The organism is Roseateles sp. P4_D2, assembly GCF_056401875.1.
Genome location: NZ_JBFUIM010000006.1, coordinates 1 through 227212 on the forward strand (window position 1 = coordinate 1; position 227212 = coordinate 227212).

The 227212-nt window shown below is 66.9% G+C and carries 191 protein-coding genes and 6 tRNA genes; 88 read left to right on the plus strand and 109 right to left on the minus strand.

Annotation, left to right across the window (positions count from 1 at the left end):
- Window positions 1–12 precede the first annotated feature (12 nt).
- Window positions 13–780 (minus strand): SMC-Scp complex subunit ScpB, encoded by a 768-nt coding sequence (gene scpB / locus AC1DW0_RS11955; protein ID WP_477946049.1) that lies wholly within the window; start codon window positions 778–780, stop codon window positions 13–15.
- 240 nt (window positions 781–1020) lie between these two features.
- Window positions 1021–2019, minus strand: coding sequence for an RluA family pseudouridine synthase (locus AC1DW0_RS11960; RefSeq protein WP_477946419.1), 999 nt, complete (start codon window positions 2017–2019; stop codon window positions 1021–1023).
- A 43-nt stretch (window positions 2020–2062) separates the two neighbouring features.
- On the opposite strand from AC1DW0_RS11960, the gene AC1DW0_RS11965 reads away from it, so the two are divergent.
- Window positions 2063–2878 carry an outer membrane protein assembly factor BamD gene (locus tag AC1DW0_RS11965; protein WP_457349671.1) on the plus strand — a complete coding sequence of 272 codons (816 nt, stop codon included), beginning with the start codon at window positions 2063–2065 and terminating at the stop codon, window positions 2876–2878.
- 38 nt (window positions 2879–2916) lie between these two features.
- Here the strand turns inward: AC1DW0_RS11965 and AC1DW0_RS11970 are convergent, their stop codons facing one another.
- Both AC1DW0_RS11970 and AC1DW0_RS11975 read right to left on the minus strand, forming a co-directional pair.
- Entirely contained in the window at window positions 2917–4968 is a 2052-nt protein-coding gene (locus AC1DW0_RS11970; protein WP_477946051.1) for an ATP-dependent DNA helicase, read from the minus strand.
- Window positions 4955–5158, minus strand: a complete 204-nt coding sequence (locus AC1DW0_RS11975) for a YdcH family protein (RefSeq protein ID WP_056198185.1) — start codon at window positions 5156–5158, stop codon at window positions 4955–4957. Before AC1DW0_RS11975 ends, AC1DW0_RS11970 begins: the two co-directional genes overlap by 14 nt.
- Before the next feature lie 62 nt (window positions 5159–5220).
- Between AC1DW0_RS11975 and AC1DW0_RS11980 the strand changes: the two genes are divergently transcribed.
- A complete protein-coding gene (locus AC1DW0_RS11980; protein ID WP_457324019.1) occupies window positions 5221–5991 on the plus strand; it encodes a PP2C family protein-serine/threonine phosphatase in 771 nt (256 codons plus the stop codon).
- Between the two features lie 6 nt (window positions 5992–5997).
- Here AC1DW0_RS11980 and AC1DW0_RS11985 read toward each other — a convergent pair whose 3' ends face one another.
- From AC1DW0_RS11985 to AC1DW0_RS12005, 5 genes are all read right to left on the minus strand, one after another.
- The gene (locus AC1DW0_RS11985) at window positions 5998–6606 is read right to left on the minus strand and encodes a hypothetical protein (RefSeq protein ID WP_477946054.1); all 609 of its coding nucleotides are present in this window, start codon (window positions 6604–6606) and stop codon (window positions 5998–6000) included.
- 164 nt (window positions 6607–6770) lie between these two features.
- Entirely contained in the window at window positions 6771–7871 is a 1101-nt protein-coding gene (gene zapE / locus AC1DW0_RS11990) for a cell division protein ZapE (protein ID WP_457349663.1), read from the minus strand.
- A gap of 52 nt (window positions 7872–7923) precedes the next feature.
- The gene (gene lpdA, locus AC1DW0_RS11995; RefSeq protein WP_477946056.1) at window positions 7924–9345 is read right to left on the minus strand and encodes a dihydrolipoyl dehydrogenase; all 1422 of its coding nucleotides are present in this window, start codon (window positions 9343–9345) and stop codon (window positions 7924–7926) included.
- Between the two features lie 18 nt (window positions 9346–9363).
- Window positions 9364–10605, minus strand: a complete 1242-nt coding sequence (odhB, locus tag AC1DW0_RS12000; protein WP_477946058.1) for a 2-oxoglutarate dehydrogenase complex dihydrolipoyllysine-residue succinyltransferase — start codon at window positions 10603–10605, stop codon at window positions 9364–9366.
- Between the two features lie 90 nt (window positions 10606–10695).
- Window positions 10696–13551, minus strand: a complete 2856-nt coding sequence (locus AC1DW0_RS12005; protein WP_056198200.1) for a 2-oxoglutarate dehydrogenase E1 component — start codon at window positions 13549–13551, stop codon at window positions 10696–10698.
- A gap of 307 nt (window positions 13552–13858) precedes the next feature.
- Here AC1DW0_RS12005 and AC1DW0_RS12010 point away from each other — a divergent pair, with 307 nt between their 5' ends.
- Window positions 13859–14701, plus strand: coding sequence for a 2OG-Fe(II) oxygenase family protein (locus AC1DW0_RS12010; RefSeq protein ID WP_477946060.1), 843 nt, complete (start codon window positions 13859–13861; stop codon window positions 14699–14701).
- Window positions 14702–14746: 45 nt separating this feature from the next.
- Here the strand turns inward: AC1DW0_RS12010 and AC1DW0_RS12015 are convergent, their stop codons facing one another.
- From AC1DW0_RS12015 to AC1DW0_RS12025, 3 genes are read right to left on the minus strand one after another with little or no spacing between them, the layout of a single operon-like run.
- Window positions 14747–15559 (minus strand): substrate-binding periplasmic protein, encoded by an 813-nt coding sequence (locus AC1DW0_RS12015; protein ID WP_477946062.1) that lies wholly within the window; start codon window positions 15557–15559, stop codon window positions 14747–14749.
- A gap of 51 nt (window positions 15560–15610) precedes the next feature.
- On the minus strand, window positions 15611–16225 hold the full coding sequence (locus AC1DW0_RS12020; RefSeq protein ID WP_162247798.1) for a 3'-5' exonuclease: 615 nt from the start codon (window positions 16223–16225) through the stop codon (window positions 15611–15613).
- 4 nt (window positions 16226–16229) lie between these two features.
- Window positions 16230–16811, minus strand: a complete 582-nt coding sequence (locus AC1DW0_RS12025) for a hypothetical protein (RefSeq protein ID WP_477946064.1) — start codon at window positions 16809–16811, stop codon at window positions 16230–16232.
- A gap of 48 nt (window positions 16812–16859) precedes the next feature.
- Between AC1DW0_RS12025 and AC1DW0_RS12030 the strand changes: the two genes are divergently transcribed.
- On the plus strand, window positions 16860–17324 hold the full coding sequence (locus AC1DW0_RS12030; RefSeq protein ID WP_457323428.1) for a winged helix-turn-helix transcriptional regulator: 465 nt from the start codon (window positions 16860–16862) through the stop codon (window positions 17322–17324).
- On the opposite strand, the gene AC1DW0_RS12035 is transcribed toward AC1DW0_RS12030, so the two are convergent.
- Together AC1DW0_RS12035 and AC1DW0_RS12040 are read right to left on the minus strand one after the other, a co-directional pair.
- The gene (locus AC1DW0_RS12035; protein WP_457323429.1) at window positions 17272–17913 is read right to left on the minus strand and encodes a dihydrofolate reductase family protein; all 642 of its coding nucleotides are present in this window, start codon (window positions 17911–17913) and stop codon (window positions 17272–17274) included. The genes AC1DW0_RS12030 and AC1DW0_RS12035 overlap by 53 nt on opposite strands.
- Window positions 17914–17987: 74 nt before the next feature.
- Complete coding sequence (locus AC1DW0_RS12040; RefSeq protein ID WP_477946066.1) at window positions 17988–19031, minus strand: hypothetical protein; 1044 nt, start codon at window positions 19029–19031, stop codon at window positions 17988–17990.
- Window positions 19032–19096: 65 nt separating this feature from the next.
- Here AC1DW0_RS12040 and pdxR point away from each other — a divergent pair, with 65 nt between their 5' ends.
- The 7 genes from pdxR (at window position 19097) to AC1DW0_RS12075 (ending at window position 26827) form a co-directional block, all read left to right on the plus strand.
- Window positions 19097–20545 carry a MocR-like pyridoxine biosynthesis transcription factor PdxR gene (gene pdxR, locus AC1DW0_RS12045; protein ID WP_477946068.1) on the plus strand — a complete coding sequence of 483 codons (1449 nt, stop codon included), beginning with the start codon at window positions 19097–19099 and terminating at the stop codon, window positions 20543–20545.
- Between the two features lie 8 nt (window positions 20546–20553).
- Window positions 20554–20856, plus strand: coding sequence for a hypothetical protein (locus tag AC1DW0_RS12050; protein ID WP_157281759.1), 303 nt, complete (start codon window positions 20554–20556; stop codon window positions 20854–20856).
- Between the two features lie 68 nt (window positions 20857–20924).
- Window positions 20925–22493: an ABC transporter substrate-binding protein gene (locus AC1DW0_RS12055; RefSeq protein WP_457443387.1), complete on the plus strand. Its 1569-nt coding sequence runs from the start codon at window positions 20925–20927 to the stop codon at window positions 22491–22493.
- Complete coding sequence (locus AC1DW0_RS12060) at window positions 22490–24064, plus strand: ABC transporter substrate-binding protein (RefSeq protein WP_477946070.1); 1575 nt, start codon at window positions 22490–22492, stop codon at window positions 24062–24064. Before AC1DW0_RS12055 ends, AC1DW0_RS12060 begins: the two co-directional genes overlap by 4 nt.
- Before the next feature lie 5 nt (window positions 24065–24069).
- Entirely contained in the window at window positions 24070–25635 is a 1566-nt protein-coding gene (locus AC1DW0_RS12065; protein WP_457349646.1) for an ABC transporter substrate-binding protein, read from the plus strand.
- Between the two features lie 48 nt (window positions 25636–25683).
- A complete protein-coding gene (locus tag AC1DW0_RS12070) occupies window positions 25684–26439 on the plus strand; it encodes a trimeric intracellular cation channel family protein (protein WP_457349644.1) in 756 nt (251 codons plus the stop codon).
- Between the two features lie 91 nt (window positions 26440–26530).
- On the plus strand, window positions 26531–26827 hold the full coding sequence (locus AC1DW0_RS12075) for a hypothetical protein (protein WP_477946073.1): 297 nt from the start codon (window positions 26531–26533) through the stop codon (window positions 26825–26827).
- Between the two features lie 107 nt (window positions 26828–26934).
- Here the strand turns inward: AC1DW0_RS12075 and AC1DW0_RS12080 are convergent, their stop codons facing one another.
- From AC1DW0_RS12080 to AC1DW0_RS12105, 6 genes are all read right to left on the minus strand, one after another.
- Window positions 26935–28704, minus strand: coding sequence for a beta-1,3-glucanase family protein (locus AC1DW0_RS12080; RefSeq protein WP_457349640.1), 1770 nt, complete (start codon window positions 28702–28704; stop codon window positions 26935–26937).
- 348 nt (window positions 28705–29052) lie between these two features.
- Window positions 29053–29559: a hypothetical protein gene (locus tag AC1DW0_RS12085; protein WP_157281652.1), complete on the minus strand. Its 507-nt coding sequence runs from the start codon at window positions 29557–29559 to the stop codon at window positions 29053–29055.
- 143 nt (window positions 29560–29702) lie between these two features.
- On the minus strand, window positions 29703–30656 hold the full coding sequence (locus AC1DW0_RS12090) for an NAD(P)H-dependent flavin oxidoreductase (protein WP_477946074.1): 954 nt from the start codon (window positions 30654–30656) through the stop codon (window positions 29703–29705).
- Between the two features lie 11 nt (window positions 30657–30667).
- Window positions 30668–32455 (minus strand): acyl-CoA dehydrogenase, encoded by a 1788-nt coding sequence (locus tag AC1DW0_RS12095; RefSeq protein ID WP_477946076.1) that lies wholly within the window; start codon window positions 32453–32455, stop codon window positions 30668–30670.
- 77 nt (window positions 32456–32532) lie between these two features.
- On the minus strand, window positions 32533–33465 hold the full coding sequence (locus tag AC1DW0_RS12100) for an electron transfer flavoprotein subunit alpha/FixB family protein (RefSeq protein ID WP_477946078.1): 933 nt from the start codon (window positions 33463–33465) through the stop codon (window positions 32533–32535).
- A gap of 29 nt (window positions 33466–33494) precedes the next feature.
- Entirely contained in the window at window positions 33495–34250 is a 756-nt protein-coding gene (locus AC1DW0_RS12105) for an electron transfer flavoprotein subunit beta/FixA family protein (protein ID WP_477946080.1), read from the minus strand.
- A gap of 172 nt (window positions 34251–34422) precedes the next feature.
- Here AC1DW0_RS12105 and murI point away from each other — a divergent pair, with 172 nt between their 5' ends.
- On the plus strand, window positions 34423–35250 hold the full coding sequence (gene murI / locus AC1DW0_RS12110; protein WP_477946082.1) for a glutamate racemase: 828 nt from the start codon (window positions 34423–34425) through the stop codon (window positions 35248–35250).
- Between the two features lie 5 nt (window positions 35251–35255).
- Here murI and AC1DW0_RS12115 read toward each other — a convergent pair.
- The 12 genes from AC1DW0_RS12115 to AC1DW0_RS12170 all read right to left on the minus strand — a co-directional run bounded on the left by AC1DW0_RS12115 (window position 35256) and on the right by AC1DW0_RS12170 (window position 46541).
- A tRNA-Leu gene (locus AC1DW0_RS12115) sits at window positions 35256–35344 on the minus strand.
- Window positions 35345–35502: 158 nt separating this feature from the next.
- A tRNA-Gly gene (locus AC1DW0_RS12120) sits at window positions 35503–35578 on the minus strand.
- A gap of 46 nt (window positions 35579–35624) precedes the next feature.
- Window positions 35625–35700, minus strand: a tRNA-Gly gene (locus AC1DW0_RS12125).
- A 12-nt stretch (window positions 35701–35712) separates the two neighbouring features.
- Window positions 35713–35786: transfer RNA gene (locus AC1DW0_RS12130), tRNA-Cys, on the minus strand.
- Between the two features lie 77 nt (window positions 35787–35863).
- A tRNA-Gly gene (locus tag AC1DW0_RS12135) sits at window positions 35864–35939 on the minus strand.
- 101 nt (window positions 35940–36040) lie between these two features.
- The gene (gene lon / locus AC1DW0_RS12140) at window positions 36041–38455 is read right to left on the minus strand and encodes an endopeptidase La (protein ID WP_056198238.1); all 2415 of its coding nucleotides are present in this window, start codon (window positions 38453–38455) and stop codon (window positions 36041–36043) included.
- 70 nt (window positions 38456–38525) lie between these two features.
- A complete protein-coding gene (gene clpX / locus AC1DW0_RS12145; protein ID WP_056198240.1) occupies window positions 38526–39794 on the minus strand; it encodes an ATP-dependent Clp protease ATP-binding subunit ClpX in 1269 nt (422 codons plus the stop codon).
- 133 nt (window positions 39795–39927) lie between these two features.
- Window positions 39928–40536, minus strand: coding sequence for an ATP-dependent Clp endopeptidase proteolytic subunit ClpP (gene clpP, locus AC1DW0_RS12150; RefSeq protein ID WP_056198242.1), 609 nt, complete (start codon window positions 40534–40536; stop codon window positions 39928–39930).
- Window positions 40537–40647: 111 nt separating this feature from the next.
- A complete protein-coding gene (gene tig / locus AC1DW0_RS12155) occupies window positions 40648–41961 on the minus strand; it encodes a trigger factor (protein ID WP_056198245.1) in 1314 nt (437 codons plus the stop codon).
- Window positions 41962–41990: 29 nt separating this feature from the next.
- A tRNA-Leu gene (locus tag AC1DW0_RS12160) sits at window positions 41991–42077 on the minus strand.
- 141 nt (window positions 42078–42218) lie between these two features.
- Window positions 42219–45398, minus strand: coding sequence for an efflux RND transporter permease subunit (locus AC1DW0_RS12165; RefSeq protein WP_477946086.1), 3180 nt, complete (start codon window positions 45396–45398; stop codon window positions 42219–42221).
- Between the two features lie 12 nt (window positions 45399–45410).
- Window positions 45411–46541 carry an efflux RND transporter periplasmic adaptor subunit gene (locus tag AC1DW0_RS12170; protein ID WP_056198252.1) on the minus strand — a complete coding sequence of 377 codons (1131 nt, stop codon included), beginning with the start codon at window positions 46539–46541 and terminating at the stop codon, window positions 45411–45413.
- 132 nt (window positions 46542–46673) lie between these two features.
- On the opposite strand from AC1DW0_RS12170, the gene hpnC reads away from it, so the two are divergent.
- From hpnC to hpnE, 3 genes are read left to right on the plus strand one after another with little or no spacing between them, the layout of a single operon-like run.
- A complete protein-coding gene (gene hpnC / locus AC1DW0_RS12175; protein WP_477946088.1) occupies window positions 46674–47501 on the plus strand; it encodes a squalene synthase HpnC in 828 nt (275 codons plus the stop codon).
- Window positions 47498–48346 carry a presqualene diphosphate synthase HpnD gene (gene hpnD / locus AC1DW0_RS12180; protein ID WP_457349625.1) on the plus strand — a complete coding sequence of 283 codons (849 nt, stop codon included), beginning with the start codon at window positions 47498–47500 and terminating at the stop codon, window positions 48344–48346. Before hpnC ends, hpnD begins: the two co-directional genes overlap by 4 nt.
- The gene (gene hpnE / locus AC1DW0_RS12185) at window positions 48343–49632 is read left to right on the plus strand and encodes a hydroxysqualene dehydroxylase HpnE (protein WP_477946090.1); all 1290 of its coding nucleotides are present in this window, start codon (window positions 48343–48345) and stop codon (window positions 49630–49632) included. The genes hpnD and hpnE overlap by 4 nt, the downstream gene beginning before the upstream one ends.
- Here the strand turns inward: hpnE and AC1DW0_RS12190 are convergent.
- Window positions 49560–50663, minus strand: coding sequence for a TIGR03790 family protein (locus AC1DW0_RS12190; RefSeq protein ID WP_477946092.1), 1104 nt, complete (start codon window positions 50661–50663; stop codon window positions 49560–49562). The two genes, hpnE and AC1DW0_RS12190, sit on opposite strands and share 73 nt — an antisense overlap.
- A gap of 64 nt (window positions 50664–50727) precedes the next feature.
- Here AC1DW0_RS12190 and AC1DW0_RS12195 point away from each other — a divergent pair, with 64 nt between their 5' ends.
- The gene (locus tag AC1DW0_RS12195; protein ID WP_056198258.1) at window positions 50728–51498 is read left to right on the plus strand and encodes an IclR family transcriptional regulator; all 771 of its coding nucleotides are present in this window, start codon (window positions 50728–50730) and stop codon (window positions 51496–51498) included.
- Window positions 51499–51551: 53 nt separating this feature from the next.
- Here AC1DW0_RS12195 and pbpG read toward each other — a convergent pair whose 3' ends face one another.
- The 5 genes from pbpG to pssA form a co-directional block, all read right to left on the minus strand.
- A complete protein-coding gene (gene pbpG, locus AC1DW0_RS12200) occupies window positions 51552–52547 on the minus strand; it encodes a D-alanyl-D-alanine endopeptidase (RefSeq protein WP_457349619.1) in 996 nt (331 codons plus the stop codon).
- A 438-nt stretch (window positions 52548–52985) separates the two neighbouring features.
- Window positions 52986–53552, minus strand: coding sequence for a PEP-CTERM sorting domain-containing protein (locus tag AC1DW0_RS12205; RefSeq protein ID WP_477946094.1), 567 nt, complete (start codon window positions 53550–53552; stop codon window positions 52986–52988).
- A 162-nt stretch (window positions 53553–53714) separates the two neighbouring features.
- Complete coding sequence (locus tag AC1DW0_RS12210; protein WP_056198264.1) at window positions 53715–55256, minus strand: 2-isopropylmalate synthase; 1542 nt, start codon at window positions 55254–55256, stop codon at window positions 53715–53717.
- Window positions 55253–56941 carry a 2-isopropylmalate synthase gene (gene leuA / locus AC1DW0_RS12215; RefSeq protein ID WP_477946096.1) on the minus strand — a complete coding sequence of 563 codons (1689 nt, stop codon included), beginning with the start codon at window positions 56939–56941 and terminating at the stop codon, window positions 55253–55255. Before leuA ends, AC1DW0_RS12210 begins: the two co-directional genes overlap by 4 nt.
- 198 nt (window positions 56942–57139) lie before the next feature.
- Window positions 57140–57964 carry a CDP-diacylglycerol--serine O-phosphatidyltransferase gene (gene pssA / locus AC1DW0_RS12220; protein ID WP_056198267.1) on the minus strand — a complete coding sequence of 275 codons (825 nt, stop codon included), beginning with the start codon at window positions 57962–57964 and terminating at the stop codon, window positions 57140–57142.
- 83 nt (window positions 57965–58047) lie between these two features.
- Between pssA and AC1DW0_RS12225 the strand changes: the two genes are divergently transcribed.
- A complete protein-coding gene (locus AC1DW0_RS12225) occupies window positions 58048–58386 on the plus strand; it encodes an NIPSNAP family protein (RefSeq protein WP_457349616.1) in 339 nt (112 codons plus the stop codon).
- The gene (locus AC1DW0_RS12230; protein WP_056198269.1) at window positions 58383–58814 is read left to right on the plus strand and encodes a DUF1810 domain-containing protein; all 432 of its coding nucleotides are present in this window, start codon (window positions 58383–58385) and stop codon (window positions 58812–58814) included. Before AC1DW0_RS12225 ends, AC1DW0_RS12230 begins: the two co-directional genes overlap by 4 nt.
- A gap of 16 nt (window positions 58815–58830) precedes the next feature.
- Here AC1DW0_RS12230 and AC1DW0_RS12235 read toward each other — a convergent pair whose 3' ends face one another.
- From AC1DW0_RS12235 to AC1DW0_RS12250, 4 genes are all read right to left on the minus strand, one after another.
- On the minus strand, window positions 58831–60222 hold the full coding sequence (locus AC1DW0_RS12235) for a hypothetical protein (protein ID WP_477946099.1): 1392 nt from the start codon (window positions 60220–60222) through the stop codon (window positions 58831–58833).
- A 147-nt stretch (window positions 60223–60369) separates the two neighbouring features.
- On the minus strand, window positions 60370–61386 hold the full coding sequence (gene ilvC, locus AC1DW0_RS12240) for a ketol-acid reductoisomerase (protein WP_056198273.1): 1017 nt from the start codon (window positions 61384–61386) through the stop codon (window positions 60370–60372).
- 48 nt (window positions 61387–61434) lie between these two features.
- A complete protein-coding gene (gene ilvN / locus AC1DW0_RS12245; protein WP_056198275.1) occupies window positions 61435–61926 on the minus strand; it encodes an acetolactate synthase small subunit in 492 nt (163 codons plus the stop codon).
- 166 nt (window positions 61927–62092) lie between these two features.
- Window positions 62093–63877 (minus strand): acetolactate synthase 3 catalytic subunit, encoded by a 1785-nt coding sequence (locus AC1DW0_RS12250; protein WP_477946101.1) that lies wholly within the window; start codon window positions 63875–63877, stop codon window positions 62093–62095.
- Between the two features lie 231 nt (window positions 63878–64108).
- On the opposite strand from AC1DW0_RS12250, the gene AC1DW0_RS12255 reads away from it, so the two are divergent.
- The 7 genes from AC1DW0_RS12255 (at window position 64109) to AC1DW0_RS12285 (ending at window position 68497) form a co-directional block, all read left to right on the plus strand.
- The gene (locus AC1DW0_RS12255; protein ID WP_056198279.1) at window positions 64109–64678 is read left to right on the plus strand and encodes an RNA polymerase sigma factor; all 570 of its coding nucleotides are present in this window, start codon (window positions 64109–64111) and stop codon (window positions 64676–64678) included.
- Window positions 64675–65148 (plus strand): DUF3619 family protein, encoded by a 474-nt coding sequence (locus tag AC1DW0_RS12260; protein WP_082532708.1) that lies wholly within the window; start codon window positions 64675–64677, stop codon window positions 65146–65148. Before AC1DW0_RS12255 ends, AC1DW0_RS12260 begins: the two co-directional genes overlap by 4 nt.
- Window positions 65149–65332: 184 nt before the next feature.
- Window positions 65333–65977: a DUF3106 domain-containing protein gene (locus tag AC1DW0_RS12265; RefSeq protein ID WP_056198281.1), complete on the plus strand. Its 645-nt coding sequence runs from the start codon at window positions 65333–65335 to the stop codon at window positions 65975–65977.
- Complete coding sequence (locus AC1DW0_RS12270; protein WP_457349608.1) at window positions 65974–66486, plus strand: RDD family protein; 513 nt, start codon at window positions 65974–65976, stop codon at window positions 66484–66486. The genes AC1DW0_RS12265 and AC1DW0_RS12270 overlap by 4 nt, the downstream gene beginning before the upstream one ends.
- A gap of 73 nt (window positions 66487–66559) precedes the next feature.
- Window positions 66560–66937, plus strand: a complete 378-nt coding sequence (locus AC1DW0_RS12275) for a diacylglycerol kinase (RefSeq protein WP_056198286.1) — start codon at window positions 66560–66562, stop codon at window positions 66935–66937.
- 98 nt (window positions 66938–67035) lie between these two features.
- Window positions 67036–67821 carry an AraC family ligand binding domain-containing protein gene (locus tag AC1DW0_RS12280; protein WP_457349606.1) on the plus strand — a complete coding sequence of 262 codons (786 nt, stop codon included), beginning with the start codon at window positions 67036–67038 and terminating at the stop codon, window positions 67819–67821.
- Window positions 67822–67885: 64 nt separating this feature from the next.
- A complete protein-coding gene (locus AC1DW0_RS12285) occupies window positions 67886–68497 on the plus strand; it encodes a LysE family translocator (protein WP_056198289.1) in 612 nt (203 codons plus the stop codon).
- Here AC1DW0_RS12285 and AC1DW0_RS12290 read toward each other — a convergent pair.
- Both AC1DW0_RS12290 and AC1DW0_RS12295 read right to left on the minus strand, forming a co-directional pair.
- Complete coding sequence (locus AC1DW0_RS12290; protein WP_056198291.1) at window positions 68494–68832, minus strand: P-II family nitrogen regulator; 339 nt, start codon at window positions 68830–68832, stop codon at window positions 68494–68496. The genes AC1DW0_RS12285 and AC1DW0_RS12290 overlap by 4 nt on opposite strands.
- Before the next feature lie 34 nt (window positions 68833–68866).
- Entirely contained in the window at window positions 68867–70531 is a 1665-nt protein-coding gene (locus AC1DW0_RS12295; protein WP_457349603.1) for an NAD+ synthase, read from the minus strand.
- Between AC1DW0_RS12295 and AC1DW0_RS12300 the strand changes: the two genes are divergently transcribed.
- Window positions 70530–71702, plus strand: a complete 1173-nt coding sequence (locus tag AC1DW0_RS12300) for a GNAT family N-acetyltransferase (RefSeq protein WP_477946105.1) — start codon at window positions 70530–70532, stop codon at window positions 71700–71702. The genes AC1DW0_RS12295 and AC1DW0_RS12300 overlap by 2 nt on opposite strands.
- Before the next feature lie 18 nt (window positions 71703–71720).
- On the opposite strand, the gene AC1DW0_RS12305 is transcribed toward AC1DW0_RS12300, so the two are convergent.
- A complete protein-coding gene (locus AC1DW0_RS12305) occupies window positions 71721–76067 on the minus strand; it encodes an autotransporter-associated beta strand repeat-containing protein (RefSeq protein ID WP_457349601.1) in 4347 nt (1448 codons plus the stop codon).
- A gap of 194 nt (window positions 76068–76261) precedes the next feature.
- Here AC1DW0_RS12305 and AC1DW0_RS12310 point away from each other — a divergent pair, with 194 nt between their 5' ends.
- Window positions 76262–77044 carry a helix-turn-helix domain-containing protein gene (locus AC1DW0_RS12310; RefSeq protein ID WP_457349599.1) on the plus strand — a complete coding sequence of 261 codons (783 nt, stop codon included), beginning with the start codon at window positions 76262–76264 and terminating at the stop codon, window positions 77042–77044.
- The gene (locus AC1DW0_RS12315; RefSeq protein ID WP_477946107.1) at window positions 77041–79398 is read left to right on the plus strand and encodes a sensor histidine kinase; all 2358 of its coding nucleotides are present in this window, start codon (window positions 77041–77043) and stop codon (window positions 79396–79398) included. The genes AC1DW0_RS12310 and AC1DW0_RS12315 overlap by 4 nt, the downstream gene beginning before the upstream one ends.
- A gap of 54 nt (window positions 79399–79452) precedes the next feature.
- Here the strand turns inward: AC1DW0_RS12315 and ppa are convergent, their stop codons facing one another.
- Window positions 79453–79992, minus strand: coding sequence for an inorganic diphosphatase (gene ppa, locus AC1DW0_RS12320; protein ID WP_057296199.1), 540 nt, complete (start codon window positions 79990–79992; stop codon window positions 79453–79455).
- Window positions 79993–80153: 161 nt separating this feature from the next.
- On the opposite strand from ppa, the gene AC1DW0_RS12325 reads away from it, so the two are divergent.
- Together AC1DW0_RS12325 and AC1DW0_RS12330 are read left to right on the plus strand one after the other, a co-directional pair.
- Window positions 80154–82319: a sodium-translocating pyrophosphatase gene (locus AC1DW0_RS12325; RefSeq protein WP_056198303.1), complete on the plus strand. Its 2166-nt coding sequence runs from the start codon at window positions 80154–80156 to the stop codon at window positions 82317–82319.
- A 95-nt stretch (window positions 82320–82414) separates the two neighbouring features.
- On the plus strand, window positions 82415–83257 hold the full coding sequence (locus tag AC1DW0_RS12330) for a J domain-containing protein (RefSeq protein WP_477946110.1): 843 nt from the start codon (window positions 82415–82417) through the stop codon (window positions 83255–83257).
- 18 nt (window positions 83258–83275) lie between these two features.
- On the opposite strand, the gene AC1DW0_RS12335 is transcribed toward AC1DW0_RS12330, so the two are convergent.
- From AC1DW0_RS12335 to AC1DW0_RS12345, 3 genes are read right to left on the minus strand one after another with little or no spacing between them, the layout of a single operon-like run.
- Window positions 83276–83722, minus strand: coding sequence for a hypothetical protein (locus tag AC1DW0_RS12335; protein ID WP_457443425.1), 447 nt, complete (start codon window positions 83720–83722; stop codon window positions 83276–83278).
- A gap of 38 nt (window positions 83723–83760) precedes the next feature.
- Window positions 83761–86457 carry a serine/threonine-protein kinase gene (locus AC1DW0_RS12340; protein WP_477946112.1) on the minus strand — a complete coding sequence of 899 codons (2697 nt, stop codon included), beginning with the start codon at window positions 86455–86457 and terminating at the stop codon, window positions 83761–83763.
- Window positions 86458–86460: 3 nt separating this feature from the next.
- Complete coding sequence (locus AC1DW0_RS12345) at window positions 86461–87015, minus strand: ECF-type sigma factor (protein ID WP_200955292.1); 555 nt, start codon at window positions 87013–87015, stop codon at window positions 86461–86463.
- 247 nt (window positions 87016–87262) lie between these two features.
- On the opposite strand from AC1DW0_RS12345, the gene AC1DW0_RS12350 reads away from it, so the two are divergent.
- Window positions 87263–87772 (plus strand): diguanylate cyclase domain-containing protein, encoded by a 510-nt coding sequence (locus AC1DW0_RS12350; protein WP_457323284.1) that lies wholly within the window; start codon window positions 87263–87265, stop codon window positions 87770–87772.
- A 10-nt stretch (window positions 87773–87782) separates the two neighbouring features.
- Here AC1DW0_RS12350 and AC1DW0_RS12355 read toward each other — a convergent pair whose 3' ends face one another.
- The 6 genes from AC1DW0_RS12355 to AC1DW0_RS12380 all read right to left on the minus strand — a co-directional run bounded on the left by AC1DW0_RS12355 (window position 87783) and on the right by AC1DW0_RS12380 (window position 94649).
- Window positions 87783–88493, minus strand: a complete 711-nt coding sequence (locus AC1DW0_RS12355; protein WP_477946115.1) for an ABC transporter ATP-binding protein — start codon at window positions 88491–88493, stop codon at window positions 87783–87785.
- Window positions 88490–89266: an ABC transporter ATP-binding protein gene (locus tag AC1DW0_RS12360; RefSeq protein ID WP_477946117.1), complete on the minus strand. Its 777-nt coding sequence runs from the start codon at window positions 89264–89266 to the stop codon at window positions 88490–88492. The genes AC1DW0_RS12355 and AC1DW0_RS12360 overlap by 4 nt, the downstream gene beginning before the upstream one ends.
- Window positions 89263–90561 carry a branched-chain amino acid ABC transporter permease gene (locus AC1DW0_RS12365; protein ID WP_477946119.1) on the minus strand — a complete coding sequence of 433 codons (1299 nt, stop codon included), beginning with the start codon at window positions 90559–90561 and terminating at the stop codon, window positions 89263–89265. Before AC1DW0_RS12365 ends, AC1DW0_RS12360 begins: the two co-directional genes overlap by 4 nt.
- Window positions 90562–90565: 4 nt before the next feature.
- A complete protein-coding gene (locus AC1DW0_RS12370) occupies window positions 90566–91525 on the minus strand; it encodes a branched-chain amino acid ABC transporter permease (RefSeq protein ID WP_235532019.1) in 960 nt (319 codons plus the stop codon).
- 133 nt (window positions 91526–91658) lie between these two features.
- Window positions 91659–92909, minus strand: coding sequence for a branched-chain amino acid ABC transporter substrate-binding protein (locus tag AC1DW0_RS12375; RefSeq protein ID WP_477946121.1), 1251 nt, complete (start codon window positions 92907–92909; stop codon window positions 91659–91661).
- Window positions 92910–93002: 93 nt separating this feature from the next.
- On the minus strand, window positions 93003–94649 hold the full coding sequence (locus tag AC1DW0_RS12380; RefSeq protein ID WP_477946123.1) for a 3-(methylthio)propionyl-CoA ligase: 1647 nt from the start codon (window positions 94647–94649) through the stop codon (window positions 93003–93005).
- A gap of 500 nt (window positions 94650–95149) precedes the next feature.
- Between AC1DW0_RS12380 and msrB the strand changes: the two genes are divergently transcribed.
- The 5 genes from msrB (at window position 95150) to AC1DW0_RS12405 (ending at window position 98642) form a co-directional block, all read left to right on the plus strand.
- Window positions 95150–95575, plus strand: coding sequence for a peptide-methionine (R)-S-oxide reductase MsrB (gene msrB / locus AC1DW0_RS12385; RefSeq protein ID WP_056198333.1), 426 nt, complete (start codon window positions 95150–95152; stop codon window positions 95573–95575).
- A complete protein-coding gene (locus tag AC1DW0_RS12390; protein WP_457349578.1) occupies window positions 95572–96204 on the plus strand; it encodes a septation protein A in 633 nt (210 codons plus the stop codon). The genes msrB and AC1DW0_RS12390 overlap by 4 nt, the downstream gene beginning before the upstream one ends.
- Entirely contained in the window at window positions 96201–96461 is a 261-nt protein-coding gene (locus AC1DW0_RS12395) for a BolA family protein (protein WP_056198339.1), read from the plus strand. The genes AC1DW0_RS12390 and AC1DW0_RS12395 overlap by 4 nt, the downstream gene beginning before the upstream one ends.
- A 78-nt stretch (window positions 96462–96539) precedes the next feature.
- Window positions 96540–97343, plus strand: coding sequence for a peptidylprolyl isomerase (locus AC1DW0_RS12400; RefSeq protein ID WP_056198343.1), 804 nt, complete (start codon window positions 96540–96542; stop codon window positions 97341–97343).
- 69 nt (window positions 97344–97412) lie between these two features.
- Window positions 97413–98642: a cystathionine gamma-synthase family protein gene (locus tag AC1DW0_RS12405; RefSeq protein WP_477946126.1), complete on the plus strand. Its 1230-nt coding sequence runs from the start codon at window positions 97413–97415 to the stop codon at window positions 98640–98642.
- Between the two features lie 146 nt (window positions 98643–98788).
- Here AC1DW0_RS12405 and AC1DW0_RS12410 read toward each other — a convergent pair whose 3' ends face one another.
- Window positions 98789–99460 carry an ABC transporter ATP-binding protein gene (locus AC1DW0_RS12410; protein WP_056198349.1) on the minus strand — a complete coding sequence of 224 codons (672 nt, stop codon included), beginning with the start codon at window positions 99458–99460 and terminating at the stop codon, window positions 98789–98791.
- On the opposite strand from AC1DW0_RS12410, the gene AC1DW0_RS12415 reads away from it, so the two are divergent.
- A complete protein-coding gene (locus tag AC1DW0_RS12415; RefSeq protein ID WP_477946129.1) occupies window positions 99459–100112 on the plus strand; it encodes an arylesterase in 654 nt (217 codons plus the stop codon). The two genes, AC1DW0_RS12410 and AC1DW0_RS12415, sit on opposite strands and share 2 nt — an antisense overlap.
- A 22-nt stretch (window positions 100113–100134) precedes the next feature.
- Here AC1DW0_RS12415 and AC1DW0_RS12420 read toward each other — a convergent pair whose 3' ends face one another.
- Window positions 100135–102192: a DUF6600 domain-containing protein gene (locus tag AC1DW0_RS12420; protein ID WP_477946131.1), complete on the minus strand. Its 2058-nt coding sequence runs from the start codon at window positions 102190–102192 to the stop codon at window positions 100135–100137.
- A gap of 77 nt (window positions 102193–102269) precedes the next feature.
- A complete protein-coding gene (gene def, locus AC1DW0_RS12425) occupies window positions 102270–102809 on the minus strand; it encodes a peptide deformylase (RefSeq protein WP_082532714.1) in 540 nt (179 codons plus the stop codon).
- Between the two features lie 49 nt (window positions 102810–102858).
- Between def and AC1DW0_RS12430 the strand changes: the two genes are divergently transcribed.
- From AC1DW0_RS12430 to AC1DW0_RS12455, 6 genes are all read left to right on the plus strand, one after another.
- On the plus strand, window positions 102859–103815 hold the full coding sequence (locus AC1DW0_RS12430; protein WP_056198363.1) for an MBL fold metallo-hydrolase: 957 nt from the start codon (window positions 102859–102861) through the stop codon (window positions 103813–103815).
- Between the two features lie 297 nt (window positions 103816–104112).
- On the plus strand, window positions 104113–106641 hold the full coding sequence (gene nirB, locus AC1DW0_RS12435; protein WP_056198366.1) for a nitrite reductase large subunit NirB: 2529 nt from the start codon (window positions 104113–104115) through the stop codon (window positions 106639–106641).
- Window positions 106642–106654: 13 nt separating this feature from the next.
- Window positions 106655–106978, plus strand: a complete 324-nt coding sequence (nirD, locus tag AC1DW0_RS12440; protein WP_056198369.1) for a nitrite reductase small subunit NirD — start codon at window positions 106655–106657, stop codon at window positions 106976–106978.
- Between the two features lie 30 nt (window positions 106979–107008).
- Window positions 107009–107821 (plus strand): formate/nitrite transporter family protein, encoded by an 813-nt coding sequence (locus AC1DW0_RS12445; RefSeq protein WP_056198371.1) that lies wholly within the window; start codon window positions 107009–107011, stop codon window positions 107819–107821.
- Window positions 107822–107960: 139 nt separating this feature from the next.
- Window positions 107961–109682, plus strand: coding sequence for a bifunctional protein-serine/threonine kinase/phosphatase (locus AC1DW0_RS12450; protein WP_056198374.1), 1722 nt, complete (start codon window positions 107961–107963; stop codon window positions 109680–109682).
- A gap of 124 nt (window positions 109683–109806) precedes the next feature.
- Window positions 109807–110919: an EAL domain-containing protein gene (locus AC1DW0_RS12455; RefSeq protein WP_056198377.1), complete on the plus strand. Its 1113-nt coding sequence runs from the start codon at window positions 109807–109809 to the stop codon at window positions 110917–110919.
- Window positions 110920–110952: 33 nt separating this feature from the next.
- Here the strand turns inward: AC1DW0_RS12455 and ntrC are convergent, their stop codons facing one another.
- From ntrC to AC1DW0_RS12505, 10 genes are all read right to left on the minus strand, one after another.
- On the minus strand, window positions 110953–112425 hold the full coding sequence (gene ntrC, locus AC1DW0_RS12460) for a nitrogen regulation protein NR(I) (protein WP_056198380.1): 1473 nt from the start codon (window positions 112423–112425) through the stop codon (window positions 110953–110955).
- Window positions 112426–112459: 34 nt separating this feature from the next.
- Window positions 112460–113557: a nitrogen regulation protein NR(II) gene (gene glnL, locus AC1DW0_RS12465; protein WP_056198384.1), complete on the minus strand. Its 1098-nt coding sequence runs from the start codon at window positions 113555–113557 to the stop codon at window positions 112460–112462.
- 24 nt (window positions 113558–113581) lie between these two features.
- On the minus strand, window positions 113582–114073 hold the full coding sequence (locus tag AC1DW0_RS12470) for a hypothetical protein (protein ID WP_056199659.1): 492 nt from the start codon (window positions 114071–114073) through the stop codon (window positions 113582–113584).
- A 99-nt stretch (window positions 114074–114172) separates the two neighbouring features.
- Window positions 114173–115588: a type I glutamate--ammonia ligase gene (gene glnA / locus AC1DW0_RS12475; RefSeq protein WP_056198387.1), complete on the minus strand. Its 1416-nt coding sequence runs from the start codon at window positions 115586–115588 to the stop codon at window positions 114173–114175.
- Window positions 115589–115754: 166 nt separating this feature from the next.
- Complete coding sequence (locus AC1DW0_RS12480; RefSeq protein WP_457349555.1) at window positions 115755–116546, minus strand: competence/damage-inducible protein A; 792 nt, start codon at window positions 116544–116546, stop codon at window positions 115755–115757.
- 4 nt (window positions 116547–116550) lie between these two features.
- Window positions 116551–117384 (minus strand): EI24 domain-containing protein, encoded by an 834-nt coding sequence (locus tag AC1DW0_RS12485; RefSeq protein ID WP_056198393.1) that lies wholly within the window; start codon window positions 117382–117384, stop codon window positions 116551–116553.
- Entirely contained in the window at window positions 117384–118361 is a 978-nt protein-coding gene (locus tag AC1DW0_RS12490; protein ID WP_477946137.1) for a sterol desaturase family protein, read from the minus strand. The genes AC1DW0_RS12485 and AC1DW0_RS12490 overlap by 1 nt, the downstream gene beginning before the upstream one ends.
- Window positions 118358–119185: a polysaccharide deacetylase family protein gene (locus tag AC1DW0_RS12495; RefSeq protein ID WP_457349553.1), complete on the minus strand. Its 828-nt coding sequence runs from the start codon at window positions 119183–119185 to the stop codon at window positions 118358–118360. Before AC1DW0_RS12495 ends, AC1DW0_RS12490 begins: the two co-directional genes overlap by 4 nt.
- Window positions 119182–120192, minus strand: a complete 1011-nt coding sequence (locus tag AC1DW0_RS12500; RefSeq protein WP_477946139.1) for a YncE family protein — start codon at window positions 120190–120192, stop codon at window positions 119182–119184. The genes AC1DW0_RS12495 and AC1DW0_RS12500 overlap by 4 nt, the downstream gene beginning before the upstream one ends.
- 70 nt (window positions 120193–120262) lie before the next feature.
- Complete coding sequence (locus AC1DW0_RS12505; protein WP_056198399.1) at window positions 120263–121075, minus strand: TIGR00266 family protein; 813 nt, start codon at window positions 121073–121075, stop codon at window positions 120263–120265.
- A gap of 220 nt (window positions 121076–121295) precedes the next feature.
- Here AC1DW0_RS12505 and AC1DW0_RS12510 point away from each other — a divergent pair, with 220 nt between their 5' ends.
- Entirely contained in the window at window positions 121296–121685 is a 390-nt protein-coding gene (locus AC1DW0_RS12510; protein WP_477861247.1) for a hypothetical protein, read from the plus strand.
- Here the strand turns inward: AC1DW0_RS12510 and AC1DW0_RS12515 are convergent.
- From AC1DW0_RS12515 to phaC, 4 genes are all read right to left on the minus strand, one after another.
- Complete coding sequence (locus tag AC1DW0_RS12515) at window positions 121666–123606, minus strand: methyl-accepting chemotaxis protein (protein WP_477946141.1); 1941 nt, start codon at window positions 123604–123606, stop codon at window positions 121666–121668. The genes AC1DW0_RS12510 and AC1DW0_RS12515 overlap by 20 nt on opposite strands.
- Window positions 123607–123809: 203 nt before the next feature.
- The gene (gene phbB / locus AC1DW0_RS12520) at window positions 123810–124547 is read right to left on the minus strand and encodes an acetoacetyl-CoA reductase (protein WP_056198408.1); all 738 of its coding nucleotides are present in this window, start codon (window positions 124545–124547) and stop codon (window positions 123810–123812) included.
- Between the two features lie 31 nt (window positions 124548–124578).
- Window positions 124579–125763 (minus strand): acetyl-CoA C-acetyltransferase, encoded by a 1185-nt coding sequence (locus tag AC1DW0_RS12525; protein WP_477946143.1) that lies wholly within the window; start codon window positions 125761–125763, stop codon window positions 124579–124581.
- Window positions 125764–125783: 20 nt separating this feature from the next.
- Window positions 125784–127394 carry a class I poly(R)-hydroxyalkanoic acid synthase gene (phaC, locus tag AC1DW0_RS12530; RefSeq protein WP_457349924.1) on the minus strand — a complete coding sequence of 537 codons (1611 nt, stop codon included), beginning with the start codon at window positions 127392–127394 and terminating at the stop codon, window positions 125784–125786.
- 183 nt (window positions 127395–127577) lie between these two features.
- On the opposite strand from phaC, the gene AC1DW0_RS12535 reads away from it, so the two are divergent.
- A complete protein-coding gene (locus AC1DW0_RS12535; protein ID WP_082532718.1) occupies window positions 127578–127844 on the plus strand; it encodes a hypothetical protein in 267 nt (88 codons plus the stop codon).
- On the opposite strand, the gene AC1DW0_RS12540 is transcribed toward AC1DW0_RS12535, so the two are convergent.
- Window positions 127764–128438: a purine nucleoside phosphorylase YfiH/LACC1 family protein gene (locus AC1DW0_RS12540; RefSeq protein ID WP_457349547.1), complete on the minus strand. Its 675-nt coding sequence runs from the start codon at window positions 128436–128438 to the stop codon at window positions 127764–127766. The genes AC1DW0_RS12535 and AC1DW0_RS12540 overlap by 81 nt on opposite strands.
- A gap of 43 nt (window positions 128439–128481) precedes the next feature.
- Window positions 128482–129117: a maleylacetoacetate isomerase gene (gene maiA / locus AC1DW0_RS12545; RefSeq protein WP_457443461.1), complete on the minus strand. Its 636-nt coding sequence runs from the start codon at window positions 129115–129117 to the stop codon at window positions 128482–128484.
- A 33-nt stretch (window positions 129118–129150) separates the two neighbouring features.
- Between maiA and AC1DW0_RS12550 the strand changes: the two genes are divergently transcribed.
- The 6 genes from AC1DW0_RS12550 to AC1DW0_RS12575 all read left to right on the plus strand — a co-directional run bounded on the left by AC1DW0_RS12550 (window position 129151) and on the right by AC1DW0_RS12575 (window position 136712).
- Window positions 129151–129702 (plus strand): NUDIX hydrolase, encoded by a 552-nt coding sequence (locus AC1DW0_RS12550; protein ID WP_056198418.1) that lies wholly within the window; start codon window positions 129151–129153, stop codon window positions 129700–129702.
- A gap of 54 nt (window positions 129703–129756) precedes the next feature.
- A complete protein-coding gene (locus tag AC1DW0_RS12555) occupies window positions 129757–130527 on the plus strand; it encodes a substrate-binding periplasmic protein (RefSeq protein WP_457322749.1) in 771 nt (256 codons plus the stop codon).
- A gap of 176 nt (window positions 130528–130703) precedes the next feature.
- Window positions 130704–132092, plus strand: coding sequence for an MBL fold metallo-hydrolase RNA specificity domain-containing protein (locus tag AC1DW0_RS12560; protein WP_477946145.1), 1389 nt, complete (start codon window positions 130704–130706; stop codon window positions 132090–132092).
- Window positions 132083–133105, plus strand: a complete 1023-nt coding sequence (gene adhP / locus AC1DW0_RS12565; RefSeq protein WP_477946147.1) for an alcohol dehydrogenase AdhP — start codon at window positions 132083–132085, stop codon at window positions 133103–133105. Before AC1DW0_RS12560 ends, adhP begins: the two co-directional genes overlap by 10 nt.
- A gap of 28 nt (window positions 133106–133133) precedes the next feature.
- A complete protein-coding gene (locus AC1DW0_RS12570) occupies window positions 133134–133967 on the plus strand; it encodes a universal stress protein (protein ID WP_477946149.1) in 834 nt (277 codons plus the stop codon).
- Between the two features lie 72 nt (window positions 133968–134039).
- Window positions 134040–136712 carry a bifunctional acetate--CoA ligase family protein/GNAT family N-acetyltransferase gene (locus AC1DW0_RS12575; RefSeq protein ID WP_477946151.1) on the plus strand — a complete coding sequence of 891 codons (2673 nt, stop codon included), beginning with the start codon at window positions 134040–134042 and terminating at the stop codon, window positions 136710–136712.
- A 21-nt stretch (window positions 136713–136733) separates the two neighbouring features.
- Here the strand turns inward: AC1DW0_RS12575 and AC1DW0_RS12580 are convergent, their stop codons facing one another.
- Window positions 136734–137276 carry a Rossmann-fold NAD(P)-binding domain-containing protein gene (locus AC1DW0_RS12580; protein ID WP_477946153.1) on the minus strand — a complete coding sequence of 181 codons (543 nt, stop codon included), beginning with the start codon at window positions 137274–137276 and terminating at the stop codon, window positions 136734–136736.
- 152 nt (window positions 137277–137428) lie between these two features.
- Between AC1DW0_RS12580 and AC1DW0_RS12585 the strand changes: the two genes are divergently transcribed.
- Both AC1DW0_RS12585 and AC1DW0_RS12590 read left to right on the plus strand, forming a co-directional pair.
- Window positions 137429–138208: a Crp/Fnr family transcriptional regulator gene (locus tag AC1DW0_RS12585; RefSeq protein WP_477946155.1), complete on the plus strand. Its 780-nt coding sequence runs from the start codon at window positions 137429–137431 to the stop codon at window positions 138206–138208.
- Between the two features lie 47 nt (window positions 138209–138255).
- A complete protein-coding gene (locus AC1DW0_RS12590) occupies window positions 138256–141621 on the plus strand; it encodes a putative bifunctional diguanylate cyclase/phosphodiesterase (RefSeq protein WP_477946157.1) in 3366 nt (1121 codons plus the stop codon).
- Window positions 141622–141762: 141 nt separating this feature from the next.
- Here AC1DW0_RS12590 and AC1DW0_RS12595 read toward each other — a convergent pair whose 3' ends face one another.
- The 5 genes from AC1DW0_RS12595 to guaD form a co-directional block, all read right to left on the minus strand.
- On the minus strand, window positions 141763–143826 hold the full coding sequence (locus AC1DW0_RS12595) for a PAS domain S-box protein (RefSeq protein WP_477946159.1): 2064 nt from the start codon (window positions 143824–143826) through the stop codon (window positions 141763–141765).
- The gene (locus AC1DW0_RS12600; RefSeq protein ID WP_056198440.1) at window positions 143826–144593 is read right to left on the minus strand and encodes a winged helix-turn-helix domain-containing protein; all 768 of its coding nucleotides are present in this window, start codon (window positions 144591–144593) and stop codon (window positions 143826–143828) included. The genes AC1DW0_RS12595 and AC1DW0_RS12600 overlap by 1 nt, the downstream gene beginning before the upstream one ends.
- 107 nt (window positions 144594–144700) lie before the next feature.
- Window positions 144701–144892: a hypothetical protein gene (locus AC1DW0_RS12605; protein WP_056198443.1), complete on the minus strand. Its 192-nt coding sequence runs from the start codon at window positions 144890–144892 to the stop codon at window positions 144701–144703.
- 13 nt (window positions 144893–144905) lie between these two features.
- Window positions 144906–146840, minus strand: a complete 1935-nt coding sequence (locus AC1DW0_RS12610; RefSeq protein ID WP_477946161.1) for a S9 family peptidase — start codon at window positions 146838–146840, stop codon at window positions 144906–144908.
- Between the two features lie 179 nt (window positions 146841–147019).
- Window positions 147020–148327, minus strand: a complete 1308-nt coding sequence (guaD, locus tag AC1DW0_RS12615; protein WP_457390270.1) for a guanine deaminase — start codon at window positions 148325–148327, stop codon at window positions 147020–147022.
- A 39-nt stretch (window positions 148328–148366) separates the two neighbouring features.
- On the opposite strand from guaD, the gene xdhA reads away from it, so the two are divergent.
- From xdhA to AC1DW0_RS12635, 4 genes are all read left to right on the plus strand, one after another.
- Window positions 148367–149836, plus strand: a complete 1470-nt coding sequence (xdhA, locus tag AC1DW0_RS12620) for a xanthine dehydrogenase small subunit (protein WP_477946163.1) — start codon at window positions 148367–148369, stop codon at window positions 149834–149836.
- Entirely contained in the window at window positions 149833–152151 is a 2319-nt protein-coding gene (gene xdhB / locus AC1DW0_RS12625; RefSeq protein WP_477946165.1) for a xanthine dehydrogenase molybdopterin binding subunit, read from the plus strand. The genes xdhA and xdhB overlap by 4 nt, the downstream gene beginning before the upstream one ends.
- Window positions 152148–152720 carry a peptidoglycan recognition protein family protein gene (locus AC1DW0_RS12630; RefSeq protein WP_477946167.1) on the plus strand — a complete coding sequence of 191 codons (573 nt, stop codon included), beginning with the start codon at window positions 152148–152150 and terminating at the stop codon, window positions 152718–152720. The genes xdhB and AC1DW0_RS12630 overlap by 4 nt, the downstream gene beginning before the upstream one ends.
- Window positions 152721–152880: 160 nt before the next feature.
- Complete coding sequence (locus AC1DW0_RS12635) at window positions 152881–153456, plus strand: hypothetical protein (RefSeq protein WP_477946169.1); 576 nt, start codon at window positions 152881–152883, stop codon at window positions 153454–153456.
- A 15-nt stretch (window positions 153457–153471) separates the two neighbouring features.
- Here AC1DW0_RS12635 and AC1DW0_RS12640 read toward each other — a convergent pair whose 3' ends face one another.
- The 4 genes from AC1DW0_RS12640 to polA all read right to left on the minus strand — a co-directional run bounded on the left by AC1DW0_RS12640 (window position 153472) and on the right by polA (window position 158130).
- Window positions 153472–154104 carry a LuxR C-terminal-related transcriptional regulator gene (locus tag AC1DW0_RS12640; RefSeq protein WP_056198459.1) on the minus strand — a complete coding sequence of 211 codons (633 nt, stop codon included), beginning with the start codon at window positions 154102–154104 and terminating at the stop codon, window positions 153472–153474.
- A gap of 34 nt (window positions 154105–154138) precedes the next feature.
- Window positions 154139–154759: an ATPase gene (locus AC1DW0_RS12645; protein ID WP_457349521.1), complete on the minus strand. Its 621-nt coding sequence runs from the start codon at window positions 154757–154759 to the stop codon at window positions 154139–154141.
- Window positions 154760–154931: 172 nt separating this feature from the next.
- Window positions 154932–155285: a type II toxin-antitoxin system prevent-host-death family antitoxin gene (locus tag AC1DW0_RS12650; protein ID WP_162247800.1), complete on the minus strand. Its 354-nt coding sequence runs from the start codon at window positions 155283–155285 to the stop codon at window positions 154932–154934.
- A gap of 82 nt (window positions 155286–155367) precedes the next feature.
- Window positions 155368–158130 carry a DNA polymerase I gene (gene polA / locus AC1DW0_RS12655; RefSeq protein WP_477946171.1) on the minus strand — a complete coding sequence of 921 codons (2763 nt, stop codon included), beginning with the start codon at window positions 158128–158130 and terminating at the stop codon, window positions 155368–155370.
- A 42-nt stretch (window positions 158131–158172) separates the two neighbouring features.
- Between polA and AC1DW0_RS12660 the strand changes: the two genes are divergently transcribed.
- From AC1DW0_RS12660 to AC1DW0_RS12675, 4 genes are all read left to right on the plus strand, one after another.
- On the plus strand, window positions 158173–158466 hold the full coding sequence (locus AC1DW0_RS12660; protein WP_056198468.1) for a hypothetical protein: 294 nt from the start codon (window positions 158173–158175) through the stop codon (window positions 158464–158466).
- 34 nt (window positions 158467–158500) lie between these two features.
- Window positions 158501–159502 carry a homoserine kinase gene (locus AC1DW0_RS12665; protein WP_457349515.1) on the plus strand — a complete coding sequence of 334 codons (1002 nt, stop codon included), beginning with the start codon at window positions 158501–158503 and terminating at the stop codon, window positions 159500–159502.
- 2 nt (window positions 159503–159504) lie between these two features.
- Window positions 159505–160323, plus strand: coding sequence for a BPSS1780 family membrane protein (locus AC1DW0_RS12670; protein WP_457349513.1), 819 nt, complete (start codon window positions 159505–159507; stop codon window positions 160321–160323).
- A 127-nt stretch (window positions 160324–160450) separates the two neighbouring features.
- A complete protein-coding gene (locus tag AC1DW0_RS12675; RefSeq protein WP_477946174.1) occupies window positions 160451–162415 on the plus strand; it encodes a PhoX family protein in 1965 nt (654 codons plus the stop codon).
- 73 nt (window positions 162416–162488) lie between these two features.
- Here AC1DW0_RS12675 and AC1DW0_RS12680 read toward each other — a convergent pair whose 3' ends face one another.
- The 3 genes from AC1DW0_RS12680 to AC1DW0_RS12690 all read right to left on the minus strand — a co-directional run bounded on the left by AC1DW0_RS12680 (window position 162489) and on the right by AC1DW0_RS12690 (window position 164013).
- The gene (locus AC1DW0_RS12680; RefSeq protein WP_082567421.1) at window positions 162489–162893 is read right to left on the minus strand and encodes an HPF/RaiA family ribosome-associated protein; all 405 of its coding nucleotides are present in this window, start codon (window positions 162891–162893) and stop codon (window positions 162489–162491) included.
- A 125-nt stretch (window positions 162894–163018) separates the two neighbouring features.
- On the minus strand, window positions 163019–163489 hold the full coding sequence (locus AC1DW0_RS12685) for a hypothetical protein (RefSeq protein ID WP_477862273.1): 471 nt from the start codon (window positions 163487–163489) through the stop codon (window positions 163019–163021).
- 101 nt (window positions 163490–163590) lie between these two features.
- Window positions 163591–164013 (minus strand): PaaI family thioesterase, encoded by a 423-nt coding sequence (locus AC1DW0_RS12690; RefSeq protein WP_056198486.1) that lies wholly within the window; start codon window positions 164011–164013, stop codon window positions 163591–163593.
- Between the two features lie 65 nt (window positions 164014–164078).
- On the opposite strand from AC1DW0_RS12690, the gene AC1DW0_RS12695 reads away from it, so the two are divergent.
- A complete protein-coding gene (locus AC1DW0_RS12695; RefSeq protein WP_056198489.1) occupies window positions 164079–164891 on the plus strand; it encodes a class I SAM-dependent methyltransferase in 813 nt (270 codons plus the stop codon).
- A gap of 151 nt (window positions 164892–165042) precedes the next feature.
- Here the strand turns inward: AC1DW0_RS12695 and AC1DW0_RS12700 are convergent, their stop codons facing one another.
- Window positions 165043–167430 carry a UvrD-helicase domain-containing protein gene (locus tag AC1DW0_RS12700; RefSeq protein WP_477946177.1) on the minus strand — a complete coding sequence of 796 codons (2388 nt, stop codon included), beginning with the start codon at window positions 167428–167430 and terminating at the stop codon, window positions 165043–165045.
- Window positions 167431–167535: 105 nt separating this feature from the next.
- Here AC1DW0_RS12700 and AC1DW0_RS12705 point away from each other — a divergent pair, with 105 nt between their 5' ends.
- Window positions 167536–168273 (plus strand): DUF481 domain-containing protein, encoded by a 738-nt coding sequence (locus AC1DW0_RS12705; protein WP_457390259.1) that lies wholly within the window; start codon window positions 167536–167538, stop codon window positions 168271–168273.
- 2 nt (window positions 168274–168275) lie between these two features.
- On the opposite strand, the gene AC1DW0_RS12710 is transcribed toward AC1DW0_RS12705, so the two are convergent.
- A complete protein-coding gene (locus AC1DW0_RS12710; RefSeq protein ID WP_394326334.1) occupies window positions 168276–168536 on the minus strand; it encodes a hypothetical protein in 261 nt (86 codons plus the stop codon).
- A gap of 93 nt (window positions 168537–168629) precedes the next feature.
- Between AC1DW0_RS12710 and AC1DW0_RS12715 the strand changes: the two genes are divergently transcribed.
- The 5 genes from AC1DW0_RS12715 to AC1DW0_RS12735 all read left to right on the plus strand — a co-directional run bounded on the left by AC1DW0_RS12715 (window position 168630) and on the right by AC1DW0_RS12735 (window position 174197).
- Window positions 168630–169574, plus strand: coding sequence for a bifunctional helix-turn-helix transcriptional regulator/GNAT family N-acetyltransferase (locus AC1DW0_RS12715; RefSeq protein ID WP_477946179.1), 945 nt, complete (start codon window positions 168630–168632; stop codon window positions 169572–169574).
- Between the two features lie 156 nt (window positions 169575–169730).
- The gene (locus AC1DW0_RS12720) at window positions 169731–172100 is read left to right on the plus strand and encodes a putative bifunctional diguanylate cyclase/phosphodiesterase (protein WP_477946181.1); all 2370 of its coding nucleotides are present in this window, start codon (window positions 169731–169733) and stop codon (window positions 172098–172100) included.
- Window positions 172016–172417 (plus strand): YchJ family protein, encoded by a 402-nt coding sequence (locus AC1DW0_RS12725; RefSeq protein WP_477946182.1) that lies wholly within the window; start codon window positions 172016–172018, stop codon window positions 172415–172417. Before AC1DW0_RS12720 ends, AC1DW0_RS12725 begins: the two co-directional genes overlap by 85 nt.
- Complete coding sequence (locus tag AC1DW0_RS12730) at window positions 172414–173118, plus strand: pseudouridine synthase (RefSeq protein WP_477946184.1); 705 nt, start codon at window positions 172414–172416, stop codon at window positions 173116–173118. Before AC1DW0_RS12725 ends, AC1DW0_RS12730 begins: the two co-directional genes overlap by 4 nt.
- An 80-nt stretch (window positions 173119–173198) precedes the next feature.
- Window positions 173199–174197 carry a zinc-dependent alcohol dehydrogenase family protein gene (locus tag AC1DW0_RS12735; RefSeq protein WP_457324180.1) on the plus strand — a complete coding sequence of 333 codons (999 nt, stop codon included), beginning with the start codon at window positions 173199–173201 and terminating at the stop codon, window positions 174195–174197.
- Between the two features lie 31 nt (window positions 174198–174228).
- Here the strand turns inward: AC1DW0_RS12735 and AC1DW0_RS12740 are convergent, their stop codons facing one another.
- Complete coding sequence (locus AC1DW0_RS12740; RefSeq protein WP_056198513.1) at window positions 174229–174975, minus strand: substrate-binding periplasmic protein; 747 nt, start codon at window positions 174973–174975, stop codon at window positions 174229–174231.
- Window positions 174976–175028: 53 nt separating this feature from the next.
- Window positions 175029–176960, minus strand: a complete 1932-nt coding sequence (locus tag AC1DW0_RS12745) for a CocE/NonD family hydrolase (RefSeq protein WP_477946186.1) — start codon at window positions 176958–176960, stop codon at window positions 175029–175031.
- A gap of 98 nt (window positions 176961–177058) precedes the next feature.
- Here AC1DW0_RS12745 and AC1DW0_RS12750 point away from each other — a divergent pair, with 98 nt between their 5' ends.
- On the plus strand, window positions 177059–177925 hold the full coding sequence (locus tag AC1DW0_RS12750) for an ADP-polyphosphate phosphotransferase (RefSeq protein WP_457326030.1): 867 nt from the start codon (window positions 177059–177061) through the stop codon (window positions 177923–177925).
- Here AC1DW0_RS12750 and AC1DW0_RS12755 read toward each other — a convergent pair whose 3' ends face one another.
- Both AC1DW0_RS12755 and AC1DW0_RS12760 read right to left on the minus strand, forming a co-directional pair.
- Window positions 177926–178996 (minus strand): WD40/YVTN/BNR-like repeat-containing protein, encoded by a 1071-nt coding sequence (locus AC1DW0_RS12755; RefSeq protein ID WP_457349490.1) that lies wholly within the window; start codon window positions 178994–178996, stop codon window positions 177926–177928.
- 3 nt (window positions 178997–178999) lie between these two features.
- Window positions 179000–179269, minus strand: a complete 270-nt coding sequence (locus AC1DW0_RS12760; protein WP_056198526.1) for a MoaD/ThiS family protein — start codon at window positions 179267–179269, stop codon at window positions 179000–179002.
- 89 nt (window positions 179270–179358) lie between these two features.
- Here AC1DW0_RS12760 and rarD point away from each other — a divergent pair, with 89 nt between their 5' ends.
- Window positions 179359–180225 carry an EamA family transporter RarD gene (gene rarD / locus AC1DW0_RS12765; RefSeq protein ID WP_457325236.1) on the plus strand — a complete coding sequence of 289 codons (867 nt, stop codon included), beginning with the start codon at window positions 179359–179361 and terminating at the stop codon, window positions 180223–180225.
- On the opposite strand, the gene AC1DW0_RS12770 is transcribed toward rarD, so the two are convergent.
- From AC1DW0_RS12770 to lysA, 5 genes are all read right to left on the minus strand, one after another.
- Window positions 180155–181318, minus strand: a complete 1164-nt coding sequence (locus AC1DW0_RS12770; RefSeq protein ID WP_457325235.1) for a hypothetical protein — start codon at window positions 181316–181318, stop codon at window positions 180155–180157. The two genes, rarD and AC1DW0_RS12770, sit on opposite strands and share 71 nt — an antisense overlap.
- 57 nt (window positions 181319–181375) lie before the next feature.
- Window positions 181376–182932: an alkyl hydroperoxide reductase subunit F gene (ahpF, locus tag AC1DW0_RS12775; protein ID WP_477946189.1), complete on the minus strand. Its 1557-nt coding sequence runs from the start codon at window positions 182930–182932 to the stop codon at window positions 181376–181378.
- Window positions 182933–183072: 140 nt separating this feature from the next.
- Window positions 183073–183636, minus strand: coding sequence for an alkyl hydroperoxide reductase subunit C (gene ahpC, locus AC1DW0_RS12780; protein WP_056198538.1), 564 nt, complete (start codon window positions 183634–183636; stop codon window positions 183073–183075).
- A gap of 272 nt (window positions 183637–183908) precedes the next feature.
- Window positions 183909–185039, minus strand: a complete 1131-nt coding sequence (locus AC1DW0_RS12785; RefSeq protein WP_056198541.1) for an HD domain-containing phosphohydrolase — start codon at window positions 185037–185039, stop codon at window positions 183909–183911.
- Between the two features lie 48 nt (window positions 185040–185087).
- Window positions 185088–186323 carry a diaminopimelate decarboxylase gene (lysA, locus tag AC1DW0_RS12790; RefSeq protein WP_477946191.1) on the minus strand — a complete coding sequence of 412 codons (1236 nt, stop codon included), beginning with the start codon at window positions 186321–186323 and terminating at the stop codon, window positions 185088–185090.
- A gap of 70 nt (window positions 186324–186393) precedes the next feature.
- Here lysA and AC1DW0_RS12795 point away from each other — a divergent pair, with 70 nt between their 5' ends.
- Window positions 186394–187299 carry a LysR family transcriptional regulator gene (locus AC1DW0_RS12795; RefSeq protein ID WP_477946193.1) on the plus strand — a complete coding sequence of 302 codons (906 nt, stop codon included), beginning with the start codon at window positions 186394–186396 and terminating at the stop codon, window positions 187297–187299.
- Here AC1DW0_RS12795 and dxs read toward each other — a convergent pair.
- From dxs to xseB, 3 genes are read right to left on the minus strand one after another with little or no spacing between them, the layout of a single operon-like run.
- Window positions 187250–189142, minus strand: a complete 1893-nt coding sequence (gene dxs / locus AC1DW0_RS12800; RefSeq protein WP_477946195.1) for a 1-deoxy-D-xylulose-5-phosphate synthase — start codon at window positions 189140–189142, stop codon at window positions 187250–187252. The two genes, AC1DW0_RS12795 and dxs, sit on opposite strands and share 50 nt — an antisense overlap.
- An 11-nt stretch (window positions 189143–189153) precedes the next feature.
- Window positions 189154–190041: a polyprenyl synthetase family protein gene (locus tag AC1DW0_RS12805; protein ID WP_477946196.1), complete on the minus strand. Its 888-nt coding sequence runs from the start codon at window positions 190039–190041 to the stop codon at window positions 189154–189156.
- Entirely contained in the window at window positions 190038–190298 is a 261-nt protein-coding gene (xseB, locus tag AC1DW0_RS12810) for an exodeoxyribonuclease VII small subunit (RefSeq protein WP_056198557.1), read from the minus strand. The genes AC1DW0_RS12805 and xseB overlap by 4 nt, the downstream gene beginning before the upstream one ends.
- 234 nt (window positions 190299–190532) lie before the next feature.
- On the opposite strand from xseB, the gene AC1DW0_RS12815 reads away from it, so the two are divergent.
- The 8 genes from AC1DW0_RS12815 (at window position 190533) to AC1DW0_RS12850 (ending at window position 196746) form a co-directional block, all read left to right on the plus strand.
- Window positions 190533–191645 (plus strand): aromatic ring-hydroxylating oxygenase subunit alpha, encoded by a 1113-nt coding sequence (locus AC1DW0_RS12815; RefSeq protein ID WP_477946198.1) that lies wholly within the window; start codon window positions 190533–190535, stop codon window positions 191643–191645.
- Window positions 191645–192547, plus strand: coding sequence for a DMT family transporter (locus tag AC1DW0_RS12820; protein WP_477946200.1), 903 nt, complete (start codon window positions 191645–191647; stop codon window positions 192545–192547). The genes AC1DW0_RS12815 and AC1DW0_RS12820 overlap by 1 nt, the downstream gene beginning before the upstream one ends.
- A 118-nt stretch (window positions 192548–192665) precedes the next feature.
- On the plus strand, window positions 192666–193490 hold the full coding sequence (locus AC1DW0_RS12825) for a sulfurtransferase (RefSeq protein ID WP_477946202.1): 825 nt from the start codon (window positions 192666–192668) through the stop codon (window positions 193488–193490).
- Between the two features lie 91 nt (window positions 193491–193581).
- Window positions 193582–194016 (plus strand): universal stress protein, encoded by a 435-nt coding sequence (locus tag AC1DW0_RS12830; RefSeq protein WP_477946204.1) that lies wholly within the window; start codon window positions 193582–193584, stop codon window positions 194014–194016.
- A 134-nt stretch (window positions 194017–194150) separates the two neighbouring features.
- Entirely contained in the window at window positions 194151–194573 is a 423-nt protein-coding gene (trxC, locus tag AC1DW0_RS12835; RefSeq protein ID WP_477946206.1) for a thioredoxin TrxC, read from the plus strand.
- 214 nt (window positions 194574–194787) lie between these two features.
- On the plus strand, window positions 194788–195708 hold the full coding sequence (locus AC1DW0_RS12840; RefSeq protein ID WP_477946208.1) for an IS1595 family transposase: 921 nt from the start codon (window positions 194788–194790) through the stop codon (window positions 195706–195708).
- 14 nt (window positions 195709–195722) lie between these two features.
- Window positions 195723–196373, plus strand: coding sequence for a hypothetical protein (locus tag AC1DW0_RS12845; RefSeq protein WP_477946210.1), 651 nt, complete (start codon window positions 195723–195725; stop codon window positions 196371–196373).
- A 112-nt stretch (window positions 196374–196485) separates the two neighbouring features.
- The gene (locus tag AC1DW0_RS12850; RefSeq protein ID WP_477946212.1) at window positions 196486–196746 is read left to right on the plus strand and encodes a hypothetical protein; all 261 of its coding nucleotides are present in this window, start codon (window positions 196486–196488) and stop codon (window positions 196744–196746) included.
- Between the two features lie 142 nt (window positions 196747–196888).
- On the opposite strand, the gene AC1DW0_RS12855 is transcribed toward AC1DW0_RS12850, so the two are convergent.
- The 6 genes from AC1DW0_RS12855 to AC1DW0_RS12880 form a co-directional block, all read right to left on the minus strand.
- Window positions 196889–197209, minus strand: a complete 321-nt coding sequence (locus tag AC1DW0_RS12855) for a hypothetical protein (RefSeq protein WP_477946214.1) — start codon at window positions 197207–197209, stop codon at window positions 196889–196891.
- Window positions 197206–211332 (minus strand): hypothetical protein, encoded by a 14127-nt coding sequence (locus AC1DW0_RS12860; RefSeq protein WP_477946216.1) that lies wholly within the window; start codon window positions 211330–211332, stop codon window positions 197206–197208. Before AC1DW0_RS12860 ends, AC1DW0_RS12855 begins: the two co-directional genes overlap by 4 nt.
- A 75-nt stretch (window positions 211333–211407) precedes the next feature.
- Complete coding sequence (locus tag AC1DW0_RS12865) at window positions 211408–212442, minus strand: alpha/beta hydrolase family protein (RefSeq protein ID WP_457349462.1); 1035 nt, start codon at window positions 212440–212442, stop codon at window positions 211408–211410.
- A gap of 96 nt (window positions 212443–212538) precedes the next feature.
- Complete coding sequence (locus tag AC1DW0_RS12870; RefSeq protein WP_477946218.1) at window positions 212539–213585, minus strand: helix-turn-helix domain-containing protein; 1047 nt, start codon at window positions 213583–213585, stop codon at window positions 212539–212541.
- A complete protein-coding gene (locus tag AC1DW0_RS12875) occupies window positions 213572–214354 on the minus strand; it encodes a ZIP family metal transporter (protein ID WP_056198584.1) in 783 nt (260 codons plus the stop codon). The genes AC1DW0_RS12870 and AC1DW0_RS12875 overlap by 14 nt, the downstream gene beginning before the upstream one ends.
- 69 nt (window positions 214355–214423) lie before the next feature.
- On the minus strand, window positions 214424–215284 hold the full coding sequence (locus AC1DW0_RS12880; protein WP_457443538.1) for a dienelactone hydrolase family protein: 861 nt from the start codon (window positions 215282–215284) through the stop codon (window positions 214424–214426).
- Window positions 215285–215346: 62 nt separating this feature from the next.
- Here AC1DW0_RS12880 and AC1DW0_RS12885 point away from each other — a divergent pair, with 62 nt between their 5' ends.
- The 3 genes from AC1DW0_RS12885 to AC1DW0_RS12895 are packed head-to-tail and all read left to right on the plus strand — an operon-like array spanning window position 215347 to window position 217808.
- Entirely contained in the window at window positions 215347–216837 is a 1491-nt protein-coding gene (locus AC1DW0_RS12885) for a Ppx/GppA phosphatase family protein (protein WP_056198589.1), read from the plus strand.
- Window positions 216834–217358 (plus strand): hypothetical protein, encoded by a 525-nt coding sequence (locus AC1DW0_RS12890; RefSeq protein ID WP_477946220.1) that lies wholly within the window; start codon window positions 216834–216836, stop codon window positions 217356–217358. The genes AC1DW0_RS12885 and AC1DW0_RS12890 overlap by 4 nt, the downstream gene beginning before the upstream one ends.
- 45 nt (window positions 217359–217403) lie before the next feature.
- Window positions 217404–217808, plus strand: a complete 405-nt coding sequence (locus AC1DW0_RS12895; protein ID WP_477946222.1) for a GFA family protein — start codon at window positions 217404–217406, stop codon at window positions 217806–217808.
- On the opposite strand, the gene sixA is transcribed toward AC1DW0_RS12895, so the two are convergent.
- A complete protein-coding gene (sixA, locus tag AC1DW0_RS12900) occupies window positions 217805–218266 on the minus strand; it encodes a phosphohistidine phosphatase SixA (RefSeq protein ID WP_477946224.1) in 462 nt (153 codons plus the stop codon). The genes AC1DW0_RS12895 and sixA overlap by 4 nt on opposite strands.
- 7 nt (window positions 218267–218273) lie before the next feature.
- Window positions 218274–220334, minus strand: a complete 2061-nt coding sequence (gene ppk1 / locus AC1DW0_RS12905; RefSeq protein ID WP_477946226.1) for a polyphosphate kinase 1 — start codon at window positions 220332–220334, stop codon at window positions 218274–218276.
- A gap of 63 nt (window positions 220335–220397) precedes the next feature.
- On the opposite strand from ppk1, the gene AC1DW0_RS12910 reads away from it, so the two are divergent.
- The 6 genes from AC1DW0_RS12910 to AC1DW0_RS12935 all read left to right on the plus strand — a co-directional run bounded on the left by AC1DW0_RS12910 (window position 220398) and on the right by AC1DW0_RS12935 (window position 226967).
- Window positions 220398–221273 (plus strand): hypothetical protein, encoded by an 876-nt coding sequence (locus AC1DW0_RS12910; RefSeq protein WP_477946228.1) that lies wholly within the window; start codon window positions 220398–220400, stop codon window positions 221271–221273.
- On the plus strand, window positions 221270–222997 hold the full coding sequence (recJ, locus tag AC1DW0_RS12915) for a single-stranded-DNA-specific exonuclease RecJ (RefSeq protein ID WP_477946230.1): 1728 nt from the start codon (window positions 221270–221272) through the stop codon (window positions 222995–222997). Before AC1DW0_RS12910 ends, recJ begins: the two co-directional genes overlap by 4 nt.
- Window positions 222998–223101: 104 nt before the next feature.
- Complete coding sequence (locus AC1DW0_RS12920) at window positions 223102–224916, plus strand: bifunctional diguanylate cyclase/phosphodiesterase (RefSeq protein ID WP_477946232.1); 1815 nt, start codon at window positions 223102–223104, stop codon at window positions 224914–224916.
- Window positions 224917–225021: 105 nt separating this feature from the next.
- Window positions 225022–225885 (plus strand): 3',5'-nucleoside bisphosphate phosphatase, encoded by an 864-nt coding sequence (locus tag AC1DW0_RS12925; RefSeq protein ID WP_457349444.1) that lies wholly within the window; start codon window positions 225022–225024, stop codon window positions 225883–225885.
- Window positions 225885–226520 carry an L-threonylcarbamoyladenylate synthase gene (locus tag AC1DW0_RS12930; RefSeq protein WP_056198614.1) on the plus strand — a complete coding sequence of 212 codons (636 nt, stop codon included), beginning with the start codon at window positions 225885–225887 and terminating at the stop codon, window positions 226518–226520. Before AC1DW0_RS12925 ends, AC1DW0_RS12930 begins: the two co-directional genes overlap by 1 nt.
- 165 nt (window positions 226521–226685) lie before the next feature.
- A complete protein-coding gene (locus AC1DW0_RS12935) occupies window positions 226686–226967 on the plus strand; it encodes a hypothetical protein (protein WP_457443552.1) in 282 nt (93 codons plus the stop codon).
- The last annotated feature ends 245 nt before the right edge of the window (window positions 226968–227212 follow it).

Sequence of the window (227212 nt, forward strand, 5' to 3'; positions counted from 1 at the left end):
CGGCAGCGTCGTTCATGCGGATTCGGGCTGGGGTTGCGGGGGCGGGTCGGTGGGGTCGGGATTGGGAAGTGCGGGCGTGCCGTCGTCGCCAAACAGGCTCAGACTCGGGACGATCTCTTCGGCAGGCGGCTCTACGGGGATTTTTTCGGCAGGGATTTCGGCGGGCGTTTCAGCGAGCGTTTCAGCGGAAGCCTCGGCCGGCAACTCAGCGTCTTCTGAGTTGTCCAGCAGCTGGCCCTGCAGCGCCTCGAAGGCTGGCGGGGCTTCGCCGCCAATGTCCAGGGCGGGCAACTGCTCCAGGCTGGCAAGGCCCAGGTCGTCCAGGAAGGACTTGGTCGTCGCGTACAACGCCGGGCGGCCCGGGGTCTCGCGATGGCCGATGGCCTCGATCCAGCCGCGGTCCTCAAGCTGCTTGACGATCTGGCTGGCGACGACGACGCCACGGATGTCCTCGATGTCGCCGCGCGTGACAGGCTGGCGGTAGGCAATGATGGCCAGCGTCTCCAGCACGGCACGCGAATAGCGCGGCGGCTTCTCGGGATGCAGCCGGTCGAGGTACTCGCGCAGCTCGGGGCGGCTCTGGAAGCGCCAGCCCGAGGCCAGCGCCACCAGCTCGACGCCCTTGCCTTCCCAATCGCGGCTCAGCTCGTCAAGCAGGCTGCGCACGGTATCGGCGCCGAGTTCGTCGGCGAACAGGCTGCGCAGCTCGCGCAGCGTCAGCGGCTGCGAAGCACAGATCAGTGCGGTCTCGAGGACGCGCTTGGCATCCTGGGTGTTCATGAACGCAATCGCGCCCTCAATCAAGCCTGGCTTGGCAATCCGTCCGGGCCTGGGCGCTCACAGCGTTCGGCAGGCAATGCGGACGGGGTCTGTCCGGGCGTCACGGTGGGGCTCAACAGCCTTCCAGCGAAACGCGATCGGGGTGGTTGACCGGGCGGGCGGATGAACTGCTAACCGCACGGGTCGCGCACATTTGGCGCGCTGGCTGCCACGACAACCGAGGTGCATTGTATAGCCCTGTCAGCCGGGCAGGTCGGCGGCACCGATCTGAGCCCAGGCGGAGGCCAGGTCGGCGGGCAGCGGCGCGGTCAGCACCAGAGGTTCGCCGGTGGTCGGGTGGGTGAGGGACAGCCGTGCCGCATGCAGGGCCTGGCGGGTCAGGCCGAGGGCGGGCGCGCCGCCATAGAGCGCGTCCGCCAGCATGGGGTGGCCGCTGTGCGTCAGGTGAACGCGGATCTGGTGGGTGCGGCCCGTGTGCAACACGCAGTGCACCGCGCTGATGGCCCGGCCATTCACTTCGCCGACGCCCAACGGAAAGAAATCGGTGCGCGCCGGCTTGCCGAGGTTGGCGGGGGCAATGGCCATCTTGACGCGCGACACCGGGTCACGGCGCATGGCCTGCTCGACAACGAAAGGCTCCTCGACACGCCCCCAGGCCAGAGCCAGGTATTCACGGTGCACCTCGCGCGCCGAAATCTGACGCATCAGCGCCGTCACGGCCGCCAGCGTCTTGCCGACGACCATGACGCCGCTGGTGTCCTTGTCCAACCGGTGCACGATGCCGCCGCGCGGCAGCGTCGCTGCGGCGGCGTGATGGGCCAGCAGGCCGTTCATCAGCGTGCCCGACCAGTTGCCCGCGGCCGGGTGCACGACCAGACCGGCAGGCTTGTTGACCACCGCCATGTGCTCGTCCTCATAGACGAAGTCCAGCGCCATGGCCTCGGCACGGAAGGCGCGGCTCTCGTCGGTCGGCAGCAATTCGATCTCGACGCGCTGGCCGGCGCGCAGCTTGTGGGCGGCCTTCTCCAGCACCTTGCCGTCCACCGTCACGCAGCCGCGCTCGATCAGGGATTGCAGATGGTTGCGCGAGAACTCCGGCGCCCGTGTCGTCAGCCAGCGGTCGAGGCGCTCGCCATGGCCGGCGGCATCGACGTCTGCCGTGCGCCGTTCAGCGTCGCCGGCTTCTTCGACCCCCGGCTCGAATTCGTCCTGACCCCCCACCCTATACTCCGCGTCCATTGTTCCCTGTGACCAGCCGGCAGCATCGCCGTCGACTTCAGACATGTTTGTTGAGAAATTCAAGACCGCCCGCGTCGTCGCTGGCACTGTCCTGATGGCGTTCGCGCTGGGCTTGAGCGGTTGCGGCTCCACGGCCAAGGAGGATCCGAACTCCCAGGCGGCGCTGGACAAATTGTATGCAGACGCCAAGGACGACCTGAACGCCGGCAGTTACGACCGCGCCATCAAGGCGCTCGAAAAGATCGAAGGTCGCGCCGCCGGCACGACGATGGGCCAGCAGGCGACGCTGGACGTGGCCTGGGCGTACTACCGCACGGGCGAGCGCGCCCAGGCGATTGCCACGCTGGACCGCTTCATCAAGCTCAACCCGTCCAGCCCGGCGATGGACTACGCCCTGTACATGAAGGGCATCGTCAACTTCAACGAGGACTTGGGACTGTTCGGCCGCCTGGCCAACCAGGACGTGTCCGAGCGCGACCAGCAGGCCTCGCGAGAAGCCCTGCTGGCCTTCCGCCAGCTCGTCGAGCAATTCCCCGAGTCCAAGTACGCGGCCGAGGCGACGACGCGCATCAACTTCATCACCAACACGCTGGCGGCCTACGAGATCCACGTGGCGCGCTACTACTTCAACCGCAAGGCCTATGTCGCCGCGGCGAACCGCGCCCAGTCAGCCGTGGCCGAGTTCCAGTACGCGCCCGGCATCGAGGAAGGCCTCTTCATCATGGGCGAGAGCTATGACAAGCTCGGCCTGACCCAGCTGCGTGACGACGCGCGCCGCGTGCTCGACAAGAACTTCCCCGACAGCCAGTACGCCAGCAACGGCGCCAACCGCAAGAAGCCCTGGTGGCAGCTCTGGTGATCTGACGCTTCGGCGTCGGCCACTGATGATCGGCGCCTTCAGCGCCGGCTGGCGCTGAGTTCCTCTAGCCAAGCCAGGGCCTCGGCTTCGTTGGCCACCGCCGTCATCGGCGGCAGGGCCGCACGCAGGCGGCGGCCGTAGTTCATGCCCGCCATGCGCGGGTCGCAGACCACCAGCAGGCCGCGGTCGGTCTCGGTGCGGATCAGCCGCCCGGCGCCCTGCTTGAGCGCAATCGCCGCCTCGGCGACGAAATATTCCGAGAAGGCATTGCGCCCCTGCGCCTCCAGGCGTTGCACGCGCGCCTCCACGAGCGGGTCGTTGGGCGGCGGGAAGGGCAATTTGTCAATGATCACGCATTGCAGTGCGTCGCCGGGCACATCGATGCCTTCCCAGAAGCTGGCCGAGCCGACCAGGACCGACGCCGGGTTGTCGATGAAGCGCTGCAGCAGCACACGTTTGGGGGCAGCGCCCTGCTGCAGCACGGCGATCGCGTCGCCGGCCTCTTCGAAGCGCTCACGCAGCGCGTCGGCCACGGTCTGCAGATTGCGCAGCGTCGTGGTCAGCACGAAAGTGCGACCGCCCAGCGCCCGTGCCAGGCGTGAAGCCAGCAGGGCAACGCTGGGCGGATGGCTGGGCTCGCTGGGCTTGGGGAAACCGCGCGGCACATAGAGGCGCGCGTGGCTTGGATAGTCGAAGGGGCTGCCCACACGCAGCACCTCGGCTTCGGTCAGGCCGGCGGGCTCGGTGAACCACGTCAATCCTTCGTCGTCGCCCAGCGTGGCCGAGGTGAACACCCAGGCCTTGGGCGGCCCCTCCAGCTGCTGCTGCATCGCGTCGCGGATGTCCAGGGGTGACTCGACCAGGCGGGCCGCATGCGGGCTGATGTCGATCCAGCGCACGTCTCCCGGATCAGGGTCGGTGGCGAACTGTTTGGCCAACTCACGCAACTCCTGGGCCCGCTCACACAGGCGCGCGAAATCGGGCGCAGCCTCGCGCACGGCGGTCAGGGCCTCCAAGGCCTTGGCCGTCGCCACTTCGACGCCAGCCAGCGCCGTGGCGAAACCGGGCTGGTTCGCCCTCTCCTTCCAGCCCAGCTTGAGTGTGCCGCGCAGCTCGCGGCCGGCGGTGGCCAGCGGGCCGGCCGCGGCCAGGCGCAGCTCCCGCGCCGCCTTCTCGACACCCGCATGCAAGCCCTGCCAGTCGTGCACGCCGCGTGCATGGGCCAGGCCCTGGGCCAGCACATCACGCGCGAAATCGATCAGCGAGGCCGTACCCAGCAGCGTGCCGAGGAACTGCACGCCGGCCTCGGCGAGCTGGTGGGCCTCGTCGAAGATGGCGATCTCGACGCTGGGCAGCAGCTCGGCCACGCCGGTATCGCGCAGCGTCATGTCGGCAAAGAAGAGGTGGTGATTGACGACGACGACGTCGGCCTCCATCGCCTCGCGCCGCGCCTTGACGACGTAGCAGCTCTTCCAGTCCGGGCATTCCTGGCCCAGGCAGTTCTCGCGGCTGGAGCTGACGATGGGGATGATGGGCGAGCGCTCATCCAGCCCGTCGATCTCGGCAAAGTCGCCTGTCGTCGTGCCCAGGGCCCAGCGCTCGATGCGCGCCAGCGACAGCGCCGTACGCCGGTCCGGGAACTCGCCGGACACGCGCGCCTCCTTCATGCGGTGCAGGCAGAGATAGCTGCTGCGGCCCTTCAGCAGCGCCAGGCGCACCGGCGTGTTCAAGGCCTTGGTCAGTCGCGGCAGGTCGCGCAGGAAGAGCTGGTCCTGCAGGCTCTTGGTGGCGGTGCTGATGAGGGCACGGCTACCCGCCAGCAGGGCCGGGACGAGGTAGGCGAAGGTCTTGCCGACACCGGTACCCGCTTCGACGACCAGGGCCTGGCGGCGGCTGAGCGCCCGGGCGACGGCACGGGTCATCTCCAACTGGGGCGCGCGGGGCCTGTAGCCCCGGTCCAGGCGCGCCAAGGGGCCGTCCAGGTCGAAAGCGGCCAAAACGGCCTGTTCGAGTTCGTCAGCAGCGGGCGGGGCGGGAGGGGTGGCCTGATCGAGGGCGTCGAGCCAGTCGTCGAGATCAGGCGGGTTCATCGGGCTCGGTGGCGGCCTCCAACCGGGCAATCATGTCGCGCAGAACCAGGCGGCGCTTCTTCAGCCGCTGCAGTGCCAACTCGTCCACCGGCGACTGTTCGACCAGTCGGTCGATCATCGCGTCGAGGTCGCCATGCTCCATGCGCAGCTCGATGAGCCGCCGGGGCAACGAGTGAAGTTGTTCATCCATCCAAGGGTTTACGAAGGCGGTTCGATGCGGGCAAAAGCTCACCGGCCAGTATAGTTTTCGGCATGCCCTCATCCACCGCCGTCGGTTTCCGACTCAATGCCGCCACCGGCACCCATCGCGGGGACCGGGCCTATCAGCAGGATCAGGTGGCCGTCATCGCCCACCCGCGCATAGCGGGCTGCATGATGGGCATCGTGGCAGACGGCATGGGCGGCAAGAGCGGCGGGCGCAAGGCGGCCGACCAGGTCATCCTGACGGCGCACCAGCTGTTCGAGCGCTATTCGCCCGAGGATGAGCTGCCTGCCGAGCTGCTGAGCCAGATCACGGCGGAGGCGCACCTGATGATCAAGCTGACGGCCATCTCCGCCGAGGAGGAACCGCACAGCACGATCGCCGGCTTCGTCATCACCAGCGACCGCTGCGTGCACTGGATCCATTCCGGCGACTCGCGCATCTACTGGTTCCGCGGCGCGCGCCTGGTCAAGCGCTCCATGGACCACTCCTATGTGCAGCGCCTCGTCGACGAGGGCCAGCTCACCGAGGCCGAGGCCAGCTCGCATCCGCAGAGCAATCTGCTGACGGCCTGCCTGGGAACGGTGCAGGACCCGACGTCGACATCGGAGCGCTTCGAGAACCTCGAAGTGGGCGACACGCTGATGTGCTGCAGCGACGGGCTCTGGCACTACTTCACCGCCCAGGAGCTGGGCAGCGTGCTCTACAGCCTGCCGCCGCGCGAAGCGGCCGAGTTGCTGGTGAGCAAGGCGCGCCAGCGCGCCCGGGGCGGCGGCGACAACCTGTCCGTCGCCATCGTCAAGCTTGAGAACCTCGATTAGCGGCCGCTACCGCGACGCGGCTGATGCGCCCGGCAACGGCAGGGGCGCAGCCAGCGGCTTGGCCCTGGCCTTCTGTCTGGCCTCGTGCTCGGCAATGCGCTGCTGCTGACGCTTCTCGCGCACCTCAGCCTGTTCGCGGCGCTTGGCCGCCTCGGCCTCGGACTTGTTTTCGGCCTGCTGACGGCGCCGTGCCGCATCTTCCGGGCCGAGCGCGCGGGGCGTGCGGGAGGCGGCCACCGCAGGTGGGGCTGGCGGCGGCGCCGTGAGGATGCGCTCGCGCTTCTGGCCCTCGTCCTGAGACGCGGCGAGCTCGCGTTCGCGCACGCGCTGGGTCTGGGCTGCCGCGCGGGCACGACGCTCCTCGGCCGCGAGTTCATTTTCCCGTCGCACCAGGGGTGCCAACGCCTCGTGGCGGCGCCTACGCAGCTCATCCAGGCAGGCAGCGACGGAAAAGCGCTGCTCGCAGTCCAGCTTTTCCTGCGCGAAGCGCTGCTCGATGGCGGCGCGCTGGACAGCGACCTCGGCACGCGTGGCCGGCTGAGGTGTTTCCGCACAAGCCACCACGGCCGCGAGCCAGAGCCCCACCAGCAGGCCGCCGCGACAGCCGGCGGCCACATCAAGCGGCCGCCGTGGAACCGGCTTTGCCGGGCCACTGGCGGCGCCCCCTCGAAGGGGACTGAGGCCGGACACAAACGGCACGCCGTTTGCGCCTGCCGAAGGGTCGGCCCCTCCGGGGTCGGCGCGGCCTGCAAGGTGCGCGAAGCGAGTAGGGGGTGGCCTCATGTGAGCGAAGTATCAACCTCGCGACGGGCCAAGGCGAGGTATTCGGCCGAGCGCATTTCCTGCAAGCGCGACACCGTGCGCGGGAATTCGTGAGCCAGCGGCCCTTCGGTGTAAAGCTGCTCCGCTGGCACCGCGGCCGAAATGATGAGTTTGACGCGGCGGTCGTAGAGCACGTCCACCAGCCAGGTGAAGCGGCGCGCCTCGCTGGCCAGGCGCACCGGCATCTCCGGCACGTCGGACAGGATGACGGTATGGAACTGACTGGCCAGCTCGAGGTAGTCGTTCTGCGAGCGCGGACCACCACAAAGCGTTGCGAAATCGAACCAGACGACACCGCCGGCACGCCGACGCGCGTAGAGGGCGCGGTGCTCGATCATCAGCTTGCGGTCCTCGTCCTGCGCTTCTGCGAGGGACTCGAAGGCCTGGGTAAGCGCCGCTTCCGTCGACTCGTTCAGCGGCGTCAGGTAGAGGTTCATGTCCTCCAGGGTGCGGCGCCGGTAGTCGGTGCCGGCATCGACATTGATGACCTCGAGGTTGGCCTTCAGCAGCTCGATGGCGGGCAGGATGCGATCGCGGTGCAGGCCGTTGGGATAGAGCCCGTCGGGGTGGAAGTTGGACGTCGTGATGATGGACACGCGGTTGCGGAACAGCGCGTCCAGCAGGCGATGCAGGATCATCGCGTCGGTCACGTCGGCGACGTGGAATTCGTCGAAGCAGATCAGGCGGAAACGCCGCGCGATGCGCTTGCCGAGTTCGTCCAGCGGGTCGGCAATGCCCTTGAGTTCCTGCAGCTCGCGGTGCACCTCGCGCATGAACTCGTGGAAGTGCAGTCGCGTCTTGCGCTGCAGCGGCACGGCCTGGAAGAAGCAGTCCATCAGGAAGCTCTTGCCTCGGCCTACGCCGCCGTACATGTAAACGCCGCGCGGGATGGGCGGGCGCACCAGCAGCTTGGTCACGGCATTGGCGCGCCGCGCCTTGTAGCTGGCCCATTCGTCCTGGCAGCGCTGCAGGGCCTCGATGGCACGCAGCTGCGCAGCGTCGGCCGTGAAGCCGCGCTCGGTGAGGGTCTGCTGGTAAAGCTCAGTGACTGAGGTCATCGCAAAAAAAGGGGCGACTATCTGGCCGCCCCTTTCGATTCGCTACGTGCGATCAGAAGTTCAGCGTGCGCTTGTCGACGGCCAGGGCCGCTTCCTTCGTCGCTTCGCTCAAGCTGGGGTGGGCGTGGCAGATGCGCGCGATGTCCTCGGCCGAGGCCTTGAACTCCATCGCCACCACCGCCTCGGAGATCAGCTCCGACGCGAACGGGCCAATGATGTGCACGCCCAGGATCTCGTCGGTCTTGGCGTCGGCCAGGAACTTGACGAAGCCGGTCGTGTCGCCCAGCGCGCGGGCGCGGCCGTTGGCCAGGAAGGGGAACTGGCCCGCCTTGTAGGCCACGCCGTCCGCCTTCAGCTGCTGCTCGGTCTTGCCGACCCAGGCGATCTCGGGGCTGGTGTAGATGACCCAGGGCACGGTGTTGAAGTTGACATGCCCGTGCTGGCCGGCCATGCGCTCGGCCACGGCCACGCCCTCTTCTTCGGCCTTGTGCGCGAGCATGGGGCCGCGCACGACGTCGCCGATGGCCCAGACGCCCGGCAGGCTGGTCTTGCAGTCGTCATCCACGACGATGGCGCCGCGCTCGTCCAGCTTCAGGCCGACCACATCAGCACCCAGGCCGATGGTGTTGGGCACGCGGCCGATGGAGACGATAAGCTTGTCGACGTCCAGCGTCTTGGCCTCGCCCTTGGCGTCGGTGTAGGCGACGCTGACACCCTTCTTGCCTGACTTGACCTCGCCCACCTTCACGCCGAGCTGGATGTCCAGGCCCTGCTTCTTGAAGACCTTGGCGGCTTCCTTGGCGACGCTCTCGTCCACCGCGCCCAGGAAGGCCGGCAGGCCTTCCAGCACGGTCACTTCCGCGCCCAGGCGGCGCCAGACCGAGCCCATCTCCAGGCCGATGACGCCGGCGCCGATCAGGCCCAGCTTCTTGGGCGTCGCGCCGACGCGCAGTGCGCCGTCGTTGGACAGGATGTTCTCTTCGTCGAAGGGCACGCCGGGCAGCGCGCGGGCGTTGGAGCCGGTGGCGACGATGACCTGCTTGGCGGCGATGGTTTCCTCACCAGCCTTGAGCTCATAACCGCCATCCTTGGCGGCAACGAAGGAGCCACGACCGTGGAAGAACGTGACCTTGTTCTTCTTGAACAGGTAGACGATGCCGTCGTTGTTCTGCTTCACGACCTGGTCCTTGCGGGCCAGCATCTTGGCGACGTCCATCTTGACGTTGTCGGCCGTGATGCCGTGATCGGCGAAGTGGTGGTTCAGCTGCTCGTAGTGCTCGCTGGACTGCAGCAGGGCCTTGGACGGGATGCAGCCGACGTTGGTGCAGGTGCCGCCAAGAGCGGGGCCGCCCTTGTCGTTCTTCCACTCGTCGATGCAGGCCACGTTCATGCCCAGCTGGGCCGCGCGGATGGCCGCGATATAGCCGCCGGGGCCGCCGCCGATGACGACGACGTCGAATTGCTTGGTGCTCATGCTGATCGTTTCCTTGGCTTAGATGTCGAACAGCAGACGAGCCGGATCTTCCAGCGCTTCCTTCATGGTCACCAGGCCCAGCACGGCTTCGCGGCCGTCGATGATGCGGTGGTCATAGGACATGGCGAGGTAGTTGATCGGGCGCACGACGACCTGGCCGTTCTCGACCACGGCGCGGTCCTTGGTCGCATGCACGCCCAGGATGGCCGACTGAGGCGGGTTGATGATGGGCGTGGACAGCATGGAGCCGAAGGTGCCGCCGTTGGAGATGGAGAAGGTGCCGCCGGTCAGGTCGTCGATGGACAGCTTGCCGTCCTTGGCCTTCTGGCCGAACTCGGCGATCTTCTTCTCGATGTCGGCGAAGCTCATCTGGTCGACATTGCGCAGCACCGGCACGACGAGGCCGCGAGGCGAGCCCACCGCAATGCCGATGTCGAAGTAGCCGTGGTAGACGATGTCGTTGCCATCGACCGAGGCATTGATGATCGGGTACTTCTTCAGCGCCGCGACGGCTGCCTTGACGAAGAAGCTCATGAAGCCGAGCTTGACGCCGTGCTCCTTCTCGAACTTCTCCTGGAACTTCTTGCGCATCTCCATGACCGGGGCCATGTTGACTTCGTTGAAGGTGGTCAGGATGGCGTTGGTGGACTGCGACTGCACCAGGCGCTCGGCGATGCGGGCGCGCAAGCGGGTCATCGGCACGCGCTGCTCGGGGCGATCGCCCAGGTTCTGCTGAGCAGGCGCAGCCACGGCCGGCAGCGGTTTGGCGACAGCGGGCGAGGCGGGCACGACCAGCGGCGCGGCAACAGCGGCGGGCTTGGCAGAGGCGCCGAGGGCGTCGCCCTTGGTGACGCGGCCGTCTTTGCCGGAGCCAGGAACGTCAGTGGCGGCCAAGCCCTTCTCGGCCAGGATCTTGGCGGCGGCGGGCATGGCCACGTCGCCCTTGTTGGCGGCGGCCGGTGCAGCGACAGGCGCAGCAGCCGGAGCGGCGGCAGCGGGTGCGGCGGCGCCGGCCTTGCCTTCGGTATCGATCTTGGCGAGCAGTTGCTGGCTGACGACGGTGCTGCCGTCAGCCACCAGGACTTCGCCCAGCACGCCGGAAGCGGGCGCGGGGACTTCGAGTACGACCTTGTCGGTCTCGATCTCGACGAGGGTTTCGTCGATGGTGACGGCTTCGCCGGGCTTCTTCTTCCAGGTCAGCAGCGTGCCCTCGGAAACGGATTCGGAAAACTGGGGAACTTGGACGTCAACGATGGCCATGGTGGGAGGCTCCGTGTTCTTTATTCGGTGTGATGCGGTACAGGCGCAAGTGAGCGCAGCGCCTGAAAAGTGGCGCTGCGCGGTGCGGTCTTATTTGGTGAGGATGAAGCCCTTGAGCTTGGCAAACGCCTGATCCAGCAGCGCCTTCTGCTGCTCCTGGTGCAGGTGGGCATAGCCGCAGGCCGGGCTGGCGCTGGCCGGACGGCCGGCATAGCCGAGCTTCTGGCCTTCGCTCATGTTCTCGTGCACATAGTGCTGCACGAAGAACCAGGCGCCCTGGTTCTGCGGTTCGTCCTGGCACCAGACGATGTCGGTGGCGTTCGGGTACTTCTTCAACTCGGCCGCGAAGGCCTTGTGCGGGAAGGGGTAGAGCTGCTCGACGCGCACGATGGCCACGTCCGCAGACTTCTTCTCGGCCCGCGCCTTGACCAGGTCGTAATAGACCTTGCCCGAACAGACGATGACGCGCTTGACCTTCTCGGCATTCAGCGCGGCGTCCTGTTCACCGATGATGGTCTTGAAATCGCCCTTGGTGAAATCGGCCAGCGGCGAGGTGGCATCCTTCGCGCGCAGCAGGCTCTTGGGCGTCATGATGACCAGGGGCTTGCGGAACATGCGCAGCATCTGGCGGCGCAGCACGTGGAAGATCTGCGCGGCGTTGGTGGGCTGCACGACCTGCATGTTGTTGTCCGCGGCCAGCTGCATGAAGCGCTCCAGGCGCGCCGAGCTGTGCTCCGGGCCCTGGCCTTCGTAGCCGTGCGGCAGCATCATCGTCAGGCCGTTGGAGCGGCCCCACTTCACTTCGCCGGAGGCGATGAACTGGTCGATGACGACCTGGGCGCCGTTGACGAAGTCGCCGAACTGCGCCTCCCAGATCGTCAGCGTGTTGGGCTCGGCCGCGGCATAGCCGTACTCGAAGCCCAGCACCGCTTCTTCAGACAGGATGGAGTCGATGACGGTGAACGGTGCCTGGCCTTCGGCCACGTTCTGCAGCGGGATGTAGGTACCGGCGTCCCAGTTGGCGCGGTTCTGGTCGTGCAGCACGGCGTGGCGGTGCGTGAACGTGCCGCGGCCGCTGTCCTCGCCGGACAGGCGCACTGGGTAGCCCGAAGCCACCAGCGACGCGAAAGCCATGGACTCGCCCATGCCCCAGTCGATGTTGACTTCGCCGCGGCCCATCGTGGCGCGGTCGGCGTAGAGCTTGGCAACGAGGTTGTGGGCCGCGAAGTCCTTGGGCAGCGTCGTGAGCTTCTCGGCCAGGCGTTTCCACTCGGCCACCGGAATGGCGGTGTCACAGCTGTCGGTCCACTTCTTGCCCAGGAAGGGCGACCAGTCGGTGGCGAACTTGCTCTTGAAGTTGGTCAGCACCGGGTCGACGGTGTGGCGGCCTTCGTCCATGGCGGCGCGGTAGGCCTTGACCATGTCGTCCGGGCCTTCGGCCGGCAGCACGTTCTGCGCCACCAGCTTGTCGCCATAGACCTTGCGCGTGCCGGGGTGGGCGGCAATCTTCTTGTACATCAGCGGCTGGGTCAGCGCCGGCGTGTCCTGTTCGTTGTGGCCGAGCTTGCGGAAGCAGACGATGTCCAGGACGACGTCCTTCTTGAACTCGGCGCGGTAGTCCATGCACAGCTGCGTGGCCCAGACGACGGCCTCAGGGTCGTCGCCGTTCACGTGCAGCACCGGCGCTTCGATCATCTTGACGACGTCGGAGCAGTACCAGGTGGAGCGCAGGTCGCGCGGGTCGCTGGTGGTGAAGCCGATCTGGTTGTTGATGATGATGTGGACCGTGCCGCCGGTGCGGTAGCCGCGCGTCTGCGCCATCGCCAGCGTTTCCTGCACGACGCCCTGGCCACCGAAGGCCGCGTCACCGTGCACCAGCACCGGCAGCACCTGGGCGCCTTCGCTGTCGCCGCGGCGGTCCTGGCGGGCGCGCACGCTGCCTTCAACGACCGGGTTGACGATTTCCAGGTGGGACGGATTGAAGGCCAGGCTCAGGTGCACCGGGCCGCCAGGCGTGGACACGTCGGAGCTGAAGCCCTGGTGGTACTTCACGTCGCCGGCCGGCAGGTCTTCGGCAGCCTTGTGCTCGAACTCGGCGAACAGGTCGGCAGGCATCTTGCCCAGCGTGTTGACCAGCACGTTCAGGCGGCCGCGGTGGGCCATGCCGATGACGATTTCCTGCACGCCGCGCTCGCCGCCACGCTGGATCACTTCGTCCATCGCCGCGATGAAGCTCTCGCCGCCTTCCAGCGAGAAACGCTTCTGGCCGACGTACTTGGTGTGGAGATAGCGCTCCAGGCCTTCGGCCGCGGTCAGGCGGTCGAGGATGTGCTTCTTCTCTTCGGCCGAGAAGGTCGGCTTGCCGCGCGCCTTCTCCAGGCGCTCCTGCCACCAGCGCTTCTCGCCGGGGTCGGAGCCGTGCATGAATTCGGAGCCGATCGAGCCGCAATAGGTCTCGCGCAGGGCCTGCACGATCTGGCGCAGCGTCATCGTCTCGCCGCCGAAATAGCTGTTCACGGCGCTGAACGAGATGTCCATGTCGGACTCGGTCAGGTCGTAGAACGCCGGGTCCAGCTCGGGAATCTTGGGGCGCTCGGCGCGTTTGAGGGGGTCCAGCTCGGCCCAGCGGTTGCCGAGGAAACGGTAGGCCGCGATCAGCGACTGCACGTGCACCTGCTTGCGGGCGACGGCCAGATCGGCGCTGGAGGCCTTGTTGGCGAAGGCATTGGCCTTGGCGCGCTGGGCAAAGGATTCAACGACCGGCGCATGGGCCACGTCGCGGGCCTCGCTGCCATCCACCGCCGGGACATGCTGCAACGCGTCGAAATAGGCGCGCCAGTTGTCCGGGACGGAACCCGGGTTGTCGAGGTAGGCCTCGTACATCTCCTCCACATACGGCGCGTTTCCGCCGAACAGGTAGGAGTTGGACCTGTATTGCTGCATCATCTTTCGCTCACCTCATGCCCCGGTTTCCAGGGAGTTGGCTGGTTGAAGAACCTTCCGCGACACGGCTCGACCGGTTGGCGGATTGCGACCCACCTCTGCTGTTGCCAGGGGCAACTGCAAAAGGGACGGGAAGGAATAAAAGTATCAGGGGCGGACTCTAGCACTCCGGGTTTGCCCGACAAGGTGGACGGGGTGCGACAAAGTTCACGCACCGGGATGCAGCAAAGTTGACTGGCCCGTAAACTTGGTGGTCGCGCCAGCCCCGAGATTGAATGGTTGAACGCGAGGGACATTCAGGAGATCCCAGATGCAAGTCCAGGTCGTTGACTACCGTGCGCCCGACGCCGCGGAGAAGTTCACCCGCTCCCTGCACGAGACCGGTTTCGGCGTGCTGACCAACCACCCGATCCGCCAAACCCTGGTCGAGAAGATCTACGCCGACTGGCTGGCCTTCTTCAACAGCGAGGCCAAGCATGGTTTCGCGTTTTCCAAGGAGACGCAGGATGGTTATTTCTCGACGGAGATTTCAGAAACTGCGAAGGGCTCCAAGCAGAAGGACATCAAGGAGTACTTCCACGTCTACCCCTGGGGCCGCATCCCGGAGCCGCTGAAGGCTGATGCCCTCGCCTACTACCATGAAGCCAATGCGCTGGCGGAGGAACTGCTGGGCTGGGTGGAGCGTTACACGCCGCCAGAGATCGCGGCCAAGTACCGCGAGCCGCTGTCGAACATGATCCAGGGCAGCAGCAAGACCCTGCTGCGCGTGCTGCGCTACCCGCCGTTGACGGGCGAAGAGCCGGTGGGCTCCATCCGCGCCGCAGCGCATGGCGACATCAATCTGCTGACCATCCTGCCCGCCGCCAACGAGCCGGGCCTGCAGGTACTGGGCACCGACGGTGCCTGGCACGACGTGCCCTGCGACTTCGGCACGTTGACCATCAACATCGGCGACATGCTGCAGGAAGCCTCCGAGGGCTATTACCCGTCGACCCAGCACCGCGTGGTGAACCCGACCGGCGAAGGCGCGAAGAAGAGCCGCGTGTCGCTGCCGCTGTTCCTGCATCCGCGCGACAACGTCGTGCTGAGTGATCGCTATACGGCCGACAGCTATCTGAACGAGCGGCTGCGCGAGTTGGGCGTGAAGACCTGAAGACCGGCCTTCAGTGGAAAGGGCGCCACGGGCGCTTGCCTGCCGCTACTTTCCGCTGGGTCGCGCTGCAAGCGCTCGGGCTGTCGGCCGGTCAACATAGCGCGCAAAAATCGTCTCAAGCGTGCCGTCGGTGCGCATCAGCTCGATCGCGTTGCGCATCTTGTCGACGTCGACGGCCGCAACCCGCTGGCGCGACAGCACGAGCCCCAGGACTGCGTTGTCCTGCGGCGCGAAGTCGAGGATTTGGACCTTTCCGTCCAACTGGTTGCGCGTGAGTAGTGGGGCCCAGACCACCGGTTGGCTGAGGAAGGCATCGACGCGCCCTACAGCAAAGACTCTGGCGAGAACTTCCAGATCTGACACTTCATCGATGCGGCCTTCGCGACGGAGCGCTTCGATCCAGGGGTCCAGCGTTGCGCCATGGACAAAACCCTTGACTACACCCAGGCGCAGAAACTTTCGCGCCCGGAACTCGTCCATGGTCTTCGTCGTGGCAGCCAGTTCGTTGCGCACGATCAGGTAGTTGCGATTGTTCAGGACATACGGAACGAAGTGCGCAAACCTCTGCCGCTCAGGCGTTTCTATGCCCGAGACCGTCATGTCAAGCGCACCCCCGGCCAACGCCGTCCAGATTCGCACGCGGGACTCCATGACTCGCACCAAGGAGCAGCCCGTGCGCCTGCTGACTTCCTCGACGACGTCGCGGTCGATGCCGACGTAGTCGCCTGCGGCATTCTTGAAATACAGCAAGCCCGTTTCGTAAAAGGCCACTTGATACGGCCCGCAGGGAGTCTCATGGGCCTGCAGTCCAGCACTGGCGAACAGGGTCGCCACCAGACAAGTCAGGACCGGCTTCATCTCTTGAGTTTAGAACTCAGACGGCTGGAGGGTGGCCGTTGGCAGGGTCACTCATGGAGATGAAGCTCTCGCAAGCTCCATTGGCATCGCCTGGAGCGCCTGATACACCAGCAGCGACGCATGCGCGTCGTTGGCCGCGTACTGCAGCTGCTGGGGGCTGAGCTTGCGGGTGGCCCAGTTGGAGGTGGTGACTTTCTTGGACTTGGGCATGCGCTGGCCCAGCACGATGGCGACGGCGGCCCTGAGGCCGACGGCCTGCTGGAAACCCAGTCGCCGCACCATGTGCGAAACATCGACCCCACCGCTGAGCTGCACGCCCAGCTTCCTGTGCAAGGGCACGCGGTCGGACACGATGCCGAACCCCACCTTGACGATGACCTCAGACTCAAGGATGGCGCGCAGGAAGCCTGCAGTCTCCGGCGCTTCCGTATGTACGATGAAGGCATGCCCCGCGGTCGCGAACTGCACGATGTGCGGTCCAGTCTGCTCACCGCCAGCGACAAACATGGGCTTGCTCTCGGTGTCGAAGCCGACCTGCCCGGCCAAGCGCAGTTCTGCTTCAGCGAAGTCGCATTGGTCCGCGTCGCGAAGCACGTGGATCCGGTCGAGCGGCAACGCGGGGTAAGGCGGCAACGCTGCTATCTGTTCGCTCGTGGGTCTCTCCATCGCTTCAGTATGACCTCCTCGTATCCACCGCAACCCAGTTGACCTCCCAGGTCACGCCCCCATCGGCTGAAAACGCCTGTTCGAAGCGACAGCGGTCGGCGCCGAGGGATTCAATGGCGAAGCGCACCAGGATCTGGCGGCCATTGAAGTCCTCGGCGCTGTAGAAGAGGCCACGTGGGCTGCCGCCGAAGCCACCCACCATCGGCGCGGCGAGCGTGCCCGATGCAGCGTTGGCGAAGTTGAGCGTCCACCTTTGCCGCTGCACCTCGAAGAGCCGCAGCGACAAGCCCTGGATGCGCCCCTCGGGGCCCGAGACGTCCAGTTCGACGAGATTCGCGCGACCGCCCAGCAGCGGGTGCACGAGGGTCGTGCCCGTGTACTCGGCCCAGGTGTCGGAACCGCTCAGGGGCCGCAGGCGGCGGCGCAGCGACGTGTACCAGTTGCCGTGCTCGAATTCGAAGTCCTGCGGCGCGCCCGCCGGCGTTGCGGGCAGCGGCGGCGCGCTGGCTGCCGGTGCGGCGATGGCACTGGCGCCGGCGACAACGAGCAGGGAAGCGGCAGTGCGGCGGGTGTGTTGGGAAGGCATGAACTCGGATGGGTGACTAGACTGACCCGGTTCACTCTATGCAGCACCATGTCCACTGCCAAGAAGGCACCTGCAGGTAACCGTCCTCGCCCGGCGCGTGGCAACGCCATCCCCGGCTGCGCGCTGACGGCGGCGCTGGCGGCCATCGGTGGGCGTTGGAAGTTGTTCGTGGTGTACCGGCTGGCCGATGGCCCGCTGCACTTCGCGGCGCTGCGGCGCAGCCTGCCGGACGTGTCGGCCAAGGTGCTGGCGGAGCAGCTGCATGAGCTGCAGGCCGACGGCCTGGTGAGCCGCGAGCGCACGGGGCCTGTGCCGGCCGTTGTGCGATACGGGCTCACGCCGCATGGGCTGTCGGTGCTGCCGGTGGCCGAGGAAATCCGTCGCTGGGGCGCAGCGCATCAAGCCGCTTGCGCAACTGCCCCACTGGACGTCGGCGTCGACGCTCGCGCGACCTGCGTCGTCACCTCGCCATCACCACATGCATCGCCTGGCCCGAGCTTTCGCACTCGGTGACGCGCCAACCGAGGGCCGGCATGTCCAGGCCACCCAGCAGCGACTCGCCGCTGCCCAGCAGCACCGGCGAGATGGCCAGGTGCATCTCGTCGATCAGACCGGCCTGCAGATACTGACGAATCGTCTGAGCACCGCCGCCGATGCGCACGTCCTTGCCCGCGGCGGCGTGCTTCGCCTGCCGCAGCGCGGCTTCGATTCCGTCCGTCACGAAATGGAAGGTCGTGCCGCCTTCCATCTGCAGCGGCGGCCGGGCGTGGTGGGTCAGCACGAACACAGGTACGTGGTAAGGCGGATTGGCACCCCACCAGCCCTTCCAGGTCTCGTCGGGCCAGGGGCCGCGCACGGGGCCGAACATGTTGCGGCCCAGGATCCAGGCGCCGACACCCTCGAAGCTGCGCACCGCGAAGCGATCGTCGGCACCGGTGCTGCCGCCTTCGCTGCCGAGCATCTGCTTGAAGGTGCGCGTCGGGAACATCCACTCGTGCAGTTGCTCGCCGCCCGCGCCCAGCGGCGCCTCCAGGCTCTGGCGCGGCCCTGCCGCGAAACCGTCGATGGAAATGCTGAAGGCGGCGACTCTGACCTTGGACATCTTGAACTCTCCTGTCGTGCGGTGTGGTGGGAGGGACGGTGCCTGCGTGGAGCCTAACGTCTCGCAGCGTGGACTCAAGCGCCGGGCAACCGCAGGCCGCACAAGCCGGCCACGATGAGTGTCGACACCGCGGCCGCGGCAATCAAACCCGCCATCCAGCCGCGGTTGACGCTCGCCGCCCGCCAGCCATGCGCCAGCAGCACGCTGCGCAGGCCGCAGCACAGATGGGCGAGCACGCAGAACACGCCCAGCGCATAGTGCGGCAGCAGGCGGATGTTCCAGGCGTCCAGCAGCAGGCCTTGCGGCGCGCCCGAGGCCCAGGCCCAGTCGGTCTCGATGCCTCGCAAGGTGCGCGCCGACACCAGGGCCGAGTTCATGTGCGTGAGCAGGAAGAAGCCGAGATAGACACCTGTCATCACTTGCACGGCGCGGTAGACATCCATGCGCAACCGGCTCCAGCGCCAGGCCAACCAGGCGCCGAGGCAGAACTGCAGCAACAGCAGCGCCACCAGCATGGCTTCGACCGCGGGCATGCGGTAGACGCCGCGCCCAGCCTTCATGACGGCCGCATGCGCCTGCGGGCCCAGCAGCCCGAACAGGTGGTTGACGAGGTGAAAGCCGATGAAGGCCAGCACCATCGCCGCCACCACGCCATGGGCAGCGCGCGCGGTCATGTCCGCCGGCGGGGCGGCCACGGGCTCGGCGCCGCGGGGGGCCGCCCACGCCCACAGGCCGGCGGCCAACCATGCGGCCACCCAAGCCAGCGGCTCGGAGATCGGGCGGCCCAGCACGCCCAACAGGAAGGCGCAGAACACGAACAGCGGCGGCGCCGCGACGCCAAGCAGGGCCAGTCGGCGCGCCCGGAGTTCGAAGACCGAGCGGGGCGCCGCGCGGGCCGCGCGCAGCCACAGCAGCGCGGCGACCAGTGGCATCGCGAAGGCGGCCAGCAGCGGCAGCGCCGCGAGAGGCCATTGCGGGCCGACGGCATGGAAGGCCCGCAGCCAGAACGGGTAGCTCATCGCCGCGAGGGCCGGCGCGAGTGCGAGGGCCTGCCGGGCCGCGGAGAGCGGTGCCCTGGCGCCCATGTCGGCGGTGGAGGATCGAAGCTGCGTGTCCATGACCCAGACTCTCCCGGAGAATGGCCCGATCCAACAGAGCCAAATCCGCGCGAATTGACTGGGCCATGAGCGCACCGCCATCACTCTCCCCGCTGGATGCGCTATGCCTCGAAACCGCGTCGGCCCAACCGTTGCAGGACCAGGTCTACCAGCGCATCCGTGAGGCCATCGCAGACGGGCGGCTGGCGCCAGGCGAGCGCCTGCCGTCCACGCGCAGCCTGGCCGCCCAGCTGAATGTGGCCCGCGGCACCGTCGACGCGGCTTATGGGCGGCTGGCCGGTGAGGGTTGCATCCTCGGGCGCGGTGCTGCCGGCACCGTGGTGGCGCCCGACCTGAAGCCGGGCAGCCTGATGCAGGGCGCGACGCCTGCCATCGCGCGGGCAGCGGCCTTCACCTTGCCCGACGACTACCTCTGGCCCTTTCGCGGCGGCCTGCCGGCGCTGGACCTGTTCCCACGCACGCTCTGGGCCAGCCTGACGGCCGGCGCGGCACGGCGTCTGGACGCGCAGCGCTTCTGCTACCCCGACCCGCGCGGCCTGCCGGAACTGCGCGCCGCCATCGCGGCCTACCTGCTGGTGTCGCGCGGCATTGCGTGCGACCCCACTCAGGTCTTCGTCACGGCCGGCTACCAGGCCGCGCAGCAGCTGGTGGTGGGCCTGGTAGCACCGCCTGGCGCGGAAGTCTGGTTCGAGGATCCCGGCTACCGCTTCGCCCGGCGCGCGCTGGAAGCGGCGCAGCTGCAGTTGGCCTTCATCCCGGTCGATGCGGCCGGCCTGGACGTGGCCTATGCGCGGCAACACCACCCGGCCGCCCGGCTCGCCGTCGTCACGCCTGGCCACCAGAGCCCGCTGGGCGTGGCGCTGTCACTCCAACGCCGCCAGGCGCTGCTCGACTGGGCCCAGGCCGCCGACGCCTGGGTGCTGGAAGATGACTACGACAGCGAATTCCACTACGTCGGCCGCAAACCGGCAGCACTGAAAAGCGTCGACCGGCGCGACCGTGTGTTCTATGCCGGCAGCTTCAGCAAGACGCTGTTCCCCGGGCTGAGGTTGGGCTATCTCGTCGCACCCGCTGCCTGGGTCGAGGCCACGACCGCTGCCTGCGAACTGTCCCACCGCGGCCATGCCCAACAGGAACAGGCCGCCCTGGCCGCCTTCATGGCCGGTGGCCACTACGCCCGGCACCTGCGCCGCATGCGGCTTCGCTATGCCGAACGCAGCGTGGCGCTGACCCGCGCTCTCCAAGCTGAGTTCGGCAACGGCATCGAGCTGACGGCTCCCGAGGGCGGCCTCACGCTGCTGGCCCGCTTCCCCGGACACGAGCCGGACACCGGCCTGGTCCGGCGCGCCCGCGCTCAGGGCCTGGCGCCGTCCGCGCTGTCTGCCCATGCCGTCCAGCACGAGACCGGCCAGGGCCTGTTGATCGGCTTCACCAATGTCAGGACCGAACAGGCGGGCGAGGTGGCAGGCCGATTGCGGCAGGCGCTGCGGTCCGGGCCATCTTCTGGCCCATGATTCAACCCATGGGCCAGACACGGATCATCCAAATCCACCCCGACGCGCCGCCCAAGCCCGCGTTCGGCCAGGCTTGCAACGGCTGCGGCGTCTGCTGCCTGGCCGAGCCCTGCCCGCTGGGCGTCGTGCTGAGCCGGCGCCTCAAAGGTGCATGCGTCGCACTGCGCTGGGACGGCGCACGCTATGTGTGCGGCGCACTAGCGGCGCAACCGAGCGGCTTCATCGGGAAGTTGGGCGGCTGGCTGGTGAAGCGCTGGATCGCCGCGGGTGCCGGTTGCGATTGCTCACTAGAACCCGAGGGAAAACCGTAGCCGGCACCCCCGGGGTCGCGGCTAGTATTTTTGGCTTCTGCCGTCCTGCCATTCTCAAGGAAAGCCGCATGAAATCTCTGCTCCGACTTCTGCCCCTGCTGGCCGCACTGACGCTGGGAGTGGCCACTGCCGCCCCACTGCGCTGGGCCGCACAAAACGACATCCTGACGCTGGACCCGCACTCGCAGGACCACAACACCTCCAACGCCATCGGCACCCACATCTACGAGGGCTTGACGCGGTTGAGCCGCGAGTACCGACCCGAGCCGTCGCTGGCGACCAAGTGGACCTACCTCTCCCAGACCCAGGTGCGCTTCGACCTGCGCAAGGGCGTCAAGTTCCATGACGGCTCGCCCTTCACGGCCGACGACGTCGTCTTCAGCTTCGGCCGCATCACCCAGCCCCAGGGCACCAAGCAGACCTATGTCTCGGGCATCAAGGAGGTCAAGAAGATCGACGACCACACCGTCGACTTCATCCTTGAGGCGCCGACGCCGATGCTGCTGCAGAACATCATCAGCTTCCCCATCATGAGCAAGGTCTGGTCAACCAAGAACAACACGACCAACACGCAGGACTACAAGGCCAAGGAAGAGAACTTCGCGAGCCGCAATGCCAATGGCACCGGGCCCTACAAGCTGGTGAGCTGGCAGCCCGACCAGGCCGTCAAGATGGTGGCCAACAAGGACTGGTGGGACAAGAACCCGGGCAATGTCACCGAGCTGAGCTATCTGCCGATCAAGTCTCCGCCGACGCGCGTGGCGGCCCTGCTGTCGGGCGACGTCGACATCGTCACCGACCTGCCGCCGCAGGACTTCTTCAAGCTCAAGGAAGAAGGCAAGGTCAGGCTGCTGGAAGGCTCGGAGATCCGCACCGTCTTCTTTGTCATGGACGAGGGCAGCGAGGAGTTGCGCGAGTCCAATGTGAAGGGCAAGAACCCCTTCAAGGACAGAAAAGTGCGCGAGGCCATGAACCTGGCCCTGGACCGCGAGGCCATCAAGCGCAGCATCATGCGTGGCCTGTCGGTACCGGCGGCGCTGATGATTGCGCCGGGTGTCAACGGCTATGACGCAGCACTCGATGCACCGCTCAAGCCCGACCTCGACAAGGCCCGCAAGCTGCTCGCCGAGGCCGGCTACCCGCAGGGCTTCGAGGTGCCGCTGCACTGCCCCAACAACCGTTACGTCAACGACGAGCAGGTCTGCCAGGCGGCGGTGTCGATGTGGGCCAAGATCGGCGTCAAGGTGCGCCTCATCGCCCAGCCCTTCTCCACCCACAGCCAGACCTTCCAGCGCGGCGAGTCGCCGTTCTACATGCTGGGCTGGGGCGTCTCCACGTATGACGCCCTCTACGGCATGCAGGCCTGGGGCCACACGCGCACCAACGGCGCGGACGGCAACTTCAACTTCGGCAAGGTCAGCGACGCGACGCTCGATGGCCTGATCCAGAAGATCAAGTTCGAGCCCGACGTGCCCAAGCGCAACGCCCTCATCAAGGAAGCCCTGCTGCGCATCCGCGACGAATACCTCTTCGTGCCCATCCACCACCAGATCCGGCCCTGGGCGATGAAGCCGAGCGTCGAGACCATCCACCGCTCGAACGACTATTTCGAGGCTCGCTACACCACCATCAAGTGAGGGCGCGTCATGGCGTTCTCACGGCCCTGGCCTGCGGGCTGTTTGCCGCCCTGTCCGCCAGCGCGGCCCCGCTGCGCTGGGCCGCGCAGAACGACATCCTGACGCTGGATCCGCATTCGCAGAACCACACCACCTCGCTGACCATTGCCGCCCAGGTCTACGAGGGCCTGACGCGGCGGGGCGAGAACTACCAGCCCGAGCCCGCGCTGGCGACGCGCTGGAGCTATGTGTCGCCCACCCAGGTGCGCTTCGAGCTGCGCCGCGGCGTGAAGTTCCACGATGGCAGCCCCTTCACAGCGGATGACGTCGTCTTCAGCTTCGCCCGCATCCGCGAGCCGCAGGGCGCGATGCAGGCCTATGTGTCGGGCATCCGCGAGATCCGCAAGCTGGGCGACTACACGGTCGACCTGATGCTGGAGGCACCGGCACCGCTGCTGCTGCAGAACCTCGTCAACTTCGCCATCCTGAGCCGCGCCTGGGCGGTGCGCAACCACGCCAGCCATGTCGAGGACTTCAAGGCCAAGGAGGAGAACTACGCCTCGCGCAACGCCAACGGCACCGGCCCCTACCGACTCGTCAGCTGGCAGCCCGACCAGGCCGTGCAGATGGTCATCAACAAGGACTGGTGGGACAGCAACAAGGGCAACATCACCGAACTGACCTATCTGCCGATCAAGTCGGCGCCCACGCGCGTGGCGGCACTGCTGTCGGGAGATGTCGACCTCGTCACCGACGTGCCGCCGCAGGACTACCAGCGGCTCAAGACGGACAAGCGCCTCAAGCTGATGGAGGGCGCCGAGGTGCGCACCGTCTTCTTCGCCATGGACCAAAGCAGCGAAGACCTGCCCGATTCCAGCGTCAAGGGCCGCAACCCCTTCAAGGACAAGCGCGTGCGCGAGGCGCTGAACCTCGCTCTGGACCGCGAGGCCATCAAGCGCAGCATCATGCGCGGCCTGTCGGTGCCCGCAGCGCTGATGGTGCCGCCGGGCGTCACCGGCTACGAAGCAGCGCTGGATACGCCGCTGAAGCTCGACGCCGACAAGGCCCGCAAGCTGCTGGCCGAGGCTGGCTACCCGCAGGGTTTCGATTTGCCGCTGCGCTGCCCCAACAACCGCTACGTCAACGACGAGCAGATCTGCCAGGCCGCGGTGGCGATGTGGGCCCGCATCGGCGTGCGGGTGCGGCTCAACGCCCAGCCGATGAGCCTGCACATCCAGGCGCTGGAACGCTATGAGTCGCCGTTCTACCTGATCGGCATTTCCATGCCGACCTACGACGCCCATCAGGGCCTGCAGGCCTGGGGCCACAGCCGCGATGCGCGCGGCAACGGCGGCCAGAACTTCAACCACCTCGCCGACGCGGCACTGGACACGCTCGTCGAGCGCATCCAGTTCGAGCCCGACGCGAGCGCCCGCAACGCGCTGATCCGCGAGGCCTTGCTGCGTGTGCGCGACGAGTTCCTCTTCATTCCGGTGCATCATCAGATCCGGCCCTGGGCCATGAAACCCGGCGTCCAGACCCTGCACCGCTCGAATGACACCTTCGAGGCCCGCTTCACCACCCTTCCATGAAGCTCATGAAAATCTCCACCCTTTGGGCCGCCGCCTGGCTGGCCACCGCGCTGACCGCCACGGCCGACCCACTGCGCTGGGCGGCCCAGAACGACATCCAGACGCTGGATCCGCATTCGCAGAACCACTCGGCCACGTCCACCATCACCGGCTACGCCTATGAAGGCCTGACCCGCTACACGGAGAAGTTCGACGTCGAGCCGGCACTGGCCGCCAAGTGGACCTTTGTGACGCCCACGCAGGTGCGCTTCGACCTGCGCCGCGGCGTCAAGTTCCATGACGGCACGCCCTTCACGGCGGATGATGTCGTCTTCAGCCTGCAGCGCATCAAGCACCCGGCCAGCAACATGATCATCTATGCCTCCGGCATCAAGGAGGTGAAGAAGATCGACGACCACACGGTGGACTTCGTGCTCGAAGGCCCCAACCCCGTGCTGACGCGCAACCTGACCTATGTGCGCATCGTCAGCAAGGCCTGGGCGACCAAGAACCGCTCCGAGAACCCGCAGGACTTCAAGGCCAAGGAGGACACCTATGCGTCCCGCAACGCGATGGGCACGGGGCCGTTCAAGATCACGGCCTGGCAGCCGGACCAGCGCATCAGCATGGTGGCCAACAAGGACTGGTGGGACAAGCCCAAGGGCAATATCTCAGAGCTGACCTATCTGCCCATCAAGTCCGACGCAACCCGCGTGGCCGCCCTGCTGTCTGGCGACCTCGATCTGCTGACCGACCTGCCACCCCAGGACGTCGCCAAGCTCAAGGCCGACCCGCGGCTCAAGGTCATCGACGGGCCCGAGAACCGCACCATCTTCTTCGCGCTGGACCTGGGCAGCGAAGAGATCAAGGGCAGCAACGTGAAGGGCAAGAACCCCTTCAAGGACAAGCGCGTGCGCGAGGCGATGTCACTGGCCATCGACCGCGAGGCCATCAAGCGCAGCCTGATGCGCGGCCTGTCGGTGCCGGCGGCCATCATGGTGGCGCCCGTCGCCTACGGCCACTCGGCCGAGCTGGACACGGTGCAAAAGCCCGACGTGGCGCGCGCCAAGCAGTTGATGACGGAGGCCGGCTACCCGGACGGCTTCGAGGTGCCGCTTGCCTGCCCCAACGACCGCTACGTCAATGACGAGGAGATCTGCCAGGCGGTGGTGTCGATGTGGACGCGCATCGGCGTGAAGGCCAAGCTGTCGACGCAGCCGATGACCCAGCATTCGGCCGCCATGCAACGCTACGAGTTGCCGCTGTACATGTACGGCTGGGGCGTGACGACGTTCGATGCGCAGTACACGCTGCAGGACATCGTCCACACCAAGACCGGCGGCGCCGACGGCAAGGGCAATTTCTCCAAGGTCAGTGACGCCAAGATCGACGCACTGGTGCAGCAGATGAAGGTCGAGACCGACGTGCCCAAGCGCCTGGCGCTGATGCAAGAAGCCTTGAAGCGCACGCGCGACGAGTTCCTCTTCATCCCCATCCACCACCAGGTGCGCCCCTGGGCCATGAAGGCCGGTCTGACCATCCCGCACTCGGCCAACGATGCCCCGCAAGCCAAATGGGCCACAGTGAAGTGAAGCCCCTCGTCCAAGGAATACCTTGGCCGGTCCCCCGAGGGGACGGCGATGCTTGCCGGTTCGACCGGCAAGCACATCGCCTGGGCGGGCCGGCTAGGGAGCGGCCCGGCGCTCGGCCCGCAAGCAACCCCGGTGGAAGATGACGCTGGGGTGATCAAGCCGCCCATCATCAACTTCTCGACGATCCAGTCCGTCGTCGAGATCACGGCCACCCTGGCCTTCGCGTTGTCCGGCCTGCTGGCCGGCGCGCGCAAGCATCTCGACGTCGTTGGCCTGTGCATCGTCGCAGGCCTGTCGGCCTTTGGCGGCGGCACGCTGCGCGATGTGCTGCTGGACCGCCGGCCCTTCTTCTGGGTCGAGCATGCGGACTGGCTGTGGGCGCTGATGGCACTGTCCTTCGCCGCCATGCTCTTCCTGCGCCGGCGCCACCTGGCGCTGACGGAGAAGGCCATCCAGTGGCCCGATGCACTGGGGCTGGGCCTGTTCACGGCCAACGGCGCCTTGATCGCGCTGGACATGGGCCAGCCGCCCATCGTCGCGGTGCTGATGGGCGTCATCACGGCCACCTTTGGCGGCGTGCTGCGCGATATCGTCTGCAACGAGATCCCCGCCGCCTTCCACGACCACCGGCCCTATGCGCTGTGCAGCTTCGTCGGCGGCTGGGTGCTCGTCGCGGCCGTGCGGCTGGACGCGCCGCAGTGGGCCGTCATCAGCGCAGCGGCCGCGACAGCGGTGCTGCTGCGCGGCCTGGCCCTGTGGACGGGCTGGACGCTGCCGGCCTGGCGCATCAACGCGAAGCGCTGATAACGACGAGCACTTCACGATGAATGCGCACGCCCTTCAACTCGAAGCCTGCCCTCGCTGCAACTTGGCCACTCGCGTCAGTCACAAACTCTTGCTGATCAACCCAGCCGACGACCACCCCCACGCGTCGCCATCGATCTGGCGGCACGGTTGCGCCTGCGAGGGCTTTTCCGTCGACGACCTGAAGCCCGAATTTGCCCACCAGGGGCCCTTCATCCAAGGCCTGTATTGCGAGACCTGTTCGGTCGGCTACGTTCCCGAGTTCATGGCCAAGCCGGCACCGCCCATGTACAAGGCGGATCCTGAAGGCTGGCGGCGCGTCTTCCCGGACGGTACGCTGGGTCCACTGCTGAATCGCATCGCCGACGACCCTGAGTCGCAGCGCTGATGCTTGCGACTTGAAGCCGCTGCTCCAGCTCCCCAATGCAAGGCGGACACCCTGCGCAGTTGCGCGAGGCGTCCGCCGGATCGGGCTTGAAGCCCGACTCGACCGGTTTACCAGCCGATCGTGTACGTCACCGTCGTCGGCGCCGTCGTGTGCAACGACGGGCTGAAGTCGCCCACGTCGTCATACGCAAAGCCGTAGGCCTTCTTGTTGATGCTGTGGTCATGCCAGAACTTGGCGTACCAGTTGCCCAGCTGGCCGGCCGGGTAGTGCGCGGTCTGCACATACCAGTTGGCCGGCTGCTCCATCACGTGGCGGTTCAGCGCAGCGCAGATCTGGGCCTGGATCTGCAGCTGCGTCCCCGTGTTGGTCGGGTTGCCGCTCGCGTCCGCCAGCAGGCCGGCGCCCAGCAGCACCATGGCCGTGTCGGGCTTGCCGTTGATGTAGAAGGTGCCCGCCGGAGAGCCACCGGTGAAGGTGAAGCGGTCACCGCTGACACGGCCGCGGAAGGTGCCCAGGTTCTGCAGCGTGAAGACCAGGTCTTCGTTGCGGTAGCGGGCCCAGACGGCGTCGATATAGGGCTGCAGATAGTTGGCGTTGGCCTGGCCGGGTTTGAAGGTGCCGTGGGCCGGGGCCATGATGCGGTAGGGCGAGTACGGCGCCTGCGCCAGGGGCTTGAACTGCGCCGGCACTTCGGCGATGAACTTGCTGAAGAGCTGGTCACGCGTTTCGGCCAAGGCCTCGCCCACGGTCTGGTCGTAGCCACCCAGGCCCTGGACGCGCAGCTTCAGCGGGAAGCCGAAGTGATCGACACGCGTCGTGTTGATGAAGATGCCCTGATCCGGCTGGCCCAGCGGGATGATGGCCATCTCGCCGAAATCGAAGTAGACGTCGATGTTGGGGTCGGTGGGGTTCTCGATGTTGGCGCCGGCATAGCCGATGTTGCCATTGCCGTCGACGACGACCTTGATGTACATCGGCGAGCCCACCGACATCAGGATGCGGGCCGAGTTCAGCGCCGGGATGGTGATGGAGCGGGTGTTGCTGAGCTTGTGGAAGTAGTTGGTGTAGGTCACGCCGCCCTTGGTCAGCGCGCCGTTGTCGGCGGTGGACATGGGGATGAAGTTTCCCGCGGCGTCCACGCGCACGAACTTGCCGGTGGCCCAGTCCTTGCCAATGATGGCCCAGTAGACCTGGTCATCGGGCCAGCGGCCGCCGGTCTGGTTGACGATGTTGAAGGTCGTGCGGCCGTTCCAGGCACCCGTGTTGGTGCTGGTACCGACGCGGTAGGACGAGGTCAGGTCGTTGAAGCCGCGGTTGACGAGATTGGGCTCGTTGGCCGTCAGCACCAACGAAGCGCCGCCGTAGCTGATGTCGTTGAACAGCGTGGCCTGGTAGCCGGCCTGCACCTTGACGGACGACACGCGGTCGTTCCAGGCGGCGCCGATCCAGCTCGAATCCGCGCTCGCGCAGAAGCTGTCGCCGGTGTAGTTGATGTCGGCGTAGAAGCAGACCGGCCCGCTCGCCACCGGGGGCGTGCCGACGGTGTAGCTGAACTTGGGCGTGTCGTAGGCCGGCGTGCCGTTGTTGTAGGTGAACCAGTAGCCGATCACGTTGCCGGTGGCGACGGTGACCTTCTGCTCATGGCGGCCATTGGCGGCCGTCATGCGGATGTTCTGCTGCGGGCCGTTGTTGACCGTGTAGTGGGCGTCGACCCAGGTGGTCGACACATTGGATTTGAACCAGATCGTGGCCGTGGTGCCGCTGACTTCGACACCCTGTGTGTAGTCCTGGGCCAGGGCCGAGGTGGTGCCGAGCAGGCCAAGGCCCAGCAACCAGCAAACGCCGAGCAGGCGCAAGCAACGCAAAACAAGATTCACCTTTGTCTCCTTGCCCGCTCGTCGTGGGGATCGGCGGGTCGTTCGGGGTCCCAACGCTGGGAGGGGCGGCATGGCCCTTCCCTGGCCGGTGTCTCGACTGCGAAGACCTACTGCGCGCCCCGGCATGCAGCCGCTCCCGGGGTCAGGTCGCTATTCAAAAGCGCATTGAAAGCGCTTTCAAATTTGCGTCGCATCCTCCTGGGAGAGGCGAGAAAGCGGTTTCATGGAAAACCCGTGCGAGACGTTTTCATGAGTCGCCCGCTTCAGGGACAGGAAACCCACCAAAGGAAACGGCCGCCCGAGGGCGGCCGTCGCATCAGGTGGCAGACCACGGTCAGTGGAACTCGCTCATTCCTTGATCGCCGACAGCACCTGAGCCAGCGCCTGTTTCGCCACGGATTCGCACAGGCTGTTCATGCCCTGGAAGGCATTGGCCGAATAGTCGCTGGCGACGTATTCCTTGCCGCGAAAGCTCAGCCTGGTGGCCAGCTTGTCCTTGCCCGCAAAGATGCCCAGCATGACGCGTGCAGCCGGGGGACGCTGGCGGTATTCCTTGATGACGACCTCGGCACTCTCGGCGGGGGCGACGCTGTACCCCTTGGACGTCGCTTGCGCTTCGTAGGTCTGCTCGATCAGCGGGCCGACCTTGGGGTTCTGCTCGCAGTCGCCGCAGTCCCAACGCACGGCCAAGCGGGGCAGCACCTTGGCGTCACTCGCCGAAGCGGGCCTTGCCGCTGGCTCGGCCGCAGCCGCCACCGGGGCCTCCGTAGGCTGGGGCGGCTGGGGCTCCTGGGCGGCGGCCTGGAGGCTGAACAGGAGGGCGGCGCTGTAGACGAGGATGGCTTTGGGCTTCAAGGGCATCTGCGGATCGATGAAAACGGTTGGGGGCCGCGATGGTAGCGACGAACCTCCGCGCCTGAGCCTAGGGTTGGTGGGCTCCATCCCACCAAGAAGAACGGCCGCCCGCAGGCGGCCGTCGTGGCAAGCCAGGCGCCGCGTCAGTTCAGCGCCAGGCGCGCCCGCGCTGCCGCGTACTCGCGCTTGAGCCGCGCCACCAGCTCCGCAGCCGGCAGCACCTCGCGCACCGCGCCGATGCCCTGGCCGCTGCCCCAGATTTCCTTCCAGGCCTTGGCCGCGCTGCCGCCAAAGTTCATGGCGCTCGGGTCGCTCTCGGGCAGCTTGTCCGGATCCATGCCGGCAGCAATGATGGAGCCGCGCAGGTAGTTGCCATGCACGCCGGTGAAGAGATTGCTGTAGACGATGTCGTCGCTGTTGCTGGCCACGATCATCTGTTTGTAGGCGTCGGTCGCGCGGGCCTCGTCGGTGGCGATGAAGGCCGAGCCGATATAGGCCAGGTCGGCGCCCATGGCCTGGGCGGCCAGGATGGCGTCGCCGGTGGCCATCGAGCCCGACAGCGCCAGCGGGCCGTCGAACCATTCGCGGATCTCGTGGACCAGCGCAAACGGGCTCTTCACGCCAGCATGGCCACCCGCCCCCGCCGCCACCGCGATAAGGCCGTCGGCACCCTTCTCGATGGCCTTCCTGGCGAACTTGTTGTTGATGATGTCGTGCAGCACGATGCCGCCCCAGGCATGCACGGCGTTGTTCACGTCTTCACGCGCACCCAGGCTCGTGATGACGATGGGCACCTTGTATTTGGCGCAGACCTGCATGTCGTGCTCGAGCCGCTCATTGCTCTTGTGCACGATCTGGTTGATGGCAAACGGCGCGGCGGGCTTGTCCGGATTGGCGCGGTTGTAGGCCGCCAGCGTCTCGGTGATCTCGGCCAGCCACTCGTCGAGCAACTCGGCCGGCCGCGCGTTGAGCGCCGGCATGGAGCCGACGATGCCGGCCTTGCACTGCTCGATGACGAGCTTGGGGTTGCTGATGATGAACAGCGGCGAGCCGATGGCGGGCAGCGGCAGGTTCTTCAGGATGGGAGGCAGGGCCAAGTTGGACTCCGTCAGAAAGCTTCGAGGCTGAGTTCCGTCACGCTGTCGGCGCCATCAATGATGGCGGCACGCAGTGAGCTGGTACGCGGCAGGATGTGTTCGGCATAGAAGCGCGCGGTCACGATCTTGGCGGCCATGAATTCCTTGTCAGTCGCCAAGGCGTCTTCCGCCACCATCAAAGCGCGGGCCAGTTGCCAGCCAGCGACGAGGTTGCCCGCCAGCATCAGATAGGGCACCGAGCCGGCATAGGCCGCATTCGGATTGCTCTTGGCCGAGCCGGCGATGAAGTCGACCACGGCGAGGAAATCCTCACGCGAGGCGCGCAGGGCCTTCAGCACAGCGCGAGCGGCGACGCTGTCGCGCTTGGCCAGTTCGCCTTCCGTCACTTCAATCTGGCCGGCCACGGCGCGGGCCAGTTGGCCACCATCGCGCGCCGTCTTGCGGCCCACGAGGTCATTGGCCTGGATGGCCGTCGTGCCTTCGTAGATGGTCAGGATCTTGGCGTCGCGGTAGTACTGCGCCGCACCGGTCTCTTCGATGAAGCCCATGCCGCCATGCACCTGCACGCCCAGCGAAGTGACCTCCAGGCTCATCTCGGTGCTGTAGCCCTTCACCAGCGGCACCATGAAGTCGTAGAAGGCCTGGTTCTGCTTGCGCGCATCCGGGTCGGGATGGTGATGGGCCGCATCGAAGGCCGCTGCGGCCGTGCTCGCCATCGCGCGGCAGCCCTCGGTCAGCGCGCGCATCGTCATCAGCATGCGGCGCACGTCGGGGTGGTGAATGATGGCAGCGCTGCCAGCCACCGAACCGTCCACCGGGCGCGACTGCACGCGGTCCTTCGCATAGCCCACGGCCTTCTGATACGCGCGGTCGGCGATCGCAATGCCCTGCAGGCCCACGCCGTAACGGGCCGCGTTCATCATGATGAACATGTACTCCAGGCCGCGGTTCTCCTGGCCGATCAGCGTGCCCACGGCGCCGCCGTGATCGCCGAACTGCAGCACCGCCGTCGGGCTGGCCTTGATGCCCATCTTGTGCTCGATGGACACGCAGTGCGCATCGTTGCGGGCGCCCAGCGCGCCGTCGGCATTGACGAGGAACTTCGGCACGAGGAACAGGCTGATGCCCTTCACGCCCTCGGGCGCGCCGACGACGCGGGCCAGCACGAGGTGGACGATGTTCTCGGCCATGTCGTGCTCACCGTAGGTGATGAAGATCTTGGTGCCGAAGATCTTGTAGGTGCCATCGCCCACTGGCTCGGCGCGCGTGCGCACCAGCGCCAGGTCGGAGCCCGCCTGCGGCTCGGTCAGGTTCATCGTGCCGGTCCACGAGCCGTCCAGCAGCTTGGGGATGTAAACCGAACGCTGCTCGTCGCTGCCTGCGGTCAGCAGCGCCTCGACGGCGCCATCGGTCAGCAGCGGGCACAGCGCGAAGCTCATGTTGGCCGACTGCAGCATCTCGTTGCAGGCCGCGGCGATGGTCTTGGGCGCGCCCTGGCCGCCGAACTCGGTGGGATGGACCAGCCCCTGCCAGCCACCTTCGGCGTAGGCGCGGAAGGCTTGCTTGAAGCCGGGCGTCGTCGTGACCACGCCGTCCTTCCACGACGACGGGTTCTTGTCACCCTCGAAGTTCAGCGGCGCGATGACGTCCTGCGTCAGCTTGGCGCACTCTTCCAGCACGGCGGCGGCGGTGTCCAGGCCGAAGTCCTCGAAGGCGGGGACTTGTTGCGTTAGGGTCTCCAGACCGGCGAGGTGCTGGATGTTGAAGAGCATGTCCTTGACGGGGGCGAGGTAACTCATTGGTTACTCCTGAAAGAGGCAAAAAGGGCGCCGCGACAGACGAAGTCGGGGCGCCCGGAGTGCGGTGGCGCGTGGATTTACAGCGCGGCGACGAGTTCCGGCACGGCCGTGAACAGGTCAGCTTCCAGGCCGTAGTCGGCCACCGAGAAGATCGGTGCTTCCGGGTCCTTGTTGATAGCGACGATGACCTTGGAGTCCTTCATGCCGGCCAGATGCTGGATGGCGCCCGAGATGCCGCAAGCCACGTAGAGCTGGGGGGCGACGATCTTTCCGGTCTGGCCCACCTGCCAGTCGTTGGGCGCGTAGCCCGCGTCAACAGCGGCGCGCGAAGCGCCGAGGGCCGCGCCGAGCTTGTCAGCCAGCGGGGTCAGCACTTCCATGAACTTGTCGTTCGAGCCAAGCGCGCGGCCACCTGACACGATGATCTTGGCGGCGGTCAGCTCGGGGCGGTCGCTCTTGGTCACCTCACGGCCGACAAAGCTGCTCTTGCCGCTGTCGGCGGCGGCGACCACGGTTTCGACGGCAGCCGAACCACCGGATGCAGCGGCCGGGTCGAAGCCCGTCGTGCGAACGGTCAGCACCTTGGTCGCATCGCTGCTCTGCACGGTGGCGATGGCGTTGCCGGCGTAGATCGGGCGCTCGAAGGTGTCGGCACTGATGACCTTGGTCACGTCGCTCAGCTGAGCCACGTCCAGCAGCGCGGCAACGCGGGGTGCGACGTTCTTGCCCGCAGCGGTGGCGGGGAACAGCAGGTGGCTGTAGCCAGACGCCAGCGCGATGACTTGCGCGGCGACGTTCTCGGCCAGGCCTTCGGCCAGCGCGGCAGAGTCGGCGTGCAGCACCTTGGTGACGCCGGCGATCTGGGCGGCAGCGGCAGCGGCGGCGGCGGCGTTGTGGCCAGCCACCAGCACATGCACTTCGCCGCCCGTGGCAGCGGCAGCAGTGACGGTGTTCAGCGTGGCGCCCTTGATGTGGGCGTTGTCGTGTTCTGCAATGACGAGTGCGGTCATCTCAAAGTCTCCAAATCGGGGGCGAGCGGTCAGATGACCTTGGCTTCGTTCTTCAGCTTGGCGACGAGAGCGGCCACATCGGCCACCTTCACGCCAGCGCCGCGCTTGGGCGGCTCGCTGACCTTCAGCGTCTTGATGCGCGGCGTCACGTCCACGCCCAGGTCGGCAGGCTTGACGATGTCGAGTTGCTTCTTCTTGGCCTTCATGATGTTGGGTAGCGTCACGTAACGCGGCTCGTTCAGGCGCAAGTCGGTCGTGATGACGGCCGGCAGGCTCAGCGACACGGTCTCGAGGCCGCCGTCCACTTCACGAGTAACGGACACCTTGTCGCCGGCCACCTCCACCTTGGAGGCGAACGTGCCCTGCGGCATGCCCGTCAGCGCGGCCAGCATCTGGCCGGTCTGGTTGCAATCGTCATCGATGGCCTGCTTGCCGAGGATGACCAGGCTCGGGCCTTCCTTGTCGACCAGCGCCTTCAGCAGCTTGGCGACGGCCAGTGGCTGCAGTTCGATATCGGCGGGCGTCTCAACCAGGATGGCGCGGTCCGCGCCGATGGCCATGGCAGTACGCAGGGTCTCCTGGCATTGCGTGACACCGCAGGACACGGCGATCACCTCGGTGATGACGCCCTTCTCCTTCAGGCGCACGGCCTCTTCGACGGCGATCTCGTCGAAGGGATTCATCGACATCTTCACATTGGCAATGTCGACGCCCGTGCCGTCGCTCTTGACGCGCACCTTGACGTTGTAGTCGACGACGCGTTTGACAGGAACCAAGACCTTCATCGAAAACTCCAGCTCGAATTGACGTAAACGTTAACCAGATTCTACGGGCGCTCTTCGGGAGAGCTGCGCTTAAAAAAGCACGATCGTTCGATTCTAGCCAGACGCCGGACAGCGCTGGGGGAACTCTTTTTGGGGAGGCCTCTCGAATCGCGAAGCTAGACTGCTCGCGCCCATGCAGATCGATCCCTCCCCGAGCCGAGAAATCGGCATCTTCGACTCCGGTGTCGGCGGCTTCACGGTGTTGCACGAACTGCGCCAGCTGCTGCCCGGTGTGCGCCTGCGCTACCTCGCCGATACGGCCTATGCCCCCTACGGTGCTCGCACGCCCGAAGACATCCAACAGCGCAGCTTGGTCATCGCCGAACATCTGATCGCCAGCGGCGCCGAGCTCATCGTCGTTGCCTGCAACACGGCCACGGCGCACGCCATCGAGGCGCTGCGCGCGCGTTGGCCCATCCTTCCCTTCGTGGGCACCGAGCCAGGCATCAAACCCGCGGTTGCGGCGACGCGCAATGGCCGGATCGGCCTGCTGGCCACGCCGGCCACGGCAACAAGCGCTCGGCTGCTTGCGCTGGTCGAGCGGCACGCCGGTGCGCACGAAGTCGTCGTGCAGGGCTGCCCCGGCGTCGTCGACCGCATCGAAGCTGGTGACCTCGCCAGCGCTGAGCTACGCGCCCTCGTCGAGCACTACTGCGCGCCGCTGCGCGCTGCCGGCGTGGACACGGCGCTGCTGGGGTGCACGCACTATCCGCTGATCGAGCCGCTGTGGCAGGCGGCGCTCGGTCCATCCGTCAAATTGCTACGCATCGAGACCGCCGTCGCACGACGTGCGGCCGATCTCTGGGGAGCCAGCACGGGAGAGCCGTCCCTCGCCGTCGAAACGAGTGGGAACCCCGCGGCGCTGCGCGCGTGGCTCGCGCAGGTGCTGGGCTGGAAAGACATAGCCGTGCAGGCGTGGCAGCCGGAAAGCAAAAACGGCCAGCACGCGCTGACCGTTTGAAGGCTTGGTGCCCGGGACGGGACTCGAACCCGTACTTCCGTTTCCAGAAGGCGGATTTTAAGTCCGCTGCGTCTACCGATTTCGCCACCCGGGCGGCGAGCGGAATTATCCGGGCCGCAGAAAAGATCAGGCGCTTTGCGCGTTGCCTCACGGAGTACCGTTAGATGCAGCCAACAAACCCCTGCGTGTCAGAGGCTGCGCGCAAAGTGCCAAAGAAAACGGGAGATCCGACTGATCGAATCTCCCGTGAATTGGAGCGGGTAACGAGGCTCGAACTCGTGACCTCAACCTTGGCAAGGTTGCGCTCTACCAACTGAGCTACACCCGCGCATTTCATTCAGCCTTGCAGCTGAACATCGGTGCGACCGATTTTTTGGAGCGGGTAACGAGGCTCGAACTCGTGACCTCAACCTTGGCAAGGTTGCGCTCTACCAACTGAGCTACACCCGCATGGTGCTTTTTTGGAGGCGCGATCCGGAGTCGAACCGGACTAACCGGATTTGCAATCCGGGGCATAACCGCTTTGCTATCGCGCCGCCGTAAACCCAAGCCAGAGTCGTTTGGTGCGACCCTGACGGAAAAGGGAAGCCTGGGCTTCCCTTTCGGAAAATCTTGGAGCGGGATAAGAGGCTCGAACTCTCGACCTATACCTTGGCAAGGTATCGCTCTACCAACTGAGCTAATCCCGCTTTGTTTCCTTCATTTCTCTAGTCAGTCAGCTATGCAGCTGCCTATCTAGCGAAGCTCGCATTGTAATCCAATTTTTGGTCGGATGACAAGCCAGTCGCACTCAGTGCGGCACCACCGTGCTCTTGGCCGCGGCCTCTTCCGGCTTGGCGGCCGCAACGGCCACCTCTTCGTCGGGCAACGGCGTTGGCATGGCTTCCAGGGCGACTTCGAGTACGCGTTCGATCCATCGGACCGGCACGATCTCGAGCTGGTTCTTCACGTTTTCGGGGATGTCCTGCAGGTCCTTGACGTTGTCTTCCGGAATCATCACGGTCTTGATACCACCACGGTGAGCGGCGAGCAGCTTTTCTTTCAGGCCACCGATGGCGGTGACTTCGCCGCGCAATGTGATTTCGCCAGTCATCGCGACATCGGCACGCACCGGGATGCCGGTCAGTGCAGACACGAAGGCAGTGGTCATCGCGGCACCCGCGCTCGGGCCGTCCTTGGGCGTTGCGCCGTCGGGCACGTGGACGTGCACGTCGCGCTTCTCGAAGACCTCGTCCTTGATGCCCAGGCGACGGGCGCGCGAACGCACCACCGTGCGAGCAGCCTCGACGGACTCCTTCATCACGTCACCCAGCGAACCGGTGCGGATGATGTTGCCCTTGCCGGGCATCGCGGTGGCTTCGATGGTCAGCAGATCGCCGCCCACTTCGGTCCACGCGAGACCGACCACCTGGCCGACCTGGTTCTTCTTCTCGGCACGACCGAAGTCGTACTTGCGCACACCGAGGAAGTCGTTGAGGTTGTCCTCGGTGACGGTGACCTTGCCTTCGTAGGTCTTGAGCTGGATGCCCTTGACCACCTTGCGGCAGATCTTGGACATCTCGCGTTCAAGCGAACGCACACCGGCTTCACGCGTGTAGTAGCGGATGATCCCGCGCACGGCGGACTCGGTGACATCCAGCTCCTCGTCCAGCACGCCGTTGTTCTTGCGTTGCTTGGGCAGCAGGTAGGTCTGCGCGATGTTGACCTTCTCGTCCTCGGTGTAACCCGACAGGCGGATGACTTCCATGCGGTCCAGCAGGGCCGGCGGGATGTTCATCGAGTTGGACGTGGCCACGAACATCACATCCGACAGGTCGAAATCGACCTCGATGTAGTGGTCGCCGAAGGTGTGGTTCTGCTCCGGGTCCAGGACTTCGAGCAGCGCCGATGACGGGTCACCGCGGAAGTCCATGCCCAGCTTGTCGATCTCGTCGAGCAGGAAGAGCGGGTTGCGCGTACCGACCTTGGTCAGCGACTGCAGCACCTTGCCCGGCATGGAGCCGATGTAGGTGCGGCGGTGGCCGCGGATCTCGGCTTCATCGCGCACGCCGCCCAGCGCCATGCGGATGAATTTGCGGCCGGTGGCGCGTGCCACGCTCTGGCCGAGCGAGGTTTTGCCGACGCCCGGAGGGCCGACCAGGCACAAGATGGGCGCCTTGACCTTCTCGACGCGCTGCTGCACCGCGAGATATTCAAGGATGCGGTCCTTGACCTTCTCGAGGCCGTAGTGGTCTTCGTTGAGCACGTCCTCGGCGTTCTTGAGGTCGTGCTTGATTTTGGTCTTCTTGCTCCAGGGCAGGTTGACCAGCGTGTCGATGTAGTTGCGCACCACCGTGGCTTCGGCGGACATGGGCGACATCAGCTTGAGCTTCTTCAGCTCGGCGTCGGCCTTCTTGCGCGCTTCCTTGGGCATGCGGGCCGCGAGGATCTTCTTCTCGAGCTCCTCCATGTCGGCGCCTTCTTCGCCGTCGCCGAGCTCCTTCTGGATGGCCTTGACCTGCTCGTTCAGGTAGTACTCGCGCTGGCTCTTCTCCATCTGGCGCTTGACGCGGCCACGGATGCGCTTTTCGACCTGCAGGATGTCAACCTCGTGCTCGAGCAGGTCGAGCAGCTTTTCCAGGCGCTTGGCCACTTCGGCCAGGTCCAGCACGGCCTGCTTGGCATCAAGCTTGAGCGGCAGGTGGGCGGCGATGGTGTCGGCCAGGCGACCCGGATCGTCGATGCCGCCGATGGACGTGAGGATCTCGGGCGGGATCTTCTTGTTGAGCTTGACGTACTGGTCGAACTGCTGAGTGACGGCGCGGCGCAGGGCCTCGACTTCAGGCGCATGCTCGGTCTCGGGCGGAATGGGCGTGACTTCAGCAACGAAGTGCTCACCCGGCTCGGTGATGGACAGGGTCGTAGCGCGCTGCAGGCCTTCGACCAGCACCTTCACGGTGCCATCGGGCAGCTTGAGCATCTGCAGGATGCTGGAGACGCAGCCGACCTCGAACATGTCTTCGGGCTTGGGCTCGTCCTTGCCGGCGGCCTTCTGGGCCACGAGCATGATCTGGCGGCCCGCTTCCATCGCGGCTTCCAGCGCCTTGATGGACTTGGGCCGGCCCACGAACAGCGGGATGACCATGTGCGGGAAGACGACGACATCGCGCAGCGGCAGCAGCGGCAGCGTGATGGGGTCGGCGGGGAGGATGGGATGTCCGGACATGAAGACCTCTCTTTCTCAGGTCGATGTGCGGCCTGAGGGGGCGATTGCAAGTTGAGGGCTTAGTAGGGGCTCAGGCGCTGGCCTTTTGCTCGCGGTAGACCAGCAAGGGACGTGCCGACGTGTCCTCGATGTTGTGCTCGTCGAGCACAACCTTTTCGACGCCATCGAGCGCGGGCAGGTCAAACATGGTGTCGATCAGCGACTGCTCCATGATGGAACGCAGGCCGCGGGCGCCGGTCTTGCGGGCAAGGGCCTTGCGAGCAATGGCAACAAGCGCCGGCTTGCGGATTTCGAGTTCGACACCGTCCATCTGGAACAGCTGCTGGTATTGCTTGAGCAGCGCGTTCTTGGGCTCGGTCAGGATCTGCACCAGGGCGTCTTCGGTCAGCTCGCCAAGTGTGGCGACCACGGGTAGGCGGCCGACCAGTTCGGGGATGAGGCCGAACTTGATGATGTCCTCGGGCTCGCACTCGCGGAACACCTCAGAAACACGGCGTTCGCTCTTGCTCTTCACCGTCGCGCCGAAGCCGATGCCGGACTTCTCGCTGCGGTTCTGGATGACCTTCTCCAGGCCGTCGAAAGCACCGCCGCAGATGAACAGGATGTTGGTCGTGTCGATCTGCAGGAAGTCCTGGTTCGGGTGCTTGCGGCCACCTTGCGGCGGCACCGAAGCCATCGTGCCTTCGACGAGCTTGAGCAGCGCCTGCTGCACGCCTTCGCCGGAGACGTCCCGCGTGATGGAAGGGTTATCGGCCTTGCGCGAGATCTTGTCGATCTCGTCGATGTAGACGATGCCGCGCTGCGCCCGCTCGACGTCGTAATTGCAGTTCTGCAACAGCTTCTGGATGATGTTCTCGACGTCCTCGCCGACGTAACCGGCCTCGGTCAGCGTCGTCGCATCGGCGATCACGAAGGGCACGTTCAGGAGGCGCGCCAACGTCTGCGCCAACAGCGTCTTGCCGGAGCCCGTGGGGCCGATCAGCAGGATGTTGCTCTTGGACAGCTCGACCGAATCCTTGGTCGACGCCATGTGGCGCAGGCGCTTGTAATGGTTGTAGACGGCCACGGCGAGGGTGCGCTTGGCGACGTCCTGGCCGATGACGTACTGGTCGAGGCTGGACTTGATCTCGCTCGGCACGGGCAGGTCGGACTTGCCAGCACGGGCAGCGGGGGCCGGCGCCGGGATCTCGTCACGGACGATGTCGTTGCACAGCTCGATGCATTCGTCGCAGATGAAGACCGACGGACCGGCGATCAGCTTCTTGACTTCATGCTGGCTCTTGCCACAGAACGAGCAGTACAAAACTTTTTCGCTGGAGGTGCCTTTTTTGTCGGCCATGGGTCTGCTCGGGGATGCCAGTGGACAGGCGGGTGCCTGAAATGATGATAGTCCAAACGATCTCGGGGCCCTCGTAGGGATAAGGGCCCCGATTTCACCGCGAATCCGGGGGCCAGTTACGGCCCCTCACAACTCAGGGCCGGTGTTCCAGCACCTGGTCGATCAGGCCGTAGTTCTGAGCCTCGGCAGCGGACATGAAATAGTCGCGCTCGGTGTCCGACTGGATTTTCTCCAGGGTCTGGCCGGTGCGCTCGGCCAGGATGCGATTCAAGGTGTCGCGAGTCTTCAAGATTTCACGCGCATGGATTTCAATATCCGTAGCCTGCCCCTGAGCGCCGCCCAGCGGCTGGTGAATCATCACTTTGGCATTGGGCAGGGAGAAGCGCTTGCCCTTGGCGCCGGCCGCAAGCAGGAAGGCGCCCATGCTGGCCGCCATGCCCATGCACAGCGTCGACACCTCCGGCTTGATGAAGTTCATCGTGTCGTAGATGGACATGCCGGCCGACACGCTACCGCCCGGGCTGTTGATGTAGAGCGAGATCTCCTTGTCGGGGTTTTCGCTTTCCAGGAACAGCAATTGGGCCACGACGATGTTGGCGACCGCGTCGTTGACGGGCCCTACCAGGAAGACGATGCGCTCGCGCAGCAGGCGCGAGTAGATGTCGTAGGCGCGCTCGCCGCGACCCGACGTTTCGATGACCATGGGCACGAGGCCCAGATTGCTGGTTTCGAGAGCGCTCATTCAGATCCTTGAAAACTAAACCGGTAACAGCCGTTATGGGGGCAGATTATGGCGATGCAAGTAAAAAGGCGCCGGCCTTGCGGCACGGCGCCTTCGTGAGGCCAGGACTCTTCAGTTGCCGGTGGCCATCAGCTCGTCAAAAGGCAGAGCCTTGTCGGTCACCTTGGCGGTGGAAAGGACGAAGTCGGTGACATTGTTCTCGACGACGACGGCCTCGACCTCGGCCATGCGCTCGCGGTCGCCCAGGTACCAGCGCATGACTTCGGCGGGCTTCTCGTAGCTTTGCGACAGCTCTTCGATGTGGGCTTGCAGTTGGGCAGGCTTGGCATGCAGGTTGTTGGCGCGCACCAACTCGGAAACCACCAGGCCCAGGCGCACGCGGCGCTCGGCCTGCGGCTTGAAGATGTCGGTGGGGATCTCGGCCTTGTCGGCATCCTTGACGCCGCGCTTTTTCAGGTCTTCACGGGCCTGCTCGACCATGCGCGCCGCTTCGCCCTGCACCAGGGCATTCGGCACTTCCAGCTCGGAGGCCGCGACCAAGGCGTCCATGACGGCACCCTTGTTGCGCGCCAGCACGCGGAACTTCACTTCGCGCTCGAGGTTCTTCTTGATGTCGGCACGCAGGCCTTCAACCGTCGCGTCCTTGATGCCCAGGGACTTGGCGAATGCCTCGTTCACTTCAGGCAGGTGCTGGGCTTCGATCTTCTTGACCGTGACGAGGAAGTCAGCTTCCTTGCCCGCCACGTCCTTGCCGTGATAGTCCTCGGGGAACTGCAGCGGGAAGGTCTTGCTCTCGCCCGACTTCATGCCGCGCACGGCGGCGTCGAACTGCTCCAGCATCTGGCCTTCGCCGATCAGGAACTGAAAACCCTCGGCCTTGCCGCCGGCGAAGGGCTCGCCGTCGATCTTGCCTTCGAAGTCGATGGTGACGCGGTCCCCGACCTGGGCCACGTCGGCCGCCGGGCGCTGGGCGAAGCTGCGGCGCTGCTTGCGCAGGATCTCGATGGTCTTGTCGATGGCTTCATCGGTCACGTCGCTGGTGACGCGTTCGACTTCCGCAGCCGCCAGATCACCGATCTTGACTTCAGGGTAGATCTCGAAGGTCGCGTCAAAGGCCATCTGGCCTTCAGGCGCTTCGTTCTTCTGCTCGATGCGCGGCGCGCCAGCGACGCGCAGCTGGGCCTCGTTGGCGGCGTTGTTGAAGGCGGCGCCGAGCTTGTCGTTGACGACTTCGTACTGCACCGAGTAGCCATAGCGCTGGGCGACGACGTTCATCGGCACCTTGCCGGGACGGAAGCCGTCGGCCTTGACGGTGCGGGCCAGCTTTTTCAGGCGGGCTTCGACTTCGCTGTTGATCTCAGCGGCCGCGACGTGCAAGGTGATGCGACGTTCCAGCTTTTCCAGGGTTTCGACGGTGACGGCCATGATGGACTCGGGAGAACGGTTGTTGACAGTGGTGCGCGGGGCCGGACTCGAACCGGCACGCCCGTGAAGGCGTCAGGACCTAAACCTGGTGCGTCTACCAATTTCGCCACCCGCGCAACGGGTTGGTTCTGATTGGGTTGCTCAAGAGCAACCCCGTAGGCGATTCGGCAAACCGGCGATTGTAGCGATCCTGCGTGGCTTGCCCGCCGCCCCGGTCCACGGGGCGGCAAAACCCTGACGAAAAGGCTTGCGCCTCGTCAGGCCTGGCCAGGAATTTCGCTGTCAACGAAGCGGCTGTGCAGCCGGCTGTGCTCCTCAGGGCGCATGACGCGAAAGACCACGGAATACATCGCCGGCAGCGCGAGCAGTGTCAACGCAGTTGCGACGATGAGCCCGCCCATGATGGCCACGGCCATCGGCCCCCAGAAGACGCTGCGCGACAACGGAATCATGGCCAGCACCGCCGCGGCGGCCGTCAGCACGATAGGACGGAAACGCCGCACAGCCGACTCCACGACGGCCGACCAATCCGGCACACCTCGGGCACGGTCCTGCTCGATCTGGTCGATGAGGATCACGGAATTTCTGATGATCATCCCGAACAGTGCGATCACGCCCAGCAAGGCGACAAAGCCAAACGGTCGGTTCAGCACCAACAGCGCGAACGCAACGCCGGCGATACCGAAGAAGCCCGTCAGGAATGCCAGTGCCGCGCGGACGAAGCTGTGCAGCTGGAGCATCAGCAGCGTCAGCATGATGAAGAGCGCGATCGGCACGCCCGCGCCGATTGAGCCTGTGCCCTTGCTGCTTTCCTCCACGGCCCCCGCGATCTGGATGCCGTAGCCGACCGGCATCTTCTTCTGCAGTTCGTCGAGCTGGGGCCAGACCTCCTTGGTCACCGTTGCGCCCTGCAGGCCCTCGGCGACGTCGCCCTGCACCGTGACGGCGTAGAGACGGCCCTCGCGCCACATGACGCCAGGCTCCCAGTCGAACTCGACCTTGGCGATCTGCGTCAGCGGAATGGAGCGGCCGGTGCTGGTCGGCACATAGGCGTTGGCGATGTCGGTGATGACGGCGCGCTCGTCCAGCGGTTGGCGCAGCACGATGTCGACCAGCTTGTCCGCTTCACGGTACTGGCCGATGACGCTGCCCGACAGCAGGGTGCGCGCCGACTGCGCCAGGCTCTGGCTCGTGACGCCCAGCGCCCTCGCTTTGTCCTGGTCGACCTTGAGGCGCAGCATCTTGACGTTCTCGTTCCAGTTGTCATTGACGCCGCGCATATTGGGGCTGGTGCGCAGGATGTCCTTGGCCTTGTCGGCCCAGTCGCGCACGATCTTGGGGTCGGCACCGGTCACGCGGAACTGCACCGGGTAGGGCACCGGCGGGCCATTGGGCAGCAGCTTGACGCGGCCGCGCGCCTCCGGGAACTCCTCGGCCAGCACGGCCGGCAAGCGCTTGCGCAACTCCTCGCGCGCCGTCAGGTCCTTGGGCAGCAGGATGGACTGCGTGACGTTGGCCTGCGGGAAGATCTGGTCCAGCGGCAAATAGAAGCGCGGCACACCGGAGCCGACCCAGCTCGTCACGCTGGCGATGCCTGGCTCCTTGAGCATGCGCGCCTCGAAGCGCTTGGCGAGAAGCTCCGTCTCCTGGATGGTCGAACCCTCGGGCAGCCAGAGGTCGACGAGTACCTCGGGGCGGCTCGAATCGGGGAAGAACTGCTGCTGCACCTTGCCCATGCCGAAGATGCCGAGCGCGAACACGAGCAGCGTGATGGCGATGGTCTTCCAGCGGTTCTCCACGCACCAGCGCACCACACCGCGGAAGCGGTTGTAGAAGGGCGTGTCGAAGAGCTCATGCACTTCGCCGTCCGCCGCCGGTTTGCTCTTCAGCAGCAAGGCGCCGAGATAGGGCACGAAATAGACCGAGACGACCCAGGAGATGATCAGCGACGCGGCCGTCACCGCAAAGATCGCGAAGGTGTATTCACCCACCGTCGACTTGGCCAGGCCGATAGGCAGGAAGCCCACCGCCGTGATCAGCGTGCCGGTCAGCATGGGCATGGCCGTCACGTCGTAGGCGAAAGTGGCGGCGTGCATCTTGTCGTAGCCCTCTTCGAGCTTGCGCACCATCATCTCGACGGCAATGATGGCGTCGTCCACCAGCAGGCCTAACGCGATGATCAGCGACCCGAGCGAGATCTTGTGCAGGCCGACGCCCCAATAGAACATCGTCGTAAAGGTGATGGCCAGCACCAGCGGGATGGTGATGCCCACGACCAGGCCGGGCCAGATGTCGATGCGCAGCGGTTTGGTGTGCAAGCCCAGCGAGATGAAGCTGACCGCCAGCACGATGACGACGGCCTCGATGAGCACATGCACGAATTCGCCCACCGAGGTCGTGACGGCCTTGGGCTGGTCCTGCACCTGCTCGAGCTGGATGCCCGCCGGCAGTTCGCGCTCGATGCCCTTGAGCGCGATGTTCAGCGCCTTGCCCATCGCGATGATGTCGCCCCCCTTGGCCATGGATACGCCCAGGGCCAGCACTTCCTTGCCCTGGTGGCGCACCTTGGTGGCCGGCGGGTCGACGTATTCGCGCTTGATGGTGGCAATGTCGCCCAGGCGCAGCTGGCTGGCCACGCCCGTCTGCGGGTTGATGGCGCGGATGGGCACCTCGGCCAGGGCCTGGGCCGTCGTGAACTGACCCTGCACCCGCACCTGGAAGTTGGCGCTGCCCGCGTTCAGCACACCCGCGCCCTCGACCGCGTTCTGCGTGCCGATCTGGTTGATGACCTGGCTGAAATCCAGGCCCAGCTGGGCCAGGCGCTTTTGCGAAATCTCGATGAAGACCTTCTCGGGCTGCACGCCAAAGATCTCGACTTTGGCCACGTCCTTGACCTGCAGCAGGGCCTGGCGCACGCGGTCGGCGTGCTCACGCAGCTCCTCGCGGCTGAAGCCGTCGGCCGACAGCGCATAGATGGAGCCGTAAACGTCGCCGAACTCGTCATTGAACACGGGGCCCAACACACCCGCGGGCAGCGAGCTGCGCATGTCGCCGATCTTCTTGCGCGTCTGGTACCAGAGGTCGGCGACTTCCTTGGGCGGCGTGTTGTCCTTGACCTGGAAGACCGTCAGCGACTCGCCGGGCTTGGTGTACGAGCGGATCTTGTCCGCGTGGTTCACCTCCTGCAGCGTCTTCTCGATCTTGTCGGTGACCTGGTCGGCCATCTGCTGGGCCGTGGCGCCCGGCCAGAAGGCCTGGATGACCATGGCGCGGAAGGTGAACGGCGGGTCCTCGTCCTGGCCTAGCTGGAAATAGGCCACGAAGCCCATCAGCATCAGCACCACCATCAAGTAGCGCGTCAGGGCCGGATGCTCCAGCGCCCAGCGCGAGACATTGAAGCCGCCGACGCGGAGTTCCTTGGTGATCGGGGAATTCATGTGCGCCCCGGCTCAGCGTGAGGCCGCAGGGGCTGCCGGCGCATTCACGGTGCGCGGCGGCACATAGCGCTTGACCTTCTGGCCCGGGTTCAGCACATGCACACCCGCGACGACGACCTCCTGGCCAGCCGTCAACCCGCCGGCGATGACAACATCATTGCCTTCGGCGCCCCCGATCTGCACCGCCACCGGTTTGACCGTCATCGACGCGCCATCCAGCACCCACACCGAGCTTTTGCCGCTTTGCTGCAGCACGGCCGCGAGGGGCAGCTTGATGACGCCGGCCATCTGCGGCAGCTCCAGCACGACGGTGGCGGACTGGCCCAGCCTGACGTCCAGCTTGCCGGCATCGGCCTTGATGAGGAAGGTGCGCGTGACCGGATCGGCCGCGGCAGACACCTCGCGCAGCGTCAGCGGGTAGGTCTTGTCGGCGCCCCAGAGGCGTACCTTCAGCGCACCGGCCACACCGGCGGCGGCTTTCACGCGGGCGACCTGATCCTCGGGCACTGAAAAGACGAGGTCACGCGGGCCATCCAGCGCCACGCTCACGACCGGCGTGCCGGCCGCAAGCACCTGGCCGGGCTCGGCGTTGACGCCGGTCACGACGCCGGCGCCATCGGCCGTCAGCTGGGCGTAGCCGGACTGGTTGCCCTGCACATCTGACTGGGCTTTGGCCTGTTCCAGCTGGGCCTGGGCCGCCTTGAAGGCGGAGTCGCGTCGCTCCAGTTCGGCGGCGCTGATGAAGCCCTGGCGCTGCAGGTCGACGAAGCGCTTGTAGTCGGCGCCGGCCTGATCGCGGTTGGTGCGAGCGGCCATGACGGCAGCACTCGCGGCAGCCTCAGCCAGCCTGAGGTCCTGGGCATCGATGCGGGCCAGCACCTGGCCCGGCTTGACCGTGTCGCCCAGATTCACCGCCCGGCTCAGCAGCTTGCCGCTGACACGGAAAGACAGGCGTGATTCGACTCGCGCCTTCACCTCGGCCGCATACTCATGACTGGCACTGGCCGCGCCCGCGCTGACGAGTTGTGTGCGCACCGCGCGTTCCGGCTCGGGAGCGGCGGGCTGCTTGCCACAACCTGACAACAGTGCAAAAAGCAGCGCTGCCGACAGCAGGGGCGGAGCGAGACGCAGAAGATGGGGCATGCAGACCTCGGCAGATGGAACGGCCGGCCTAAAATTTAATGACCGGCGGGTCAGTAATGTATTCAGACCCTGTGACAACTGTCAAACCTCGTTGACATATCCGGGCTTTGCAAGCGGAACTTGAGAAAAAGCTTGAGCAGCGTCGACCACTACGAAAACTTTCCTGTTGCCTCCGTGCTGTGCCCGCCCGCGCTGCGGCCGGCAGTCGTCGCGATCTATCACTTTGCACGCACGGCGGACGATCTGGCCGACGAGGGCGACGCTTCCACGGCTGAGCGCGCTCAGGCGTTGCGCGACTATCGGGCCGACCTGGACGCCGTGGTGGCCGGCCAGGCACCGTCGTCGCGCTGGCCCCACGTCTACGCATCGCTGGCGCGAGAAATGCACCGGCTGCAGCCGCCCCTGCTGCATGACCTGCTCGACGCCTTCGAGCAGGACCTGACACCGCCGCGTTACGCCGACCGCGAGCAGTTGCTCGACTACTGCCGCCGCTCAGCCAACCCGGTGGGGCGGCTGCTGCTGGGCCTGTATGGCGTGAACAACGCCGTGTCGCTGCGCCGCTCTGACGCGATCTGTTCCGCCCTGCAATTGATCAACTTCTGGCAGGACTTCAGTCGTGATGGACCCAATGGCCGGCTCTATGTGCCGCAGGCCGACCTCAGCCGCCATCGCATCAGCGCCGAGGATGTGCTCGCCTGCCGTGACAGCCCTGCCGCTCGCGCCTTGATCGCCGACCTCTGCGCCTGGGCCCGCGCGCTGATGCTCGAGGGTGCACCGCTGGCCCTTGCGCTGCCCGGCCGCGCGGGCTGGGAACTGCGCCTGGTCGTCCAGGGCGGCCTGCGCATCCTCGACAAGATTGAGGCGCGTCATCACGACAGCCTCGTGCACCGCCCTGCCCTGGGGGTTCTGGACTTGCCGCGGCTGCTGTGGCGCGCCCTGACAATGCGGGCCGCACCATGAGCCCCGAACAATACGTCCAAGAGAAAGCCGCCGCGAGCGGCTCGAGCTTCTATTACGCCTTCCTGTTCCTGCCGCCACCGCGGCGGGCGGCGATCACGGCCTTCTATGCGTTCTGCCGCGAGGTGGACGATGTCGTCGATGAGACGCAGGACGCCGGTGTCGCGGCGACCAAGCTGGCCTGGTGGCGCAAGGAGGTGGCCAGCGCCTTTGCCGGGCAGCCCAGCCACCCGGTCATGAAGGCGCTGATGCCGCACACGGCCAGCCATGACATCCGGTTGGAGCATCTCAACGCCGTCATCGAAGGCTGCGAAATGGACCTGCAGCAAACGCGCTACCTCGACTTTCCGGGACTGCAGCGCTACTGCCATCTGGTGGCCGGCGTCGTCGGCGAAGTCGCCAGCGGCATCTTCGGCCGGACGCAGCCGCAGACCGTCGACTACGCCCACAAGCTGGGCCTGGCGATGCAGCTGACCAACATCATCCGCGACGTCGGCGACGATGCCCGGCGCGGCCGCATCTACCTGCCGGTGAACGAGCTGCAGCAGTTCGGCGTCAAGGCCAGCGAGATCCTGCTGCGCAGCAAGCCCTGGGGCTATTCGGACCGCTTCACGGCGCTGATGAAGTTCCAAGCCGAGCGCGCCCATCAGCTCTACGACGAGGCGCTGGCGCTGCTGCCCGAGGTCGACCGGGCCGCGCAGAAGCCTGGGCTGATGATGGCCAACATCTACCGCGCCCTGCTCGTGGAGATCGAGCGAGAGAACTTCCAGGTGCTGCACCAGCGCATCGCGCTGACGCCGCTGCGCAAGCTCTGGATCGCGATGAAAACGAATTGGCGCGGGCGGTGAGCCACGTCGCCATCGTCGGTGGCGGCTGGGCCGGCATTGCGGCGGCTGTGGCGCTGGCCGATGCCGGCCACGACATCACCGTCTTCGAGATGGCGCCGCAGCTCGGCGGCCGCGCGCGCAGCGTGGCGGGCGAGCCACCGTACGACAACGGCCAGCACATCCTTATCGGCGCCTACCGCGACAGCCTGGCGCTGATGCGCCGCCTGGGCATCGACCCGAACGCCGTGCTGAAGCGCCTGCCGCTGGCCCTGCCTTACCCGGGCGAGCCTGGCCTGCAACTGCCGCCGGGCCCGCCACTGATCGCCTTCGCGCGCGGCGTGCTGGCGCAGCATGGCTGGCCGCTGTCGGCGCGTCTGGGCCTGCTCACCGCGGCGGGCGGCTGGCTGGCGCGGGGCTTCCGTTGCGATACGCGACTGAGCGTCGCCGAGCTGTGCGCCCGCCTCCCGGCCGCAGTCAAACGCGATCTCATCGAGCCGCTGTGCGTGGCCGCGCTGAACACGCCGGCGCCCCAGGCCAGCGCCCAGGTCTTCTTGCGTGTGCTGAAGGACGCCCTCTTCAGTGGCGCCGGCAGTGCGGACTTGCTCCTGCCACGGCGACCGTTGTCCGAACTGCTTGCCGGGCCGGCGACGGCTTGGCTGGGCGAGCGGCTGCGTCTGGCCTCACGGGTGCAGAAGATCGAGCCCTGCTGGCGTGTCGATGGCGAAGCCTTCGACGGAGTCGTGCTGGCCTGCACCAGCGTCGAGGCAGCTCGGCTGACCGCTGACATCGCACCCGCCTGGTCGGCGACTGCTGGCGCATTGGGCTTTGAGCCCATCATCACCGTCTACCTGAGCAGCCCCGGCAGCGCCCTGCCCGCACCCATGCTGGCGCTGCGTGAGGGGCCAGACGCGCCAGCCCAGTTTGTCTTCGACCATGGCGCCCTTGGCGGCGCGCCCGGGCGCTTTGCCTTTGTCGTCAGCGGCGCGGCAGCCTGGGTGGAGCGCGGCGGCTGCGCAGAGGCCGTGCTCGCGCAGGCGCAGCGGGAATTGAGCTGGGCCACGCCACCCGTCATCGACAAGGTGCTGACAGAGAAGCGGGCGACCTTTGCCTGCACGCCCGGCTTGGCACGCGCGCCGGCCCGCATCGCACCGGGCTTGTGGGCCGCCGGCGACTACATCGCCGGCCCCTACCCCGCCACGCTCGAAGGCGCCGTGCGCGCAGGCCTGGCGGCCGCTCAGGGCGTCGGCGCGGAGGCTGGAATGGCGGCGAAAGGCGCCGCCAGCGGCTCGCCGACAAACACGCCCTGAGCCGTCCACGCCACGCTGTGCCAATAGGCTTCCAGCGCGCTCACCCCTTGGGCATAGGCCTGGATCAGCATCTGCGGGTGCGGGAACTTCTGCAGATGGTTGCAGGGCTCGCTGACCGTGCCGTAGCTGGCCGTCGCGCCGGCGTCGATCCAGTCGAGGATGTTCATTTGCCCCTCATCAGCCGGCGGTTTGTCGAGCAGGCCGCCCGCAGACGTCAGATGGTCGGCCAGTGCGCCCGGCAGCCATTCCCCGCCCAGTGGCTTGGGCACGCGGATCAGGCCCGTTTCATAGACCAGGATGCGGCGCATCGCTGGCAAGGCATCGCTCTTCACACGAGCCACCTCAAGGCCGGCCACACCAGGCACGGCACCGGCCGGCGGAAACAGGCGCTCACGCACATTTCGCGCCGCATCCGGTGTCGCTGCGAGATAGGCCATGGCCGACTCCGGCGCGCCGCCGGCCAACAGATGGTCCGCCGCGATGCCGCGCTCGATCATGGCCATGGCCGCCGGCACTGAGCGGGCCGCCAGCTGCATCGTCGGCCGCACGCCGATGACCAGCCACGGCTTGGCGCCGAAGTAACCCGTATAGGGGCTGATGCGCGTGGCGGCGCAGGACTGAGCGCAGACATTGGGCTGCAACCCGACGCCAAGAGCGCTTGTCAGTGAATTGCAGTCCACGGCATAGGGCTGCACCCAGGCCAGGGCCAGGCCGTTGACATGCTCGGGCATCTGGCTGCGGATGGCCTGGTCGAGCGCCGTGAACTCCTCGCGCGTCAGGCTGTTGCGCAGCGGCAGTTGCACCCGCAGGATCTGCTCGGCCGGGATGCCGCGGCGCCTGGCGTAGTACTCACCCACGGTGACGGAATAGGGGTCGGCCGTGTTGATGACGAGGCCCAACTCATTGGCCGTGATGCGGCCGTACAACCGCGGCGCGCGGGCCCAACGTGACTCGCCAGGGGCCGGCGCAGCAGAAGCCGGCTCCGCGGCCTGGGCTGCGCCCATGCTGGCTATCGCCAGGGCAAGGCCCACTTGCCACCTCCTGAAGCCCGCTTTCGCCATACAAAACACTGGCAATCTCCCCCACAATGAAGCCATGAAATCCAAAGAGGCCCAGCAGACCCCGGCGATCCAGGTGCTGGAGCGCATGTTCTCGCTGCTGGACGTGCTGGCGAGCCACCAGGACCCGGTGTCGCTGAAGGCCTTGTCCGAGGCTACCGGGCTGCACCCCTCCACGGCGCACCGGATTCTCAATGACCTGACCCTCGGTCGATACGTGGATCGCCCCGAAGCCGGTAGTTATCGACTCGGCATGCGCATGCTGGAAATGGGCAACCTCGTGAAGGCGCGGCTGGATGTGCGCGACGCCGCCCTGCCGGCCATGCGCGAGCTGCACAAGTTCACCCACCAGCCGGTCAACCTGTCGGTGCGCCAGGGCGACGAGATTGTCTACATCGAACGCACCTACTCCGAACGCTCGGGCATGCAGGTCGTGCGCGCCGTGGGCGGCCGCGCGCCCTTGCACCTCACCTCGGTAGGCAAGCTCTTCTTGGCCAGCGACGACAGCCCGCGCGTGCGTGCTTACGCCACGCGCACCGGCCTGTCGGGCCACACGCGCAACAGCTTGACCGACATCAGCTCACTCGAGCGCGAGCTGGCCATGGTGCGCCAGCGCGGTATTGCCCGCGACGATGAGGAACTGGAGCTGGGCGTGCGGTGCATGGCGGCCGGCATCTATGACGACCAAGCCAAGCTGGTGGCCGGCTTGTCGATCTCAGCACCGGCCGACCGGCTGGAGGAGAGTTGGGTCGTCCGGCTGAAGGAAACGGCCTCTCAGATCTCGTCGGCGCTGGGCCACCGCGTCTGAAGCCAAAGCAAAACACGGCGCCTCGGCGCCGTGTTTTCATTGGATTCAACCGCTCAGAGCTTGGCAGAGGCGGTCGCCGTCTCGCCCTGGCTGGCCAGCCACTTGCGCATGCGCTCGGCGTCCGCGATCCGCGACGCCTTGCCGCTGGAATCCAGGAACACCATGATCAGCTTGCGGCCGGCCATGCTGGCCTGCATGACCAGGCATTTGCCGGCCTCGTTGATGAAACCGGTCTTCTGCAGGCCGATGTCCCACAGCGGGTTGGACAGCAGGCCGTTGGTGCTGTGGAACTGCACCAGGCGCTTGCCCAGGGCCACGCGCGCTTCGCGGGAGGTGGACAGGTCGCGCAGCAGCGGCACTTGGCTGGTCACATTGACGAGCTTGGCCAGGTCAGCGGCGCTGCTCTGGTTGCGGCTGGACAGGCCGGTGGGCTCGACATAGTGGGTGTCGGCCATGCCCAAGCTCTCGGCCTTGGCGTTCATCGCGGCGACGAAGGCGTCCAGGCCACCGGGGTAGTTGCGGCCCAGCGCATGGGCGGCGCGGTTCTCGCTGGCCATCAGGGCCAGGTGCAGCATGTCGCCGCGCGTCAGCGTCGTGCCGACGGCCAGGCGGGAGCGGGTGAACTTCTCGGTGTCGATGTCGTCATCGGTGACCGAAATCTTCTCGTCCAGCGACAGCCCGGCCTCGACCACCACCAACGCCGTCATCAGCTTGGTGATGGAGGCGATGGGCAGCACGGCCTGGGGATTCTTGGAGAACAGCACCTCGTTGGTGTCCTGGTCCAGCACATAGGCCACGCTGGACTTCAGGGCCAGCGGGTCATCCACCTGGTGCAGGCCGGCAACCTGCCCGAAGGTGGGCACAGCCGAGATAACGGGTGCGACCGCCCTGCGCAGCACGACCGAGCGCACCTTGCGCGTGGGCACGGCGGCGGTTTTGACGGGAGTGCGGATGGCCCTGGATTGGGTCGTGTCGGCGGCTGCCGTGGCGGCGCCAGGCAGCGCGGCCAGGAAGGTGAGGCTCAGGAAAGCGGCGGCAAATGTCTTCAACGGAGGTCCCCAACGCAGGCGGCAGTGTACGTGACGCCAAAAGTACCGACAAGATAAGAACTTAAGTGAAATACCTCAAGTGAACTCTTGTCCCGTATTGACGGGCCGTCACCTCAGGGCTTGCCACCGGCTCTTTCGCTTCGCAACGGGCTCCAAACGCATGCAAGTAGGCCTTGGCTGACAGCGTCTGGGAATCGGGTCGGCCCCGAATACCAAGGATTGCCGCTCAGTCGATCGACCCGCTCGTTGCCTGCGAGTGCCTCTGGGCGTCATTCTCGGGCGGTAGGCTGCCTTTTGAAGCAGGAGCAGCGGCTGCTTTGCGCGCCAAATTCCACGGGGACATGGAAACGGTTGCAACCGCCGTGACAGGGATCACGGCGGTTACAGCAGCAATGGGGGTGCGGGATGTTGGCGCGGCGTGGCGCCATCCTTAGCCGATCAGGAAGCGCGGCGGCGCGCGACGCCGAGACCCGCGATTGCCAAGCCAACAAGGGCCAGCGAGCCCGGTTCAGGCACGGTGTTCGGGGTGAACACGGCAAAGGCCCAATTGTTCTCGGTGCGGTTGGCCGTCTTCGAGTCCACGAACGACCCAAAACGCTGCCAGGTGGCGCCGGTGCCATCCTGATAGCCCGTCTGCGTTGCCTGGTATTGGCCAATATTGCCCTGGAACTGGTCAGCGAACGCCACCCAAAGAACCCCGCAGCAGCTCGACGGGTCGCCGATGACGACGGTGGGAGGCGCCCCCAGAACCGCCAGCAGGGCGTCCGCCGCCTCATTCGCAGCCGCCTCGTCGCCGAGGAAGGTCGGGGCGTCAGAGGCAAAGACCGTGTTGTAGGGCCCGAAGACAAAGGAAACGTCATAGGTCAGGCCATCGACCTCCAGGTCCTGGATGCCGACTGCAACGCCGCCCGAATAGCTGATCGTGGGCGCTGCACCAGCCAAACTACCAGCCAAAATGCCGACAGAAAGGGTGAAGGCTTTCAGAACGCGGGCGATCGACGGCATGGGTACTCCAGGGTTTTGGATTTGGGCGCCAATCTCACGCAATTTCCGGACCATCCATAAGATTAATGGGAAAACGTAGAGAGATCAACGGTTTAGCCAAACGTGCGCCCGATACAGCCTCGCGACTGTCAAGAATCTCGACGCTCTGGGCGAGCTAGCGGGCTAGCCTTGCGCTGCCACGCGCTCGGCCTTGCTCTGCAGCTTGTTCAATGCGCTCAAGTAGGCCTTGGCTGAGGCCACGATGATGTCGGGGTCGGCGCCGACCCCGTTCACCACCCGACCGGCATGCTGCAGCCGCACCGTCACCTCACCCTGTGACTCCGTGCTGCCACCCGTGATCGCGTTGACGGAATACAGCAGCATCTCTGCCCCCGACTGCACGACCGACTCGATGGCGCGCAGCGTCGCGTCGACCGGACCGTTGCCGTCGCTTTCCGCGCGATGCTCCTGGAGCCCCACGGCGAAGACGATGGCTGCGTGCGGGCGCTCCCCGGTTTCGCTGCGTTGGGCGAGCGACAGCAGGCGGTAGTGCTCGGCGTCGTTGATGACCGACTCGTCCATCACGAGGGCAACGATGTCCTCATCGAAGATCTCGTTCTTGCGGTCGGCCAGATCCTTGAAACGCTGGAAGGCCGCATTGACCTCGGCTTCACTCTCCAACTGGATGCCAAGCTCCTGCAGCCGCGCCTTGAAGGCATTGCGGCCGGACAGCTTGCCCAGCACGATCTTGTTGGCCGCCCAGCCCACATCCTCGGCGCGCATGATTTCATAGGTGTCGCGCGCCTTCAGCACGCCGTCCTGGTGGATGCCTGAGGCGTGCGCGAAGGCGTTGGCGCCGACGACGGCCTTGTTGGGCTGCACGACGAAGCCGGTCGTCTGCGATACCAGCCTGGAGGCCGGCACGATCTGCGACGTGTCGAGGCCGACATCCAGGCCGAAATAGTCGCGCCGCGTCTTGACGGCCATGACGACCTCTTCGAGCGAACAGTTGCCGGCGCGCTCGCCCAGGCCGTTGATGGTGCATTCCACCTGGCGAGCGCCGCCAATCTTCACGCCGGCCAGGGAATTGGCGACCGCCATGCCCAGGTCGTTGTGGCAGTGCACGCTCCAGATGGCCTGGTCGGAGTTGGGCACCTTCTCGCGCAGACGGCGCAGAAAGTCGCCATACAGCTCGGGAATGGCATAGCCCACCGTGTCGGGGATGTTGATGGTGCCGGCGCCTTCCTTGATGACGGCCTCGCAGACTCGGGCGAGAAAGTCGATGTCGGAGCGGTAGCCGTCCTCGGGCGAGAACTCGATGTCGCCGCACAGGTTGCGCGCGAAGCGCACCGCCAGCATGGCCTGCTCCAGCACCTGCTCGCGGGTCATGCGCAGCTTCTTCTCCATGTGGAGTTCGCTGGTGGCGATGAAGGTGTGGATGCGAGCCCGGTGAGCAGGTGCCAGCGCTTCGGCTGCTCGTGAGATGTCACGGTCGTTGGCGCGGGCCAGTGAACAGACCGTGCTGTCCTTGACCGCCGCGGCAATGGCCTTGACCGCCTCGAAGTCACCATTGCTCGATGCCGCGAAACCGGCCTCGATGATGTCGACCTTCATGCGCTCCAGTTGGCGGGCGATGCGCAGCTTCTCCTCGCGCGTCATGGACGCGCCGGGCGATTGCTCACCATCGCGCAGCGTGGTGTCGAAGATGATCAGTTTGTCGGTCATCGCACGTTTTCCTCTCGAATCTGGGGCACGGCCACCGGTGCGCGAGACAGGCCGGACAGGATGGCCTGCATGGACGCACGCACGATGCTGCCATCAATGCCGACGCCATGGCGAGTCACGTCGCCCACGCGAAGCTCCAGATAGGCCACCGCGCGCGCATCGGCGCCGCTGCCGATGGAATGCTCGTGGTAGTCCAGCACACGCACCTCTTGGCCCAGGCGTGTCGACAGCGCGTTGACGAAGGCATCGATGGGACCGTTGCCCTCTCCCTGCACATGGCCCATCCAGCCACCCAACACGATTTCGGCCGACAGGCGCATCGCGCCGCCCGCTACTTCGGTCATCTGCGGCTGCACGACGGCCGCGCCAGCGTCACCGATGCCGTACTCGCGTTCAAAGATGGCATAGATGTCTGCGGCCGTCAGTTCCTTGCCGGCGTCGTCCATGACGCGTTGTACGACCTGGCTGAACTCGATCTGCAGGCGCCGCGGCAGCTCCAGGCCGCATTCCGCTTCCAGCAGATAGGCGATGCCGCCCTTGCCTGACTGGCTGTTCACGCGGATGACGGCGTCATAGCTGCGGCCCAGGTCCTTGGGGTCGACGGGGAGATAGGGCATGTCCCAAATCTCCCCCTCCCGGCGGGCTGCGAAGGCTTTCTTGATGGCGTCCTGGTGGGAGCCCGAGAAGGAGGTGTAGACGAGGTCGCCCACGTAAGGGTGGCGCGGATGCACAGGGATCTGCGTGCAATGCTCGACGCAGCGGCGTACCTCGTCGATGTCGGAGAAATCGAGCTGCGGGTCCACGCCCTGGGTGTAAAGGTTGAGCGCGATGTTGACGAGGTCGACGTTGCCGGTGCGCTCGCCGTTGCCGAACAGGCAGCCCTCGACGCGGTCAGCGCCCGCCATCAGCGCGAACTCACCAGCCGCCGTGCCGGTACCGCGGTCGTTGTGCGGGTGCACGGACAGCACGATGGATTCGCGGCGCGCCAGGTTGCGGTGCATCCACTCGATCATGTCCGCGAAGATATTGGGCGTGCTGTGCTCGACGGTGGACGGCAGGTTGATGATGCACTTGCGCTCGGGCGTCGGCTGCCAGACCGCCGTCACCGCATCGACGACACGCTTGCTGAAGGCCAGCTCGGTGCCAGAAAACATTTCGGGCGAATACTCGAAGCGCCAGTCCACGCCTGGCCGTGCGGCGGCCAGCTCCTTGATCTGGCGGGCGTGCGAGGCCGCGAGCTCGACGATGCCGTCCTCGTCCGTGCCGAGCACGACACGGCGCATGATGGGTGCGACCGCGTTGTAGACGTGGACGATGACGCGCCTTACGCCATCCAGCGACTCAAAAGTGCGCTCGATCAGGTGGGCACGCGCCTGCGTCAGCACCTGGATGGTCACGTCGTCGGGGATGTGTCCGCCGTCGATGAGCAGGCGGATGAAGTCGAACTCGGTCTGCGACGCCGACGGGAAGCCGACCTCGATCTCCTTGAAGCCGATCTTCACGAGTTGCTGGAACATGCGCAGCTTGCGGGCAATGTCCATCGGCTCGATCAGCGCCTGGTTGCCGTCACGCAGGTCGGTGCTCAGCCAGATCGGCGCGCGGGTCAGCACGGCATCGGGCCAGCGGCGGTCCGGCAATGCGATCGGGGCGAAGGAGCGGTACTTTTGCTGCGGTTGCTTCAACATGGGTGTTCCATCCGAGGGTGGGTGGCGCAACCAGCAGCCTTTGAAAACACGAACGGCCCGCTGCGGTTGCATACGGGCCGTTGGGGTCAGGTGTGAGCGTACGTGCGCGACTGACTAGCGAACCCGTGGTTCCTCTAGGGCTAGTAGCAGGCGAATTCGCGTGGCGCGGCTCATGGGTCGGGAATCTAGCATGAATGGCTATTGATGCAAGCCACGTTCATCCGGCTCGTCGGTGCTGGTGGAGATGACGCTGACGGGCTTGCCCTTGGACTTGCGCCAGCCATAGATGACATACCCCGACAGGCCATAGACGCAGAAGACACCGAAGAGAACGCGCGATGGATCGAGTGCGGCAAGGCCGATGCCAAGCATGATCACAACCAACACGATGAAGGGCACGCTGCGCCGCCGGTCGAAGACTTTGAAGCTGTAGAACGGAGCGTTCGTCACCATCGAAAGCCCGGCGAACAAGGTGATGCCGTAAGCCACCCAGGCGACCCAACCCCCGGGCTGGACACCGGTGTACTCCTTCCGATCCACGACGGCCCAGATCAGGCCCATCACGATCGCCGCTGCCGCGGGGCTTGGCAGCCCCTGGAAATAGCGCTTGTCCACCACGCCGATGTTGACGTTGAAGCGTGCCAGCCGCAGTGCAGCGCCGGCGATATAGACGAAGGCCGGAATCCAGCCCGGCTTGCCCATGTCCTTGAGCGCCCACATGTAGACGATCAACGCCGGCGCGGCACCGAAGGCCACCATGTCGGACAGGCTGTCCATCTGCTCGCCGAAGGCTGACTGGGTATTGGTCATGCGTGCGACGCGGCCATCAAGACTATCGAGGATGGCAGCGGCAAAGATGGCAACACAGGCCACCTCGAAGCGGCCGTTCATGGCCATGACGATGGCATAGAAGGCGCTGAACAGCGCGCCCAGCGTGATCGCGTTGGGCAGAGCGTAGATGCCTTTGCGGCGGGGGCGGACGGCGAGGCTGGGCTCGTCGTCCTCGGTGGGCTCGGGAATCATGGGCGGCAGGATAGCTCAGGGGGCCCTGCTTCGGCATTCGCGAAGGCCTAGCATGCAGTGCGCATCCACTCCAACTCATGACCATGAAACTGATCGAGGTCCGCACCTACAAGCTCAACCCCGGCTGCGCCGAGCGCTTCGTCCCTGCGGTACAGGCTGCGCTGCCGCTGGTGCGAGCCAGCGGCATGGACGTCGTGGCCTTTGGGCGCTCGGACCATGAGCACGAGAGCTTCTTCCTGATCCGCGCGTTCGACAGCCGGGAACAACTGGTTGCGCAGCAGGATGCCTTTTATGGCTCGGCTGCCTGGCGAGAGGGGCCGCGTGCGGCACTGGTGGACTGCCTGGACGACTATCTGAACACGCTGCTTTGGCTGCCCGATGAAGCCGTCGAGGCGCTGCGAGCCCACAACGGCATGCCATGAGCACACTCGACCGCTTCGTTCAGGCTCAGCAGGGGCGGTACGAGCAGGCGCTGGCCGAGCTCAAGGCCGGCCGCAAGACCGGTCACTGGATCTGGTTCGTGCTGCCGCAGTTGCGCGGGCTGGGGCGCAGCGCCATGGCGCATGAATACGGCATCGCAGGCCGCGCGGAAGCCGAGGCCTATCTCGCCCATCCGGTGCTGGGCGCGCGGTTGCGTGATTGTGTGCAAGCCATGCAGGCTCACGAGGGCAAGTCGGCCGAGCGCATCCTGGGCGACCTGGACGCGATGAAGTTCAAGTCCTGCCTGACCTTGTTCGAGTCGGTGGCAGGCGAGCCGGACCACCTGTTTGGGCGGACGCTGGAGAAGCTCTACAACGGGGAGCGGGATGAGGCGACGTTGAGCCTGCTGGCCGGCGCCCCGCGGGGGTGATTCGCGAGCCGGTTCCTTACATCGAGACCTGCGGCCAGTCCCTGTTGCCGGCCCAGGCCTGGCTGGCGTCGAACGACTCCGGGCAGATGGCAAGGAAATAGCCCTGCGTGAAAACGCCTGACTGCTCCTGCGCGACCGGATGATGCGGCACATCGTCACCCGTGTAGCCCGTCGGTCCGCTGGCTGAGGCCTTGATGCCGACCGGTGGTTTGGACTTTTGGTAGTCCTCCATCACCACCTTTCCATTGTATTTTTCCGCGAACAGCCAGTGATGCATCGACCCATAGACGAACACCTGGAACTGGGTACCGTCGGGATACTTGCCCATCTGCGCCTGCATCTCGCCATCCAGCGCATACGTCTTGCTCTTCAACGGGTCGGTGTCGGCCACCCCGTCCTGGACGACCTTGTAGCGGATGCCATCGGTGCCAGCCTCCGCGTTGCGGCGCTTGGCCTCAGAAACCATCAGACCGCGCGTACCGCGCAGTTGTGCATCCCCCGAGACGTCCTCGCCCGGCACCTTGTCCGAGGCCTTGGTCATGAAGTTCTTCAGGCTCTCCAGCCGCCACCAGATCTTTTCGTCCTGCATGGTCCCGTAATCGGCGATCAACGTTTCAAGTCGCCGCTGCACTTCGGCGTCCACAAGCTCCTTGTCCTGGGTCTTCCACGATTCATCCAGCCCCGCCCGGATGTCGGGGCCGAGCTTGTCGCGGATCATTGCGTGCACCAGCGCCGTCGTCGTCTGCCCCGTGATCGCACCCATCGTGCAGCACAGGCAGTTCGTTCCCGCATCGCCAGACCGCCCTGCCCCGAGTTCGTCTTCTGACTTTTTCGAGTTGGGGCCGGCCGAATTCAGGCCAGCGATCGGCCGCCTGGCACGCAGCATGGCCAGCGCCTCGGACCCCGGGTTGCGCGGCGGCTCAAGCAGCACGGCGCGAGCCTTCCTGGTCTTGCCCTGAATCTCGTTTCTGTTCGCCACCAAGGGCCCGCGGCCGGTGAACGGCACCAACGCGGGCATCACGACAAACCGGGCGGTGACAGCCGTCAGGTCGCCACTTCGAGCGGTGAGCGTGACGCCCTGGGCCGCCTCGGTGAACTGCACCTGGGCATCGGCGATGCCGCGAGCAAAGGCGCTGGCCGGCAGCGTCACGTCGCCGGACAGCTTGCCGTCAGAGGACAGGACGACATCGGTGGCGACCGCCTCCATCGGCCCGCTTGCTCCCATCACCGTGACCGTGAGCCGCAGCGGCACGTTGGCTTCCGCGGCCACGACCCGGCCGCCACCGCGTGCCTCGACCTTCAAGGACACGGCACCGGGCGCAACTATTTCATCGACGACGACCTCGGTGCGCTTGATCGACTCCAGCACCTCGCGCACAGCAGTCGTTTCAGGGAGCGACTTGTCCAAGATCAGGCACCTCCACAGTTGAACGTCGGCGCAGGCGCGCCCGCCATCACCAGCCTTCGTGACGGAAAGCAGCGGATCGGTTCCCCAACAAAAAAGGCCGGCGCCCCTCGGCACCGGCCTTTCAATCCGTTGAGAACGGGCTGACGATCAGTTCTTCGCCTTGTCCACCAGCTTGTTGGCCTTGATCCAGGGCATCATTTCGCGCAGCTTCTCACCGACCTGCTCGATGGGATGCTCGGCCGTCAGCCGGCGGCGGCTGATCAGCGTCGGGGCGCCGGCCTTGTTCTCGAGGATGAAGCTCTTGGCGTATTCGCCCGTCTGGATGTCCTTCAGGCACTGACGCATCGCGTTCTTGGTGTCTTCGGTGACGACGCGCGGGCCAGTCACGTACTCACCGTACTCGGCGTTGTTCGAGATCGAGTAGTTCATGTTGGCGATGCCGCCTTCGTAGATCAGGTCCACGATGAGCTTGAGCTCGTGCAGGCATTCGAAGTAGGCCATCTCGGGGGCGTAGCCGGCTTCCGTCAGCGTCTCGAAGCCCGCCTTGATCAGTTCCACGGCGCCGCCGCACAGCACGGCCTGCTCGCCGAAGAGGTCGGTCTCGGTCTCTTCGCGGAAACTGGTCTGGATGATGCCGGCCTTGCCGCCACCGTTGGCTGCGGCATAGCTCAGGGCCAGGTCACGGGCCTTGCCGGTCTTGTCCTGGTAGATGGCGATCAGGTGAGGCACGCCGCCACCCTGGCGATACGTGTTGCGCACCGTATGGCCGGGGGCCTTGGGAGCGACCATCCAGACATCCAGGTCAGCGCGCGGCTGCACCTGGCCGTAGTGGACGTTGAAGCCGTGCGCGAAGGCCAGCGATGCGCCCTGCTTGATGTTGGGCTCGACCTCGTTCTTGTAGACGTCGGCGATCTGCTCGTCGGGCAGCAGGATCATGACCACGTCGGCCGATTTCACGGCGTCGGCGATCTCGGCGACCTTGAGGCCAGCGCCTTCGGCCTTGGACCAGGACGCGCCGCTGCGGCGCAGCGCGACGGTGACCTTGCAGCCGCTGTCGTTCAGGTTCTGCGCGTGGGCGTGGCCTTGTGAGCCATAGCCGATGATGGTGACGTTCTTGCCCTTGATGAGGCTGAGATCGGCGTCCTTGTCGTAGTAGACGTTCATGATGGGTCGCTCCAGGAAAAAACTGTGGTGTGTGGGGGTGAAGGCGGATCAGACGCGCAGGATGCGCTCGCCGCGGCCGATGCCGCTGGCGCCGGTGCGTACGGTTTCGAGGATGGACGCACGGTCGATCGCATCGATGAAGGCGTCGAGCTTGCCGGCGTCGCCGGTCAACTCGATCGTGTAGGTCTTCTCGGTCACGTCGATGACGCGGCCACGGAAGATGTCGGCGGTGCGCTTGATTTCCTCGCGCTCCTTGCCGACGGCGCGCACCTTGATGAGCATCAGCTCACGCTCGGTGTAGTTGCCTTCAGTCAGATCGACGACCTTGACGACCTCGATGAGGCGGTTCAGGTGCTTGGTGATCTGCTCGATGACCTCGTCGCTGCCCGTCGTCACGATGGTCATGCGCGAGAGGGACGGGTCTTCCGTCGGCGCGACGGTCAGGCTCTCGATGTTGTAGCCGCGGGCCGAGAACAGGCCGACGACGCGCGACAGCGCACCCGGCTCGTTCTCGATGAGCAAAGCAATGATGTGTTTCATGGGTTCTTCGTCCTTCGCGCTCTTCAGTGCTGCTGGCGGTAACCAGCGGACCTTTGGCTGCGGGTTCGAGTGGAGTGGATCGCTGCGGGTGTCGGACTGCTTGCGCTTTTCAGCGGCAACCCCGACTGGCGCGGTAACGCCAGCCAGAGCTGCCGATTTCAGGCGCTCACAGGTCTTCCGATCCCAGCAGCATCTCGGAAATGCCCTTGCCCGCCTTGACCATGGGCCAGACGTTCTCGGTCGGGTCGGTGCGGATGTCCAGGAAGACGGTACGGTCGGTCAGGCGCATCGCTTCCTTCAGCGCGGGCTCGACGTCGCTGGGCTTCTCGACCAGGATGCCGACGTGGCCATAGGCCTCGGCCAGCTTCACGAAGTCGGGCAGCGCGTCCATGTAGCTGTGCGAGTAGCGGCCGCCGTAGTCCAGCTGCTGCCACTGGCGCACCATGCCCAGGTAGCGGTTGTTCAGCGAGACGATCTTGACCGGCGTCTTGTACTGGAAGCAGGTCGACAGCTCCTGGATGCACATCTGGATGCTGCCTTCGCCGGTGATGCAGAACACATCCGCCTCCGGCTTGGCCAGCTTGATGCCCATCGCATAGGGTAGGCCCACGCCCATGGTGCCCAGGCCGCCGGAGTTGATCCAGCGGCGCGGCTGGTCGAACTTGTAGTACTGCGCGGCCCACATCTGGTGCTGGCCGACGTCGCTGGTGATGTAGGTGTCGCGGTCGCGGGTCAGCTTCCACAGCGTGTCGACGACCATCTGCGGCTTGATGACCTCGTCCGAGCCCTTGTAGACCAGGCAGTCACGGCCGCGCCATTCATTGATCTGATTCCACCATGCGTTGACGGCGTCCGCATCCGGCTTGGCCTGCGCTTCCTTCAGCTGGGCGATCAGCTCCTGCAGCACGTCCTTCACGTCGCCGACAATGGGAATGTCGACGCGCACGCGCTTGGAGATCGACGAGGGGTCGATGTCCACGTGGATGATCTTGCGCTCGACCGAACCGAAGTGCTTGGGGTTGCCGATGACGCGGTCATCGAAGCGCGCGCCCACGGCCAGCAGCACGTCGCAGTGCTGCATGGTCATGTTGGCCTCGTACGTGCCGTGCATGCCCAGCATGCCCAGGAAGCGCGGGTCGGTGCCGGGCATGGCACCCAGGCCCATCAGCGTGTTCGTGCAGGGGAAGCCCAGCATGTCGACCAGCTGGCGCAGCTCCGCCGTGGCTTCACCTAGGATGACGCCGCCGCCCGTGTAGATGTAAGGGCGCTTGGCCTGCAGCAGCAGTTGGACCGCCTTGCGGATCTGGCCGCTATGGCCCTTCTTGACCGGGTTGTAGGAGCGCATTTCGATGCGGTCCGGATAGCTGAACGTCGTCTTCGCGAGCGACACGTCCTTCGGAATGTCCACGACGACCGGGCCGGGGCGTCCGGTACGGGCGATGTGGAAGGCCTTCTTCAGCGTCAGCGCCAGGTCGCGCACGTCCTTCACCAGGAAGTTGTGCTTGACGATGGGGCGCGTGATGCCGACCGTGTCGCACTCCTGGAAGGCGTCCAGGCCGATGGCCGCGCTAGGCACCTGACCCGTGATGATGACCATCGGGATCGAGTCCATGTAGGCCGTCGCGATGCCGGTCACGGCATTCGTGACTCCTGGGCCCGAGGTGACCAGCGCCACACCGACTTCGCCGGTCGCCCGGGCAAAGCCGTCGGCGGCGTGTACGGCCGCCTGCTCGTGGCGCACCAGCACGTGCTGGATGCTTTCCTGCTTGTAGAGGGCGTCGTAGATGTAGAGCACCGCGCCGCCGGGGTAACCCCAGAGATGGCGCACCCCTTCGGCCTGCAGGCAGCGAACGAGGATCTCGGAGCCATTGAGCTCCGCGGTGGAATTGGGGGATTGGGAATTCGGCTGCGCCAGGGCGGCGCGCTTGATATCCGCGGCAGACATGTCCATTTTTAGAACCTTTGTGAATTTCTCTAACGAAAAACCATTGGTGTCCCTCTTCTCGCCCTCGTGAAGCGGATTTGGAACCTGCGCGATCAACAGATGGAGCCCCAGTCGGGCGGCCACTGAGAGACCATTGACTCTTTGTGCGAAGCAACATTATGCCGAGCAAAATCGTGTGAGCCTTCGTATCAGACGAATGCCATAATCCGAGCTGCCGCCCGGACCTGCCTCCCCGCCTTGGCCACCGACAAAGAACTCAACGATTTCCTGCGTACCGTCGACCGCCGCGCCTTCAAGCGCACGGCCTACGTGGTTCGAGACGACGATGCCGCCCTGGACATCGTCCAGGACGCCATGATCAAGCTGGCCGAGAACTATTTCGACCGCCCCGCGGCCGAGTTGCCGCTGCTGTTCCAGCGCATCCTGTCGAACGCGACGATGGACTACTTCCGTCGCCAGAAGACGCGCCGGGCCGTCATGACAAATATGTCGGAGTTCGAGGGCGGCGGCGATGGCGACGGTGATTTCGACCTGCTGGAGATCCTTGAAACCCAGGAAGGCGCCATGGGCGCCTTGAGCGCCGCGGATGAGGTCAGCCGGGCGCAGATCTTGCAGCGCATCGAGACGGAAGTCGAACAGCTGCCGACGCGTCAACGCGAAGCCTTCCTGCTGCGTTACTGGGAGGAACTGGATGTTGCAGAGACCGCGTCTGTGATGGGTTGCTCGGAAGGCAGTGTCAAAACTCACTGTTCCCGCGCCGTCCATTCGCTGGCGAAGTCGCTCAAGGCCAAGGGGATCACGCTATGAAGTCGCCGTCGAAATTTTCCACCTTCCCTGCCGACCTGGATGCTCGCGTCACGCGTTTTGGCCTGCGTGTCGCTGCTGGCCTGACCGAGCGCAACGCCACACTGCCGCATGACGTGTCCGAACGTCTGCGCTTCGCACGTGAGCAAGCCTTGGCCCGCGCCGCCCAGGCCCGCGCTGCGCGCACCTCGGTAAGCACGGCCAGCCCTGGGGTGGTGCAGATGGGTTCGACGCTGGCCCTGAGCGGCGGCCCGCGCGGTGCCGGCGGCAACAACGGCCTATGGTCCAAGCTTGCGTCCGCCCTCCCGCTGCTGGCGCTGCTGGCCGGGCTGCTGTTGATGCAACAAGGCCAGATCCATGAACAGATCGTCGCCGCCGCTGAGGTGGACACGGCGCTGCTCAGCGACAACCTGCCGCCCTCCGCCTTCAGCGATCCGGGCTTCGCCGAATTCCTGAGAGACGGTCAAGAATGACCGGATGCCCATGAGCCGAGCCGCGCGGAGGCCTCCCGCCCCTCTCCGCCCGTTGATTGCCCTGCTGCTCACCGCAGCGGGGTTTTCTGCTTTTGCGCAGACACAAGACGCGGCTTCGGCGCCAGATGGCATTGCAGCAAGCGCGGCCATCTCCCCTCCCGCAGTTCGACCGGCAGCACCTGTCATGTCGCCGGTCTCCGCGCTGGCCGCCGCACCGACCTGGCAGGCACTGACGCCAGCGCAGCGCGACCTCCTCGCACCGCTGGCGAAGGACTGGGACAAGCTCGGCCCCAACCAGCGCAGCAAGTGGCTGAATGCGACGCCGCGTCTGGCCGTGCTGCCGCCTGCCGAACTCAACCGCCTGCATGAACGCATGCGTGACTGGGCCAATCTGACGCCGGGCGAGCGAGTCGATGCCCGCATCGGCTTCCAGGTGGCCAAACAGGTGGATTCCGAGCAGCGTCAGGCCAAGTGGGAGGCCTACCAGGCGCTGCCCCAGGAAAAACGCCAGGAGCTTGCCGACAAGGCCGTTGCGCGCCGTCAGGCCCAGACCAAGGCCGCCAGCCCGGTGGCCAAGCCGCTGACTGCGGTGCCCAAGTCCAATATCGTGCCCGCGGCGCCCAAGCTCGTCACGCCGACACCCGTGACAGGCAGTCTCATCCAGGCCAAGCCGGGTGCTACGACGGTCCTGATCACGCGCGGCCTCGTCCTGCCGGCCCACCACGCAGCGGGTGAGACCAAGGTGGTGGCCGATCCGGCCCTGGTGGACCCCAAGACGCTGCTGCCAAAATCGCTGAAGGCGCCACCCGCGTCCGTACCGCGCACATGACGGCGTTGGTCGACACGAACGCCGCGCCTGCGGGCCTGGCGAGACGTTTCGCGGCCTTTCTCTACGAAGGCGTACTGCTGTTCGGCGTGGTCTTCTTCGCCGGCTTCCTCTACTCGGTGCTGACGCGCCAGCAGCATGCGCTGGAGGGTCGCACGGGCATGGCGGTGAGCCTTTTCATCGTGCTGGGCCTGTACTTCGTCGGCTTCTGGACGCGCACGGGTCAGACGCTGGCGATGAAGACCTGGCATCTGCGCGTCACCGACGCCGCCGGCCGGCCGCTGCGCTGGGGCCGTGCGTTGCTGCGCTACTGCTTGAGCTGGCTGTGGTTCCTGCCGGCGCTGATCAGCGTCTGGGCGCTGGGCCTGCACGGCGGCGGCGCCATCATCGGCAGCCTGCTGGCCGGCATCGCCGGCTACCTGCTGATTGCACGCCTGCACCCGCAGCGACAATTCCTGCACGACGCCCTCTGCGGTTCGCGCGTCATCACCCAACTTCCCGTGCGCTCATGAGCGCAGCGCCGGGCCGTCCCAAGCAAACTCGCTCCCGCCTGGCGGGACAAGGCCGCAGGCCTAAGGGTGCCCCATGACCAACCCGCACAAGGGCCGGACCGGCCTGGACCGCATCATCCACGCCGCCGGCTATTCCTGGGCCGGTCTCAAGGCCGCCTACACCGGCGAGAGCGCCTTCCGCCAGGAAACCTGGCTCTGCATCATTGCCGCGCCGCTGGCGTTCTGGTTGGCCAACACCTGGGAGCAAGCGGCGCTGCTGCTGGGCTCGCTGCTGCTGCTGCTCATCGTCGAGTTGCTGAACTCCGCCATTGAAGCGGTTGTTGACCGTGTGTCCTTCGAGCGGCATGAGCTGTCCAAGCGCGCCAAGGACATTGCCAGCGCCGCCGTGCTGATGGCGCTGGTGCTTGCTGGCGGCATCTGGGCCGCCGCCGTCTGGCAGCACCTGCGCTGAGGCAACGCAGCCCCCACGCGCATTTCATGAGCTGCCCCCGAGGGGGCGCGTCAGCGCCTTCGGACGGCCGGGCGGCACTGACATGCCACAGTCGGGCCATGCAGGCCCGCGGTTTCAAGCTGATCCCCAGCCACGTCGACGGCGTCGAGGTGGTCGTGGCCGACTCGGCACTGGCCTTCGGCCGCCACACCCATGACGAGTTCGGCATTGGCCTCATCGAGCGAGGCGCGCAGAAATCGGCCAGCGGGTGCGGTGTCGTCGAGGCTGGTGCGGGCGACCTGATCACGGTCAACCCCGGCGAGGTGCACGACGGCACGCCCTTTGATGCGAGCGGGCGGTGCTGGCGCATGCTCTATGTCGATCCGGCCCGGCTGCTGGATGCGGCAGCGGACATCGCGCCAGGTTCATCGTTTGAGTTCAAGGCGCCCGTCATTCGTGATGCCCTCATGACGGCACGCTTTCGCGCCCTGTTCGACGCGGTCACCACGGACGACGCGTTGCACTCCGACGCCGAACTGCTGACGCTGACCGCGCGGCTTCTCAAGCCCTCTTCGGTAGAGCGCCCCGCCGTGAGTGCCGGTGTCACCGCCGCGCGCGAGCGCATTGACGACGATCCCGCTGCCGTACTGACGCTATCAGGCTTGGCCACCGACGCGGCGATGAGCCGCTACCAGTTCCTGCGCGCGTTCACACGGCTGACCGGCCTGCCACCTCACGCCTATCTGCTGCAACGCCGCGTGCAGCGTGCCCGCCGGTTGGTGCGTGAGGGCCTGTCGCTGGCAGAGGCCGCCGCGGCCAGCGGATTCGCGGACCAGAGCCACATGACACGCTGCTTTGTGCGCAACTTCGGTCTGACGCCTGGGATGCTGGCGCGCAGCCGCTGAAATTTCGTTCAAGACCCACTGGCCGCATCCGCCGCAGCATGGCGCCTCCATCAAGGAGTGCCCCATGAACCTCGAATTCCTGACCGTGTCCCTGCTCGTTGTCGCCTCACCGGGCACGGGTGCGGCCGTCACCATCGCCACCGGCCTATCGCGCGGCGCGCGCATGGCCGTCATCGCGGCTTTCGGCTGCACGCTCGGCGTCGTGCCCCACATGCTGGCGGCCATCACGGGCCTGGCGGCGCTGTTGCATGCAAGCAGCCTGGCCTTCGAGGCCGTCAAGTTCGCCGGCGTGGCCTATCTGCTCTACATCGCCTGGATGACCTGGCGCGAACAGGGGGTGCTGAAGGTCGAAGCCGATGGCACCACTCGATCCGATGGGGAGGTCATTCGCCACGCTGTGCTCGTGAACCTGCTCAATCCCAAGCTGTCCATGTTCTTCCTGGCCTTCCTGCCGCAATTCATCGCCAAGGACGAAGCAGCGCCGACGCTGGCGATGTTGCAGCTCTCGGCCCTCTTCATGGCCATGACCTTCGGGGTGTTCGCCCTTTACGGCGCGTTCGCCGCACGCATGCGCGAGCATGTGCTCGGCAGCGAGACCGCGATGGCCTGGCTGCGCCGCAGCTTTGCAGCGACCTTCGTCGCCCTGGGCGCGAAGCTCGCGCTGACGCAGCGTTAGACGGCGGCTTCGTCCGTCTCGCCGGTACGGATGCGCACCACTTGCTCGACCGGCAGCACGAAGATCTTGCCGTCGCCGATCTTGCCGGTCTTGGCGGCCTTCAGGATGGCGTCGATGCAGCGGTCGACCTCGTCGTCCTTCACGACGACCTCGACCTTGACCTTGGGCAGGAAGTCGACGACGTATTCAGCGCCGCGATAGAGCTCGGTGTGCCCCTTCTGGCGGCCAAAACCCTTGACTTCGGTGACCGTCAGGCCCGACGCGCCTACTTCGGCCAGCGCCTCGCGCACTTCGTCGAGCTTGAAGGGTTTGATGATGGCGGTGATTTGCTTCATTGCGAGCGCTCCAGTTTGCGAGGTTCACCCAAGTTTACGCACGGAACCTGGAGGTGATGGGATATCTCCAGTCGCGACCAAAGCCGCGGTGGGTGATGCGGATGCCCACTGGCGCCTGGCGGCGCTTGTACTCGTTGATCTTGATCAACCGGGTGACGCGCTCGACGTCCTCCGGCTTGAAACCGGCGGCAACAATTTCGGCGATCGACTGATCCTGCTCCATGTAGCGGGCCAGGATGGCGTCCAGCACCGCGTAGGGCGGCAGGCTGTCCTCATCCTTCTGGTCGGGGCGCAGCTCGGCCGAGGGCGGACGGGTGATGATGCGGTCGGGGATGATCTCGGCGCCTTGCGCATTGCGCCAGCGGGCGAGGCGGAACACCAGGGTCTTGGCCACGTCCTTGATGACGGCAAAGCCGCCCGCCATGTCGCCATAGAGCGTGCAGTAGCCGGTGGCCATCTCGCTCTTGTTGCCGGTCGTCAGCACGATGCTGCCGAACTTGTTGGACAGCGCCATCAGCAGCGTGCCGCGGATGCGGGCCTGGATGTTCTCCTCGGTGGCATCCAGCGGCAGGCCCTTGAACTCCTCGGCCAGCGTGGTGTTGAAGGCATCGAACATCGGCACGATGGACTTCTCGTCGTAGCGCACCCCCAGGCGCTCGGCCATGTCGCGAGCGTCGATCCAGGAGATGTCGGCCGTGTAGGGCGAAGGCATCATCACGGTGCGCACCTTGTCGGCACCCAACGCATCCACAGCGATGGCCAGCACCAGGGCCGAGTCAATGCCCCCCGACAAGCCGATCAGCGCGCCCGGGAAGCCGTTCTTGCCGAGGTAGTCGCGCACGCCGGTCACCAGGGCCTGCCAGACCTGTGCCTCGTACTCGGGCAAAGGGGTGATGCCGCCCTTCAGCCGACCGGCGTCCAACTCCAGCATGGTCAGCGCCTCCTCGAACATCGGCGCGCGCATGGCCAGTTCGCCGTCGGCCTGCACGGCAAAGGACGCGCCGTCGAAGACCATCTCGTCCTGCCCGCCCACCAGGTGGGCGTAGAGCAGCGGCAGGCCCACGGCGCGGGCGCGCTCGGCCATGTGGGCCTCGCGCTCCTCGACCTTGCCGATGTGGAAGGGCGAGGCATTGATGACGCAGAGCAGCTCCGCACCTGCGGCCTTGGCGGCCGCGGCGGGTTCCTCGAACCAGGCGTCCTCGCATATCAGTAGGCCCACACGGTGGCCTCTGACGTCGACAACCACGGCACCGAGCCCTGCATCCCTGCCGGAGTAGAAATAGCGCCGCTCGTCGAAGACCTGGTAGTTGGGCAGCTCGCGCTTGGCATAGCTGGCGACGACCTGGCCGCCCGCGAGCACCGAGGCGACGTTCAGGCAGGGTGGCAGCGACCAGCTGCGCTCCCGCACCGCCCCTCCCTCGCGCTCGCGCGGGTGTCCAACCACGACATGTAGCCCTTCGCAGCCCGCCAGCTCAGCCGCGATGCGCTGCAACTGCTCGTCGCAGGCCTCAAGAAAGGCCGGGCGCAGCAGCAGGTCCTCGGGCGGATAGCCGCACAGCGCCAACTCGGGCGTGACGAGCAGATCAACCCCAGCCGTGTGCGCCGCGCGCGCTTGGGCAATGATGCGGTCCGCGTTGCCCACCAGATCGCCGACGACGACATTGATCTGGGCCAGGGCAATCTTCAAGGGCGAGGGCATGGGCGACAGCGATTCAGAACACGAGAGCAGCATTGTCATTCGGGTCGACGCTTCACCCGACGCCTTGCCGCAAGACCATTGGGACGCCCTGCTTTCTGCCCAGGCGCGGCCCACGCCCTTCATGCGCCTGGCCTATCTGCGCGCCCTGCATGCCAGCGGCAGCGCCGGGGCCGGCACGGGCTGGCAGCCGCAGTTCGTTTCGCTGTGGCGGGGCGAGGAGCTGCTGGCGGCCTGCCCGGCCTATCTGAAGACCCACAGCTATGGCGAATACGTCTTCGACTGGGCCTGGGCCGACGCCTACCAGCGCCATGGGCTGAGCTACTACCCCAAGCTGCTGGTGGCCGTGCCCTTCACGCCCGTGCCGGGCAGCCGGCTCTTGGCCGTGGACGATGAAGCACGGGCACTGCTGGCGCAGGCGCTGCGGGCCCTGGCCAGGGAGACTGAGGCGTCGTCCCTGCACGTGCTGTTCGGCGATGAGGCTGACCAGGCGGCGCTTTCAGCAGCCGGCTGCATGGCAAGGGCTGGCGTGCAGTTCCATTGGACGGCCGAGGGCGACGCCTACTTCACGGCCTTTCTCTCGCGCCTGCAGCGCGACAAGCGCAAGAAGATCCAGCAGGAGCAGCGCCGCGTGCGCGAAGCGGGTGTCCTGTTCGAGGCAAACGCCGGCAACGCTATCAGCGTCGAGGACTGGGACTTCTTCTACCGCTGCTACCAGCAGACCTACCGCGAACACCACAGCACGCCCTATCTGAGCCGCGACTTCTTCGCCCGCATGGCCAGCGACATGCCCGAGCATTGGCTGATGTTCACGGCGCTGCGGGCGGGCGAGCGCGTCGCCACCTCGCTGATCGCGCTGGACCCCGAACGCCGCGCCGCCTTCGGCCGTTACTGGGGCGCCGTCGAGCACATCCCCAACCTGCATTTCGACGCCTGCTATTACCAGCCGCTGGCCTGGTGCATAGACAACGGCTACCAGCGCTTCGAGGGCGGTGCCCAGGGCGAGCACAAGATGGCGCGCGGCCTGATGCCGACGCCGACCGCGTCCAGCCACTGGCTGGCCCACCCCTCCTTTGCCGATGCCGTCAATGACTTCCTGGCACGCGAGGGCGAAGCGATGGCGGGCTATATCGACGAGCTGGGCGAGCACCAACCGTTCAAGTCAGTGCCTTGAACCCGGCCATGGCCGATCTCAGGGTCGAGCCACTCCGCCCAGCCGACGCCTGGCCACCCGCCCCACCACCAGCAGGCCCGCCAGCAACATCGCGTAGCTCTCGGGCTCGGGCACGGCGGCGGTGAAGTTCAGGTTCAGCGCATTGCCGGTGGCCGCCACCGACCAGTGGCCGCCCATCAGCGAATTGGCGAAACCGCTGCCGTCGATGCTGAACTCTTTGGCCGAGAAGCCCAGGATGCCGCCGCTCGCGTAGGCCAGGGTGTAGCTGTGATTGTGCTGGGCGTCGAAACCGGCCAGCAGCCCCGCGCCGCCGTTCGCCAGCAGCGACTTCAACGTGACGGTGAACGGGTTGGCCGCGCTGGCGTCCAGGCTCAGCGTGCCGCCGACGCTCAGCAGGTCGTACCCCAGCCCGGCGGCGGCGCTGGCATTGGCGATCTCCCACAGATAGCTGGCGCCCTCGGCAAACGTCGCGTTGCCCGCCACGCTCAACTGGCCCGGCGAGTTGCCGGGCGCGAGCTTGCCGGCCAGCACCAGGCTGCCCAGTGCACCGCTGCCGCCCAGCGAGGCGCCCGCGTCGACGCTGAAGGCGCTGCTCAGCGACGAGCCGTTGAGCGTCAGTTCGCCAGCCTGCACCCGGGTCGTGCCGGTGTAGGTGTTGATGCCACTGAGCACCTGGGTGCCCGTGCCCTCCTTGACGAAGTTGCCGGTGGATTCGCTGTTCGCCAGCACGCCGGAAAAGTGGCCCGACCCATTGCCCACGCCAAAGGTGAAGGCGGAGTAGCCGGAGCCGCCATAGCCGGACTTGATGCGGCCGGCGCCGCTGAGCGCATCGACGCGCACGTTGGCCTCGTCGCCGTCGAAGACGGCACCGGCGGCCACGTTCAGCCCGCTCTTGTTGAGGGTCCAGTCCTCGTTGGCGTAGGAGCCGCCGACCAAGGTGCCGCCCTGCACGTCGATCAGCCCGCCCTGTTCCATCGCGAAGCGGGCCCGGGTCTGCGCCCAGCGAGCCGTGCCGGCGCCGCTCTTGCGCAGCACGCCGGCGCCGACGAACTGCACGTCCACCGCGCCGTTGCGGGAGCCCTGGTCCACCTGCAGATCCAGCACCGCGCCGCGGCTGATGCTGTAGCCGCTGGTGCGCAGCGCGCCCTCCTGCACCAGCCGGCCGGCCTCCACGCTGGTGGGGCCGGTGTAGCTGTGGTCGCCGATCAGGCGCAGCGTGCCCGCGCCCTGCTTGTAGAGGCTGCCGCTGCCGGCGATCACGCCCTCGTACAGCGTGTCATCGCTGCGCGCAAACACCAGGGCCGCGTTGTTGACGATGCTGCGGGTGGCCAGCGAGCCCTGCGTGCCACCATCGCCCACGCGCACGGTGCCGGCTTCGATGCTGAGGACGCCGGTGAAGCTGTTGGCGCCGGTGAGGGTCTGAGTGCCGCTGCCGACCTTGGTGAAGTTGCCGATGCGCTCGCCAGAGGTGTTGGTGCTGGTGTTGGCCAGCACCCCGGCAAAGCTGCCCGAGCGATCCGCCACGCCGAACACGAAGCTGCTGTAGCCGGCGCCCGGATAGCCCGATTCAATGCGCCCCTCGCCGCTCAGCGCGCCGACACGCACATTGGCCTCCACCCCGTAGAAGGCCCCGCCCTTGCCGACGCGCAGATCGGCCTGGTTGTCGACCCAGGATTCGTTGCCGAAGGAGCCCCCCACCAGCGAGCCCTCCACGACATCGATCAGGCCGCCGGCGCCCATGGCAAAGGTGGCAGCGCTGCGGCTCCAGACGATGTGGCCCAGGCCGATCTTGCGCAGCACACCAGTGCCGATGAAACGGGTGTCACGCTCGAAGTCACGCGGCGGGTCGTATTTGCCGGTCACCAAGAACTCGAGCGCACCGCTGCCGCCGATATTGAACTCGCCGGACTGGGTGGTGGAGTACACCTGCAGCCTGCCGCCGCTGATCTCGGTGGCGCCGGTGTAGAGCTGTGGCTCGCTCATAGCCAGGACGCCGGGGCCCATAAAGTGCACGCTGCCTTCGCCGCTGAGGGTGGCGTTGTATCCATTGGCGCCGCCGAGATTGAAGACGACCATGCCGCCCTTGGCCACCGTGGCGGCACCGTTGAGCCAGCCCCAGCTGCCGTCGGGGTTGCCCATGAAGTCGAAGACGTCGCCGCCGCGGCCGACCTGCAGCGTGCCGGCGATGTTCAGCGAGCCCCCCGTCCTCAGAGCCATCTCGCCGCCGAGAACCTGCGTGTAGCCGGCGGCAATGGAGAGTGGGCCAGACACCTCGACCTTGCCGGATAGCAGGTTGAAGCTGCCAGCGTTGGGGCTGCCCAGCACCAGGCCGCCCATCAGAGACAGCGTGCCGCGGTTGTTGATGCTGCCGCCGGCGGAGTCCATGGCAATGCTGGTGGTGTTGCCGCGCGTGTCGGGCATCAGCATCAGGCTGCCGTTGTTGTCGATCACGCCATGGTTGCTGAGCTTGCCGGAAATAATCAGCAGGCCGAAGTTGCTGATCAAGCTGTCGGGATGCGCCTGACTGCGCGGCTCGTTGACGCTGTAGCTGCAGGTCGCCTTGGTGGTGCCCAAATCGAAATCGCCGTGCTTATCGTCACAGCCCACCTGCACCGCCTTCTGCTCCTTGTGGTTCAGCTGATCCCAGATGTAGGTATCGCGCTTGCCCACCCTTTCGGTCCAGTGCTCGACAAAGGCCTTTTCGTTGTACAGCGTGCCATCGTTGCCCACCTGCAGCACGCCACCCGATGCGATCTCGATCTGGGCGCCGTGGGTGTTGTCGATGCGGCCGCCGCCCGCCACCGTGAGGCTGGCGCCCGCGACCAGCAGCGCGCGTGCGTAGTCGCCGTTGTCCATGCGGCTGCCGCTGCCGCTGATGTCAGTGCTGCTGCCAGACGCAAAAGTGGTCAGCACGCCGCGCCCGCGATTCTTCAGCACCGCGCCGGCGTGGTAGTTGGTCTGGCCGCCGGCCGAGAACTGGTCGATGGGGCCAGAGCCGCCCTGCAGCACGGTGGTGGTGCGCACGCCATTGATCTGGGTCGAGCCTGAGTACACGTCCAGCTTGGCCAGGCTGGCATTGCTCTCGGTCTGGTAGAGGCAGGACTCGGTCCCGCCCAGGCTGAAGCCCGGCACGCTGATTTCGACGCCGCAGACAAAGCTGTTGCGCAGGCTCAGGTTCAGGTCGGCGCTCACCGAGGTCTTGACGCTTGCGTCGCCCAGGTAATAATTGCGCCCCGTCAGCTTGCCGACATCGCCGTCAAACCGCAGCTTGATGTCGCTGCCCAGTGCAAAGCTGACCATGCCGTCGAAATGGTTGATAAAGGACTCGCTGCCGTTGGCGTTGGTGAGGATTTCCTGCACCGGCTTGTCGAACACCAGCTTGGTGAACACCGACACCGTGGGAGCGAAGTCGAAGGCCATGTCGACCGCGGGGCCGGCATTGACGCTCAGGAAGTCGGTCTTCACGGTGACGCCGTTCTTCGACGCCTGGTAGTGCAGCGGGTTTTCGGCGCCGTAAAAGGGCGGCAGCATGCTGACCAGCTCCCAGCCGCCGCGCAGCACGTCGTTGGCGCAATGCAGGCCACCGCCGCCGACGCCCGAGCAATCGCTGTTCTTGACGGTGTCGATCAGCACGGTGCCGGCGCCGATCGAGGTCTCCTTGCCGAGGATAGGCGTCGGCACCGGCACGCCGAACATCGTGAGCATGGATTTCGCGCCGCTGTCGTAGCTGAGCAGCGGGAACTTGCCGGGGTTCAGCCCGAAATCGAAGCTGGCGCCGGTGCAGGCGATCACGCAACCCAGCACCGAGATCCTGGCGTTGAAATCGAACGTACCGGATATCGAGGCCTGCACGCTGGGCAAATAGGGCGTCAGCTTGGCGGCGGCGCCGAGGGTGTCGCGCGCGCTGACGGTGAAGATCTGCTTGCTGATCAAGCTGTTGGTGTCGGGCAGCGTCAGCAAAGGCGTGAAGCTCTGGCTGAAATCCAGCGAACCGCCGCGCGCGCTGGACGAGACCTCCAACCCGATTCGCCCGGAGCTGCTCATACTGGCCTCGGCGCCGTAGTCGCCGAACCAGTTGCGGCTGATGCCGCCGATCTTGAACATTTCCGTTGGGTCGGCACCAGCGTAGCTACCCCATGCGGTTTGCATCAGATTGGTCGCGATCGCCGTGCCCCCGGCCGAGCCCCACAGGTTCACGCCCGTGGCGCTGAAGCTGACCGAGTCGGTGTAGCTGGCACCCTGGGCTGCCATGCCCGGTGCCAACCCCATCGCGACCAGCAGGCTGAGCCGCGACAGCGCCGGCATCACGCGGATAGGGTGCTGTTGGCGGGCAGGCTTGGTCTTGCCGGACTGACGTGTCTTCATGGTGGCTCTCCCCAAAGGTGATGCTGGCCGCCAGCGATCCCGCTGCGCAGCGCTCGTCTCCCCGAGCAGACGTGACTTTCTCCGCACTTCGGTCGCCGCACCTTTGCCAAACCGCAGCGAACCTGTGCTGGTTCGTCGCCTGGCGAAAATAACCAGATGTAAACAGTCTGCAAAGACAGTTGACAATCGCCGCAATGAGTGCGCCCTTCACCATGCAGGAAGACGCAACCCCGCCCGGGGCGGCCCGCCTGCTGTTGATCGACGATGCGCCCGAGCAGTTGCGCCAGCTCAACGATCTGCTGGCCCGCCACTACCGGCTGCTCCATGCCGCCGACGGGCTCAGCGGCTTTCACCGCGCCCAGGCGCAGCGGCCCGACCTGATCCTCCTGGACCTGCTGATGCCTGGCATGGACGGCCACGCCGTGTGCCGGCTACTGAAGGCCGATGCGGCCACCTGTGAGATCCCGGTGATCTTTCTCTCTGCCCAGGCGAGCGCGCAGCAACGGCTGGACGGCTTGCGCCTGGGGGCGGTGGACTACATCGCCAAGCCCTTTCTGGCCGACGAGGTGCTGGCGCGGGTCTACGTCCATCTGCCGCGCGCCAAGACCGCGCCGGGGCGCTGCGATGGCGCACACGACCCCGAACTGGCCTTCGTCAACGCAGCTACCCAGCTCATTGGCGAGCAGTTGGAGGACCTGCCCTCGGTGGGCGACCTGGCCGAGCGCCTGGGCTTGAGCGAGCGACGCCTGTCCACGCTGTTTCGCAGGCACCTCGGCCTGACGGTGTCGGGTTTCATCAGCGAGGAGCGCATCCGCGTCGGCTGCCACCTGCTGGCCGCCACGCCCATGAGCGTGCAGGACATTGCCTTCGACGTGGGTTTCACCACGGCGTCCAACTTCTCCACCGCCTTCCGCGAGCGACTGGGGCTGACGCCGCAGGCTTGGCGCCAGCTGCAGCGCGACGGCGGCGCCTCTTGATCCGGCGCTGGCTGTACCGATTCTTCTGTATCGCGCTGAGCCTGGCGGCCTGGGCGCCGCTGCACGCGCAGCCCGCACCTCAGCCGGCCTGGCAGCTGCTTGAAGACCCTGGTGGCACCCTGACGCTGGACGACGTACAGGCGCGAGCCGGCGAGTTCAAGCCCCACCAACCGACCGGCCATCTGCGCACCCCCGGCTACACGCGCACCGCGCTGTGGGCCCGGCTGGAGCTGCCCGCCAACGCCCAGCCGGAGACGCTCTGGCTGGTGATGACGCTGACGCGCATCGAGCACGCGCAGCTGTGGGTCCAGGCGCCCGACGGGCAATGGCGCTACACGCAAGCTGGCCTGCGGGTGCCTCACGAGCAATGGCCGCTGGACACCAGCGACGTGAGCTTCGAGCTGCGCCCGGAGCCCGGCCGGCCGCTGCGCCTGATGCTGCGCGAGTCGGGCCGCACCTACGCCTCCTTCGACGCGCTGCTGTGCCGGCCGCGCGACTGCTTCGCTGAAAACCGCGACACCACCCTGGCCATCGCCGTGCTGGCCGGCAATCAGATGCTGGCCGCCGCAGGCTATCTGCTGCTGTTCTTCTTCTGGCGCCGGGCGGCCTTCGCGCTGATGGCGGGCTCGGTCGCCGCCTACGGGCTCTACGAGCTGAGCCTGCACGGCCTGAGCTTTCAATACCTGTGGCCCAACGCCACCGGCTGGGCGCCGCGCAGCCTGGTGGTGCTGATGGGCACGGCGCAGCTGCTGAACTCGCTGGCCGTGGCCGCCATCCTGCCACTGCGCCGCGCCACGGCCGCGCTGCGCTGGGCGCTGACCGCTGTGTGGCTGGCCATCGCTGTCGCGCTGTTGACGGCGCTCTGGGGCGACTACAAGGCCATGGCACCGCTCGTCAATGGCCTGACGGGGCTGTGCGGCCTGCTGACCCTGGTGCTGGCCGGCTGGGCCTGGTGGCGTCGCCTGCCGTTGGCCGGCTGGGCCGCGCTGGTGATGGCGTCTGCGGTGGTGGGCGCGCTGCCGCGTTACGCCTATGTGCTGGGCTGGCTGGAGCTGGGGCCGGTGATGTGGCTGACCACGCCCGTCGTGCTGCTGCTGTCGCACCTGATCCTGCTGATGGCCCTGGTGCAGCAGGTGGTGCAGCAGCGCCGCGCCGAGCTGGCCGCGCAGGCGCAGCTGCTGCAGGAGCGGGCCGCGCGCAGCCAGGAGCTGGAGCGGCAGGTGGCACAGCGCACCGGCGAGTTGCGCGATGCGCTGCAGGAGGCCCGCAGCCAGCACCAGCAGCGCAGCCGCCTGCTGGCCTTCATTGGCCACGACCTGCGCGCACCGCTGGCCGCGACGGTGAGCTATCTGCGCCTGCTCGGCGGCGGCGGCCGGCGCGACCAGCAACTGCGCGCCAGCGTGGAGCACAGCGTGGGCTACCAGTTGGCGCTGATCGACGAGCTCGTCGAGTTCTCGCGCGGCGAGCTGCAGGAGCTGGACCTGGTGCCCGCTCCGCTCTACATCCACGGCCTGCTGCACGAGCTGGCAAAGCAAGGCGAGCTGCTGGCGCGCCAGCACCGCAACGCCTTTCGGGCAGGCATAGACCCGGAATTGCCGGCCGTGGTGCTGGCCGACGCCAAGCGCCTGCGCCAGGTGCTGCTCAACCTCTTGTCCAACGCCGCCAAGTTCACTACCGGCGGTCAGATCGAACTGAGCGTCATGCCAAGCATTACGGCGCCGGGCGTCTGGTGCTTCGAAGTGGCTGACACCGGCAGCGGCATTGCGCCCGCGGACCAGGCCCGGCTGTTCGAACCCTTCTGGCAAGCTCCGCCGCAAGAGAATCAGCGCGCCGAGGCTGGCTCGGGCCTGGGCCTGGCGGTGGCCAAACACATCGTCGAGGCCATGGGCAGCCAGATCGAACTGCACAGCGCCGTGGGCCAGGGCAGCCGCTTCTCGTTCTTGCTGCCGCTGAGCGCAGGTCGCGCCGAGGAGGTCCTGATGCCCGCCGACGGCGTCACACCTGTCGAGACCGCCGAGACCGACCTGCTTGCGCTGCTGATCGACGCGCCGCAGGGCCATGCCGACCGCGTCGCCGAACTGCTATTCGCCGCCAACGTCGAGGTGCTGCGGCCCGCGCCCGGCGCGCTGCTTGCGCCGGCGGATCTGCTGCTGTGCGACCCCTGCCTGCTGGATGCAGACGGCCTTGCACAGGTGCAGCACTGGCGTGCCAGCGGTGCGTCACGCCGGTGCATCGCCCTCGTCGATCGCCCGCTCGCATCCGAACTGGCGGGCCTGTTCGACGCCACGCTCTACAAGCCGGTCAACGCCGCCGCCTTGCTGGCCGAGCACTTCAGCCCCGCGGCGACGCCATGAAAAAGAGCGCCTCAGACCCGCTCAGGCGCTCTTCAACGGCCGGACGGCCCGCTCTTACTTCGGCAGGTCCTTGGCGTAATTCGCCAGGCCTTCAGTAATCTCGGACTTGGCCTTCTCCGGGCCTTCCCAGCCCTTGACCTTGACCCACTTGCCCTTCTCCAGGTCCTTGTAGTGCTCGAAGAAGTGCTGGATCGCGGACAGGCGGGCCGGGTTCACGTCTTCGATCTTCTGCCAGTGGTCGTACATGGGCAGGATCTTGCTGGTGGGCACGGCCAGCAGCTTGGCGTCGCCACCGGCCTCGTCGTCCATCATCAGCACGCCCAGGGGGCGGCAGGTCACGACGACGCCGGGCGTCAGCGCGAAGGGGGTGATGACGAGCACGTCGACCGGGTCACCGTCGTCCGCCAGCGTCCTGGGGATGTACCCGTAGTTGCACGGGTAGTACATAGGCGTCGTCAGGAAGCGGTCGACGAACAGCGCACCGCTCTCCTTGTCCACCTCGTACTTGATCGGGTCGGCATTCATCGGGATTTCGATGATGACGTTGAACTCGTCAGGCACCTTGGCGCCGGGGGTCACGTTGTGCAGGCTCATGGTCGTCTTTTAGGGCTAAGGAAAACCCGCATTCTAGGTTTCCCCAACATCGCTGGTAAACGTGCAACCCGGCCGTCAAACCCGGCCCTTAAGCTCGGCCGCCGAGCCCCGGCATACCCTGCCGCGGGCCACAGATGACACGCTAAACAGGAGACTCATACATGTCGACAGAAGTGGCGCTGTATTTCGCGCTGGCTTGCGGCCTCGCGGCCGTTCTTTATGGCTTCATCCAACGAAGCTGGATCCTGAGTCAGGATGCGGGCAATGCCCGCATGCAGGAGATCGCCGCGGCGATCCAGCAAGGTGCCGCCGCCTACCTCGGCCGGCAGTACCGCACCATCGGCATCGTCGGCGTCGTGCTGGCCATCGCCATCGCGGTGTCGGGCCTGGGAACGACGACGGCCATCGGCTTCGTCATCGGCGCGGTGCTGTCGGGCATCTGCGGCTTCATCGGCATGAACATCTCGGTGCGCGCCAATGTGCGCACCGCGCAGGCAGCCTCCAAGGGCATTGGCCCGGCGCTGGATGTCGCCTTCAAGGGCGGCGCCATCACCGGCATGCTGGTGGTGGGCCTGGGCCTGCTGGGCGTCGGTGGCTTCTACATGGCCATCGGCGGCGGGCATGACAGCACGGCGCTCAAGCCCATGCTGGGCCTGGCCTTCGGCTCCTCGCTGATCTCCATCTTCGCGCGCCTGGGCGGCGGCATCTTCACCAAGGGTGCGGACGTCGGTGCCGACCTGGTGGGCAAGGTCGAGGCCGGCATCCCCGAGGACGACCCGCGCAACCCGGCAGTCATTGCCGACAACGTCGGTGACAACGTCGGCGACTGCGCCGGCATGGCGGCCGACCTGTTCGAGACCTACGCGGTCACGCTGATCGCCGCGATGGCGCTCAGCGCGTTGATGATCACCGGCAGCAGCGCGCTGGCCGGCGTCGTCTACCCGCTGGCGCTCGGCGGCGTGTCCATCATTGCCTCCATCATCGGCTGCTACTTCGTCAAGGCCAGCCCCGGCATGAAGAACGTGATGCCGGCGCTGTACAAGGGCCTGATCGTGGCCGGCGTGCTGAGCCTGATCGCCTTCTTCTTCGTCACCAAGGCGATGTTCCCCGGCCCCATCGAGCTGAGCACGGGTGGCACGACGAGCGCAATGGCCCTGTTCGGCGCCTGCGCGGTCGGCCTCGCGCTGACGGCGGCCATGGTCTGGGTGACGGAGTACTACACCGGCACCCAGTACCACCCGGTGCAGCACGTGGCGCAGGCCTCCACCACCGGGCACGGCACCAACGTCATCGCCGGCCTGGGTGTGTCGATGAAGTCCACCGCCTGGCCGGTGCTCTTCGTCTGCGCGGCCATCTACGCGGCCTTTGCCTTGGCGGGCCTGTACGGCATCGCCGTCGCGGCCACCTCCATGCTCAGCATGGCCGGCATCATCGTCGCGCTGGACGCCTACGGTCCCATCACCGACAACGCCGGCGGCATTGCCGAGATGGCCGAATTGCCGGCTTCCGTGCGTGACGTCACCGACCCGTTGGACGCCGTGGGCAACACGACCAAGGCCGTCACCAAGGGCTATGCCATCGGCTCCGCCGGCCTGGCTGCGCTGGTGCTGTTTGCCGACTACACGCACGCGCTGGAAGCGCGTGGCATGCACGAGGTGTTCTCGCTGTCCGACCACAAGGTGATCCTGGGCCTCTTCCTCGGCGGCCTGATCCCCTTCCTGTTCGCCGCGATGGCGATGGAAGCTGTCGGCCGCGCCGCCGGTGCCGTTGTCGTCGAGGTGCGCAAGCAGTTCGCCGATGGCGCCATCATGGCCGGCCAGCGCAAGCCCGACTACAGCGCCGCGGTCGACATGCTGACCACCGCCGCCATCAAGGAAATGATCGTTCCTTCACTGCTGCCCGTGGTGGCACCCATCCTGGTTGGGCTGATCCTCGGCCCGGCGGCACTGGGTGGCCTGCTGATGGGCACCATCGTGACCGGCCTCTTCGTCGGCATCTCGATGTGCACCGGCGGCGGCGCCTGGGACAACGCCAAGAAGCTGATCGAGGAAGGCTTCACCGACGACAAGGGCGTGCTGCACAAGAAGGGCTCGGAAGCGCACAAGGCCGCTGTCACCGGCGACACCGTGGGCGACCCCTACAAGGACACCGCCGGCCCGGCCGTGAACCCACTGATCAAGATCATCAACATCGTGGCCCTGTTGATCGTGCCGCTGTTGCCACTGCCTGCGGGCAGCAAGGCCCCCGAGCCCGTCGCAGCCCCGGCTGTCGTGGCGGCACCGGCGGCCAGCACCGCGGAGATGCCCGCGTCGGCCGCATCTCAGTAACACCCAGGTAAATCCCTGGCATAACGGCCCGAGAAATCAGACTTCTCGGGCCGTTTCTCCGTCTGGCCCAGGCAAAATCGCGGCTCATGGCGAGCATGGCAATCACGAGGCACGAGCTGTCGCGGCGACGCGAACAACTGCAGGATCTGCAGCGCTACCTCGCCGTGCTGGAGGCCGATCACGACGGCTCTCGCGCCAAGCTGCTCGGCTTTCGCCAGCGCTATCTCGAGGCCCTGGGCCCGCTGATGCGCGAGCTCGACGAGATCGACGCCCAGTTGCACCAGGCCACGGCCCTGTTGTCTGAGGCCTTGAAGCGCCAGGGTGTCRACGCCCCGGTGTCGGCATCCCAGCGCGCCAAGATCTGGCCCGATGTTCCCGCCCTGCCCGACGCGACGCCGCTGCCGCCCGAACCCACGGGCCCCATGACCGACCTGCCGCCGCCCAGCCTGAAAACGCTGTACCGGCGCGCGGCGATGCGTTTTCACCCCGACCTTGCGCCCTCCGGCCCGGAGCGCGAGGTCTGCGAGCAGCGCATGATGATCGTCAACGAGGCTTACGCGAACAGCGACCGCCACCGGCTGGAAACGCTGCTGCTCGCTGCGGGCGAACTGCCCGAGAAGGTCATCGGCGGCCCGGCCGACGCGGTACGCGCCTGGCTCGGCCTGTGCGAGCACCTCGTGCAGGGCCGCATCCGCGTCGTGCAGGCGCAGACCGCCTTGCTGCACAACCTGCAGATGCACCAACTGCGCATCGCCATCGAACGGGCGGAGACCGGCGGCATGCGGCCGCTGGACATCATGGCCGYGCGGCTGCGCACCCAGATCGCCGAGCGCCGCCAGGAGCTCTACATCGGCGAGCGTGTCGGCAGCGACGCCCGCATGGCAGCGGATTTCCTGCGCAAGCGCTACCAGCGGCTGACGGGGCTGGGCCTGGGCTGAGCCCGTCGTCCTGCGGGCTCAGTCGCAGCCTTGCGACTGGTCGTTCTGCGTCTGCGGGTCCGAGCTGGGATAGAAGTTCACCATGTCACCCGTAGCGCTGATCTGAGCGAACAGCAGCACAACGCCACGCCGGGTGTAGGTATCGGCAGACCAAGGGACGATGACGCCGTCCCACCAGGCGCCGTCCGACTCGGTTCTGCTGGCTGGCAGGTAGTTGTAGGGGTTCATGGTGGGGTCGTTGCCAACCGTCTTCACCGCGGCACCCACCAGGCGCAGGCTCGTGCCGCCGACCGTCGTTTCAACGAAGGTGAACGGCAGTTCACCATCCTGCCCCGCGGGGGTCGTCGTGGTGAGCACTGTGCCCGACGGCACGGGCTGGCCATTGCCATCGACATAAGCGCATTGCGCCAATCCACCGGCGGTACCGGTGACGGTGACGGTGTAGGGAGGAACGAAGGTCGACATAGGGACTTCTCTGGTTGTGGTGGGGAAAGAGGTGGCAGCTACATCTCACGCTGCCGATGCAGCCAGGCACGGCCTGCTTGCCAGTCAGGCTGGTCGACGACTCGCGGATCCAGGCATTTCTGTACTTCGAGCCAACGTTGAGTCAACTCGGCATGCGCCTGCAGCCATCCCGCGCGAAGCTGCAGCAGTTGCTGCGCCTGGCCGCAAGCCGCCTGCCTGGCGGACGCGTCAGTAGCATTCAGGTTCGCCTTGAACAATTGCAGTCGCACCGCTGCGTTCAAGGCTTCCAGGGATACGGGGCGCTTGGCCATCACGGCGGACAAGCGTTGTTCGACTCGCACCAGGGCCTGGTCGCGCGCCTCGCACGCCGGGCTTGCACAAGCAGGACTGGCCGCCAGTTCCAACAGCCGGACCGAACGAGGCAGCCAGCTGTCCAGGGGCGGCTTGCCCGGTCGCAGACCCTCCAGCTTCTGCAGCAGGGCCAAGGCCTGTACGGCGCGCGCGTCTGGCGGCAAGTCGGCCCGTTGCGCCAGCAGGTTGGCGTCAATCTCCAGGGCCAGGAAAGCCCAGCTCACATTGGCGGGGTCACCTCGCCGTAATTGATCAGCGGCTGACTTGGCTTGGCTCAGCACCGTCAAAGTGCTCAGGCCGGCCGCCATCTGGGTGTCGCTCAGATTCAGCAGCAGCCCGGTCTCGCGCTTCAACCATTCGAGGTCCGCAGGGTGCCGCTGGCGCAGCGACTGCACAGGCGGCAGCGCGCGGTTGAACGCCTGGGCAGCACCCGCATACCGCCCCGTCAACTGCAGCAGCCCGCCCAGCCAACTGACGGTATCTCCCCAATCACTCTGCAAGGCGGCGTCGTCGGGGCGTTTGGCGAGCAAGCTCTCCTTGAGCACCAGGGAATGTCTGAAAGCTTCTTCCGCCTGAGCGAATTGCCCCTGCCTCAACCACAGGCTGCCCAAGCTGTTCTCGGCATAGGACAGCTCCAGCTGCGCATCCGCGTCCTTTGCATCGGCCTGCAGCCATTTCGCGCTGACGTCGCGATAGCGGGCCCAGTGCTTCTCGGCGGGTTCGAGCTGGCGCTGGCGGAAGAACACCTCGCCTTGCCAGAATGCCGCGGCGCCCTGAGCCTTGCGCCAGGCCGCCGTCATGTCGGCCGCGGGAGGATCGCCTTGCAGCAGCTCGGTGGCCGTCTCCAGCGGCTCCTGCGCGCTCTCCAGGTCCCGCTTCGACACCCTGACCTCGCCGATCACGGTCAAGGCCTTGGCCCGTTGCAGCCGATCAGACGCACTGAGCGGCCCCGAGCTGTCCAGCACCTTCAATGCCTTGCCGCCGACGCTGTCCAGCAACTCCAGGCGGCCGATGGGGCGCAGCTTGTCGGCAAATTCACCCAGCATGAAGCTGAGCACGTCCTCCGCCTGCTGGCGCCGTGCCTGGGCCTGCTGCTCTGCCTGTTCCGCCCGGTGGGCCTGCAACAGGCTGGTGGTCGTCAGGGCCAGCAGGGCCCCCACGGCCACACCGCCGACCGCCACGGCCACGCGGTGGCGGCGCACGAACCGACCCAGCACATAGAGCCGGCTGTCCGGGCGCGCACGGATGGGTTCATGGTCCAGCCAGCGCTGCAAGTCCTCGGACAACGCCTGCGCGTTCGCGTAGCGCTGGGCTGGCGCCTTTTTCAGCGCCTTGGCGACGATGGTGTCGAGATCGCCGCGCAGATGCCGCGCCTGCCCGGCGATGACGGTGTCGTCCTGGCTGGCCGCCACGTCCGACAACCGCCGCGGCACATGCTCGACGACGGCTTTGAGCCGGTCCAGCTGCGTCTGCGTGTCGTCGGCGGTCGGGTGATGGCCGCCCAGCAGCAGATAGAGCAGCACCCCCAAGGCGTAGACATCGGTGGCCGTCGTCACGTCCGACTGCTGCACCTGCTCGGGCGCGGCGAACTGCGGTGTGAAGGCGCTGCCGGCGCGCTGCGTCAGCTCGGTGGCGGCGGCCCCCTGCTCCGCCTGGGTCGCATCGGCCAGTAGCTTGGCGATGCCGAAGTCCAGCAGCTTCACGTCGCCCTCGCGCGTCACGAGGATGTTGCTGGGCTTGAGGTCACGGTGCAGGATCAGCCGCGCATGGGCATGTGCCACGGCGCCCAGCACGTCGAGGAACAGGCGCACCCGGCCCTCGACATCGAGCTGCTGCTGGCGGCAGTAGACGTCGATGGGCTGGCCATCGACGTACTCCAGCACCAGATAGGGCTGCTGGCTCTGGTGCAGGCCGGCGTCCAGCAGGCGGGCGATGTGAGGGTGGGACAGGCGGGCCAGGATCTCGCCTTCGCGCGCGAAGCGACCCGCGTCACCACGCCCGAACAGGCCGGCCATCAGGAACTTGACCGCGACCTGGCCCTCGAAACGACCGTCGGCGCGCCGCGCCAGCCAGACTGTGCCCATGCCGCCCTGCCCCAGCTGGCGCTCCAGCAGATAGGGACCAATGGCCTGGCCGGCCAGGTCGGGCGGCGGTGTGTCGTCGGGCACCGAGGCCAACGCCTCCTGCCATTGCGCCACGACGGGCTCGCTCAGGAAGCCCTGCTGCTGCAACTCCTCGGCGCGCGCCAGCATGCGCCGCAGTTGCTCGGCTGCGTCGGCGTCCTCTGTCTGCAGCCGCTCCAGGCGATGCTCGCGGGCAGCCGGGGGCAGGTCCAGCAGCTCATCCAGCAAAGGGCTCAGGGCGAGCCAGCGTTGCCTGTCCATGGACTAGCCCGCCAGGCTCATGGACAGGAACAGGCGGGCCTTCTGCCAGTCGCGCTGCACGGTGCGTTCGGTCACGCCGAGAGCCTTGGCGATCTCTGGCTCCTTCAGGCCGGCGAAATAGCGCATCTCAACGACCTGGGCCAGGCGGGGCTCCACCTGGGCCAGCTCGTCCAGAGCCTCGTGCACTCGCAGCACGTCGGCGTCGCCATGGGGCAACTGGTCGGCGATGGCGGTGTCCAGCGTCAGATGCAACTCGCCACCGCCACGGCGCTCGGCCCGGCGGGCGCGCACCAGGTCGACAACAACCGAACGCATGGCCTGGGCGGCATAGGCCAGGAAGTGGCGCCGGTCCGGGAAATCAGCCCCTTGGGCGCCGGCCACACGCATCCAGGCCTCGTGCACCAGGGCCGTCGTGTCGAGCAACGTCAGATGACCCGCGTCGCGCACATGCCGGCGCGCCAGGCGCTGCAGGTCGACGTAGAGCTGGGCCACCACCTGGTCGGCGGCGGCGCGGTCGCCTTGGCCGGCGGCCTGCAGCAATTGGGTGATGGCTTGCACCGGCCGCACTCTAACGGCTGGTAACGCCGGCGCAGGGGTTGGTTACGAGCCTGCTGCCGGCAAGCGGCAACTTTTTTGCATCCCGATGTCGGGTTTGGCGGATATCCCCCGTTTAAGAGGATGAGGAGCGATGTCCAAGCCAAGCCAGGGAGCCGGCAAAAGCCGCGGGCCGCCCATTCATTGCTCCTCACCCCGCTGTGAATCGGCCAGGTGGCCGCCAGCGCCGTCCAATCCAACGCGTGATGCCATGCTCCAATCCCAGCTCGCCGACGACCCTCCCCCGCCCGATCGCGCCGGCACGTTCACGCAGGTGCCCAAGGTGGACTCGCTCGGCGCATTCGGCCTGCGCGTGTCGCGCCAGTTCGCGCAGTGCCGCCGCAAGGGCGAGCAGCTCGCCTTGCTGTGGCTGCAGGTCGAGTTGCTGGCACGGCCTGACGGCACCCTGAGCCCTGCTGAGCGCGACAACCTGATTCAGACCGTGAGCCTGCGCCTGCGCAACCGTGTACGCAGCGCGGACGAGGTCGTGCACATGGGAGAGCACTGCTTTGCCGTGCTGCTGGTAGCGGCCGGCGCGCCCGAGGCTGAGCTCGTCGAGGAGCGGCTGCGGCAGGCGCTCAGAGGCGCCTATGGCGTCGACGGCCGGCTGATGCAGGTGGGTGTGCGCCTGGGCACCGCCGTGTTCCCGCAGGCCGGGCGCAACGGCGCCGAGCTGGCGGAAGCGGCGCGGGCGAACCTGCCGGCGGCCGGGGGCGACTGAGCAGCGCTCCTCACACTTCCAGCCACTCCTTGCGGATGTAGGCATTGGCGCGCAGGTCCGCCGGCGAGCCTTCGAAGACGATGCGGCCGTGGCCCATCACGTAGCAGCGCTCGGAGATCTCCATCGCGATGGCCAGCTTCTGCTCGACCAGCAGCACCGCGATGCCGCGGTTCTTCAGCTCCTTGAGGTACTCGGCCACCAGCTCGACGATCTTGGGCGCCAGGCCTTCGGTGGGCTCGTCGATCATGATGAGGTCGGGGTCGCCCATCAGCGTGCGGCAGAGTGTCAGCATCTGCTGCTCGCCGCCCGAGAGCACGCCGGCCTCGGTGTGCTGGCGCTCGCGCAGCCGCGGGAACATCTTGTACATGTCCTCGAAGCCCCAGCGCGGGTTCTTGGCTTTGGACTTCTGCCCCAGCATCAGGTTCTGGTGCACGGTCAGCTTGGGGAAGATGTCGCGGTTCTCGGGCACGTAACCCAGGCCCATATGAGCGATCTCGTAGGCCTTGCGACCCACCAGCTCCACGTCGCCCCAGCACACCGAGCCCTTGGCATCGACCTGGCCCATGATGGTCTTGACCGTCGTGGAGCGCCCAGCGCCATTGCGACCGAGCAGGCTGACGATCTCGCCAGGTTTCACTTCCATGCTGACGCCATGCAGCACATGGCTCTTGCCGTAGAAGGCGTGGACGTTGTCCAGCTTGAGAACACGACCTTCGCTCATGCTGCCGCCGCCTGTGTTTCTGCGAGCACCGAGCCCAGATAGGCCTCCTGCACGCGTGCGTTCGCGCGCACGGCCTCGGGCGTGTCGAAGGCAATGACCTCGCCATAGACCAACACGGCGATCTTGTCCGCCAGGCCGAAGACGACGCCCATGTCGTGCTCCACGGTCAGCAGGGTCTTGCCCACGGTCACATCGCGGATCAGCTGGATGAAGCGCTTGGTCTCGCTCTTGCTCATGCCGGCGGTGGGTTCGTCCAGCAGGATGACGCTGGAGCCGCCGGCGATGGTGATGCCGATCTCCAGCGCCCGCGCCTCGGCATAGGTGAGGTTCATGGCCAGCACGTCGCGCTTGCGGTCGAGCTTGATCATCTCGAGGATCTGCTCGGTGCGATCGTTGGCGTCCTCGAGGTCGGCGAGGAACTTCCAGAAGGCGTAGCGGTGGCCCAGGCTCCACAGCACCGCGCAGCGGATGTTCTCGAACACCGACAGCCGCGTGAACAGGTTGGAGACCTGGAAGCTGCGCGACAGGCCCAGGCGGTTGATCTCGTAGGGCTTCTTGCCGGCTATGCGCTGGCCGTGCAGATGGATCTCGCCCGAGGTCGGCGCGAAGCGGCCGCTGATCAGGTTGAACAGCGTGCTCTTGCCCGCACCGTTGGGGCCGATGATGGCGACGCGCTCGCCGGCCTGCACGGCCAGGTTGGCGCCGCGGATGATCTCGCTCTTGCCGAAGCTCTTGCGCAGGTCGCGCAGTTCGAGGGCGTAGGCCGTGCTCACAGGGCTTCCCTCCGCTTGATTTCTTTTTCGATGTCTTCCTGGATCTCGCCCCACTCGTGCACATAGTGGCGGCGCACCAGCTCGAAGAGAGCGGCGCCGACGACGATGAGAAAGCCGGCACCAAACCAGGCGTCCAGGCCCGCGCTGTTCAGCGTCGCGCCCATGAAGCGCAGCTCGGGGCCCAGGGCCTCATTGAGCTGGCGGTGGTAAAGCATCTCGATCATGGTCGCTGCACCGACCAGCGCTGCGAGGGCCGTGCCGGCCAGGGCGAGGTAGGACGTCCAGAGCTTCTTCAACTTGCCAAAGGCCGCCACGCGCAGATTCATCAGGATGAGGCTGGCAAAGCCGCCCGGGGCGTACATGACCATGAACAGGAAGATCAGGCCCAGGTACAGCAGCCAGGCCTTGGTCAGCTCGGACAGCAGCACGCCGCAGATGACCATCAGCACGGCGCCGATGATGGGACCGAAGAAGAAGGTCGCACCGCCCAGGAAGGTGAACAACAGATAGGCCCCCGAGCGCGCCGCGTGCAGCACGTCGCTGCCATTGACGATCTCGGCGTTGATGGCCCCGAGGCCGCCCGCCACGCCGGCGAAGAAGCCCGAGATGGCGAAGGCCATGAAGCGCACCCAGTGCGTGTCGTAGCCGACGAACTCGACGCGCTCGGGGTTGTCGCGCACGGCGTTCAGCATGCGGCCCAGCGGCGTGCGCGTCAGCGCGAACATGGCCGCCGTGCAGATGAAGCAATAGACGGCGACGAGGTAGTAGACCTGGATCTGCGGGCCGAAGCTGATGCCCATGAAGGGCTTGCCGATGACGCGGTTGCTGGAAACGCCGCCCTCGCCGCCCGAGAACTCAGGCAGCATCAGCGTCAGCGCGAACACCAGTTCGCCAATGCCCAGCGTGATCATCGCGAACGGCGTGCCGGCCTTCTTCGTCGACACGTAGCCCAGCAGCGCCGCGCAGACCAGGCCCGCGAAGCCGCCCACCAGCGGGATCAGGCTGACGGGAATGCCCAGCGTGCCGGCGCCGGCCATGTTCAGCGCATGGATGGCGAGGAAGGCGCCCATGCCGCTGTAGACAGCGTGGCCGAAGCTCAGCATGCCGCCTTGGCCCAGCAGGATGTTGTAGGCCAGGCAGGCGATGACGCCGATGCCCATCTGCGTCAGCATGGTCTGCGCCAGGCCCGTCGTCCAGATGCGCGGCGCGACGAAGAGGATGAGGGCGAAGAAACCCCAGACGAACCAGCGCCCGACGTTGTGGGGCTTGAAATGGAAATCCTTGGACTTGCTCATCGGCTCAGTCTTCCCGCGTGCCCAGCAGGCCCTTGGGCCGGAAGATCAGGATCAGCACCATCAGCAGATAGGGCAGGATGGGGGCGACCTCGGCCATCGTCAGGCGCAGCAGCGGGTAGCCCGGCGTGGCCTGGGTGACGGTGAAGCCGAGGCTGCCGAGCAGCGTGGCGAGGGAGCCGTTGATGGTCAGGGGCAGCGTCTGCAGCAGGCCCACGACGATGGAACCGACGAAGGCGCCCGCCAGCGAGCCAATGCCGCCGACGACCACGACGACGAAGATGATGGCGCCGATGAACGCCGCCATGTTGGGCTCGGTCACGAAGGTGATGCCGCCGATGACGCCGGCCAGGCCTGCCAGCGCGCAGCCACTGCCAAACACCAGCATCAGCACGCGCGGCACGTTGTGGCCGAGGGCCTCGACCATCTCCGGATGCGTCAGCGAGGCCTGGATGATCAGGCCCACGCGGGTCCGTGTCAGCAGCAGCCACAGCGCCAGCAGCATCAGCAGGGCCACCAACATCATGAAGGCCTTGGTCGCCGGGAAGGTCGAGCAGTTGGCCACCGCGCAGACCTCGGGCGACGCCTTGCCCAGCACCAGCGACATGCCTTCCTGGGCGCGCGAAACGATGGTCAGCGCCGAGCCCTCCAGCAGCGCCGGCGGCGTGAACGTCACGGCCGTGCGGCCCCAGATCAGCTGCACCAGTTCCAGCACCACATAGGACAGACCGAAAGTGATCAGCAGCTCCGGCACATGGCCGAACTTGTGCACGCGCCGCAGCGCCAGCCTCTCGAAGCCTGCACCCAGCACGCCAACGGCCAGCGGCGCGAACAGCAGCGCCGGCCAGAAGCCCATGATGCCCACCAGCGAATAGGCGATGTAGGCGCCCACCATGTAGAAGCTGGCGTGGGCGAAGTTCAGTACGCCCATCATGCTGAAGATCAGCGTCAGGCCCGAACTCAGCATGAAGAGCAGCAGGCCGGACGACAGGCCGTTCAGCAGGTTGATGAAGACTTGATCCAAGGCGGTGGCCGGCAAAGTCAGGAAGATCGCGCCGCCGCTGGCGAGCGGCGCGCGGTCGGGTCAGGCACTGCAGCGATCAGCCGGGCCTTTTCATCTGGCAGGACGTCGGGGTCGACGACACATAGCTGTCGTACATTTTCACCGGCGCCAGCGTCATGCCCGTCTTCTCCGGGCTGTAGGGGTACTTGGCGTCGGCCTTCTGCCAGACCGAGATGAACAGCGGCTGCTGCAGCTGGTGGTCGGTCTTGCGCATCGTCACTTCACCATTGAAGCTCTTGACTGTCAGACCTTCCATCGCCGCGGCCACCTTGACCGGGTCGGTCGACTTGGCGTTGGCCATGGCCTGGCTCAGCAGCGAGTAGATGTGCTGCACGCTGAGCGTGTACATGTCGTCGTTGAACTTCTTGTTGTATTCCTCGGCGTCCTTCTGCGCCTGCCCGCCCAGGTTGTAATGGCTGTAGGCCACCTGGAACACGCGGCCCGCGCCGCCGGTGCCCAGTGCCGTCGGCGTGCCGGTCACACCGGTGTAGTAGGTGAAGAACTTGCCGTTGTAGCCGGCCTCGTTGGCGGCCTTGACGAGCAGGGCCAGGTCCGAGCCCCAGTTGCCGGTGATGACGGTGTCGGCGCCGCTGGCCTTGATCTTGGCAACATAGGGGGCGAAATCGCGCACCTGGGCCAGCGGGTGCAGGTCCTCGCCGACGATCTGCACGTCGGGGCGCTTGCGGGCCAGCATCTCCTTGGCGTATTTGGCGACCTGGTGGCCGTGGGCGTAGTTCTGGTTCAGCAGGAAGACCTTCTTGACGTCGGCCTGGTCCTTCATGAAGGTCGTCAGCGCTTCCATCTTCATGGACGTGTCGGCGTCGAAGCGGAAGTGCCAGTAGCTGCACTTGCTGTTGGTCAGGTCGGGGTCCACCGCCGAGTAGTTCAGGTAGAGGATTTCCTTGCCCGGGTTGCGCTCGTTGTGCTTGCTGACGGCGTCGCTCAGGGCCAGCGCCACGCTGGAGCCATTGCCCTGCATGATGTAGCGGATGCCCTGGTCGGCCGCGGCCTTCAGCAGGTTCAGCGATTCGGCGGGGCTCAACTTGTTGTCGAAGGTGACGATCTCGAACTTCACGCCGGCGGGGTTGCTCTTGTTGGTCTTCTCGCCGAGGAACTGGAAGGTCTTGACCTGGTTCTGGCCCACCGGGCCCATCAGGCCGGACAACGCGTCGATATAGGCCAGCTTGACCGTCTCGCCTTTCTGGGCCTGGGCGCCGGCGGCCGCCAGCACCAGCGTGGCGGCTGCGATCGCGCGCAGTGGGGCGCGGGCCGAAGTGATGTCGAACATGCTTGTCTCCTGTTGTGGGTCTGAATGTGAACGGAAGTTAATCCAGCGCGGCCACGCCGCAGTCCCGGGCTTACCCCTGACCGGTCATCGCGCTCATGCCGTCGGGAGCTTGTGGCTCAGGAACTGGTCGCGCAGCTTGAGCTTCTGCACCTTGCCAGTGGCCGTATGCGGAATTTCGGAAACGAAGACAACGTCGTCCGGGATCTGCCACTTGGCGATGCGGCCCTCGTAAAAGGCCAACAACTCTTCGCACGTCAATGTCGCGTCGGGCTTCTTCACGACGACCAGCAGCGGCCGCTCGTCCCACTTGGGGTGCCTGGCAGCGATAACGGCGGCCTCGTGCACGGCCGGGTGGGCCATCGCGATGTTCTCGAGGTCGATGGAGGAAATCCACTCACCGCCCGACTTGATGACGTCCTTGCTGCGGTCGGTGATCTGCATGAAGCCGTCGGCGTCGATGGTGGCCACGTCACCGGTCGGAAACCAGCCTGGCTCGCCATCCACACTGACCAGCGGCGACTCGTCGTGGTTGTAGTACTGGGCGATGACCCAGTGACCACGCACGACCAGATTGCCCGAGCTCTGGCCGTCCCAGGGCAGGGAGCGGCCTTCGTCGTCGATGACGGCCATGTCCACGCCGTAGATGACGCGGCCCTGCTTCTCCAGCAGGCGCTGCTGCTGTTCGGGTGGCAGGTCGAGCTGGCGTGTCGTCAACTTGGACAGCGTGCCCAGCGGCGACATCTCGGTCATGCCCCAGGCATGGATGACCTCGACACCGTAGTCCTGCTGCAGCGACTTCATCATCGCCGGCGGGCAGGCCGAGCCGCCGATGACGGTGCGCTTGAAGGTCGAGAACTTCAGGTTGTTGGCCTTGACGTAGTTCAGCAGGCCCAGCCAGACGGTGGGCACGCCGGCGCTGAAAGACACCTTCTCGCCCTCGAACAGCTCATACAGGCTCTTGCCGTCCAGATGCGGCCCGGGCAGCACGAACTTGCAGCCGACGATGGCCGCGCTATAGGGCAAGCCCCAGGCGTTGACATGGAACATCGGCACGACGGGCAGGATGACGTCGCGGCTGGAGCAGTCCATCGCGTCCGGCAGCGCGGCGGCATAGGCATGCAGCACCGTCGAGCGGTGGCTGTAGATGGCGCCCTTGGGGTTGCCGGTGGTGCCGGACGTGTAACAGATGCTGGAGGCGGTGTTCTCGTCAAACTGCGGCCAGGCGTAGTCGCCGGTCTCGGCGGCCAGCAGGTCGTCAAAGCACAGCAGGTTCGGGATGCCACTGCTTGCTGGCATGTGGGCGCGCGAGGTCATCAGCACAAAGTGCTGAACGCTCTTCAGCAGCGGCGCAATCTTCTCGACCAGCGGCAGGAAGGTGGCGTCAAAACAGAGGATGCGGTCCTGCGCGTCGTTGGCGATCCAGACGATCTGCTCGGGGAAGAGGCGCGGGTTGATCGTGTGGCAGACCAGCGCGGAGCCCGAACTGCCGTAGTAGATCTCCATGTGGCGGTGGCCATTCCAGGCCAGCGTCGCGACGCGGTCGCCGGGCTCGCAACCCAGGCGTGCAAAAGCCTGCGCAGCCTGGCGCGAACGCCGCGCCAGCTCGCGCCAATTGCTGCGGTGCAGGTCGCCCTCGACCCGCTTGCTGACGATCTCGGTCTCGCCCGAATGCCGCTCGGCGTGCTTCAGCAGCGACGAGATCAGCAGCGGATCCGACATCATCCGGCCCATCAATGCCATGGTTGTCTCCTGGCGGTCTTGTAGAACCTGTTTGCAGCCTCCCCATGGCGCCCGCAAGGCAGCACAGGGTCGCAATCAAGGCGCGCGCCGCCGGTCGGGCTCTTGCCCGACCCAGGTGCGCAACGCCGAGTGCGGCCCTGTGCTGCCTTGCCCTCCGGGTTGCCCCGCAAAGGCAGCGTCTGCGGCGTTGCAAATCCTCGCCGGGCAACCAGCCCGACTGCGGTTTGCGTCTTGCAGCCACTGCCTTTGCGGGGCAACGGGCGCCATGGGGAGACTGCGAACAGGTTCCGGCCAGTCTAGTCCCGGGGTCGAACGCCTGAACGTCACAACCGCGACCCTCGCACCCCGGGGAAACACCCGGGTGAGCGAGGCCTTCGGCCCTCTCACTAAACTGGCCGGCTGATGAAAGTTCTGAGTCGCCCGTTCGACGAACCCGCTCTTCCCGGCGACGCGGCCCTGCCGCCTGACCGGGCCCCAAGCCCCGAAGTGTCCTTTTCATCATGAGCCACGATTCCAGCAAGACCTACCCCGTCCAGAAGACCGACGCCGAATGGCGCGAGCAACTCGACGCCACGCAGTACCAGGTCGCCCGCCATGCGGGGACGGAGCGCGCCTTCAGCGGCAAGTACTGGGACCACTTCAAGGACGGCCACTACAACTGCATCGGCTGCGGCACGCCGCTGTTCGAGTCCGACACCAAGTTCGACGCCGGCTGCGGCTGGCCGAGCTACTGGGCCCCGGTCAACAGCGAAGTCATCGAACGCATCGTCGACAGCAGCCACGGCATGGTGCGGGTCGAGGTCCGCTGCAACAAATGTGGCTCGCATCTGGGACACGTCTTCCCGGACGGTCCCGAGCCGACGGGTGAGCGTTACTGCATCAACTCCGCCTCCATCGATTTCGTGAAAGACAATCCCGGCGCATGAAACTGCTGCTCGACTTTCTTCCGCTGATCCTTTTCTTCATCGTCTTCAAGGGTGCTGAAGGGCACGCCGATGCAGCGGCGGCGTTCTCGACCGAGCATTTCGGCTTCCTGGTCTCCGGCGGCGTTGTCGGCGCCCAGGAAGCGCCGGTTCTGCTGGCCACGCTGGTCGTCATGATCGCCACGCTGGCGCAGGCGGCCATCCTGAAGCTGCGCGGCAAGAAGATCGATCTGATGCTGTGGATCAGCCTCGTGCTGGTCGTGACTCTGGGCGGTGCCACGATCTGGTTCCACAACGAGACCTTCATCAAGTGGAAGCCCACCGGCCTGTACTGGGCCATGGCGCTGACGCTGTGGATCTCGCAGGCAGCGTTCGGCAAGAACCTGATCCAGTCCATGCTCGGCAGCGAACTCGCCCTGCCCGACCTGATCTGGCTCAAGCTCAACCGCGCCTGGGTGCTGTTCTTCGCCGCGATGGGCGTGCTCAACCTCTATGTGGCTTACCACTTCTCGACGTCGGCCTGGGCCAACTTCAAGGTCTTTGGCGTGACGGGCCTCATCGTGCTGTTCACACTCGCCCAAGGCCTGTATCTCAGCAAGCACCTGCCGCCGGAAGAGGACAGCAAGCCATGATCAGCGCAGAGATAGAGGCCCGCCTGCGCGCGGAGCTGGCGCCACTGGAACTCAGCATCCGCGACGACAGCGCCCAGCACGCCGGCCACGCCGGTGCCCGCGAGGGCGGCCACTTTCACGTGGCTGTCGTGTCGGATCGCTTTACCGGACTGCAAAGATTGGCCCGGCACCGCCTCGTTTATCATTGTTTGTCCGACCTGATGCAGCGCGGCATCCACGCGCTGGCGATCGACGCCCGGGCCCCGGGTGAACACTGATCAGATCGTGCGTGATTGAAGAACCGCGCGCCCGGCACCGGGCGCGATTTTTTTAGCCTGAATCAAATTCCCCCACCCATGAAGAAGTTTGCGCTCGCCGCCGTCGTCGCGGCCACCATTTCGGCCCTGCTGCCGGCTGCTGCAGTCGCGCAGAACGTCGCCACCGTCAACGGCAAGCCCGTGCCCAAGGCGCGCGTCGAGACGCTGATCCAGCAAGTCACCAAGAGCGGCCAGCAGCAGCGTTCGCCCGAGCTGGAAGCCCAGGTCAAGGACGAGGTCGTGCGCCGCGAGATCTTCATGCAGGAAGCCGAGAAGCGCGGCGTTCCGCAGACCGCCGACTACAAGGTCCAGATGGACCTGGCCCGTCAGATGCTGCTGATCCGCGGCCTGATGGACGACTTCAAGACCAAGAACCCGGTTACGGATGCCGAAGCCCAGGGCGAGTACGACAAATTCAAGGCCGCCAACACCGGCAACGAATACCGCGCCCGCCACATCCTGGTCGAGAAGGAAGAGGACGCCAAGGCTCTGATCGCCCAGATCAAGGGCGGCGCCAGTTTCGAGGAACTGGCCAAGAAGAACTCCAAGGACACCGGCTCTGCGGAAAAGGGCGGCGACCTGGACTTCGCCAATCCGAACAACTTCGTGCCCGAATTCAGCAAGGCCATGACGGCGCTGCAAAAGGGCGAGATGACGCAGGAACCGGTCAAGAGCCAGTTCGGCTATCACATCATCAAGCTCGAAGACACCCGCCCCGCGACCTTCCCGGCCTTCGACGACGTCAAGGCCCAGATCAAGCAGCGCATCGAGCAGCAGAAGATGGCCGAGTTCCAGGACAGCCTGATCAAGAAGGCCAAGACCGACTACACCTTCAGCAAGTAAGCCGGCCTGCCGATCACTTGTTGCAAGACCCGCTACGGCGGGTCTTCTGCCATCTGGACCCGATAAACCATGCCCGACGCCCTCAGCACCCGTCTCGTCCACGCCAGCGGCCCTGACCGCCAGTTCGGTGGCGTCCATACGCCCATCCATCCTTCCGTGCAGTACGCCTACGAGAAGGTGGAGGACCTGATCGCCGTCTTCCAGGGCAAGAGCAAAGGCAGTTTCAACTACGCCCGCCAGGGCACACCGACGACGGCCGCGCTCGAAGCGGTTGTCACGGAGATGGAAGGCGGCATCGGCACCGTCAGCTTCGCCACCGGCATGGCGGCCCTGAGCGCCCTCTTCCTGACGCTGCTGAAGGCGGGCGACCACCTCGTCACCAGCAACCGCGTCTTCGGCAACACCAACAGCCTCTTCCAGACGCTGGAGGGTCTGGGCATCGCGGTCAGCCGCGTCGATGCCGGCGAGGCCGCCGCGGTGCAGGCTGCGCTGCGGCCCGAGACTCGGCTGGTCTTCGTCGAGACCATCGCCAACCCCAGCACCCGCATTCCCGACCTCGAAGGCATTGGCACGCTGTGCCGTGAGCGCGGCCTGCTCTACGTCGTCGACAACACCGTCACCTCGCCGGCCCTGTGCCAGCCGCGCCGCTTCGGTGCCGGCCTGGTGATGAACTCCCTGACCAAGACCCTGGCCGGCCATGGCGAGGCCCTGGGCGGTGCGGTGACCGACACCGGCTGCTTCGACTGGTCGACCTACCCGAACATCTTCCCGGCCTACCGCCAGGGCGACGCGCGCGGCTGGGGCCTGCAGCAGATCCGCAAGAAGGGCTTGCGCGACATGGGCGGCACGCTGTCCAGCGAGGCCGCCCACCGCATCCTCGTCGGCACCGAGACGCTGACGCTGCGCCTGCAACGCAGCAGCGATACGGCGCTGGCGCTGGCTCGCCACCTGGCCGCCCACCCGGCCGTCGAGCACGTGCACTACCCCATGCTCGAGACCCATCCCGAATACGACAAGGCCCGCGCCTGGTTCGGCAGCGGCTCATGGATGATGAGCTTCGAGCTGCGCGACCCCGAGCGCATGGTCGAGGTGCTGAACCGGCTGCGCCTGCCGCTCAAGGCCACCGGCCTGGCCGACACGCGCACGCTGATCATCCCGGTGGCGCCGACCATCTTCTGGGAGATGGGCCAGGCGGCGCGAGCCGCCATGGGCATCGCAGAAGGTCTGGTTCGGCTGTCAGTGGGCCTGGAAGCGCCCGAAGACCTGATCGCCGACTTCGACCAGGCGCTCGCTGACTGACTTCGTTTGCCGGGCCGAGCGCCGGGCCGCTCCCTAGCCGGCCCGTCTGGCGATGTGCTGGCCGGTCGAACCGGGCAGCATCGCCGTCCCCTCGGGGGACCGACCGGGCATGCCCGCGTTCAGCGGGGCAGGAGCGGGCGAGGGGCTCAAGCCGCCAGGCGCCCCGCCTCGATGCGCAACTGGCGCTCGCACCGGGAGGCGATCTCCCGGTCATGGGTGACGAGCACCAGCGTCGTGCCGGCCTCGCGGTTGAGTTCGAACATCAGCTCCATCACCGAGGCACCGGTCGCGAAGTCCAGGCTGCCGGTGGGCTCATCGGCCAGCAGCAGCGCCGGGCGCAACACGAAGGCACGAGCCAACGCCACGCGCTGCTGCTCGCCGCCCGACAGCACGCGCGGGTAGTGGCCCAGGCGCTCGCCCAGGCCCACGCGCGTGAGCATGGCGGCGGCCTGCTCGCGCGCGTCGCGGTCGCCGCGCAGCTCCAGCGGCAGCATGACGTTCTCCAGCGCCGTCAGGTTGGGCAGCAGCTGGAAGCTCTGGAAGACAAAGCCCAGCTCGCGGGCGCGCACGGCGGCGCGCTGGTCCTCGTCCAGCGTGAAGAGATCCTGGCCGCGCAGCGTGACGGAGCCATCGCTGGGCGTGTCCAGGCCGGCGAGGATGGCCAGCAGCGTGCTCTTGCCGGAGCCGGAAGCGCCGACGATGGCCACCGATTCCCTTGCAGTCAGCTCGAAGCTGATGTCATGCAGAATCGTCAGCTCCCCGGTCGCGTCACGCACGCGCTTGGTGATCTGGTCAACTTGAACAAGGGCTTCGGGCATGTCGGGACTGCGGCGGCGATGGGTGTTGGCGCACTTTAGCCTGGGGGTGATCGCCGGCTTTTCTTCAGGGATCTCAGGTGCGGCCGCGGCCGCCGAGGCACCGGTCATCCTGGTCGTCGGCGACAGCCTGTCCGCCGAATACGGCCTCAAGGCGGGCGACGGCTGGGTGGCCCTGCTGCAGAAGCGCCTGGCCGAACAGAAGAAGCCCTACCGCGTCGTCAACGCCAGCATCAGCGGCGACACCACGGCAGGTGGCCGCAGCCGGCTGCCAGCCGCACTGCGCACGCACAAGCCGGCCATCGTCATCCTCGAGCTGGGCGGCAACGACGCGCTGCGCGGCCTGCCGCTGGGGAGCACGCGCGACAACCTGCTGGCCATGGCGCGGGCCGCCCAGGAGAGCGGCGCCAAGGTGCTGATCGCCGGCATGCAGGTGCCACCCAACTACGGCACGGCCTACGGCAAGGAGTTTGCCGACCTGTTCGAGCAGGTCGCCAGGCAGGCCCGCACAGCCTTCGTGCCCTTCCTGCTCAAAGGCGTGGCGGACCGGGCGGACGCGATGGATTGGTTCCAGGGCGACCGCATCCACCCGCTGGCCAAGGCGCATCCGCTGCTGCTGGACAACGTCTGGCCAGCGTTGAAGCCGCTGCTCTAGGCGGCCGTACCAAGCCGCTGCTTCAGCGCTCCTGCTGCTGGGAGTCCCGCGGCTGCTTGTCGCCGCGCGTCGGCACGCCGTCCTGGCGGCCGCGCTTCGGGCCTTCTTCGCGCGGCTGTGCGCGGGGTTGCGCCTGTGGTTGCGCCTGCGGTTGCGGCTGAGGCTGCGGGCGTGGCACCTCGATCTGGCGCTGCGGCTCGGGCTGGGAGATGCGGCGCTGCTGCTCCTCGCGACGCTGCTGCATCTCGCGTTGTTGCGTCTCACGCTGTTGGGCTTCGCGATGCTGCGTATCGCGCTGCTGCGCCTCGCGCTGCTGGATCTCCTCGCGACGCTGCTGAACCTCACGTTGCTGGGCTTCGCGATGCTGCGTATCGCGCTGCTGCGCTTCCCGTTGCAGCTGTTGCTGTTGCTGTTGCTGTTGCTGTTGCTGTTGCTGTTGCTGTTGCTGTTGCTGCTGCTGTTGCTGCTGCTGTTGCTGTTGCTGTTGCTGCGCGCGCCAAGGCATGTTGTCGCCACTGCGCTGCGGCTGCTCGACGCCGGGGCGCTGCTGCTGGGGAACCTGAGGCTGAGGGGCGATGGCCGGAACGGCCGGCTGTGCCACCGCAGGCACAGGCACCTGCGGCTGCACGTCAGTACGGCGTTGATCGCGGCGCTGGGGCCGCTGGTTGCCCTCGCTGCGCCAGCCCATATTGGCCTCCGGCGCGCGGGGATTGCGGCGCGGGAGTTCGGTCTCCGGCGGCCGGGTGGGTGCCGCCGGCAGCACAGCAGCCAGGTCCCCACGGCCCGGCGCTGTCGGCAGCGGGCGGTTCCAGCCCGGCTCGGGGCGACGGTCGGGGCCGCGCACCGGCAGCGGCTGGATGGCCGCGCCGGGAGCGGGCAAGGTGCTGACGGCCGCCGGTGCATCGCGGTATCGGTGCGGGCGCCGCACGGTGACGGGGTCGCGCACGTCGCGCGGATCGTTGACGCGGTTCACATAGCGCGGGCTGTGGTGGTAGGCCGGCACATAGACCTCACGCGGTGCCAGCGGGTACCAGCCAAAGCGTGGCGGCGGTGGACGGCTGCCCACGCTGATGCCGATGCTGACGGAGCCACTGCCGACCCAGCCCACCAGGGCCGGTGCATAGACCGGGCGGTGCACATAGGCGCCCGGCGTCCAGCACCAGCGCCCGCCCCAGCTGACCCAGCGGCCATAGTGGAAGGGCGCGAAGCCCCAGGGCGCGTCGTCCACCCAGGTCCAGCCCCAATGACGCGACCAGGTCCAACGGCCATAGCGGTAGGGCGCCCAGTCCGCGACGGCAACGGTCGTCGGAATCCAGACCGTGCCGTACTCAGGCGCCGTCTCCCAGCGGCCATAACGGTCCAGGTCCTCGGCGCCGGTCATCTCGGGAGACACGTAGCGCGCGACGGGGCGGTCACCTTCCTCGCGGCTTTCGGCCAGCACCCAGTCGCCAAAGCCGTCGCTGAACAGCGGGCTGCGCTCGGCGCGGGGACCGTCGGGCCACCAGAATTCGGCCTGCTCGCCGGTGCCCAGCGTCACGGGCGAGGCGGCGCGAGCCCATTCAAATCGCAGGCGCCCCTGCCAGACATAGGCCTTGCTGCCGCGGTCGAGTTGCTCCACGCGGTAGAGGCCCTCGCGCTCGGGCTGCGCCGTACCCTCACGGGTGCGCAGCCGGGTTTCGGCGGCGTTCTCGGAGTTGCGCAGGCGCACGGCAACGTCGCCGCGGTCAATCTGCAGCAGTGTCTGGCCCTCATCGAGCTGGCTCAGCTCCAGGTCGCTGCGTTCGTCAACCCAGATTGACGTCGAGCCGGAACGCAAACTGATGCGGGCGCGGTCGTCGGTGCGCACGCGATCGCCCTCGCCGACGGTCTGGTTGCGCAACAGCCGCGTCCATTCGCGGGTGTCGTGGTCGAACAGCCAGGCATCGCCGACAACGTCGACGACTCGGGCCGCGCGGGTCGGAGGATCACGGTCGGCGTCCTGTGCCTTGACGGCAGGCGCGATCGCAATGAACAGCGCCAGAGCCAGCATGCGCCAGCTGTTGCGCTTCAGGACAAGCTTGGATTCGATGGACGTGGTCATGAGCCAATGCTCCTTTGCGCCTGCGCAACGCACAAGCTCCGGGTGCGGTGCACCGCACTTACAAGTGTTTCCATCTCTCAATCGTCGTCGGACGCGGGGTCGAGCTCCGGGAAGAGCACGGACGTGAAGCCGAAGCGAGTGAAGTCCTTGATCCGCATCGGGTAGAGGGTGCCATCCAGATGGTCGCACTCATGCTGCACAACGCGGGCATGGAAACCCTCGGCGATGCGGTCGATCACCGCACCATCGGCATCGAAGCCGGTGTAGCGGATGCGTTCATCGCGCTCGACGACGCCGCGCAGCCCCGGCACCGACAGGCAGCCCTCCCAACCCTCGGTGCGCCCGCCGTCCAGCACTTCGATCTGCGGATTGATCAATACGGTGGGCGGCACCGGCGGGGCATCCGGGTAGCGCACATTCTTCGTGTAGCCAAAGATGACCAGGCGCAGGTCCACGCCGATCTGCGGCGCCGCCAAACCCGCGCCATTGGCGGCGGCCATGGTTTCGAACATGTCGGCGATCAGCGCTTTCAGCTCCGGCGTGCCGAAGGCGGTGACCGGTTGGGCCACGCGCAGCAAGCGCGGGTCGCCCATCTTCAAAATCTCGTGCACCGCCACTGCGGCCTCCTTGGGCTATCGTGATCGGTGATTCTAGGAAGCCCCGTTCATGCTTGACTTCATCGAAGACCTCGGCCACGGCATCTACGCCATCGACACCGGCTTCCAGCGCCCGCGCTTCGATGCCGCCTATCTGATGGTCGAGAACGGCCGCGCCGCCTTCATCGATACCGGCACCAACCATGCCGTGCCGCGCTTGCTGGCGGCATTGAACGCGCTGGGGCTGTCACCGGAGGCAGTGGACTGGGTGATCCCGACCCACGTCCACCTCGACCATGCCGGTGGCGTGGGCCTGCTGATGGAGGCCCTGCCCCAGGCCCGCGCCTTGGTGCACCCGCGTGGGCTGCGCCACATGGTGGACCCCAAGGCGCTATGGCTGGGAGCGCTCGCCGTCTACGGCGAGGCCGAGATGCAGCGCAGCTACGGCAAGCTCGTGCCCGTGCCGGCTGAACGCGCCGAGGCCAGCCATGACGAGCAGGTCATCCACCTCGCCGGCCGGCCCCTGCGCCTCATCGACAGCCCCGGCCACGCCAGGCATCACCACGCGATCTGGGACGAGAGGAGCCGCAGCTGGTTCACGGGCGACACCTTCGGCCTGTCCTACCGCGCCTTCGACGTCGACGGCCGCGCCTGGATCCTGCCGACCAGCACGCCGGTGCAGTTCGAGCCCGAAGCGCTCAAGTCCACCGTCGCGCGGCTGCTGGCGGCCGAGCCGCTTGCAATGCAGGTCACCCACTACGGCTGCATCGGCGGCTCGGTGGACGAAGTGCGTCGCCTGGCCTCGCTGATGCTGGAGCAAGTGGACGAGATGGTGGCGCTGGCCGAGTCCCTGCGCGCCGCGCCGCGCCGTCACGAGCAGCTCAAGGCCGGCCTGCTGGATGGCTATCTCGCACGCCTGCGCAGCCACGGCCACCCGGCTGACGCCGAGGCCGCCGACTGGCTGGCCCTGGACGCCGAGCTGAACGCGCAAGGCCTCGAGGTGATGCTGGACCGCCCGGCCCGCTGACGGGGCGATGCGCCCCGCCGCGGTGCGTCGCCTCGCACCGCCTCTGTGCCACCCCTGCGTGGTGCATGCCGGCTCATGGGCGATGCCCGTTTCTGGCGCAGGCATGGTCCTTGCGACGTAGGAGATGAGGTGCTGCGCTGACGCGGCCCTCTGCTTCCGCAGAAGCATCGCCAAAGGCGGCGAACCTCATCTTCCGGCCCCGACCGAGCAGACCGCTGCTCTCGGGGCCTTCTTACTGGTGGCTCCGATCTGGCCTTTCCAAGCCCGTCGGCGCAGCCTGCTTCGCCCTGAACACACATGCAGCACATCGTCCTCATCGGCCACGGAATGGTGGGCCAGAAATTTCTCGAGTCCCTCGCGGAGGGCCCCGCTGCCGCCGACGTGCAGGTGACGGTGCTGTGCGAGGAGCCGCGCCCGGCCTATGACCGCGTGCACCTGTCCGAATTCTTCTCGGGCAAATCGGCCGAGGACCTGTCCCTGGTGCCCGAGGGCTTCTTCGAGAACCACCCCGGCTTCAAGCTGCGCCTGGCCGCCAAGGCCGTGACCATCGAGCGCCGCGACCACACCATCACGCTGGCCGACGGCGAAGTCGTCCACTACGACAAGCTGGTGCTGGCCACGGGCTCCTACCCCTTCGTGCCGTCAGTGCCCGGCCGCGATCGGCCGCATTGCCACGTCTACCGCACCATCGAAGACCTGGAAGGCATGAAAGCCAGCGGCGCGGTCTCCAAGACCGGCGTCGTCATCGGCGGCGGCCTGCTGGGCCTGGAGTGCGCCAAGGCACTGCGCGACATGGGCCTGGAGACGCACGTCGTCGAGTTCGCACCGCGCCTGATGGCCGTGCAGATCGACGAGGGTGGCGGCCGCGTGCTGCGCAAGAAGATCGAAGACCTCGGCGTGCAGGTCCACACCGGCCGCAACACCCTGGAGATCACCGACGGCGCGATGGCCCGCCACCGCATGGTGTTCGCCGACGGCACCTGGCTGGAGACCGACATGATCGTGTTCTCCGCCGGCATCCGCCCGCGTGACGAACTGCCCCGCCAGTGCGTGCTGGCCATCGGCCCGCGCGGCGGCGTCGTCATCGACGACCACTGCCGCACCAGCGACCGCAATGTCTACGCCGTCGGCGAGGTCGCGGCCTGGAACGAGCAGACCTACGGCCTGGTCGCCCCTGGCTATGAGATGGCCCGTGTGGCAGCCCGCCATATTGCGGGCGATGCCGAGGCCGCCTTCCCCGGCGCCGACCTGTCCACCAAGCTCAAGCTGATGGGCGTGGACGTGGCCAGCATCGGCGACGCTCATGGCAAGACGCCGAACTGCCGCAGCTACCAGTACGTCGACGAGCGCAAGCAGATCTACAAGAAGATCGTCGTCAGCGAGGACGGTGAGAAGCTGCTCGGCGCCGTGCTGGTGGGCGACGCCGCCGAGTACGGCACGCTGCAGCAGATGCAGCTGAACGGCATCAAGCTGCCGGCCGACCCCGAGTTCCTGATCCTGCCCAGCAGCGACGGCAAGGCCAAGGTCGGCATCGGCCCGGACGCCCTGCCCGACAGCGCCCAGCTGTGCTCGTGCAACAACGTCAGCAAGGGCCAGATCTGCTCGGCCGTCGGCGACGGTGCGACCACCATCGGCGCACTCAAGGCCTGCACCAAGGCCGGCGCGACTTGCGGCGGCTGCGTGCCGCTCGTTACCCAGGTGATGAAGTTCGAGATGGCCAAGCGCGGCATGGCCGTGAACAACCACATCTGCGAGCACTTCCCGCATTCGCGCCAGGAGCTGTACCACCTCATCCGCGTGGGCGGCATCAAGACCTTCAGCGACCTGATGGCCAAGCACGGCAAGGGCCTGGGCTGCGACATCTGCAAGCCCGCGGCAGCCAGCATCTTCGCGTCGTGCTGGAACGAGTTCGTGCTGGAGCCCAAGCTGGCCGCGCTGCAGGACAGCAACGACTACTACCTCGGCAACATCCAGAAGGACGGCAGCTACTCCGTCGTGCCGCGCATGCCGGGCGGCGAGGTCACGCCCGATGGCCTGATCGCCGTCGGCCAGGTGGCCAAGAAGTACGGCCTGTACACCAAGATCACCGGCGGCGCGCGCGTCGACATGTTCGGCGCCCGCGTCGAGCAGCTGCCCTTCATCTGGGAAGAGCTGATCGCCGCCGGCTTCGAGAGCGGCCATGCCTACGGCAAGTCGCTGCGCACGGTGAAGAGCTGCGTGGGCAGCACCTGGTGCCGCTATGGCGTCGACGACTCGGTCGGCCTGGCCGTCGAGATCGAGAACCGCTACAAGGGCCTGCGCGCGCCGCACAAGATCAAGTTCGGCGTCTCCGGCTGCACGCGGGAATGCGCCGAGGCCCAGGGCAAGGACGTCGGCATCATCGCGACGGAAAAGGGCTGGAACCTCTACGTCTGCGGCAACGGCGGCATGAAGCCGCGCCACGCCGAGCTGATCGCCAGCGACCTGAGCAAGGCCGACCTGCTTAAGTACATCGACCGCTTCCTGATGTTCTATGTGCGCACGGCCGACCGCCTGCAGCGCACCAGCACCTGGCGCGACAACCTCGAAGGTGGCCTGGACTACCTGAAGGACGTCGTCATCAATGACAGCCTGGGCCTCGCCGCCGAGCTGGAGGCGCAGATGCAGGCCGTGGTGGACACCTACCAGTGCGAATGGAAGACGGCCGTCACGACGCCCGAGGTGCGCCAGCGCTTCCGCTCCTTCGTCAACAGCGACAAGCCGGACGAGCGAATCATCTTCGTGGAAGAGCGCGGCCAGATCCGCCCGGCGCGTGCCGAAGAGCGCGAAGAAGAAGCCACGGCCTGATCAAGGAATCGACATGAACTACACCCCCATCTGCAGCGTCGACGACATCCTGCCCAACACCGGCGTGGCCGCTCGCGTTGGTGACCACCACGTGGCCGTGTTCCGCGTCGGCCAGGAAAGCTTCCACGCCATCGACAACATCGACCCGCGCTCCGGCGCCAGCGTGCTGGCCCGCGGCCTGGTGGGCAACCTGGGCGAGCGCATCGTCGTCGCGTCGCCGCTCTACAAGAACCATTTCGACCTGAACACCGGCGAGTGCCTGGAAGCGCCCGAGCAGTCGGTGCGCGCCCATGCCGTGCAGGTGCAGGACGGCCGCGTGCTCGTCGCGCTGCGTTGACTATTTGATTGGCGAAAGAGGAGACAAACCATGGCCTACGTCGTACCCACCGAGTTCGTGACCAAGATGGTCGATGCCGGTGAATCCAAGCTTCTGATGTCCACCCGCGACACGCTGATCCGCTCCTACATGGCGGGCGCCATCCTGGCGCTGGCTGCGGCTTTCGCGGTGACGGTCAGCGTCAACACCGGCAACCCGCTGGTTGGCGCGCTGCTGTTCCCGGTCGGCTTCATCCTGCTCTACCTGATGGGCTTCGACCTGCTGACCGGCGTGTTCACGCTGGTGCCGCTGGCCGTGCTGGACAAGCGGCCCGGCGCGACCTGGGGCGGTGTCATGCGCAACTGGACGCTGGTCTTCTTCGGCAACTTCGCTGGGGCGCTGACGGTGGCCGTCTTCATGGCCATCATCTTCACCTTCGGCTTCAGCGAGGCGCCCAACGCGGTCGGACAGAAGATCGGCACCATCGGCGAAGGCCGCACGGTGGGCTACGCGGCCCATGGTGCTGCCGGCATGCTGACCCTCTTCATCCGTGGCGTGCTGTGCAACTGGATGGTGTCCACCGGCGTGGTCGCGGCGATGATGTCGACCTCGGTTTCAGGCAAGGCCATCGGCATGTGGATGCCCATCATGGTGTTCTTCTACATGGGTTTCGAGCACAGCATCGTCAACATGTTCCTGTTCCCCTCGGGCCTGATGCTGGGCGGCAAGTTCACGATCATGGATTACCTGATCTGGAACGAAATTCCCACCGTGGTCGGCAACCTGGTCGGCGGCCTGACCTTCGTCGGCTTGTCGCTGTACTCGACGCACTACAAGACCGCTCCCAAACGCGTGATCGTGTGAGCCCCTCGTCCAAGGAGTACCTTGGCCGGTCCCCCGAGGGGACGGCGATGCTTGCGGCATCGAGCCGCAAGCACATCGCCAAAGCGGGCCGGCTTGGGAGCGGCCCGGCGCTCGGCCCGAAACGCTCCGGTGTCATTGCATGACTCTACGGGTCGCAGTCGGCCAGCACTCCGAGGCCGGCGTCAAGCCGCTGAACCAGGACTTCCACGGCGCAGCCCTGCCGACCGACGCGCAGCGCCGCTCGCGCGGCATTGCGCTGGCGATTGCCGACGGCATCAGCAGCAGCCCCGTCAGCCAGATCGCCAGCGCGGCGGCGGTGCGCGGCTTCCTGGAGGACTACTACGGCACCTCCGAGGCCTGGACAGTGCGCCGCGCCGCCCAATGCGTGCTGGCCGCCACCAACGGCTGGCTGCACGCCCAGACGCAGCTCGGCGAAGGCCGCTTCGACAAGGACCGCGGCCATGTCTGCACCTTCAGCGCCCTGGTCTTCAAGGGCCGCGAGGTGCATCTGCTGCATGTGGGCGACACGCGCGCCTACCGCATCCATCCCACCGCGCTGGAGCAGCTGAGCCACGACCACCGCGTGCGCCTGGACGGCGGCCAGACCTATCTGGGCCGGGCACTGGGCATCAGCCCGCATCTCGAGATCGACCACGCCTGCTGGCCCACCGAAGTCGGCGAGACCTATCTGCTGGCCACCGACGGCGCCTACGAGCACCTGGACCCGGCGCTCGTCGTCAGCACCGTCAGCCGCCACGGCGCCGAGCTGCAGGCCGCCGCCCAGGCCCTCGTGGCCGTGGCGCTGGCGCGGGGCAGCCAGGACAACGCCACCGTCATGCTGGCGCGCGTTGAATCCCTGCCCGATCAGCTCGCGCCGCCCGTGCAGCGGGAGCGCCTGCGCCTGCCGCCACGGTTGGCCCCACGCATGGAGTTCGAGGGCTACCGCGTCATTCGTGAGCTCTATGCGAGCGCAAGGAGCCAGGTCGTGCTGGCCGTCGATGCCCAGGAGCGCGAATGGGCGCTCAAGCTGCCCTCCGCCGAGATGGGCACCGACAGCCGGGCCCTGGACCGCTTCGCGATCGAGGAGTGGGTGGCGCGGCGCGTCGACAGCCCGCACGTCATCAAGGCCGCGCCGGCCGAGAAGCGCCGCGAGCACCTCTTCACCGCGATGGAGTTCATCACCGGCCAGACCCTGGCCCAGTGGATGACCGATCACCCGAAGCCTGGGCTCGACGAGGTGCGCCAGCTCGTCGACCAGATCGCCCGTGGCCTGCAAGCCCTGCATCGCAAGGAAATGCTGCACCAGGACCTGCGGCCCGAGAACCTGATGATCGACCGCCAGGGCACTGTCATCCTCATCGACCTCGCCTCGGCCCATGTGGCGGGCCTGAACGAGGGCCTGGGCGATGCGCGCGCCACCGACATCGCCGGCAGCCTGCAGTACACCGCGCCGGAATACTTCACCGGCGACGGCGGCACGCAGGTGTCCGAGCTGTTCTCGCTGGCCGTGCTGGCCTACCAGATGCTGACCGGCGCCCTGCCCTACGGCCTGCAGGTGCCCCAGGTGCGTGGCCCCCGTGACCTGCACAAGCTGCAATACGTGCCGCTGCGCACCCGGCGCCCCGACCTGCCCGACTGGCTGGACCGCGTGCTGCGCAAGGCCTTGCATCCCCAACCCTCACGGCGTCAGCAGGCACTGTCAGAGCTGGCGCATGACCTTTATGCACCCGGCCCCGAATTCATGAGCCGGGACCGCACGCCGCTGCAGCAGCGCCATCCGCTGCTGTTCTGGCGCGTGCTGACGCTGGTTTTCGGCCTGGCGACGCTGGTGTTGCTGGGATTGAGGCTGAGCGGCAGCTGACCCCCAACCGAGGGAAGGACCGGTGCTCCTGCCCAGTGAATGTGTTTCAGAATGTGCTCATTCCGCAGCACGCGCCGAAAGTGTGTACGCCGCAGGTTGGCGGTAGGAGCGTGGAGGGGCTTGAATGGGCAGTACGCCGTGGTTTCTGGAGAGCGTGGCCGCCGATGGATCGCGCGTCACGCATCGCATCGACCGGTTGCCGTTCAGCGTGGGTCGCGATGCCGGCAATGACCTGACCATCGAGGCGCAGGGGCTGTCTCGACGGCATGCCGAACTGCAGGCCGACGAGGCGGGCGGCCTGCTGGTGGTCGACCTGGGCAGCACCAACGGCACTTTCGTGAACCACGAGCGCCTGGTGGGCCCGCGGCAGCTGGCACCGAACGACATCATCCATTTCTGCACCGCCGAGTTCCGCCTGACCCACGACGAGACGCTTGCTGCGGCCACCGTGGCGGGCCCGCTGCCCATGCGCACGATGGTGGTCTCACCGGGCATGAACCCCCTCAGCCAGAACTTCGTGCGCCTGGAGGCGCAGTTCCTGGAGTTCCTGGCCGGCCGAGGCCTGACAGCAGCGGCGCAACCCATCGTCGACGCGCGCACGGGCGGGCTGTTCGCCTACGAGCTACTGGGCCGCTGCACGCACCCTGAGCTGCCCGGCTCGCCGATGCACCTGTTCCGGATGGCCGCCACGCTGCGGCGCGAGGCCGAGTTGAGCGAAGCGTTCCGCTCCCATGGCGTAGCGGCGCTGGCACCCAAGGCGCAGGGGATGCGCGTCTTCGTCAACGCCCATCCGAGCGAGACCTTCTCGGAAGAGTTCTTCCAGGCCCTGCAGGGGCTGCTGGCCCTGCCCACGCGGCCACAGCTGGTGGTGGAGGTGCACGAAAGCGCGGTGGTCGAAGTCGACCGCATGCGCGAGCTGGCCGAGCGCCTGAACGGCATCGGCGTGGAGTTCGCCTACGACGACTTCGGCGCCGGCCAGGCAAGGCTGAACGAGCTGGCCGAGGTGCCGGCGCACTTCGTCAAGTTCGACATGGGCATCGTGCGCAACCTGCATGAGGCCAGCGAGCGCAAGCAACGCATGGTGCGCGACCTGGTGCGCATGGTGCTGGAGCTGGGCTCGGTGCCCTTGGCCGAAGGCGTCGAACAGGAGGCCGAGGCCCAGGTCTGCCGTGAGATGGGCTTTCGCCTGATCCAGGGCTATCTGACCGGCAGGCCGATCATGGTGGACACGCTGTAGCGGCTCCCCGGCAGAACCGGGGAGCGGCGTTTCTCAAACGTCCAGGCCCAGCTCCTGGATCTTGCGTGTGATGGTATTGCGGCCGATGCCGAGCTTCTGGGCGGCCTCGATGCGGCGGCCGCGCGTGATGTCCAGCGCCGTCAGGATGAGCTGTGCCTCGAACTTCTTCGTCAGCGCATCCCACACGTCAGGTTCACCCGCCAGCAGCCTTGCGCGCGCATCGGCAGCCATGTCGGCCAGCCAACCTTCGCCGCTGCTGGTGCTGGCCGGCGCGGCGGCCGGCAGGGGCGCAGCGGCACTGGACTGCGCAGCCGGCACGCTTGTCATGGCCGTCGTGGAAGGCGCCGGGACATAGCCGGGCTGTACCTCGTCCGGCAGGTCCTTGGGCTCGACGGTCTGGCTGGGCGCCATGACGCTGAGCCAGTGACAGATGTTCTCCAGCTGGCGCACATTGCCAGGGAAGTCGAAATTGGTCAGCACGACGAGGGCGGCGTCAGACAGGCGCTTGGCCTCGACACCCAGCTCGGTCGCACTGCGCTGCAGGAAATGACGGGCCAGCGAGGGCACGTCCTCGCGGCGCTCGCGCAGCGGCGGCAGGCGCAGGCGGATGACGTTGAGGCGGTGGAACAGGTCCTCGCGGAACACGCCCTGGCGAACACGGTCTTCCAGGTTCTGGTGTGTGGCGGCGATGACGCGCACATTGCTGCGCATCGGGCTGTGGCCACCGACGCGGTAGAACTGGCCGTCGGACAGCACACGCAACAGGCGCGTCTGCAGCTCGAAGGGCATGTCGCCGATTTCGTCGAGGAAGAGCGTGCCGCCGTCGGCCTGCTCGAAGCGGCCGCGCCGCGAGGCCTGGGCACCGGTGAAGGCGCCGCGCTCGTGGCCGAAGAGCTCGCTTTCCAGCAGGTCCTTCGGGATGGCCGCGGTGTTGATGGCAACGAAGGGACCCTCGCCACGCGGGCTGTGCTTGTGCAGCGCGCGGGCGACCAGTTCCTTGCCCGAGCCGCTCTCGCCCGTGATCATCACGGTGACGTTGCTCTGCGACAGGCGCCCGATGGCGCGGAAGACGTCCTGCATGGCCGGCGCCTGGCCCAGCATCTCGGGCACCTGCGCGGCGGCCTCCTGCTCGCCGGCCTCGCGCTGGCTCTCTTCCTGGGCGCGGCGGATCAGCTCCACGGCGCGCGGCAGGTCGAAGGGCTTGGGCAGGTATTCAAACGCACCGCCCTGGAAGGCCGATACGGCACTGTCCAGGTCGGAGTAGGCCGTCATGATGATGACGGGCAGCGCCGGCAGCCGCGCCTTGACCTTGGCCAGCAGTTCCAGGCCCGAGCCGCCGGGCATGCGGATGTCAGACACCAGCACTTGCGGACTGTCGTCGTCGAGAGCGGCGAGCATGTCGCGCGCATTGCTGAAGCTGCGCACCGGCAGCCCCTCGCGGGCCAGGGCCTTCTCGAGCACGAAGCGGATCGAGTGGTCGTCGTCAACAACCCAGATGGATTTCATGCGGTTCCTCAGCCCATCCTGTCGGCTTGTGGCGTCAAGGCAAGGGCAGCGTGATTCGGAAATTCGTCAGGCCCGGCTCGCTTTCGCAATCGATCATGCCCTGATGTTGCTGGGCGATCGTCTGCGCAAGCGTGAGTCCGAGTCCCGAGCCGCCCTCCCGCCCTGAGACCAGGGGAAAGAAGATGCGATCCCGGATCTCGGCGGGGACGCCGGGACCGTTGTCCTCAATATGCAATTCCAATGCCAAGCGCCAGCGCTGCTTGCCGATGGTCACCTGCCGGGCCACCCGCGTGCGCAAAACGATCTGGGCGTCGCCGGCCGCGATGCGCGAACCCAGCACCTGCGCGGCGTTCTGCACGATGTTCAACACCATCTGGATCAACTGCTCGCGGTCGCCGCGGAAGTCCGGCAGCGAGGTGTCGTAGTCGCGGTGAATGACCAGGCCCTTGGGATGCTCGATGAGCACCAGCGCGCGCACCCGCTCGCAGATCTCGTGGATGTTGGCATCACCGACGACCTGGGCGCGGCGATGCGGGGCCAGCAGGCGGTCGACCAGGCTTTGCAGGCGGTCCACCTCATGCACGATGACCTGGGTGTATTCGGTCAGCTCGGGATTGCCGTCCTGCAGTTCCAGCGCCAGCAGTTGCGCTGCACCGCGGATGCCCCCCAGCGGGTTCTTGATCTCGTGGGCGAGGTTGCGGGTCAGCTCCTTGGTGGCCTGGACCTGGTCGAGGCTGCGCTCGTCACGGTCCTGGCGCGCCTGCTGGGCAATCTCGATGAGCTCCACCAGCACGCGCGGCACGTCGTCGTCGCCCGCATCCATCTGCGACACGATGACATGCACGGGCAGCCCATCTTCGTGGGCCCAGGAGCCGCGGCGCAGCAAGGCGTCGAAGCGGCTGCTGGAGTAATGGTTGGCAGCAACGCCGGCCAGGGTCTCGGTGAGGCGCTGGGCGTCATCGAACCAGTCGGGTAACTGGGCCTTCTGCACGCTGCGGCGCGACAGCCGCATGACGTTCTCGAAGGCGGCATTGGCGAACAGGCATTCGCCCTCCGCGCTGGTGACAACGACCATGGTCGCCAGCAAGTCCAGGCCGGCAAATTCCGCCGGCAGCAAAAAGGTATCGGTCATGGAGCGCCGGAGGCGCTCTGCGCCTCAGGGAAGTTTGGCGATTTCGCGCTTGAGCGCCTGGATGTCGGACTCGTGGCGCGCGATGCTGTCCTTGAGCTCGGCCATGCGGTCGAGGTACTTCTGGTAGTTGCGCTCGTCGCCGCGGCGCTCACCCTGGCCGTTGTTGAACTCGCGCTGCGCGGCCGCGAGGCGTTCTTCCGCCTGGCGCAGCTCGGTCTGCAGCACGCGGCGGCGCTCGTCGTCGCGCACGCGCTGCTGGCCGGCGTCGATGCGGCTTTCAGCACCGCGCGGCCCCTCGGCCACCGGTGCCGCCGAAGCGCTGGCGCGCGGCCTGGGTGCCTGCAAGACGGTGATCGGCGTGCCTTCGATCGTGCGGCAGCCCTTCTCGTTGGCTTCCTTCGCGCTCAAGGCATCGGTGTAGAGCACCGGCGGCCCGGGGCAGCGATAGACCGTGCCCTGGGCTTGCGCGCCCAGGCTGGCCAGGACGAACAACGGAGCCAGCAATCGATTCAGCATGGCGGGATTGTGGCTCAGCGTCGGCAACAAAAAAGGGGCCGCACCAGCGGCCCCCTTCCACGGGGATGACACAGGCAGCGCGCGTGCTGCCCATGGCCATCACAGCGCGTAGTACATGTCGAACTCGACCGGATGCGTGGCCATGCGGAAGCGCGTCACTTCCTGCATCTTCAGCTCGATGTAGGCATCGATGTAGCTGTCGGTGAACACGCCACCCTTGGTCAGGAAGGAGCGGCCCTTGTCCAGGTAGTCCAGCGCCTGGTCGAGGCTGTGGCAGACGGTCGGGATCTTCGCGTCTTCCTCGGGCGGCAGGTGGTACAGGTCCTTGGTGGCGGCTTCGCCCGGATGGATCTTGTTCTCCACGCCGTCCAGGCCGGCCATCAGCAGCGCGCTGAAGGCCAGGTAGGGGTTGGCGGAAGGATCCGGGAAGCGCGCTTCGATGCGGCGGCCCTTGGGGTTGGCGACGTAGGGGATGCGGATCGAGGCCGAGCGGTTCTTGGCCGAGTAGGCCAGCTTGACCGGGGCTTCGAAGCCGGGCACCAGACGCTTGTACGAGTTCGTACCGGGGTTGGTGATGGCGTTCAGCGCGCGGGCGTGCTTGATGATGCCGCCGATGTAGTACAGCGCGAATTCGCTCAGGCCGGCGTAACCGTCACCGGCGAACAGGTTCTTGCCGTCCTTCCAGACGGACTGGTGAACGTGCATGCCGCTGCCGTTGTCGCCCACCAGGGGCTTGGGCATGAAGGTCGCGGTCTTGCCATAGGCATGGGCGACGTTCTGGATGATGTACTTCTGCAGCTGCAGCCAGTCGGCGCGCTGCACCAGCGAGCTGAACTTGGTGCCGATTTCCATCTGGCCCGCGTTCGCCACTTCGTGGTGATGCACCTCGACCGGAATGCCCATCTGCTCGAGGATCAGGCACATCTCCGAGCGCATGTCCTGGCCGCTGTCGACCGGGGGCACGGGGAAGTAGCCGCCCTTGACGGTGGGACGGTAGCCGGAGTTGCCGTGCTCGTATTCCTTGGAGGAGTTCCAGGCGCCTTCCTCGGACTCGATCTTGAAGAACGAGCCGGACATTTCATTGCCCCAGCGCACGCTGTCGAAGATGAAGAACTCGGGTTCCGGGCCGAAATAAGCCGTGTCGCCCAGGCCGGAAGCCTTGAGGTAAGCCTCGGCGCGCTTGGCCAGCGAACGCGGGTCGCGCTCATAGGCCTTGCCGTCGGCGGGGTCGACGACGTCGCAGGACAGGATCAGCGTCGGCTCTTCGAAGAAGGGGTCGATGTTGGCAGTGTTCGGATCGGGCATGAGCAGCATGTCCGAGGCTTCGATGCCCTTCCAGCCGGCGATCGAGGAGCCGTCGAAGGCATGGCCCGAAATGAACTTGTCTTCGTCGAAATGGGAGACCGGCACGGAGACGTGCTGCTCCTTGCCACGGGTATCGGTGAAGCGGAAGTCAACGAACTTGACTTCGTTTTCCTTGACGATGTTCATCACATCGGCGACGGTCTTGGCCATCAATAGCTCCTAGCGGGATCTGGACAGGGGTGGAATGCCGCCACCGACGCACACGCGCCAGCGGCCACGGGGGGATTTAAAGCAGGTTGCATGCCAGATGCACCGACATGGGTTGCTGCCCGGCATCGCCGGGGATTATGTGGCGGGGCCCGTGACAGCGCGAGAACTATCGCACCAGCTCGGTGCTGATGGTTGCACCAAACTGGATCACGCCCCGCTTCAGGGCGTCATAGGCGACGTCGAGGCTTTGCGCCTCCCCCTTCACTCCCAACTCGATACAGCGTCCCCATTGCGGATGGTCGACGCTCGGCAGGCTGAAGACCTTGATGCCGGCGAACTCGGCCTCGATGGCCTCCATCAGCGGCGTCAGGCTGGCCTCCATCGCGCCCTGCACGATCAGCGAGCGCTCGATGACGCCGGCCTGGCGATGCAATTGCGGGAAGCGGTCCAGCACCCAGGCCATCATCGGATGCGCCATGACCGGAAAACCCGGCACGAAGTGGACGTTGCCCACGAAGAAGCCGGGGATCTTGTTGAAGGGGTTGGGCACGATGCCGGCGCCTTCCGGGAAGACGCCCATCTCCAACCGGCGCAGCGTGTCGGGCTCGTCGGCCGTCACCGTCTTGCCCTGTTCGGCCGCCATCTGCTGGATGCGCTGCCAGATCAGCTCGCGCGCCTCGGGGTGCAGGGCCAGCGGCCGGCCTAGCGCCGCTGCGGCGGACTGGCGGGTGTGATCGTCGGGCGTCGCGCCAATGCCGCCACAGCTGACGATGAGATCACCGCTCGCAAAAGCCTCGCGCAGCTTGCCGACAAGCTGCTCACGGTCATCGCCCAGGTATTGCGCCCAGGCGAGCTGCATGCCGCGCTGCCCCAGCAACTCGATGAACTTGGCCAGGTGCGAGTCCTGGCGTTTGCCCGAGAGGATCTCGTCGCCAATGATGATGAGACCCACTTGCATAGCTTCAGCTTTCGATGAGGACGGCAGATTCAGCCACCGGCTCCGCCGCCCGCCGCGCCTGCAGGGCGCCCAGCGCGTAATGGGTGAACCAGGCGGTCGAGAAGGCGAAGACCAAGGTGTACAGCCAGATCGCCAGCAGCACGACGAAGGGCGCAAAGATGACGGCGGCCACACCGGAAACGGCCCAGATCAGTGACGGCACTGCGCCGAGATAACCGCAGACCACGCCCATGGCCAGCATCGGGATGCGGTGCTCCTTCAGCAATGCGCGGCGCTCCTCGGCGGAGGCATGGTCCGCCAGCACGTCGAAGCCGAAGACACGGTAGGTCAGCCAGCCCCAGATCAACGGCGGCAGCACCATGACGAGGGGCGGGATCAGCCACAGCGGCATGGACAGCAGGATGAGCACCAGCGCGATGACGGTGGCGCCCAGCGAGGCCGCGACGCTCTGCATCAGCGTGCCGCCGCGCTTCTTCTCCAGCAGCGGGAAGCGGCGCTGGGCGACGAGGCGGACGATGGCCGGCGTCATCAGCAGCGCGACCAGCAGCAGGCTCATCAGAATGACGACCGGCAGCACGCCAGCCAGCACGACGATGGCCGCCAACGCGCTGCGGAAGGCCTGCAGACCCCAGCTGTCCAGCCACTGCAGCAGGCTCTCGATGAGGCGCCAGCTCTCCAGCGTCGCGCGCACTGCGGCAATGGCGCCCTCCCAGAAGAAGAACATGAAGCCGAACACCAGCACGCCACAGATGAGCAGCGGCAGCAACGACAGCCCGATAACGCGCGGATGCAGGCAGTAGGCGGCGGCGCGCCAGAAGGAGTCGACGAGGCTTTGCATCAAGCGGCTTTCCTGAACGAGCGGAACAGGCGGGTCAGACCCAGCCATTGCTGGTGCCAGAAGCCGGCGCCGTAGTCGCGGCCACCTTCCTCGGGCAACTGGTCGCGCACACCGGTGGCGTCGAAGCGATTCTCGAAGTTGGCGGTGCGGAACAGCAGGTCCCATAGCGGCAGCAGGACGCCGAAGTTGTGGCCGCCCAGCGTGCCGCGGCCACCGGATTCGTGGCCGATGCCGATGCTGTGGTGTAGGCGGTGGAAGCGTGGGCTGATCAAGAGGCGCTCGCCGATGCGCCCAAAGCTGATGCGCGCGTTCGCATGCTGCAGGCTCTCGTGCAGCTGGGTGATGACGGTGATGGCGACGAACTGCCCCGGCTCCACACCGATGAGGCGGGCCAGCAGGGCCAGCGCCGTGCCGAGCAGCACGTCGTCCAGCAGGTGATTGCGGTTATCGCTCCACATCGTCATCTGGCGTTGGCTGTGGTGCAGGCTGTGCAGGGCCCACCACCAGTTGAACTGGTGCTGGGCGCGGTGCAGCCAGTAGCCGACGAAGTCGAAGACGGCGAGGTAGAGCAGCAGGCTGACCCAGGCGACATCGGTAACGCCGGGCCAGATGCCGTCGAGCTGCCAGGTCGGCAGGCCCGCCATGCGCAGCTCGCCAGCGATGCCGTCCCACAGCGGCTCGATGCTGAAGAAGATCAACAGGCGAACGAGGCCGAGGCGGTGGATCAGCGTGTAGATGACGTCGGTGCGCACGGCCGCGTGGTCAGTCACCGGCTCGACCGGCCAGCGCCGCTCCAGGATGCCGATGCCCAAAACGATGACGACGATCTGGATCAGCCCCAGTAGCAGCCAGCCGGTCGCATCGAAGGCGTCCTCCAGCAGGTTGCCAAAGCCCAGTCCGAACACGACCGGCTGCACGACGGACTCGTAGAGCCACAGCTGCAGGCTGTCGAAGGCGTTGGCGATCCAGTCGATCACGGCTTGCGGGCGTAGGTTTTGGGTTCGATCTTCAGGGCGACCTTGGTGTCGGCGGCCTTGAACAGTGGGGCGTAGCGGGGATGCTCGCGCAGCAGTGCAAAGCATAGGCCCCGCTGCTCCAATCCCGTCATCAGCGGCTCCAGCACGGCCGGCGCCCAGGGGTCCTGGCGTTCCCAGATGCCAAGGTGGGCGAGCAGGATGTCACCGGGCTTGATGTCGCGCAGCGCCTTGTCCAGCAGCTGCGCGTTGGGGTGGCTCTGGCTGGGCAGTTCATCGCCCAGGAAGCCCGCGCTGCTCCAGCCCACATGGGTGAAGCCGCAGGCCTTGGCGGTATTCAGCAGGGCCTTGGACGAGCGTCCCGCCGGCGCGCGGAAGATGGGGCCCAGCGACTTGCCCGTCATGGCCGTGAAGCGCTCGCCGACCTTCTTCAGGCTCTCGCAATACTGCTCGGGCGTGACCTCGTGAACGACAGGCGGGTTGACGCCGGCCTGCGTCTTCACCTTGAAGCGCACCACCTTGCCGTCGGCATCCAGCACGTCTTCCATGAAGATGTCGTGGTCCCAGGTGTGGGCGCCGAAGTCATGGCCCTCGGCTGCACGCTCGCGCCACCAGGGCGCCCAGGTGTCGTCCAGCGTCGTGCCGCCGGTCAGCGTCGGTTCGCTGGCGAGGAAGAAGGTCGCTTTCGCGTTGTGCTTCTTCAGCGTCTCGGCGATCAGCGGCGCAACACCCATGTGGCCGGTGTCGAAGGTGAGGTAGACCGGCTTGTCGCAAGACGGTTGCGCGGTGGCCGCAGTGACCACCAGCGCCAGGGCCCAGGCTTTCATAGACGAGGTTGGTGATCCAGCGTCCAGATGCCGTGCGGCGACTTGCCCACCTTGACCTGCCTGACGACCTTGCGCGTGGCGGTGTCGATCTGCGTGAGCTTGCCGGCCCAGCGCGAGGTGACGAGCAGCGTCTTGCCATCGGTCAGCAGCTCCATGTCGTCGGGACCTGCCGGCGCCGGATATTGGTCGACGACGGTCAGCGTCGTCAGGTCGATCTTGCTGATGGTGTTGGCGGCGCGGTTGCTGACCAGCACATGGCGCTTGTCGCCCCAGGCACGGAAGGAATGGGCCCCTGCGCCGGTAAGGATGCGCTTGGCAAGCTTGGGCGCGCCGGCGCCGCTGACGTCCCAGACCTCGACGAACTTGTCGCCGGTCAGGCCGACGAGGACGAAGCGGTCGTCCGGCGTCAGGTAGATGTCGGCCGGCATCTTGCCGACGGCCTGCTTCCACTTGATGGTCTGCGTCGCCAGGTCGATGGCCAGCAGCTCGTCGCTGTCCTGCAGACTGGCGTAGAGCGTCGTGCTCTTGGTGTCGATGTTGAGGTGACTCGGCGTCTTCGGCGCCGGGATGCGCTTGACCAACTGCAGCGGCTCGGCCGCAACGCTGCCCTGCCAGCGGTAGAGGTCGACGCGGTCCAGTCGATTGGACGCCGTGACGAGCCACTTCATGTCCGGCGAAAAGCGCAGGTGATAGGGGTCGGGAATGCCACGCACCACACGCTGGACCTCGGCCGTGCGCGGATCGATGAAGGTCAGCGAATCGGCCAGCGCATTGGCGACGATGAGGGACTTCTCGTCGGGCGACAGGTAGAGGTGGTGGGGCTCCTTGCCGGTCGGGATGCGCTTGATGACGGTGAAGCTGGCCGGGTCGACGACGGAGATGTCGGCGTCCAGCGAGTTCAGCACGAAGACCGGGGGGCGGCCATTGGCCTGGGCATTGCCCTGGGCATTGGCCTGGGCCAGGCCGGCCAGGACCATCAGGAGCGCGAACGCGCTGCGACGAAACATTCCAGGAGTCCTTAAAAGCAAAAAGGGCGGCAGCCGCCGCCCTCCACAACGCGCCAGTTTACCGGGGCGCTTACTCGTCATCGCCGCCGAGGATGCTTCCCAGCAGCCCACCGCCGGCAAAACCACCGAGAACCGAGCCCTCTTCCTTGTGGCCGCCCATCTGCGGCGCCGCCGCAAAGATGCGCGAAGCCAGGCGCGAGAAAGGCAGGCTCTGCAGCCAGACCTCGCCCGGGCCGGTCAGCTTGGCCAGGAACAGGCCCTCACCGCCGAACAGCGCCGTCTTGATCTTGCCGACGTACTGGATCTCGAAATTGACGTTGGGCGTATAGGCGACGACGCAGCCCGTGTCCACCAGCAGGGTCTGGCCCGGCTGCAGGCTGCGCCGGACGATGGTGCCGCCGGCGTGCACGAAGGCCAGGCCGTCGCCCTCCAGGCGCTCCATGATGAAGCCCTCGCCGCCGAAGAAGCCGGCGGACAGCTTCTGCTGGAAGGCGATGCCCAGGGACACGCCACGCGCCGCGCACAGGAAGGCGTCCTTCTGGCAAATCAGCGTGCCGCCCAGCGCCGACAGATCCATGGGGATGATCTTGCCCGGATAGGGCGCCGCGAAAGCCACGCGCTGCTTGCCGGCGCCGTTGTTGGTGTAAATGGTCGTGAACAGCGACTCGCCCGTCAGCAGCCTTTTTCCCGCGCCCAGCAGCTTGCCGAGGAAGCCGCCCTGGTTGGCCGAGCCGTCGCCGAAGACGGCGTCCATGCCAATGGCGGAGTCCATGAAGAACATCGAGCCCGCCTCGCCGATGGCCGCCTCGCCGGGATCGAGCTCGATCTCGACGAACTGCATCTCGGCACCCTTGATCTCATAGTCGACAACATCCATGGCCATGTGGCTCTCCCGGCGATAAAAAAACGGCCTGGATGATAGGGCGACATGCGGGTGTCGGTGCCGTGCGGCGGCGTCAGGGATTTCGGGCCCGGCAAGCCGTTGCCGTGGCGCCGGATGACGGGCCGCCAATTTGTGTCCCTGTGCATCGGCCAGCGCCGCAAGGAAGCATCGAGATACATGAACGCCTTGCGCGCCCGCCCGATGCCCCAGACTGCAGCCGATGACACTACAGATCGATGACCTCCAGCCCGAGTTGACGGCGGAGCAGGCCTTGACCGGCTGGCGCAGGGAGTTCTGCGTCGAATTGCGGGGCGAAGGCCAGGCGCGAATCTTCCTGAGGGTGCTCGAGTCACCTTCGTTGAAGGCCACCGAGTTGCGCCGCGCGGTGCTGTTTCACAGGGTCGGCGCGGGATTCGCCGATCTGGCGGGCTGCGTCGCGGCGGCGCGTGAGCCGCTGGAGCGGCTCGCCCTCACCGCAGTCCGCCAGCAACCCAGCGCGGACAACCTCTTCGCCGCTGTCACCTACGACCGCCGCGCCTGGGAAGCAGCCGTGGACGCAGTGGACCACTGGCAGCGACGCCGGATCCCGGTCAAGCCATCGCTGTCCTGAACCTCGCCGCCGCCTCGCGCAGCTGACCGGCACGGTCTTCCAGCATCGACGCCGAAGCCGCCGTCTCCTCGACGAGGGCGGCGTTCTGCTGCGTCGTCGAATCCACCTCGCGAATGGCAGCCGCGAGCTGGCGGACCTGGTCGGCCTGGGAGGAAGACTGGCTGCTGATGTCGCCCACGATGGCGGCCACGCGGTGGATGGCCTGCACGATCTCTCCCATGGAGCCGCCGGCCTGGGCCACATAGGCCTCGCCCTGGTGGACGGTCTCGATGGAGGAGTTGATCAGCGCCTTGATCTCGCGCGCGGCTTCGGCCGAGCGCTGGGCCAGCGAGCGCACCTCGCTCGCCACAACCGCGAAGCCGCGGCCCTGCTCGCCCGCGCGGGCAGCCTCGACGGCGGCGTTCAGCGCCAGGATGTTGGTCTGGAAGGCGATGGAGTCGATGACCTGGATGATGTCGCCGATCTTGCGCGAGCTCGCGGTGATCTCCTCCATGGAGTTCACGGCACGCTGCACGATGGCGCCGCCACGTCCGGCCAGCTCGGCCGCGCCTTGCACCAGGTCATGAGCCTCGCGGGCACTGTTCATGTTGTGGTCGACGGTCTGTTCCAGCACGCCGGTGCTGGCACTGGTCTGCTCGACGACCGAAGCCATCGCATTGCCGCGCGCCGAGAGGTCCTGGTTGGCACCCGAGATCTGCGTGGCCGACGTGGAGATGTGTTCGGCGCCGGCGCGCACCTCGTGCACCAGGCCACTCAAGCGCAGCGTGGCCTCGCGCAAGGCATTCGTCGCCAGCACGACCTCGTCGCGGCCGGCCAGGGCGGGTGCCTCGCTGAGGTCGCCGGCGCCCAGGGCCTCGATGCGGCGGCCCAGCACGGCGCAGCTGCTGCGCGACGCCAGGTAATAGCTCACCAGCGCATAGGCGGCAATGGTGACAAAGCTGATGGCCAGGATCATGGCCGTCCACAGGTCGCGCGTCAGGCGCTGGACCCGCGCGGTGACGAGTTCGGCCAGCTTCGCCTCCGCGGTGCGCTCCAATTTGTCGCACGCGGCAATCTGCGCCGTGCCCAGCGCGAACCACTCGGCCGCATCGACCTTGGGCGGCTCGCCCAGCACAAAGCCCTGAGCGAACTTCTCGCGAAAGTCCTTGCGGATCCGGTCCACGAGCTGCACGTCCAGGCCTTTCACGGCCTCTGGATTGGCCGCCGCAACCCGGTTCAGTGCGGCGGTCAGGCGCGTCAGGTATTCCTCCGTCAGCGTATCGGCCTGGTACAGGCGCTGCAGCACGCCAGCGGGTGGCGAACCCATTTGAGCAGCGGCGGCGCCGAGGCCGCGCATGCGGCCGACGGCGTCCCGCAGCCGTGGCAAGGCATCGGTGACGCTCAGCATCAGGTAGTAGGTATCCGCGTCAGGGTCCAGGGCCAGGTTGGACTCGGACGAGGCCTGCTCGACGAGGGACTGCACCGCGTCGGTCAGCGCAAAGCTGGCCACGACGACCGGCTCGGGCTCGGCCGCACCGAGAGCGACCAGGGCCTTGGCCTTGGCGCGCGCAGCGGCCAGGCCTGAAGCGAGCTTGAGTGGGTCCTGGTCGGTTGCGATCTCGCGTTCCAGCGCCTGGGCCTGGGTCTCGAACTTGCCCAGGGCCTCTTCGCGCCTGGCCTCGGCGCCGGGCATCTTGGCGCTCACGCCGATGGAGGCCCCGCGCAGCACCATGGCCGCGTTCAGCAGCCCACTGACCTGGCGCACCTGGGCAACACCGACCAGTTCCTTGGCCGAGAAGTCACGGGCGTCCGAGCGATCGCCCGCCAGCGCCACCAGCAGGTAGACCAGCGGAATCGCAAAGCACAGGCAGACGATGAAGAACTTGTGCGCCATCGGCAGGCGGCGCATCAGGCTCACGGCGGGCAGAAAGACAAGGTTCATCCGGCTCTTCCCATTGCTAATGCGCCAGTTGCTTGGCACAGATGCCGGAATGTAGTCAGGCCGCCTTCCCGATTCAGGGGATAAGTTCACAACCGCAGGTCGTTGCGCGGGCAAGCGTGGAATTGTTGCCGTGTCGCCCCAATGAGGTGCAAGCAACAAAAAGCCGGCTGGCGCCGGCTTTGCAGATGGGAGCCGCCCGGCTCTCACCCCATGTGCATGCCGCCGTTGCAGGAGAAGTCAGCGCCGGTCGAGAAGCCCGAATCCCCGCTGGCCAGCCAGGCGACGATGGAACCGATCTCCTCGGGCGTACCCAGGCGCTTGACGGGAATCGTCGCCACGATCTTCTCCAGCACCTCGGGCTTGATCGCGCGGACCATGTCGGTGCCGATATAGCCAGGGCTGACGGTGTTGACCGTCACGCCCTTGGACGCCAGCTCCTGCGCCAGCGCCATCGTGAAGCCGTGCATGCCGGCCTTGGCGGCCGAGTAGTTGGTCTGGCCGGCCTGGCCCTTTTCGCCGTTGACCGAGCTGATCTGGATGATGCGGCCCCAGCCCTTTTCCACCATGCCCGGCACGACCTGCTTGGTCACGTTGAACATGCTGTTCAGGTTGGTGTCGATGACGGCATGCCAGTCGTCCGGCGTCATCTTCAGGAACATGCGGTCCTTGGTGATGCCGGCGTTGTTGACCAGCACGTCGATGGCGCCATGCTCACCGATGGCCTTGGAGAAAGCCTCAACGGTGGAGTCCCAGTCGGCCACGTTGCCGACGGAGGCGTAGAAGTCGTAGTCGAGCGCCTTCTGTTCATCGAGCCATTTCTTGAAGTCGCGGCTCGGACCGCAGCCGGCGATGACCTTGAAGCCTTCCTTGTGCAGGCGCTGGCAGATGGCGGTACCGATGCCGCCCATACCGCCCGTGACGTAGGCAACTTTCTTGCTCATGGATGTCTCCTGTTGTGATTGGGTGAGGGTATCAACGTTCGACGGTCAGGGCGACACCCATGCCGCCGCCGATGCACAGCGAGGCGATGCCCTTCTTGGCATCGCGCTTGACCATCTCGTGCAGCAGCGTGACGAGCACGCGGCAGCCGCTGGCGCCGATGGGGTGGCCCAGCGCAATCGCGCCGCCGTTGACGTTGACCTTGCTCATGTCCCAGCCCATCTCGTTGTGCACGGCACAGGCCTGGGCGGCGAAGGCTTCGTTGATTTCCAGCAAGTCGAGGTCGGCGGGCTTCCAGCCGGCGCGCTCCAGCGCCTTGCGGGCCGCGGGCACGGGGCCCATGCCCATCAGCGCAGGGTCCAGGCCGGCCGAGGCGTAGGAAGCAATGCGCGCCAGCGGCGTCAGGCCCAGGGCCGCGGCCTTGGCGGCCGTCATGACGACGACGCCGGCGGCGCCATCGTTCAGGCCCGAGGCATTGCCTGCGGTCACGCTGCCGGCCTTGTCGAAGGCGGGGCGCAGGCCAGCCAGGGCTTCGGCGTTGCTCTTGCGGTTAATGAACTCGTCGGCGGCGAAGACGATCGGATCACCCTTCTTCTGCGCGATGCTGAACGGCACGATTTCGTCCTTGAAGCGGCCCGCGTCCTGGGCCGCGGCGGCCTTCTGCTGGCTGCCCAGTGCGAGCGCATCCTGCTGCTCGCGCGTGATGCCGTACTTCTTGGCCACGTTCTCGGCCGTGATGCCCATGTGGTACTGGTTGTACACGTCCCACAGGCCGTCGACGATCATGGTGTCGACCATCTTCCAGTCGCCCATGCGCTGGCCATCGCGCGAGCCGTTGAGCACGTGGGGGCTCATGCTCATGCTCTCCTGGCCGCCGGCGATGATGATGTCGCTGTCGCCATCGCGGATGGCCTGAGCCGCCAGCATCACGGCCTTGAGGCCCGAGCCGCAGACCTTGTTGATCGTCATGGCCGGCACGACGTTGGGCAGGCCGGACTTGACGACGGACTGCCGTGCCGGGTTCTGGCCGACGCCGGCGGTCAGCACCTGGCCGAGGATGACCTCGTTGATCTGGTCGCCGGCCAGGCCGGTGCGGCGCAGCAGGTCCTGGATGACGGCAGCGCCCAGCTCGGTGGCGGGCGTCTTGGCGAGCGTGCCGCCGAACTTGCCGATGGCCGTGCGTGCGGCGGCGACGATGACGATGTCTTCTTTGCTCATGGATGTCTCCTTAAAAACGATCAGGCCTTGACCTTCACATAGCGACCGGGCGCGGGCTCGATCGCCTTGAACTTGCGGTTGCCCGGCTCTTTGGGCGCGGGCTTTTTGGCGCCGGCATGCAAGGCCAGCCAGGCGGACCAGTCCGGCCACCAGCTGCCGGGGTGTTCGGTGGCACTGGCCAACCAGGCCTCGGGGTCGGCCGGCAGGGCTGCTCCCTTGGCAATCCAGTGGCTGCGCTTGCCCTTGGCGGGCGGGTTGATGACGCCGGCGATATGACCCGACGCACCCAGCACGAAGCGCTTCTTGCCCTTGAGGATCTGGGTGCTGCGGTAGGCGCTGGTCCAAGGCACGATATGGTCCTCGCGCGAGCCGTAGATGTAGACCGGGGCCTCGATGGCGCCGATGTCCAGCTTCTCGCCGCAGACCGTCAGCTTGCCCGGCTGCTTCAACTCGTTTTGCAAGTAGGTGTGGCGCAGATACCAGCAGTACATCGGCCCGGGCAGATTGGTCGAGTCGCCGTTCCAGTACAGCAGGTCGAAGGGCGGCGGCTGCTCGCCCTTCAGGTAGTTGCCGACGACGTAGTTCCAGACCAGGTCGTTGGGGCGCAGGAAGCTGAAGGTCGTGGCCAGCTCCTGGCCGTGCAACAGTTGCGGGCCCTTGGGCGACTCGGGGCCCAGCGTCGCCTCGCGCAGCCTCACCATGGCCTCGTCGACAAAGATGTCGAGGATGCCGTTGTCGGCAAAGTCCAGCAGTGTGGTCAGCAGCGTCACGCTGGCGGCCGGCTGTTCGCCGCGCGCGGCCAGTACGCCCAGGGCCGTAGCGAGGATGGTGCCGCCGACGCAGAAGCCCAAGGTGTTGATCTTGTCCTGGCCCGAGATCTCCTGCGCGACGCGGATGGCTTCGATGGCGCCGGTCTCGATGTAGTCGTCCCAGCCCAGCTGCTTGATGGATTCATCCGGGTTGCGCCAACTGACGACGAAGACGCGATGGCCTTCGGAGACGGCGTAGCGGATCAGCGAGTTGTCCGGCTGCAGGTCCAGGATGTAGAACTTGTTGATGCAGGGCGGCACCAGCAGGAAGGGTCGCGTGTGCACTTCCTTCGTCAGCGGCGCGTATTCGATGAGCTGGAACAGCTCGTTCTCGAAAACGATGCTGCCGGCCGTGGTGGCCACGTTCTTGCCGACCTCGAAGGCGCTCTCGTCCGTCTGCGACACATGGCCGCGCTGCACGTCGCCCCACAGTTGCTGCAGGCCACGGGTCAGCGTCTCGCCCTGGCTGTCCAGCGCCAGCTTCTGCGCCTCGGGGTTCAGCGCCAGGTAATTGCTGGGCGACACGGCATCGACGAACTGCTGCACGGCGAAACGGATGCGCGCCTTGGTCTTGTCGTCCGCCTCGATGGCCGAGGCCATCCGGCCCAGCGTCTGGCTGTTGAGCAGGTAGAGCTGGGTCATGAAGCTGGCGGCCGGGTTGCTCCGCCATTCGGGCGCGGCGAAGCGGCGGTCGCCGATGGCCGGAGCCTCGCCCTGCCCCAGCGACGTGTTCCACAACGCCGTGGCCTGCTTCAGATAATCGGCCTGCAATTCGGCCAGTGCGGTGGGTGAGATCTGCGGCAGATGCGCCATCTGCTGCATCAGGTCCGCGAATACAGCCGGCCCCTCCATAGCGGGCGGGGCGTCGTTCTTCTTGCGTGTGGCCATGTCTTCCTCGGAGCTCCCGCGTCAGCGGTGTTGTCTCGATCCGTTGCAATAAGCTTGCCACATCTCGCAGACCCTGTTTGTACTCTTGCGCACTGACGCGCCAATGACACCCCCATCATGTACCTCGTTGCCATCGCGTGGGCCTACGTCGCGCTGATGATGGCGGCAGCAGAAGCGATCAGCCCTCAGGGCTCGCTGTTCGGTGCCTTCGTCACGCTGATGCTCTACGGCGTCCTTCCACTGGGCCTGCTGCTCTACATCCTCGGCACGCCCGGCCGCAAGCGTCGGCGGCGTGCTGCCGAGCTAGCCGCGCAAGGAGATGCAGGCGGCCATCCGGCCGCGGGGCCGGCCGACGGCCTCGCCCCGGAACGAGAAGAAAAGTGAATCATCGGTCAGCGTGCACCAGGTGCCGCCGCTGATTTGGGTGATATTGACCGAGATCAATCTTTCGCGAGCCAACAGGGGCAGATCAGCGCGCCAGCGAGGCTCGGGGTTGGGCCGGTAGACGAAGCCGGGCTGGTCGCACTCGATGGGCTCACGCCCAAAGGCGGCGACGACCTCTGGGCCCACCTCGAAGGCCGCGGGGCCGATGCAGGCGCCCAGCCAGGCTTTCACTTCATGCGGCTCGCAGTTCGCGGCGTCGCAAAGCTCGGCCACCGTGTTCTCCAGCACACCAGCCGCCAGGCCGCGCCAGCCGGCATGCGCGCCGGCCACACCGCCCGGCGCCGAGAACAGCACCGGCAGGCAGTCGGCGACCAGGATGGCCACGGCCAGCTCGGGGTCGGTCGACACGGCTGCATCAGCCTTGGGCGCGTTGTCATCGTGCCAGCCGGCACGCAGGCGCACGACGTCGGCGCCATGGACCTGATCGAGAAAGACCGGCCGCGCGCCGAGCACCTCGGCGAGTCCGATGCGGTTGGCCTTGGCCAGTTCGGGGTCGCCCGCCTTGCGTCCGAAGTTGGGACCGCGAGTGGTCATGAAGGCCGTCACGCCCGGCCAATCCGGGCGCAGCCAGTTCGGATCAGGCTGCATCGGGACAGACGCTGGGATGCGTATTGGCAAAGGCCGGCAGGGCCAGGCAGGCGGCGTTCACGCGCATGACGGTCGGGAAGTCGTCCAGCGGGCATTCGAAGCGCTGGGCGTTGTAGATCTGGGGCACGAGCAGGCAATCAGCAAGGCCCGGCGTGTCGCCAAAGCAGTATTCCCCCGCCGTGGCCGCCAGGCGCTGCTCGACGATGCTCAGGCCCGTCGCCACCCAATGGCGGTACCAGCGGTCGACGATCGCCTGCTCCTGACCGAGGTCGTTCTTCAAGTAGCGCAGCACGCGCAGGTTGTTGATCGGGTGGATGTCGCAACCGATGTCCTGGGCCAGCGCCCTCACCTGGGCCCGCGCGACGGCACCCTTGGGCAGCAAGGGCGGCTCGGGATGGGTCTCTTCCAGATACTCCAGGATGGCCATGGACTGGCTCAACCAGGGGCCGTCGTCCAGCACCAGCGCCGGCACCAGGTGGGAGACCTGCTGCTCAGCGAAGCTGCCAGCGAACTGCTCGTTCTTTGCGAGGTGGATGGCCGCGTAGTCGTAGTCCAGGCCCTTGATCGCCAGGCCGATGCGCACGCGCCACGAGGCGGAAGAGCGGAAGTAGTTGTAGAGCTTCATGGCTGTCATTCTGCTCGCCATAAACTGGGCCGCATGCCCTTTCCCAGCCCGCTCAGACACTGCCCGAACTGCGGCACCGCCGTGGAATACCGCATCCCCGACGACGACAACCGCGAACGCGCGGTCTGCCCGGGCTGTGGCGCCATCCACTACCAGAACCCGCTGAACGTGGTGGGCACGCTGCCGGTCTGGGAGGACGGCCGCGTGTTGCTGTGCCGGCGCGCCATCGAGCCGCGGCATGGCTTGTGGACGCTGCCGGCCGGCTTCATGGAGCTGAACGAGACCACCACCGAGGGCGCCCTGCGCGAGACCCAGGAGGAAGCCGGCGCCGACATCGAGATGGGGCCGCTGTACACGGTGCTCAACGTCGTGCGGGTGGGCCAGGTCCACCTTTTCTACCGCGCCCGGCTGCTTTCGCCCGAGTTCAACCCGGGGCCGGAGTCGCTGGAGGCCAGGCTCTTCAGCGAAGAAGAGATCCCCTGGGGCGAGATCGCCTTCAAGACGACACGCGAGACGCTGCGTTGCTTTTTCGAAGACCGCCGCCAGGGTGGCGGCTTTGCGCTGCACGACATCGACATTCCTTGATCTCACCCTCCGCGGCGCGCATCATCAACGGCGTCTCCAACGGAGGGATGAGCCATGACGACACGGCGCGTGTGGTGCAAGGCGGGGTTGGGCTGGATGGCGGGGCTGGGGCTGGCGCGGCCGGCCCACGCGACACCGCTGCGCGCGGTGGGCTCGCAGTTCGCGCGCATCTTCGAGGGCGCCGAGGGCCAGGCGCCCAAGGGCCTGGCGGTGGACCTGCTGGGCATGCTGTTTGGCGAGAACGTACGCTGCGAATGGCTGCCCTGGCCGCGCGCGCAGCTGATGCTGGAGCAGGGCGAGGCGGACATCCTCATCGGCCCCTACCGCACGCCGGAACGCGAGGCCCGCATGCTGTTCAGCGTGCGCTCCTTCTACTCGGACGCCATGGTCTGGTACGCCCGCCGCGGCGAGGAGGCGCGCTGGACGGGTGAGTTCGGCGAGCTGGCCCAGGCCCCCGTGGCCGCTGTGCGCGGCTGGGCCTACGGCAGCCGCTTCGAGCGCATGAAGACGGGCATGAACCAGTTGACCTGGGTGCAGAGCGTCGACGCCGGGTTGCAGATGCTGATGAAGCGGCGCATCGAGCTGTTCGCGGCGAACGACCGCAACTGCCAGCCAGTGCTGCAACGCCTGAGCCTGGCTGACGCCGTCGCGCGCTGCTCGCCACCGCTGGACGTGCTGCACGGGCACATGGCCTTTGCACGCAGCGCCGGCGGTGAGGCCCTGTCGCAACGCTACGACCAGGCCTTCGAACAGTGGTTGCGCACCGGCTCGGCCATCGAGCTGTACCGGCGCTGGGGCGTCGAGCGCCCGTCCACGCCCAGCTAGGGCCGTTCACGCGCGGCTTGATCCAGCGCAAGGCCACCGGCAGTGCGCCGGCCTACGCTGGACCTGACTTCAACAGGTCAGGAGGCCCCCATGGTCATCAATGTCGGATCGGTGGAACCCGCACTCCGCCTGCTTGTGGGCCACGGCCCGGTGTACCGGCTGCCGGGATACCGGCCATGAGCACGGACGAGCTTCGACTGCGCTTCTTCGGCGCAACCGGCACCGTGACCGGTTCCCGCTACCTCGTCGAATTCGCCGGCCGGCGATTGCTCGTCGACTGCGGCCTGTTCCAGGGCCTGAAGCAGCTGCGCTTGCGCAATTGGGCGCCCTTCCCGGTGCCGGCAGCGTCCATCGATGCTGTGGTGATGACACACGCCCACATCGACCACAGTGGCTTCCTGCCCCGCCTGGTGGCGGAGGGCTTTCGCGGCCCGATCCACGCGACGCCGGGCACCAGCGACCTGCTGTCCGTCCTGCTGCCGGATTCGGGCCGGCTGCAGGAGGAGGACGCTCGCTACGCCAACCGGCACGGCTTCAGCAAGCATTCACCGGCGCTGCCGCTGTACACCGAGGCCCAGGCCCTGCACAGCCTCAAGCAGGTGCGCCGTCACGCCTTCGGCCAGGTCTTTGAACCCGTTCCTGGCCTCATGGCGACATTCAGCCATGCCGGCCACATCATTGGCGCCGCCAGCGTTCACCTTGAAACGGGGACTGGCTCGATCACCTTCTCGGGCGACCTCGGCCGCAGCGACGACACCGTCATGCTGCCGCCGGCCACAGCACCCGCGGCCGACGTCGTTGTCATCGAGTCCACCTACGGCGATCGGCGGCACTCTCAAACGCCCAGCGCGGACCAGCTCTGCGACGTCATCTCGCGCACCGCCGCCCGCGGCGGCACGACGCTGATCCCGGCCTTCGCCGTCGGCCGGGCCCAGGCCATCCTGCACACCTTGCTGCGCCTGAAAGCCGCCGGGCGCATCGCCGACCTGCCCATCTACCTCAACAGCCCCATGGCCACGCAGGTCACGCGCCTGGTGCAGGTCCATGCCGATGAACACAGGCTGACCGAGCCTGAGCGCCGCGACCTCGTCGACAAGGTGCGCTACGTCCGCACGGAGGAGGAATCTCGTGCGCTGAACCGTCCCACCTATCCGAGCGTCATCGTCGCCGCCAGCGGCATGGCCACCGGCGGCCGCGTGCTGCACCACCTGGAAGCACTGGCGCCAGATCCCAGGAACAGCATCGTCTTCGTCGGCCATCAGGCCGCCGGCACGCGCGGCGCCACCCTGCTGGCCGGCGCCGACCGCATCCGCATGCACGGCCAGTGGGTGCCCGTGCGCGCCGAGGTGGCCGCCATCGACGGCATGTCCTCGCACGCCGACCAACCCCAGCTGCTGGCCTGGCTGCAAACGCTGCCGCACCCGCCCAGCCACGTCTACGTGACCCACGGCGAGCCCCAGGCCGCCGACGCGCTGCGCCAGGCTATCGAGGAAGGCCTGGGCTGGCCGGCCTCGGTACCCGAATACCTCGACGCCGTCCCGTCCAAGGAGTTGCCATGCCCATGATGAAAGCTGCGGTCGTCCGCGCTTACCGCGAGCCCCTCAGCCTGGAGGAAGTGGCCATCCCCGAAGTCCCCGCCGGGCAGGTCCTCGTGAAGGTGGCCGCCTGCGGCGTCTGCCATACCGATCTGCATGCCGCCGACGGCGACTGGCCGATCAAACCACCGCTGCCCTTCATTCCGGGCCACGAGGGCGTTGGCCATGTCGCCGCCGTCGGCGCGGGTGTGCGCGGCATCCGCGAAGGCGATCGCGTGGGCGTGCCCTGGCTGCACACCGCCTGCGGGCATTGCGAGCACTGCCTGACGGGGTGGGAGACGCTGTGCGATCACCAGCAGATGACTGGCTACACGGTCAACGGCAGCTTCGCCGAATACGTGCTGGCCGATCCGGCCTATGTGGGCCATCTGCCCGACGGCCTGTCCTTCGAATCCCTCGCGCCCATCCTGTGCGCCGGCGTGACGGTCTACAAGGGCCTGAAAGTGCTGGACGCCGGGCCGGGGCAATGGGTGGCCGTCGTCGGCGTCGGCGGCCTCGGGCACCTGGCCGTCCAGTACGCACGCGCGATGGGCTTTCACGTCGCAGCCGTGGACATCGATTCGGCCAAGCTGCAACTGGCCCAGCGGCTGGGCGCCGAGCTGTGCATCAACGCTGCCGATGAAGACCCGGCCGCCGCACTGCAGCGCGAACTGGGCGGTGTGCACGGCGCCCTCGTGACCGCCGTCTCGCGCCAGTCCTTCAGCCAGGCGCTGGGCATGCTGCGCAAGCGCGGCACCATGTCCATGGTCGGCCTGCCACCCGGCGACTTCGCGCTGCCGATCTTCGACGTCGTTCTCAATGCCAAGACCGTGCGCGGCTCCATCGTCGGCACGCGCCAGGACCTGAACGAAGCGCTGCAGTTCGCCGCGGACGGTGTCGTGCACGCCAGCACCACCATGCACCGGCTGGACGATATCAACCGCATCTTCGACGACCTGCGCACGGGGCGCATCGATGGCCGGGCCGTGTTGAGCTTTGCCTGACTTTCGCCTTCCCAAGGAGATGAATCCCATGAGCTATCGCAGCCTGCTGGTTGCCCTGGATGCGACCCCGGCCAACCCGACGCGCGTCAGCATTGCCATCGCGCTGGCCAGGGAGTTCGAAGCCCACCTGATCGGCCTGGCGCCCAGCGCCACGGTCGAGTTGCAGGCGCTGCAGGCTGCCGCCGCGATGGACGACTACGTCAGTGGCGCCTGCGCGACCCTGCTCGCACAGGCCCAGGCCCTCGCGCAAAACTTCCACCAACGCTGCGGCGCTGCCGGGCTGCCCTCATTCGAGGCGCTCGCCGACCAGACGCCCGCGGCGCAATCGCTGGCACGGCATTCGCAATGCACGGACCTGCTCATCATGAGCCAACCCGACCCGTCGCTGCCCGACCATCGCCAGCACGCGGCCGCGCTGGAACAGGTGCTGCTGCGCTGCGTGCGTCCGGTCCTGATGATCCCCTACACGCATCGCGAACCCCTGCGCACGCGCCGCGTGCTGCTGGCCTGGGACGGCAGCCGCGAGTCGGTCCGGGCGATGACGGACGCGCTGCCGCTGCTGCGCCGCGCCGACAACGTCTGGCTGATGCACTGGCGCCGAGACGCTGAAGGTGAAGCCCCGGCCGAGCGCCTCGCCTGCCAGCGCCAATGGCTGGCGCTGCAGGGCGTCGATGCCATCGTGCGCGAGGAAGTGACGGCACTGCCCATCGGCGACGCTCTGCTGAATGCGGCATCCGACACCGGGGCGGACCTGATCGTCATGGGTGCCTATGGCCACGCCCGCTGGGCGGAGCGGCTGTTCGGGGGTGTCTCCCGCAGGCTGCTGGCATCGATGACCGTGCCGGTGCTGATGTCGCATTGATCCCCCGCAGCATCCCGCGCTGGCTTGATCCAGCGCAAGGGCCGGGCTGCGGGCGGTGGCGAGGATGCGCTCATGACCCAGCGCCATCTCGATCGCCTGCTCACGCCCGACTCGGTAGCCGTCTTCGGCGCCTCCGACAAGCCCGGCCGCGTCGGCACCACCGTCTGGCGCAACCTGCTGAGCGGCGGCTTCAAGGGCCCGATGGCGGCCGTGAACCCGCGGCTGGACAGGCTGGACGGCCAGCCCTGCTTTGCCGGCGTCGCCGAGCTGCCGTTCACGCCGGACCTGGCCGTGCTGTGCACGCCACCGGACACCATCGCGCCGCTGGTTGGGCAGCTGGGTGAGCGCGGCACGCGGGCCGCCATCGTTGTGACGGCGGGCCTCACACCAGCGCAGAAGCAGGCGGCGCTGGACGCCGCCCGGCCGCACACGCTGCGCCTGCTGGGGCCCAACTGCATCGGCCTGCTGAGCCCGCACCTCGGGCTGAATGCCAGCTTCACCCAGGCGAAAGCGCTGCCCGGCGAGCTGGCGCTGGTGTCCCAGTCGGGCGCATTGCTGACGGCCCTGCTGGATTGGGCCAACGCCGAGCGCATCGGCTTCTCGCACCTCGTCTCGCTGGGCGAGCACGCCGACGTCGACTTCGCCGACCTGCTGGACCAGCTGGCCACGGACCGGCATACGCGCGCCATCCTGCTCTACATCGAATCCATCACATCGCCACGCAAGTTCATGTCGGCAGCGCGTGCCGCGGCTCGCATCAAGCCCGTCATCGTCGTCAAGGCCGGCCGCGCGCCGGCCGGCATGAAGGCCGCCGCCTCACACACGGGCGCGCTGGCGGGCGAGGACATCGTCTTCGACGCCGCCATCCGCCGCGCCGGCATGCTGCGCGTGGACACGCTGAAGGATCTCTTCATCGCCGCGCAGACGCTCGCGCGCTTTCGTGACAACCACAGCCGCGAGCTGATGGTCATGACCAATGGCGGCGGCGCGGGCGTGATGGTGGCCGACGCCGCCGCGCCGCTGGGCGTGACGCTGGCGCGCCCGGGCGAGGCGCTGATGAAGCGGCTCAACGCCGTGCTGCCGGCCAACTGGTCGCACGGCAACCCGATCGACATCATTGGCGACGCGCCCGCGCAGCGCTACGTGGACACGCTCAAGGCCCTGTTCGACGCCCCCGAGGCGGGCGCGGTGCTGTTCGTGCACGCACCGACGGCCATCGTCTCCAGTGAAGCCATCGCCCGGGCATGCGCCCCACTGATCGCCGAGCACCGGGGCCGTGTGCTGAGCTGCTGGCTGGGCGGTGACACGGTGGCGCCGGCGCGCAGCGCTTTCGAAGAGGCCGGCATCGCGGGCTACGAGACGCCCGAGGAGGCCGTGCGCGCGTTCTCGCTGATGCAGACCTACCGGCGCAACCAGACGGCACTACGCCAGACGCCAAGCGCCGGCGCGAACGGCAAGCCGGACCTGGCACGGGCGCGCGCCATCATCGACGCCGCGCTGGGCGCTGGCCGTGAATGGCTGGACGAGATCGATGCCAAGGCACTGCTGGCTGCCTATGGCATCGCGGTCGTGCCGACGTTGCGCACCGAAGCCTCGCCACAGGCCGCCGCCGAGGCCGCCAGGCGCATCGACGGGCCGGTGGTGCTGAAGGTGGTGTCCCCGGCCATCCTGCACAAGTCGGACGCCGGTGGCGTGCGCCTGGACCTGCGCGGCGAAGCCGCCGTGCGCCTGGCCGCACAGGAGATGCTCGATCATTTGCAAACCACGCGTCCGGAAGCCCACATCGAGGGATTCAGCGTGCAGGCCATGGTGCAACGGCCCCGCGCCCAGGAGCTCATCGTCGGCGCGCACGTGGATCAGATCTTCGGCCCGGTGCTGCTGTTCGGCCAGGGCGGCATCGCGGTGGAAGTGCTGGGCGACCGCGCCGTGGCGCTGCCGCCGTTGAACCGCGCGCTGGCACGCGAGCTGATCGACCGCACCCGGGTGGCCCGGCTGCTGGCCGGCTATCGCGGGCGGCCGCCGGCCCACATCGACGCCTTGTGCGACGCGCTGACCGCCGTCGGGCAGATGCTGGCCGATCTGCCCGAAATGGCCGAGCTGGACATCAACCCGCTGCTGGCCGACGAGCACGGCGTGCTCGCGCTGGATGCCCGCGTGCGCCTGTCGGCGTCGGCACCCTCCGGCATGGCGCGCTTCGCCGTGCGCCCCTACCCGGCAGATCTGGTGCGAACTCTGCACTGCCAAGGCAGCACGCTGCTGATGCGGCCGATCCGGCCCGAGGACGAGGCATTGCACCGCGAGTTCCTGCAGGCCTGCAGCCCCGAAGACCTGCGCATGCGCTTCTTCCAGGCGCCGCACGCGCTGACGCATGACGACCTCGCCCGGATGACGCAGATCGACTACGAGCGCGAGATGGCGCTCGTCATCGTCGATGAGCAGGCCGCTGGCGGCCCCCGCACGCTCGGCGTGGCCCGTCTCGTGCGCGATCCCGACAACGTCGAGGCGGAGTTCGGCCTGCTCGTGCGCAGCGACCTGCAGCGCCGGGGCCTCGGCCGCCTGCTGATGCAGGCCCTGCTGGACTACGCCGCCTCGCGCGGCACGCAGCGCGTCATCGGCCATGTGCTGCGCGAGAACCGGGCGATGCTGAACCTGCTCAAACGCATGGGTTTTGACGTCAGGCCGGGCGGTGCCCAGCCGTCGGAGATCGTCCTCGTCAGCCGAGCCCCGGGCTGCAGCGGCTCATGACGCCGGGCCAAGCGCGGCTCCTCAAGCCAGGCTGACAACCAGCACCGCCTGCAGGATCCTGCGCCGCTTGACGGCCCACGCGACATCGCCCTCCAGTGCCTGTGCGAGCACGGCCGTGGGATGGCCGGCGGTCGCCAGCCCGGCGAACACAGGAATGTCGGCGCTGCGGGCCAGGCGCCCTGTCAGGGCGGCGGGCAGGTGCTGACATTCAACCGCATCGTAGAGACGGCTCAGCATGCGTGCCGTTGCATCGACCCGCCATGGGCTGCTGTGCTCGTCAAGCCCGGGCTGGACAAAGGACACATGGGCACCGAGCGCCGTCGCCGCCTGCGCGAATTCGCTCGCCTCGTCGTCCTCCGGGTGCGGCGACATCAGCGCCAGCCGCCTGCCCGTCAATGGCTTCATCTCCGAGGCCTGCGGCCTCAAGAGCACCCTCGCCTGCCGCAGCAAGGCGGCGGCATCGACGGGGTAGGACGAAGTGGCGCCAGCGGCACCTTGGCGAGCCTCGGAACACATGAGTGGCAGCGTATCGACGCCGAATGCGCGGCCATTGACCAAGGTCAAGCCGGCGGAGTCCGACTCGGTGTTGAGCGGCTCCGTCACCGACGGTTCACGCAGTGTTACGCAGCGCTACCTAACGATTTGGCCTGTTGACACTTCATTGCCCGGGCCTGCCTAGCATCGATTTTTTCGATGCCACCCCAAGGGAGACCACCATGCACGCCAGTGCCCCGCATACCCCGATGACTGCCGCACGCTGCAGCACCACCTTCGCCGCCAGCGGCGCGATCAACACCAACGTCGCACCGTCCAAGGGTCAGCGCATCGCTGACGAGCTGAAGCTGCTGGAGGCCGTGCTGGCGCCCAGGCGCCGCATCGTCCATGCCGGCGATGTGCTGTACCGGCCGGGCGAGCGGTTCGAGCAGCTGCACGTGCTGAACTCCGGCTGCTTCAAGCTGATCAGCCCGTCGGCCGAGGGCCACGAGCAGGTAGTCGGGCTGAAGTTCCGCGGCGACTGGCTCGGCTTCAGCGCCATCGCCAAGGGCAGCTACGCCTGCGAAGCCATTGCGATGGACACCGCCGAGGTCTGGACGCTGCGCTACGACGCACTGCTGAAGGCCTGCGCCGACCATCCCCGCCTGATGGCCACCGTGCACGAGGCCATGAGCGACGAAATCATGCGCGAACGCGAGGCGCTGACGGCCCTGTGCGCGCTGCCGGCCGCCGCGCGCGTGGTGACCTTTCTGCACAACTGGGCCGATTCCCTGGCCGCGCGTGGCCTCAGGACCGACCAGATCAGCCTGCGCCTGACGCGCGCCGAGATCGGCAACTACCTCGGCCTGACGCTGGAGACCGTCAGCCGCGTGCTGTCCAGGCTCGCGCGAGCGCGGCTCATCGCCTTTCACGAGAAGAGCCGGCGCGACATCTGCATTCCCGACTTCCCCGCCCTGGCCGCCTTCATCGGTGGGCAGGCCGCTCCTGCCGGTCTGCACTAGGCGGCGCGTCGGCCTCGGCGGCCGCGCATCGATCCAGGGAGAAAAAAATGAATTCACCGCATCAGGACGCCGTCGCACCACCTCTTCGCTTCGCCAGCGGGGGCTTCGGCCGGCACTTCGACCTCTGGCGGCGCCGGCTGGCGCCGACCGCTCCGCTGACCATGGCCGCGGCTTACGCGGCCTTTGGCCTTGCCTGGATCCTGCTGTCTGATGGACTGCTGGAAAAGCTGGCGCCCGACATCGCCACGCTGTCCGCCGTTGGCCAGGGCAAGGGCATCGCCTTCGTGCTGGCGACCAGCGCGCTGATCTATGTGATCACCCCCAGCCGGCAAGCCGAGGGCGAGGCGACCGGACCGGCGCGCCAGGGCGGACCGGTCAGCGTGCTCTGGGTGTTCGCCCTGCTGTCAGCCGCCATCGTGCTGGCAAGCCTGCTGGGCTATGCCAGATCGACTCACATGTCGCATGAACAGCAGGTTGCGCAGTTGCGCCGCGAAGCCGAGCTGAAAGCCGAGATCGTCCAGGGCTGGATCGAGCGGCGCACGGAGGACGCACGCCGGCTTGCCACCGACCCCCAGTTGCGCACCAGCCTGCTGCGCTGGCGCCGCAGCCCCGATGAGGCATTGGCGGCAGAGATGAGGAAGGAACTGCTGTTGCTGCTGACTTCCACGCACTACGCCGACGCATTGCTGTTCGACGAACACGCCCGGCTGCTGCTGGCGCCGGACGGCGCCCCGCGGCATGTCGATGCGGCCATGTCGCATGGCGTGCGTTCGGCCCTGCAAGGCGGGCGGGTGTCTGGCGGCGACTTCCGGGCCGAGGTGGGCGACCCCGCCAGCCTGCAGTTCGACCTCTTCGTGCCACTGCCCAGCGCGGACGGCCGGCCCGGGACCGTCTTGCTGCTGCGCACAGCGCCGCGCCTCACGCTGCTGCCGCAGCTGACGCCGGGCTCCGCCAGTGACGCTCCCGAGACGCTGTTCTTCCGCCCCGCCGCACGGGATCTGCTGGCCTTGCGCATCGACGGCTCCGACACCCCGTTCGTCCCTCCGCGCAACTCCTCCCGCGCGGCGCTGACCGCCTTGTCCGGCGATCCGTCGCTGGCCGGTTCGCTCATGGACGGCCTGGATCGCGGCGAAGTTGCCCAGGCCGCGGTGGCGGCCCGGATTCGCAACTCCGGCTGGTATATCGCCATCCAGGCGCCGCGCGATGCGCTGCTGGGCGGCAGCATCGCCGATGCGACGACGCTGGCTCTGGTGAACTTGCTGGCCGTGCTGGCCGCGGGCGCCTTCACCTACGCTGCGCTGAAGCGGCGCGAACTGCTGGCAGCCGCACGCATGGCGGTGGCAAGCCAGGACGAGGAGCGGGCCTGGAAGATCGCCGAGGCGATCGCCAACTGTTCGACCGACTTCATCTTCGCCAAGGATCTCGAGGGCCGTTACCTGTTCGTGAACCGCGCGCTGTGCCGGGCGCTGGGACGCAGCTCGGAGCAACTGATCGGCTTCGATTCCACCGGCCTGTTCCCAGCCGAGCAGGTGCGCCAGCTGCTCAAAGACGACGCGGCAGCACTGCGGGCCGACAAGCCAGTCTGCGTCCAGACGTGCCTGACGATGCCGGACGGCGACCGCCTCTACGCCTGCACCAAGGGCAAGCTGGTCGACGACGAAGGCCGCACGCTGGGCATCTACAGCGTCTCCAGCGACATCACCGAGCGCCACGACATGCAGCAGCGCATGCGCCAGTGGGCCACGGTCTTCGAGGACATCCGCGACGGCGTCATCATCACCGACTCACGGGGCCGCATCCAGTCGATCAACCACTCGTTCACGACCATCACCGGCTACAACGCGCAAGAGGCCATCGGCGCCAGCCTGAAGCTGCTGAAGTCCGGCCGGCACGACGCGGAGTTCTATCAGAGGATGTGGGCCGCGCTCGATGCCAGCGGGCACTGGCAGGGTGAGATCTGGAACCGCCGCAAGGGCGGCGAGGTCTATCCGGAATGGCTGACCATCAGCGCGGTGCGCGACGACGACGCGACGGTCACGCACTACGTCGGCGTGTTCACCGACATCAGTCGCCTCAAGCACAGCGAGGCCCAGACCGACTGGCTGGTCCACAACGACCCGCTGACACGCCTGCCCAACCGCGTTCAACTGCAGAGGCGGCTCGAGGATGCGCTGGCCCGCTCACATCGGCGCGAGAGCCGCGCGGCGCTGCTGGTCATCGATCTCGATGGCTTCAAGACGGTCAACGACGGTCTGGGGCACCCGGCCGGCGACGAATTGCTGGTCTGTGTGGCCGCGCGCCTGCAGGCGCGCCTGCGCCATGAAGACTTCCTGGGCCGGCTCGGCGGCGATGAATTCCTGGTCATCCTCGAAGCCAACATGGACAGCACCAGCGTTGCCGTGCTCGCGCGCGGCCTGCTGGCGACCATCGCCGCGCCGATGGCGCTGTCGTGTGGGCAGGATGCCTACCTGACGGCCAGCATCGGCATCAGCATGTTCCCCGACGAAGGCAACCCCACCGCGGTCGAGTTGCTGCGTGACGCGGATGCGGCAATGAATCGCGCCAAGGAATTGGGCCGCAACCAGTTCTGCTTCTATACGGATGACATGAATGCCGAGGCCCGGACCAAGCTGGACCTGGAAGCCGCGCTGAGCCGCGCCATCGAACGCGATGAGCTGCAGCTGCACTACCAGCCCAAGGTGGCTGCCAGCAGCGGCGAAGTCGTCGGCGCCGAGGCCCTGTTGCGCTGGCAGCGCAGCGGCATCGGACTGGTGCCACCGAGCCAGTTCATCCCGGTAGCCGAGCAGAGCAGCCTGATCCTGGCCATTGGCGCCTGGGTCATCGACGCGGCATGCCGCCAGATCCGCGCCTGGATGGACGCCGGCCAGCCCGTGGTGCGCATAGCGGTCAACGTCGCGGCGCGGCAGTTCGCCGCCGGTGACCTGGACCAGGTGGTGGCCCGCGCCCTTCAGCGCCATCAGGTCGACGCGCAGTGGCTGGAGATCGAGATCACCGAAGGCATGCTGATCACCGAGCCTGGCGCCGCGATCGGCATGCTCAAGCGGATCAAGGCCCTCGGGGTCAAGCTGTCGCTGGACGACTTTGGCACCGGTTACTCCAGCCTGGCCTACCTGCAGCAGTTCCCGATCGACTCGCTGAAAATCGACCAGTCGTTCACGCGCCGCATCGGCGAGCAGCCCGACGGCGCGGCCCTGGTCGATGCCGTGATTGCACTGGCCCACCGGCTGCATCTGCGCGTGGTGGCCGAGGGCGTCGAAACCGCGCAGCAACGCGACTACCTGTGCCAGCGCGGCTGCGACGAGATGCAGGGTTATCACTTCGGCCGTCCGGCACCAGCCGAAGCGCTGCAGCACCTGTTGGCAAACGGCGCAATCGCGGTGAGCGCGCCTTGAAATACCTCACCTCTTCGGCCCCTGGCGCCCGCCTTTACCTCTACCCAGACAGCCGCAGCTGGCGGCCGGCGGAGCGGGGGCCGCTGCGCCGGGTCAGCCCGACGCCGTCGGCCTGCGGCGCGCCGCTCGGCTGCGCGCGACCTAGGCCGACAGCACGCGGGCCATCGCCTGCGCCAGCTGGCCGCGGCTGTAGGGCTTGGGCAGCAGTTCCCAGTCCGCCGGGGACTCGCGGTCGGCATCCAGCAGTTCGGCAGAGAAGCCCGACATCAACAGGATGGCCAGCTGCGGCAGCCGCTGCTGGGCGATGCGGGCGAGCTCGGTGCCGCGCATGCCGGCACCCAATGCAATGTCGGTGAGCAGCAGGTCGAAATCGGCTTCAGGCGTCAGCAGTTGAAGCGCCTGCTCGGCACTGGAACAGACGCTGAACACACAACCCAGGCTGGCCAGGAAGTGCTGCGCCACGGTGCGCACCTCGGCGTCGTCTTCGACCACCAGCACTTTCAGCCCCGCGGGCACCGTGTGCCCGACGTGGTCGCCGTCCTGGGCTCCCGTCTGGGCATCGTGCGGCACCGGCAGATACAGGCTGATCGTCGTGCCAAGGCCGGCCGTGCTGTCCAGCGCGACGGCGCCCTGTGACTGCTTGACGAAGCCATAGACGGCACTCAGCCCCAGGCCCGTGCCGCGGCCGGCCTGTTTGGTCGTGAAGAAGGGCTCGAAGGCACGCTCCTTGACGGCCTCCGGCATGCCCGTGCCGGTGTCGGTGACGGCGATGCGGACGAACCGGCCTTCGCCGAGCTCGTCCTGCAGGCCCGCCGGCAGCATGCCCGCGGCCGCCGCGGAAAAACGCAGATCGCCGCCGTCGAGCATCGCGTCGCGCGCATTGATCGCGATGTTGAGCAGGGCAGCTTCCAACTGGCCCGCGTCGGCCAGGGCCAGGGGGCAGTCCGGCGCGACATCGACGCTGATGCGGATGCGCTGGTCCAATGTGCGGCGCAGCATGTCCGACAGCGGGTGCAGCAGGCCATGCACGTCGACCGCGCTGGGCTGCAGCACCTGGCGGCGCGAGAAGGCCAGCAGCTTGCCGGTCAGCTCCGCGCCGCGCTTGGATGCGCGCATCGCGGCGCTCACCAGTTGCAGGGCGCCACCGTCCTGCGCCAGTGCCGGCAGCTCCTCCAGCACCTGCAGATTGCCTTGGATGACGGTCAGCAGGTTGTTGAAGTCGTGGGCAATGCCGCCCGTCAGCTGGCCAACACTTTCGAGGCGCTGGGCATGGCTCAGCGCCTCCTCGGTCTGCGCCCGCTGCAGGCAGGTGACCAGCAGATTGGCCAGTGACTCCAGGAAGCGCTGTTCATCGTCGCCGAACCGCTTCGACTGGCGGGAACGAACCTTCAAGGCGCCAATGACGCGGCCGCGGTCCAGCAGCGGCACCGCCAATGCGCTGACCAACCCTGCCGCGAGATAGTCGGGGGGCACCGCATAGCGTTGTTCTGCGCGGAAATCCTCGATCACGACCGATTGCCCCTGGCTCAGCACGACGCCCAGCGGCGTGTCGCCGCGATTGGGCACGATGCAACCCAGCGACTCGCCGGCGATCAGGCCCACGCCCCCGGCGACGCGCAGTTCAAGCCGGTTGCTTTCCAGCAGGAACACCAGCGCCATCTCGACTTCCAGCGCCTCGGCGGCGATGGCCGGTACCTGCTGCAACAGCTGCTGCGGATCGCGTGCGTCGACGGCCAGGCGGCCCAGCTGCGCCAGATGCTCGCTGTAGCGCGCCCGCTGCAACGCCTGTTTGACGCGCGGATAGCCGCCGATGCCGCGGATCGCGGCAACCACGAAGGGCAGGCCGTGGTCCTGCAACGGGCTCAGCGCGATTTCCACCATCACCTCGCTGCCGTCGCGCCGCCGGGCTACCAGCTCCATCTGGGTGCCCATCGGCCGAGCGCGCGGCGCGTGACCGTAGGCCTGCCGGTATGACGCGTGGCGAGGGCGAATGCTGTCGGGCACCAGTTCGTCCACGCTCGTGCCGACGAGCTCCTCCATCGAGTACCCCAGCAGCGCCGCCGCCGCGGGGTTGGCCCGGGCGATCAGGCCTGCGGCGTCCACCAGCAGCAGGGCGTCCGGATAGGCGGAAAACAGCGAGCGGTAGACGGTCAGGTCATCGACGGGCTGCGGCGTCGGCTGGTTGGCGGGAGGCGTTCCAGCCATCAGGTTTTAGCCCGTGCGGAGCCGATGGGCGGAACGAAGATGTAGCCGGCGCCGCGGACCGACTTGATGATCTGTGGATTCTCCGCATCGACTTCCAGCTTCTTGCGCAGGCGTCCGATCTGCACGTCGATCGTGCGGTCAAAGGGCGCAGCTTCGCGGCCCCGCGTCTGTTCAAGCAGAAAGTCGCGGGACAGCACGCGACCCGCATGCTGGGCCAGGGCCGCGAGGAGGGAGAACTCGCCGCTGGTGAGCCGCACCTCTGCGCCGTTCGGATCGTCAAGGCGCCGGGCGCCCAGGTCGAGCTGCCAGCCGAGAAATGTCAGGTGCTCGCCACCCGAGGCACTGGCCACCTGCCGGGGCGCCTGCCCGCTGGCCGGCTGGCCGGAGGCCAACGGGTGCGGCTCCATGCGCCGCAACACGGCCTTGATGCGCGCGACCAGCTCGCGCAGGTCGAAAGGCTTGGTGACGTAGTCATCGGCGCCGACTTCCAGGCCCACGACCTTGTCGACCGAGTCCCCGCGGCCGGTGATGATGACCAGGCCGCAGCGCCAGTGCTCGCGCAGCTGCCGTGCGATGGCGAAGCCGTCCTCTCCGGGCAGGCCCAGATCCAGCAGGACCAGCTCGGGCGGATCGCTGGCCATCAGCTCCATCAGCGCACGGCCCGAATGCAATTGCGTCGTGCGAAAGCCGTGCCCAGGCAGATATCGGCCTAGCAGCTCGGTGATCGCTGTTTCGTCATCGACAACGGCAATGTGCTGAAGCGTCACAGCGTCGGCGCACCTGAAGCGTTATGGGGATGGCAAGGATTCTGGCACCGATCGGTGCCACGAAATCATTGTGCAAGGCCGCTGGCGCCCCGCGACCCCTCGCCCGGCTAGCGCCCGCTCAGCACGCGCGCAGGCAGCATGACGATGGCACGCAGCAGCCCGAAGGCGCCGTCGACGGCGATGCCCAGCAACCTGAAGGGCAGCGTGATCAGCCAGACCAGCGGCCACAGCAGCAGCGCCAGGATGGCCAGCGGCCAGCAGATCACGAACAGGATGCACCAGAGCAGGAAGCTGAACATCGCGGACTCCTTCTTACTTGACCGGCTGACTGATGCCGGGCTTCAGGTATTTATCCAAGAACTCGACCATGCGGCGGTTGGCCTCCAGCGTGTTCTTCTTCTTCGAGAAGCCATGGCCCTCGTCGTCGAACACGAGATAGTCCACCGGCACGCCGTTCTTCTTGACCGCGGCGACGATGTCGTCGCTCTCGGGCTTGATGACGCGCGGGTCGTTGGCGCCCTGGATGACCATCAGCGGCTTCTTGATCTCGCTGGCGTGGAAGAGCGGTGACGTGGCCATCAGGCGCTCACGGTCCTTCACCGGGTCGCCCACCTCCTGGTAGAGCGCCAGGCGGAAGCTCTCCCAGTAGGGCGGAATGCTTTCCAGCGTGCGGATCCAGTTGGCGACGCCGAAGATGTCGATGCCAACCTTGAAGGCCTCGGGGCGGAAGGCCATGGCCGACAGCACCATGTAGCCGCCATAGCTGCCGCCGACGATGCCGATGCGCTCGGGGTCGATGACGCCGGTGCCGGCCAGGAAGGTCTTGGCCTCGATGCAGTCCCACAGCGGCTCGCGGCCATGCTTGCCGTCGTCAGCCGTGAAGAAGCTCTTGCCATAGCCCGAGCTGCCGCGGTTGTTGATGCCCAGCACCGCATAGCCGTTGTTGACAAAGTACTGCATCAGCGCCGAGTAGCCGCGCTTGGTCTGGCCGCCGGGGCCGCCATGCACCCAGACGATGGCCGGCACCTTGTGGGTTGGCGAGGCTTCCTTGGGCAGCATGTAGACCGACGGGACGACCATGCCGTCGAAGCTCTTGAAGCGGGCGATGGAGGCGTCCACCAGCTCGGCCGGGTCGATGTCCTTGGACAGGCTCTGCGTCAGCTGCTTCGGCGCGGCGTTGGAGCCGACCTCGGCGACGAACAGGTTGTTGGGCGAGCGGTCGCCGTTCACGTAGAAGGCCATGCGCTTGCCGCTGCGGGAGAAGGTCACGCCGCGCACGTCGCCGCCGGGTAGCTGGGGCAGCGCCATCGGTTTGCCGTCGCGGTACAGGCGCAGCGCGATGCTGGCGTCGGCATTGATGCCGGTGATGCGGTAGCGGCCGTCCTTGGAGAAGGCCGTGTAGTCCACGTCCCAATCGGCCTTCTCGATCTCGCGGGTCGCGCCGCTGGCCAGGTCGTAGCCGATGACGCGGGTGAACTCGCCGCCGTCGTTGCTGGTCATCAGCAGCTCGCGGCCGTCGGGCGTGAAGTCCTGCGGCGTGTAGTTGGCCACGCCCTGGTGCTTGGTGATGTGCTTGACCTCGCCACTCTTCAGGTCGACCAGGTGCACGTCGGAGTCGGCCGTCGTGTTGATCTTGCCCACCGCCAGCCAGCGGCCGTCGCGGCTGATGTCGCTCAACTCCCAGCCGGCCTCGTTCTTGAAGACCAGCGTGCGGGCGTAGGTCTTGGCATCAAAACGGTAGAGGTCGAAGAAGCGCGGATCGCGTTCGTTGGTCGTCACGTAGAAGGCCGTGTCGTCACCGCTCCAGCCGGCGAACGAAGCCTTGAGCTTGTCGCCCGGCGTCAGGTCCTTCTCGCTGCCGTCGAGCTCACGCACATAGAGATGGTTGAGCTCGTTGCCGGCCTGGTCGCGGGTGTAGAGGAAGCGGTCATCGCCCGGGAAGAAGCCCACCGCGTAGTGACTGTCGGTCTTGGAATTCGTCAGCTGGACCGGCTTGCCGCCGCCCACCGGCATCGCATAGACGTTGAAGATGCCCGTCTCGTTGCTGTGGAAGAGGATGCGGCTCTCGTCGGCCGAGAAGCTGGCGCCACCGATGTTCACGGTGGCCATGAACTGCTCGATGGTGTAGCGCTTGGCGGGCTTGGGCGCCTTGGCGACAGCGGCCGGCTTGTCGGCGGCAACAGCGGCCTGGGACGCGCCAGCCAGCAAGGCCAGGGAAGCGACGAGGGACAGCAGGGGTCGGCTCATGGAGTCTCCGTTGAAATGAGTGGGCAGACTCTAGCCAGCCGCCCCGCCGTCCCCCATCAGGGTTGTGACGAAGCGGCGGAATCGGGGGACAGGCGGTTCAAGGCGACGCTGGGCCGTTCCCGAGTCGCCTTGACCCCCTCGGGGGGCGGGCGGGCTTCAGGCCAGCCCTGGGGGCACCATCAAATGCGTTGATGGCCCGCGACATAGCAGGCCGCGAGGTTGCGCTCGTCGGCCAGCGTCATCCACGCAAAGACACGCTCGTGCAGCTCGCGCGCCACCGCGTCGCGCGCCTCGGCGACCGGGCCTTGCGCCCAGTCCCACACGCAGATGTCGGCCGTCTGCCCCACCGACAGGCCGCCGATCTCGCCACCCAGCTGCAGCGCCTCGGCCGCGCCACGCGTGGCGGCATGCAGGGCCATCCATGCGGTCATGCGCTCGCCGCGCAGGGCCTGCACCTTGTAGGCATCGAGCATGTTGCGTGGCAGGCTGAGCGTCGTACCACCACCGACGTCAGAAGCCAGGCTGATGTTGAAGGCCGCACCCGGCCAGTCGAACAGGCCGCTGCCCAGGAATAGATTGCTCGACGGGCAATGCGCCACCTGGGCGCCACGGTCAGCGATGACGACGCGGTCGTGCGGGTCCAGATAAATGCCATGGGCCAGCACCGAGCGCTCGTGCACGAGGCCGACGCGCTCATACACATCCAGGTAGCTGCGCGCATCCGGGAACAGCTCCGCCACCCAGGCGACCTCGGCGCGGTTCTCGGCGACGTGGGTCTGCATATAGAGGCTGGCATCGGCGCGGCACAGCGCGCCGGCCATTGCCAGTTGCTCGGGCGTGCTGGTCGGCGCAAAGCGCACCGTCACGGCGTACGCCAGGCGGTCGCGGCCATGGAAACGGGCGATGAGGTCGACGCAATCCTTCTCGGCCTGAACGACGTCGTCCCGCAGCCCGTCCGGCGCATGGCGGTCCATCAACACCTTGCCGGTGATCAGCCGCATGCCGCGTGCCGCGGCGCTGTCGAACAGGGCCTCGGCCGACACCTTGTGCACGGTCGGGAAGACGACGGCCGAGGTCGTGCCGCTGGCCAGCAGCGCATCCAGGAAGACCTCGGCCCCTGCGCGGCTGCGCGCCGGGTCGGCAAAGGTGCATTCGCTCGGGAAGGTGTAGCGCTTGAGCCAGTCCAGCAGCTCGGTGCCGTAGGAGCCGATGACCTCCAGCTGCGGGCAGTGGACGTGGGTGTCGATGAACCCCGGCAGCACCAGCTTTCCGGCATGGTCCTTGCGCGCCCAACCGGCATCCGGCTCGGCGGCCTGCCTCCCGACGATGCGGCCGTCCTCGATCAGCAGCCAGTGGTCACGGTCAAAGCGCACCGCCGGTGGCTCGGTGTCGCCCCAGCGTGGTGCGGCCGTGAAATCCAGCAGATCGCCCCGCAGGGCCCATCGGCGTGGACTGTCGACGAATTTTTCCTGGTTAGTAAAACTCATATGGCAATTCTGAGGCAACGCTCGACAATCGAGGCCAGCATGAATACCCGACCCATCCGTTTTTTCCACCGCGGCGAGGTCGTCGAGGTCCAGAACCTGCCCCCGACGACCACCGTGCTGCAATACCTGCGCGAGCATGCCGGCTGTACCGGTACCAAGGAAGGCTGTGCCGAGGGCGACTGCGGCGCCTGCACGGTCATCCAGGGCGAACTGGACACATCAGGCCAGCTGCAACTGCGCAACGTGAATGCCTGCACCCAATTCCTGCCGACGCTCGACGGCCGCGCACTGCTGACAGTGGAAGACCTGGGCGGCCCGCAGCGGCTCAACCCCGCCCAGCAGGCCATGGTGGACTGCCATGGCTCCCAGTGCGGCTTCTGCACCCCCGGCTTCGTCATGAGCCTGACGGCTTGTTATGAAACCCACCAAGCCGCCGGCACCAAGCCCACCCGCCAGCAACTGGCCGATGCGCTGGCCGGCAACCTCTGCCGCTGCACGGGCTACCGGCCCATCCTGGATGCCGGCGAACAGATGTTCGACGCGCCCGCCCGCTGCCTGGACCGTGCGCCCATCGCTGAGGCTCTGCAGACCCTGGCCGCCGACGAGCCGCTGGACTATGGCCACGCCGGCGCCCGCTTCCATGCACCGCAAAGCATCCACGACCTGGCCCTGCTGCGCGAGACCTATCCGCAGGCGACGCTGCTGGCCGGGTCGACCGACGTGGGCCTGTGGGTGAACAAGCAGTTCCGCGACCTGGGGGACGTCATCTACACCGGCCGTGTCGCGGCGCTGCGCGAGATCCGCAACGACGGTACCGGCCTGTGGATCGGTGCCGCCGCTTCGCTGGAAGACAGCTGGGCCGCGCTGACCACCGCCGTGCCCCGCCTGCGCGAGCTGTGGCTGCGCTTCGCGTCGCCGCCGGTGCGCCATGCCGGCACGCTGGGCGGCAACATCGCCAATGGCTCGCCCATCGGCGACGGTGCGCCGGCCCTGATCGCCCTGGGCGCCGACATCATCCTGCGCCGCGGCTCGCAGCAGCGCCGCCTCAAACTGCAGGACTTCTATCTCGACTACATGAAGAAGGACCTGCAGCCCGGCGAATTCGTCGAGGCACTGCATGTCCCCCTGCCCTCGCCCGACTGGCGCTTCAGCGCGCACAAGATCGCCAAGCGCCATGACAGCGACATCTCGGCCGTCTGCGCCGTGCTGGCGATCAGGCTGGATGCCGGCGCCGTGCAGGAGGCGCGCTTCGCGTTCGGTGGCATGGCCGCCATCGTCAAGCGCGCCGCCGCGGCGGAAGCCGCCGTCGTCGGCCAGCCCTGGAGCGAAGCCACTGCCAAGGCTGCAGCCGCCGCGCTGCCGCAGGACTTCAAGCCCATGACCGACATGCGCGCCAGCGCTGACTACCGGCTCAAGGTGGCGCAGAACCTTTTCATCAAGCTGTGGCTGGAAACCGTCGGCGCTGTGCCTGTCGGCGTCTGGCCGTCCATGCAAGAGGTGCTGGCATGAACAAGCCCGAAACCCTGTACCTCGCACAGCCCGTCGTCGGCAAGTCGCTGCCGCACGAGTCGGCGCATCTGCACGTCAGCGGCGCCGCGCCCTACATCGACGACCTGCCCGAGCCCGCCGGCACGCTGCACGCGGCGCTGGGCCTGTCGCCGATCGCGCACGGCAAGCTGCTGAGCGTCGACCTGGAGCGCGTCCGGCAGATGCCCGGCGTCGTCGCCGTGCTCAGCGCAGCCGATATTGCCGGTGAGAACAACTGCGGGCCGCTGCTGCATGACGACCCCATCCTGGCGGCGGACGAGCTGCGCTATGTGGGCCAGCCGGTGTTCGCCGTCATCGCGACCCACCGCGAACTGGCGCGCCGCGCGGCGGGGCTGGCCAGACAGGTCATCCAGGCCGAGCCGCTGCCGCCGCTGCTGACGGCACTGCAAGCGCATGCCGCCGGCCAGTACGTGCTGGCGCCTGCGCACCTGACGCGCGGCGAGCCGGCCGAACAGCTCGCCAGCGCACCGCACCGGCTGCAGGGAAGCTGGAGCCTGGGCGGCCAGGAGCAGTTCTATCTGGAGGGCCAGATCAGCCTGGCCGTGCCGCAGGAGGGCGGCGACGCCTTGCTCGTGCACTGCTCGACCCAACACCCGAGCGAGATGCAGCAGCTCGTGGCGCATTGCCTGGGCTGGCATGCGCATCGTGTCGTCGTGCAATGCCGGCGCATGGGTGGCGGCTTTGGCGGCAAGGAGAGCCAATCCGCTCTCTTCGCCTGCGTCGCGTCCATCGCTGCGCTGAAGCTGAAGAAACCCGTGAAGCTCCGCGTGGACCGCGACGACGATTTCCTCGTCACGGGACGCCGTCATGGCTTCGACTACCGATGGGATGTCGGCTTCGACGCCGACGGCCGCATCCTTGCCGTCGACATCGATCTGATCGCCAACGCCGGGCACAGCGCCGACCTTTCCGCCCCCGTGATGGCCCGCGCGCTCTGCCATTTCGACAACGCCTACTGGCTGCCGCATGTTGCGATGCATGGCTACTGCGCCAAGACCAACACGCAGAGCAACACGGCCTTCCGAGGCTTTGGCGGACCGCAGGGGGCCATCGCCATCGAGATGATCCTGGACGGTGTCGCCCGCCAGCTCGGATTGGACCCGGCCGAGGTGCGCCAGCGCAATTTCTACACCGCCGGCCAGGACATGACGCCCTATGGCCAGCAGGTCGAGGAACTGCACGCCCAACCGCTGACGGCGCAGCTGCTTGCCAGCAGCCGCTACGCCGAACGCCGCGCCGAGATCGCCGCCTTCAACGCCGCCAGCCCGGTGCTGAAAAAGGGCCTGGCCTTCACGCCGGTCAAGTTCGGCATCTCCTTCAACGTGGCCCACCTGAACCAGGCCGGCGCACTGGTGCATGTCTACACCGACGGCTCGGTGCTGGTGAACCACGGCGGCACGGAAATGGGCCAGGGCCTGAACACCAAGGTGGCCCAGGTCGTCGCGCATGAGTTGGGCCTGCCGTTGGCCAGCGTGCGCTGCTCGGCCACCGACACGAGCAAGGTCGCCAACACCTCCGCCACGGCCGCATCCACCGGCAGCGACCTGAACGGCAAGGCCGCGCAGGATGCCGCGCGCAAGATCAAGGGGCGGCTGGCCGCCTTCGCCGCCGAGCGCTTTGGCTGCGCCGCCGAGCTGGTCGCCTTTGATGGCGGCCAGGTCAGCGGCGGCGGCCAAAGCCTGCCCTTTGGCGAACTCGTCGCCGCGGCCTACCTGAAGCGCGTGCAGCTGTGGAGCGACGGCTTCTACGCCACGCCCGGCCTGCACTGGGACCGCAGCAAGCTGCAGGGCCACCCTTTCTATTACTACGCCTGGGGCGGCGCCGTCTGTGAGGCGCTGGTGGACACACTGACCGGCGAAAGCCGCATCACGCGCGCCGACATCCTGCACGACGTGGGCCAGAGCCTGAACCCGGCCATCGACATCGGCCAGATCGAAGGCGGCTTCATCCAGGGCATGGGCTGGCTGACGACGGAGGAGCTGGTCTGGCACCCCACGACGGGTTTGCTGACCACGCACGCGCCCAGCACCTACAAGATCCCGACCGCCAACGATTGCCCGCCGGAACTGCGTGTGGAGCTGTTCGGCGTGGCCAATGCCAGCGAAACCATCCACCGCAGCAAGGCCGTCGGCGAGCCGCCGCTGCTGCTGGGGTTTGCGGCCCTGCTGGCCATCAAGGACGCCTGCGCCGCCTGCGGCCCAGAGAATTGCGATCCGCCGCTGCAGGCGCCGGCCACGGCCGAGGCGGTGCTCAACGCGATCGACGCCGTCCGTTGAAGCTCGTCGCCGCCCTCACCGTCCTGCTGGCGCTCGGCAGTTGCGCCACTGCACCGCCGGCGCCCGACATCGTCAGCGTCGACAGCTGGGGCGGCAGTGCAGCCACATCCACGGCAGCGCCGCAGCAGATCAAGCACATCACGATCCACCACCAGGGCGAGATCTGGAAGGACGGCGCCGACGTCGAGGCCTACTTGCGCCGACTGCAGCAGTGGTCGCGCCTGACCAAGCGCTGGGCGGACATCCCCTACCACTACGTCATCGCGCCCGACGGCCGCATCTACGCGGCGCGGCCGCTGGCCCAGGCCGGCGACACCAACACCGAATACGACCCGCGCGGCCACGCCCTCGTCATGCTGGTGGGCAACTTCGAGGAGCAGCAGCCCACGCCGGCCCAGCTCAACGCCGCCGTCGAGCTGACCGCGTGGCTGGTCCGCCAACACCACCTCGGCCTGGACGCCATCGCCAGCCACAAGGACTACAGCCGGCAGACCGTCTGCCCGGGCAAGAATCTGTACGCCTACCTGGAATCCGGCTGGTTCAAGGCCGAGGTGGGCAAGCGCCTCTGATCAGCGGGTTTTCTGCGTGGCCGCCACGACGGCTGAGTGCGCGAGCTGACGTCGCGTGCCGTCAGCAGGTGCAGCACATGCGACGTGCGCTGACGGGGCGGCGCCGCTGGGGCGTGCTTCAATCGGTGCACAAAATGCCGAAACGGGAGAGGACGACGTCATGAAACCATTGCTTTTGACCGCTGCACTCCTGGCGGCAGGCTGCAGCACCGCGTCGCCCCTGCGTCAATCGCAAGAAAGTTTCAACGCGGCTTACGGCGTGGTCGCAGGCAACGCCGACACCATCGTCATTTCCAGTTCGCCGCCGTATGTGCAGGTCACGGTGGTGGACAAACGGACGTCGGAGGTTCACACGCGCTGCATCAACGCCTACTCTCTTCTCGGCGCCTTGGGACTTGAGCACAGCCTGCCGGTCGGCTCACACGCGGAAACGCTAAGGCTCGCACTGACCAACAAAGAGCGGCGTTTCGAATTCACCAAGCCGGAGGCCCTGGCCAACCTGGTCATCAGCTACGCCGACGCCGACCTTGAAGTGATGCGGCAACGATTGGCGCCCTACAGCGACGCTGAACTTGCAACAGGAATCGGCGGCTGGGGAACGCTTCAGAGCTTGCTCGACGGCTCGCCTGCAGACCGCCCCCGGGCCTATCGCGACGCTGCGGCCTGTGTCCTGATCGACCGGGGTTTCTCGCCACGAATCGCTGATCGGACCGGAGCGCTGGTGATATACCGCTGACCGCGGCGTCCATCGTCAACGCGCGCGTTGCGTCGCGACCACCACCGCCTGGGTGCGCGAGTTCACGCCCAGCGCCCTCAGCACCGCGGCCACATGGTCCTTCACGGTGTCCACGCTGACACCCAGCTCGCGGGCGATCAGCTTGTTGGACAGGCCTTGCGTAAGCAGATGCAGCACATGCTTCTGGCGCGGCGTCAGCGGCAGCTCCGCCCAGTCGCCTGGCGCGGGGCCAGCCGAGGCCGGTGTGGCTGCAACGGGTTCAGCCGCACGCTTGAGCGGCGGCACATAGGTGCCACCGGCCAGCACCAGGTGCAGGGCCTGGACCAAGGTATTCAGGTCGCTGCGTTCGGGCACATAGCCCATGGCGCCGGCACCCAGAGCCTGCAGGGCCTCCTCGGTGTCGTCGCTGCCGGAGATGACGACGACCGGCAGCAGCAGGTGCTCGCCGTGGATCTGCTGCAGCAGCTCGAAGCCACCATCGATGCGCAGGTCCAGCAGCACGAGCCGGGGGATGGCCTGGCCCAGCGCGTCGCGCGCGGCGGCGACAGTGTCCACGCCCTGCACCTGCGCCCCGGCGAAATGCTGCTCGATCAGGCCGGTGAGCGCGGCGCGCACCATCGGAAAAGCATCGACCAGCAAAACCTTCATCACCCCTCCTCGTTGAACCGCGGCGGCATGATATTCAACGCAGGGCCGCGGCGAGCAGGGGTTTGGCCCAGGCGGGCACGCTGCGCAGCGGTGCATGGGCAACGACCCGGCCCAACTGCATCTGCAACAGCAGCACGGGCTGGGGCCGGCGGCCGGCGCGCGGGTCGGCCTCGAAGCTGTTGTCATAAAGGCGCAGGCTGGCCAGGTGAGGCATCAGCTTGACGAGATTGCCGCGGCTGGCGTCAAAGCGCTCGCGCACCTTGGCCTCGGGAATGTCGTGCCCACCCGCGGCCACGCGTGCCTGGATGCGGCGCAGGTGCAGTTCAGGCGTGGCAAGGCCGGCGTACCAGACATGCACCTGGGCACCACCCCGTGCGCCGTCCAGCAGCAACTGGGTCATGCTGGTGCCGCCCAGCGTCGTCTCGAAGGCATAGGTCAGGCTTTCGGCCAGCGCCTTCTCCACACCGTGGCGGCCCAACGTCCACGCCAGGCCGTTGGCCTGCTCTGCAGAAAGATTGGGCTGCTGCTCACGCAAGCGCGCGGCGGCGATGTCGGGATTGAAGAACTCGGCCCCGCTGGCCTGGATGGCCGCGCCGCCGAGGGAACTCTTGCCAGCGCCATTGACGCCGGCGAGCACGTAGAGGCGTGCCGGCAATTCAGCAGTCCGTTCCGGACACAGGCACCGGGCCGAGCGCCGGGCCGCTCCCAAGCCGGCCCGTCAGGCGATGTGCTTGCCGGTCAATCCGGCAAGCATCGCCGTCCCCGCGGGGGACCGACCAGGTTGGCCCGCGTCCAGCGAGGCCAAACTGGGCGAGGGGCCGTCTCATTCAGGCGGCCTTGCGAACGGGTTTGCGTGGCTTGGCGGCCTTCACGGCCACGGCGCCGATGGCCTCGGGCGTCATCGCGAAGGCATCGGCCAGCGCTTCGCCCTGGTCCTGCATGCGCGCCAGCATCGCGTCGAACTCGCCGCCTAATGCACCCAGATCGGGCTCGGCGGCACGCTGCATTTCGCGGTAGCGCTCGACCGACATCAGCACGAAGGCGGGCTGGTCATGCTTGGTGATCAGCACCGCGCCATGGGCCGCGACCGTGCGGCCGACTTTCTGGATACCCGCCACGAGCTGGGTGGCCGACACGCTGGGCAGCTGGTCGGCCAGGGCTTGTTCGAGGACTGCAGACATGATGAGGCTCCCGACTGGCATGGCCGCATTTTGCCTATTTTGGGGAAAATAGGAAATTTAGGGGATTGCGGCAAGCCGAAAATCAGTGCGCTTCTTCCCAGTTCGCGCCAACACCCACCTCGGCCAGCAGCGGCACCTTGAACTCGGCCACGCCGGCCATCAGGCGTGGCACCTCGGTGCGCATCCAGTCCAGTTCGACCTCGGGCACCTCGAAAACCAGTTCGTCGTGCACCTGCATGATGATCCTGGACTGCTTGCCGGCACTGTCCAGTTCCGCCTGCACGGCCAGCATGGCCAGCTTGATCAGGTCGGCCGCCGTGCCCTGCATGGGCGCGTTGATGGCCTGGCGCTCGGCACCGGCGCGGCGCGGGCCATTGCCGCCGCGGATCTCGGGCAGGTAGATGCGCCGGCCGAACAGCGTCGACACATAGCCGAGTTCGGCTGCGCTCGCCTTGGTCTCGTCCATGTACTTCTTGACGCCGGCAAAGCGGGTGAAATAGCGCTCGATGTAGTCCTTGGCCGCTTTCTGCTCGATGCCCAGGGCCGAGGCTAGGCCGAAGGCGCCCATGCCGTAGATGAGACCGAAGTTGATGGTCTTGGCATAGCGACGCTGCTCGCTGGAGACCTCGCCCAGCGCGACGCCGAACACCTCGCTGGCCGTCGCCTTGTGCACGTCCTGCCCTTCCTGGAAGGCGCGCAGCAGCCCCGGGTCCTCGCTGATGTGGGCCATGATGCGCAACTCGATCTGCGAGTAGTCGGCGCTGACGATTCTGTAGCCCTCGGGCGCGACGAAGGCCTCGCGCACGCGCCGGCCTTCCGCCGTGCGGATGGGAATGTTCTGCAGATTGGGCTCGTTGCTGGACAGCCGCCCGGTCACGGCCACGGCCTGGGCGTAGTTGGTGTGCACGCGGCCGGTGTGGGCGTTGATCTGCAGCGGCAGCTTGTCGGTGTAGGTGCTCTTGAGCTTGGACAGGCCGCGGTATTCGAGGATCTTGGCCGGCAGCGGAAAGTCGGCGGCGAGTTCCGTCAATACCTCTTCGTCGGTGGATGGCGCGCCGGTGGCGGTCTTCTTCACGACCGGCAGGCCCAGCTTGGTGAACAGGATGTCGCCGATCTGCTTCGGTGAGCCGATGTTGAAGGGCTGGCCGGCGATCTCGTAGCACTGCTGCTCCAGCAGCACCAGGCGTTGGCCGATCTCATGGCTTTGCAGCTTCAGCCGTTCGGAGTCGATCAGCACGCCGTTGCGCTCCACCCGCGCGAGCAGGTCGGCCGTGGGCATCTCGATGTCGCGGTAGATGTGCGTCATGCCAGCGTCGGCCTCGATCTGCGGCCACAGCACGCTGTGCAGGTGCAGGCACATCTCGGAGTCTTCACCTGAGTAGGTCGTGGCCTTGGCCACGTCGACCTGCGCGAACGGGATCTGGTGCGCGCCCTTGCCGCACAGGTCCTCGTAGCTCAGGCCCTTGCGGCCCAGGTGGCGCTCGGCCAGCGCTTCCAGGTTGTGGGTCTTGTGGGCCTCCAGTACATAGCTCTGCAGCAGCGTGTCGTGCTGCACGCCGGCCAGGTTGACGCCATGGTTGAGAAGCACATGGCGGTCGTACTTCAGGTTCTGGCCGATCTTCTTGGCCGATGCGTCTTCCAGCCAGGGCTTGAGCCGCGCCAGCACGGCGTCCAGCGGCAGTTGCTCGGGCGCGTCCGGGCCGCTGTGGGCCAGCGGGATGTAGGCCGCTTCGCCGGGCTTGTCGGCGAAGGAGATGCCGACGATGCGGGCGGCCATCGGGTCCAGCGAATCGGTCTCCGTGTCCAGCGCGCACAGCGGCGCGGCGTGCAGGCGGATGAGCCAGGCTTCCAGTTGCTCGAAACTCAGGATGGTTTCGTACTGGCGGGCAACCTCGGCCGCGCCGGCGGGCGGTTCCGGCTCGTCGAACAGGCCCGGGTTGGCCACCGGTGCCGCCTTGGGCTTGGCCACCACCGCGGTGCCGGTCAGTTCCTCCAGCCAGGCCTTGAAGCCGTTGCGCACGTAGAACTCGCCCAAACGCGCCTTGTCCGGCTCGCGGAAAGCCAGCTCCTCCAGCTTGGGCCAGCCCGGCACATGCTCGGCGAGCTCGCAATCCAGCTTCACGGTGACCAGCTTGCGACCCATGGGCAGCCAGTCCAGCGCGGCGCGCAGGTTCTCGCCGGCCTTGCCCTTGACCGTGGGCGCAGCGGCGATGACGCCGTCCAGCGAGCCGTATTCGGACACCCACTTCGCCGCGGTCTTGGGGCCGACGCCGGTCACGCCAGGCACGTTGTCCACGGTGTCGCCCATCAGCGTCAGGTAGTCGATGATGCGATTGGGCGGCACGCCGAACTTCTCCAGCACGCCGGCCTCGTCCAGCCTCTCGTTGCTCATCGTGTTGATGAGCTCCACGTCGGCGTTGACCAGCTGGGCCAGGTCCTTGTCGCCGGTCGACACGATGACGCGATGGCCCTCCTGGGCCGCAATGCAGCACAGCGTGCCGATGACGTCGTCGGCCTCCACGTTCGGCACCGTCAGCGTGGGCCAGCCCAGCAGCTTGACGACCTCGTGGATGGGCTCGATCTGCGCGCGCAGCTCAGGCGGCATGGGCGAGCGTTGGGCCTTGTATTCGGGATACCAGTCGTCGCGGAAGGTCTTGCCCGGCGCATCGAACACGCAGACGGCGTGGGCCGCGCCGATGTCGCTCTGCAGTTTTTTCAGCATGGCCACCATGCCACGCACCGCCCCGGTGGGCTGGCCCTCGGGGCCGCGCAGGTCGGGCATGGCATGGAAGGCGCGATACAGATAGCTGGAGCCGTCGACCAGCAGCAGGATGGGTTTACTCATGGCGACGGATTGTCCGGCAGCCCGCCACCTAGAATCGGCAGCATGTTGCGCCTTGCCGTACCCCTGCTGCTCGCTGCCCTGTGTGGCGGCGCCCTCGCTGACCCGCCGCCAGAACCCAAGGTCGAGCGCACCGTGGCCGAGGACGACCAGGTCCGCATCGAGGAGCTGAAGGTGCGCGGCGAGGCCAAGAAGGTCACGGTCAAGAACAAGCTGACCAAGGCCCCGGACTACGAAATCGTCGTCAACGACGCCGGCCGCGAATCGGCCGGCGGCACGGGCACGGGCATGCCCAAGAGCGGCTCGGGCGCGCGGGTCTGGCGAGTTCTCAAATTCTGATCGCAAGCGGCCCTCGGGGTCGCTTTCTGGACCCATGGCCGTTTTCACCGAAGTCAGCCCGGCGCAGGCGCAAGCCCTGCTAGACCATCTCGCCCTCGGGCAACTCAGCTCGCTGCGCGGCATCGGCGCGGGCATCGAGAACACGAACTACTTCGTCGATTGCCAGGATGCCAATCAAAGTGGCCACTATGTCCTGACGCTGTTCGAGCGCCTGACGGCCGAGCAACTGCCCTTCTACCTGCGCCTGATGCAGCACCTGGCCCAGCGCGGCGTGCCGGTCCCTGAACCGCACGCGGACGCCGCCGGCGAGATCCTCTTCGAGGTGGCGGGCAAGCCCGCGGCCATCGTCGACCGTCTGCATGGCGGCCACCAACTGGCGCCTGACGCCTTCCACTGCAGCCAGGTGGGTGCCACGCTGGCACGCATGCACCTGGCGGCCCAGGATTTCCCGCTGCACCAGCCCAATCTGCGCGGCCTGGCCTGGTGGCGCGAGGTGGTGCCGCAGCTCCTGCCCTTTCTGAGCGGCCCTGAAGCCGAGCTGCTGCAAAGCGAGCTGGCCTACCAGGAACAGCTCGCCGCGTCGCAGGACTACGCCCAGCTCGCGCGCGGCCCCATCCACGCCGACCTGTTCCGCGACAACGTCATGTTCGAGCCCGGCGAAGGCCCTGGCCGCGAGCGCCTGACGGGCTTCTTCGACTTCTACTTCGCCGGCGTCGACACCTGGCTGTTCGACCTCGCCGTCTGCCTGAACGACTGGTGCATCGACCTGACCGACGGCCGCCTCATCGAGGAGCGCGCCGCCGTGTTCGTCGCCGCCTACGAGAGCGAGCGGCCGTTGTCCGGTGCCGAGCATCGCTTGCTGCCGGCCCTGCTGCGCGCGGCGGCACTGCGCTTTTGGGTGTCACGCCTCTTTGACCTGCACTTGCCGCGTGAGGCCTCGCTGCTCAAGGCCCACGACCCACGCCACTTCGAGCGCGTGCTGCGCGAGCGCATCGCCAAGCCCTGGCACGCACTGCACGGCGGGGTCGGCGAATGACGATGCAACTGCACTTGCAGCAGGTGCCGGCCGGCAACGGGCGGCTCTGGATACGCCATGGTTTCAAGATCTTCAGGCGTCAGCCGCTGGCCTTCTCGGGCCTGCTCGGCCTGGCGCTGCTGGTTTCCATGCTGCTGAGCGCGCTGCCCTTCGTCGGCCCCATGCTGGGCCTGATGGCCATTCCGGTCTGTTCGCTGGGCTTCATGCTGGCCACGCACCTGGCGCTGCAGCGCAAGATGCCCCATGTGGACGTCTTCATCGCCCCCTTCCGGCTGACGCCTGAACGGCGCCGCCACCAGTTCGTGCTGTGCGCGGGCTTTGCGCTGGTCATGCTGCTGATCCTGCTGCTGGCCGACCAGATCGACGGCGAGGTCACCCACGAGCTGATGGAGTTGATGAAGCGCGACGCGAACGCCGACGCGATCGCCGCCATCGCGGCCGACCCGCGGCTGATCTGGGGCTTCATGGTCCGCGCGGTCGGCATGACCGCACTGTCGATCCCCTACTGGCATGCACCGGCCCTGGTGCATTGGGGTGGGCAGAGCGCCGCCCAGTCGCTGTTCTCCAGCACGCTGGCGCTGTGGCGCAACAAGGGCGCTTTCGCGCTGAACGCCCTGCTGTGGGCGGCGCTGATGTTTGCCTGCAGCGGCGTCATCAGCGTGGTCTTCGGCCTGTTCGGCCTGCTGCAGTTCGCGCCGGTGGCCTCGGTGGCCTGCTTCCTGGTGCTGGCGGCGGTGTTCTACGCCTCGCTGTACTTCAGCTTTGTCGACTGCTTCATGTTCGGCGCGCCGCCGAACCTGCTCGACGACTCGAAGGGCTGACCCCTCGCTGGGCCGGCCGCGTTTTCACGCGGCCGACATGCAAGCTCCCTACATTGCGCGGCTCGTGCCAGGCCGGCGCACGGCGTGTGCGGGCCTGGCTGTGCAGTCCCTGAACAGCAGCCGCCAAATGTCCCAGACCCTGAATCGTCGCCACGCCCTGAAGTACATGGGCGTCCCCCTGATGCTCCCCCTCGGTGGAACCGCTGTCGCCGGCCTGTTGACCGGCTGCGGCGGTGGCAGCGATGACAACAACACGCCCGCTCCCAGCTTCGCGTCCGCCAGCTTCGTCGCGATGGCCGCCCCCAGCCTCGCCACCCCGGCCGACATGGCCAAGACCCTCGTCAACTCGACGCTGATGGTCAAGTTCAGCGACGACAGCACCCAGGGCTTCTCGCTGTCGTATGCCCCCTTCTTCACGACGGGCGACCTCGTCCCTGACGGCAAGGGCGACACCCTGCTGGCCGGCGGCTATGTCGACTTCGCCGGCAAGCCCATCATCGACGCGACGGTGGCCGACAAGAACCGCCAGTTCTTCAGCGATTCGCCCGACGGCACGTCGCTGCTCAAGCTCGACAACGCCAGCGTTGCCGGCATCAAGGGCAACGCCGTGTTTGCCGTCGTGCAGTTCGAATACACGACCTGGGCGCAGGACGGCAAGACCGACATGTACGGCAAGCTGCCTTCGCCCATCGCCGTGCTGACGCTGGACCAGGACCCGGCCACAGGCAAGCTGTCGCTTGTGAAGTACCACAACGTCGACACCGCGCCCGCCATGGGCCTGTGGATCACCTGCGGCGCCAGCCTGTCGCCCTGGGGCACCCACCTGTCCAGCGAGGAGTACGAGCCCGACGCCTTCACCATCGCCAGCAACGCCCAGTTCAAGGCCTACAGCAAGAACCTGTTCGGCAGCGAGACCCAGGCCAACCCCTATCACTACGGCCATCTGCCCGAAGTGACCGTCAACCCCGACGGCAGCGGCACCATCAAGAAGCACTACTGCCTGGGCCGCATCTCGCATGAGCTGATCCAGGTCATGCCCGACAACCGCACCGCCATCATGGGCGACGACGCGACCAACGGCGGCTTCTTCATGTTCGTGGCCGACAAGGAGAAGGACCTCTCCGCCGGCTCGCTGTATGTGGCCAAGTTCGGCACCGGTTTCTCGCTGGACACGGCCGCCGCCGGCGCGCCCATCAACTGGATCAAGCTCGGCTCGGCCACCAGCGCCGAGATCAAGGCGCTGGCCGACACGCTCAAGGCCACCGACATCATGGACGTGGCCACCACCGACCCGCTGGACGCCAGCTTCACCAAGATCTGGCTCGGCGGCAAGGTGCAGTGGGTGCGCGTCAAGGCCGGCATGGACAAGGCCGCCGCCTTCCTCGAGACCCACCGCTACGCCGCGCTCAAGGGCGGCTCGATGGCCTTTACCAAGATGGAGGGCACGACCGTCAACGCCAAGGACAAGGTCGCCTACTCGGCGCTGCAGAACATGCAGAGCTCCATGGTGCGCGGCAACGCCGCCTGGAACGAGGCCGCCAACATCACCCTCGACAAGGCCCTGAACGCCGGCGGCGTGCTGGCCCACACGCTGAGCACGGGCCAGAAGGACACGGCAGGCGGTGCCATCACCAGCGACTGGGTGCCGTCACTGACCAAGACCCTGCTCATCGGCGAAGACCTCGCCACGGCGGATGCGCTGGGCAACCTCGCCAATCCCGACAAGATCGGCGCGCCCGACAACCTGAAGTTCTCGGAGAAGCTGCGCACCCTCTTCATCGGCGAGGACAGCAGCTACCACGTCAACAACTTCGTCTGGGCCTACAACGTCGACACCAAGGTACTCAGCCGCCTCATGTCCATGCCCTCGGGCGCCGAGGCCACGGGCCTGGGCGTGGTGGACGACCTCAACGGCTGGACCTACATCACCAGCAACTTCCAGCATCCCGGCGACTGGGGAGTGCCGCTGCACAACGTCGTCAAGGCCGCGCTGGACCCGCTGGTGCGCGCCAACTACAAGGACCGCTTCGGCGCTCAGGTCGGCTATCTGACGGGCGCGGCCACCAGCGTGAAGCTGGCCAAGATCGGCTGATTGCCGGCGTGTGACCGAAGGGCTGCGTGAGCAGCCCTTTCTCGTGGGTCATTGCGCCCCGGCACCTATCGCATCACCATGGCTCGGCCGCAGGCTGCACGCCTTCGCCGAACTCGCGGGCCACGTCGGCACTCAGCTCACCGGTGCCCGCATGGCGCCGCTGGCGGTCCTGCTGCTTGCCCAGCGCCGATTCGAGCGCCCTCGTCAACTTGTCGGCCGCGCCCTCGATGGCCTGGTGCATGCTTTCGGCCTGGTGCTTGACCGCGATGTTCTTCAGCCCCACCACGCGCGCCTCCAGCAGGCAGCGCATGTCGTCGGGGCCCGATTTCTCACCGCTGTTCATGTCGCCCAGATGTGCCTCCACATGCGTCACCTGGCCCTTGTAGTGGTCGACCGCGCCGCGGATCACGCTCTCGACATGCTCAATCAGCTTCTCACGGCCCTCTACGTGGTTGTCGGTCTCGATTTGCACCTGCATTGCATTCCTTTCGGCGACGGAAGTCGCGCGCTTGGAGAAGAGGGGCAAGCAGCGTGCCGTGCAGCGTGCGCGGGGCGACAGCTTGAACGAATGGAAGACCGCGAGCAGCATGAAGACACCGCTTCTCACGCCGTGGTATGCCAATAGAAGTGAACGAACTCGTCCTCGTACTCAGCTATGAGTGAGACAACGAAGTCTGTCTTGAGCGAGCGCATAGCAAGAGCTGAAACGAAGCCCATCGGGCTATGAACGGGTGGCTTGGCCGGAACAACGAAATCTGCGCACAGCTCTGCGACCAGCGAACTGAACTCCGACTCCGTCAGTGGCACAAACTCGGAATTTTCGAAATCATCAACGAGCCACGTCGGACGCTCTGTGTACCCCTTCTCGCCCAACTGGGCGACTGCCCAGAATCTCAGACCGTTGTCGCCGCGTTCTTTCGGGGCTCTTGTGATGCGAGCATATTGCTCCGAATCTGGCGGACTGAAGGCGTACTGGGGATAAATCTGAAAGCAAGCGCCGGGGTAGTTTCCAGCGAAATAGTAGTTGCTATTCAATTCGCGACTCAGGCGCTCAAGATCTGCTGAGGAGAACATGCTCGGCCTAACGTTCGTAAGGGTGGACTGCGGACGAAGGACCGCTTGCCCGCTTGCCCGCTGTTCATTTGGCTTTTGCTCGGAAATTCATGCTCTCGAGCTCACCGCTCCCGCGGAATCGCGTACGTGCCCGTCGCGTGCGCCACCGGCTCGTCCTCGCCCTCCGAGAAGATCCACACCTCGCCCACGGCCAGCGACTTGCCCAGCTTCATCAGCCGGCAACGCGCCACCACCCGCCGGTCGGCGCGCGGCTTGCGCAGGAAGTTGATGGACAGGTTGGTCGTCACCGCCAACGGCACGATGCCGATGCGCGCCAGGATGCCCAGATACAGGGCCACGTCGGCCAGCGTCATCATGACCGGGCCCGATACCGTGTTACCGGGGCGCAGCTCGCGTTCTCCCACTGGGTGGGCGACGACGACGCTGCCGTCCTCGTCCACCTCCTCCAGCGTGCAGCGGTTCTGCGGGAATTCGGCCTTCAGAAAGGCCACCAGCTCCGCATGTGAGGGGCGGTGTTCAGACATGGCGTTTTGCAAGCAATTGCGAGGGAAGCGGCCGCCAGCCTAGCACCGCGTCCAGAATGACTCGCATGAACCTCGCCGACCGGGGCTTCACTGGCTCCATCCCCCAACTCCATGAGCACTATCTGGTGCCCATGCTCTTCGATCCCTATGCCGAGGACCTGGCCGCGCGGGCAGCTGCGTTGCGCCCGGGGCGGTTGCTGGAGATCTCTGCAGGCACCGGCGTGCTGACGCGCCATCTCGTCGGCGAGCTGCCCGACAACGTCGACATTGTGGCCAGCGAACTCAACGCCACCATGCTGGACATGGCCGCCACCCGGGGCACCGACAGGCCCGTCGAGTGGCGGTTGGCAGATGCGGCGCAGCTGCCCTTTGCCGACGAGAGCTTCGACCTCGTCGCCTGCCAGTTCGGCGTCAGCCTCTTCGCCGACCGGCCACGCGCCTTTGCCGAGATCCGCCGCGTGCTCAGGGCCGACGGCGTGTTCCTCTTCAACGTCTGGGATCACCTCGACAGCAACGAGCTGGCCGAGACGATCACGCAGGCCCTGGCCCAGGCCTTCCCGGACGACCCGCCGCGCTTCCTCGCGCGCGCGCCGCACGGCTGCCACGACATCCACGCGCTGCGCCAGGAGCTCAGCGACGCTGGCTTCGAGCACGAGGCGGACTTCGTCACGCTGCCGCTGCGCGCCTGCGCGGAGTCACCTTCCCAGCCCGCTCTGGGCTTCTGCCAGGGCACGCCGTTGCGCGCCGAGATCGAGAAGCGCGCGCCGGGCCGCCTGCCCGAGATGACGGCCCTCGCGGCCCGCGCCATCGCCGACCGCTTCGGTGTCGGCGCCATCGACTCGCGCATGCAGGCCCACGTGGTCATCGTGGGGCACTGAAGCCCCTCGCCCAACCTCGCAGCGCTGAACGCGCGCGAGTCTGGTCGGTCCCCCGAGGGGACGGCGATGCTCGCGGCATCGAGCCGCGAGCACATCGCCAACCGGGCCGGCTCGGGAGCGGCCCAGCGCTCGGCCCGAAGATCCCGCCGACTCAGTCTATTGGAGTGAGCTTCGCAACTGAAAGAGCCAGCCACTTCGTGCCATGCCGGCCGAAGTTGACCTGCGCCCGCGCATCCGTGCCCGAGCCCTCCAGCGTCAGCAGCACGCCTTCGCCGAACTTGTTGTGGAAGACCCCCTTGCCCACGCGCAGGCCGCCGTGCTCCTCGGACACCTTCTGCTTCATGCTGGCCGGCACGGGCGGCTCCACCCAGGCGGCCCTTTCTCCACGATTGGGCACATTGCCCGCGCCCACCATGCCCTTGAGCCCCGAGCCCCGCTGCCAGGCCTGCTGATACTCGCGCGCAAAGCCGGAGCCGAAGCCCTGGTTGCGCGGCGTCAGCCACTTCAGCGCTTCCTCGGGCAGCTCGTCGAAGAAGCGACTCTTGATGTGATAACGCGTCTGGCCATGCAGCATGCGGGTCTGGCAGAAACTCAGTGACAGCTTCTTGCGGGCCCGCGTGATGGCCACGTACATGAGGCGGCGCTCTTCCTCCAACCCGTCATGGTCGGACATCGAGTTCTCGTGCGGGAACAGCCCTTCTTCCAGGCCCGTGATGAAGACGGCGTCGAACTCCAGGCCCTTGGCCGAGTGAACGGTCATCAGCTGCACGGCATCCTGGCCCGCCTGGGCCTGGTTGTCACCGGCCTCCAGCGAGGCATGCGTCAGGAAGGCCACCAGCGGCGACATGATCTCGCCCGTCTCCGCGTCGGGCACCGAGCCCGGCGTGCCCGTGGACTGCACGCTCGGAGCCACTTCGTCCACCGGCAGGCCGACGGCGTTCTTGCCGAAGCCCTCCTGCATGACGAAGGCCTCGGCGGCGTTGATCAGTTCGTCCAGGTTCTCCAGCCGCTCGGCGCCGTCCTTGTCGGTGCGGTAGAAGTCCAGCAGGCCCGAGGTCTCCAGCACCTGCTCGATGATCTCGCGCAGCGTCATGCCTTGCGTCAGGTTGCGCGTCGAGTCGATCAGGTTGGTGAAGGCGACCAGATTGGCGCCGCCCTTGCCGGTGATGGCGCCCACGCTCTGGTAGAGGCTGCGGCCGCTGGCCTTGGCGGCGTCCTGCAGGTTCTCCAGCGTCTTGGCGCCGATGCCGCGGGTCGGGAAGTTCACGACGCGCAGGAAGCTCGTGTCGTCGCTCGGGTTCTCCAGCAGGCGCAGATAGGCCAGCGCATGCTTGACCTCGGCGCGCTCGAAGAAGCGCAGGCCGCCATAGACGCGATACGGGATGCCCGAGTTGAACAACGCCGACTCGATGACCCGCGACTGCGCATTGCTGCGGTAGAGGATGGCAATCTCCTGCCGGTCCATGCCGCCGCGGTGCAGGCTCTGGATCTCCTCGATGACCCACTGCGCCTCGGCGAAGTCGCTCGGCGACTCCTGCACGCGAATCGGGTCGCCCAGGCCGGCGTCGGTGCGCAGCGTCTTGCCCAGGCGCTGGCTGTTGCGGCTGATCAGCTCGTTGGCGGCGTCCAGGATGTGGCCGAAGCTGCGGTAGTTCTGCTCCAGCTTGATGACTCGTCTGACGCGGTACTCGCGTTCGAAATCGGCCATGTTGCCGACGCGGGCACCGCGAAAGGCATAGATGCTCTGGTCGTCGTCGCCCACCGCCAGGATGCTCTGGCCGTTGTCCAAGCCCGGCGGCGCGAACATCTTCAGCCAGGCGTACTGCAGCTTGTTGGTGTCCTGGAACTCGTCGACCAGGATGTGGCGAAAGCGGTGCTGATAATGCTCGCGCACCGAGGCGTTGTCGCGCAGCAGTTCATAGCTGCGCAGCATCAGCTCGGCGAAGTCAACCACGCCCTCGCGCTGGCACTGGTCCTCGTAGTTGGCGTAGATCTCGACGAGGATCTTGGTCTGCTCGTCACGCTGCTCCACGTCGCCGGGGCGCTGGGCCTCTTCCTTGCGGCCGGCAATGAACCAGCCGACCTGCTTGGGCACAAAGCGCTCCTCGTCGAGCTTCATCGCCTTGATGACACGCTTGACGGCCGAGGTCGTGTCGCTGGCGTCCAGGATCTGGAAGGCCTGGGGCAGATTGGCCAGCTTCCAGTGCGCACGCAGGAAGCGGTTGCACAGGCCGTGGAAGGTGCCTATCCACATGCCGCGCACATTGAAGGGCAGCATGGTCGAGAGACGCGTCAGCATCTCCTTGGCGGCCTTGTTCGTGAACGTCACGGCCATGATGCCGCCCGGGCTGACCTGGCCGGTCTGCAGCAGCCAGGCGATGCGGGTCGTCAGCACACGGGTCTTGCCCGAGCCGGCACCGGCCAGGATCAGCGCGGGTTCCGGCGCCGCGGTCACTGCGGCGAGTTGTTCGGGGTTGAGGTTGCGCAGCAGGGGGCTGGAAGCAGCGTCGACCACAGCGTCGACAGGGGAAGAAGTCATCCCGGCATTCTAGGGAAGCCCCTCGTTACAGCCTGGCCGGCGCCCGCCGCTGACCGTGCGGGGTCGTTGGGGATACTTCTGGTTTTCCCCTAAAGCACTTTCGGAATGCCACGTCTCACTCTCGCCCTCGGCACCATCGCCCTCACCCTCGCCTCGCAGGCCACGCTGGCCCAAGACACGCCCGACGGCAAATGGCACGGCGGGCTCAGCGTCTCCGGCGCAATGGCCAGCGGCAACAGCAGCAGCCGCACATTGGCTGCCAATGCGGATGCCAGCGTCGCGACGGCCGAAGACAAGCTCAGCCTCTATGGCATCGCCAACTACGGCCGCAACAAGAACGCGGGCGTCGACACCACCACCGCCGACCTGTTGCGCCTGGGCGGCCGCTACGACTTCAACCTCGGCCCGCAGTGGTTCTCCTTTGGCGGCGCGGAAGGCGAAACCAACAAGGCCGGCGGCGTGCGCGACCGCTACAGCCTCAACGGCGGCGCGGGCTATCACCTGGTGAAGGACGATGCCAACAGCTGGGACGTCTTCAGCGGTCTCGGCTACACCGCCACCCGCCTGACGGACGGCAGCGAGGCCAATGGCGCGCAAGTGCTGTTCGGCGAAGAGTCCAGCCACAAGGTCAGCGAGACGACGACGCTGAAGCAGCGCCTCGTCTACTACCCCGGCGGCGGCGACCTCGGCAACCGCGCCACCTTCGACGCCGGGCTGGCCACGCAGATCATCGCCGGCTGGACGCTCAACGCCGGCCTGTCCAGCCGCTACACCGGCCACGTGCCCGCGGGCACCAAGAAGACGGACAACCTGCTGACCGTGGGCTTCGGCTACAAGTTTTGACCTCAACGGCCTTTGCGCACCTTGCCGGCCCGCCCGGCCTTGGACCATTCATAGGTCTCGCCGTCCGGCGTTCGCCCGCCTTCGACCGCGGCCACGCCCGGCCGGCCCACGCTTTCATCCAGCTCGGTTGAGATGCTGACGTGGCGATGCCCTGCCCTGCGCCGGTCCTCGGCCCAGGCCAGGGCCTGGGTCAGCTCCTTGCTGCTGAAGAACTGGCAGACCGGGGTCGCCTCTTCGCCCTCACCTTCCAGCCAATACACCACGATGCCCAAGCGCGTCTCCGTCTGCGTTGAAGGCCGCAGCGTAGCGGCTCGGCAATTGATTGCCAAAAGCAAGTATTTTGAAGATGATGGCCCATGACCGCCGATCAAGCCCTGGACGTCCGCGCCTTCAATCGCTTCTATACGCGCCGCATCGGCGTGCTGGCGCCGAAGCTGGACAGCGACTTCACGCTGCCGGAGGCCCGGCTGATGTGGGAACTGGCGCATCACGCGCCGATCAGCGCTTCGGCGCTCAGCAAGAGCCTGCAGCTGGACGCTGGCTATATGAGCCGGCTGCTGCGCGGATTGAAGAACCGCGGCCTGCTGGCCAGCCAGGCCCATCCCAGCGACGGCCGCCAGACACTGCTCAAGCTCAGCCCCGCCGGCAAGCGCGCCTTCGTGCCGCTGGACCGCGAGGGCACGGCCAAGGCCCAGGCCATGCTCGCGCCGCTGTCGGCAACACAACGCCACGCGCTGCTGGGCTCGATGTCGCGCATCCAGGCCGTGCTGGAGCCCGACGCCACGGCAGCCGTTGAGCTGCGCTCCCCCCAACCAGGCGACCTGGGCTGGATCGTCGAGCGGCATGGCGCTTTCTACGCCGCCGAGTACGGCCTGGACGTGCGCTTCGAGGCGCTGGTGGCGCGCATCTGCGCCGACTTCGTCGACCGCTTCCAGCCCCAACGCGAGGCCTGCTGGATCGCCGCGCGCGGCACCGAGCGCCTGGGCTGCGTGATGCTCGTGCAGGCACGCGATGAATCTCAAGATGGGGCCACCGGCAAGCCGCGCCCCGGCGTCGCCAAGCTGCGTCTGCTGCTGCTGGAGCCCCATGCACGGGGCCTCGGCCTGGGCAAGCGCCTGGTTCGCCAATGCAGCGACTTCGCTCGCGCCGCTGGCTACAGGCGCATCGAGCTGTGGACGCAGAGCGCGTTGACCGCCGCCCGCGCCATCTACGCGGCCGAGGGCTACCGGCTGGTGCACAGCGAGCCCTTGAACAGCTTTGGCCAGGACGTCATCAGCGAGAGCTGGGAGCTGACCCTCTAGCGCCTCGCACCAGCCCTGTGCGGGCCGTTGCACACTTGCGGGGCTCCCGACCGCGGCCTCCGCCGCCGCTGTGCGGTTCTGCGCATTCCGGACCGGTCCCGTGCTGGCATGCGATTTGCGCTGTGACCGCCCATGACAAGCAATCGGGAAGTCAGCATGCCGGCCGCATCCACGCAGTTCGGGCCGCCGCGACAACTTCCCGCACCCGTTGCCGCCTGCCCTCAGCACCTGGAACAGGCCGCCGGCTTCGGCCAATGGTGGTACGACCCGCAGACCGGCGTCACCCATCTGTCACCCACGGCGGCCGAATACCTGGAAATGCCGACCCGTTCGGCCAGCGGCCTGGGCGTCTGCCTGGGCCATGTCGTCGAGGACGATCTGCCGGAATTGATCCGGCTCTGGACCGGCGCCCAGCCCCAGCTCCCACTGGATATCCGCGTCATCGGCCTGGCCCGCGGCCTGCGCTGGCTGCGCGTGACGCCACTGCCCCCCGACCCGGCGCACCCTCGCTGGCGCCACGGCCTGCTGCAGGACGTGACCGCCCTCACCCACGCGGCCGTGCGCGAGCGCCTGGGCTATGCGTTGACGGAATACCTGATCGGCACCCACACGCTGGAGGATGCGATCAGCAACGTCATCCAGCTGATCTGCCGCAACCTCGGCTGGGAATGGGGCGCCTACTGGAACATGGAGGACGGCGGCGGCCGCCTGCATTGCCGGCACTTCTGGCACCAACCCGACGCCCGGCTCGAACAATTCAGCGCGGTGAGCTCGACACTGAAGATGGCGCCCGGCGAGGGCCTGGTCGGCCGTGTCTGGGCCACGGGCAGCGCCGAGTGGGTGGAGGACATGAGCACCGACCCGCGCTTCCTGCGCCGTGGCAGCGCGCAGATGTGCGGGCTGTGGTCGGGCTATGTGTTCCCGGTCACCTATGTGTCGGACAACGGCGAACGCCACCGCCCCGGCGTGCTGGAGTTCTACAGCAGCCTGGCCCGCCAGCCCGAGGCGCAGCTGCCCAAGGTCTCGGCCACCATCGGCGCGCTGATCGCCCAGACCGCCCAACGCCTGGAGACCGAGGCCGTCATCCACCGCCTGGCCCAGATCGACGAGATGACCGAGCTGGACAACCGCGCCCACTTTTACGCCCAGCTGAATCGCCATTGCGCTCTGAGCCACCGACAGGGTCGCCGCTTTGCGCTGATGTTCATCGATCTGGACCGTTTCAAGCCCATCAACGACGCCTTCGGCCACGAGGCCGGCAATGCGGTGCTGCAGGCATTTGCGCAGCGGCTGCGCGAGCTGGCGCCGCCGCCAGCCCGCGTCGGCCGCCTGGGCGGCGACGAGTTTGCGGTGCTGGTGCCTGACAGCGGCGACGAGCAGGCGCTGGCGGCCCTGGCCGATGCCGTGCTTGCCGCCGCCAGCCGCCCCATCAGCTACGAGGGTGTGGCGCTGACCGTGTCGGCCAGCATTGGCGTCAGCCGCTTTCCCGAGAACGGCCAGACCGGCCCCGAGCTGCTGCGCAGCGCCGACGCGGCCATGTACCGCGTCAAGCAGAACGGCCGCAACGGCAGCAATGTCTTCTCGACCAGCAGCCCCGACACCCTGGCCCAGCAGCGCGCCAAGCTGGCGCAGCGCCTGTCCATCGAGACCGAGCTGCACGAGGCGCTGCAGACCGGGCAGTTGCGCCTGGTCTACCAGCCCATCGTCGACATCGCCACCGGCGCGCTGCATGGCGTGGAGGCGCTGATCCGCTGGCAAAAGCCCGATGGCACGACGGTGCCGCCGGACGTATTCATTCCGATTGCCGAGCAGAGCGACCTCATCGTCGACATCGGCCGCTGGGTGCTGGGCCAGGCCCTGCGCGACCTGGCCTCTCTCAAGGGCAGCGCACTGCAGAAGCTCAAGGTCCACGTCAACATGGCGGCGTCCGAGTTCACGAGCAGCGCCCTGCCCGAGATGCTCGGCGCCATATCGACCGGGCTCGAAGTGCCGGCCTCGCAGGTGGTGCTGGAGCTCACCGAGGGCATGCTGATGCGCCAGCCCGAGCAGGTCAGGCGCGTCATGCACCAGCTGCGCGAGATCGGCTTCGAGATCTCGCTGGACGACTTCGGCATGGGGCACTCATCGCTGGCCATGCTGAAGAGCCTGCCCATCAGCTCGCTGAAGATCGATCGCAGCTTCGTGCGCGACCTGGCCACGGGCGAGCGTGACCGCGCCATTGCCCAGACCATCGTCGACCTCGGCCGGCACCTGCAGCTCGAGGTCATTGCCGAGGGCATCGAGAGCGCAGACCAGCTCGAAGTGCTGGGCCAATGCGGCTGCGCCTTTGGCCAGGGCTATCTGCTCGGCCGGCCCCTGCCTTTGCCAAGGCTCATCGAGTCTTTTCCCGACGGCCGCTCGGCCGCTGATACCCCCGCTAGAGTGCCGGCATGGAAACCTCCATGCCCTGCCCCTGCGGTCGCCGTGCCGCCTATGCCCACTGCTGCGGCGCCCTGCACAAGGCCTTTGAGGCTGGCCAGGGCCTGACCGCAGCCACGCCCGAAGCGCTGATGCGCTCGCGCTACTCGGCCTTCGTGCTGGACCTGCGCGACTATCTGCTGGCGAGCTGGCATGCAAGCACGCGCCCTGCCGAGTTGGAGGCGCCCGAGCCGGGGCTGAAATGGCTGGGTCTGGACGTGAAGCGTGCCGCGATGCAGGACGCCGACCACGGCAGCGTCGAGTTCGTCGCACGCAGCAAGCTCGGCGGCCGGGCGCATCGGCTGCATGAAGTCAGCCGCTTCGTGCGCGAGAACGGCGCGTGGTTCTATCTGGACGGCGAACTGAGCGGCGACCTTAAAAATTGACTCTGACCCTGCTTTATCAGGACGAGCACCTGGTCGCCATCGACAAGCCGGCCGGCCTGCTGGTGCACCGCACCCAGCTCGCGGCCCACGAGGATGAGGCCGCGCTGCAGCTGCTGCGCGACCAGCTCGGCCGCACCGTCTGGCCCGCGCATCGCCTGGACCGCGGCACCTCGGGCGTGCTGCTATTTGCGCTGTCAACAGAGGTTGCTTCGCTGCTCGGCGCGATGTTCGAGCAGGGGCTGATGCAAAAGAGCTACCTCGCGCTTGCACGTGGCTGGCCGCAGGAAGACGCCGGCCTCATCGACCATCCGCTGGCGCGCGACCCTGAGCAGCCGTCGGCGGGGCAGACAATGCTGGCGGCGCAGACCCGCTGGCGCGTGCTGGAGCGCATCGAGTGGGCACTGGCCACCGACCCGCGCTTCCCCACCACCCGCGTCGCCCTGCTCGAAGCCGAACCGTTGCAAGGCCGCCGCCATCAGATCCGCCGCCATCTGAAGCACATCGCCCATCCCATCCTCGGCGATGCGACGCATGGCAAGGGGCCGCTCAATCGAGCTGTCGCAGCATTCCTGGGCACACAGCGGCTGTGGCTGCATGCGCGCGAGCTGACTCTGGTTCACCCGGTCACTGGATCGCCACTGCAATTGCTGGCGCAACCGGGCGCCACCTGGCCCGGCATTGACAGGGACTGGACTGATTGAAGCCCCTGTCGCGTCGGCGATGCCGCGACGCCCCGGGCGGGCTGAGAATCGACCGTTCCATCCAATAGCAGGAGACCGGCATGACGATCCAGGGCATCAAGGCGCAATACGAACAACGCGGGCCGGTGCCGCAGGACGTCATCGGGGCCCTGCCCTTCGAGCCGCCCGCGCCCGGCGCGGGCCAGGCTCTGGTTGCTGTGCTGGCCGCACCCATCAACCCGTCGGACGTGCTGATGCTGACCGGTGGCTACGGCATCCTGCCGCCGCTGCCGGCAGTGGGCGGCAGCGAGGGCGTGGGCCGCGTTGTGGCCGTCGGCGAGGGTGTGACTCATCTGAGTGCGGGCCAGACGGTTCTGCTGCCCGCCGGCAGCGGCACCTGGGCCAGCCATCTCGTCGCCGACGCCAAGCGCCTGGTGCCCCTGCCCGCTGGCGCCGATGCGCAGCAGTTGTCCATGCTGACCGTCAACCCGGCCACGGCCTCGCTGATGCTGTCGGAGTTCGTCACGCTGCAGCCGGGCGACTGGGTCATCCAGAACGTCGCCAACTCGGGCGTGGGCGGCTACCTCACGCAGCTCGCCAAGCTGCGCGGCCTGCGCACCGTCAACATCGTGCGGCGCGAGGGCGCGGCAGCGGTCGTGAAGGCGGACGGCGGCGATGTGGTGCTGGTGGATGGCGACGACCTGGCCAAGCGCGTCAAGGAGGCCGTGTCGGGCGCGCCTATCCGCCTGGGCATCGACGCCGTCGGCGGCAAGGCGACCAACCGGCTGGCGAGTTGCGTCGCCGAGGGCGGCACCGTCGTCAATTACGGGCTGATGAGCGGCGAGCCTTGCGTGGTGTCGCCGCAGTCCTTCGTCTTCAACGACCTGACGCTGCGGGGCTTCTGGCTGGCCAAGTGGTTCCGCGTCGCATCGCGCGAGGCGCAGATGGCGCTTTATGGCGAGCTGACCAAGCTGATCGCCACCGGCCAACTGAAGGCGCGCATCCACGCGACCTATCCCGTCGAGCAAATCAAGGAGGCGATTGCCGCGGCCGCAACCGGCGAGCGCGACGGCAAGATCCTTGTCGTGCCCAGGCATTGAGTCCCCACTGAGCCGCGGCGGACACCGTCCTCTAGCGTCTCGGCACCGAGCCCAGCCAGCGCGCGCGGATGCGCTGCAGCTCACCACGCGACTCCAGGCGTTGGATGGCCTGGTTGAAGGCGCGCAGGTCGGCCTCGGTCAGCGACTTGCGGCTGAGCTTGTAGGTGACGGGGTCGCGCAGCAGGTGGATGGGCAGCTCGATGAGAGGCACGTCGGCGGCACGCGCGGCAAAGGCGATGGCGACGCTGTCGCCGAGCAGCACGTCGCCGCGGCCGATCTGCATCAGCTGCACGCCCTTGGCGTACTCCTCGAACCAGGTCAGCAGGCCATGGGCCTTGAAGTCGTTGATGATGGGCACCAGGGCCGGCCCGCGGTGGGTGACGAGGCGCAGGTTGGCGCGCAGCAGTTCATCCAGCGAATGCACGTCCATGCGGGCCTCGTCGGCACGCATGAACACGCCCAGCACCTCGTCGCGATAGGGCCGCGTGTACCAGGCGGCGTCAGCGCGCGGCGTCGCAGCGATCAGCACATCGAGTTGGCCGGCGAGCAGCATGGGCAGGCGGCGGTTGCGCGGCACTTCGCGCACATAGCTGACACGGCAGCCGGCCTCCTTGGCCACGGCGGCCAGCAACTCGGTCTCCAGGCCGGTGTGATGGCCGTCGGCCATGAAGGAATAGGGCCGCCAGTCCTCAAAGGGCACGCGCAACGGCCGCGTGCAGGCCGCCTGGGCCAGCAGCGGCGTGAACAGCATCAGCGCAAGCAGCAGTCGTCGGAACATCTCGGCTCTGGTCCTTGGCGGCTAGCGACTGAGGATAGTCCCGCACGGTGGCATCAGTGCGGCTCCAGCACCCTGATGTCCAGCCCCGAGGCCTGGCCGCGCCAGCGGTAGAGCTTCTGCGTCGCGGCCTGGAAGTCCTCGGGCTTCGCGCTGCGGATGGGCACGAAGGTCTGCGGGTTGCGATCGATGAGCGGGAACCAGCTGCTCTGAACCTGCACCATGATGCGGTGGCCGCGGCGAAAGCTGTGGTTGATGTCCTGCAGCCCAACGCGCAGCTCTTCGACGCGGCCCGGCACCATGGCCTCGGGCGCCTCGAAGCTGTTGCGAAAGCGCCCGCGCAACGGGTCGCCGCGCACCAGCTGCTGGTAGCCACCGAGCGGTGCCTCGGGCGGTTCGACGTCCTCGGTGCGCGGCTTGCGCTTCTTCGCGGCCTCCTCCTCCAGTTCGGCGGGGTAGACGTCGATGAGCTTGACGACCCAGTCGGCGTCGCTGCCCGTCGTCGAGGCGAACAGGCGCGCGACGATGGGGCCGACGATGGTGATGTCCTCCTCCAGCACGTCGCTGCGGAAGGTCAGCACGTCCGGCCGGGTGGCCGCAAAGCGCTGGTCGCTGACCATGTATTCCTGCGGCACGCCCAAGCTCGCATAGCCGATGTAGGGCACGGGCTTGTTGGGGTCACTGACCCAGGCATCGAAAGCGGGCTCGGTCGCGTCGGGCGGCGCAAAGCTGAGCTTGCCGCCGGGTGCGAAGTAGAGGGTGCGGGCCTGCGCTTGCCTGGGCGGCCAGGCGTCGTAGCGGCGCCAGACGTTGGTGCCGGTCTCGAAGACGGTGGCCTTCGCAATGGGTGCCTTGGGTGCGACCTCTCGCAGATGCTGCTCGAAGAAGGGCAGCAGCACCTCCTTCTGGAACTGCTCCGCGGTGGGCTGCTGGAACTGCACGCGGCCCAGCTGCCGCCCCGGCGCGCCGACCCAGCCGCCATGCACCCAGGGGCCCATGACGAGGCGGTTGTCGGTGGCGGGGCTCTGCCCAGCGATCGCGTGGAAGGTGGCCAGCGGGCCGGCCAGGTCCTCGGCGTCGAACCAGCCGCCCACCGTCAACACGGCGGCGCGGATGTTCTTCAGATGCGGCGTGATGGCGCGGGACTTCCAGAACTCGTCGTAGCGGTCATGCTCGATCTGCACGTCGAAGTAGGGGTTGGGGCCGCCATCCTTGGCCAGCCGCTGCGCCAGCGCGTCGAGGTTGCCGTGCTGCAGGTAGAACTCGTAGCCGTCCAGCGTGCCCCAGTCGAACTGCGGCCATTGCTTGGGCGGCGGCACCGGTGCCTGCTGCGGCTTGAAGCCGGTGTAGAAGCCGAAGTTGGCCGCCAGCATGAAGGCCCCACCGTGATAGCTGTCGTCGCCCTTGAAGAGGTCGGCAATGGGCGCCTGCGGCGACGCGGCCTTGATGGCCGGATGCGAGTCGATGATGGAGGCCGAGGTGTAGAAGCCCGGGTAGGACACGCCCCAGAGGCCGACGCGGCCGTTGTTGCCGGAAATGCGGTCCAGCAGCCACTGCACGCTGTCGTGGGTGTCAGAGCTTTCATCGACGTCAGCCACGCTCTTCTTGACGGGCTTGTGCGGCGTCATCTCGATGAACTCGCCTTCCGACATGTTGCGGCCGCGCACGTCCTGGCAGACAAAGATGTAGCCGGCCTTCAGGAACTCCTCGTTCGGCGCGAGGCCCTTGATGCCATCGCGGTCCACGCCGTAGGGCCCGCAGCCATAAGGCGTGCGCACCATCAGGAAGGGGTAGCGCCGGCTCTGGTCCTTGGGCACATAGACGGCGGTGAAGAGCTTCCTGCCGTCGCGCACCGGCACGCGGTACTCGTACTTGGTGTAGTGCTCGCGCGGCTCGTAGGCCGGCGGCTTGTTCTCCTCGTCGGCGGCTTGGACCGCCAGGCCGGTCAGGCCCAGCAGCAACAGGAAGGAGGCGCGCAACAGCAGCATCGTCGGCAACGGCGGGTTGAAGGAGGGGCGAAGTCTGACACCGACCGGATGGACGGCGGCGTTAGGCTGGCGGATCGCCAGCTGCGGGAGGCTCCGCCATGAAGATTGACACGAACACCTACCGGGTCGCGTCGGGCCAGAAGGTCAAGCTCAAGCACTGGGCCACGGCCGTCGACCCGCTGTACAGCGACAAGGGCGACTACGAACAGCGGCTGGGCGCCCAGGTCGAGCGGCTCAGCGAGTTGCAGAACCTGCTGTATGCGCACAACCGCTACTCGCTGCTGCTGGTCTTCCAGGCCATGGACGCGGCGGGCAAGGACGGCGTCATCAAGCATGTGATGTCGGGCGTGAACCCGCAGGGCTGCCAGGTGTTCAGCTTCAAGCATCCCAGCGCCCAGGAGCTGGATCACGACTTCCTGTGGCGCACCACGCAGTGCCTGCCCGAGCGCGGGCGCATCGGCATCTTCAACCGCTCCTACTACGAGGAGGTGTTGATCGTGCGCGTGCACCCGGAGATCCTGAAGGCCCAGTCCCTGCCCAAGGAGACGACGCGTGCGCCGGCGATCTGGTCGGATCGTTATGCCTCCATCAACAACCTGGAGCAGCACCTGCACCGCAACGGCACGCGGGTGCTGAAGTTCTTCCTGCACCTGTCCAAGGAGGAACAGCGCCAGCGCTTCCTGGCGCGGCTGGAAGACCCAGCCAAGAACTGGAAGTTCACCGCCGACGACATGGCCGAGCGCGAGCTCTGGCCCAAATACATGCAGGCCTACGGCGAAGCGTTGGGCGCGACCAGCAGCGAAGAGGCGCCCTGGCATGTCGTGCCGGCGGACGACAAGCGCAACGCACGCCTGATCGTGTCCCAGGTCATTGTCGACACGCTCACGGCGCTGAAGATGAGCTACCCCGAGCCCACCCTCGACGCCGTCGAGCTGGCGGCGATCCGCAAGCGGCTGAAGGCGTGATCAGCCGAACTTGACGGCGTAGACGGGCGGCAGGTGGGCCGACACGGCCTGCCAGCTGTCGCCCGCGTCGCCGCTCGCCCACAGGCCGCCGGTCGTCGAGCCCATCATCAACTGCTCACCCGCGTCGTCCACCGCCAGGCCGTGGCGGTAGATCAGGTCGTAGCAATGCTGCTGCGGCAGGCCGGCACGCAACACGTCAAAGCTCTTGCCGCCGTCGCGGGTGCGGGTCACGCACAAAGCTCCATCCACCGGGATGCGGCGTTCGTCCTTGACCGCGGGCACGAACCAGGCCGTCTGCGAGTCGGCCGGATGCGCGGCGACGGCAAACCCAAAGCTCGACGGCTGGGCCTGCAGCTCTTCCCAGGTCGCGCCGTTGTCGCTGCTGCGGAAGATGCCGCAGTGGTGCTGGCACCAGAGCACATCGGGCTCGGCACGGCAGCGGGTGATCAGGTGCGGGTCCTGCGAGTTCTCGTCGCCGGCCAGTTCGGGCGGCATGAAGTCGGCCCGCATACCCTTGGCGCGCAAGCCCCAGCTGCTGCCGCCATCGGTGGTGCGCCAGGCGCCGCCGCAGGACACGCCCACCAGCAGCTCGTCGGCGTTCGATGGATGCGGGCAGATCGAGTGCAAGGCCGGCGCCGGGTTGCCGCCGCCCATCCACTGCAGGCGGCGCGGGTCCATCCACAAAGCTTCGCTGAGCTGCCAGCTCTCGCCGCGGTCGCGGCTGACGAACAGCCCGCCGGGAATGCTGCCGCACCAGATCACGTCGCCCGAGCGTTCCAGCGAGAACACCTGTTCCAGCTTCCAGGCCGGCCCTTCGGCGCCCTCGGGCTGCGCCGGGAAGCTCGGCGCCGACACCTCGTGCCATGTCTTGCCGGCGTCGTCGCTCGCCTGCAGCTTGGCGCCGAAGTGGCCCAGGTTGAGCCCTGCCAGCATGAAGCCCGAGGCGTCGGGCGGCAGCAGCATGGTGACCGGGTCGGCCACGAAGCTGAGGTTCTCGATATGCCAGGTGCTGCCACGGCGGCGCAGCTCGAAAAGGCCTTTGCGGGTCGCGGCCCAGGCGCGGTCAGTCATGGTTCAACCTCCAGAGAGTGCTTGCAGGACATGGATGCGACTGTCCGACCGCAGCGGGTCGCTCAGGCCGCGCAGGTCGCGCGCCCGTTTGCCGTCGATGAAGACGACCACGTTGACGCGCAGATGGCCCTGCTCGTCGAGGATGTAGCCCCGCAGCCGCGGCTGCTCGGCAAAGGCGGCATGCAGGGCTTCGCCCAGCGTGGACGCCTCGCATTGGCAGGAAGGCGCGTCCACGAAGCGGCGCAGTTGGGGGGTGAATTCGACAAGGGCCATGGATGCACGACGAACGACGGCCATCGAATTCGACGACCTCGTATCCCTCAAATATCCCCGGGCTTACCCGCACGGACAGAATGCGGCCGATGAATTCCGGTGTCCTCTTCGCCCTCGGCGCCTATCTGAGCTGGGGGTTGTTCCCGCTCTACTTCCGCCAGATCGCTTCCATCCCCGCGCTGCAGATCGTGGCCCACCGCACGTTGTGGTCGCTGGCCTTCGTGGCCGTCGTGCTGCTGGTGACGCGCAATCTGTCCTGGCTGAAGGACGTCAGCGCGGCGACCTGGCGGCGCTTTGCACTGTCGGCCACGCTGATCGCCATCAACTGGCTGACCTATGTCTGGGCCGTCGGCCATGGCCATGTCATCGACGCCAGCCTGGGCTACTTCATCAACCCGCTGGTCAACGTCGCGCTGGGCTTTGCGGTGCTGCACGAACGGCCGCGGCCCATCCAGTGGCTGGCCGTGGGGTTGGCGGCCTTTGGCGTGCTGTGGCTGACGGTGGCCGGCGGCAAGCTGCCCTGGGTGGCTCTGGTGCTGGCGGTGAGCTTTGGTCTCTATGGCCTGATGCGCAAGACGGCAAAGCTGGGTGCCATCGAAGGCCTGACGCTGGAGACCCTCATCCTCGCGCCGCTGGCCGCGGGTGGGCTGATCTGGTGGTCACAGGACGGCAGCATGGCTGGCCAGACGGCCGTGGACTGGGCCTGGCTGATCGGCACCGGCCCGGTCACGGCCGGCAGCCTGTTGCTGTTCGCGGCCGGCGCACGGCGCCTCCCGCTGGCGACGCTGGGCGTTGTTCAGTACGTGTCGCCGTCGCTGCAGTTCCTGCTGGGGGTGTTCCTGTTCCACGAGCCCATGGACGCGAGCCGCCTCATCGCCTTCGGCTTCATCTGGGCGGCGTTGGCTCTGTACTCGCTGGATGGCTTGCGGCTGGCGTGGCGTCCGCGCGCGGTTTGACGAGCTGCTCGTTTCCCGGCGCGATGGGTGCCGAGGCAGCCGGCTTTGCCGAAGCCTTGGCCCCATTGGCATAGAAGTCACGCGTCTTCTCGTTCAGGGGACCGCGGTCGAGCTGCCACAGGCCCAGCGGGCCATGAACCAGCATGAACGAGTGCTCGGAGCCTCGCTCGAACTGAGCCCAATATTCCTTCAGCTCCGGAAATTGCAGCGCTGGCAAGCCTGGCTGCACGGGCTGCAGCGATGTGGCGCCCACCAGCCGATAGGCCGCGGACTGGGCGGCGGGAGCCAGCGTCTGGTCCAGGCGCTTGGCGAAGGGAACCGCGGCAATCGCCATGGCAATGATCATCAGGAACGTCACCCCTGCCGACTCGGCCATCGGTACATGATGTCGACGCAGGACGGGAAACAGAGGCAACGCCAACAGAACGCCTATCAGCGGCAGGACCGCCAGGTCGCCAAACAGCGGTACGACGGCAAACGGCGTTTCGGACAGCAGTTCATGGTCATTGGCCATGGCGTCGACACCGGCGAATATCAACAACGCCAGCAGCACGCCGGTGGCGATCGCCGAGGCCCGGTTCTTGTCGAGCGCGAAGCCTCCCATCGCTAACGGCGGCAAAGGCTTGCCGGGCAGCAGGGCCCGGAACAGGTCGGCCGTGCCGTCGCGCGAGGCATGGGCATTCATGCCCACGTCGGCGGCCACCATCAGCTCGTCACCGCGGCCCTTCAAACGGAGCCAGTGGACAGGGTTACTCAGGGCGTTGCCGCCGGCCCACTCGATCTGCAGCGCTGCCTTGGACATGAGCCGATCTAGCCGCTCGCCATCCCAAAGATGGGCAACGACGCGCACGGCATCACCCGTATCCAGCAACAGGCCGGAGCCCTCGAAGGGCAACCATTTCAGCCGCCGGGCGAAGGCCTCGGGCCGCGACACCTGAATGCGGAACCAGCGACATCCCTCTCCAGGCGCCAGTTCGTCCAGCAGGGCGTCCTGCCTCTGCTTGCCGAGGCGCACTCTGTGCACCAACCAGCCAAGCCAAGCCACCAGCCCCAGCTGCAACGCCAGGGGTAACCAGAACGCCCATCCCTTCATGTGACCTCCCTTGCGCCGCTTGCCGGGCGCTGGGAGGGAAGTCTAGGTGGGCCAGCGTTAGCTGCGCATCAGGAAGTCAAAGGCCCCCAGCGCCGCCTTCGCACCATCGCCGGCGGCGATGATGATCTGCTTGAAGGGCACGGTCGTCACATCACCGGCGGCGAACACGCCGGGCAGCGAGGTGGCGCCCTTGGCGTCCACGATGATCTCGCCATGCTTGCTGAGCTCCAGCGTGCCGCGCAGCCACTCGGTGTTGGGCACCAGGCCGATCTGCACGAAGCAGCCTTCCACTTCGACACGCTTGCTTTCGCCGCTGATGCGGTCGGTGTAGTTCAGGCCGTCGAGCTTGCCGTTGCTGCCACCCGTGAATTCCGTCGTCTGCGCGTTCACGATGATGGTCACGTTGGGCAGGCTCTGCAGCTTCTTGACCAGCACCGCATCGGCACGCAGTTCGGCGCCGAACTCGACGAGCGTCACATGCTTGACGATGCCAGCCAGATCGATGGCCGCCTCGACTCCCGAGTTGCCGCCGCCAATGACGGCGACCGGCTTGCCCTTGAACAGCGGGCCGTCGCAGTGCGGGCAGTAGGCCACGCCCTTGTTCTTGTACTCGGCTTCGCCGGGCACGCCGACGTTGCGCCAGCGCGCGCCGGTGGACAGGATGACGGTCTTGCCCTTGAGCTTGGCGCCGTTGGCCAGTTCCACTTCGACGTAGCCACCCGGCTGCGCGGCCGGCGTCAGCTTCTCGGCGCGCTGCAGGTTGTGGATGTCGACCTGGTAGTCCTTGACGTGGCCTTCCAGCGCGGCGGCGAACTTGGGGCCGTCGGTCACGGAGACGGAGATGTAGTTCTCGATGCCCAGCGTGTCGTTGACCTGGCCGCCGAAGCGCTCGGCGGCGACGCCGGTGCGGATGCCCTTGCGCGCTGCGTACACGGCCGCTGCAGCGCCGGCCGGGCCGCCGCCGATGATGAGCATGTCGTAGGGCTCCTCGGCATCCAGCTTCTTCGCGTCGCGCACGGCCGCACCGGTGTCGAGCTTGGCGACGATCTCCTCGAGCGACATGCGGCCCGAGGCAAAAGGCTGGCCGTTCAGCCACACGGCCGGCACGGCCATGATGTCACGCGCCTCGACCTCGCTCTGGAACAGGCCGCCGTCGATGACGGTGGTGCGGATGCGCGGGTTGACGATGGCCATCAGCGACAGCGCCTGCACGACGTCCGGGCAGTTGTGGCAGGTCAGGCTCATGTAGATCTCGAAGTCGAGATCCAGGTCCAGCGCCTTGACGGCGTCGATCTGCGCCTGCTCGACCTTCGGCGGATGACCGCCGGTCCAGAGCAGCGCGAGCACCAACGACGTGAACTCATGGCCCAGCGGGATGGCGGCAAAGCGCAGCGATTGCTCGGTGCCCGTGCGGCGAAGCAGGAACGACGGCGTGCGGGTGTCGACACCGTCGGTACGCAGCGAGATCTTGTCGTGCATGCCGGCGATCTCTTCGAGCAGCTCGCGCATCTCGTCGCTGGACTTGGAGTTGTCCAACGAAGCAATGATTTCGAAGGGGAGCTTGACGTGGTCCAGGTAGCCCTGGAGCTGGGTCTTGAGTGCGGCGTCCAACATGGTGGTGTCCTTTCAGTGAGGCGTGGCGGGGCGGGCCACTGCTGAAAGGGTCCCCGATGCCGGAGGCCCTTTCAGCAGAACCTGTCTGGTTCTGCAGAAGGCAGGAACCCTCCCGGGTTCCTGACGAACAGCATGGCTGTTTAGATCTTGCCGACGAGATCCAGGCTCGGGGCGATCGTGGCAGCGCCTTCCTTCCACTTGGCTGGGCAGACCTGGCCGGGGTGGGCGGCGGTGTACTGTGCAGCCTTCAGCTTGCGCAGCGTTTCCGACACGTCACGGGCGATCTCGTTGGAGTGGATCTCGGCGGTCTTGATGACGCCGTCCGGGTTGATGACGAAGGTGCCGCGCAGTGCCAGGCCTTCTTCGGGGATGTGCACGCCGAAGGCATTGGTCAGCGTGTGGGTCGGGTCGCCCACCAGCGGGAACTTGGCCTTGCCGACGGCCGGCGAGGTCTCGTGCCACACCTTGTGCGAGAAGTGGGTGTCAGTCGTGACGATGTAGACCTCGGCGCCCATCTTCTGGAACTCGGCGTAGCTGTCGGCCGCGTCTTCGACTTCGGTCGGGCAGTTGAACGTGAAAGCGGCCGGCATGAAGATCAGCACGGACCACTTGCCCTTCAGGGTTTCGTCGCTAACGGTGATGAACTTGCCGTTGTGGAAGGCTTCGGTCTTGAAAGGCTGGACTTGGGTGTTGATCAGGGACATTCGAAAGCTCCGTAGGGCGCTGGTTGATGGGATAGGTAGAACTATATCGAAGATGAGTTTTCAGTAGAAAACATTTATCAAATCGGCGCTATTGAGTCAGGCTATTGATCACCGCCCCACCCGGCCTGGCGGGCCGAGCGCCGGGCCGCTCCCAAGCCGGCCCGGTCCGGCGATGTGCTTGGCGGCCAACCCGCCAAGCATCGCCGTCCCCTCGGGGGACCGACCAGACCAGCCCGCGTCCAGCCGGACTGGTCTGGACGAGGGGCAGCGTTTCAGGCTTCGTAGCGGCGGTCGTAGAGCTGGTGCGGGCTGAGCTTCACGCGCAGCACCTGCGCGGCCACCAGACCCGTGATCGCATGCTCGGCCACCGCCGTGTCACGCCTGACTGGAGAGCCTAAGGCATCCCCATGACGATTCATAACGGCGCTGACGATGGGAGTGTTGCCTGATGTACCGCGGCGCACCGCCACCGCGATCTCGCCGCTGGCGAGCTTGACCAGGGTGCCGGGCGGGAACATGCCGACCTCCTTGACCAGCAGCGCTGCAAAGGGATGGCCATTGCTGCCGGTGTAGAGCGACTTGGCCGCCTGCGGTGCCGGCATGCCTGCGCGGCCGCCGCGGCTGGCAAGCTTGGCCAGGAAGATGTCAACGAGGCGCAGCAGCTGGGCCGCCTCGTCGGGCTCGGCCAAGCCTTGCGGATAGCCACCGCCGCCCGGCTGCTCATGGTGCTGGGCCACCGCAGCCAGCCATTGCGCATCGTCCAGGCCGGCGTTGCGCAGCCAGGCCACGGCTTCGTCAGGATGGCGGTCGATGGCAGCGCGCTGGGGCGGCAGCAGCTTGCCGCCGCGCGAGGCCAGGCGCCCCTGCAGGTCGATGATGGAGAGATTCATCGTCAGCGCGGCGCCAACGAGGCTCTTCTGGCGCTCCGGCGTCCATGAGAGGCGGCGCGCCAGCAGCGCGGCGACAGCGGCCGTGTGCAGCAAATGGGCCAGGCCGTAGACCTCGTGGCGGCTGTGGTCGTGCTGGATGACGACGAAGAGCAGTTGGTCAGGGAAACGCTCGGTCCAGGCGATCAGCTGGCCGGCGCATTCCTTGACACGCGGCAGGAAGAGGGTTTCCTGCGGCGTGCGCAGCAGTACGGACAAGCGCGTCTGCATCGCCTCCCAGCGGCCGAAGAAGTCCTCGCTGCCCGCACCGCCATCGCTGCTGCGCGCCGAGGCGTCGCGCACTTCCTCCATGTCGACGAACACGCCGCGGTTCAGCAGCGCCTCGCGCATCTGCTCGTTGGGCACCGGCTGGCCCTTGGCCAGCAGCAGCTTGCCCTCGGCATCACGCACCCCGAAAGGCAGGGGCGCCCCGGCCTTGATGTGACCGGCAACCTGCTGGATGGGGACGAGTTTCATGGCCGGATGATCTCCGGACTTGCACGCGCCGCCGCAGCGGAGAAACGCTCAGGTTTCCAGCGCCAGCAGCTCCTCGACAGTCTGGCGACGGCGGATCAGGCGACTGGTGTCGCCGTCGACCAGCACCTCGGCCGCCAGCGGCCGACTGTTGTAGTTGCTGGACATGGAGGCGCCATAGGCACCCGCGTCGTGGATGACGAGCAGGTCGCCAACGCTTGCTGCCGGCAGGTCGCGCGTCAGCACCTCGCCGCCGGGGCCTTGCGTGAACACATCGCCGGACTCGCACAACGGGCCGGCCACGACGGTGGGCTGCTCGGGGCCGCTGGCGCCGAGCAGGCTCATGGCATGGAAGGCGCCGTACATGGCCGGGCGCATCAACTCGTTGAAGCCGGCGTCCACCAGCACGAAGCGGTTGGCGCCCGAGTTCTTGACTGCCCTCACCTCGGCCAGAAGCACGGCGCTTTCGGCGACGAGGTAGCGGCCAGGCTCGATCTCCAGCTTCAGCGCGTGACCCACCAGCGCCTCGGCCTCGCGGCGTGCGGCGTCCCACAGGCCGAAGTAGTGAGCCACGTCGATGCGCGCATCGCCATCGCGGTAGGGAATCGACAGGCCACCGCCGGCCGAGATCGCGTGCAGGTCATGCCCGGCCGCGACCGTTTCGCACACCAGGCCGACCATGGCCTGGCCGACCTGGGCCAGATGCTCGTAGTCCACGCCCGAACCAATGTGCATGTGCAGGCCGACCAGCTTGAGCCCATGGCGGCGGATGGCCGCCAGCGCGGCGCCCAGATCGGCATGCCAGATGCCGTGCTTGCTGTGCTCGCCGCCGGTGTTGGTCTTGTGGCTGTGGCCATGGCCGAAGCCCGGGTTGATGCGCAGCCAGACAGCATGGCCGGGCGAAGCGGCGCCGAGCTGATCGAGCATGTCGATGGAGCCGGCGTTCACAGGGATGCGGTGCTCGACAACCGTTGCCAGCGTGGCGTGGTCCAACAGGTCGGCGGTGAAGACGATCTCGTCACCACCAGCTTCGTAGCCTGCCGCCAGCGCGCGCAGGATCTCGCCGCGCGACACCGAGTCGACCTTGACGCCAGCCTCGCGCAGCAGCTTCAGGACGTGGATGTTGGAGCAGGCCTTCTGCGCAAAGCGCACGACGTCGAAGCGCTTCAGCGACGCGGCGCGCTCGCGGATGGTGGCGGCGTCATAGACCCACAGCGGCGTGCCGTGCCCGGCGGCGAGAGCTTGCAGGCGGGCGGGGTTCAGGGCGGCAGGAAGGGGCTTGGTCATGGATCGAAGCATGCCCGCGGCGACCCATTCAATCAAATTGAAATTTGTGCAGCGACAATTCAATCCTGATATGGATATTCAGCACCGCCACATCGAAGTCTTCCGCGCTGTCATGACGGCGGGCAGCGTCACCGGCGCCGCCGCGCTGCTGCACACCTCGCAGCCGACCCTGAGCCGCGACCTCGCCCGCCTGGAGCAACTGCTGGGCTATGCCCTGTTCGAGCGCGAGCGCGGCCGGCTCAAGGCGACGGCGAGGGCACGTGCGCTGTTCGACGAGGTGGAGCGCAGCTTCCAGGGCCTGGCGCGCGTGATCGAACGGGCGGAGGCGCTGGGGCGGTCGGAAGATGCGGAGCTGAGTCTGCTGAGCCTGCCCGCGTTGAGCCACGCGCTGTTGCCGGCTGCCCTGCAGCAATTACTGGCCGCCAACCCGTCGGCACGCGTGTCCATCACGCCGGCCGAACCACCGCTTCTGGACGCCTGGATCAGCGAGCAGCGCTTCGATCTCGGCTTGGCCGAGCAGGCGACACCCCTGCCCGGCGTGCGTGTCGAGCCGGTGCTGGAGGCGGACGAAGTGGCTGTGCTGCCGGCCGACCACGCACTAGCGTCGCGCAAGCGGCTGGCGTTGAAGGATTTCGCAGGCCAGCACTTCATCAGCCTCGCCGAGGACGACCCCTATCGGCGCGAGATCGATGCGCGCTTCGATGCCGCGGGCATCCAGCGCCGTTTGCGCGTGCAGACGCACAGCGCCGTGGCCGTTTGCGAACTGGTGCGGACCGGGCTGGGCGTGGCCATCGTGAACCCGCTGACGGCAGCGGCCTGTGCGGGATCCGACCTGGTCGTGCGGCCACTGTCGGTGTCGATTCCCTACCGGGTCAGCGCACTGATCCCGCTGCATCGGCCGGCGCAGCCCTTGATCGAAGACCTGCTCAGCGCGCTGCGGCGCGCACGACCGTCGGCTTCGTCCCGAAGCGCTTGACGATGCTGGCCTCGATGCCGGCGGCGTCCAGGCCACACAGGCTCATCAGCTTGGCCGGGTCGCCGTGCTCGACGAACTCGTCGGGCAGGCCGAGCTGCAGCACCGGCACGCCGAGGCCGGCGGCGTTCAACGCCTCGACGACGGCGCTGCCGGCGCCGCCCATGATGCAGCCATCCTCGACGGTGACGATGGCGTCATGCGTGCGCGCCAGTTCGGCAACGAGCTCAGCATCCAGCGGCTTGACGAAGCGCATGTTGGCGACCGTCGCGTCCAGGCGCTCGGCCACTTCCAACGCGGGATAGAGCAGCGTGCCAAAGGCCAGGATCGCGATGCGCTGGCCCTGCCGACGCACTTCACCCTTGCCCCAGGCCTGGGCCGTCATGGCTTTGACAGGCACGACGCCAACGCCCGCGCCGCGCGGATAGCGCACCGTCACCGGCCCGTTGTGCATGAAGCCGGTATACAGCGCCTGGCGGCATTCGTCTTCATCGGCCGGCGTCAGCACGGCCATGTTGGGGATGCAGCGCGTGTAGGCGATGTCGTAGTTGCCGGCATGCGTGGCGCCGTCAGCGCCCACCAGGCCGGCGCGGTCCAGCGCGAACAGCACGGGCAGGTTCTGGATGGCGACGTCATGGATCAGTTGGTCATAGGCGCGCTGCAGGAAGGTCGAATAGATTGCGACGACCGGCTTGATGCCTTCGCAGGCCAGGCCCGCGGCGAAGGTGACCGAGTGCTGCTCGGCGATGCCGACGTCGTGATAGCGCTGCGGGAAGCGCTTGTGGAACTCGACCATGCCCGAGCCCTCGCGCATCGCGGGCGTGATGCCCACGAGGCGCGGGTCGGCTTCGGCCATGTCGCACAGCCAGTCGCCAAAGACCTGCGTGAAGGTCGTCTTGGGCGGCGTGGCCGGCTTGACGAAGCCCACCGCCGGGTCGAACTTGCCGGAGGCCGCGTGGTACTTGACCGGGTCGTTCTCGGCCAGCTTGTAGCCTGCACCCTTCTTGGTGACGATGTGCAGGAACTGCGGGCCCTTCTTCTCGCGCAGGTTCTCGAGTGTCGGGATCAGCGAGTCCAGGTCGTGTCCGTCGATGGGGCCGACATAGTTGAAGCCGAACTCCTCGAAGATGGTGCCCGGCACGACCATGCCCTTGGTGTGCTCCTCGAACTTGCGCGCGAACTCGTAGAGCGGCGTGTTCTTCAACACGCTCTTGGCGCTTTCGCGGGCGGCGGCGTAGAAGCTGCCGCTCATCAGGCGCGCGAGGTATTTGTTCAGCGCACCGACCGGCGGGCTGATGGACATGTCGTTGTCGTTCAGGATGACGAGCAGGTCGCCCATCAGGCCACCATGGGCCACGCCGGCGTTGTTCAGCGCCTCGAAGGCCATGCCGGCCGTCATCGAGCCGTCGCCGATGATGGCCACGGCCCGGCGGTCCTCGCCCTTGAGCTTGAAGGCCATGGCCATGCCGTGGGCCGCGGAGATGCTGGTCGACGAATGGCCGGTGCCAAAGGTGTCGTACTCGCTCTCGTCACGGCGCGGGAAGCCGCTGATGCCACCGATCTGGCGCAGGCCCGGCATGCGGTCACGCCGGCCGGTCAGCACCTTGTGCGGATAGGTCTGATGGCCCACGTCCCACACCAGCCTGTCGTCCGGCGTGTTGAAGACGTAGTGCAGGGCCACGGTCAGCTCGACCGTTCCAAGGTTGGAGCCGAGGTGGCCGCCGGTCTTGGAGACGCTCTCCAGCACGAAGGCGCGCACCTCGTCGGCCAGCTTGCGCAGTTCGGTGCGCGGCAGGCGGCGCAGGTCGGCCGGGCTGTCGATGCCTTTGAGCAGCGTGTATTCCATGGCGGTCCTCTTTAGTTGTCCCGCTCTACAACGGAGTCGGCCAGCAGGCTGAGGTGGCTCACATCGGCCAGGCCACTGGCGGCCAGGGCCGCCTTGGCTTCGGCGCGCAGCGCTTGAGCCAGGGCGCGCGCGGCGTTCAGGCCGAGCACGCTGACGTAGGTCGGCTTGTTGGCATCCTGGTCCTTGCCGGCCGTCTTGCCCAGCACTTCGGAATCCTGGGTCACGTCGAGGATGTCGTCGACAACCTGGAAGGCCAGGCCGAGCGCCGCGCCGTAGTCGGACAGCGACTGGGTCGCCTGCGTCGACACCGCCCCGCAGGCCGCGCCCATCAGAACGCTGGCCTGCAGCAGCACACCAGTCTTGCGGCGGTGCATGTCGCGTAGCGTGGTTTCGTCCAGTCGCTTGCCAATGCTGGCCAGGTCGATGGCCTGGCCGCCGGCCATGCCGTCGTGGCCGGCCGAGCGGGCCAGCAGCGAGCACAACCGTGCCTGCAGGGCGGGAGCAATGCCCGTGTCCGGCGTCAGCACCTCGAAGGCGAGGGCCTGCATCGCGTCGCCCGCCAGCATGGCCTGGGCTTCGCCGAAGGCGACGTGCGTCGTCGGCTTGCCGCGGCGCATGACGTCGTTGTCCATGCAGGGCATGTCGTCATGCACCAGCGAATAGGCGTGGATGAGCTCGACCGAGCAGGCTGCGCGCATGGCCGCAAAGCTGTCGCCGCCCACGGCCGCGCAACTCGCCAGCACCAACAGCGGGCGCAGGCGCTTGCCACCGCCCAGCACCGCATAGCGCATCGCCTCGCCGAGGCCTGCGGGCGCGGCAGCGGGCACGAGATCATCCAGCGCCGCTTCGAAGGCGTTCAAAGACGCCTGCACCCAGCGGTCAAAGTCCTGTGCATTCAAGATTCGGGGCCCTCCCAGGCCTTCAGTTCGGCGCCGTCCAGCAGCTTGACCTGCTGTTCCACCGCCTGCAGCCGCCCGCGGCACAGAGCCAGCAACTCGGCGCCCCGCTTGTAGCTGTGCAGAAGTTGGTCCAGCGGCAGCTGTTGCCCCTCCATGGCCGCCACCATGCGCTCCAGCTCGTCGAGCGCCTGCTCGTAGCTGAGGTCGGCATCGCCGTCGCTCGAGGCGGCCTTGGTGCGGGGAGAGGACTTGGTCATTTCAAAACGCGAAACAGCAATTGTAGTCAGCGGGCTTCCTCAGCTTGGTGCCTGCGGACGTAACCGTCGAACGGAGGACGCGGGCATGCGTAGAATCCCGGACCTCTCGCTCGAGCGCGCACGCGCGCGGCCTCGAGCCCCCTTTCCACACCTAGCAACCTGGCCGACTCGGCAGCCCCGAGATGCGCCGGAGGGACGCAGCACCTCTACCCGCCTGAAAGACCCGCCTGGATCATGTCCGACCTGAGTCTTCCCGTCTCGGCGCTCACACGCAGCCAGACCCAGCTCCCGGTGAGCGCCTATTTCGACCCCGATCTGTTCCAGCGCGAGCAGGCCAGCATCTTCCAGCGAGGGCCCCGCTACGTCGGCCATGCACTGGCCGTCCCCGAAATCGGTGACCACTACGCCCTGCCGCAGGAGGGCGAGGGCCGGGCATTGGTGCGCTCAAGCCAGGGGATAGAGCTGATCTCCAACGTCTGCCGCCACCGCCAGGCGCTGATGCTCAAGGGCCGCGGCAACACCCAGGCCAATATCGTCTGCCCGCTGCACCGCTGGACATATTCACATCAGGGCGAATTGATCGGTGCGCCCCACTTTGCCGAAGACCCCTGCCTGAACCTGAACCGCTACCCGCTGCGGGAATGGAACGGCCTGCTGTTCGAGGACAACGGCCATGATGTGGCGGCGGAGCTCAGCCAATTGGGCCCGCGCGCCCAGCTGGACTTCACCGGCTATGTGCTCGACAAGGTCCAGGTCCACGAGTGCAACTACAACTGGAAGACCTTCATCGAGGTCTACCTAGAGGACTACCACGTCGGCCCCTTCCACCCCGGCCTGGGCGGCTTCGTCAGCTGCGACGACCTGGCCTGGGAGTTCGGCAAGCACCACTCGGTGCAGACCGTCGGCGTGCACAAGGACCTGGAGCGCCCCGGCTCGCCGGTCTACCAGCGCTGGCACGACCAACTGCTGAAGTTCCGCGAGGGCCGCCCGCCCGAGGCCGGCGCGATCTGGCTGACCTACTACCCGCACATCATGGTGGAGTGGTACCCGCATGTGCTGGTCGTGTCGACGCTGCACCCGATGTCGCCGCAGAAGACCGTCAATCTCGTCGAGTTCTACTACCCCGAGGAGATCGCTGCCTTCGAGCGAGATTTCGTCGAAGCCCACCAGGCCGCCTACATGGAAACCTGCGTGGAGGACGACGAGATTGCCGAACGCATGGATGCCGGCCGCAAGGCGCTGATGATGCGTGGCGACAACGAGACCGGCCCCTATCAAAGCCCGATGGAAGACGGCATGCAGCACTTCCATGAATGGTTCCGGAACGAGATCGGCGCGCCTCTCTGATGCCAGCCTCGGTGCTCATGGTCGCGGCGACGCTGTTGTTCGCCACCATGGGCGTCTGCGTCAAGCTGGCCAGCGAGTTCTATGCGGCCAGCGAGATCGTCATGTACCGCGGCCTCGTCGGCTCCGTGATGATGGCCCTGCTGACGCGCCGCCAGGGCATCAGCCTCAAGACGCGCCTGCCCGGCATGCACCTATGGCGCAGCATCTCCGGCGTCACCTCGCTGTGCCTGTGGTTCTACGCCATCAGCCACCTGCCGCTGGCCACGGCGATGACGCTGAACTACATGTCCTCGGTCTGGATGGCCCTCTTCCTGCTCGGCGGTGCGGTGCTGATGGGCGCCCAGCGCCTGGACTGGCGGCTGATGGCCTCCGTGCTGCTGGGCTTCGTCGGCGTCGCGTTGATCCTGCGCCCGACGCTGGACCAGCAGCAGCTCTGGTACGGCCTGGCCGGCCTGCTGTCGGGCATGATCGCCGCGATGGCCTATCTGCAGGTCACGGCCCTGGGCCGCGTCGGCGAGCCCGAGTTGCGCATCGTCTTCTACTTCTCGGTCGGCGGCTGCGTGGCTGGCGCCGTCATCACGGCTGTCACCCAGGGCGGCCTGCAAAGCCACACGCTGTGGGGCGCCTTCCTGCTCCTCGCCGTCGGCGTGCTGGCCACCACCGCCCAGGTGTGCCTGACACGCGCCTACTCCATCGGCCGCCCGCTGGTGAACGCCTGCCTGCAATACCTGGGCATCGTCTTCTCCTTCATCTACGGCATGCTGCTGTTCAAGGACCCGCTGACCTGGCATGCCACCTTCGGCATGCTGCTCATCATCGGCGCCGGCCTTGCGGCGACGCTGCTGCGCTCCAAGGTCGCCCCGCCGCCAAAAGACAGCCAGTTCAACCCTGCTGAGTCATGAAGGGACTGGCCCACCCCCTACGCGCTTCGCGCGCCCCCTCAAGGGGGCACTGCCAGCGGCCCAGCAAAGCCGGTTCCGCGGCAGTCACTGGGTAAGTCACCACACTGGAAGCTTCGACATGTCGTTCACGACCTTGATTTCCACCACCGAACTCCGCGCGCTCTCGAACCCGCTGATCCTCGAAGGCAGCTTCGACCTCGCCGACACCGACGCTGGCGAGCGCGCCTACGCGGCCGGCCACATCCCTGGCGCCTTCTACCTGCACCTGGACCGCGACCTCTGCGGCGACAAGGCCGGCCCCGACGGGTCCTTCCGTGGCCGCCACCCGCTGCCCGAGCGCGAGGCCTTCGCCGCGCTGATACGCCGCCTGGGCATGAGCGCCGGCCGCCAGGTTGTCGCCTATGACCGCCAGGGCGGCCCCTACGCCGCCCACATCTGGTGGATGCTGCGCTGGCTGGGCCACGCCGAGGTGGCCGTGCTCGACGGCGCCTGGGACGGCGAAATGACGGCGGATGTCCCAACTGCCACGCCGACCGACTGGCAACCCGGCCAGCCGCTGGTCGGCCAGATCGACGCAGCGACGCTGCTCAAGAAGCTCGGCAACGTCCGCCTCATCGACGCCCGCGCCGCCGAGCGCTTCCGCGGCGAGGTCGAGCCGCTGGACAAGGCCGCCGGCCACATCCCCGGCGCCAGCAACCGCTTTTTCAAGGACAACCTCGGCGCCGACGGCCGCTTCAAGCCTGCGGCCCAACTGCGTGCCGAATTCCAGCCCTTGCTGGCACCGCACAGTGCCGGCGCGGTGGTCCAGCAATGCGGCTCCGGCGTCACCGCCTGTCACAACCTGTTGGCCATGTCCCACGCCGGCCTGGGCGACAGCCTGCTCTACCCCGGTTCCTGGAGCGAATGGTCGTCAGACCCGGCCCGCCCTATCGCTAAAGGTTAGGCCAAGGGGATGAGCAAAGGCTTGATCTCCGACAAGCATTCCGGCGCCTGATCGGCCACACTGTGGTTCTTCGTAACGACTGGAGGACCGAATGTTCAAGCGCATCCTTGTCCCCACTGACGGCTCCGACATCACCGCCCACGCGGTGGACACCGCCATCCAGCTCGCCAAGATTCACGGCGCCCAGCTGTTGACGCTCAGCGTCATGGAGCCCTTCCCCTACAGCGCCGTCTCCGAGATCCAGCCCGTGCCGCCGCAGGAGTTCATCGACGCGCAACTGCGCGTTGCCACCCAGCGCGTCGAGGCCGTCAGCGCGGCAGCAGCGGCACAGGGCCTGTCCTGCCGTGGGCACACCACCGAAGCCCTGCACGCCTGGGAAGCCATCGTCGACCACGCCAAGACTGAGAACGTCGACCTCATCGTCATGGCCTCGCACGGCCGCAAGGGCTTTGCGGCCCTGCTGCTGGGCAGCGAGGCGCAGAAGGTGTTGTCGCATATCGAAACGCCGGTGCTCATCGTCAAATAAGCGTCGAGCGGTTTTGAGGTGGCACTGAACTGCACCCAGGCTTGTCATTGAGCCTCCGCTGTCAGGCGAGGCCTACGCGGGCATGCGGCGGCGCGCACGCAGCCGCACCCAGTCTCGTGGACTAAATTCACCCCATGCTGCTCGTCTGCCCCCAGTGTGGAACCCGCAACCGCGTGCCCGACGAACGCCTCGCCGACGATCCCACCTGCGGGCGTTGTGGTGGGCCCGTTGCGCCGCGCAAGCCGGTGGCCCTGGGTGATGCAGACCTGGGCCCCTACCTCCAGGGCACCGAGGCGCCGGTGCTGGTGGACTTCTGGGCCGCCTGGTGCGGACCCTGCCGCTCCTATGCGCCGCACTTCGAGCAACTCGCCGCCAACCGGCCGGACATCCGCTTCGTCAAGGTGGACAGCGATGCAGCGCAGCGCACCAGCGCCAGCCTGCAGATCCGCAGCATCCCGACGACGGTGCTGTTCGTTGGCGGCCGTGAGGTTGGGCGGCAGAGCGGTGCGATGACGGCTGCGCAACTGGGCGCATGGGTGGACGGCACCCTGCCGTAACGTCGCACCCTTAGCTGAGCTTGAGGTTGTGAGGATTCTTCTCTATTGCCTTGGCGCGGGTGCGGTCGCAGGTCAGGGCAACTCCATTCTGCGCGGGCGGGACACGAAGGCGATCTAGTGCGATTGCAAGCGTTGCGGGCTTAAAATTTCGGAAGTATGTACTTGACAAACGCAGACTGAAGGCGCAAAGTTCGCTCATTCCCGGAGCGAACACATGGCCGACGCAATCCACACCCTGCCGCGATTCAACGATGAAGACGCTGCGCGCGAGCACCTTGAAAGCCTGCTGTGGCCGAATGGCCCGGTGTGCCCTCACTGCGGCGGCACCGAGCGCAATAGCCGCCTGAATGGCAAGGCGCACCGTCCCGGCCTGATGTTCTGCGGCGACTGCCGTTCGCAGTTCAGCGTCACGGTCGGCACCGTTTTTGAGTCCAGCAAGGTGCCGCTGCACAAGTGGGTCTATGCCACGCACCTGATGTGCGCTTCCAAGAAGGGCATTAGCAGCAAGCAGCTTGAGCGCATGCTGGGCGTCAGCTACAAAACCGCGTGGTTCATGTCGCACCGCATCCGCGAGGCAATGAACATCGAGCCCGAAGGCACTCTCGGCGGCGGCAGCGCCCCGGTTGAAGTGGACGAGACCTATTGGGGCAACGTCGGCAAGCAAGCCAAAGGCGCTCGCGGTGGCGACCACAAGATGAAGATCGTTTCGCTCGTCGAGCGCGACGGCCAGAAGCGCTCCTTCCACATGCCCGATGTGACGGCCAAGACCCTGCGTCCCGTCCTGATGGCCCAGGTTGCCAAGCAAGCCCGCCTCATGACGGACGAGTCCAAGCTGTACACGAAGATCGGCCGCGAGTTCTCGTCACATGAGACGGTCAACCACAGCAAGGGTGAATACAGCCGCGGTGCCGTCACGACCAATAGCGCCGAGTCCAGCTTCGCCCTGCTGAAGCGCGGCCTGCATGGCACCTTCCACGCTGTCAGCGAGCAGCACCTTCAGCGCTACGCCACCGAGTTCGACTTCCGTTGGAACACCCGTCAGGCCTGCGGCTATGACGACAGCCAGCGCGCCGCCGAACTGCTGCGCAACGTGAGCGGCAAGCGCCTGACCTATCGGCGGACTCACGCGGGCTAAGAAAGGGGTTCGCAATGGCGATCCGAGTTAGCGTCAGCACGCCAAAGCCGGATCAGGTTTTGTTCTTCTATCAACTGGGGCTTGCAACAAGCCAATGGTCATCCGTAGAACAAATCCTTGGCTATGTCGTTGCGGAGTGCTTCCCAAGAGCAGAAGCGGCCATGGCGATGCACGGGCTAGCTGCGATAGAGAACTTCCGCTCCAAATGCGACTACGCGGAGGCGGTATTCCAAGAGTCACGGCACATTGATGCACACCAGGCGGAGTTCAAGTCCGTCATCAACAACGTACGCGCATCAAGCAGGCACAGGAACAAACTGGCGCACTGGCATACGACGTACTACACACTGGCAGACGAAATCGCGAGGCGCACGGTGCTGGTCCCGTGGATGCTGAAAGACAACAGGGAGTCGAGACTTAGCCCTCCGACTGAAGCCATTGGAATCCGGGATCTTGAGTACATCAGGCTTCAGTTTCTGGACACGTTTATGCGTCTGATTTCATTGCTCGACAAGATGCGCGGGCACCCAGAGCAGACGCCAGCATATCCCGGACTACCAATTCGTCCGCCATCGATTCGCGACTTAAGAGCCCGGATGCGCGCAGCACTTGAAGTGCCGAGTTCACCATCGCTCGCGAAACCTTCACCGAAGGAGAAGACATGACAGCCACCAAGCCACTACCACTCGAAGACGAAGTGCTGCGACGCATGCTCAAGACTCCACCGCAGCCAAAGACTGCGAAACCGGCGCCCGTGAAGAAGAAGGCGAAGAAGCCATGAACACACCCGAGGATCCGGTGCTTTCTGAGCGGCTATACCGCTCGTACGTGGATGGGCAACTGTCCATGATGAAAGCGATGCTCCGCGCACTTGTCTTGGAACACCCCAGCAAGGAGAAGCTTCAAATCATCGGCCAAATGATGCTCGGACCAGATAAAGAAGCCTGCCCGCCAGACTGCCAGATGGACGAGTGGGTGATGTATCGATCAGGCAGGTTGAAGGCGCACGAGTCCATATTCTTCGAGTCTCAAAACTAGCGAATCGCTCCCATCTCTCCCGTTCCGCCAAAGACAAAAGCCCGCATTCCGCGGGCTTTGTCGCTTCCGGCCTGTCGGAATCAATCATAGCGCCTCGCGTTTGCTTTGTACATACTTCCCTAAAATTTGCCTGATTAGGAACCTAATTTCCAACCGAATCCCATCCCGAATCTCGCTGGCGGACAGGTTCATCGCCGAATATACGACACCAAAATTCCATTAAATCTTTCGCCACTTCATTGCGGGTTTCGAAATCCATCTCCGTAAGACGCTCGTATTCGCCAGGAGAAAACTTCTGATCCAATATGGCATGAGCGAGAGACTGCTTAAAGTCATCTTCCGTAAGCATGCAAGAGGGGTGCCGGAGTGCTTTCAAAATATTCGAACCCACGTCCAGATCTCGAATTTGAGAAAACCACCATTCACTTAGCATTTTCTCGAATGCGTGAAATTTGTCGTTCATTTTTTGTTCGGATACATCGTGTGGAGATTCCAGTAGCCATCGGATCTTTGAATGAACACAGCTTTTAGGGTGCCATCCGTAAAGTCAATTATACTCAAAGTTCCGGTGCCCGTTGGGCCCGTTCTAGTTTTTCCAAATAGATATTCTCGATAGTTCGCACCAAGCGCATCCTTCAATGGCACACCTTCAATCACGAAGAAATCTTGTCCTGTTAGAATCGCGTTTTGTCGTTTCGCCTCAAAATTTGACGTTCCGCGAATATATTTTTCAGCCAACAACATCGCCGGATCGGTAAGGAATTTGGTCGCATCCCGCGCCGTCTTGTGCTCGTTGCGACTGTAATAGTCCGTAGTAGTGCCGGTAATCGGATCTTTTTTATTTAATGCGCGTTCATCAATCGCTCGCTCAGTAACACGAGAACCATGACGCCCCGGCGCATGCCCCTCGCGGACCAGTCGGTCAAGTTCAATCCGAACATCCAGTGCTCCGCGTGCATTGATGTCGGCGTCCAAATTCCCTGTGCGACCGAACTTCTGATTCAAGTAAGCTCGGACTGCGTCTCCTGGCGGTGGCCGAACGAGGCCTCCAACTCTTCGGAACGTCGAAGCAAGAGTTTGTGCGGTCGCTCCACCCCTCGGCGCCCAGAAGCCCTCAACGGGTGCCATGGCATCGGCGGCATTTGATGCGACAACAACGTCGTTCGTCGCCAGATACACGCCGGCTGATACGGGGCCACCAATGGACATCTCCCCCTGAGCCTTCAGGAAGTTCAGCAGTCCTTCCTTCTGAGCCTCTTCCGCACGAGCCGCCGCCATCATTTCCGGCGTGATGGCAGACATCTGCGGTCCGCTATCGATGCGCGCCTGGTACTCCGTCATCGCTTGAGCAGCTCGCGCTTCGCTAGCTTCTCGGAAGCTCCACACCGGCTCCGACTGCCGAGCCCATGCCTCCCGAACGCGAGCAGCTTCGGACTTGCCCTCGATTACAACTCGTTCGAATTGCAGGAGCGGAGTTTCTTCAATGAATTTGCCTCCAGGCTTGTCTCGCCACAGAACTGGTCCACTCAATCCGTAGCCATCGCTCCGCTTCCATCCATCGGGATAGCCCCCCTCCTTGAATCTCACGCCCGGCTTGTTGGCCAGGGCAGCCGGCACGAGGTCGTCGCCCTCGGTGAAGGGTGGGTCCGCCCCAAGTTCCAGCTGTGACAGGTTGCGGTCGATGTCATCCTCCACCGTGCCGGACGCGCTCTGCCATTCACCCGAAGAGGCAATGGCGCTTGCACCCACGCCACGCCAGTCCAACCCCTCGACGCTGATGCCGCCCTGGCTCATATTCAGTCCCACCCCGCTCCCGCTCTCACCAAAGCGCGCGCCAGTGAGCGCATAAGGGCTGGCGCCCTTGATGTCTTGAATGGCGCTTCGGACAGCATTCTTGTAGGCGGGGTCCTTCGCCAATTTCTGCAGAAGCTCCCTGTCTTTCACGGGGTCGCCCGTCGGCTGGGGCGCCGCCTCGGCGGCCTGGTTGCGCAAAGACAAAGCCGCACTCTGCTGATACATCGTCATGGAGAACATCGCCTGCGAGGCCAGCGTCTGGTCCATCATCTGCGTGAGCCAGTTGCTGGTAGCTATGTTGTTCATCGCGATGCCGATGGAGCGCTGGATCGCCTGTCTCAAGCTCTCGAACCCCGCCATATTGGCCTCGGACCAGTTCGGGTCCACCGCCCCGATGGCTTCGCCGGCGCTGTAGGGCCGCCAGGTCTGGCTGTTGTTGTGGATGTTGGTGACCTTGTTGGGGATGACCAGCACACGGCCCGCCTGTTGCGCGCCGTCGCCCAGCAGGCCGTTGGCCTCGGCGATGAGGTACCACAGGCTGGAGTCGCCCCACAACGCCTGCGCGATGGCACGCAGCGTCTCGCCGTCCTGGCGCACGGTGTAGCTGCCGGCGGCACTGCCGGGGTAGCTGTCGTTGATGGGCTCGTAGTTCTGGTCGAAGTCGGCGCTGGTGACGGGGCTGGGGCGCTTGTAGCGCTCGCGGCGCTGGTCGGCGGTTTCGGGGATGCCCTTGCGGTGCAGTTGCTCGGCGTAGCTCACGCGCAGCTTGTCTTCGGGCGTGTTGCCCACGTCGCCGATGCGGCGGCCATCGGCGTAGTAGAAGTAGTGCGCCATCGAGCCGCTGGTGCGCTGCAGCACCTGGCCGTTGGCGTTGGTGCGGTAGCTCTGGGTCTGGCCAGTGCCGGCGTCGGTGTTGCTCTTGAGGTGGCCGTTGATGTCGTACTTGAGGGTGCTGGCCGTGTTTTGGTTGGCCGTGTACTTGGTGATGATGGACTGCTTGGTGTCGTCCCAGTAGTCGTACTTGTAGGTGGTGGTGGTCGCAAAGGTGCCGGCACTGTTGCCTGCAGGCTGCTGGACCACGCTGGCCAGCGCCCCGGAGCCCGTCTGGCTGGTCGCGCTGTCGGTCTTGTCCTTGTAGTAGCTGTAGGTGACGGTGTAGTTCTTGCTCGTGTCGCTGAGGTTGCGGATGTCGCCCACGAAGCTCTGGGTGAGCAGCCGGTTGTCGTTGTCGTAGGTGCTTTGGGTGGACTGATGGTTGAAGAGGTCGGTGAGCAGCGTGGTGCGGCCCACGTCATCGACCTTGCGCGTAGCCACCAGGCCGTTGATGTACGCCGTAGTTTGCGCGGTGGTCAGCAGGTAGCCGTCCTGGCTGTAGGTGTAGGTTTCGCTGACGGTTTGGGCACCGGCGACGAGGTAGGGATCGTTATAGGTGGCCAAGCGGCGCTGGCTGACCTTGTCATAACCCAGCTGGGTGCCCTCGGTGCCGCGCTTAATGACAACACCGGCGTCACCCAGACCGGTGCCACGCGTCGTGGTGGCCACGCCGGCGCTGGTCTCCAGCCGCCCCTTGCTGACGACGAATCGGTTGAGCTTGTCGTAGGCGTACCAGTAGTCCTGCGTGCCGCCGCCGAGCAGCCCGGCCAGGCCGTCCCAGTAGGTGGCGGTGATGCGGCGGCGGTTGCCGACGGCGTCGAACTCGTAGGCCACGTCGAAGAAGTTGGGGTCGCGCACCCGCGAGATGCGGTTGAGCTCGTCGTAGGTGATGGTGGCGTTCTGGTAGGCGGTCGTCTTGGTGCCGTTGACGAGGCTGAAGGTGCCTTCGGCGACGCGGTTGCCGGCGTTGTCGTAGGCGTACTCGCTGGTGATGCCTTGCGTGTTGTCGGTGAAGGAGCGGATGTAGCCGTTGGCGTAGTAGGTGTAGTCGACGCTCTGGCTGTTGCTCTGGCCCGTGTGCACGGTACTGGTCTGCTTGACGAGCTGGGCGGCGCTGTTGAAGGTGTAGGTGAACTGCGCGCCGCTGAGGTCCTGGTGCCAGGTGGTGTGGCCGAAGTAGTCGACCTTGTCGATGAGGCTGCGCCCGTCGGCCTGCAGCGTGGTGCGCACGTAGCCGCCGGTGGTGGTGGCCGCACCGCCGGCACCGGCCAGGCTGGCGATGCCGCTGGCGCCGGCCTGGCGCAGCTCGTAGGTGTAGCCCGTGACGAAGCCGTTGCCGGAGACGGTCTGCACGACGCGCTGCAGGGCGTCGTAGTCGGTGCGGGTGGTGATGCTGAGCGCGTTGGTAGCGGTCAGGCGCTGGCCGAGTTCGTCGTAGGCGTAGCTGTCGCTGAGGTCGCGGCCGGTGGCGAGGGTGTCGCTGGTGGCGTTGGCCAGGCGTTGCACGCCCTTGCGGGTGACGGTGGTGAGCAGGCTGCGCTTGTCGAAGCTGCGTTCGGTGACGGCGCCCTCAGCGTCGGTGACCTTGCGGGCGTCACCGAAGATGTCGTACTGGCTCGTGCGGATGCCGCCACCAGTGGCGTTGTACGCGTCGGCGTTGCCGCCGGCGGCATCGAATTCGCTCACGACCCGGGCGTCGTCGCCGCGGCTGCCGGCCAGGTATTGCACGCGGCTCAAGTTGCCATTGGCATCCAGCATGGTGGTGTGCCGGCCCAGCAGGTCGTAGCCGAACCGGGTCTCGGGGCGGGCCCGGTAGCGATAGCCGTTTTCTGCGGTGACGAAGGTCTCGGGGTCGAGCTTGGCGATGAGCTGTCCCTGGGTGTTGTATTGCAGCGTGGTCTTGGCGCTGGCAAGTTGGTCGGCGGTCAGGGCGGTCAGCGCGGATTGGTTCTTGCTCTTGCGGTCGTCGTTGATGGCCGCAAGCATGCGCTCGGCCACGCGTTCGTCGCGCTCCTCCACCACGTCGCCGAAAGCGTTGAAGGATTGGAAGCGTTTGATGGTGACGCTGGGTTGGTTGGCGAGTACCGCAATTAGTTGTTGGATTCGGGTTCCACCAGACCCGTCAATGGCGATCTGGCCGTCTTGCAGCAGCTCCTCGTTGGTTTCATTCAGGTAAGTATAGCCCGCGCTTGTTTTTGGATACAGCCGATAGGCGTAAGTATTGCCAGGAGAAACCAGACCACGGCCATCTATGGAGAACCATGTATAGCCGTCCTGCCCGTTCTGGGGCGGCTGATATGTACCGGTAGCCACGCGCCATTGCCCGTTGATCCACAATTGCGCCTGGGGGATATTTCTGCCCTTGACATAAAACTCAAGCGGCATGGCATTAGGATCCGCGTAATTCGTTTCCTGCGATAAGGTGCCGTCAGCATAAAGGCGCAGGCGCAGGGTCCCTGCCGTGTAGGGCCATCTGAAGTATTCATACTTCAAGAAAAGCACGACGGATCCGCTGGCTGGCCTGTATGAAGAGAGGTCTACCGCAGCTGGACAATTCGGGCTGGTACCGAGCTGCAAACATGTATACCGACCAAGATCGGTGTAGCTGGAACCGTTAGTACTTAATGAGAATTGATAGTCCGCATCTTTTCCGAACCCAACCGGGTCCTGAAAATTGACGGCCACACGATTACGATCCGTGCCAGCGGGATATCCCCCCGTGGGAAGTGTGAGCGAATGAGAAACAATGGTTATGTTGCCTTGGTTGTCGACGCTAAATTGGCCGGCGCCCTGGCTTTTTACGCTGCACCCCACGCCATTTACTGTGGGCGCCCCTAGATTGAAAATAGATGTGCCTCTGGTATAAAAGAATGTATGAAGACCCGTGCCTTTGTATGACTCCAAGTTAATTGAAAACGCGCCGCCTTGACTTTTAGAGCTGCTCGCCAATGGTGCCCATGGGTTGGTTCCCGTGTAGAAGTCAAACCAATCTCCAGCATCCAGCTGGAAATTAATCCTCGGCGCTGATCCACTGATTGTCGTGAATGTTCCCAGCGGAATTACATTCCCCGCTTGCAGATTCGCCGGCTGCATGGGCTGCCATGCCGGAACCCAGGATTGGTCATACAGGCTGCTCATCGTCACCGCGCTCTTGAGCACATCGATCTGCGGATCGACGGTCTGGGTGATGAGGTTGCGGGAGTTGTAGATCGAGACCCGCGAATACAGCGGCAAGGTGACGGTGTCGGCCGGGTTGCGCTTGCCGGAGGTGGCCTGCTGCAGGGTGAGGTTGCGCAGGTCGATGGCCACGTCCAGCCCGGCCACCTTGTAGGTCGCATCGCCATTGCCGCGGATCTCACGCGTCATGTTGCCGTTGGCGTCATACACATAGAACTTGATCGCCCCGTCGCCCGAATTCGTCTTCACGACCTTGCCCAGCGTGGAGTACTCGGCGAACTCCTCCCAGCCGTCGCCGATGCCCTTGGCGCTGAACTCGCCGAAGGCGTTGTAGCGGGTCTTGCGGGTCTCGGCCGCGGCGGTCTTGTCGCTCTCCCAGTGCTTCTCGACGACGATGCGCCCGGCCGCGTCGAACTCGTAGCTGGTGATGATGTCGCGCAGCTTGGGGGCGCTGGCGGTACTGTCCGAGCGGCGCACGTCCTTGTTCACGCGCCGGGCGAGGTTGCCGTTGGCGTCGTAGGCATAGGTCGTGATGGCGCCGGCGGCGTCCGTCGTCTGCACGAGCAGCCCGTTGGCGTCGTAGCCGCTGAGCGTGATGCGGTCGTCCGTCTCGACGGTGGTGTCCTTGCCGCGCTGGATGCGCCGCTTGACCTGCCCCAGGCCGTCGTACTCGGTGTCGGTGGTCGGACGGACGTTGGCGTCCAGGTAGTCCACATACCCCGGCGCCTCGCGGTGTGTCTCGCGGTTCAGGCCGTCGTAGCTGATGTCGGTCTGCTCCCAGGTCAGGGTCGTGCCGACCTCCGTGGCCAGCGCCTGGGTCTGCGTGACGGCGCCCAGGCCGTTGTACTGGTAGCGGGTGATGGCGGTCGTCGTGCTCTGCGTGCGGGTGCCGCTGGCGTCGACGGTGTCCTGCGCCACGTTCAAGAGGCGCTGCTCGGTGACGCGGTCCAGCCGGTCCAGGCTGACCTCGGTGATGCGGTTTTGCTCGCCGGTAGGCACGAACTGCCCGGCGATGACGGGGATGAGCTGCGCCGGGTCGTTGGTGGCGCCGGCGCTGGCCAGCTTGTCGGCCTGGCGGGCGTAGCCGCCGGGCAGCATCGCGGCGTAGCGGGTTTGTTTGGTGGCGACGTTGCCTGCGTGGCCGTACTCCCACGCGATGGCCGCGCCGCCGGCGTCGATGGACAGGGTCCGCCGGCCGTTGCCGTCGAAGTACTCGAAGCTGGAGTTGTCCCGCCCATCCTTGCGCTCGGTGAGGTTGCCCACCGCGTCGTAGAAGAAGCTCTGCAGCACCGTGTTCTTCGGCGTCAGGCCGCTGATGACGAAGGCGGTGTTGCCGTCACCGCTGCTCCAGGCGTAGAGGCTGTCCAGCGAGGTCTGGGTCTTTCGGTTGAGCGCGTCGTACAGGGTGCGCAGCGTGCGGTCGTTGGCGGTGTCGGCGGTGGTCGCGGGCGCGCTGCCCACCGGGTCGAGGGTCACGCCGTCGGCGATGCGCGTGGCGTAGACGGTTTGCACGACCTGGTTGCCCGCGGCGTCGTAGCTGGCGCGCGAGGCGACGCGGTCGGCGCTGATCTCCAGCGTCTTTTGGTCGAGCGCGTCGTACCAGGCCACGGAGCGCCTGCCACCGCTGACGGTGAGGCCGTCGGCCTGGAGCTGGCCGTGGCTGACCTGCTCGATGAGGTTGCCGCGGGCGTCGTAGCGCATCGCGTCGGCCGGCGTGACGGTGCTGGTGCTGCCGTCGGCGGCGGTGGCCGTGTAGCCCATGCCGATGCGCCGGACCAGGCGGTCATTGGCGTCGTAGGCCATCTGCGTGGTGCGCTGTTCCGGCAGGCCCTTGGCTTCGATGCTGGTGATGCGGTTGCCGCGGCTGTCGTACTGGTATTCGTTGACGACGTCCTTGAGCGCGCCGGTGCCGTCCTTGGCCTGCACGGGCAGGGTTTCGGTGCGCAGGCGCCCGAGGCGGTCGTAGGTGTAGGTGACGGCAGCGCCGAGCTTGTTCTTGACGCTCAGGCGCTGGCCGTATGCGTCCAGCACATCGGTACCCTCGACGTAGTTCTCGGCGTCGGTCTCCTGGAGCAGGCGGCCGTTGCGGTCGTAGGTGCGGCTCGTGAGGGCGTCTGCCGTGGCGGCGGTGAGCACGTAGGCCCCATTGGCCTGCGCCGCGGTGGCCAGAACGACGGCCTGGCCGCCCGAGAGCGTGCCTTGCACTTTGGCGTCCACGCGCAGGCTGCTGGTGAGGTTGCCGAAGGCGTCGTAGCCATAGGCGGTGAGGTAGCGCTGTGCATCGACGGCCTGCAGCAGGCGCCCGGTCTTGTCGTAGACCTGGTAGCGCTTGAAGCCGCGCGCATCGGTGATGACGCTGGCGCGGCCGAAGGCGTCGTAGTCCGTCGCGGTGACGCCGCCCAGCGCGTCGGTGACTGTCGTGACGCGGCCGGCGGCGTCGTAGCCGTAGTCGGTGGTGTAGAGCTTGCGCAGCGCGGTTTGCGCCGCGGCCTTGGCATCGGCGGCCAGGGTGGAGAGGTCAGCGGCGTAGCCCAGCCGCGCGCGCTCGGCCTGCTCCCAGGCGCCGGTGCCTTCGGCCAGCGCGACGCCGCGGGGGTCGATCTCGTGCCACAGGCGGCCTTGGGCGTCGTACTCGTAGCGCGTGGTGCTGGCCAGTGCCGTGCCGTCGGCGCGCGTGATCGAGATGCGTTGGCCGGCGCCGTTGTAGCCGTAGCGCGTCGTGCTGGCTTGCCCCACCACGTTGCTGGCCAGGACCTCGGTCTCCAGCCGGCCGGCGGCGTCGTAGGTGAACTGGGTCTGCACGCCATTGCCGTCGGTCTCAACGCTCAGTCGCCCGGCGCGGTCGAGTTCACGGATGACGCTGGTCGCCGCACCAAGACCCGGAAGTGCAGCCGTCAACGTGTTCAGCACGGGGGCAAAGGCAGCAGGCGTGTAGCTGCCGCTGCCACTCAGGCGGCTGGCATAGCGCAGTGCCGTCGTGCGGGCGTTGGCGTCGTCGTAGCGCGTCTCGGTGACATAGCCTTCCGCGTCAACCGCAAAGCGCTGGCGGCCCGCTGCGTCGTAGGCAAATTGAGTAACGCGGCCTTTGAGCGGCGGGATCTCCTCGACGTTGTCGACGTAGCTGATCGTTTGACCTGCTGGCAGGTCTGAGGCGCGCGAGACGGCAAACTCAACCCGAACGGACTGCCAGTCCGTCGTCGGCTCGACAATCGTTGCCGCCAAGCCACTGGCGCGCGACGTGCCTTTTTCATAGACAAAGACGCGCGCGCCGGTGGCGGTTGACTCCATCTCGATGCTGTACGTCTTGCCCGGAACGTAGACCCCGATGTCCACCTCCACAAACGTTCCGGCGGGTAGCTGTCGGCACTGGGTATAGACGTGGCCGTTGTTCTTGAAAATCAGGGCCGCTCGGCTCATACCACCAGCCCCATCCTTGAGCATGATGTGCGTCGTCTGCTGGAGGTGCACCGGCTGATAGTCGAGTTTGAGTACAGACCCCACCGGCATCTGCTTTGGGCTGGTCATGAGCGCATAGCCGCCGTTCGGCAAGGGCTCGCTGACCAGCTTGAGCCGCCCGGCTTCCCATATGCCGACGGAGCCCCCTAGCCCGTCCATGTCCCTGTTGAACTCGCGTTTGGTCGGCGAATAGATCGCCGCGAGGTCAGCCTCGCTTGGCACGGTGCCGACGCTCCAGGTCCAGGGCTGCTCGTGCTCCACGCTCGCCACGATCCGGCCTGCCGCGTCGTAGCGCCGCTCGCTCACGAAGCCTTCTGCATTGACGACGAACCGCTGATTGCCAACCTTGTCGTAGGCGTAGCGGGTGACGTGATCCTTGGCATCGACCTTGACCAGCTTCCCATAGATCGCGGAGGCCGACATGCCCACGCTGACCCCGGTGATGATCTGCTCGTACCTGCGTTCCAACACGAGCCGGTTGGCACCGTCGTACTTGCGTTCCGTGACCTGCCCCAGGGCGTCGACGCTGTAGATCAAACGGCCATCGCCGTCGTAGGAATTGATGCTGAGCTGCTCGGCCGGGCCGGCGCTCAATATGTCCAGAGCAGTACGCAGTTCGTCGTAGGTCTTGCTGGCCCAGCCCGCCGCCAGCGTTGTGGCATAGGCCCGGATGGCCGTGACACGGCCTTCACCGTCGTAGTCATATCGCGTGGCGGCACCAAGGGCGTCGACGCCGTAGCGCAGGCGATCGGCGTTGTCGTAGCTGTAGCGGGCCGTGACGTTGTTCTGCGAGTCACGCTTCAACAGCAGACGCCCGGCCGCGTCGTACTCGTAGCTGGTCTTGAGTTTCAGCCCGTCGGGGTCGACGGTCTCGGACGTGCGTCGGCCCAGGATGTCGTATGCATAGGCCACCTTGCGGGCGGAGGTCGTGCCGGCTCCGTCGATGACGGTGAGCACTCGGCTCTGGGCGTCGTAGCTGTAGCTGGTCTTGAGCTTGAGCCCGCCGGTCACGTCGTCGACGATGACGTCGGCAAGTTCACCCCTGGCGTTGTAGACCTGCGTTGTGACGGTGCCGCGAGGGTCGGTGATCTTGAGCTTGCGCCCCTGGCCGTCGTACTCGTAGCGGGTCTGCAGGTTCAGCCCCACACCGTTGACCAGCGGGTCCACCGTCTGTATCAGCACGCGGTTGGCGGCGTCGAAGCTGTAGCTCGTCGTGCTGGCGGCCCCGTCATTGATCGGGGCACCGCCGGCGTTGGCCTTCAGTCCCTGAACGACCTGGACGAGGTTGTCGTTGGCGTCGTAGCCGTTCTGCGTGACGTTGCCGAGCGCATCCGTCACGGTGAGCAGGTTGCCGTGGGCGTCGTAGGCGTAGGTGGTGGTCGCCCCGGCGCCGTCGGTGACTTTGTAGACCTGCCCGTGGCGGTTGTACTCGGTGACGGTTTGGATACCTGCCGTCTTTACCGTCAGCTTGCGATTGACGGCGTCGTGGGTATAGGTGACGGTGCTGATGGCGCGATCGACACGGGTGACCGTTCGATCCAGCGCGTCGTACGTGGTCGATGTGGTGCCGGCCGGCCCGGCGATCGTGATCTTGCGCCCGGCACCACTGTCGCGCAGATAGGTGTACTGAGTGATCCGGTTGAGTTCGTCGGTGGTGTTGTAGAGCCGGCCGAGGGCGTCGAAGGTTGCGCCCGTGATCACGGCGCTTGCCAGCCCCGGGCCGCTGCGTTCGGTTCGAGTGGCGTTGCCACGCCGGTCATAGCCATAGTCCAGCGTCAGGCGGCGCGCGTTGGCGGTGCCCACAGGATCGATGTCGCGGATCTCTTTGCTGAGTTGGCCGAAGGCGTTGTAGCTGTAGTCGGCCTTGTTGCCCAGCGCATCGATGGCTTGCTGGATGAGGCCACGGCGGTTGTAGGTCGCCGAGCTGCGGTTGTCCAGGCCGGCGTTGTTCAGCGCGGCAATCGCGCTTGACAGCGAGATGTCAGCTGCAGGCGCACGGCTCACAACCGCTGTGTCAACTTTGCCACCTACCAGACCGGTGGCGTCGGCCACCGAGAGTCGCTGGCTGTGCGTGACCGTGGCCTGCACTTCACTGAAGTTGCTGTAGATCGTCTCCGTGACCTCGCCACCCTTGATCGGGTCGCGCAGGATGGCGTAGACCTGACGGCCTTGCGCGTCGTAGTAGAAGAAGGTCTTGTTGCCGCGCGCATCGGTCACGCTGGTTCGGCGGCCTGCAGCGTCGTAGGTGAAAGTGGTGCTTGTGGCATCGCCTTCGATCTGCGTGCTCTGCACGCGGCCCCAGTCGTCGTAGCCGATGTTCTGCTTGCGATCCTCGCCCGAGCCCTTGGCCAGCGTGGTGGATTTGAGGCGCTGAAGGCTGTCGTAGTCGTAGAAGGTGACGGTGCCGTCCGCTGCCGTCTCCTGCTCCAGCAAACCCCGGTTGTTGTACGTCTTGCTGGCGGACAGGGGCAACTTGGGACTGCTCAACGAGGTCCGCAAGGCATCGGTGAGGTCGCTGGCCTTGAACAACTTCAGACTTGCCGGGCTGCCACTGACCACCGGCTTGATGGCCTGGGCGAGATAACTGATGCTTCCAGCGGGCCGGCCTGCGGTATCGAACTTGTACTCTGTGAGATAACCCTCGGCGTTGACTTGGGCGATTTGGCGGCCCGCTGTGTCATAGACCCACTGGGTGAACTCGTCGTCATTCAATGGCGCGAGGGCTTGCAAGTCGGCCAGCGAGGGGTTGGCACGCTGTGCATCGCTCAGAAGGGCGGAGCGACGCAGCTGCGAGAGCGTGTTGCCCGCCGCGTCGTACTTCCAGACGGTGAGGCCGCCGTCGCCGTCTACCCGCGCGGCAAGGCGCCCCGTGGCGTCGTACAGGTTGCGTGTCGTGCGGTCCCGCGCGGCGTCTGCCGTGGGCGCTGACATGGACGGACCACTGGTGCGCGTGGTGCCCTGGGTTGCATCCAGGCGCGTGACGGCCACGGCGGTGGCATAGCGGGTCTGGGCCGTCAGCGCCGAGGTGCCGTCGTACTTGTTCTCGGTCAGGTAGCCGTCGGCGTCCAGCGTGCCGGCCAGCCGGCCGGCGGCGTCGTAGTAGAAGGTCGTGACGCGGTCATTCGTTGCATCGACCGCGGGACGGACGTCTGCCACCGTCTTGGCGGTGGGTTGGCCCTGGGCGTCGCTCAAGCTGGCCCGCGTGGCTTCGCTCACCAGCGTGGCGTAGGCCACCGTCTGGGTCAGCCGCCCCGCGCCGTCGTAGAGGTATTCGGTGAGCTGGCCGTTGGCGGCGATGTCGGCGCTCTTGCGACCGCTGACGTCGTACAGGGTGTGACTGGAGACGCTGGTGGCGTCCTGCACGCGGCGCAGCTGGCCCACCGCGTCATAGAAGTACTTGGTGGCGCCCAGCGCCGTCTGGCTGACGGCGCCGAGCACGTCGCTGGACACGAGGCGGCCCATCGTGTCGAAGATCTGCACCGTGGTCAGGCCGTTGTCCAGCTTGACGGAGGTCTTGCGATCCGAATCAGCGTACGTATAGAGCGTGATCGCGGCGTTCGCGTCCACGCTTTTGGTCACGCGGTTCAGCCCGTCGTACAGATAGGTGGTGCCGTTGCTGTTCGTGTCCTTGCTGGAGAGCAGTCGGCCGAAAGCGTCATAGCTGGTGAATGTCTTGATCGCCCCGCCCGGCGTGGCAACGCCGTTGGACAGGGCCATCGTCGTGTAGCGGCGCTGCTCCTTCACCTGGCCGCGCAGGTCGTAGTCGAACTCGACGATCTGGCGATCCAGGCTCTGCGCCTGGGGACCGTTCACCCAGCTCTCGAGCGAAGTGAAGCTGGGATTGGGGTCGCTGAAAACAGCAGCCGTGTACTGCACCTGGCGTGCGAGCAGCCCCCAGCCGTTGTAGACGTAGCGTGTCACTTCGCCCTGCGGGCCCAGCACATAGGCCAGGCGCCGCTTGGCGATTTGCGTCGTGTCGTAGATGTACTGGGTGGTGCGCGCACCGCTGGCCTTGAGCGGGCCGGCGACGCCGTCCGGGTCGGCAACGGTGTAGGTCGTCTCTGAGGCGAGCAGGCCCGTGCTGGTGTAGGTGCGCTCCAGCACGTTGCCCGCCGCATCGGTCCGGCGTGCCAGCTTGCCGGCGCCGGCGTACTCGTAGGTCGTGACTTCGCTCTTGGCGTTGGTGCTGGTCAGCACGTCGCCGTTGTCATAGGTGTAGCTTTGCTTGAAGCTTGCACCGCCGAGCAGTGCGCCGCTGATCTCTTCCAGCTGGCCGCTGTTGACGCCGCCGAGGTATTTGAGCGTGGTGACCTGGCCCAGGGCATCGGTCACCGTGGTGGTGCGGTTGGTGGTGTCGTAGACGAAGCCGGTCTTGCGGTTCTGATCGTCCGTGATGGACTTGACGCGGCTGTCGGGCCAGTAGTCGATGGTCTGTGTGTTGCCATCTTTTTGGGTGATGGTCTGCAGCCTGCCGTTGGCGTCGTAGCCGTAGCTGACGGTATAGGTGCTGCTGTCGGTGGTGTCTTCGGGCGTCAGGTCGGTGGTGACCAGGCTGAGCCGCCCACCGGTGTAGCCGTAGCTGGTGACGCTGCGCGTCTGTTGCGCGCCCTGCGCATCCTTGTAGCTGGTGGTGATCTTGGACAGCTGCGTGCCGGTGTAATTCAGCGTCACCACTTCGTCGGCCGTTGAGCTGCCAGCCTTGAAGGTGGACAGGCTGCTGATCAGGCCGCCGCCGTCGTAGTCAACCTTGACCAGGTTGCCTTGGGCGTCGCTGACCTGTGAGAGCCGGTAGATCTCCCCGTCGACATTGGCGTAGGTTTCTGCCGTGCCGGTATCGCCATCGGTCCAGGTCCAGACGCCGGCGCTGTAGCTCAGGCTGTCGAACTGGCCCGAGCCCTCGGCCGTGAGGTACTTGCCGGTGGCGGTGTCGAAGGAGTACGACGCCTCATGGCCGTCCGCATCGGTGCGCTTGATGCTGCTGCCGGTGGTGTTGACGGTGCCCACGCGCCCCGACACGCGCCGGTAGTAGCCGACGCGCCAGCCATCCCCGTTATCGCCGTCCCAGCCGCCCTGGCTGTTGTAGGTGCGAAGCAGGTCGACGTCGGGGCCGACGCCCACCAGGTATTCGTCGCGGTCCTGGATGACGAGGTTGCCGTTGGCTGCATTGACGGTGATCTGTTCGCCGGCACGCCCCGTGGCGGCCTGTCCCATCCCGCCCGCCCCGCCCAACACGTCCTTGGACGTGTTGACCAAACCATTACCACTGCCGGTGACCACTGAAACCATGTCTCTCTCCCAAGGATCGGTACTACTTAGGTAATCCAGGGACGGGACGGGTTGTTTAGCTTCCGTTTCAAATTGTCACATCTCGGCGCCAAGCAAATGCCTGCGAAAGAAGCCCACCGTTCGCTCTACCCATAACGCCGTCGTCGTCGGCCGATCAAACCCCGGCGGGTCGCACAGCAGGTCGCATTCCAGGCGGCCAAGGTTGTCGGCCGGCGGCGGCGGTGCCAGCAATGCGCCATGGCCGGCGCCTTGCAGCGCAGCGATCAACTCGCAGCCCTGGCAGGCGGCCAGCAGCGGGTCGCTGTGAAAACGCGGCAGCAGCCAGCGGTCTCCATCGGCGGTGATCAGGCCCAGTGGCACGCGCGGCTTGGCGAGGGTCGCCAGATCGAAGTCGGCTGCCGCCGGCACGCCGGCCACGACGGCGGCGATGCGCGGGTCGTTGTGGACCTGCGGCGTCGCGTCACGGAACTTCCAGTCGAGCACGTGCCGGGCCACCCAGAGCTTGAGGCCATCCAGCGCACCGCCGGTCAGCCGCGTGGCCAGGCCGATGCAGCTGTAGAAGTCTTCCGCGAGGTCCTTCTCGCAATGGGCGCGAAAGCGCTCGGGCGACCAGGCGCCGCCGGCCAGGCTGAGCATGGTGTGGCCACCGGCCGACATGCCGAAGCCGCCGACGCGGTCCAGCTTCAGGCCGGCAAAGCGTGGGTCGGCGGCAACGCGGTCGATGGCATGGCTGATCTCGGCGGGGCGCTGTTTCCAGCTGTCGGGGCCGGGGCGGCCGGGGTCAGTCCAGTTGTCGCCGCGGTGCAGGGGCAGCACGACCGTGAAGCCGGCCTCGACCAGGGCCTTGGCCAGGGTGGTGTGCACCCACGGGCCGCCGCCCGAGCCGTGCGAGATGGCGATGAGGCGGCCATTGCCGGGGGCCGGTGGCGCGTCGGGTGCCAGCATCAGCTGCAGGTCGCCGCGCGTTTCAGGCCGGCCGGCGGCGGCGGTGGGATAGAACAGCGTGACGGCGCCGCCGTCATCGTCGGCGGGCAGAGTCAGTGTGCCGACGGTGGCGGCGTGCGCGGAGGCACTCAGCGCCAGGCTGGTGAGCAGGAAGCGGAAGAACATGGCTGGCTCCTCGGAAGTTGAGAAGCCCTCAGCCTCGGCCACCCTGCCCGCTATGTCTGGCCGAAACCCGCGCTTTGCAGGTTTCGGCGCTGCTTTTTAAGAATCGGCCAGCGCTTTCTGGCGGAATTCGGTGGGCGTCAGGCCGGTATCGGCCTTGAAGGCGCGGTTGAAGGGGCCGATGGAGCCAAAGCCCACGTCCAGCGCGATGGTCAGCACCGGCAGCTGGCGCTCGCTCGGGTCGGCCAGGCGGCGCTTGGCCTCAAGCAGGCGCAGGCCGTTGACGAAGGCATTGAAATTGCGATGGCCCAGGCCCTGGTTGATGACGCGGCGCAGCCGGTACTCCGGCGTGCCGAGCTGCTCGGCCAGGCTGGCCAGGCTCAAACCCTCCTGTGCGTAGCCGCGGCCCTCGCCCATCAGCCTGGCCAGCGCGGCAGCGACCGCCCGGTCTTGCGGGTCCTCGGCTGGCGGCGCGGAAGGCGGCGGCGCCGCGACGTCCTCGTCCCACAGGCCAGACACGCGCGGCCGCAACAGTTGCCAGGCGACGAGGCTGGTCAGCGTCAGCATCATGGCCACGTCGCCAAGTGCCGCGGCACCGCTCAACGTGCCGTTCGGTGAGCCGATGCGCAGGGCCACCATGACGACGGCATAGCTTGCGCCACCGCCCACGACGAGGCCGCGCAGGCGCCGGCGCTTTTCAACCAGGTCCACCCGCCATGGCCCCACCACGGCGGCCAGGCCCAGCGCCGCGAAAGCGATGGGCAAGGCCCGCAACAGCACGAAGGCCGGCCACCAGCCCCACCACAGGCAGATCGTCGCGCCGAACAGCGCGACGGCGGCCCACAGCACGGCATGCCAGGCGCGCAGGCGAAAGCCGTCCTCGAAGACGGCGCGCGCGAACAGCCAGAACAGCACGGCAGAGCCGAGCGAGATGCCGATGCCGGGCGCCTGGACGGCGCAGCGCAGCTCGTGTTCGACCCAGGGCGAGGCAGAAATGGCCTGCACGGCAGAGGACAGCGACAGCGCGATGCCCGTGCGCACGAGGTCGGCATGCCGTGGGTGCCGCCAATGCGGCAGCAGCACCAGCACAACGAGGATCAGCACGGCAACCAGCGCGCCGCGCAACCCTGCGTCAATGAGTGCCATGCAGCAGCTGGGACACCGCGAAGGCCACGCCCAGGCCCACGCCAAGCCACGCGACCTGGGCAAAGGTCTCGCGCCAGGCCAGGCGCTGCTGCAGCTGGGGCAGCAGGTCGGCCACCGAGATGTAGATGAAGCTGCTGGACGCCAGCACCAGCAGATAGGGCAGCACGCCCTCGAAGCCGCCGATCAGGAAGTAGCCCAGCACGCCGCCGACGACCGCCGCCATGCCCGAGATCGCGTTGAACAGCAGCGCCTTGCCGCGGCTGAAGCCGGCGTTGAGCAGCACGATGTAGTCGCCCACCTCCTGCGGGATCTCGTGGGCGACGATGGCCAGCGCCGTGGCGAAGCCCAGCCGCGTGTCGGCGAGGAAGGCGGCCGCGATGATGGCGCCGTCGCAGAAGTTGTGGATGCTGTCGCCCACCAGCACGGTCAGGCCACCGCGCCCGGCCTGCTCGGCGTCGAAGTGGTGGTGGTGGTGGTGGCCGTCGCCTTCGTGATGGTGAACGTGGCGGTAAAGCTCCACCTTCTCCAGCAGCCAGAAGAACAGCAGGCCGCCCAGCAGCACGGCGAACAGCACCTGCGGTTTGGCTGTGTGGCTCTCGAAGGCCTCGGGCAGCACGTTCAGCAGCGACGTGCCCAGCAGGATGCCGGCCGACAGGCTGACGAGGCTCTTGACGAGGCGGGTCAGCACGCCGACGGTCAGGCTCGCGGCAACGAGCACCGACAGCAGCCCGCCCGCGAAGGTGGCGAGCACGATGTAGAGAAGGGTCATGGAATCAGGCAAAAGCAACGGGCCACAGCCATGGACTGCGGCCCGAGGGCGGTCAGCGTAGCAGACGGGTCAAGCCACACCACATTTCTTGAACCAGGCCAATGCCCGCGCCCAGGCGTCGTCGGCCGCGGCCTTGCGGTAGCTGGGGCGGTAGTCGGCATAGAAGCCGTGCGGCGTGTCGGGGTAGACGACGAACTCGCATTTCGTGTTGCCCGCCGCCTTGAGCGCGGCTTCGAGCTGGGTCAGCGTCTCGACCGGGATGCCGCCATCGGCCGCGCCGTACAGCGCCAGCACCGGCGCCTTGATGCTCGCGGCGCGCTCGACGACAGTCTTGTCGCCAGCTTTGTAGTTGCGTGCCACCGGGCCGTACCAGGCGGCTGCAGCCGTCAGCCTGGGGTTGTGGGCCGCATAGGACCAGGTCGTGCGCCCACCCCAGCAAAAGCCGGTGATGGCCAGCTTGGCGGGATCACCGCCGTTCGCCGCCGCCCAGGCGACCGTGGCGTCCAGGTCGCCGTTGACCTGGGCGTCGGCCGCCTTGGCGACGACCTCGCTGACCAGCTTGGGAATGTCGGTGTAGGCGCCGGCATCGCCGTGGCGGGCGAACAGCTCGGGCGCGATGGCCAGGTAGCCCTGCTTGGCCAGCCGCCGGCAGACGTCCGCGATGTGCTCATGCACGCCGAAGATCTCGCAGGCCACCAGCACGACCGGCAGGTTCTTCTTGCCCGCCGGCGCGGCGCGATAGGCCGGCATCTGGAAATCGCCCACGGGGATGCTGACCGGACCCGCCTCCAGGCCCGCCGTGTCGGTGGAGATCGTCTGGGCCGTCACCGGCAGCACGGCGGCCGCGAAGCCGCTACCCACCGTCGTCTGCACAAAGCTGCGGCGGCTGAAGTCGCGGGACGGCGCGAGGCTGTCGATCTCGTCTTTCAAGGTGGGGGCTCCAGAGTGAGATACGAAGGGAGCGTCAAATTTTGCCCCGACAATCCGCCGCCATGACGACGCGCCCTGATCCAGCCGGCCGAATCTGGGCCTCCATCGACATCGGCTCCAACAGCTTCCGCCTGGAATTGGCCCGGTTGTCGGGCGAGCGCTACCAGCGCGTCAGCTACATCAAGGAGGCCGTGCGCCTGGGCGCCGGCCTGGACGCACAGGGCATGCTGACCGAAGAGGCCATGCAGCGCGGCCTGAATTGCCTGCAGGGCTTCGGCGAGCAGCTCGTCGGCATCGCGCCGGAGCGCATCCGCGCCGTTGCGACGCAGACCCTGCGCGAGGCGCGCAACCGCAACGCCTTCCTGGCCCGTGCCCAGGCCGTGCTCGGCCATCCCATCGAGGTCATCGCCGGCCGCGAGGAAGCGCGGCTGATCTTTGCCGGCGTTGCCCGGCTGCAGCCCTCCGACAAGCCCCGCCTGGTCATCGACATCGGCGGCCGCTCCACCGAGATGATCCTCGGCCGCGGCCGCAAGCCGCTGCTGGCCGAGTCCTTCGGCGTCGGCAGCGTCGGGCTGTCGGTGCGCTTTTTCGCCGACGGCCGCTACACGGCCGAGGCCTTCCGCGCCGCGCAGGTGGCTGCAGGCGCCGAGCTGGAAGAAGCGCTGACCCTGTTCCGCCCCGAGCTCTGGCAGGAAGCCCTGGGTTCCTCGGGTACGGTTGGCGCGGTGTCGCAGATCCTGGCAGCCAGCGGCAAGACCGACGGCCGCATCACGCCGGACGCGCTGCGCTGGTGCATCGCCCAATGCCTGGCGGCCGGCTCGCAGGACAAGCTGCAACTGCCTGGGCTCAAGGACGACCGCCGTCCTGTCGTCGCCGGTGGCCTGTGCATCCTCTACACGCTGCTGAACCAGTTCGGCATCGAGGAGCTGCTGCCCACCAAGGGCGCGCTGCGCCAGGGCGTCATTTTCGATCTGGTAGAGCGCCTGCAGCCCAGCGGCGCGCGCGACCCGCGGGCGGACTCCGTCGCCGAGCTGCAGGAGCGCTTTGCCGTGGACATGGCGCAGGCCGAGCGTGTGGCCAGCCAGGCCGAGCTGTTCTACCACCAGCTCACGCTCAAGCCCGCGCCTGAGCTGCTGCGCGAGTTGAGCTGGGCCGCGGCCCTGCACGAGGTCGGCATGCTGGTCTCCCACCACGACCACCACCGCCACAGCGCCTATGTCATCGCCCATGTCGACGCGGCGGGCTTCTCAACCAACCAGCTGCAGCGCCTGGCGGGCCTGGCCCTGGGCCAGCGCGGCGGCCTGCGCAAGCTGGAAGCGCAGCTGAGCGATCCCAGCTTGCTGGACCAGCTCATTGCGCTGCGTCTGGCCGTCATCCTCTGCCATGCCCGCACGGAGGCACCAGGCAGCCCCGGACTGGCGCGCGACGGCAAGCGGCTCACGCTGCAACTGCCCAAGGGCGGGTCGGCCGGCCAAGCGCGCACGCGCTTCCTGCTGAAGGAAGAGGCCGAGACCTGGGCCCGCAGCGGGCTGCTCGAACTCGTCGTGGCGTGAGCTCGCGTCGCCGGCTGCTCGCCTGCCTCGCGGCGCTCTGCATGGCGCTGCCTGCCTGGGGCGACGACGCCGGCAAATCGACCGCGATCGAAATCGACTCGTCGGACGATCCCAACGAGAGCGTCGTCTGGCTGGCCTATGCCGTCGGTCTGGCCAACTGGGCCAGCCAGAGCGGTGCGCTGGCACAGGCACCGCTGGGCATCCTGGAACCCAGCTTCGAAGGTGAGATGACCGCGCGCCGGACGCTGCTCGTCATCTGGCGGGAGCTGCTGCAAAAGGCACCCAAGTCCAGCGCCTACATGGACGCGCTGATGCGCATCGACGCGGCCGGCTATCTGCCGGAGTACGTCTGGACCGTGCACTGGCGCGGCAGCTGGAAACAGCCCCCGGCGAAGCTGCGCATCGCCGAGTTCTATGCCTGGCAGCGTCAGGAACTGATGGGCCATGTGCCGCGCACGGGCTCGCGCGTGCGCGTCGTCCTCACTCCGCCAGCGGCACCAGCCTCTGCTGCCAGCCGCTGACAGCACGACTGAGCGAACATGCCGGCTCCACACCCGGAGACCGCCATGCTCAAGACCTATACCGGCAGCTGCCATTGCAAGGCCGTGCGCTTCGAAGTCGACCTCGACCTCGCCGCCGGCACCGGCCGCTGCAACTGTTCGATCTGCTTCAAGACGCGCAACTGGAGCGCCAGCGTCAAGCCCGACGCCTTCCGGTTGCTGGCCGGCGAGGACGCGCAGAGCGACTACCAGTTCGGCTCGAACAGCGTGCACAACCTGTTCTGCAAGACCTGCGGCGTGCGGTCCTACGGCCACGGCTACATCGAACAGGTCGGCGGTGCCTTCGTGTCGGTCAAGGTGAATTGCCTCGACGATGTGCCCGCCGAGGAGTTGGTCGCCGCGCCGGTGCAGTACTACGACGGGCTGCACAACAACTGGTGGAACAAGCCCGAAGAGATTCGTCACCTCTAAAGCGCATCGGGCCCCTGGACGGCGTGCAGCGTCACCTCGGGTTCGCCGTCGCGCTGGCGCCAGCGCAGCCACCACACGGCGCCCTTCTTGACGGCCCATTCCTGGTCCACGCCGGCCAGCAAATGGGCAGCCAATAGGCCCAGCGTCGGCTGGTGGCCGCAGATCAGCACCGGCTCAGCCGACTTGGGCCAGCGTGAGGCCTCGATGAGGGCCGAGATCGGCGCATCGGGCGCGATGGACGGCAGGATGCGCACCTCGCGGCCCAGGGCCTCGGCCGTCTGCCGGCAGCGCAGCGCAGGGCTGACGAGCACGCGCGTCGTTGCGGCCAGGCGATGGTTGAGCCAAGCCGCCATGCGCCGGGCCTGGCGCTCGCCCTTGGGGGTCAGCGCGCGCTGCAGGTCATCCTGGCCAGGGGCGATGACTTCGGCTTCGGCGTGGCGCCACAGGATCAGGTCCATGGCGGGTCTACCCTTCTGAATAGCGCCGCATCAGGGCCTGCTGGGCGCTGACGCCGCTGTCGCTGATGCGCGCCGAGCGGCCATCCGGGCCGAGCTGCCAGGCGTCCATGGTGTCGTGCAGATAGGGCTGCAGCGCCTCATCGACGATGCGCTGGCGCAGGCGCGCGTCCTGCACCGGCCAGGCCACCTCGATGCGGCGGAACATGTTGCGGCTCATCCAGTCGGCGCTGGACAGGAAGAGCGCCTCGCCAGGGTCAGCCTCGGTGCCCTCTGCCCAGCGGAAATACAGCACCCGCGTGTGTTCCAGGAAGCGCCCGACGACGGAGCGCACGACGATGTTGTCGCTGACGCCGGGCAGCCCCGGCGGCAGCATGCAGGCGCCGCGCACGATGAGGTCGACCTTGGCGCCGGCCTGGGCCGTGCGCAGCAGGCCGTGGATGAGCTCGGCATCGGTCAGCGCGTTGATCTTCACGACGACGCGCGCGCCCTTGTAGCCGGCCAGGGCCGCGGCCTCCACCTGGGCCAGCAGCTCCAGCATGCGGCTGTGCATGTTGAAGGGCGCCAGCAGCATGCGTCGCAGCGCCTTGAATTTGCCCAGGGACGCGAGCTGGCGAAACACCGAATCGGCATCGGCCGTCAGGTCGGCATCGGCCGTCAGCAGGCCGAGGTCGGTGTACAGGCGCGCCGTCTTGGGGTTGTAGTTGCCGGTGGAGATGTGGCCGTAGCGGCGCAGCTTGCCGTTCTCGCGCCGTGTGATCAGCAGCAGCTTGGCGTGGGTCTTGTAGCCGACGATGCCGTAGACGACCTGGGCGCCGACGGCCTCCAGCCGCTCGGCCCAGTTGATGTTGGCTTCCTCGTCGAAGCGCGCCTTCAGCTCCACGACGGCCATGACCTCCTTGCCACGCCGCGCCGCCTCGATCAGCAGGTCCATCAGCTCCGACTTGGCGCCGGTGCGGTAGATGGTCTGCTTGATGGCCAGCACCTCGGGGTCGACCACCGCCTCGCGCAGCATCTGCACGACGGGGTCGAAACTTTCAAAGGGATGGTGCAGCAGCACATCGCCCTTCTTGAGCTTCTCGAAGATGGACTTGTGGCGCGGCAGCCGGCCGGTCGGCCAGGCCGGTTCAAAGGGCGTGAAGCGCAGCGGCGGCGCGTCGGTCTGGTCGATCAGCTCGTTCAGCCGCACCAGGTTGACGGGGCCGTTGACGCGGTAGAGCGCCGCATTGGGCAGGCCGAACTGCTCGAGCAGGAATTCCGACAGCTCGGCCGGGCAGGTGTTGACCACCTCCAGCCGCACCGCGCGGCCGAAATGGCGCGTCGTCAGCCCGGAACGCAGCGCGTGGCGCAGATTGGCGATCTCCTCCTCATCCACTTCCAGGTCGGAGTCGCGTGTGACGCGGAACTGCGAGAAGGCCTCGACCTTGCGGCCGGGAAAGAGATCTTCCAGGTGGGCGCGGATGACGCTGGTCAGCAGCACGAAGGCCTGGCGGCCGTCGCTCAGGTTGGCCGGCAGCTTGATGACGCGCGGCAGCACGCGCGGCACCTTGACGATGGCGATGCGGTTGTCGCGGCCGAAGGCGTCCTTGCCCGACAGCCTCATGATGAAGTGCAGCGACTTGTTGGCCACCTGCGGGAAGGGGTGGGCCGGGTCCAGCCCCACGGGCACCAGCAGCGGCCTGACCTCGCGCTCGAAATACTTGGCCACCCAGTGCCGCTGCGGCTCGTCGCGGTCGGCGTGGTTGAGCACGACGATGCGCCGCTTGCGCAGCAGCGGCGTGAGCTGCTCGTTGAAGATCAGGTATTGCTCGTCGATCAGCGTGTGCGCCGCGCGGCCGACGCGTTCGACGTCCTGGCTTGTCACGGCGCTGAGCGGATCGCGCACGGCCTCCAGCATGTCGGCGAAGCGCACCTCGAAGAACTCGTCCAGGTTGCTCGACACGATGCAGACATAGCGCAGCCGCTCCAGCAGCGGCACATCTTCACGCTGGGCCTGGGCAAGGACGCGACGATTGAATTCAAGAATGGCCTGCTCACGGTTGAGCAGCTTCAGCGGGGTCGGGTCGGTCATGAAGAAAAGTGTATGAAGCTTGTGTGACAACGGCTTGAAATGCCCCCGGGATAATCCAGGCCCATGCACCTGATGATCCCCCATGCCAGCGCGCTGGACGAAGCCGCGCGGCATGCCTTCGGCACCCTGCCCCTGCCCAACCTGGCTGCGCAGCTGAACCGGCTCACTCCGGCCGAGACCTGGGGGAGCGACGAGCTATCGCCGCAGCCGCCGCATCACATCGCGCTGGCAGCGCTGCGCCAGCAAGCCGAGTCAAGCGCCGCGGCCTGGGCCGTCGAGGCCGGGCCCGAACTGGCCTGGGCGCTGATGAGCCCCGTGCACCTGGCCGTCGGCAGCGATGGCGTCGATGTGCTGCCGCCCGCGGCGCTGCGGCTGTCCGAATCCGACGCGGCGCGCTTCACGGCGCTGCTGCGCGAACTCTGGCCCGAGTCCGAAGGCTGGCAATGGCGGCTGCTGGACGCCACGCACTGGGCCATCGGCCACACCACAGCGCTGGATGACCTGCGCGCTGCCAGCATCGAGCGCGCCGCCGGCCGGCCCATCGAGCCCTGGCTGCCGCAAAGCCGCGTGCTGCGCCGCTGGCAGAACGAGGCCCAGATGCTGCTGCATGAGCACGCCCTTAACCTCGAGCGGGAAGCACGCGGCGAGCATCCCGTCAACTCGGTCTGGATCGGCGACATTGGCCGCAGCAACGGCAAGGCCGCCGACGTGACGGTCGATGCCCGCCTGACCGAGCCGCTGCTCAACGGCGACCTCGCAGCTTGGGCCGAGGCCTGGCAGCGCCTGGACGCCGGGCCGCTGGCACAGCCCCTGACCAGCCTGACGCTGTGCGGCGAACGATTCGCGCGTCGTTTCACGACGCAGCCGCTGTCCTTCATCGACAGGCTGAAGCGGCGCTGGCAGACGCCCGATGTGAGCGCCGTGCTGGAGGCGCTATGACTTCACCTCGCCTTGTCGAACGCGACGTGCCACCGCGCACGGCCTGGGCGCTGGAGCAGGCCGGCGTCGCGCCCCTGATGGCCCGCCTGCTCGCGGCCCGCGGCGTGCGCGAGGCGGGCGAGCTGGACGAGAGCCTGGCCCAGCTGCTGCCGCCCACAGACCTGAAAGGCCTGCTGGAGGCCGGCCGGCTGCTGGCCGACGCCATCCAGGGCGGCGAGCGCCTCGTCATCGTGGCCGACTATGACTGCGACGGCGCCACTGCCTGCGCCGTCATGCTGCGCGGCCTGCGCCTGCTCGGCGCGCAGCCCGAGCAGCTCGGCTATGTCGTGCCGGACCGCGCCGTGCACGGCTACGGGCTGACGCCCACCATCGTCGACCTGGCGATGGCGCAGAAACCGACTCTGCTCGTGACGGTGGACAACGGCATCGCCAGCCTCGCCGGCGTGGCGCACGCCCGTGCCCAGGGGCTGAAGGTGCTGGTCACCGACCATCACCTGCCAGCCCTGGTCGATGGCGTCGTCGTCGTCCCGGACGCCTCGGCAATCGTCAACCCCAACCAGCCGGGCTGCACCTTCGCGAGCAAGTCGCTGGCCGGCGTCGGTGTGGCCTTCTATGTGCTGATGGGCCTGCGCGCCGAGCTGCGTTCACGCGGCGCGTTCGCTGACGTGCCGCGCCTGGACGGCCTGCTCGACCTCGTGGCTCTTGGCACCGTCGCCGACGTCGTCAAGCTCGACGCCAACAACCGCCGCCTCGTTGCGCAAGGCCTCAAGCGCATGCGCGCCGGCCGTGCCCAGCCGGGCGTCATGGCGCTCTTCAGCGCGTCCAAGCGCGATGCGAGCAAGGCCCAGGGCTTCGATCTCGGCTTTGCGCTCGGGCCCCGCATCAACGCGGCCGGCCGCCTCGCCGACATGACGCTGGGCATTGAGACGCTGACCACCGACGACCCCGAGCGGGCGCTGCAGCTCGCCACCCAGCTCGACGCCATCAACCGCGAGCGCCGCGAGATCGAGAGCGGCATGCGCGAGATGGCCGAGGCGCGGCTGGATGCCCTGGTCGAGGCGCTGCAGGGCGCCCTGCCCCCGGCGGTGGCACTGTTCGATGCCGACTTCCACGAGGGTGTCGTCGGCATCGTCGCCTCGCGCATCAAGGACCGCGTGCACCGCCCCACCTTCGTCTTCGCGCGCGGTGCCGACGGCAACCTCAAGGGGTCGGGCCGCTCCATTCCGGGTTTCCATCTGCGCGATGCGCTGGACCTCGTCAGCAAGCGTGAGCCCGAGTTGCTGTCCAAGTTCGGCGGCCATGCGATGGCGGCCGGGGCGACGCTGGCGGTCGACGATGTGAACCGCTTCGCGCTGGCTTTCGCGCGCGTGGCCGAGGAATGGCTCAACGAGCAGGACCTGACCCGCACGCTGCGCCACGACGGCTCGCTCGCGCCCGATGCCGCCACGGCCGAGACCGCACGGCTGCTGGACGCCCAGGTCTGGGGCCAGGGCTTTGAGGCGCCGGTGTTCTGTGACCGCTTCGAGCTGATCTCGCAGCGCCTCGTTGGCGAGAAGCATCTGAAGCTGCGCCTGCGCCGCGGCGGCCAGCTCATCGACGCCATCTGGTTCAACCACGTCGACATGCTGCCGGAGCGCGTCACGCTGGCCTACCGGCTTAGCCTGGACGAATGGCAGGGCCAGCAGCGCGTTCAGTACGTCGTCGAGGCGTGTGCTGACACCTGAGATGTGACGAAGTTGGCAGCGTCGCGCGCCCTGCCACCCCAAGTCACCGGATTGTCACGGGAGATTTCAAGAATCCGCGGCGCCAGCCAGCCCGGAGCCTTCCCATGCGCGCCACCGCGCCCGATCCCCTTGCCGATGCTCTGGATCGCCTGATCCAGCAGCGAAGTTTTGACATTCATTTCCAGCCTCTGGTCGCCATCGACCGCGCCGACATCTTTGGTTTCGAGGCGCTGACCCGCGCGCCTGCCGACGGCCCGCTGCATTCGCCCCTGGTGCTGTTCGAGGCCGCCGCCCGGCTGAGCCGCCTCGTCGAGCTGGAACACCTCATCGTGCGCCGCGCCATCCAGCGATTCAAGGCCCTGGGCCTGCCGGGCCAGCTCTTCCTGAACGTGACAGCCGACACCCTGCTCGGCGCCCGCGAGCATGCCGGCCTGCTGGCGCGGGAGCTGGCCGAGCTGGGCCTGCCGACCTCGCGCGTCGTCATCGAGCTGACCGAAACCCGCCCCATCGAGGACCTGGCCCAGCTCGACGACGCGCTGCAGGCGCTGCGCGACCTCGGATTTCGTGTGGCGCTGGATGACCTCGGCGAGGGCTTTGCCTCGCTGCGCCGCTGGATGGAGATGCGGCCGGACTTCGTCAAGATCGACCGCCACTTCATCGACGGCATCGCCCAGGAGCCGCTGAAGCAGCAGTTTGTGCGCTCCATCGTCGAGATGGCCGCCACCAGCGGCTGCGAAGTGGTCGCCGAGGGTCTGGAGCAGGAGCCCGACCTGGACGTGCTGCGCCGGTTGGGGCTGACCATCTGCCAGGGCTATCTGTTCGCTCGCCCAAGCGCGGCGCCGCGTGCATCCCTGAGCGCGCAGTGGAGCGGGCGCCTGGCCGCCGACGCCCAGCCGCGCCTGCTGCAGAACGACCTGGCCCTGCCACTGGGCCAAGGCGCCATCAGCAGCGCCGCGCAGCTGGCCCGCCGCAGCCTGACCGTCACGCCCGAGACCAACTGCCGCAGCGTCGTCGACCTCTTCCACCGCGACGAGCAACTGCTCGCCATCCCCGTGCTGGACGCCCAGCAGCGGCCGATTGGCGTGCTGCGCTCCCTGCATGTGCTCAAGCGCAGCACCGAGCGTTATTTCATGGACATCTTCGACAAGCGCAGCTGCGTCGAGCTGATGGACGCCAACCCGCTCGTGTTTGACGTCAGCACGCCGCTGCGCGCAATGAGCGACGCCATGGCCAACCTCGACGAGCGCTTGCTCGTCGACGGCTTCATCGTCACGCGCGACGGCTGCTACCTCGGCTCGGGCCGCAGCTCCGACCTGCTCAAAGCCGTGTCCGACCTGCAGGTGCATTCGGCGCGCTACGCCAACCCGCTGACGCTGCTGCCTGGCAATGTACCCATCGACAACCACCTGGACCGCCTCATCGAGGCGGCCGAGACTTTTGCCGCGGTGGTGTGGGACATCGACCACTTCAAGCCCTTCAACGACGTCTACGGCTACCGCATCGGCGACGACATCATCCGCCTGGCAGCCCGCGTGCTGACCCAGGCCGCCGACCCGCAATTGGACTTCGTCGGCCACATCGGCGGCGACGATTTCGTCATGGTGCTGGGCAGCACCGACTGGGAGGACAGGCTCACCCGCGTCTGCCAGGCCTTCGATGCCGGCGTGCGCAGCTTCTTCTCCGCCGAACACCTGACCGCTGGTGGCTACATCACGCTGAACCGGCAGAACCAGCCCAGCTTCCACCCGCTGCCCACCATCTCGGCCGGCGCGGTACTGCATCTGCCCGGCAGTTTCGACAGCGCCCACGCGCTGAGCGCCGCCCTGGCCGAACCCAAGCGCGTCGCCAAAGGGCGCGCCGGCGGCAGCCGCTTTTTTGTCGACCGCCGCACGCCGCAGCGCGCCCTGCTCGCGGCCTGAGCTTTTTCCGCCACCAGCAACTTGCGCTTGCGCTCACGTCAGGGTCAGGGCCACCGGAAGGCCGCTTGAGCAGGAGGGGTGAGAAGCGCTTCCTACAATGGCGTGGTGAACCTCGACCCCACCCTGAACGCCGACCTGCACTGCCATTCCGTGATTTCGGATGGCACGTTGACGCCCGAGGCCCTGGCCGAACGAGCCAAGGCGGGCGGCGTGGCGCTGTGGTCGCTGACCGACCATGACGAGATCGGCGGCCAGACCCGCGCCATCGCCGCGGCACGGGCGAACGGCCTGGCCTACCTGACCGGCACCGAGATCTCGGTCAGCTTCGCCGGCCGCGTCGTGCACATCGTCGGCCTGGGCTTCGACCATGAGGCGCCCGAGATCATCGAGGGGTTGCGCGCCACCCGCGGCGGCCGCGAACCGCGCGCCCGGGAAATGGCAGCCGGCCTGGCCGAGGTGGGCATCCACGGCGCCTTCGAGGGCGCGCTGAAGTACGTCGGCAACCCTGACCTGATCTCGCGCACCCATTTCGCGCGCTTCCTCGTCGAGGCCGGCCATTGCAGCGACATTCCCGAGGTCTTCCGCCGCTTCCTGACCGAGGGCAAGCCCGGTTTCGTGCCGCACAAGTGGGCGGCGCTGAAAGACGCAGTAGGCTGGATCACCCGCGCCGGCGGCGTCGCCGTCATCGCCCATCCGGGCCGCTATGGCTTCACGCCGACGGAAGAGTACGCATTGATCACCGAGTTCATGGCCCACGGCGGGCGCGGCATCGAGGTCGTGACCGGCAGCCACACACCGGCGGAGTTCGTTCAATACGCCGATACAGCCGTCGAGTTCGGCCTGCTGGCCTCCCGCGGCTCGGACTTTCACTGCCCCGAGGAAAGCCGCATCGACCTGGGCACGCTGCCACCGCTGCCGGCCAAGCTGACTCCGGTGTGGGCTGAACTGGCTGGTCGGATTCATCACTGATGGCCCAGCTCTTCGAAGTCCACCCCGACAACCCCCAGCCGCGCTTCCTGCGCCAATGCGCGCAGATGCTGCAGGCGGGCGGCATCGGTGCCGTGCCGACCGACTCCAGCTATGCCTTCGTCTGCCACCTCAACGACAAGGGCGCAGCCGAGGCGCTGCGTCGCGTGCGCGGCGTGGATGACAAGCACCACCTGACGCTGCTGTGCCGCGACCTGTCGGAGCTGGCCACCTACGCGATGGTGGACAACCGCCAGTACCGGCTCCTCAAGCTCGCCACGCCCGGCGCCTACACCTTCATCCTGCCGGCCACCAAGGAAGTGCCGCGCCGGCTCTCCCACCCGAGCCGGCGCACCATCGGCCTGCGGGTGCCAGAGCACAAGGTCCTCCAGGAGCTGCTGGCCCTGTTCGGCGAACCGCTGCTGTCGACGACGCTGATTCCGCCCGGCGAGACCGAGCCGATGAATGACGCCGCTGACGTCTGCGCCCGGCTGGACCGCCAGCTCCAGTTCGTGCTGGACGCCGGCGCCTGCCCGGCCCAGCCGACCACGGTGCTGGACCTGAGCCAGGGCGACGAGCCCGTGCTGGTGCGCCAGGGGCGCGGCGAGTTGGGCCGGCTGGGCCTGCAACTGGACTGATGCCGCTGCGCGGGATTTCCCCGCAGTTCATCCGCCGCGCCTGCATTTCATCCGGCGGCTCTCGCGCTTGATCGCAGCGGCCTGGAAGGGCGCGGGCTCATTGCCGAAACTGACTCCATCGAACAAGCAATCACGCGGTTCGAAACCCACCGAACGGAGTCCATCATGAGCCTGCAAACTGCCTTCACCGCCGCCGTCCTTGCCTTCTCCGCCATTGCCGCCCAGGCCGCCCCGCAGCCCACCGTCAAGCTGGAACGCGTTGTCGTCACCGGCAAGGCCGTCCGCGCTGAAACTCAAGTGATCGCCCAGCTGCCGCGCGTCGTCGTGACCGGCTACGCCCAGCGTGAAGTGGCTCAACTGCCTCGCGTCGTGGTCATCGGCTTCAGCGAAGCCACGCTGGCCCGCCAGACCCTGGCTGCCGCCAAGACCACCGCAAAGCGCGGCTGAGCCGGGCGCCGTCTGAACATGCGAATGACGTCCTTTCCCACCACCGTCGAGCCGAGTCGCCAGTACTGCTGAGCCAGTACTGCCGACTCGGCTCGGCCCTCAGGGCTTTGCACCCAACCACGGGGCCCCATCGGGGCCTCGCGCGTTTTGCAAACCTCGCGCCAGACATCGACAAGCCGCCCAAGGGCGGCTTCTGCAGGCTGCCGACACGCCTGCACCGACGATCGACCGTATTTCCCGCAGTT

Excerpts from the sequence above, each read along its gene's own strand:
- scpB (WP_477946049.1), bottom strand. The coding sequence starts at position 780 with ATGAACACCCAGGATGCCAAGCGCGTCCTCGAGACCGCACTGATCTGT.
- AC1DW0_RS11960 (WP_477946419.1), bottom strand. The coding sequence starts at position 2,019 with ATGGACGCGGAGTATAGGGTGGGGGGTCAGGACGAATTCGAGCCGGGG.
- AC1DW0_RS11965 (WP_457349671.1), top strand. The coding sequence starts at position 2,063 with ATGTTTGTTGAGAAATTCAAGACCGCCCGCGTCGTCGCTGGCACTGTC.
- AC1DW0_RS11970 (WP_477946051.1), bottom strand. The coding sequence starts at position 4,968 with ATGAACCCGCCTGATCTCGACGACTGGCTCGACGCCCTCGATCAGGCC.
- AC1DW0_RS11975 (WP_056198185.1), bottom strand. The coding sequence starts at position 5,158 with ATGGATGAACAACTTCACTCGTTGCCCCGGCGGCTCATCGAGCTGCGC.
- AC1DW0_RS11980 (WP_457324019.1), top strand. The coding sequence starts at position 5,221 with ATGCCCTCATCCACCGCCGTCGGTTTCCGACTCAATGCCGCCACCGGC.
- zapE (WP_457349663.1), bottom strand. The coding sequence starts at position 7,871 with ATGACCTCAGTCACTGAGCTTTACCAGCAGACCCTCACCGAGCGCGGC.
- lpdA (WP_477946056.1), bottom strand. The coding sequence starts at position 9,345 with ATGAGCACCAAGCAATTCGACGTCGTCGTCATCGGCGGCGGCCCCGGC.
- odhB (WP_477946058.1), bottom strand. The coding sequence starts at position 10,605 with ATGGCCATCGTTGACGTCCAAGTTCCCCAGTTTTCCGAATCCGTTTCC.
- AC1DW0_RS12005 (WP_056198200.1), bottom strand. The coding sequence starts at position 13,551 with ATGATGCAGCAATACAGGTCCAACTCCTACCTGTTCGGCGGAAACGCG.
- AC1DW0_RS12010 (WP_477946060.1), top strand. The coding sequence starts at position 13,859 with ATGCAAGTCCAGGTCGTTGACTACCGTGCGCCCGACGCCGCGGAGAAG.
- AC1DW0_RS12015 (WP_477946062.1), bottom strand. The coding sequence starts at position 15,559 with ATGAAGCCGGTCCTGACTTGTCTGGTGGCGACCCTGTTCGCCAGTGCT.
- AC1DW0_RS12020 (WP_162247798.1), bottom strand. The coding sequence starts at position 16,225 with ATGGAGAGACCCACGAGCGAACAGATAGCAGCGTTGCCGCCTTACCCC.
- AC1DW0_RS12025 (WP_477946064.1), bottom strand. The coding sequence starts at position 16,811 with ATGCCTTCCCAACACACCCGCCGCACTGCCGCTTCCCTGCTCGTTGTC.
- AC1DW0_RS12030 (WP_457323428.1), top strand. The coding sequence starts at position 16,860 with ATGTCCACTGCCAAGAAGGCACCTGCAGGTAACCGTCCTCGCCCGGCG.
- AC1DW0_RS12035 (WP_457323429.1), bottom strand. The coding sequence starts at position 17,913 with ATGTCCAAGGTCAGAGTCGCCGCCTTCAGCATTTCCATCGACGGTTTC.
- AC1DW0_RS12040 (WP_477946066.1), bottom strand. The coding sequence starts at position 19,031 with ATGGACACGCAGCTTCGATCCTCCACCGCCGACATGGGCGCCAGGGCA.
- pdxR (WP_477946068.1), top strand. The coding sequence starts at position 19,097 with ATGAGCGCACCGCCATCACTCTCCCCGCTGGATGCGCTATGCCTCGAA.
- AC1DW0_RS12050 (WP_157281759.1), top strand. The coding sequence starts at position 20,554 with ATGGGCCAGACACGGATCATCCAAATCCACCCCGACGCGCCGCCCAAG.
- AC1DW0_RS12055 (WP_457443387.1), top strand. The coding sequence starts at position 20,925 with ATGAAATCTCTGCTCCGACTTCTGCCCCTGCTGGCCGCACTGACGCTG.
- AC1DW0_RS12065 (WP_457349646.1), top strand. The coding sequence starts at position 24,070 with ATGAAAATCTCCACCCTTTGGGCCGCCGCCTGGCTGGCCACCGCGCTG.
- AC1DW0_RS12070 (WP_457349644.1), top strand. The coding sequence starts at position 25,684 with ATGCTTGCCGGTTCGACCGGCAAGCACATCGCCTGGGCGGGCCGGCTA.
- AC1DW0_RS12095 (WP_477946076.1), bottom strand. The coding sequence starts at position 32,455 with ATGAGTTACCTCGCCCCCGTCAAGGACATGCTCTTCAACATCCAGCAC.
- AC1DW0_RS12100 (WP_477946078.1), bottom strand. The coding sequence starts at position 33,465 with ATGACCGCACTCGTCATTGCAGAACACGACAACGCCCACATCAAGGGC.
- AC1DW0_RS12105 (WP_477946080.1), bottom strand. The coding sequence starts at position 34,250 with ATGAAGGTCTTGGTTCCTGTCAAACGCGTCGTCGACTACAACGTCAAG.
- murI (WP_477946082.1), top strand. The coding sequence starts at position 34,423 with ATGCAGATCGATCCCTCCCCGAGCCGAGAAATCGGCATCTTCGACTCC.
- lon (WP_056198238.1), bottom strand. The coding sequence starts at position 38,455 with ATGTCCGGACATCCCATCCTCCCCGCCGACCCCATCACGCTGCCGCTG.
- clpX (WP_056198240.1), bottom strand. The coding sequence starts at position 39,794 with ATGGCCGACAAAAAAGGCACCTCCAGCGAAAAAGTTTTGTACTGCTCG.
- clpP (WP_056198242.1), bottom strand. The coding sequence starts at position 40,536 with ATGAGCGCTCTCGAAACCAGCAATCTGGGCCTCGTGCCCATGGTCATC.
- tig (WP_056198245.1), bottom strand. The coding sequence starts at position 41,961 with ATGGCCGTCACCGTCGAAACCCTGGAAAAGCTGGAACGTCGCATCACC.
- AC1DW0_RS12165 (WP_477946086.1), bottom strand. The coding sequence starts at position 45,398 with ATGAATTCCCCGATCACCAAGGAACTCCGCGTCGGCGGCTTCAATGTC.
- AC1DW0_RS12170 (WP_056198252.1), bottom strand. The coding sequence starts at position 46,541 with ATGCCCCATCTTCTGCGTCTCGCTCCGCCCCTGCTGTCGGCAGCGCTG.
- hpnD (WP_457349625.1), top strand. The coding sequence starts at position 47,498 with ATGAGCCCCGAACAATACGTCCAAGAGAAAGCCGCCGCGAGCGGCTCG.
- AC1DW0_RS12195 (WP_056198258.1), top strand. The coding sequence starts at position 50,728 with ATGAAATCCAAAGAGGCCCAGCAGACCCCGGCGATCCAGGTGCTGGAG.
- AC1DW0_RS12205 (WP_477946094.1), bottom strand. The coding sequence starts at position 53,552 with ATGCCGTCGATCGCCCGCGTTCTGAAAGCCTTCACCCTTTCTGTCGGC.
- AC1DW0_RS12210 (WP_056198264.1), bottom strand. The coding sequence starts at position 55,256 with ATGACCGACAAACTGATCATCTTCGACACCACGCTGCGCGATGGTGAG.
- leuA (WP_477946096.1), bottom strand. The coding sequence starts at position 56,941 with ATGTTGAAGCAACCGCAGCAAAAGTACCGCTCCTTCGCCCCGATCGCA.
- pssA (WP_056198267.1), bottom strand. The coding sequence starts at position 57,964 with ATGATTCCCGAGCCCACCGAGGACGACGAGCCCAGCCTCGCCGTCCGC.
- AC1DW0_RS12225 (WP_457349616.1), top strand. The coding sequence starts at position 58,048 with ATGAAACTGATCGAGGTCCGCACCTACAAGCTCAACCCCGGCTGCGCC.
- AC1DW0_RS12230 (WP_056198269.1), top strand. The coding sequence starts at position 58,383 with ATGAGCACACTCGACCGCTTCGTTCAGGCTCAGCAGGGGCGGTACGAG.
- ilvC (WP_056198273.1), bottom strand. The coding sequence starts at position 61,386 with ATGAACGTCTACTACGACAAGGACGCCGATCTCAGCCTCATCAAGGGC.
- ilvN (WP_056198275.1), bottom strand. The coding sequence starts at position 61,926 with ATGAAACACATCATTGCTTTGCTCATCGAGAACGAGCCGGGTGCGCTG.
- AC1DW0_RS12250 (WP_477946101.1), bottom strand. The coding sequence starts at position 63,877 with ATGGACATGTCTGCCGCGGATATCAAGCGCGCCGCCCTGGCGCAGCCG.
- AC1DW0_RS12260 (WP_082532708.1), top strand. The coding sequence starts at position 64,675 with ATGAAGTCGCCGTCGAAATTTTCCACCTTCCCTGCCGACCTGGATGCT.
- AC1DW0_RS12265 (WP_056198281.1), top strand. The coding sequence starts at position 65,333 with ATGTCGCCGGTCTCCGCGCTGGCCGCCGCACCGACCTGGCAGGCACTG.
- AC1DW0_RS12270 (WP_457349608.1), top strand. The coding sequence starts at position 65,974 with ATGACGGCGTTGGTCGACACGAACGCCGCGCCTGCGGGCCTGGCGAGA.
- AC1DW0_RS12275 (WP_056198286.1), top strand. The coding sequence starts at position 66,560 with ATGACCAACCCGCACAAGGGCCGGACCGGCCTGGACCGCATCATCCAC.
- AC1DW0_RS12280 (WP_457349606.1), top strand. The coding sequence starts at position 67,036 with ATGCAGGCCCGCGGTTTCAAGCTGATCCCCAGCCACGTCGACGGCGTC.
- AC1DW0_RS12285 (WP_056198289.1), top strand. The coding sequence starts at position 67,886 with ATGAACCTCGAATTCCTGACCGTGTCCCTGCTCGTTGTCGCCTCACCG.
- AC1DW0_RS12290 (WP_056198291.1), bottom strand. The coding sequence starts at position 68,832 with ATGAAGCAAATCACCGCCATCATCAAACCCTTCAAGCTCGACGAAGTG.
- AC1DW0_RS12300 (WP_477946105.1), top strand. The coding sequence starts at position 70,530 with ATGGGCGACAGCGATTCAGAACACGAGAGCAGCATTGTCATTCGGGTC.
- AC1DW0_RS12295 (WP_457349603.1), bottom strand. The coding sequence starts at position 70,531 with ATGCCCTCGCCCTTGAAGATTGCCCTGGCCCAGATCAATGTCGTCGTC.
- AC1DW0_RS12305 (WP_457349601.1), bottom strand. The coding sequence starts at position 76,067 with ATGAAGACACGTCAGTCCGGCAAGACCAAGCCTGCCCGCCAACAGCAC.
- AC1DW0_RS12310 (WP_457349599.1), top strand. The coding sequence starts at position 76,262 with ATGAGTGCGCCCTTCACCATGCAGGAAGACGCAACCCCGCCCGGGGCG.
- ppa (WP_057296199.1), bottom strand. The coding sequence starts at position 79,992 with ATGAGCCTGCACAACGTGACCCCCGGCGCCAAGGTGCCTGACGAGTTC.
- AC1DW0_RS12325 (WP_056198303.1), top strand. The coding sequence starts at position 80,154 with ATGTCGACAGAAGTGGCGCTGTATTTCGCGCTGGCTTGCGGCCTCGCG.
- AC1DW0_RS12335 (WP_457443425.1), bottom strand. The coding sequence starts at position 83,722 with ATGTCGACCTTCGTTCCTCCCTACACCGTCACCGTCACCGGTACCGCC.
- AC1DW0_RS12340 (WP_477946112.1), bottom strand. The coding sequence starts at position 86,457 with ATGGACAGGCAACGCTGGCTCGCCCTGAGCCCTTTGCTGGATGAGCTG.
- AC1DW0_RS12350 (WP_457323284.1), top strand. The coding sequence starts at position 87,263 with ATGCTCCAATCCCAGCTCGCCGACGACCCTCCCCCGCCCGATCGCGCC.
- AC1DW0_RS12355 (WP_477946115.1), bottom strand. The coding sequence starts at position 88,493 with ATGAGCGAAGGTCGTGTTCTCAAGCTGGACAACGTCCACGCCTTCTAC.
- AC1DW0_RS12365 (WP_477946119.1), bottom strand. The coding sequence starts at position 90,561 with ATGAGCAAGTCCAAGGATTTCCATTTCAAGCCCCACAACGTCGGGCGC.
- AC1DW0_RS12370 (WP_235532019.1), bottom strand. The coding sequence starts at position 91,525 with ATGCTGAGTTCGGGCCTGACGCTGATCTTCAGCATGATGGGCGTACTG.
- AC1DW0_RS12375 (WP_477946121.1), bottom strand. The coding sequence starts at position 92,909 with ATGTTCGACATCACTTCGGCCCGCGCCCCACTGCGCGCGATCGCAGCC.
- AC1DW0_RS12380 (WP_477946123.1), bottom strand. The coding sequence starts at position 94,649 with ATGGCATTGATGGGCCGGATGATGTCGGATCCGCTGCTGATCTCGTCG.
- msrB (WP_056198333.1), top strand. The coding sequence starts at position 95,150 with ATGAGCCACGATTCCAGCAAGACCTACCCCGTCCAGAAGACCGACGCC.
- AC1DW0_RS12390 (WP_457349578.1), top strand. The coding sequence starts at position 95,572 with ATGAAACTGCTGCTCGACTTTCTTCCGCTGATCCTTTTCTTCATCGTC.
- AC1DW0_RS12395 (WP_056198339.1), top strand. The coding sequence starts at position 96,201 with ATGATCAGCGCAGAGATAGAGGCCCGCCTGCGCGCGGAGCTGGCGCCA.
- AC1DW0_RS12400 (WP_056198343.1), top strand. The coding sequence starts at position 96,540 with ATGAAGAAGTTTGCGCTCGCCGCCGTCGTCGCGGCCACCATTTCGGCC.
- AC1DW0_RS12405 (WP_477946126.1), top strand. The coding sequence starts at position 97,413 with ATGCCCGACGCCCTCAGCACCCGTCTCGTCCACGCCAGCGGCCCTGAC.
- AC1DW0_RS12415 (WP_477946129.1), top strand. The coding sequence starts at position 99,459 with ATGTCGGGACTGCGGCGGCGATGGGTGTTGGCGCACTTTAGCCTGGGG.
- AC1DW0_RS12410 (WP_056198349.1), bottom strand. The coding sequence starts at position 99,460 with ATGCCCGAAGCCCTTGTTCAAGTTGACCAGATCACCAAGCGCGTGCGT.
- AC1DW0_RS12420 (WP_477946131.1), bottom strand. The coding sequence starts at position 102,192 with ATGACCACGTCCATCGAATCCAAGCTTGTCCTGAAGCGCAACAGCTGG.
- AC1DW0_RS12430 (WP_056198363.1), top strand. The coding sequence starts at position 102,859 with ATGCTTGACTTCATCGAAGACCTCGGCCACGGCATCTACGCCATCGAC.
- nirB (WP_056198366.1), top strand. The coding sequence starts at position 104,113 with ATGCAGCACATCGTCCTCATCGGCCACGGAATGGTGGGCCAGAAATTT.
- nirD (WP_056198369.1), top strand. The coding sequence starts at position 106,655 with ATGAACTACACCCCCATCTGCAGCGTCGACGACATCCTGCCCAACACC.
- AC1DW0_RS12445 (WP_056198371.1), top strand. The coding sequence starts at position 107,009 with ATGGCCTACGTCGTACCCACCGAGTTCGTGACCAAGATGGTCGATGCC.
- AC1DW0_RS12450 (WP_056198374.1), top strand. The coding sequence starts at position 107,961 with ATGACTCTACGGGTCGCAGTCGGCCAGCACTCCGAGGCCGGCGTCAAG.
- AC1DW0_RS12455 (WP_056198377.1), top strand. The coding sequence starts at position 109,807 with ATGGGCAGTACGCCGTGGTTTCTGGAGAGCGTGGCCGCCGATGGATCG.
- ntrC (WP_056198380.1), bottom strand. The coding sequence starts at position 112,425 with ATGAAATCCATCTGGGTTGTTGACGACGACCACTCGATCCGCTTCGTG.
- glnL (WP_056198384.1), bottom strand. The coding sequence starts at position 113,557 with ATGACCGATACCTTTTTGCTGCCGGCGGAATTTGCCGGCCTGGACTTG.
- AC1DW0_RS12470 (WP_056199659.1), bottom strand. The coding sequence starts at position 114,073 with ATGCTGAATCGATTGCTGGCTCCGTTGTTCGTCCTGGCCAGCCTGGGC.
- glnA (WP_056198387.1), bottom strand. The coding sequence starts at position 115,588 with ATGGCCAAGACCGTCGCCGATGTGATGAACATCGTCAAGGAAAACGAA.
- AC1DW0_RS12480 (WP_457349555.1), bottom strand. The coding sequence starts at position 116,546 with ATGCAAGTGGGTCTCATCATCATTGGCGACGAGATCCTCTCGGGCAAA.
- AC1DW0_RS12485 (WP_056198393.1), bottom strand. The coding sequence starts at position 117,384 with ATGCAAAGCCTCGTCGACTCCTTCTGGCGCGCCGCCGCCTACTGCCTG.
- AC1DW0_RS12495 (WP_457349553.1), bottom strand. The coding sequence starts at position 119,185 with ATGAAAGCCTGGGCCCTGGCGCTGGTGGTCACTGCGGCCACCGCGCAA.
- AC1DW0_RS12500 (WP_477946139.1), bottom strand. The coding sequence starts at position 120,192 with ATGTTTCGTCGCAGCGCGTTCGCGCTCCTGATGGTCCTGGCCGGCCTG.
- AC1DW0_RS12505 (WP_056198399.1), bottom strand. The coding sequence starts at position 121,075 with ATGGCCATGGATGTTGTCGACTATGAGATCAAGGGTGCCGAGATGCAG.
- AC1DW0_RS12510 (WP_477861247.1), top strand. The coding sequence starts at position 121,296 with ATGACACTACAGATCGATGACCTCCAGCCCGAGTTGACGGCGGAGCAG.
- AC1DW0_RS12515 (WP_477946141.1), bottom strand. The coding sequence starts at position 123,606 with ATGAACCTTGTCTTTCTGCCCGCCGTGAGCCTGATGCGCCGCCTGCCG.
- phbB (WP_056198408.1), bottom strand. The coding sequence starts at position 124,547 with ATGAGCAAGAAAGTTGCCTACGTCACGGGCGGTATGGGCGGCATCGGT.
- AC1DW0_RS12525 (WP_477946143.1), bottom strand. The coding sequence starts at position 125,763 with ATGAGCAAAGAAGACATCGTCATCGTCGCCGCCGCACGCACGGCCATC.
- phaC (WP_457349924.1), bottom strand. The coding sequence starts at position 127,394 with ATGCAGCAGATGGCGCATCTGCCGCAGATCTCACCCACCGCACTGGCC.
- AC1DW0_RS12535 (WP_082532718.1), top strand. The coding sequence starts at position 127,578 with ATGTACCTCGTTGCCATCGCGTGGGCCTACGTCGCGCTGATGATGGCG.
- AC1DW0_RS12540 (WP_457349547.1), bottom strand. The coding sequence starts at position 128,438 with ATGACCACTCGCGGTCCCAACTTCGGACGCAAGGCGGGCGACCCCGAA.
- maiA (WP_457443461.1), bottom strand. The coding sequence starts at position 129,117 with ATGAAGCTCTACAACTACTTCCGCTCTTCCGCCTCGTGGCGCGTGCGC.
- AC1DW0_RS12550 (WP_056198418.1), top strand. The coding sequence starts at position 129,151 with ATGCCCTTTCCCAGCCCGCTCAGACACTGCCCGAACTGCGGCACCGCC.
- AC1DW0_RS12555 (WP_457322749.1), top strand. The coding sequence starts at position 129,757 with ATGACGACACGGCGCGTGTGGTGCAAGGCGGGGTTGGGCTGGATGGCG.
- AC1DW0_RS12560 (WP_477946145.1), top strand. The coding sequence starts at position 130,704 with ATGAGCACGGACGAGCTTCGACTGCGCTTCTTCGGCGCAACCGGCACC.
- adhP (WP_477946147.1), top strand. The coding sequence starts at position 132,083 with ATGCCCATGATGAAAGCTGCGGTCGTCCGCGCTTACCGCGAGCCCCTC.
- AC1DW0_RS12570 (WP_477946149.1), top strand. The coding sequence starts at position 133,134 with ATGAGCTATCGCAGCCTGCTGGTTGCCCTGGATGCGACCCCGGCCAAC.
- AC1DW0_RS12575 (WP_477946151.1), top strand. The coding sequence starts at position 134,040 with ATGACCCAGCGCCATCTCGATCGCCTGCTCACGCCCGACTCGGTAGCC.
- AC1DW0_RS12585 (WP_477946155.1), top strand. The coding sequence starts at position 137,429 with ATGCACGCCAGTGCCCCGCATACCCCGATGACTGCCGCACGCTGCAGC.
- AC1DW0_RS12590 (WP_477946157.1), top strand. The coding sequence starts at position 138,256 with ATGAATTCACCGCATCAGGACGCCGTCGCACCACCTCTTCGCTTCGCC.
- AC1DW0_RS12595 (WP_477946159.1), bottom strand. The coding sequence starts at position 143,826 with ATGGCTGGAACGCCTCCCGCCAACCAGCCGACGCCGCAGCCCGTCGAT.
- AC1DW0_RS12605 (WP_056198443.1), bottom strand. The coding sequence starts at position 144,892 with ATGTTCAGCTTCCTGCTCTGGTGCATCCTGTTCGTGATCTGCTGGCCG.
- AC1DW0_RS12610 (WP_477946161.1), bottom strand. The coding sequence starts at position 146,840 with ATGAGCCGACCCCTGCTGTCCCTCGTCGCTTCCCTGGCCTTGCTGGCT.
- guaD (WP_457390270.1), bottom strand. The coding sequence starts at position 148,327 with ATGAGTTTTACTAACCAGGAAAAATTCGTCGACAGTCCACGCCGATGG.
- xdhA (WP_477946163.1), top strand. The coding sequence starts at position 148,367 with ATGAATACCCGACCCATCCGTTTTTTCCACCGCGGCGAGGTCGTCGAG.
- xdhB (WP_477946165.1), top strand. The coding sequence starts at position 149,833 with ATGAACAAGCCCGAAACCCTGTACCTCGCACAGCCCGTCGTCGGCAAG.
- AC1DW0_RS12635 (WP_477946169.1), top strand. The coding sequence starts at position 152,881 with ATGAAACCATTGCTTTTGACCGCTGCACTCCTGGCGGCAGGCTGCAGC.
- AC1DW0_RS12640 (WP_056198459.1), bottom strand. The coding sequence starts at position 154,104 with ATGAAGGTTTTGCTGGTCGATGCTTTTCCGATGGTGCGCGCCGCGCTC.
- AC1DW0_RS12650 (WP_162247800.1), bottom strand. The coding sequence starts at position 155,285 with ATGTCTGCAGTCCTCGAACAAGCCCTGGCCGACCAGCTGCCCAGCGTG.
- polA (WP_477946171.1), bottom strand. The coding sequence starts at position 158,130 with ATGAGTAAACCCATCCTGCTGCTGGTCGACGGCTCCAGCTATCTGTAT.
- AC1DW0_RS12660 (WP_056198468.1), top strand. The coding sequence starts at position 158,173 with ATGTTGCGCCTTGCCGTACCCCTGCTGCTCGCTGCCCTGTGTGGCGGC.
- AC1DW0_RS12665 (WP_457349515.1), top strand. The coding sequence starts at position 158,501 with ATGGCCGTTTTCACCGAAGTCAGCCCGGCGCAGGCGCAAGCCCTGCTA.
- AC1DW0_RS12670 (WP_457349513.1), top strand. The coding sequence starts at position 159,505 with ATGCAACTGCACTTGCAGCAGGTGCCGGCCGGCAACGGGCGGCTCTGG.
- AC1DW0_RS12675 (WP_477946174.1), top strand. The coding sequence starts at position 160,451 with ATGTCCCAGACCCTGAATCGTCGCCACGCCCTGAAGTACATGGGCGTC.
- AC1DW0_RS12680 (WP_082567421.1), bottom strand. The coding sequence starts at position 162,893 with ATGCAGGTGCAAATCGAGACCGACAACCACGTAGAGGGCCGTGAGAAG.
- AC1DW0_RS12685 (WP_477862273.1), bottom strand. The coding sequence starts at position 163,489 with ATGTTCTCCTCAGCAGATCTTGAGCGCCTGAGTCGCGAATTGAATAGC.
- AC1DW0_RS12690 (WP_056198486.1), bottom strand. The coding sequence starts at position 164,013 with ATGTCTGAACACCGCCCCTCACATGCGGAGCTGGTGGCCTTTCTGAAG.
- AC1DW0_RS12695 (WP_056198489.1), top strand. The coding sequence starts at position 164,079 with ATGAACCTCGCCGACCGGGGCTTCACTGGCTCCATCCCCCAACTCCAT.
- AC1DW0_RS12700 (WP_477946177.1), bottom strand. The coding sequence starts at position 167,430 with ATGACTTCTTCCCCTGTCGACGCTGTGGTCGACGCTGCTTCCAGCCCC.
- AC1DW0_RS12705 (WP_457390259.1), top strand. The coding sequence starts at position 167,536 with ATGCCACGTCTCACTCTCGCCCTCGGCACCATCGCCCTCACCCTCGCC.
- AC1DW0_RS12715 (WP_477946179.1), top strand. The coding sequence starts at position 168,630 with ATGACCGCCGATCAAGCCCTGGACGTCCGCGCCTTCAATCGCTTCTAT.
- AC1DW0_RS12720 (WP_477946181.1), top strand. The coding sequence starts at position 169,731 with ATGCCGGCCGCATCCACGCAGTTCGGGCCGCCGCGACAACTTCCCGCA.
- AC1DW0_RS12725 (WP_477946182.1), top strand. The coding sequence starts at position 172,016 with ATGCCCTGCCCCTGCGGTCGCCGTGCCGCCTATGCCCACTGCTGCGGC.
- AC1DW0_RS12735 (WP_457324180.1), top strand. The coding sequence starts at position 173,199 with ATGACGATCCAGGGCATCAAGGCGCAATACGAACAACGCGGGCCGGTG.
- AC1DW0_RS12740 (WP_056198513.1), bottom strand. The coding sequence starts at position 174,975 with ATGTTCCGACGACTGCTGCTTGCGCTGATGCTGTTCACGCCGCTGCTG.
- AC1DW0_RS12745 (WP_477946186.1), bottom strand. The coding sequence starts at position 176,960 with ATGCTGCTGTTGCGCGCCTCCTTCCTGTTGCTGCTGGGCCTGACCGGC.
- AC1DW0_RS12750 (WP_457326030.1), top strand. The coding sequence starts at position 177,059 with ATGAAGATTGACACGAACACCTACCGGGTCGCGTCGGGCCAGAAGGTC.
- AC1DW0_RS12755 (WP_457349490.1), bottom strand. The coding sequence starts at position 178,996 with ATGACTGACCGCGCCTGGGCCGCGACCCGCAAAGGCCTTTTCGAGCTG.
- AC1DW0_RS12760 (WP_056198526.1), bottom strand. The coding sequence starts at position 179,269 with ATGGCCCTTGTCGAATTCACCCCCCAACTGCGCCGCTTCGTGGACGCG.
- rarD (WP_457325236.1), top strand. The coding sequence starts at position 179,359 with ATGAATTCCGGTGTCCTCTTCGCCCTCGGCGCCTATCTGAGCTGGGGG.
- AC1DW0_RS12770 (WP_457325235.1), bottom strand. The coding sequence starts at position 181,318 with ATGAAGGGATGGGCGTTCTGGTTACCCCTGGCGTTGCAGCTGGGGCTG.
- ahpF (WP_477946189.1), bottom strand. The coding sequence starts at position 182,932 with ATGTTGGACGCCGCACTCAAGACCCAGCTCCAGGGCTACCTGGACCAC.
- ahpC (WP_056198538.1), bottom strand. The coding sequence starts at position 183,636 with ATGTCCCTGATCAACACCCAAGTCCAGCCTTTCAAGACCGAAGCCTTC.
- AC1DW0_RS12785 (WP_056198541.1), bottom strand. The coding sequence starts at position 185,039 with ATGAAACTCGTCCCCATCCAGCAGGTTGCCGGTCACATCAAGGCCGGG.
- lysA (WP_477946191.1), bottom strand. The coding sequence starts at position 186,323 with ATGACCAAGCCCCTTCCTGCCGCCCTGAACCCCGCCCGCCTGCAAGCT.
- AC1DW0_RS12795 (WP_477946193.1), top strand. The coding sequence starts at position 186,394 with ATGGATATTCAGCACCGCCACATCGAAGTCTTCCGCGCTGTCATGACG.
- dxs (WP_477946195.1), bottom strand. The coding sequence starts at position 189,142 with ATGGAATACACGCTGCTCAAAGGCATCGACAGCCCGGCCGACCTGCGC.
- xseB (WP_056198557.1), bottom strand. The coding sequence starts at position 190,298 with ATGACCAAGTCCTCTCCCCGCACCAAGGCCGCCTCGAGCGACGGCGAT.
- AC1DW0_RS12815 (WP_477946198.1), top strand. The coding sequence starts at position 190,533 with ATGTCCGACCTGAGTCTTCCCGTCTCGGCGCTCACACGCAGCCAGACC.
- AC1DW0_RS12820 (WP_477946200.1), top strand. The coding sequence starts at position 191,645 with ATGCCAGCCTCGGTGCTCATGGTCGCGGCGACGCTGTTGTTCGCCACC.
- AC1DW0_RS12825 (WP_477946202.1), top strand. The coding sequence starts at position 192,666 with ATGTCGTTCACGACCTTGATTTCCACCACCGAACTCCGCGCGCTCTCG.
- AC1DW0_RS12830 (WP_477946204.1), top strand. The coding sequence starts at position 193,582 with ATGTTCAAGCGCATCCTTGTCCCCACTGACGGCTCCGACATCACCGCC.
- trxC (WP_477946206.1), top strand. The coding sequence starts at position 194,151 with ATGCTGCTCGTCTGCCCCCAGTGTGGAACCCGCAACCGCGTGCCCGAC.
- AC1DW0_RS12840 (WP_477946208.1), top strand. The coding sequence starts at position 194,788 with ATGGCCGACGCAATCCACACCCTGCCGCGATTCAACGATGAAGACGCT.
- AC1DW0_RS12845 (WP_477946210.1), top strand. The coding sequence starts at position 195,723 with ATGGCGATCCGAGTTAGCGTCAGCACGCCAAAGCCGGATCAGGTTTTG.
- AC1DW0_RS12850 (WP_477946212.1), top strand. The coding sequence starts at position 196,486 with ATGAACACACCCGAGGATCCGGTGCTTTCTGAGCGGCTATACCGCTCG.
- AC1DW0_RS12855 (WP_477946214.1), bottom strand. The coding sequence starts at position 197,209 with ATGAACGACAAATTTCACGCATTCGAGAAAATGCTAAGTGAATGGTGG.
- AC1DW0_RS12860 (WP_477946216.1), bottom strand. The coding sequence starts at position 211,332 with ATGGTTTCAGTGGTCACCGGCAGTGGTAATGGTTTGGTCAACACGTCC.
- AC1DW0_RS12865 (WP_457349462.1), bottom strand. The coding sequence starts at position 212,442 with ATGTTCTTCCGCTTCCTGCTCACCAGCCTGGCGCTGAGTGCCTCCGCG.
- AC1DW0_RS12870 (WP_477946218.1), bottom strand. The coding sequence starts at position 213,585 with ATGGCACTCATTGACGCAGGGTTGCGCGGCGCGCTGGTTGCCGTGCTG.
- AC1DW0_RS12875 (WP_056198584.1), bottom strand. The coding sequence starts at position 214,354 with ATGACCCTTCTCTACATCGTGCTCGCCACCTTCGCGGGCGGGCTGCTG.
- AC1DW0_RS12885 (WP_056198589.1), top strand. The coding sequence starts at position 215,347 with ATGACGACGCGCCCTGATCCAGCCGGCCGAATCTGGGCCTCCATCGAC.
- AC1DW0_RS12895 (WP_477946222.1), top strand. The coding sequence starts at position 217,404 with ATGCTCAAGACCTATACCGGCAGCTGCCATTGCAAGGCCGTGCGCTTC.
- sixA (WP_477946224.1), bottom strand. The coding sequence starts at position 218,266 with ATGGACCTGATCCTGTGGCGCCACGCCGAAGCCGAAGTCATCGCCCCT.
- ppk1 (WP_477946226.1), bottom strand. The coding sequence starts at position 220,334 with ATGACCGACCCGACCCCGCTGAAGCTGCTCAACCGTGAGCAGGCCATT.
- AC1DW0_RS12910 (WP_477946228.1), top strand. The coding sequence starts at position 220,398 with ATGCACCTGATGATCCCCCATGCCAGCGCGCTGGACGAAGCCGCGCGG.
- recJ (WP_477946230.1), top strand. The coding sequence starts at position 221,270 with ATGACTTCACCTCGCCTTGTCGAACGCGACGTGCCACCGCGCACGGCC.
- AC1DW0_RS12920 (WP_477946232.1), top strand. The coding sequence starts at position 223,102 with ATGCGCGCCACCGCGCCCGATCCCCTTGCCGATGCTCTGGATCGCCTG.
- AC1DW0_RS12930 (WP_056198614.1), top strand. The coding sequence starts at position 225,885 with ATGGCCCAGCTCTTCGAAGTCCACCCCGACAACCCCCAGCCGCGCTTC.
- AC1DW0_RS12935 (WP_457443552.1), top strand. The coding sequence starts at position 226,686 with ATGAGCCTGCAAACTGCCTTCACCGCCGCCGTCCTTGCCTTCTCCGCC.